Source organism: Pedobacter flavus (assembly GCF_036324285.1).
Lineage (GTDB): Bacteria > Bacteroidota > Bacteroidia > Sphingobacteriales > Sphingobacteriaceae > Pedobacter > Pedobacter flavus.
Genome location: NZ_JAZDQU010000001.1, coordinates 115,343 through 346,028, shown reverse-complemented (window position 1 = coordinate 346,028; position 230,686 = coordinate 115,343). Strand labels below are relative to the sequence as shown.

The 230,686-nt window shown below is 32.2% G+C and carries 215 protein-coding genes and 2 tRNA genes (2 of these 217 cut by a window edge); 100 read left to right on the top strand and 117 right to left on the bottom strand.

Annotated features, from left to right (window positions below; all coding sequences use genetic code 11):
• On the top strand, window positions 1–365 hold the 3' portion of the coding sequence (locus tag VRU49_RS01585) for a ferritin (protein ID WP_330145017.1). The gene continues 166 nt to the left of window position 1, outside the view; the window shows 365 of its 531 coding nt (coding positions 167–531); its start codon lies beyond the left edge, outside the window; the stop codon is at window positions 363–365.
• A 58-nt stretch (window positions 366–423) separates the two neighbouring features.
• Here VRU49_RS01585 and VRU49_RS01580 read toward each other — a convergent pair whose 3' ends face one another.
• The 7 genes from VRU49_RS01580 to VRU49_RS01550 all read right to left on the bottom strand — a co-directional run bounded on the left by VRU49_RS01580 (window position 424) and on the right by VRU49_RS01550 (window position 5,970).
• Window positions 424–1,305: a cupin-like domain-containing protein gene (locus VRU49_RS01580; RefSeq protein WP_330145016.1), complete on the bottom strand. Its 882-nt coding sequence runs from the start codon at window positions 1,303–1,305 to the stop codon at window positions 424–426.
• A gap of 135 nt (window positions 1,306–1,440) precedes the next feature.
• Entirely contained in the window at window positions 1,441–2,226 is a 786-nt protein-coding gene (locus tag VRU49_RS01575) for an SDR family NAD(P)-dependent oxidoreductase (protein WP_330145015.1), read from the bottom strand.
• Between the two features lie 24 nt (window positions 2,227–2,250).
• Window positions 2,251–3,393, bottom strand: a complete 1,143-nt coding sequence (gene hemW, locus VRU49_RS01570) for a radical SAM family heme chaperone HemW (protein WP_330145014.1) — start codon at window positions 3,391–3,393, stop codon at window positions 2,251–2,253.
• A 74-nt stretch (window positions 3,394–3,467) separates the two neighbouring features.
• Window positions 3,468–4,496: an ACR3 family arsenite efflux transporter gene (gene arsB, locus VRU49_RS01565; protein WP_330145013.1), complete on the bottom strand. Its 1,029-nt coding sequence runs from the start codon at window positions 4,494–4,496 to the stop codon at window positions 3,468–3,470.
• Window positions 4,496–5,113, bottom strand: coding sequence for a low molecular weight phosphatase family protein (locus VRU49_RS01560; protein WP_330145012.1), 618 nt, complete (start codon window positions 5,111–5,113; stop codon window positions 4,496–4,498). Before VRU49_RS01560 ends, arsB begins: the two co-directional genes overlap by 1 nt.
• A 17-nt stretch (window positions 5,114–5,130) precedes the next feature.
• The gene (locus VRU49_RS01555) at window positions 5,131–5,595 is read right to left on the bottom strand and encodes a DUF6428 family protein (RefSeq protein ID WP_330145011.1); all 465 of its coding nucleotides are present in this window, start codon (window positions 5,593–5,595) and stop codon (window positions 5,131–5,133) included.
• A 45-nt stretch (window positions 5,596–5,640) separates the two neighbouring features.
• Window positions 5,641–5,970 carry an ArsR/SmtB family transcription factor gene (locus VRU49_RS01550; RefSeq protein WP_330145010.1) on the bottom strand — a complete coding sequence of 110 codons (330 nt, stop codon included), beginning with the start codon at window positions 5,968–5,970 and terminating at the stop codon, window positions 5,641–5,643.
• Between the two features lie 233 nt (window positions 5,971–6,203).
• On the opposite strand from VRU49_RS01550, the gene VRU49_RS01545 reads away from it, so the two are divergent.
• Together VRU49_RS01545 and VRU49_RS01540 are read left to right on the top strand one after the other, a co-directional pair.
• Entirely contained in the window at window positions 6,204–7,766 is a 1,563-nt protein-coding gene (locus VRU49_RS01545) for a S10 family peptidase (protein ID WP_330145009.1), read from the top strand.
• Window positions 7,767–7,923: 157 nt separating this feature from the next.
• Entirely contained in the window at window positions 7,924–8,886 is a 963-nt protein-coding gene (locus VRU49_RS01540; protein ID WP_330145008.1) for an acetyl-CoA carboxylase carboxyltransferase subunit alpha, read from the top strand.
• Between the two features lie 70 nt (window positions 8,887–8,956).
• Here the strand turns inward: VRU49_RS01540 and VRU49_RS01535 are convergent, their stop codons facing one another.
• Window positions 8,957–11,995 (bottom strand): glycosyltransferase family 117 protein, encoded by a 3,039-nt coding sequence (locus VRU49_RS01535; protein ID WP_330145007.1) that lies wholly within the window; start codon window positions 11,993–11,995, stop codon window positions 8,957–8,959.
• 360 nt (window positions 11,996–12,355) lie between these two features.
• Here VRU49_RS01535 and VRU49_RS01530 point away from each other — a divergent pair, with 360 nt between their 5' ends.
• The 3 genes from VRU49_RS01530 (at window position 12,356) to pth (ending at window position 14,606) form a co-directional block, all read left to right on the top strand.
• A complete protein-coding gene (locus tag VRU49_RS01530) occupies window positions 12,356–13,300 on the top strand; it encodes a ribose-phosphate pyrophosphokinase (protein ID WP_330145006.1) in 945 nt (314 codons plus the stop codon).
• Window positions 13,301–13,369: 69 nt separating this feature from the next.
• Window positions 13,370–13,951, top strand: coding sequence for a 50S ribosomal protein L25/general stress protein Ctc (locus VRU49_RS01525; RefSeq protein WP_330145005.1), 582 nt, complete (start codon window positions 13,370–13,372; stop codon window positions 13,949–13,951).
• 94 nt (window positions 13,952–14,045) lie between these two features.
• Window positions 14,046–14,606, top strand: a complete 561-nt coding sequence (gene pth, locus VRU49_RS01520; protein ID WP_330145004.1) for an aminoacyl-tRNA hydrolase — start codon at window positions 14,046–14,048, stop codon at window positions 14,604–14,606.
• Between the two features lies 1 nt (window position 14,607).
• Here pth and VRU49_RS01515 read toward each other — a convergent pair whose 3' ends face one another.
• A complete protein-coding gene (locus VRU49_RS01515) occupies window positions 14,608–15,279 on the bottom strand; it encodes a LytR/AlgR family response regulator transcription factor (RefSeq protein WP_330145003.1) in 672 nt (223 codons plus the stop codon).
• A gap of 15 nt (window positions 15,280–15,294) precedes the next feature.
• Entirely contained in the window at window positions 15,295–16,827 is a 1,533-nt protein-coding gene (locus VRU49_RS01510; protein WP_330145002.1) for a sensor histidine kinase, read from the bottom strand.
• A gap of 122 nt (window positions 16,828–16,949) precedes the next feature.
• On the opposite strand from VRU49_RS01510, the gene VRU49_RS01505 reads away from it, so the two are divergent.
• Genes VRU49_RS01505 through VRU49_RS01495 form a run of 3 tightly spaced genes read left to right on the top strand, consistent with a single transcriptional unit; the run spans window position 16,950 to window position 20,435 of the window.
• Complete coding sequence (locus VRU49_RS01505; RefSeq protein WP_330145001.1) at window positions 16,950–17,309, top strand: Spx/MgsR family RNA polymerase-binding regulatory protein; 360 nt, start codon at window positions 16,950–16,952, stop codon at window positions 17,307–17,309.
• 58 nt (window positions 17,310–17,367) lie between these two features.
• Window positions 17,368–18,120, top strand: a complete 753-nt coding sequence (locus VRU49_RS01500; RefSeq protein WP_330145000.1) for a hypothetical protein — start codon at window positions 17,368–17,370, stop codon at window positions 18,118–18,120.
• Between the two features lie 59 nt (window positions 18,121–18,179).
• Entirely contained in the window at window positions 18,180–20,435 is a 2,256-nt protein-coding gene (locus tag VRU49_RS01495; protein WP_330144999.1) for a M1 family metallopeptidase, read from the top strand.
• Window positions 20,436–20,494: 59 nt separating this feature from the next.
• On the opposite strand, the gene VRU49_RS01490 is transcribed toward VRU49_RS01495, so the two are convergent.
• The 4 genes from VRU49_RS01490 to tilS all read right to left on the bottom strand — a co-directional run bounded on the left by VRU49_RS01490 (window position 20,495) and on the right by tilS (window position 24,228).
• Entirely contained in the window at window positions 20,495–21,121 is a 627-nt protein-coding gene (locus VRU49_RS01490) for an NAD(P)H-dependent oxidoreductase (RefSeq protein ID WP_330144998.1), read from the bottom strand.
• Between the two features lie 94 nt (window positions 21,122–21,215).
• A complete protein-coding gene (gene bshA, locus VRU49_RS01485; protein WP_330144997.1) occupies window positions 21,216–22,346 on the bottom strand; it encodes an N-acetyl-alpha-D-glucosaminyl L-malate synthase BshA in 1,131 nt (376 codons plus the stop codon).
• A gap of 63 nt (window positions 22,347–22,409) precedes the next feature.
• Window positions 22,410–22,901, bottom strand: a complete 492-nt coding sequence (locus VRU49_RS01480) for a hypothetical protein (protein ID WP_330144996.1) — start codon at window positions 22,899–22,901, stop codon at window positions 22,410–22,412.
• Window positions 22,876–24,228: a tRNA lysidine(34) synthetase TilS gene (gene tilS, locus VRU49_RS01475; protein WP_330144995.1), complete on the bottom strand. Its 1,353-nt coding sequence runs from the start codon at window positions 24,226–24,228 to the stop codon at window positions 22,876–22,878. The genes VRU49_RS01480 and tilS overlap by 26 nt, the downstream gene beginning before the upstream one ends.
• 98 nt (window positions 24,229–24,326) lie before the next feature.
• Between tilS and VRU49_RS01470 the strand changes: the two genes are divergently transcribed.
• On the top strand, window positions 24,327–26,075 hold the full coding sequence (locus VRU49_RS01470; protein WP_330144994.1) for an OstA-like protein: 1,749 nt from the start codon (window positions 24,327–24,329) through the stop codon (window positions 26,073–26,075).
• A 1-nt stretch (window position 26,076) separates the two neighbouring features.
• On the opposite strand, the gene VRU49_RS01465 is transcribed toward VRU49_RS01470, so the two are convergent.
• Together VRU49_RS01465 and VRU49_RS01460 are read right to left on the bottom strand one after the other, a co-directional pair.
• Window positions 26,077–26,667: a non-canonical purine NTP diphosphatase gene (locus VRU49_RS01465; protein WP_330144993.1), complete on the bottom strand. Its 591-nt coding sequence runs from the start codon at window positions 26,665–26,667 to the stop codon at window positions 26,077–26,079.
• Entirely contained in the window at window positions 26,664–27,218 is a 555-nt protein-coding gene (locus tag VRU49_RS01460) for a hypothetical protein (RefSeq protein WP_330144992.1), read from the bottom strand. Before VRU49_RS01460 ends, VRU49_RS01465 begins: the two co-directional genes overlap by 4 nt.
• Before the next feature lie 83 nt (window positions 27,219–27,301).
• On the opposite strand from VRU49_RS01460, the gene VRU49_RS01455 reads away from it, so the two are divergent.
• Together VRU49_RS01455 and VRU49_RS01450 are read left to right on the top strand one after the other, a co-directional pair.
• Entirely contained in the window at window positions 27,302–27,826 is a 525-nt protein-coding gene (locus tag VRU49_RS01455) for a hypothetical protein (RefSeq protein WP_330144991.1), read from the top strand.
• A 59-nt stretch (window positions 27,827–27,885) separates the two neighbouring features.
• Window positions 27,886–29,244 carry a peptidylprolyl isomerase gene (locus VRU49_RS01450; protein ID WP_330144990.1) on the top strand — a complete coding sequence of 453 codons (1,359 nt, stop codon included), beginning with the start codon at window positions 27,886–27,888 and terminating at the stop codon, window positions 29,242–29,244.
• A 399-nt stretch (window positions 29,245–29,643) separates the two neighbouring features.
• Here VRU49_RS01450 and VRU49_RS01445 read toward each other — a convergent pair whose 3' ends face one another.
• The 7 genes from VRU49_RS01445 to mutL form a co-directional block, all read right to left on the bottom strand.
• Window positions 29,644–30,522, bottom strand: coding sequence for a glycerophosphodiester phosphodiesterase family protein (locus tag VRU49_RS01445; RefSeq protein WP_330144989.1), 879 nt, complete (start codon window positions 30,520–30,522; stop codon window positions 29,644–29,646).
• A gap of 108 nt (window positions 30,523–30,630) precedes the next feature.
• Window positions 30,631–31,491, bottom strand: a complete 861-nt coding sequence (locus VRU49_RS01440) for a nuclear transport factor 2 family protein (protein ID WP_330144988.1) — start codon at window positions 31,489–31,491, stop codon at window positions 30,631–30,633.
• A 75-nt stretch (window positions 31,492–31,566) separates the two neighbouring features.
• Window positions 31,567–33,027 (bottom strand): cysteine--tRNA ligase, encoded by a 1,461-nt coding sequence (gene cysS / locus VRU49_RS01435; protein ID WP_330144987.1) that lies wholly within the window; start codon window positions 33,025–33,027, stop codon window positions 31,567–31,569.
• A 71-nt stretch (window positions 33,028–33,098) separates the two neighbouring features.
• Window positions 33,099–34,217 carry an endonuclease/exonuclease/phosphatase family protein gene (locus VRU49_RS01430; RefSeq protein WP_330144986.1) on the bottom strand — a complete coding sequence of 373 codons (1,119 nt, stop codon included), beginning with the start codon at window positions 34,215–34,217 and terminating at the stop codon, window positions 33,099–33,101.
• Complete coding sequence (locus VRU49_RS01425; RefSeq protein WP_330144985.1) at window positions 34,204–35,058, bottom strand: rhomboid family intramembrane serine protease; 855 nt, start codon at window positions 35,056–35,058, stop codon at window positions 34,204–34,206. Before VRU49_RS01425 ends, VRU49_RS01430 begins: the two co-directional genes overlap by 14 nt.
• Complete coding sequence (locus tag VRU49_RS01420; protein ID WP_330144984.1) at window positions 35,051–35,743, bottom strand: rhomboid family intramembrane serine protease; 693 nt, start codon at window positions 35,741–35,743, stop codon at window positions 35,051–35,053. Before VRU49_RS01420 ends, VRU49_RS01425 begins: the two co-directional genes overlap by 8 nt.
• Entirely contained in the window at window positions 35,743–37,581 is a 1,839-nt protein-coding gene (gene mutL / locus VRU49_RS01415) for a DNA mismatch repair endonuclease MutL (protein WP_330144983.1), read from the bottom strand. Before mutL ends, VRU49_RS01420 begins: the two co-directional genes overlap by 1 nt.
• A 156-nt stretch (window positions 37,582–37,737) precedes the next feature.
• On the opposite strand from mutL, the gene VRU49_RS01410 reads away from it, so the two are divergent.
• Complete coding sequence (locus VRU49_RS01410; protein WP_330144982.1) at window positions 37,738–39,381, top strand: amidohydrolase; 1,644 nt, start codon at window positions 37,738–37,740, stop codon at window positions 39,379–39,381.
• A complete protein-coding gene (locus VRU49_RS01405; protein ID WP_330144981.1) occupies window positions 39,353–41,179 on the top strand; it encodes a serine hydrolase domain-containing protein in 1,827 nt (608 codons plus the stop codon). Before VRU49_RS01410 ends, VRU49_RS01405 begins: the two co-directional genes overlap by 29 nt.
• 30 nt (window positions 41,180–41,209) lie before the next feature.
• On the opposite strand, the gene VRU49_RS01400 is transcribed toward VRU49_RS01405, so the two are convergent.
• Window positions 41,210–42,316, bottom strand: a complete 1,107-nt coding sequence (locus tag VRU49_RS01400; protein ID WP_330144980.1) for a lactonase family protein — start codon at window positions 42,314–42,316, stop codon at window positions 41,210–41,212.
• Between the two features lies 1 nt (window position 42,317).
• On the bottom strand, window positions 42,318–43,517 hold the full coding sequence (locus VRU49_RS01395; protein ID WP_330144979.1) for a pseudouridine synthase: 1,200 nt from the start codon (window positions 43,515–43,517) through the stop codon (window positions 42,318–42,320).
• 271 nt (window positions 43,518–43,788) lie between these two features.
• Here VRU49_RS01395 and VRU49_RS01390 point away from each other — a divergent pair, with 271 nt between their 5' ends.
• The 3 genes from VRU49_RS01390 (at window position 43,789) to VRU49_RS01380 (ending at window position 48,958) form a co-directional block, all read left to right on the top strand.
• The gene (locus VRU49_RS01390) at window positions 43,789–44,496 is read left to right on the top strand and encodes a lytic transglycosylase domain-containing protein (protein ID WP_330144978.1); all 708 of its coding nucleotides are present in this window, start codon (window positions 43,789–43,791) and stop codon (window positions 44,494–44,496) included.
• Between the two features lie 170 nt (window positions 44,497–44,666).
• Complete coding sequence (gene uvrA / locus VRU49_RS01385) at window positions 44,667–47,510, top strand: excinuclease ABC subunit UvrA (RefSeq protein WP_330144977.1); 2,844 nt, start codon at window positions 44,667–44,669, stop codon at window positions 47,508–47,510.
• A gap of 32 nt (window positions 47,511–47,542) precedes the next feature.
• On the top strand, window positions 47,543–48,958 hold the full coding sequence (locus VRU49_RS01380) for an NAD(P)H-hydrate dehydratase (protein ID WP_330144976.1): 1,416 nt from the start codon (window positions 47,543–47,545) through the stop codon (window positions 48,956–48,958).
• Here VRU49_RS01380 and lipA read toward each other — a convergent pair.
• Window positions 48,955–49,827: a lipoyl synthase gene (gene lipA / locus VRU49_RS01375; RefSeq protein ID WP_330144975.1), complete on the bottom strand. Its 873-nt coding sequence runs from the start codon at window positions 49,825–49,827 to the stop codon at window positions 48,955–48,957. The two genes, VRU49_RS01380 and lipA, sit on opposite strands and share 4 nt — an antisense overlap.
• A gap of 109 nt (window positions 49,828–49,936) precedes the next feature.
• On the opposite strand from lipA, the gene VRU49_RS01370 reads away from it, so the two are divergent.
• Entirely contained in the window at window positions 49,937–50,344 is a 408-nt protein-coding gene (locus VRU49_RS01370; RefSeq protein ID WP_330144974.1) for an OsmC family protein, read from the top strand.
• Here VRU49_RS01370 and ytxJ read toward each other — a convergent pair.
• The 3 genes from ytxJ to VRU49_RS01355 form a co-directional block, all read right to left on the bottom strand.
• Window positions 50,331–50,663 carry a bacillithiol system redox-active protein YtxJ gene (gene ytxJ, locus VRU49_RS01365; protein ID WP_330144973.1) on the bottom strand — a complete coding sequence of 111 codons (333 nt, stop codon included), beginning with the start codon at window positions 50,661–50,663 and terminating at the stop codon, window positions 50,331–50,333. The two genes, VRU49_RS01370 and ytxJ, sit on opposite strands and share 14 nt — an antisense overlap.
• Window positions 50,664–50,668: 5 nt before the next feature.
• Window positions 50,669–51,166: a 6,7-dimethyl-8-ribityllumazine synthase gene (ribH, locus tag VRU49_RS01360; protein ID WP_330144972.1), complete on the bottom strand. Its 498-nt coding sequence runs from the start codon at window positions 51,164–51,166 to the stop codon at window positions 50,669–50,671.
• Between the two features lie 85 nt (window positions 51,167–51,251).
• Window positions 51,252–51,920: a tetratricopeptide repeat protein gene (locus VRU49_RS01355; protein ID WP_330144971.1), complete on the bottom strand. Its 669-nt coding sequence runs from the start codon at window positions 51,918–51,920 to the stop codon at window positions 51,252–51,254.
• Between the two features lie 125 nt (window positions 51,921–52,045).
• Between VRU49_RS01355 and recF the strand changes: the two genes are divergently transcribed.
• Complete coding sequence (recF, locus tag VRU49_RS01350) at window positions 52,046–53,149, top strand: DNA replication/repair protein RecF (RefSeq protein WP_330144970.1); 1,104 nt, start codon at window positions 52,046–52,048, stop codon at window positions 53,147–53,149.
• On the top strand, window positions 53,142–53,435 hold the full coding sequence (locus VRU49_RS01345; protein ID WP_330144969.1) for a DciA family protein: 294 nt from the start codon (window positions 53,142–53,144) through the stop codon (window positions 53,433–53,435). The genes recF and VRU49_RS01345 overlap by 8 nt, the downstream gene beginning before the upstream one ends.
• A gap of 1 nt (window position 53,436) precedes the next feature.
• Here the strand turns inward: VRU49_RS01345 and VRU49_RS01340 are convergent, their stop codons facing one another.
• The 3 genes from VRU49_RS01340 to VRU49_RS01330 all read right to left on the bottom strand — a co-directional run bounded on the left by VRU49_RS01340 (window position 53,437) and on the right by VRU49_RS01330 (window position 54,941).
• Window positions 53,437–53,610: a hypothetical protein gene (locus VRU49_RS01340; protein ID WP_330144968.1), complete on the bottom strand. Its 174-nt coding sequence runs from the start codon at window positions 53,608–53,610 to the stop codon at window positions 53,437–53,439.
• Between the two features lie 44 nt (window positions 53,611–53,654).
• The gene (bamJ, locus tag VRU49_RS01335; RefSeq protein ID WP_330144967.1) at window positions 53,655–54,449 is read right to left on the bottom strand and encodes a BamJ family beta-barrel-assembly machinery protein; all 795 of its coding nucleotides are present in this window, start codon (window positions 54,447–54,449) and stop codon (window positions 53,655–53,657) included.
• Between the two features lie 72 nt (window positions 54,450–54,521).
• Window positions 54,522–54,941: a nucleoside-diphosphate kinase gene (locus tag VRU49_RS01330; protein WP_330144966.1), complete on the bottom strand. Its 420-nt coding sequence runs from the start codon at window positions 54,939–54,941 to the stop codon at window positions 54,522–54,524.
• Between the two features lie 112 nt (window positions 54,942–55,053).
• On the opposite strand from VRU49_RS01330, the gene VRU49_RS01325 reads away from it, so the two are divergent.
• The 5 genes from VRU49_RS01325 to VRU49_RS01305 all read left to right on the top strand — a co-directional run bounded on the left by VRU49_RS01325 (window position 55,054) and on the right by VRU49_RS01305 (window position 60,406).
• Window positions 55,054–56,064, top strand: coding sequence for a DHH family phosphoesterase (locus tag VRU49_RS01325; protein WP_330145869.1), 1,011 nt, complete (start codon window positions 55,054–55,056; stop codon window positions 56,062–56,064).
• Window positions 56,065–56,156: 92 nt separating this feature from the next.
• Window positions 56,157–57,101: an FKBP-type peptidyl-prolyl cis-trans isomerase gene (locus tag VRU49_RS01320; RefSeq protein ID WP_330144965.1), complete on the top strand. Its 945-nt coding sequence runs from the start codon at window positions 56,157–56,159 to the stop codon at window positions 57,099–57,101.
• A 69-nt stretch (window positions 57,102–57,170) separates the two neighbouring features.
• Entirely contained in the window at window positions 57,171–57,938 is a 768-nt protein-coding gene (locus VRU49_RS01315) for a TatD family hydrolase (protein ID WP_330144964.1), read from the top strand.
• Window positions 57,935–58,957, top strand: a complete 1,023-nt coding sequence (locus VRU49_RS01310) for an asparaginase (protein ID WP_330144963.1) — start codon at window positions 57,935–57,937, stop codon at window positions 58,955–58,957. The genes VRU49_RS01315 and VRU49_RS01310 overlap by 4 nt, the downstream gene beginning before the upstream one ends.
• A 75-nt stretch (window positions 58,958–59,032) precedes the next feature.
• The gene (locus VRU49_RS01305) at window positions 59,033–60,406 is read left to right on the top strand and encodes an MBL fold metallo-hydrolase (RefSeq protein ID WP_330144962.1); all 1,374 of its coding nucleotides are present in this window, start codon (window positions 59,033–59,035) and stop codon (window positions 60,404–60,406) included.
• Between the two features lie 41 nt (window positions 60,407–60,447).
• On the opposite strand, the gene VRU49_RS01300 is transcribed toward VRU49_RS01305, so the two are convergent.
• The 4 genes from VRU49_RS01300 to VRU49_RS01285 form a co-directional block, all read right to left on the bottom strand.
• Entirely contained in the window at window positions 60,448–61,650 is a 1,203-nt protein-coding gene (locus VRU49_RS01300) for a DUF1016 N-terminal domain-containing protein (protein WP_330144961.1), read from the bottom strand.
• Window positions 61,651–61,725: 75 nt separating this feature from the next.
• The gene (locus tag VRU49_RS01295; protein WP_330144960.1) at window positions 61,726–62,889 is read right to left on the bottom strand and encodes a hypothetical protein; all 1,164 of its coding nucleotides are present in this window, start codon (window positions 62,887–62,889) and stop codon (window positions 61,726–61,728) included.
• Between the two features lie 135 nt (window positions 62,890–63,024).
• Window positions 63,025–63,660, bottom strand: coding sequence for a peroxiredoxin (locus tag VRU49_RS01290; protein ID WP_330144959.1), 636 nt, complete (start codon window positions 63,658–63,660; stop codon window positions 63,025–63,027).
• Window positions 63,661–63,678: 18 nt separating this feature from the next.
• Window positions 63,679–64,662: an alpha/beta hydrolase gene (locus VRU49_RS01285; RefSeq protein WP_330144958.1), complete on the bottom strand. Its 984-nt coding sequence runs from the start codon at window positions 64,660–64,662 to the stop codon at window positions 63,679–63,681.
• Between the two features lie 123 nt (window positions 64,663–64,785).
• Between VRU49_RS01285 and VRU49_RS01280 the strand changes: the two genes are divergently transcribed.
• Window positions 64,786–65,844 carry a TerC family protein gene (locus VRU49_RS01280; RefSeq protein WP_330144957.1) on the top strand — a complete coding sequence of 353 codons (1,059 nt, stop codon included), beginning with the start codon at window positions 64,786–64,788 and terminating at the stop codon, window positions 65,842–65,844.
• 61 nt (window positions 65,845–65,905) lie between these two features.
• Complete coding sequence (locus VRU49_RS01275; protein ID WP_330144956.1) at window positions 65,906–67,351, top strand: M20/M25/M40 family metallo-hydrolase; 1,446 nt, start codon at window positions 65,906–65,908, stop codon at window positions 67,349–67,351.
• Window positions 67,352–67,382: 31 nt separating this feature from the next.
• On the opposite strand, the gene VRU49_RS01270 is transcribed toward VRU49_RS01275, so the two are convergent.
• Genes VRU49_RS01270 through recJ form a run of 3 tightly spaced genes read right to left on the bottom strand, consistent with a single transcriptional unit; the run spans window position 67,383 to window position 71,379 of the window.
• The gene (locus VRU49_RS01270; protein WP_330144955.1) at window positions 67,383–68,903 is read right to left on the bottom strand and encodes a GH3 auxin-responsive promoter family protein; all 1,521 of its coding nucleotides are present in this window, start codon (window positions 68,901–68,903) and stop codon (window positions 67,383–67,385) included.
• Window position 68,904: 1 nt separating this feature from the next.
• Window positions 68,905–69,639, bottom strand: a complete 735-nt coding sequence (lptB, locus tag VRU49_RS01265; protein WP_330144954.1) for an LPS export ABC transporter ATP-binding protein — start codon at window positions 69,637–69,639, stop codon at window positions 68,905–68,907.
• A gap of 27 nt (window positions 69,640–69,666) precedes the next feature.
• Window positions 69,667–71,379: a single-stranded-DNA-specific exonuclease RecJ gene (recJ, locus tag VRU49_RS01260; RefSeq protein WP_330144953.1), complete on the bottom strand. Its 1,713-nt coding sequence runs from the start codon at window positions 71,377–71,379 to the stop codon at window positions 69,667–69,669.
• Between the two features lie 39 nt (window positions 71,380–71,418).
• Here recJ and VRU49_RS01255 point away from each other — a divergent pair, with 39 nt between their 5' ends.
• Window positions 71,419–72,189: an MBL fold metallo-hydrolase gene (locus VRU49_RS01255; protein ID WP_330144952.1), complete on the top strand. Its 771-nt coding sequence runs from the start codon at window positions 71,419–71,421 to the stop codon at window positions 72,187–72,189.
• Here the strand turns inward: VRU49_RS01255 and VRU49_RS01250 are convergent.
• The 7 genes from VRU49_RS01250 to VRU49_RS01220 form a co-directional block, all read right to left on the bottom strand.
• Window positions 72,176–72,340 carry a hypothetical protein gene (locus VRU49_RS01250; protein WP_330144951.1) on the bottom strand — a complete coding sequence of 55 codons (165 nt, stop codon included), beginning with the start codon at window positions 72,338–72,340 and terminating at the stop codon, window positions 72,176–72,178. The genes VRU49_RS01255 and VRU49_RS01250 overlap by 14 nt on opposite strands.
• A gap of 66 nt (window positions 72,341–72,406) precedes the next feature.
• On the bottom strand, window positions 72,407–73,015 hold the full coding sequence (locus VRU49_RS01245; RefSeq protein WP_330144950.1) for a YceI family protein: 609 nt from the start codon (window positions 73,013–73,015) through the stop codon (window positions 72,407–72,409).
• A gap of 125 nt (window positions 73,016–73,140) precedes the next feature.
• Window positions 73,141–76,002, bottom strand: coding sequence for an aminomethyl-transferring glycine dehydrogenase (gene gcvP, locus VRU49_RS01240; protein WP_330144949.1), 2,862 nt, complete (start codon window positions 76,000–76,002; stop codon window positions 73,141–73,143).
• A gap of 114 nt (window positions 76,003–76,116) precedes the next feature.
• The gene (locus VRU49_RS01235) at window positions 76,117–76,674 is read right to left on the bottom strand and encodes a hypothetical protein (protein ID WP_330144948.1); all 558 of its coding nucleotides are present in this window, start codon (window positions 76,672–76,674) and stop codon (window positions 76,117–76,119) included.
• 15 nt (window positions 76,675–76,689) lie between these two features.
• Window positions 76,690–77,412, bottom strand: coding sequence for a pyridoxine 5'-phosphate synthase (locus VRU49_RS01230; RefSeq protein WP_330144947.1), 723 nt, complete (start codon window positions 77,410–77,412; stop codon window positions 76,690–76,692).
• 10 nt (window positions 77,413–77,422) lie between these two features.
• Window positions 77,423–77,809 (bottom strand): hypothetical protein, encoded by a 387-nt coding sequence (locus tag VRU49_RS01225; protein ID WP_330144946.1) that lies wholly within the window; start codon window positions 77,807–77,809, stop codon window positions 77,423–77,425.
• 4 nt (window positions 77,810–77,813) lie between these two features.
• Window positions 77,814–78,146 (bottom strand): DUF6370 family protein, encoded by a 333-nt coding sequence (locus VRU49_RS01220; RefSeq protein ID WP_330144945.1) that lies wholly within the window; start codon window positions 78,144–78,146, stop codon window positions 77,814–77,816.
• Between the two features lie 160 nt (window positions 78,147–78,306).
• Here VRU49_RS01220 and VRU49_RS01215 point away from each other — a divergent pair, with 160 nt between their 5' ends.
• Window positions 78,307–79,194: a hypothetical protein gene (locus tag VRU49_RS01215; protein ID WP_330144944.1), complete on the top strand. Its 888-nt coding sequence runs from the start codon at window positions 78,307–78,309 to the stop codon at window positions 79,192–79,194.
• 55 nt (window positions 79,195–79,249) lie between these two features.
• Here the strand turns inward: VRU49_RS01215 and ahcY are convergent, their stop codons facing one another.
• The 6 genes from ahcY to VRU49_RS01185 form a co-directional block, all read right to left on the bottom strand.
• Window positions 79,250–80,566: an adenosylhomocysteinase gene (ahcY, locus tag VRU49_RS01210; RefSeq protein WP_330144943.1), complete on the bottom strand. Its 1,317-nt coding sequence runs from the start codon at window positions 80,564–80,566 to the stop codon at window positions 79,250–79,252.
• 267 nt (window positions 80,567–80,833) lie between these two features.
• The gene (locus VRU49_RS01205; protein ID WP_330144942.1) at window positions 80,834–81,220 is read right to left on the bottom strand and encodes a helix-turn-helix domain-containing protein; all 387 of its coding nucleotides are present in this window, start codon (window positions 81,218–81,220) and stop codon (window positions 80,834–80,836) included.
• A 10-nt stretch (window positions 81,221–81,230) separates the two neighbouring features.
• Window positions 81,231–81,317, bottom strand: coding sequence for a type II toxin-antitoxin system HigB family toxin (locus VRU49_RS01200; protein WP_330145868.1), 87 nt, complete (start codon window positions 81,315–81,317; stop codon window positions 81,231–81,233).
• A 53-nt stretch (window positions 81,318–81,370) separates the two neighbouring features.
• Window positions 81,371–81,502, bottom strand: coding sequence for a type II toxin-antitoxin system HigB family toxin (locus VRU49_RS01195; RefSeq protein WP_330144941.1), 132 nt, complete (start codon window positions 81,500–81,502; stop codon window positions 81,371–81,373).
• Between the two features lie 229 nt (window positions 81,503–81,731).
• A complete protein-coding gene (locus VRU49_RS01190) occupies window positions 81,732–82,313 on the bottom strand; it encodes a hypothetical protein (protein ID WP_330144940.1) in 582 nt (193 codons plus the stop codon).
• A 16-nt stretch (window positions 82,314–82,329) separates the two neighbouring features.
• Entirely contained in the window at window positions 82,330–82,896 is a 567-nt protein-coding gene (locus VRU49_RS01185; protein ID WP_330144939.1) for a hypothetical protein, read from the bottom strand.
• 140 nt (window positions 82,897–83,036) lie between these two features.
• Between VRU49_RS01185 and VRU49_RS01180 the strand changes: the two genes are divergently transcribed.
• Window positions 83,037–83,447: a BrxA/BrxB family bacilliredoxin gene (locus tag VRU49_RS01180; RefSeq protein WP_330145867.1), complete on the top strand. Its 411-nt coding sequence runs from the start codon at window positions 83,037–83,039 to the stop codon at window positions 83,445–83,447.
• Window positions 83,448–83,479: 32 nt separating this feature from the next.
• On the opposite strand, the gene cdaA is transcribed toward VRU49_RS01180, so the two are convergent.
• The gene (gene cdaA, locus VRU49_RS01175; RefSeq protein ID WP_330144938.1) at window positions 83,480–84,271 is read right to left on the bottom strand and encodes a diadenylate cyclase CdaA; all 792 of its coding nucleotides are present in this window, start codon (window positions 84,269–84,271) and stop codon (window positions 83,480–83,482) included.
• Window positions 84,272–84,351: 80 nt separating this feature from the next.
• Window positions 84,352–85,176, bottom strand: coding sequence for a dihydropteroate synthase (gene folP / locus VRU49_RS01170; RefSeq protein WP_330144937.1), 825 nt, complete (start codon window positions 85,174–85,176; stop codon window positions 84,352–84,354).
• Between the two features lie 67 nt (window positions 85,177–85,243).
• Between folP and VRU49_RS01165 the strand changes: the two genes are divergently transcribed.
• The 3 genes from VRU49_RS01165 to VRU49_RS01155 are packed head-to-tail and all read left to right on the top strand — an operon-like array spanning window position 85,244 to window position 87,453.
• Window positions 85,244–85,786: a DUF1599 domain-containing protein gene (locus tag VRU49_RS01165; RefSeq protein ID WP_330144936.1), complete on the top strand. Its 543-nt coding sequence runs from the start codon at window positions 85,244–85,246 to the stop codon at window positions 85,784–85,786.
• Between the two features lie 2 nt (window positions 85,787–85,788).
• The gene (locus VRU49_RS01160; RefSeq protein ID WP_330144935.1) at window positions 85,789–86,934 is read left to right on the top strand and encodes a BT_3928 family protein; all 1,146 of its coding nucleotides are present in this window, start codon (window positions 85,789–85,791) and stop codon (window positions 86,932–86,934) included.
• A 21-nt stretch (window positions 86,935–86,955) separates the two neighbouring features.
• Window positions 86,956–87,453: a shikimate kinase gene (locus VRU49_RS01155; protein ID WP_330144934.1), complete on the top strand. Its 498-nt coding sequence runs from the start codon at window positions 86,956–86,958 to the stop codon at window positions 87,451–87,453.
• Here the strand turns inward: VRU49_RS01155 and VRU49_RS01150 are convergent, their stop codons facing one another.
• The 3 genes from VRU49_RS01150 to VRU49_RS01140 are packed head-to-tail and all read right to left on the bottom strand — an operon-like array spanning window position 87,454 to window position 91,882.
• The gene (locus VRU49_RS01150) at window positions 87,454–89,406 is read right to left on the bottom strand and encodes a beta-N-acetylhexosaminidase (RefSeq protein ID WP_330144933.1); all 1,953 of its coding nucleotides are present in this window, start codon (window positions 89,404–89,406) and stop codon (window positions 87,454–87,456) included.
• 49 nt (window positions 89,407–89,455) lie between these two features.
• Window positions 89,456–90,871 carry a D-alanyl-D-alanine carboxypeptidase/D-alanyl-D-alanine endopeptidase gene (dacB, locus tag VRU49_RS01145; protein ID WP_330144932.1) on the bottom strand — a complete coding sequence of 472 codons (1,416 nt, stop codon included), beginning with the start codon at window positions 90,869–90,871 and terminating at the stop codon, window positions 89,456–89,458.
• A gap of 18 nt (window positions 90,872–90,889) precedes the next feature.
• Window positions 90,890–91,882 carry an aspartate-semialdehyde dehydrogenase gene (locus tag VRU49_RS01140; RefSeq protein WP_330144931.1) on the bottom strand — a complete coding sequence of 331 codons (993 nt, stop codon included), beginning with the start codon at window positions 91,880–91,882 and terminating at the stop codon, window positions 90,890–90,892.
• 119 nt (window positions 91,883–92,001) lie between these two features.
• Here VRU49_RS01140 and VRU49_RS01135 point away from each other — a divergent pair, with 119 nt between their 5' ends.
• Window positions 92,002–94,533 (top strand): lamin tail domain-containing protein, encoded by a 2,532-nt coding sequence (locus VRU49_RS01135; protein ID WP_330144930.1) that lies wholly within the window; start codon window positions 92,002–92,004, stop codon window positions 94,531–94,533.
• A 55-nt stretch (window positions 94,534–94,588) separates the two neighbouring features.
• On the opposite strand, the gene VRU49_RS01130 is transcribed toward VRU49_RS01135, so the two are convergent.
• Both VRU49_RS01130 and VRU49_RS01125 read right to left on the bottom strand, forming a co-directional pair.
• Window positions 94,589–94,987 (bottom strand): cupin domain-containing protein, encoded by a 399-nt coding sequence (locus VRU49_RS01130; protein WP_330144929.1) that lies wholly within the window; start codon window positions 94,985–94,987, stop codon window positions 94,589–94,591.
• A 145-nt stretch (window positions 94,988–95,132) separates the two neighbouring features.
• On the bottom strand, window positions 95,133–95,597 hold the full coding sequence (locus tag VRU49_RS01125) for a DUF3427 domain-containing protein (protein WP_330144928.1): 465 nt from the start codon (window positions 95,595–95,597) through the stop codon (window positions 95,133–95,135).
• Here VRU49_RS01125 and VRU49_RS01120 point away from each other — a divergent pair.
• Together VRU49_RS01120 and VRU49_RS01115 are read left to right on the top strand one after the other, a co-directional pair.
• Window positions 95,498–95,848 carry a hypothetical protein gene (locus VRU49_RS01120; RefSeq protein WP_330145880.1) on the top strand — a complete coding sequence of 117 codons (351 nt, stop codon included), beginning with the start codon at window positions 95,498–95,500 and terminating at the stop codon, window positions 95,846–95,848. The genes VRU49_RS01125 and VRU49_RS01120 overlap by 100 nt on opposite strands.
• A gap of 189 nt (window positions 95,849–96,037) precedes the next feature.
• Window positions 96,038–96,115 (top strand) — tRNA-Val (locus tag VRU49_RS01115).
• A 77-nt stretch (window positions 96,116–96,192) separates the two neighbouring features.
• Here VRU49_RS01115 and recO read toward each other — a convergent pair.
• Window positions 96,193–96,918 (bottom strand): DNA repair protein RecO, encoded by a 726-nt coding sequence (recO, locus tag VRU49_RS01110; RefSeq protein ID WP_330144927.1) that lies wholly within the window; start codon window positions 96,916–96,918, stop codon window positions 96,193–96,195.
• A 136-nt stretch (window positions 96,919–97,054) separates the two neighbouring features.
• Here recO and VRU49_RS01105 point away from each other — a divergent pair, with 136 nt between their 5' ends.
• Window positions 97,055–99,358 carry an efflux RND transporter permease subunit gene (locus VRU49_RS01105; protein ID WP_330144926.1) on the top strand — a complete coding sequence of 768 codons (2,304 nt, stop codon included), beginning with the start codon at window positions 97,055–97,057 and terminating at the stop codon, window positions 99,356–99,358.
• Window positions 99,359–99,380: 22 nt separating this feature from the next.
• Here VRU49_RS01105 and VRU49_RS01100 read toward each other — a convergent pair whose 3' ends face one another.
• Window positions 99,381–99,623 carry an isoleucyl-tRNA synthetase gene (locus VRU49_RS01100; RefSeq protein ID WP_330144925.1) on the bottom strand — a complete coding sequence of 81 codons (243 nt, stop codon included), beginning with the start codon at window positions 99,621–99,623 and terminating at the stop codon, window positions 99,381–99,383.
• Window positions 99,624–99,784: 161 nt separating this feature from the next.
• On the opposite strand from VRU49_RS01100, the gene ileS reads away from it, so the two are divergent.
• Genes ileS through VRU49_RS01085 form a run of 3 tightly spaced genes read left to right on the top strand, consistent with a single transcriptional unit; the run spans window position 99,785 to window position 104,187 of the window.
• Entirely contained in the window at window positions 99,785–103,171 is a 3,387-nt protein-coding gene (gene ileS / locus VRU49_RS01095; protein ID WP_330144924.1) for an isoleucine--tRNA ligase, read from the top strand.
• 4 nt (window positions 103,172–103,175) lie between these two features.
• Window positions 103,176–103,559, top strand: coding sequence for a TraR/DksA family transcriptional regulator (locus VRU49_RS01090; RefSeq protein ID WP_330144923.1), 384 nt, complete (start codon window positions 103,176–103,178; stop codon window positions 103,557–103,559).
• Between the two features lie 25 nt (window positions 103,560–103,584).
• Window positions 103,585–104,187: a lipoprotein signal peptidase gene (locus VRU49_RS01085; RefSeq protein ID WP_330144922.1), complete on the top strand. Its 603-nt coding sequence runs from the start codon at window positions 103,585–103,587 to the stop codon at window positions 104,185–104,187.
• 36 nt (window positions 104,188–104,223) lie between these two features.
• Here the strand turns inward: VRU49_RS01085 and VRU49_RS01080 are convergent, their stop codons facing one another.
• The 3 genes from VRU49_RS01080 to htpG all read right to left on the bottom strand — a co-directional run bounded on the left by VRU49_RS01080 (window position 104,224) and on the right by htpG (window position 107,972).
• On the bottom strand, window positions 104,224–104,805 hold the full coding sequence (locus VRU49_RS01080) for an ORF6N domain-containing protein (RefSeq protein WP_330144921.1): 582 nt from the start codon (window positions 104,803–104,805) through the stop codon (window positions 104,224–104,226).
• A gap of 89 nt (window positions 104,806–104,894) precedes the next feature.
• Entirely contained in the window at window positions 104,895–105,881 is a 987-nt protein-coding gene (locus VRU49_RS01075) for a metallophosphoesterase (RefSeq protein ID WP_330144920.1), read from the bottom strand.
• Window positions 105,882–106,085: 204 nt separating this feature from the next.
• Entirely contained in the window at window positions 106,086–107,972 is a 1,887-nt protein-coding gene (htpG, locus tag VRU49_RS01070; RefSeq protein ID WP_348527728.1) for a molecular chaperone HtpG, read from the bottom strand.
• Between the two features lie 190 nt (window positions 107,973–108,162).
• Here htpG and VRU49_RS01065 point away from each other — a divergent pair, with 190 nt between their 5' ends.
• From VRU49_RS01065 to VRU49_RS01055, 3 genes are all read left to right on the top strand, one after another.
• Window positions 108,163–109,308, top strand: a complete 1,146-nt coding sequence (locus tag VRU49_RS01065) for a putative sensor domain DACNV-containing protein (RefSeq protein WP_330144919.1) — start codon at window positions 108,163–108,165, stop codon at window positions 109,306–109,308.
• Between the two features lie 383 nt (window positions 109,309–109,691).
• Entirely contained in the window at window positions 109,692–110,045 is a 354-nt protein-coding gene (locus tag VRU49_RS01060) for a PadR family transcriptional regulator (RefSeq protein WP_330144918.1), read from the top strand.
• Between the two features lie 3 nt (window positions 110,046–110,048).
• Entirely contained in the window at window positions 110,049–111,587 is a 1,539-nt protein-coding gene (locus VRU49_RS01055) for a PspC domain-containing protein (RefSeq protein ID WP_330144917.1), read from the top strand.
• 94 nt (window positions 111,588–111,681) lie between these two features.
• Here VRU49_RS01055 and VRU49_RS01050 read toward each other — a convergent pair whose 3' ends face one another.
• Both VRU49_RS01050 and msrA read right to left on the bottom strand, forming a co-directional pair.
• Entirely contained in the window at window positions 111,682–114,414 is a 2,733-nt protein-coding gene (locus tag VRU49_RS01050; protein ID WP_330144916.1) for a carboxypeptidase regulatory-like domain-containing protein, read from the bottom strand.
• Window positions 114,415–114,725: 311 nt separating this feature from the next.
• Entirely contained in the window at window positions 114,726–115,328 is a 603-nt protein-coding gene (gene msrA / locus VRU49_RS01045) for a peptide-methionine (S)-S-oxide reductase MsrA (protein ID WP_330144915.1), read from the bottom strand.
• Between the two features lie 140 nt (window positions 115,329–115,468).
• Here msrA and VRU49_RS01040 point away from each other — a divergent pair, with 140 nt between their 5' ends.
• The 9 genes from VRU49_RS01040 to VRU49_RS01000 all read left to right on the top strand — a co-directional run bounded on the left by VRU49_RS01040 (window position 115,469) and on the right by VRU49_RS01000 (window position 122,825).
• The gene (locus tag VRU49_RS01040) at window positions 115,469–116,431 is read left to right on the top strand and encodes an isopenicillin N synthase family dioxygenase (RefSeq protein WP_330144914.1); all 963 of its coding nucleotides are present in this window, start codon (window positions 115,469–115,471) and stop codon (window positions 116,429–116,431) included.
• Window positions 116,432–116,790: 359 nt separating this feature from the next.
• The gene (locus VRU49_RS01035; protein ID WP_330144913.1) at window positions 116,791–116,976 is read left to right on the top strand and encodes a hypothetical protein; all 186 of its coding nucleotides are present in this window, start codon (window positions 116,791–116,793) and stop codon (window positions 116,974–116,976) included.
• A 216-nt stretch (window positions 116,977–117,192) separates the two neighbouring features.
• The gene (gene rpsL, locus VRU49_RS01030; protein WP_330144912.1) at window positions 117,193–117,600 is read left to right on the top strand and encodes a 30S ribosomal protein S12; all 408 of its coding nucleotides are present in this window, start codon (window positions 117,193–117,195) and stop codon (window positions 117,598–117,600) included.
• A gap of 17 nt (window positions 117,601–117,617) precedes the next feature.
• On the top strand, window positions 117,618–118,085 hold the full coding sequence (gene rpsG / locus VRU49_RS01025; RefSeq protein WP_330144911.1) for a 30S ribosomal protein S7: 468 nt from the start codon (window positions 117,618–117,620) through the stop codon (window positions 118,083–118,085).
• Window positions 118,086–118,125: 40 nt separating this feature from the next.
• Window positions 118,126–120,240, top strand: a complete 2,115-nt coding sequence (gene fusA, locus VRU49_RS01020; RefSeq protein ID WP_330144910.1) for an elongation factor G — start codon at window positions 118,126–118,128, stop codon at window positions 120,238–120,240.
• Window positions 120,241–120,334: 94 nt separating this feature from the next.
• On the top strand, window positions 120,335–120,640 hold the full coding sequence (gene rpsJ, locus VRU49_RS01015; RefSeq protein WP_008244591.1) for a 30S ribosomal protein S10: 306 nt from the start codon (window positions 120,335–120,337) through the stop codon (window positions 120,638–120,640).
• A gap of 156 nt (window positions 120,641–120,796) precedes the next feature.
• Complete coding sequence (gene pheS, locus VRU49_RS01010) at window positions 120,797–121,840, top strand: phenylalanine--tRNA ligase subunit alpha (RefSeq protein ID WP_330144909.1); 1,044 nt, start codon at window positions 120,797–120,799, stop codon at window positions 121,838–121,840.
• Complete coding sequence (locus VRU49_RS01005; protein WP_330144908.1) at window positions 121,840–122,250, top strand: Rieske (2Fe-2S) protein; 411 nt, start codon at window positions 121,840–121,842, stop codon at window positions 122,248–122,250. The genes pheS and VRU49_RS01005 overlap by 1 nt, the downstream gene beginning before the upstream one ends.
• Entirely contained in the window at window positions 122,250–122,825 is a 576-nt protein-coding gene (locus VRU49_RS01000) for a TetR/AcrR family transcriptional regulator (protein WP_330144907.1), read from the top strand. Before VRU49_RS01005 ends, VRU49_RS01000 begins: the two co-directional genes overlap by 1 nt.
• Window position 122,826: 1 nt before the next feature.
• Here VRU49_RS01000 and VRU49_RS00995 read toward each other — a convergent pair whose 3' ends face one another.
• The gene (locus VRU49_RS00995) at window positions 122,827–123,051 is read right to left on the bottom strand and encodes a helix-turn-helix domain-containing protein (protein ID WP_330144906.1); all 225 of its coding nucleotides are present in this window, start codon (window positions 123,049–123,051) and stop codon (window positions 122,827–122,829) included.
• Between the two features lie 210 nt (window positions 123,052–123,261).
• Between VRU49_RS00995 and VRU49_RS00990 the strand changes: the two genes are divergently transcribed.
• On the top strand, window positions 123,262–123,372 hold the full coding sequence (locus VRU49_RS00990; protein ID WP_330144905.1) for a phenylalanyl-tRNA synthetase subunit alpha: 111 nt from the start codon (window positions 123,262–123,264) through the stop codon (window positions 123,370–123,372).
• 42 nt (window positions 123,373–123,414) lie between these two features.
• Here the strand turns inward: VRU49_RS00990 and VRU49_RS00985 are convergent, their stop codons facing one another.
• The gene (locus VRU49_RS00985; RefSeq protein ID WP_330144904.1) at window positions 123,415–124,275 is read right to left on the bottom strand and encodes a PorP/SprF family type IX secretion system membrane protein; all 861 of its coding nucleotides are present in this window, start codon (window positions 124,273–124,275) and stop codon (window positions 123,415–123,417) included.
• A 331-nt stretch (window positions 124,276–124,606) separates the two neighbouring features.
• Here VRU49_RS00985 and rlmD point away from each other — a divergent pair, with 331 nt between their 5' ends.
• Window positions 124,607–126,034, top strand: a complete 1,428-nt coding sequence (rlmD, locus tag VRU49_RS00980) for a 23S rRNA (uracil(1939)-C(5))-methyltransferase RlmD (protein WP_330144903.1) — start codon at window positions 124,607–124,609, stop codon at window positions 126,032–126,034.
• Window positions 126,035–126,047: 13 nt separating this feature from the next.
• Window positions 126,048–126,428 (top strand): hypothetical protein, encoded by a 381-nt coding sequence (locus tag VRU49_RS00975; RefSeq protein ID WP_330144902.1) that lies wholly within the window; start codon window positions 126,048–126,050, stop codon window positions 126,426–126,428.
• 15 nt (window positions 126,429–126,443) lie between these two features.
• Here VRU49_RS00975 and VRU49_RS00970 read toward each other — a convergent pair whose 3' ends face one another.
• Window positions 126,444–127,160, bottom strand: a complete 717-nt coding sequence (locus VRU49_RS00970; protein ID WP_330144901.1) for a head GIN domain-containing protein — start codon at window positions 127,158–127,160, stop codon at window positions 126,444–126,446.
• 104 nt (window positions 127,161–127,264) lie between these two features.
• Here VRU49_RS00970 and VRU49_RS00965 point away from each other — a divergent pair, with 104 nt between their 5' ends.
• From VRU49_RS00965 to hemH, 4 genes are read left to right on the top strand one after another with little or no spacing between them, the layout of a single operon-like run.
• Complete coding sequence (locus VRU49_RS00965; protein WP_330144900.1) at window positions 127,265–127,786, top strand: phosphoribosyltransferase family protein; 522 nt, start codon at window positions 127,265–127,267, stop codon at window positions 127,784–127,786.
• A gap of 20 nt (window positions 127,787–127,806) precedes the next feature.
• Window positions 127,807–128,436 (top strand): carotenoid biosynthesis protein, encoded by a 630-nt coding sequence (locus VRU49_RS00960; RefSeq protein WP_330144899.1) that lies wholly within the window; start codon window positions 127,807–127,809, stop codon window positions 128,434–128,436.
• A 41-nt stretch (window positions 128,437–128,477) separates the two neighbouring features.
• On the top strand, window positions 128,478–129,326 hold the full coding sequence (locus VRU49_RS00955) for a 4-hydroxy-3-methylbut-2-enyl diphosphate reductase (RefSeq protein ID WP_330144898.1): 849 nt from the start codon (window positions 128,478–128,480) through the stop codon (window positions 129,324–129,326).
• Window positions 129,327–129,374: 48 nt separating this feature from the next.
• Entirely contained in the window at window positions 129,375–130,388 is a 1,014-nt protein-coding gene (hemH, locus tag VRU49_RS00950) for a ferrochelatase (protein WP_330144897.1), read from the top strand.
• Here hemH and VRU49_RS00945 read toward each other — a convergent pair.
• The gene (locus VRU49_RS00945) at window positions 130,385–131,617 is read right to left on the bottom strand and encodes a 3-deoxy-D-manno-octulosonic acid transferase (RefSeq protein WP_330144896.1); all 1,233 of its coding nucleotides are present in this window, start codon (window positions 131,615–131,617) and stop codon (window positions 130,385–130,387) included. The two genes, hemH and VRU49_RS00945, sit on opposite strands and share 4 nt — an antisense overlap.
• A gap of 63 nt (window positions 131,618–131,680) precedes the next feature.
• On the opposite strand from VRU49_RS00945, the gene VRU49_RS00940 reads away from it, so the two are divergent.
• From VRU49_RS00940 to VRU49_RS00920, 5 genes are all read left to right on the top strand, one after another.
• Window positions 131,681–133,006, top strand: coding sequence for a UDP-glucose dehydrogenase family protein (locus VRU49_RS00940; protein WP_330144895.1), 1,326 nt, complete (start codon window positions 131,681–131,683; stop codon window positions 133,004–133,006).
• Window positions 132,996–133,985 carry a UDP-glucuronic acid decarboxylase family protein gene (locus VRU49_RS00935; protein ID WP_330144894.1) on the top strand — a complete coding sequence of 330 codons (990 nt, stop codon included), beginning with the start codon at window positions 132,996–132,998 and terminating at the stop codon, window positions 133,983–133,985. Before VRU49_RS00940 ends, VRU49_RS00935 begins: the two co-directional genes overlap by 11 nt.
• On the top strand, window positions 133,986–135,008 hold the full coding sequence (gene galE / locus VRU49_RS00930) for a UDP-glucose 4-epimerase GalE (protein WP_330145865.1): 1,023 nt from the start codon (window positions 133,986–133,988) through the stop codon (window positions 135,006–135,008).
• Window positions 135,009–135,011: 3 nt separating this feature from the next.
• Window positions 135,012–135,575, top strand: coding sequence for a hypothetical protein (locus VRU49_RS00925; protein ID WP_330144893.1), 564 nt, complete (start codon window positions 135,012–135,014; stop codon window positions 135,573–135,575).
• Window positions 135,576–135,676: 101 nt separating this feature from the next.
• Window positions 135,677–136,411, top strand: a complete 735-nt coding sequence (locus VRU49_RS00920; protein ID WP_330144892.1) for a tyrosine-protein phosphatase — start codon at window positions 135,677–135,679, stop codon at window positions 136,409–136,411.
• A gap of 2 nt (window positions 136,412–136,413) precedes the next feature.
• Here VRU49_RS00920 and VRU49_RS00915 read toward each other — a convergent pair whose 3' ends face one another.
• The gene (locus tag VRU49_RS00915; protein ID WP_330144891.1) at window positions 136,414–137,646 is read right to left on the bottom strand and encodes an ABC transporter permease; all 1,233 of its coding nucleotides are present in this window, start codon (window positions 137,644–137,646) and stop codon (window positions 136,414–136,416) included.
• A gap of 88 nt (window positions 137,647–137,734) precedes the next feature.
• Window positions 137,735–138,088, bottom strand: a complete 354-nt coding sequence (locus VRU49_RS00910; protein ID WP_330144890.1) for a HesB/IscA family protein — start codon at window positions 138,086–138,088, stop codon at window positions 137,735–137,737.
• A gap of 133 nt (window positions 138,089–138,221) precedes the next feature.
• On the opposite strand from VRU49_RS00910, the gene VRU49_RS00905 reads away from it, so the two are divergent.
• Window positions 138,222–139,769 (top strand): acyl-CoA mutase large subunit family protein, encoded by a 1,548-nt coding sequence (locus VRU49_RS00905; RefSeq protein WP_330144889.1) that lies wholly within the window; start codon window positions 138,222–138,224, stop codon window positions 139,767–139,769.
• A gap of 187 nt (window positions 139,770–139,956) precedes the next feature.
• Complete coding sequence (dnaA, locus tag VRU49_RS00900) at window positions 139,957–141,387, top strand: chromosomal replication initiator protein DnaA (protein WP_330144888.1); 1,431 nt, start codon at window positions 139,957–139,959, stop codon at window positions 141,385–141,387.
• Between the two features lie 54 nt (window positions 141,388–141,441).
• Here the strand turns inward: dnaA and VRU49_RS00895 are convergent, their stop codons facing one another.
• Genes VRU49_RS00895 through VRU49_RS00880 form a run of 4 tightly spaced genes read right to left on the bottom strand, consistent with a single transcriptional unit; the run spans window position 141,442 to window position 143,708 of the window.
• Window positions 141,442–141,819 (bottom strand): hypothetical protein, encoded by a 378-nt coding sequence (locus tag VRU49_RS00895; protein WP_330144887.1) that lies wholly within the window; start codon window positions 141,817–141,819, stop codon window positions 141,442–141,444.
• Window positions 141,820–141,840: 21 nt separating this feature from the next.
• Window positions 141,841–142,626 (bottom strand): TPM domain-containing protein, encoded by a 786-nt coding sequence (locus VRU49_RS00890; protein WP_330144886.1) that lies wholly within the window; start codon window positions 142,624–142,626, stop codon window positions 141,841–141,843.
• Window positions 142,627–142,632: 6 nt separating this feature from the next.
• A complete protein-coding gene (locus tag VRU49_RS00885) occupies window positions 142,633–143,067 on the bottom strand; it encodes a TPM domain-containing protein (RefSeq protein ID WP_330144885.1) in 435 nt (144 codons plus the stop codon).
• 56 nt (window positions 143,068–143,123) lie between these two features.
• Window positions 143,124–143,708 (bottom strand): LemA family protein, encoded by a 585-nt coding sequence (locus tag VRU49_RS00880; RefSeq protein WP_330144884.1) that lies wholly within the window; start codon window positions 143,706–143,708, stop codon window positions 143,124–143,126.
• Between the two features lie 90 nt (window positions 143,709–143,798).
• On the opposite strand from VRU49_RS00880, the gene VRU49_RS00875 reads away from it, so the two are divergent.
• Both VRU49_RS00875 and VRU49_RS00870 read left to right on the top strand, forming a co-directional pair.
• Complete coding sequence (locus VRU49_RS00875; RefSeq protein WP_330144883.1) at window positions 143,799–145,346, top strand: NAD(P)/FAD-dependent oxidoreductase; 1,548 nt, start codon at window positions 143,799–143,801, stop codon at window positions 145,344–145,346.
• Window positions 145,347–145,356: 10 nt separating this feature from the next.
• Complete coding sequence (locus VRU49_RS00870) at window positions 145,357–145,716, top strand: CoA-binding protein (RefSeq protein WP_330144882.1); 360 nt, start codon at window positions 145,357–145,359, stop codon at window positions 145,714–145,716.
• A gap of 62 nt (window positions 145,717–145,778) precedes the next feature.
• On the opposite strand, the gene VRU49_RS00865 is transcribed toward VRU49_RS00870, so the two are convergent.
• Window positions 145,779–146,114 carry a single-stranded DNA-binding protein gene (locus tag VRU49_RS00865; RefSeq protein ID WP_330144881.1) on the bottom strand — a complete coding sequence of 112 codons (336 nt, stop codon included), beginning with the start codon at window positions 146,112–146,114 and terminating at the stop codon, window positions 145,779–145,781.
• Window positions 146,115–146,282: 168 nt separating this feature from the next.
• Window positions 146,283–147,515 (bottom strand): NADP-dependent isocitrate dehydrogenase, encoded by a 1,233-nt coding sequence (locus tag VRU49_RS00860; protein WP_330144880.1) that lies wholly within the window; start codon window positions 147,513–147,515, stop codon window positions 146,283–146,285.
• A gap of 134 nt (window positions 147,516–147,649) precedes the next feature.
• Between VRU49_RS00860 and VRU49_RS00855 the strand changes: the two genes are divergently transcribed.
• A complete protein-coding gene (locus VRU49_RS00855) occupies window positions 147,650–148,072 on the top strand; it encodes a hypothetical protein (RefSeq protein ID WP_330144879.1) in 423 nt (140 codons plus the stop codon).
• Here VRU49_RS00855 and VRU49_RS00850 read toward each other — a convergent pair.
• A complete protein-coding gene (locus VRU49_RS00850; protein WP_330144878.1) occupies window positions 148,069–149,886 on the bottom strand; it encodes a DNA polymerase III subunit gamma/tau in 1,818 nt (605 codons plus the stop codon). The genes VRU49_RS00855 and VRU49_RS00850 overlap by 4 nt on opposite strands.
• Window positions 149,887–150,265: 379 nt before the next feature.
• On the opposite strand from VRU49_RS00850, the gene rpsF reads away from it, so the two are divergent.
• The 4 genes from rpsF to mtgA all read left to right on the top strand — a co-directional run bounded on the left by rpsF (window position 150,266) and on the right by mtgA (window position 152,134).
• A complete protein-coding gene (rpsF, locus tag VRU49_RS00845; protein WP_330144877.1) occupies window positions 150,266–150,625 on the top strand; it encodes a 30S ribosomal protein S6 in 360 nt (119 codons plus the stop codon).
• Complete coding sequence (gene rpsR, locus VRU49_RS00840) at window positions 150,625–150,888, top strand: 30S ribosomal protein S18 (RefSeq protein WP_330144876.1); 264 nt, start codon at window positions 150,625–150,627, stop codon at window positions 150,886–150,888. The genes rpsF and rpsR overlap by 1 nt, the downstream gene beginning before the upstream one ends.
• A gap of 9 nt (window positions 150,889–150,897) precedes the next feature.
• On the top strand, window positions 150,898–151,341 hold the full coding sequence (gene rplI, locus VRU49_RS00835) for a 50S ribosomal protein L9 (RefSeq protein ID WP_330144875.1): 444 nt from the start codon (window positions 150,898–150,900) through the stop codon (window positions 151,339–151,341).
• An 85-nt stretch (window positions 151,342–151,426) separates the two neighbouring features.
• A complete protein-coding gene (gene mtgA, locus VRU49_RS00830) occupies window positions 151,427–152,134 on the top strand; it encodes a monofunctional biosynthetic peptidoglycan transglycosylase (RefSeq protein ID WP_330144874.1) in 708 nt (235 codons plus the stop codon).
• Window positions 152,135–152,145: 11 nt separating this feature from the next.
• Here the strand turns inward: mtgA and VRU49_RS00825 are convergent, their stop codons facing one another.
• Window positions 152,146–152,718 (bottom strand): thymidine kinase, encoded by a 573-nt coding sequence (locus VRU49_RS00825; RefSeq protein WP_330144873.1) that lies wholly within the window; start codon window positions 152,716–152,718, stop codon window positions 152,146–152,148.
• Window positions 152,719–152,817: 99 nt separating this feature from the next.
• Here VRU49_RS00825 and VRU49_RS00820 point away from each other — a divergent pair, with 99 nt between their 5' ends.
• Window positions 152,818–153,834, top strand: a complete 1,017-nt coding sequence (locus VRU49_RS00820) for a DUF8457 domain-containing protein (RefSeq protein ID WP_330144872.1) — start codon at window positions 152,818–152,820, stop codon at window positions 153,832–153,834.
• Between the two features lie 51 nt (window positions 153,835–153,885).
• Here the strand turns inward: VRU49_RS00820 and atpC are convergent, their stop codons facing one another.
• Window positions 153,886–154,128, bottom strand: a complete 243-nt coding sequence (gene atpC, locus VRU49_RS00815; protein ID WP_330144871.1) for an ATP synthase F1 subunit epsilon — start codon at window positions 154,126–154,128, stop codon at window positions 153,886–153,888.
• A 68-nt stretch (window positions 154,129–154,196) separates the two neighbouring features.
• The gene (atpD, locus tag VRU49_RS00810) at window positions 154,197–155,699 is read right to left on the bottom strand and encodes a F0F1 ATP synthase subunit beta (RefSeq protein WP_330144870.1); all 1,503 of its coding nucleotides are present in this window, start codon (window positions 155,697–155,699) and stop codon (window positions 154,197–154,199) included.
• 468 nt (window positions 155,700–156,167) lie between these two features.
• Here atpD and VRU49_RS00805 point away from each other — a divergent pair.
• From VRU49_RS00805 to VRU49_RS00790, 4 genes are all read left to right on the top strand, one after another.
• Window positions 156,168–156,241, top strand: a tRNA-Arg gene (locus VRU49_RS00805).
• Between the two features lie 56 nt (window positions 156,242–156,297).
• Window positions 156,298–156,879, top strand: coding sequence for an adenylate kinase (locus VRU49_RS00800; protein ID WP_330144869.1), 582 nt, complete (start codon window positions 156,298–156,300; stop codon window positions 156,877–156,879).
• A gap of 45 nt (window positions 156,880–156,924) precedes the next feature.
• On the top strand, window positions 156,925–157,920 hold the full coding sequence (obgE, locus tag VRU49_RS00795) for a GTPase ObgE (protein ID WP_330144868.1): 996 nt from the start codon (window positions 156,925–156,927) through the stop codon (window positions 157,918–157,920).
• Window positions 157,921–157,983: 63 nt separating this feature from the next.
• Entirely contained in the window at window positions 157,984–160,809 is a 2,826-nt protein-coding gene (locus VRU49_RS00790) for a lantibiotic dehydratase (RefSeq protein WP_330144867.1), read from the top strand.
• On the opposite strand, the gene VRU49_RS00785 is transcribed toward VRU49_RS00790, so the two are convergent.
• Window positions 160,806–161,864, bottom strand: a complete 1,059-nt coding sequence (locus VRU49_RS00785; RefSeq protein ID WP_330144866.1) for a sensor histidine kinase — start codon at window positions 161,862–161,864, stop codon at window positions 160,806–160,808. The genes VRU49_RS00790 and VRU49_RS00785 overlap by 4 nt on opposite strands.
• Before the next feature lie 260 nt (window positions 161,865–162,124).
• A complete protein-coding gene (locus VRU49_RS00780; protein WP_330144865.1) occupies window positions 162,125–162,865 on the bottom strand; it encodes a LytR/AlgR family response regulator transcription factor in 741 nt (246 codons plus the stop codon).
• A 362-nt stretch (window positions 162,866–163,227) separates the two neighbouring features.
• Between VRU49_RS00780 and VRU49_RS00775 the strand changes: the two genes are divergently transcribed.
• On the top strand, window positions 163,228–163,662 hold the full coding sequence (locus tag VRU49_RS00775; RefSeq protein ID WP_330144864.1) for a hypothetical protein: 435 nt from the start codon (window positions 163,228–163,230) through the stop codon (window positions 163,660–163,662).
• Between the two features lie 105 nt (window positions 163,663–163,767).
• On the opposite strand, the gene porV is transcribed toward VRU49_RS00775, so the two are convergent.
• The gene (gene porV, locus VRU49_RS00770) at window positions 163,768–164,925 is read right to left on the bottom strand and encodes a type IX secretion system outer membrane channel protein PorV (RefSeq protein ID WP_330144863.1); all 1,158 of its coding nucleotides are present in this window, start codon (window positions 164,923–164,925) and stop codon (window positions 163,768–163,770) included.
• A gap of 316 nt (window positions 164,926–165,241) precedes the next feature.
• On the opposite strand from porV, the gene VRU49_RS00765 reads away from it, so the two are divergent.
• The 3 genes from VRU49_RS00765 to VRU49_RS00755 all read left to right on the top strand — a co-directional run bounded on the left by VRU49_RS00765 (window position 165,242) and on the right by VRU49_RS00755 (window position 178,698).
• Window positions 165,242–171,244, top strand: a complete 6,003-nt coding sequence (locus tag VRU49_RS00765) for a DUF8693 domain-containing protein (protein ID WP_330144862.1) — start codon at window positions 165,242–165,244, stop codon at window positions 171,242–171,244.
• Window positions 171,241–171,456 (top strand): hypothetical protein, encoded by a 216-nt coding sequence (locus tag VRU49_RS00760; RefSeq protein ID WP_330144861.1) that lies wholly within the window; start codon window positions 171,241–171,243, stop codon window positions 171,454–171,456. The genes VRU49_RS00765 and VRU49_RS00760 overlap by 4 nt, the downstream gene beginning before the upstream one ends.
• A gap of 123 nt (window positions 171,457–171,579) precedes the next feature.
• Window positions 171,580–178,698 (top strand): DUF2341 domain-containing protein, encoded by a 7,119-nt coding sequence (locus VRU49_RS00755; RefSeq protein WP_330144860.1) that lies wholly within the window; start codon window positions 171,580–171,582, stop codon window positions 178,696–178,698.
• Between the two features lie 35 nt (window positions 178,699–178,733).
• Here the strand turns inward: VRU49_RS00755 and VRU49_RS00750 are convergent, their stop codons facing one another.
• The 32 genes from VRU49_RS00750 to VRU49_RS00595 all read right to left on the bottom strand — a co-directional run bounded on the left by VRU49_RS00750 (window position 178,734) and on the right by VRU49_RS00595 (window position 211,010).
• The gene (locus tag VRU49_RS00750) at window positions 178,734–179,303 is read right to left on the bottom strand and encodes a WcaF family extracellular polysaccharide biosynthesis acetyltransferase (protein WP_330144859.1); all 570 of its coding nucleotides are present in this window, start codon (window positions 179,301–179,303) and stop codon (window positions 178,734–178,736) included.
• On the bottom strand, window positions 179,296–179,880 hold the full coding sequence (gene xrtY / locus VRU49_RS00745; RefSeq protein ID WP_330144858.1) for an exosortase Y: 585 nt from the start codon (window positions 179,878–179,880) through the stop codon (window positions 179,296–179,298). The genes VRU49_RS00750 and xrtY overlap by 8 nt, the downstream gene beginning before the upstream one ends.
• A 36-nt stretch (window positions 179,881–179,916) precedes the next feature.
• Window positions 179,917–180,777 (bottom strand): glycosyltransferase family 2 protein, encoded by an 861-nt coding sequence (locus tag VRU49_RS00740; RefSeq protein ID WP_330144857.1) that lies wholly within the window; start codon window positions 180,775–180,777, stop codon window positions 179,917–179,919.
• A 2-nt stretch (window positions 180,778–180,779) separates the two neighbouring features.
• Window positions 180,780–181,403: a class I SAM-dependent methyltransferase gene (locus tag VRU49_RS00735; protein WP_330144856.1), complete on the bottom strand. Its 624-nt coding sequence runs from the start codon at window positions 181,401–181,403 to the stop codon at window positions 180,780–180,782.
• Complete coding sequence (locus VRU49_RS00730; RefSeq protein ID WP_330144855.1) at window positions 181,390–182,559, bottom strand: XrtY-associated glycosyltransferase XYAG1; 1,170 nt, start codon at window positions 182,557–182,559, stop codon at window positions 181,390–181,392. Before VRU49_RS00730 ends, VRU49_RS00735 begins: the two co-directional genes overlap by 14 nt.
• Window positions 182,559–183,983 (bottom strand): exosortase Y-associated Wzy-like protein, encoded by a 1,425-nt coding sequence (locus tag VRU49_RS00725; protein ID WP_330144854.1) that lies wholly within the window; start codon window positions 183,981–183,983, stop codon window positions 182,559–182,561. The genes VRU49_RS00730 and VRU49_RS00725 overlap by 1 nt, the downstream gene beginning before the upstream one ends.
• On the bottom strand, window positions 183,980–185,131 hold the full coding sequence (locus tag VRU49_RS00720; RefSeq protein ID WP_330144853.1) for a glycosyltransferase family 4 protein: 1,152 nt from the start codon (window positions 185,129–185,131) through the stop codon (window positions 183,980–183,982). The genes VRU49_RS00725 and VRU49_RS00720 overlap by 4 nt, the downstream gene beginning before the upstream one ends.
• A 39-nt stretch (window positions 185,132–185,170) precedes the next feature.
• Window positions 185,171–186,463 (bottom strand): glycosyltransferase, encoded by a 1,293-nt coding sequence (locus VRU49_RS00715; protein WP_330144852.1) that lies wholly within the window; start codon window positions 186,461–186,463, stop codon window positions 185,171–185,173.
• Window positions 186,460–187,536: an acyltransferase family protein gene (locus VRU49_RS00710; protein WP_330144851.1), complete on the bottom strand. Its 1,077-nt coding sequence runs from the start codon at window positions 187,534–187,536 to the stop codon at window positions 186,460–186,462. Before VRU49_RS00710 ends, VRU49_RS00715 begins: the two co-directional genes overlap by 4 nt.
• On the bottom strand, window positions 187,533–188,771 hold the full coding sequence (locus VRU49_RS00705; protein WP_330144850.1) for a glycosyltransferase family protein: 1,239 nt from the start codon (window positions 188,769–188,771) through the stop codon (window positions 187,533–187,535). Before VRU49_RS00705 ends, VRU49_RS00710 begins: the two co-directional genes overlap by 4 nt.
• The gene (locus VRU49_RS00700) at window positions 188,762–189,481 is read right to left on the bottom strand and encodes an FkbM family methyltransferase (RefSeq protein ID WP_330144849.1); all 720 of its coding nucleotides are present in this window, start codon (window positions 189,479–189,481) and stop codon (window positions 188,762–188,764) included. The genes VRU49_RS00705 and VRU49_RS00700 overlap by 10 nt, the downstream gene beginning before the upstream one ends.
• Window position 189,482: 1 nt before the next feature.
• Entirely contained in the window at window positions 189,483–190,496 is a 1,014-nt protein-coding gene (locus VRU49_RS00695; protein WP_330144848.1) for a glycosyltransferase, read from the bottom strand.
• Entirely contained in the window at window positions 190,493–191,470 is a 978-nt protein-coding gene (locus VRU49_RS00690; RefSeq protein ID WP_330144847.1) for a glycosyltransferase family 1 protein, read from the bottom strand. The genes VRU49_RS00695 and VRU49_RS00690 overlap by 4 nt, the downstream gene beginning before the upstream one ends.
• Window positions 191,471–191,473: 3 nt before the next feature.
• Window positions 191,474–192,616, bottom strand: a complete 1,143-nt coding sequence (locus tag VRU49_RS00685) for a glycosyltransferase (RefSeq protein WP_330144846.1) — start codon at window positions 192,614–192,616, stop codon at window positions 191,474–191,476.
• Window positions 192,613–193,314: a hypothetical protein gene (locus VRU49_RS00680; protein WP_330144845.1), complete on the bottom strand. Its 702-nt coding sequence runs from the start codon at window positions 193,312–193,314 to the stop codon at window positions 192,613–192,615. The genes VRU49_RS00685 and VRU49_RS00680 overlap by 4 nt, the downstream gene beginning before the upstream one ends.
• Window positions 193,311–194,291 (bottom strand): glycosyltransferase family 2 protein, encoded by a 981-nt coding sequence (locus VRU49_RS00675; protein WP_330144844.1) that lies wholly within the window; start codon window positions 194,289–194,291, stop codon window positions 193,311–193,313. The genes VRU49_RS00680 and VRU49_RS00675 overlap by 4 nt, the downstream gene beginning before the upstream one ends.
• An 83-nt stretch (window positions 194,292–194,374) precedes the next feature.
• Entirely contained in the window at window positions 194,375–195,259 is an 885-nt protein-coding gene (locus VRU49_RS00670; RefSeq protein WP_330144843.1) for a glycosyltransferase, read from the bottom strand.
• Window positions 195,260–195,262: 3 nt separating this feature from the next.
• Window positions 195,263–196,420: a glycosyltransferase family protein gene (locus VRU49_RS00665; RefSeq protein ID WP_330144842.1), complete on the bottom strand. Its 1,158-nt coding sequence runs from the start codon at window positions 196,418–196,420 to the stop codon at window positions 195,263–195,265.
• Window positions 196,421–196,439: 19 nt separating this feature from the next.
• Complete coding sequence (locus VRU49_RS00660; protein WP_330144841.1) at window positions 196,440–197,564, bottom strand: DegT/DnrJ/EryC1/StrS family aminotransferase; 1,125 nt, start codon at window positions 197,562–197,564, stop codon at window positions 196,440–196,442.
• Between the two features lie 11 nt (window positions 197,565–197,575).
• Complete coding sequence (locus tag VRU49_RS00655) at window positions 197,576–198,328, bottom strand: class I SAM-dependent DNA methyltransferase (protein WP_330144840.1); 753 nt, start codon at window positions 198,326–198,328, stop codon at window positions 197,576–197,578.
• A 3-nt stretch (window positions 198,329–198,331) separates the two neighbouring features.
• A complete protein-coding gene (locus VRU49_RS00650; RefSeq protein WP_330144839.1) occupies window positions 198,332–198,757 on the bottom strand; it encodes a cupin domain-containing protein in 426 nt (141 codons plus the stop codon).
• Between the two features lie 6 nt (window positions 198,758–198,763).
• Window positions 198,764–199,432: a class I SAM-dependent methyltransferase gene (locus VRU49_RS00645; RefSeq protein WP_330144838.1), complete on the bottom strand. Its 669-nt coding sequence runs from the start codon at window positions 199,430–199,432 to the stop codon at window positions 198,764–198,766.
• A 14-nt stretch (window positions 199,433–199,446) separates the two neighbouring features.
• Complete coding sequence (locus VRU49_RS00640) at window positions 199,447–200,391, bottom strand: hypothetical protein (RefSeq protein ID WP_330144837.1); 945 nt, start codon at window positions 200,389–200,391, stop codon at window positions 199,447–199,449.
• Window positions 200,392–200,401: 10 nt separating this feature from the next.
• A complete protein-coding gene (locus tag VRU49_RS00635) occupies window positions 200,402–201,418 on the bottom strand; it encodes a glycosyltransferase family 2 protein (protein WP_330144836.1) in 1,017 nt (338 codons plus the stop codon).
• Window positions 201,415–202,161: a class I SAM-dependent methyltransferase gene (locus VRU49_RS00630; RefSeq protein WP_330144835.1), complete on the bottom strand. Its 747-nt coding sequence runs from the start codon at window positions 202,159–202,161 to the stop codon at window positions 201,415–201,417. The genes VRU49_RS00635 and VRU49_RS00630 overlap by 4 nt, the downstream gene beginning before the upstream one ends.
• A complete protein-coding gene (locus VRU49_RS00625) occupies window positions 202,155–203,375 on the bottom strand; it encodes an ABC transporter ATP-binding protein (protein ID WP_330144834.1) in 1,221 nt (406 codons plus the stop codon). Before VRU49_RS00625 ends, VRU49_RS00630 begins: the two co-directional genes overlap by 7 nt.
• A gap of 17 nt (window positions 203,376–203,392) precedes the next feature.
• The gene (locus VRU49_RS00620) at window positions 203,393–204,253 is read right to left on the bottom strand and encodes an ABC transporter permease (protein ID WP_330144833.1); all 861 of its coding nucleotides are present in this window, start codon (window positions 204,251–204,253) and stop codon (window positions 203,393–203,395) included.
• 4 nt (window positions 204,254–204,257) lie between these two features.
• Entirely contained in the window at window positions 204,258–205,364 is a 1,107-nt protein-coding gene (locus VRU49_RS00615; protein ID WP_330144832.1) for a glycosyltransferase family 4 protein, read from the bottom strand.
• A 6-nt stretch (window positions 205,365–205,370) separates the two neighbouring features.
• Window positions 205,371–207,167 carry an asparagine synthase (glutamine-hydrolyzing) gene (asnB, locus tag VRU49_RS00610; protein ID WP_330144831.1) on the bottom strand — a complete coding sequence of 599 codons (1,797 nt, stop codon included), beginning with the start codon at window positions 207,165–207,167 and terminating at the stop codon, window positions 205,371–205,373.
• A 90-nt stretch (window positions 207,168–207,257) separates the two neighbouring features.
• Entirely contained in the window at window positions 207,258–207,764 is a 507-nt protein-coding gene (locus VRU49_RS00605) for a UpxY family transcription antiterminator (RefSeq protein WP_330144830.1), read from the bottom strand.
• Between the two features lie 45 nt (window positions 207,765–207,809).
• Window positions 207,810–210,209 (bottom strand): GumC family protein, encoded by a 2,400-nt coding sequence (locus VRU49_RS00600; protein WP_330144829.1) that lies wholly within the window; start codon window positions 210,207–210,209, stop codon window positions 207,810–207,812.
• On the bottom strand, window positions 210,210–211,010 hold the full coding sequence (locus VRU49_RS00595; protein WP_330144828.1) for a polysaccharide biosynthesis/export family protein: 801 nt from the start codon (window positions 211,008–211,010) through the stop codon (window positions 210,210–210,212).
• Window positions 211,011–211,232: 222 nt separating this feature from the next.
• Here VRU49_RS00595 and VRU49_RS00590 point away from each other — a divergent pair, with 222 nt between their 5' ends.
• From VRU49_RS00590 to ftsZ, 18 genes are all read left to right on the top strand, one after another.
• Window positions 211,233–211,973, top strand: coding sequence for a glycosyltransferase family 2 protein (locus VRU49_RS00590; RefSeq protein ID WP_330144827.1), 741 nt, complete (start codon window positions 211,233–211,235; stop codon window positions 211,971–211,973).
• A gap of 34 nt (window positions 211,974–212,007) precedes the next feature.
• Window positions 212,008–213,132 carry an MraY family glycosyltransferase gene (locus VRU49_RS00585; RefSeq protein ID WP_330144826.1) on the top strand — a complete coding sequence of 375 codons (1,125 nt, stop codon included), beginning with the start codon at window positions 212,008–212,010 and terminating at the stop codon, window positions 213,130–213,132.
• 55 nt (window positions 213,133–213,187) lie between these two features.
• Window positions 213,188–214,177: a type I glyceraldehyde-3-phosphate dehydrogenase gene (gene gap / locus VRU49_RS00580; protein WP_330144825.1), complete on the top strand. Its 990-nt coding sequence runs from the start codon at window positions 213,188–213,190 to the stop codon at window positions 214,175–214,177.
• Entirely contained in the window at window positions 214,170–214,604 is a 435-nt protein-coding gene (locus VRU49_RS00575; protein ID WP_330144824.1) for a GNAT family N-acetyltransferase, read from the top strand. Before gap ends, VRU49_RS00575 begins: the two co-directional genes overlap by 8 nt.
• Window positions 214,605–214,612: 8 nt before the next feature.
• Window positions 214,613–215,803 carry a phosphoglycerate kinase gene (locus tag VRU49_RS00570; RefSeq protein WP_330144823.1) on the top strand — a complete coding sequence of 397 codons (1,191 nt, stop codon included), beginning with the start codon at window positions 214,613–214,615 and terminating at the stop codon, window positions 215,801–215,803.
• Window positions 215,804–216,161: 358 nt separating this feature from the next.
• Window positions 216,162–216,629: a division/cell wall cluster transcriptional repressor MraZ gene (mraZ, locus tag VRU49_RS00565; protein ID WP_330144822.1), complete on the top strand. Its 468-nt coding sequence runs from the start codon at window positions 216,162–216,164 to the stop codon at window positions 216,627–216,629.
• Window positions 216,619–217,524 (top strand): 16S rRNA (cytosine(1402)-N(4))-methyltransferase RsmH, encoded by a 906-nt coding sequence (rsmH, locus tag VRU49_RS00560; RefSeq protein WP_330144821.1) that lies wholly within the window; start codon window positions 216,619–216,621, stop codon window positions 217,522–217,524. The genes mraZ and rsmH overlap by 11 nt, the downstream gene beginning before the upstream one ends.
• Window positions 217,521–217,928, top strand: coding sequence for an FtsL-like putative cell division protein (locus VRU49_RS00555; RefSeq protein WP_330144820.1), 408 nt, complete (start codon window positions 217,521–217,523; stop codon window positions 217,926–217,928). Before rsmH ends, VRU49_RS00555 begins: the two co-directional genes overlap by 4 nt.
• The gene (locus VRU49_RS00550; protein ID WP_330144819.1) at window positions 217,918–220,020 is read left to right on the top strand and encodes a penicillin-binding protein; all 2,103 of its coding nucleotides are present in this window, start codon (window positions 217,918–217,920) and stop codon (window positions 220,018–220,020) included. The genes VRU49_RS00555 and VRU49_RS00550 overlap by 11 nt, the downstream gene beginning before the upstream one ends.
• Complete coding sequence (locus VRU49_RS00545; protein ID WP_330144818.1) at window positions 220,021–221,478, top strand: UDP-N-acetylmuramoyl-L-alanyl-D-glutamate--2,6-diaminopimelate ligase; 1,458 nt, start codon at window positions 220,021–220,023, stop codon at window positions 221,476–221,478.
• A complete protein-coding gene (mraY, locus tag VRU49_RS00540) occupies window positions 221,478–222,722 on the top strand; it encodes a phospho-N-acetylmuramoyl-pentapeptide-transferase (RefSeq protein WP_330144817.1) in 1,245 nt (414 codons plus the stop codon). The genes VRU49_RS00545 and mraY overlap by 1 nt, the downstream gene beginning before the upstream one ends.
• 19 nt (window positions 222,723–222,741) lie before the next feature.
• On the top strand, window positions 222,742–224,118 hold the full coding sequence (gene murD / locus VRU49_RS00535) for a UDP-N-acetylmuramoyl-L-alanine--D-glutamate ligase (protein ID WP_330144816.1): 1,377 nt from the start codon (window positions 222,742–222,744) through the stop codon (window positions 224,116–224,118).
• 1 nt (window position 224,119) lies between these two features.
• Window positions 224,120–225,286, top strand: a complete 1,167-nt coding sequence (locus tag VRU49_RS00530; protein WP_330144815.1) for an FtsW/RodA/SpoVE family cell cycle protein — start codon at window positions 224,120–224,122, stop codon at window positions 225,284–225,286.
• A gap of 22 nt (window positions 225,287–225,308) precedes the next feature.
• The gene (gene murG / locus VRU49_RS00525; protein WP_330144814.1) at window positions 225,309–226,409 is read left to right on the top strand and encodes an undecaprenyldiphospho-muramoylpentapeptide beta-N-acetylglucosaminyltransferase; all 1,101 of its coding nucleotides are present in this window, start codon (window positions 225,309–225,311) and stop codon (window positions 226,407–226,409) included.
• Between the two features lie 2 nt (window positions 226,410–226,411).
• Window positions 226,412–227,767, top strand: coding sequence for a UDP-N-acetylmuramate--L-alanine ligase (gene murC / locus VRU49_RS00520; protein WP_330144813.1), 1,356 nt, complete (start codon window positions 226,412–226,414; stop codon window positions 227,765–227,767).
• On the top strand, window positions 227,760–228,731 hold the full coding sequence (locus tag VRU49_RS00515; RefSeq protein WP_330144812.1) for a cell division protein FtsQ/DivIB: 972 nt from the start codon (window positions 227,760–227,762) through the stop codon (window positions 228,729–228,731). The genes murC and VRU49_RS00515 overlap by 8 nt, the downstream gene beginning before the upstream one ends.
• Before the next feature lie 12 nt (window positions 228,732–228,743).
• A complete protein-coding gene (ftsA, locus tag VRU49_RS00510) occupies window positions 228,744–230,099 on the top strand; it encodes a cell division protein FtsA (protein WP_330144811.1) in 1,356 nt (451 codons plus the stop codon).
• Between the two features lie 126 nt (window positions 230,100–230,225).
• On the top strand, window positions 230,226–230,686 hold the 5' end (the start) of the coding sequence (gene ftsZ, locus VRU49_RS00505; protein WP_330144810.1) for a cell division protein FtsZ. The gene runs 1,162 nt beyond the window's last position; only the first 461 of its 1,623 coding nucleotides appear in the window; the start codon lies at window positions 230,226–230,228; its stop codon lies beyond the right edge, outside the window.

Sequence of the window (230,686 nt, the reverse complement as noted above, 5' to 3'; positions counted from 1 at the left end):
CAGAAGAAGAACGTCAACATCAATTAAAAATATTTAAATATGTTTTGGATATGGGCGGAAATGCAATTTCTCCAGAAGTAACCAATATTCAAACAGATTTTCATTCTTTTAGAGAAGTATTCGAAGAAGCTTTGGAGCAAGAAATTGCTATTACACAATCATTTAAGAATATTGCGGCTAAATGTTTAAAGGAGCAAGATTTTGTTACTATGGAGTTCTTAAACTGGTTCTTAAAAGAACAAAGAGAAGAAGAGTATAAAGCAAGAAGAGCAGTAGAGTTATTTGATGTAATTGGTGAAGAAGGAATCGGAAGATGGGAAATAGATAAACATGTTACAGAAATCACTTACGATAGTGAAAACTAAAATAAGTAAAGCATAAAAAAAGCGATTGAAATTTCAATCGCTTTTTTTATGCCAATAATTATCGAGGTAAATTGGCTGCTAATGCTTTGTTTGCTTTTTTAATAGCCAAATTTTCCTTCCATTTCATATAACGTTCTCTGAAATTCGCTTTCATAAAATCATCATATTTTCTTTGAATGGTAAGGTTATAAAGGCTATTAGCTTTAACCGCCCAGCTCTTATCCCAAGCTCTTAAACTAATAGAGAATGAGCCATCTAAATATTTCATCCAATGCCAATAACCGGTTGGCATAAATAAAGTATCGCCATGCTCTAAATAGGCTTCAATACCTTTTACACCTTTTAAGGCAGGGAATTTATCGAAATCAGGATTTTCAACATCATAATCTTCTAATGCATAAGTTGCATTTGGAATTTTATAAAGTCTGTCTTTCCATTTATACTCAAATAATATCACATGTTTTCTGCCATTAAAATGTGTATGGAAAATATGTGCTAAATCTATATCATAATGAAGAAAAGTTACCGAGCCTTTGCCTCCAAAGAACATATTTGGAAAACTATCTAAAAATCCACCCATCAACTCCTTAGGAGCTATGTAATCATCTAATAATTTTGGAGCAAATTTTATTGGATCAAATAAAAATATCCTTAAATCAGTAGGTGTTTCTTTTATCAGATCAATATAATCAGTGAATTTCATCTCAGCGGCCGAAGCATTAATTGGTTTCGATGGGTCGGCTTTAGAACTATCGTAAAGAGGAACTATTTTCTCTCCTACAACTTCCTTCATATAATCCATAGTCCATTTTTTATAGGCTGGCCATTGGCGTGCCATATTTTTTATGACTAAAGGTTTTCTAGGTATTAAATAGTTCTTCTCGAAATCTTCTTTAGAGATGTCGTCTACAACATCAATCGGTGATAAATCGAATTTCATGTTAATTTTTTATTAATTAATTGCAAAATTAAATAAAATTGAAACCAAATAAGTTGATATTAATCAAGTTCTGGTCATTTATTGTTAAATATGCGCTTAAGTTGTTTATTTTTAGATTGTTAGGTGGTTTTTCTGTTAAACAACTTTTGCTTTTCTCATAAACTTGCTGAAAAATAAAGGAACCCATCGTTTTAAATAAACACCTAATACTTCCTTCCCCCCAATGTAAACTTCTTCTTTGTGTTTAGAAATAGCGCTGATGGCTTTTTTAGCAAAGACATCAGGAGGCATTCCATTATCTTGGGCATCGTCCATAGTCCCTTGTTTATTCCCAGATTCTGTTAAAGCATTAATGCTTACATCAGTTCTAATAAAACCCGGACAAATTATGGTAAATTTAATTCCACTTTCAAATAATTCTGCCCTTAAACTATCGAAATAACCATGTAGGGCATGTTTACTAGCTGAGTAAGTTGATCTAAATTTCGTCCCAAATTTCCCCACTAAACTACTAATACAAACAATTTGACCAGATTTTAAAGGGATCATTTTATTGATTAGTGCTTTACTCAAAACAACACTTCCCCAGAAATTAACATTCATTATTTCTAGTTCGGTTTTTAATGAGGTATTTAAGCCTAAACCACGCTGACTAACTCCTCCTGAGTTTATTAGTATATCTATTTTGCCAAAAAGATTCCACGCTTCATCAACTTTGTATGGAAACGACTCCGTGTTATTTAAGTCTAAATTTAAAATACGTACATTTTCAGGGTAGGCACATTTAGATTTAACTTCTTCTAACTTCTGTTGATTGCGGGCAGATAAAATTAATTTATCGCCTTTTTTAGAATAGTTAATTGCTAGCGCTTCACCAATACCTGATGAAGCTCCTGTTATCCAAATAATTTGTTGATCCATTTTGAAAGTTAGAAAATTATTTGATTAATTTTCAAAATCTTCCATTTCTAAAAATAAATCTGAAGCTACTCTATCGGCATATAATTTTCCATTCGCGGATAGATAAAAATTGTTGTTTTCTTGAACTAGATTTTCGTTTTTAAGATGTTTTTGGATGTTGTTGATAAAATGCTTTTTAGCGGAAAGTCCAAATTTCTGCTCAATATACAAAAGATCTAAGCCCCACATGGTCCTTAATTGCGTCATGATGTATTCGTTAAACTGGTCTGCTAAACTTAATATTTCAATAGTTTCTGCCAATTTATTTTGGAGTAAATTCTTAATATAAATGGGATTATTTGAAATATTATATTGCCTGCTTTTACCATCATAACCATGTGCAGATGGGCCAATTCCTAAAAATGGAATGCCTTTCCAATAGTTGGTGTTGTGTACAGCATATTTTCCTTCTTTAGCAAAATTGGAAATTTCATATTGCTCAAAATTAGCCTTTTGCAATGTGTTAACCATAAAGAGAAATTGTTGCGCACTTTGCTCATCATCAATATTGGGTTGTTTACCTAATTTAATGGCATGGGCCATAGCTGTTTTTGCTTCAACTGTCATGGCATAAGCAGATAAATGTGGGATATTTAACTCGATTGCTTTATTTAAATTTGAACGCCATTTCTTATCGCTCAGTAATGGGTATCCGTAAATTAGATCTATGGTTAGATTTTCAAAACCTTTATCCTGCGCTCTCTTAATGCTGGATTCTGCTTCCGAAGCATTGTGAGCTCTATTCATCCAAATTAAATCCTCTTCAAAAAATGATTGAACGCCAATACTAAACCTGTTGACAGGAAATTGCCTAAACATAGTAATTCGTTGGTTGTCTAAATCATCAGGGTTAGCTTCTATTGTAATTTCGCTATTTGAATTAACCGTATAATTTTTGAAAATGGTATTAAAAATTTTCCCGAATGCTGTTTCACTCAATAATGAAGGGGTACCTCCACCAAAATAAATAGAACCTATGGAGTCGTTAAATCTATTCTTTTTTAATATTAACTCATTACATATGGCTTGTACCATTTCGTCCATGTTGTTAAGCGTGGTAGAAAAATGAAAATCGCAATAATGACATGCTTTTTTACAAAATGGTATATGGATATAAATGCCAGCCATGTTTTTAGTTGTGGGAGGTGATTTGCGAACTTATAAAATGATAAATCAATTTAGGACAAAGATAAGCAAGTAGGTTAATAGTATTTTTTCTTTAACCACAAACTTGCTTTTACTAAGAGAATAAGTACCGGGACTTCAACAAGTGGACCAATTACCCCAACAAATGCTTGTGGTGAGTGAATGCCGAATACGGAAATTGCTATTGCAATGGCTAATTCGAAATTGTTTCCAGTAGCTGTGAAACTAATTGATGCATTTTTTTCATAAGCTATTCCTAAAGATTTATTCAGGAAAAAGCTAATAAAGAACATCAATATAAAGTAAATAACCAATGGAGTGGCTACTTTTAAAACATCCATAGGTAATTCTAATATTTTATCGCCTTTAAGGCTAAACATAAATACTATTGTAAAAAGTAAGGCGTATAATGTAATTGGTGAGATTTTTGGAATAAATTTATGATTATACCAATTTTCTCCTTTTGTTTTCATTAAAAAATAACGGCTTAGAAACCCTGCTGCAAATGGAATTCCTAAGTAAATACCTACACTTTTTAAAACTTCAACTACAGAAATGCTGATGTCGAAATCTGTTAAACCAAGTTTCCCAGGTAGTACATTAATAAAAAGCCATACAAGAAAACTATAACTTATAATTTGGAATATACTGTTTAAGGCCACTAATAGTGCGGCCAATTCTCTATCACCGCGCGCTAAATCATTCCATACTAAGACCATGGCAATGCAACGCGCTAAGCCAATTAAGATTAACCCTGTCATGTAATCAGGACTATTCCTTAAAAATAGAATGGCCAATCCGAACATTAAAATAGTGCCAACTACCCAATTTAATAGTAATGAAATAACAATAGTTTTTTTGTCTTTAAAGGCTATTGGTAGGAGAGAATAATTGACTTTGGCAAGGGGAGGAAACATCATTAAAATGAGTCCAATGGCCAATGGAATATTTGTTGCGCCCCAACTGAGTTTATTAGCAAATTTTGGAATTGATGGAAAAATATAGCCGATTAATATGCCACTAACCATGGCAATAAAAATCCACAACGTTAAATATTTGTCTAAAAATTTTAATTGTGGTTTCATTAACTAATTTTTATTCTTGAAAATATGTTCCACATTTCTATAGCAATTCCTAAACTTGTCTTTTTGTAAGTTTCTGCTTGAAATTGTGTATTATCGGAGATTTTTGGATCTTGATAGGGAATTGGAATTCTTTTTTCTGCTCCACCAATAAATGGGCAACCTGCGTCTGCTTCATTGCAATTTAGAACTGCTACAAAATTTGATGTAGGGTTAAATTTATTGTCAAATGTTTTGGAGAATCCAATTATCGGCAACGAATTCTCATTAAATTTTATCGCATAAACAGGGTTATTACCTTCAGCAATTTTAGATATTTCTAAACCTTGACTTTTCAGTGTTTCAATAATTGCGGGATAAATTGCGGTTACCTCAGTACCTCCAGAATAACAAATTACATTGGGGATTTTAAAGAATTCGGCAGCTATTTGGGCCCAAATTTGGGCTAAATGACTTCTTCTAGAATTATGAGTACAAATAAAATTGATATTTACATCCATTTTATTGTTTACTTTCTGCTGGACAAAATCTATTAATGGTTGTAAAATTTCAAGTCTTTCTAAAGAAATGTCATTTGATTTTTCAACCTTAGAAATTGTCTCATACAAGGAATTGTACATAATATTCTGATTTTAAGTTAACAACATCCTGAACCAGGCGTGCAACTATTTGTAGTTAAATTTTTCAATAGAATTTTAGGCTTTTGTGAAGGGATACCACAAGCATCTTCAGCCAAACATGCGGTTTTCTTGTTTTTTAATATGAAATGGCTTCCATTAAAGTCAAGATCATATTTACCAATGGTTGTAGATTGATATTCAACCTCAATTTCGGCATCTTCTATGTTTAATTTATCTTCAGAAAGCTTAATAATATTTAAAAGTTTTGCCGGTTTTAACCTATGTTCATAATCGTCTGCATCCCATAATTGGAAATTAACAGTTTTTTCTGTTCTAATAACGCCCCCACAATCAATGAAATTTTTAGTAACCTGACCTACTTCTGTAACGTGAAAATGCTCAGGAACAAAAGTGCCATCTTCTAATTTGAATTCTATATTTTTTAATGTGGGTAATAACGATTTAATGGTTGATAATTTCATGATATGTAATTTTTTAAATTTATAGTTTTAGGAATAAATCTGCATTTAGCAACATTCATTTAAGCTGAATTCTTGAGAGAAAAATTGGTTCATTTTTAATTGAATTTCACTCCAAACTGAACTATTAATACAATAACAAACCGATTTTCCTTCAATAGAACCTTTAATTAGTCCGATGTTTTTTAACTCTTTTAAGTGTTGTGAAATAGTAGCTTGTGCCAGACCCAATTCTTCCACTAAATCATTGCAAATGCATGCTTTTTGATTTAAGATATGTTGGAGAATAGCAATTCTTGCTGGATGGCCCAATACCTTGAAAATTGTTGCAAGGTTATTTTCATGTGCACTAAATATTTCTGTTTTAGTAATTCCCATTGATTATTGTTATATCGCAATATTACGATAATAAAAATTAATTTCAAAATTTTATTTAATCAATAGGCAGACTGGGTTCAAAAGAGTTGAGGGGGGGAATTTATTTAATACAACTAAAAACTAGGTTAATATAATCCATTAATAATAAGTTGTTTAGTTTAAGTAACATTTTTATAGTTATTTTTAATAATAATGATTTTAATAATCATATTTATATAACCAAAACAAAGAAAATGAAGAAAAAATTACTTGGACTAATGTTAATGAGCTCAGTTTATGCTTATGCACAAACACCTCAAAGAACTGCACAAACGTCTCCACAACCGCCATCTGGTACACAAGCAGCTCCTCAAAGAGAAGAAGCTAGATTAGTAACTGGAGGAAGAACAATAAATCCAGATCAAGTAGTTACTACAAATCATGAAGTAACTATTAGAGGTGCAAAAGTGCCATTTAAAGCTATGACCGGAACCATGCCAGTTTGGGATGAAGATGGAAAAGCGATTGCAGGATTATTCTACACTTATTATGAGCGTACCGATGTAAGTAATAGAGATGCTAGGCCGTTGGTAATTTCTTTTAATGGTGGACCAGGTTCTGCTTCTGTTTGGATGCATTTAGCCTATACTGGGCCATCTGTTTTAAAAATTGATGATGAAGGTTATCCAATTCAGCCATATGGTTATAAAGATAATCCATATTCTATTTTAGATGTTGCGGATATAGTTTTCATTGATCCTGTAAATACTGGATATTCTAGAACTACAGGTAAAGATGTTCAAACAAGTCGCTTTTTTGGTGTAAGACAAGATATAAAGTATTTAGCTGAATGGTTAAATACATTTGTAACCAGAAACAATAGATGGGCATCTCCAAAATATTTAATCGGAGAAAGTTATGGAACAACCAGAGTTGCGGGCTTAGCATTAGAACTACAATCTAATCAATGGATGTTCTTAAATGGTGTGATTTTAGTATCGCCTACCGACTTAGGTATTGAAAGAACTGGTCCGGTGGCACAAGCGTTAAAACTTCCATATTATGCAGCTACAGCGTGGTATCATAAAAAACTGCCTGCCGACTTACAGAAGAAAGATTTAACAGAGATGTTGCCTGAAGTGGAGAAATTTACTGTCGAAGAGCTTATTCCTGCAATAGCTTTAGGAAGTTCAATTGATCCACAGCGAAAAAAGAATATAATTTCGAAAATGGCAAGGTATTCTGGTGTGTCTGAAAAGGTAATTGCTCAAAGTAATTTAGATGTTAGTTTAAACTATTTCTGGAAAGAATTATTACGAGAAGAAGGATTTACAGTTGGTAGATTAGACTCTAGATATAAAGGTATTGATAGAGCTGATATAGGATCTGGCCCAGACTTTAACGCAGAACTTTTGAGTTGGGAACATTCGTTTACTCCAGCAATTAATATGTATTTAAGGAATAAATTAAACTATAAGACTGATTTAAAATATAACATGTTTGGTCCAGTTAATCCATGGGACAATACAGGAAATAGAACTGGAGACAATTTACGTCAAGCCATGGCGATGAATCCTTATTTACATGTTTTGGTTCAATCAGGTTATTATGATGGTGCATGTGATTATTTTAATGCGAAATATAATATGTGGCAAATGGATGCAAAAGGTGTATTTAAGGATAGAATTACTTGGGAAGGATATAGAAGTGGACACATGATGTATCTTAGAAAAGAAGATCTAAAATTAGGAAATGAACATATCCGTGATTTTATCATGAAATCTTTGCCTAAACCTGGAGTTCCTGCAAAATACTAGTAAAACACACAAATAACATGAGCCGCAATTTTTAAATAAATTGCGGTTTTTTTAAACAAAAAAATTAACTTTTAATTAGTTTTTAGATTCAGTTTGTAGTATCCTTAAGGTTTATTATAACTAATTGGAGATAATTATCTACTTTTACAGCCCGCTTATGGAAGAGATAAAAACAACATTTGATTTTGAAAAACCTGTTAGTGATCTTGTTCAACAGATTGAAAAAGTAAGACAGGTAGGAGAAAAGACAAAAGTAGACATGTCTGCAACGCTTGCTGAACTTAATGAGAAGTTGAAAGTAACCACAGAAAATTTATATAATAATCTTTCTGGATGGCAAAAAGTTCAGATGAGTAGACATCCGGATCGTCCACAAACTTTAGACTATATCAGTTTAATGTGTGATGATTTTATTGAGATGCATGGCGACAGGACAGTAAAGGACGACAAAGCAATTATTGGAGGATTTGCTACAATAAATGGCCAATCTGTAATGATTATCGGTCATCAAAAGGGTAAAAACACAAAGGAACGCCAATTTAGAAATTTTGGAATGGCGAATCCTGAGGGTTATAGAAAAGCATTAAGATTAATGCGATTAGCAGAAAAGTTTAATGTTCCTGTAGTTACCTTAATTGATACCATGGGTGCATATCCAGGGTTAGAAGCTGAAGAGCGTGGACAAGGGGAGGCAATTGCAAGAAATCTATTGGAGATGTCTGTTTTAAAAGTGCCAATACTTTGCTTCATTATTGGAGAAGGAGCTTCTGGTGGTGCTTTGGGTATCGGTATCGGCGATAAAGTTTATATGCTAGAACATACTTGGTATTCTGTTATTTCCCCAGAAAGTTGCTCATCTATTTTATGGAGAAGTTGGGATTATAAAGAAAAAGCAGCCGAAGTATTAAAACTTACCTCCGAGGATATGTTTAAGAACAAATTAATCGATGGTATTATAAAAGAACCATTGGGTGGTGCTCATCAAAACCCAGAATTAATGGCGGAAACTTTAAAAGAAGCTATTTCAAAGGATTTAAATGAATTAACTAAGGTTCCGACTGATAAATTAGTTTCTACACGTATAGATAAGTTCTGCGCAATGGGTGTAGTAGTAGAGTAATTAATATTTAAAACATATAAAAAATGCCCCAGAAAACTCTGGGGCATTTTTTATGGTCTATATTTTAAAACTACTCTGGAGCAAAGAAGGCAGAGAATCTATTTTCTAAACTATTGTAAGTTTTCTGAAGGTCGTCTGCCAATGCAGTTTCCCCATATTCGTTCGCTATTCTAGCCATATTTGCAAGGAAACTCATGCCAATTTGAATATTCTGAGAGCCTACCAAACGGTTTTTAGAATTAGAAACATCTGCTAAATAGGTTACTTCTTTAACTATAAAGTCTTTATTAAGCTTAATAAGTTGGTTTGCACGCTTATTATCTTTCAATTTATACAAGTTCTCAGCTAAGAAGTATTTGCCCATTGCAGACCTCATAGTATAATGTTTAAGGGGAAGTACCTCAAAATATTTATCAACTAGTTTTTTAGCTTTTTCGGTTTTTCCTTCAATAATTAATTCTTCAATTACAGCATTAAACATATTGCTAAGAATATTAATATCGTCGGTAGATTGATTGTCTAAATTTCTAGCATTCTTTAAATTTCCCCATTTAAACTTAGTCATGATATTAGTATAACTATCTTCAGTATTAACTAATTCACGCTGTATTAATTCTCCATTTTCGTCAGTTTGAATTTTAAATGGTAATAATCTTTTCGCTAACCCTTCTGTGTATAAGTAATTATCAAGTCCATTAAATTGTCTTGTTGGTACAGTGCTTGTAAAATAGATAGGTCTTTTCCAATTATTTTGAACAAGCATGTCGAACATTGCAAGATTTCCTTTTGTTAAATAATTACCTGGGAAAGTCCACTTCATTACAGAATCTATTCTACTAACTTGAGAAGCATCAACTTGACCGCTCTTAATTAAGTCTTCAGGGTTAATAGTTAATTTAAAATTCTTGGTAGGGAAAATGTTAGTTTTTTCGCCACCTTGTAATGTCATTTTATCAGCATCATTTTCAGATAACATAATATCAACAACTGTTTTAAGCTCAAGGTGTCCGGGAACTTTATAATCTTCAAAGTACAAAACGTCTCTAACGCCCTGAACAAATTGTTGTGGCTTCATAGATAATGGAATAGGATCAGATTCGTTCATAGGTTGTAAAGTGCCATTTATATACCAATCTGTGTCAAATAAGCTTAAATTAATTAACCTAATATCTGGTCTAATATTTTCAACTTCTTGGGCATACCACAGTGGGTAAGTATCATTATCTCCATAAGTGAACAAAATAGCATTAGGAGCGCATGATTCTAAATAATCTATAGCAATATCTAATGCAACTGTTCTATCAGATCTATCGTGGTCATCCCATCCTTCTGCAGCCATAATAATTGGAGCACCGAGCAAGCCAAATACTGTTGCACCAATAGCGGCTGTTTTAGCAGTTATCTTTTTCGATAACCATTCATAAATGGCCAAAACACCTAGCCCAATCCAGATAGCAAAAGCATAGAAAGAGCCAACATAAGCATAATCTCTTTCTCTAGGTTCTAAAGGCTTTTGATTTAAATAAAGCACAATTGCTAAACCTGTAAATAAAAACAATAGAGTTAATATTCCAGCGTCTTTTTGGTTACGTTTAAAATGCCAGAAGACTCCAATTAATCCAATAATTAATGGTAAGAAATAAAATCTATTGTAAGCATTACTTTCAGAAATAGTAGGAGGTAAATTAGTCTGATCACCCAAGAATAATGCGTCAATTGGCTTTATTCCACTCAGCCACATTCCTTCATAAATACTACCTTGTCCGTGAATATCGTTTTGCCTTCCTACGAAATTCCACATAAAATATCGCATGTACATTTGGCCAATTTGATATTTCGCCATAAAGCCGATATTATCAATTAAGCCTGGAAAATGAGTGTCACTGAATCCCATCATATCCTTATAATAAGCTATATGCTGGTCATTATCACTATACATCCTAGGTAAAATGGTTGTTTTCCCATAAACATATTCTGTTTTTTTACCTGCTATTTCGTATTTCACTTCACCTTTTCTATAAATATTTCCTTTTTCTTTAATATCTATCTTTTCAGAATTATAGTTTGGTCCATTTAATAATGGCCTATCTCCATATTGCTCTCTATTTAGATAGCTTAATAAAGCAAATGCATTATCAGGATCACTATTGTTAAGATTAGTATTGGCATGAGCACGAATAACTATCATCGCGAAAGCACTGTATCCAAAAAGGATTAAAACGGTAGATAGTAAAGCGAGATTTAATACTCTTTTTCTAGCTTTAATAGAATACCTTATACCTAAAAATAACCCTATTACAACCATCAATCCAAAAAATAGGGCGCCAGAACCAAACCCTAAGCCCAATGAGTTTACGAAGAAAAGGTCGAAATAAGCAGCAAAATAAACTACATATTGAACAATACCATATAAGATAAAAGCTAAAATTAGGACACCAATAAAAAATGTTTTAATAATGCCTTTATTGGTTACATTTTTTGTTTTTCTAAAATAATAGATATAAGCTAGAACAGGAATAGTTAATAAATTTAATAAATGGACTGCAATAGACATACCCATAAAGTAAGCTATAAACAACAGCCATCTATCTGCCCTTGGTTCATCGGCAACTGCCTCCCATTTAAGCATAGCCCAGAAAACAATTGCTGTAAATAATGATGAGAGGGCATAAACTTCGGCTTCTACTGCAGAAAACCAGAAACTATCAGAAAATGTATAAGCTAAAGCACCAACTACTCCGGCGCCCATTATTGCTATAATTTTAGTTTCATTTAAAGCTTCACCATTACGGGTAACCACTTTTTTAGCTAAAGCAGTAATCGTCCAAAATAAAAATAAGATAGTTCCTGCACTTGCAGCAGCAGAACCAAAATTCATCCAATAAGCAATTTTATCAGTTTGTCCGAATGCTAATAAAGAGAAAAATCTTTCAAACATTAAGAATAAAGGGGCTCCTGGTTGGTGTACCACTTGCATTTTAAATGCAGATGCGATGAATTCCCCGCAGTCCCAAAAACTAACACTTGGTTCTAAGGTAAGTGCGTAGGTAATCAATGCGATAGCAAAACAAACCCATCCAACTATATTATTAATTTTGTTGTATCTCATACTAATTTATGATCTGGTTATTCAAATAATTTCAGCCGAAAATAATTAATAAGATTCACAATTTTGCACAACTTACATTTTTTAACTTTTTGGTTGATGTTTTGGTAATGTTAAAAAAAGAATAAAAAAATTAAGATTTTTTCAATTTCAATTTGGAGATATGAAAAATCTGCTTACATTTGCACTTCCATTTCAAAGCAAGGATTTGCTAAGGAGATTGTCCGATAGTATAAGGGTAGTACAACGGTTTTTGGTACCGTTTGTCTTGGTTCGAATCCAGGTCGGACAACTGAATTGTTTCGGATTGTGTTTATACACAATCCGTTTTTTTTTATATAAGCATTTGATTAATCAAGTTTTATGCCTCTTCAGTTTAACCCTGTAAAAATTTTTCCAGGAACCGCTTCTAAATCTCTTGCGGCAGATATCGCAAAACATTATGGTAAACCTTTAGGCGAAGTTACCTTAAGTGTGTTCAGCGATGGTGAATTTCAACCTTCTTATGATGAAACCGTTAGAGGTTGCGATTTATTCATTATTCAAAGTACTTGTCAGCCGAACGATAATTTATTAGAGTTGCTAATGATGATTGATGCAGCGAAAAGAGCATCGGCGCATTATATAACTGCTGTAATTCCTTATTTTGGATATGCTAGACAAGACAGGAAAGATAAACCAAGGGTAGCAATTGGAGCGAAATTAGTCGCCAATTTATTGAAAGCTGCAGGTATTCATAGGATTATGACTATGGATTTACATGCTGCACAAATTCAAGCTTTTTTTGATATTCCGGTTGATCACTTAGATGCTTCTGTAATATTTGTACCGTATATTAAAAGTTTAGGATTAGAAAATTTAACCATTGCTTCACCAGATATGGGTGGTTCTTACAGAGCCAGAACATTTGCTAAATTTTTTAATGCCGAAGTTGTTATCTGCGATAAACGCAGAAAAAGAGCGAATGAAATTGAATCAATGTCAATTATCGGTGATGTAACAGGTCAGGATATCGTTTTAATTGATGACATCTGTGATACTGCAGGTACATTATCTAAAGCTGCGGCTTTAATTATGGAGAAGGGTGCTAAAAGTGTACGTGCAGTTTGTACACATCCAGTACTTTCTGGAAAGGCTTATGAAACCATTGAAAATTCTATGCTAACTGAACTTATTGTTACAGATACTATAGAATTAAAAAATTCTAGTCCGAAAATAAAAGTTTTAAGCACAGCAGAATTATTTGCTAAGGCAATTGTAAATGTAAACGAACACGGATCGATTAGTGATTTGTTTAAAGTAGTTTAAAATTGACAAATTAATTAGTAACTTTGCATTCCCAAAGCAAAAAGCTTTTGGATATAAAAAAATAATAATATGAAAACTATCGCTATTAGCGGTTCTCCAAGAGAGAACGTAGGGAAACGCGACGCTAAGGAATTACGTTACGAAGGTAAGGTTCCTGCAGTATTGTATGGTGGACCAGAACAACAACACTTAGCTATTGTAGCTACTGAATTTAAAGAAGCTATTTTTACTCCAGAAGTTAGTTTTATTGAATTAACAGTTGGTGGCAAAACTTGTAAAGCTATTATAAAAGATCTTCAATTTCACCCATTAACAGATCAGTTATTACATGTTGATTTACTTCAATTATTTGATGATAAAGAAATCACTATGGAAATTCCTGTAAGATTAGTAGGTGTTTCTCCAGGTGTTAAAATGGGGGGTAAATTAATTCAAAAATTACGTAAATTAAGAATTAAAGCTTTACCTAAAAATATGCCTCAAACTATTGATGTAAGTATTGAGAAATTAGAGGTAGGAAACTTATCTAGAGTACGTGATGTTAAAGCTGAAAATTTCATCATAACAAATACTCCAGAAGATACTATCGTTTCAGTTGCAATGTCTAGAGCTTTAAAACAAGCAGAGCAAGAAGCTGCTAAAGGAAAATAAGCTTATATATTTTATTAAAATAGCTCACAATTTATTGTGGGCTATTTTTTTGCCTTATTATTACAATTTATACAGTTTTTATTATCTTTCAACAATGAAATTTCTTGTAGTTGGTTTGGGAAATATTGGTCCCGATTATGTAGATACTCGTCACAATATCGGATTTATGATTGCTGATGGTCTTGCCAAAGATTTAGGCGGAGATTTTGATAATATTAAACTTGCCTATTATTCTGAACTTAGTTTTAAGGGTAAAAAAATCCATGTAATAAAACCTACTACTTTTATGAATCTAAGTGGAAAGGCTGTAAATTATTGGATGAAAGAGCTGAAAATTGCACCTGAGAATGTTTTAGTACTGGTAGATGATCTGGCACTTCCTTTTGGAAAGTTAAGATTAAAACTTCAAGGTGGTTCAGCTGGTCATAATGGGCTTAAAAGCATTGAGGAAGTATGTGGCGGACAAAACTATGCTCGATTAAGATTTGGTATTGGAAACAATTTTCCCAAAGGGCGTCAGGTTGATTATGTTTTAGGGAAATTCGACAAACAAGAAGTTAAAGATTTACCCATTCTTATAAATAGAAGTATCTCTTTAATAAAGAGCTTTGTTACAATAGGACCTGCGCTAACTATGACCGAGTTTAATAAGTAACTTAAATAGAAAAATTATAAGTTGTTCCAATCGGGATACATTTATTTTCTAGCCAAACATAGTTTTTGTCAAATTTTATTACCTGATCTTTAGCAACAATATAGGCTCGGTGTATTCTGCAAAATTTTTTCGGAGAAAGCATTTCGGCCATATCAGTTATCGTAACTCTTGTGCTTATAGTTTTGTTGTTTTTGAGGTGGATTAGTGTATAATTTCCTGAAGCTTCTAGATACAAAATATCAGTTAGTAATATCCTAATTTGCTCATAACCATCTTTTATAAAAATAGAATCACTAACAGAATCAGATTGATTTAATCGCAAATCATATATGTCTTTAGCTTTATTGCAAGCTTTTAAAAATCTAGGTAACGAAAATGGTTTTAATAAATAATCTAAAGCATCTAATTCAAAACTTTGAACAGCATGTTCAGAATAGGCTGTTGTGAAAATTACGATAGGCGGATTTTTAAGCGTTTTTAAAAAATCAATTCCATTTATATCAGGCATTTTAATGTCTAGAAACAATAAATCTACTTTGTTATTTTGCAAATGTATTATAGCATCAAATGCATTTGTGAAAGTGTTTTCTAATGTTATAAACGGGACTTTTGAAGCGTGCGATTTTATTACATCAAGCGCTATGGGTTCATCATCTATTGCTATAGCAATCATTATTGTTCTATTTTTTTAACTTAATTCTAAAGTTAAATGTATAAAGAATTCTTTTGCATTTTCTCGAATACTTAATTCATGTTTATTTGGGTACAAAAGAGCTAATCTTTGCTTTACATTTTGTAAACCAATTCCACTTTTATGTTGTTCTGGGTCATTTAATTTAATTTCGTGAACGCTATTTTGTACATCTAAAAATAAAGTAGAACCTTTTGTGTGTAATGAAATTTTAATATGAGAAGGTTGGTTTAATGAAATCCCGTGTTTAAATGAATTTTCAATAAATGGAATTAAAATCATTGGGGTAATCAATAAGTTGTTTAATTGAACGTCAATCACTGTATCAATAGTAATATTGGCTGTATTTGGTATTCTTAATTTTTGTAAGTCTATATAATTGTTTATATAATCTAAATCTCTAATTAAGGATATTTTATCTTGAACATTTTCTTGAAGCATAAACCGCATCATGTCTCCCAATTTTTGAATTCCTTCACCTGTTTTCTCTGCGTTTTCTTGTAAAGCTGAACCATATAATGTGTTTAGTGCGTTAAAAAGAAAATGAGGGTTTATTTGAGATTTTAGAAAACTTAGATGTGCGTCCGATTTGCCTAATGCCGTTTCTAATTCAAATTTTTCATTTGAATTATTATAAATATTCCACGCCCAAGGTGTTAAAATCAGTGTGGTCCATAATAACACTAAAATCAATATACTCATAAATTGAACTCCATTATAGCTTTTTATAGCAGCTATAAATGCAGTTGCCAGCATAGCAAGACACAGTACGACTACCCCAGTCCTTAAAAAATAAGTTGAATGAGTGAAAGATTTTACTTCGGCAGATGGAATTAACCAATGAATATTCAGCGCCATTATTATGGCGCTGTATGGAACGATGATGGCCCAAATTAAAGTTATAATTGCAGGGGTTCTTGAGCCTACAGCCAGAAAGAAAAATACCAATAACCAAACGAAAAAACCCGCAACATATTTAACACTGTTATTGTTGTTAATTAAGTTCTGGTTTTTATTTTTATTGAAATTGATTTCTATTAAATTTCCTATTAATATTTTTAGTAAAAAATACCCCAGATATATAGCTGAAAATACAAAAACCAGCACAAATGTGTCATAGAATATTTTGTTATAAGTGCTTTCTAAGTTTTCTATTCCTTCTTTTTCGCCAAAAATCCAGGCATCTGTGTATGTCGTGCAAATTGAAATCGAAAGAAAAGTAATTACGAAAACTAAAAGATAAAATATGGCCGTTTTGAAAATGGATTTTGTTCGATGATAATAAGGTTCAATTATGATAATAGATATCATTAATGCCGCGTATATTGTTGTTCCTATTACAATCGTTGGGACTAAAAAATTTTCTACAAAATCGTATTTAATATTGTATTTTTCAAATTTCCAAGAACCATAATTGTGATTTCCCCTCGTATTTACTAATAGGGTTATAATAAAAATGGCAAATCCAAAAGTTAATAGCCAAGCTTCTAACTTTTTAAAGTTTTCTTTTGTTAAAATTGTGTTCGACATATCAAAAAATTTGAGTACAAGTTTACACGCTATTGTGTCACATTTTGAAAAAATGTGATGAAGCTATTTAAAAATGTGACGGATTTTTGGTTACTTGTATAACTAATAAAAAATTAATTAATATGTCGACTACTTATACCCTTTACGGAATTCCAAATTGTAATACAGTTAAGAAGGCCATGGATTGGTTAAATGAAAACCAAATTACTTTTGAGTTTCATAACTTTAAAAAAAGCGGAGTAACAAATGAATTAATTAATCAGTGGTTTGATAAGTTTGGCGTAGAAAAGGTGATTAATAAGAGTGGGTTGACGTTTAAAAAATTAAGCTTAGAGGAACGAAATCAGCTAAATAGTCCAGCAGCTATTTCTGCGTACTTGATTGAAAACACCAGTGCCATTAAGCGTCCAGTTTTAATGAAGAAGAATGAAAGTTTATTAATAGGTTTTAATGAAGATGATTACCAAATATTATTAAAATAATGTTGTTAAAGTTTGTTAAACGACTGAAATTTGGATAATAAACATCTATTTTTATAAAATGAAAAAGTTGTTGTTTCTTGCTTTGATGATACTAATTTCAACTATTAGTATTGATGCTGTATTTGCCCAAGAGGTGGTAAATGGGAACGTTTATGATTATCAGAAGCGAACAACTCCACTTGAAAAGGTGTCCGTTAAAAATTTAACAAATAAATCCTCCACCTTTACCAATAACTTTGGCGCATTTCAAATTCCCGCTAAATTGGGCGATTTATTAGAGTTTTCTACCTTTGGGTATCATACAGACACAATCTATTTAATTGATTTAAAGCCCAAAAGGATTTACCTACCTACAAGAGAAAATCTTATTGAAACGGTAAATTTTGAGCAAACTAAACTTTCTCCTTATTTGCAACTAAAAGATCCAGATGCAAAGGAGTTTAAGCAGTTAATGACTGATGATGCTCGTGGAAAGAAAAATGACGATAGAGCTGGCGGTCTAATTTTTACTTTAGGTTATGGGAAATTTAGGAAGGAAAGATTAAAATTAGAAGCATTAGCAGAGAAGGAAAAGATTGAGGGTGAAATAGATGAGAAATTTAATGCAGAAAAAATAGGTAAGCTTTTAGAATTAAAAGGTCAAGAATTAACAGATTTTATGGAATTATATAGGCCAACTGTTGCTGAAGTGAAAGAACAACAGCCCTTTAATTACGATTATTATATCATTCAATCTTACCATAAATGGTTAAAAACGCCTCCTTCGCAAAGAAAGTTGCCAGCATTGCCAAAAATCCCTATTAAGCCTTAAATTAAATTCCAATAATTTATAAAATTGTGCTAATTTGGACAATTATATAAATTATTCCTATGAACCTAAAAAATTTAAAATTTTTAGCTTTGGCCTTGCTTTTTGTTGGCAATGTAGGTTACGCACAACAAACACAACAAAATACTGCGCCAGCAGCTAAAACTGGTTATAATCCAGGAAAGGCATTTTCGCCACTTTTTTATACTCAAAACGGTAACACTTATAGATCGGCTAGCGGTTATCCGGGTCCTAATTATTGGCAGAATAAAGCCGATTATGATATAAATGTTAGCTTGAATGAAGCTAATCATACTGTTTCTGGGTCTATAACTATTACTTATAAAAACAATAGTCCAGATAATTTACCATATATCTGGTTAAACTTAGAGCAAAACTCTTTTAAAGATGATTCTAGGGCAGAAAAAATTGCCGCTTTAAGAAGTAGGTATGGGAAACAAGGGGAGATTTTAGCAGGTGGATATACAATTAAAAATTTAGCTGTGTCTAAAAAAGGTGCTGCTGTAAAATTTGAATCTATTGTAGAAGATACCAGAATGCAGATTCGCCTTGACAAGCCTTTAGCTGCAAATGGTGATATTATTACTGTTAAAATGGATTATTCTTATATAATTCCAGCTATGGGTTCTGATAGAACTTCTCATTTAACAACCAAAAATGGGGAGATTTATGCGGTTGCTCAATGGTTTCCAAAATTGGCAGTTTATGATGATGTAATTGGATGGAACACCCTTCCTTATTGGGGTGCTGGCGAATTTTATAATGAATTTGGAGATGTTACTTTTTCGGTAACCGCACCGGCTTCACATATTGTAATGGGATCGGGCGAATTATTAAATCCTAAAGAAGTTTTTACAGCAACACAATTACAACGTTGGACTGCTGCTCATAATAGCGATAAAACTATTCAAATTCGTACTGAAGCAGAAGTTACTGATCCTAGTTCTCGTCCTGCCGGAAAGCAGAACTTAACTTGGAGATATAAAATGATTAATACAAGAGACGTTGCTTGGTCTTCTTCTAAAGCTTTTGTATTAGATGCAGCTAGAATTAATTTGCCTAGTGGTAAAAAATCGTTGGCAGTTTCAGCACATCCAGTAGAAAGTGCGGGTAAAGATGCTTATGGTAGAGCTGTTGAATATGTAAAAGCAAGTATTGAACATTATTCTAATAAATGGTTAGAATATCCATATCCAATGGCGGTTAATATTGCCACTAACATTGGAGGAATGGAATATCCTGGTATCGTATTCTGTAGTTGGAAAGATAAAAATGGGGCTGTTTGGGGTGTAATTGATCATGAATTTGGTCATACTTGGTACCCAATGATTGTTGGTTCTAATGAAAGAAAATATGGTTGGATGGATGAAGGTTTTAATACATTTATCAATGATCTTTCTTCAGCAGAATTTAATAATGGAGAGTATAAAAACCCGAAAACCAATATGCATAATATCGGTAAACGTGTAATTGGTGCTCCTGCTTATGAAAACATCATGTTAATTCCTGATGGTATGATGGAAAGAAATATTGGTGTAAACTTATATAGCAAACCAGGATGGGGTCTTCATATTCTAAGAGATCAAATATTAGGAAAAGATCGATTTGACTATGCATTTAAACAATATACTCATCAATGGGCATTTAAACACCCAACTCCATTCGACTTTTTCCGCTCAATGGAAAATGGTGCTGGAGAAGATTTAAGTTGGTTTTGGAGAAGTTGGTTCTTAGAGAGCTGGAAAATGGATCAAGGTATTAAAGATGTAAAAGCTGTAGTTACTCAAGGTAAGCAGACTAGAACAGATATTACTATTGATAATTTGGAGCCAATGCCGATGCCAATTATTTTAGAAATAACAAAAATTTCTGGCAAAAAGGATACAATTAAAATCCCAGTAGATGTTTGGATGCGTAATACTTCTTGGACAGTTCGTTATCCTGGATCTGAAGAAGTAGTTTCCGTAGTAATAGACCCTGAGAAAGTATTACCTGATTCTGATGATACGAATAATAAATGGACTTCAGCTAATGCTCCGAAAAAGGAAGCACCTAAAAATTTAGCATTATATCCTGGTACTTATTCAAATGCTCAATTAAATATTAAAATTACAATAGTTAACAAAAGCGGTACTTTATACGCGCAGTTAGTTGGACAGCCAGAACTTGAGCTTGAATATGAATCGGGCGACAAGTTTGTCTTTTCAGAAGCAAATATTAGTTTCACATTTGATGTAACTAAAAAGGAATTTACCCTAGTTCAACAAGGTTCACCTTTTGTCTTTAAAAAGGATTAAAATCTTAAATACTAAAAAAGGCGTCCATTTGGACGCCTTTTTTGTTAAAATTAACTCACTTATTTACGAATAATAAATTCTTCTTTTGGTGTTCTTACTTTAGGTAAGTTTACTAACCAATCATTTTCTTCATTTCTGTAACCTAAGGCTAAGATTGCAGTACTTTTTAAACCCATTGAAGGTAAATCTAATAATGCGTCTAATTGGTCGTTTACAAAACCTTCCATTGGTGTAGCATCAACACCTTCATTAGCTGCAGCGATTAATGCTGTACCTAATCCGATATAAGATTGTTTGCCAGTCCATGCAATTGTAGCTTCAGGAGATAGGTTCGAATTTGCACTAACCATGCTTTTCATTCCTTCTAAAGATTCTAAACTTACATTTCTTGTGTCAGCAATGTTCTGAATAAATGAGTCAATTCTTTCAGGCGTAACTTTATCCCAACCTGCAAAAATTAATAATTCTGAAGAATCAGTAATCTGACTTTGATCGTAAGCAATTTTTCTAATCTCATTTTTTAATTCAGGATCAGAAATAACAATTACTTTATATGGCTGAAGGCCAGCAGATGAAGCAGAAAGTCTAATAGCTTCTAAAATATTTTCTAATTTTTCTGAAGGAACTTTATTTCCATTCATACTTTTAGTGGCATAACGCCAATTCAATAATTCTATTAAGTTCATGGTATTTATTTTAATGCAAAAATACCATACCAAGAATTACCAAATCTTGATGTAAGTTAATTAAAGCTATTATGTTTGTTTTCTGACTTAATTATTACAATTTAGGTTTCAAAATATCTTCATAGTATTGAATATACATAGGTAATATTTTTTCTAAATTGAAATCAAATGCTCTTTGATAGGCGTTTTCCTTGAATTTCTTAAGTGTTTCGTCCTCCTTAAGAATATGAATAGAATTTTTTGCCATATCTTCAATATCACCAACATCACTCATAAATCCGCAAAATCCATCAACATTTAATTCAGGTAATCCTCCAGCATTTGATGTAATAATTGGGACTTTACAGGCCATGGCTTCTAATGCCGCTAAACCAAAACTTTCGGTTTCAGAAGGCATTAAAAATAAATCAGAAATAGAAAGAATTTCCTCAATTGCATCTTGTTTACCTAAAAATCTAACATGCTCTACAATTCCCATCTCTCTACAAAGTTGTTCATTAAAAGCACGTTCCGGACCATCGCCCACCATTAATAGTTTTGATGAAATTTCATTTACTATAATTTTGAAAGTTTTTATAACATCCTCTGTTCTTTTTACCTTTCTAAAATTAGAAGTATGAATTAAAATTCGTTCGCCATTTGGAGCAATTGCTTTTTTAAAGTGGTCTTTAGGCTGAGCATTAAATCTTGTGAAATCTATAAAATTTGGAATAACCCTTATTTCTCTATTTATATTAAAATGTCTGCAGGTTTCTTCTCTTAAATTGTCAGAAACTGTAGTTACACCGTCCGATTTATTGATAGAAAAGGTTACTACGGGTTTATATGTAGCATCTTTACCTACCAAAGTAATATCAGTACCGTGTAAAGTGGTTATAAAAGGTATATGAATATTAAAAGTTTCTAAAATTTGCTTTGCCATATAAGCTGCTGAGGCATGAGGAATTGCATAGTGAACATGCAATAAATCAAGCTTTTCGAATCGCACAACATCAACTAACTTACTGGCAAGTGCAGATTCGTATGGTGCATAATCAAAAAGAGGATAATCCCTTACTGAAACTTCATGGTAAAATAAATTTTCGGAAAAGAAGTCTAACCTAGCGGGCTGGCTGTACGTAATAAAATGTACTTGATGACCTTTATTAGCAAGCGCTTTTCCTAATTCGGTAGCAACTACGCCACTGCCTCCAAAGGTTGGGTAACAAACGATTCCGATTTTCATTTGAATTGATATTTGGTACAAATAACCAAACTAAACACTAATTAATTGTTATGTAATTGCAATTTATTTTTGTTTGTTTTTAATTTCCTCCATAATTACTAAATACATTTCATTTGGGCGTTGTGTACCGATATAATATTCGAGCCCATCTCTATCCGTTAAAACAATTGCATCTTTGCCAGAAGCATAAAAACGAATAGTTCCATTTTTGTGTAAATTATAAACTGGATTATTAAAAAAGAAATTGCTGTATTGGTCTTTTCTAACTTTAACAATGCTATTTAAATCGATTTTAACTTTTTTAGAAGTCCATAATCCGTCTAAAATAATACTGTTATTTTGGATAACTGTTTTATATTGAATTAAGAAGTTTAGGATAATGGATACACCAATAATACCAAAACCAGCGATTAAATATAAATCAATGGTATTATCCCTATCTCTTTCATAAACATATGCAGCAAAACAAAAAGCAGCCATTATTAGTCTAATGGCACTTCTCATATAGTCTCTACCTATATATTGCTTTTCAATAAAATAATTTTGTTGATTCATTTATTTTCCATTCGAAGATAGCAACTTTTTTTGTTGCCTTACTAACTTTATATCTATTATCTTGACGTAATCCCGCCACCCAAATTATATCGCCATTGCCATTTACTAAAATTGGAATTCGCTCTTTTTCTGGAACAGGCAATTTTTGATCTATAAAAAAGTCGCTTAGTTTTTTATAATTATTCATTCCAAATGGAATAAATTGATCACCATGTTCCCAGTTCCTAATAATTAAAGGAAATACAAGGGCATCTAAATCTATATAAGCTAATTCTGATTTAAATTCTAACAAAGGCAAAGAATCTGTAAGCCTAACTTGCATTCGCCCATTTAAAAAATCTATTTCTTCAATGCCTGAATGCCATATAATTAAAGGATTTAATTCGGGCATAATTTTAGAGATTAATAGATTGTCTCTGTCAAACGTTAGTCGATGCGATGGGCTATAAAATGAAGTGCCTGATGGTTTTTCCAAGTTTTGAATGATTAAATCAACCACCCCTTCAGAAAAATTAAAAGGAGCCAATAACTCTGTAACCAATAGTTTTTGAGGGTCAAGATCTTTAAAATGGACTTTATTTATATAATAGATACCATCTTTTAATTTAAATATTTTATTTCTAATTTCTGAAACTACTTTATTTAATATTTTCTCTGTCTCAGAAAATCTTTCAATATTATTTAAAAAGGTTTGTTCAAGATTTGGATTTATTTCCTTTAAAACTGGTATTACCAACGATCTTATTTTATTTCTTGCGTATTTAGTCGTTAAATTACTACTGTCTTCAACAAAACTTATATTTTCTTTCTCAATTTCGGCTTCAATTTCTTCGGAAGTAGCAAATAATAGTGGCCTTATTAATTTTCCTTTTTTAGGCAAAATTCCATGTAATCCAGCAATTCCCGTACCTCGAGTTAAATTTATTAAAACCGTTTCAATTGTGTCGTTAGAATGATGCGCGATTGCAATTTTCGTGAATCCATATTCCTCACATAACTCTTCGAACCAAGCATATCTAAGGTCTCGAGCAGCCATTTGAATTGAGATTTGATGTACTTTGGAATATGTTATTGTATCAAACACTTTAGTGTGTAAAGGCACATCAAATGTGGATGATAATAGATGAACAAATGAAGCATCTCTTTGCGACTCTTCTCCTCTTAAATTAAAATTACAATGAGCAATAGCGAAATTATAGCCTGCTTTTTTAAAAAGATGAGCCATAAGTACAGAATCTTTTCCCCCACTTACCGCCAACAATAATTTATCATCATTGTTGATTAACTGATGTTGATGAATAAAATCTTTGAATTGGGAAAGAATCATATTCCAAAATTATCTAATTAAACTGTTAAATCTGTAAACAGATTGTTTTGTTTTATGAAAATCAATGAAATTGCATTTTAATCCACTAACTTTGTAAGGTGTATAAATTAATTATATTCATTTCTTGCTTGTTTTTCCCTCTAATTGCAGCTTCTCAAAAGAAGACGGTAATTATTCTAGAAGGTGCTGAAAAGATAAATTATATTCAAAATAGCGAAGCTGCATTTTTGAGAAAACCTATTTTTAGGCACGATAATGCCATTTTAACCTGTGATAGTGCTGTGTTTTATGGTGGAGAAAAGAATTACTTTGAAGCATTTGGGAAAGTTCATATTAATCAGGCAGATAGTGTAAATATTTATTCCGAAAGATTAACTTATGATGGCAATAATAAAATTGCACATCTTTCTCAGAATGTAAGAATGTTACATCGAGATGCTGTTTTAACTACCCAGTTTTTTGATTATCGAATGGCCCCTAAAGTTGGTAATTATTGGGATAAAGGTAAAATTGTCGCAAAAGATGTAACTGTAAATTCTAAAACAGGTTATTATTTCGCAAACTCTAGAGATGCCTATTTTAGGTACAATGTTGTTGCTGTCACTAACCAAAGTACCATAAAATCAGATACATTAAGGTTTAATGTTTTAAAAAACTTAGCCTATTTCTATGGTCCAACCAATATTATTGGAAAGGATGATAATTTATATACCGAAAATGGTATTTACAATACACAAACCGGTGATGCTGTTTTCGGGAAAAATAATTTATATACCAATGGTAGCAAATCTTTAACAGGTGATAGTTTGTTTTATTATGGCGAAAAGGGATATGGGAGAGCTGTAAAAAATATTGTTTTTAGAGATACGAAAGATAAAATCCTATTTAAAGGCGACTTGGGAGAGTATTTTAAGTCGGATGAAAAAGTGTTGGTCACTAAAAATGCTTATTTCGGCATTAGTACCGAAGATTCTGTATTAGTTAATGATGTAAAAATACCAGATACATTATGGACCCGTGCTGATACATTGTCTTCATTAATGGTGTTAAAAAGTAGCATTAAATCTATCTATCCTAAAAATCCTGAAATAAAGAATTTGGAAAGTTATAACCTCCAGAAGATCGAGAATAAAACAAGTAATGAACTTCCATTAAATCAAACAACTAGTAAATCAAACAACGGAAAATTAGGGATAGTCGCTCCTTCGAATAAAGAAGACAGTTTAAAATTGGATACAGTTAAATCACGGATTATTGTGGCATATCCAAATGTTAAAGTGTATAAATCTAACTTGCAAGCTAAAGCAGATTCATTATTTTATTCTGATGCCGATTCTACTATTAGATGGTATAAAAATCCAATTATTTGGGCTGAAAATTCCCAGCAGACTGGTGATACAATTTATTTACTGATGCGGAACAAGAAGCTCCATAAAACGGAAACATTTGGTAATGGATTTATTGTAAATGTGGAAGGAGATTCCACTAATTTTAATCAAATAAAAGGGAGTAGAATTACAGGTAATTTTATTGAAGGCGAAATAAACAACATAAACGTTGTGGGCAATGCAGAAACTATTTATTTTAATCGTGAAAAGGGAAAAATAAAAGACATGCATCAAAGTTTTGCGGGTTCAATAAGATTTGAATTTAAAGACAAAGCGCTGAGTAGTATAGAATGGAGCGACCAGAGTGAAGGGAAATTAACCCCAGTAGAAAATATAAAGGGCGAGAATATCCTGACTGGATTTATTTGGAAACCTGAATTAAGGCCACAATCGAAACAGGATATTATAGGAAAGAAATTGGAACCGAAACTGGTAGTAAAAGAAAAACCTAAAAAATAATTTAATTTTTACTGTCTTCTTTTTGTTTTAAAAATTCTATCATTTTCTTAGTGGCAATTGCTCTATGACTGATCTTATTTTTTATTGAAGCATCCAATTCAGCAAAAGTTTCATTGAAGCCTTCAGGAATAAATATTGGGTCGTAACCAAAACCTCCTTCTCCACGTTTTTCAGGAATAATTTCCCCTTTAACAATACCTTCAAAAAAATAGTTTTTCCCATCAAGTAGAAGTGAAATTACCGTTCTAAATTGAGCTTTTCTATTGTTAATTCCGTTTAGTTTAGAGAGTAATAATTCAATATTTTTTTCATTATCTCTGGAACCACTAAAGCGGGCAGAATAAACACCTGGCTCTCCATTTAGAGCTTCTACCTCAAGACCACTATCGTCAGCAAAGCAATCAAGTTGATAGTTTTCTAAAACATAAGTGCTTTTTTGTAAAGCATTACCTTCAAAAGTATCTGCAGTTTCGGGAATTTCCTCTGTGCAACCAATGTCTAAAAGATTAACAACTTGGAATTCATTTTCTAAAAGGGATTTTATTTCTTTAGTTTTTCCTCCATTTGAAGAGGCAAACACAATTAATTTCATTTTTGGGTATAATTTTTTAAAGTTAATAGGAAGGCTTTTTTCAAATTAACATCGTTTGCCATAATATTCAATGATTCGCCCATAAAAACTTCCGTACCATCATTTTTAAAATAATTTGGAGCATCTATTGGGAAGATATTTTTTTCATGCTGAATGCCGAATGAAAAAATTATTGAAGGATTTAATTTTTCTTTTAGAACTGAAAAAGATAAAGAGGTGTATTTATGAACATTTAAAATTGCAAAATCTTTGCTTCCAATATTTAGGTGTTTGATGATATTTTTCAATAGGACCTTTCCATCTTCCGTACTTACCTCATTTGAAGCGTCACTTACTAAAATCAATATATTCTTTTCGTACTTCCCAATGTAATTAAGCACAATTTCTGTAGATTTATTAACGGTAGTTTCATCTTTTACAGGAGCAGTAAATTCTTGCTTTGGTGATTCAGTTTCTGTAGAAATTTCCTGCAAATCTTCAGCAATTACATAAATTGGTTCATTGAAAATTGCAGCTAAACTTAAAGGATCTTGAAGTATCAAATCTTTCATGTTCAAAAATAGCATTAATTTCTTTGTTAAATTAAGTTAAATTAGCTTTGTACAAGCTATAAATTATTAATTTTAGCTGATTAATGAACCCAATAAAAACCATTCAGAATATTTGTTTTGTTGTCTTATTCGTATTGCCTTTTGGTTTAAAAGCGCAAAATGTTGGATATATTAACGATTATTCTATTTCTTCGGAAGAATTTGTATGGTTGTTTAATAAGCACAATAAAGATAAAGGCGCAAATACTTACAATAATTTGTCGAAATATCTTGATTTGTACATAAACTATAAACTTAAAGTTCTGGAAGCAAAAAAGATGAAGATGGATTTAGATTCTTCATTTATAGTTGAAGTACAGAATTTTGAGAAAATCATAAAACCGAAATACAAATTTAGAAAGCGAGAAATGGAGTTCGTACTAAATGAGTATAAGGATGGTGTTTTGATGTTTAATGTTACAGAAAAGTTGATTTGGGAGCCATTGTATGCCTCGAATACAGCAGATGCTGAGTTAATAGAAAAGAAAGAAACAGAGTGGATTAAGGAATTAAGGAGTAAATATAAGATAGTAGTTGTAGAAGAGGAGTTGAAGAAGCTTTCAAGGTAAACTATCATGCTTTAATCGCTTAAATATTTAGTAAATTTGGAAATAATATAAATAAAAGGATGAAGAAGATTTTTTGGACAACGTGTGTATTACTTTGCATGTTTTTCAGTGTTCAAGCTCAAAAAAACACAGTAGATAAGATTGTTGCTGTAATAGGGGGAAACCCAATATTATTGTCTGATTTAAATCAACAATATACAATGTATTTAAATCAAGGGAATCCACCTAATCCCGATATTAAATGTTATATAATTCAGCAAATGCTAGCTCAAAAGTTGCTAAAACAACAAGCTGAAATAGATTCAGTTTTTGTTGAGGAGTCTGAAGTTGACATTGAGCTAGATAGACGAATGCGTGCGCAAGTTCAAAGAGCAGGTGGGCAAGAGAATTTGGAAAGATTTTTAGGTAAATCGTTGCTTCAGTATAAAGAAGAAATTAGAACAGATGTGAAAGAACAACTTGTTTCTAATAAAATGCAAGGAAAAATTACTGAAAATATTAATGTTACCCCACAAGAGGTTAAAAAGTATTTTGATTCTTATGCTTTAGACAGTTTGCCAGATATTGGTGCTGAAGTAGAAGTGGGGGAAGTGGTTTTTTATCCTCAATTAAATAAAGAAGAAAAACAAAAGTTTCATGATAAAATTGAGCTTTTAAGATTAAGGATAAAGAATGGTGAAGATTTTGCGTTTTTGGCAAGAACTTATTCTGAAGATTTAGCTTCTGCTGTAGAAGGTGGAGATTTAGGTTTTTTTGATAGAAGTCAGATGGTAAAAGAATTTACAGCTGTAGCTTTTAAATTAAAACCAGGTGAGGTTTCAAATGTTTTTGAGTCTGAGTTTGGGTTTCATATTCTCCAAGTTTTAGAAAGGAGAGGGGAGCAAGTCCATGCCCGTCATATTTTAATTAAACCTCAGTATGAACAACCAAGTTTAGAAAGAACTAGAATTAAAGCCGATAGTGTATATGTTAAATTAGTAAATAAAACTATTGGTTTTAACCATGCTGCGAGTACTTATTCTGATAATAAAGAAACTAAGTTTAATGGTGGTATGCTATTGTATGCAGATAATGTAACTGCAAGAACAACTTTTTATCCTGTGGAGCGATTAGATCCAAGTATTTTTGTTGTAATAGACTCAATGAAGGTAGGAGATGTTTCTAAACCTGTGTTTTTCACAGGTCAGGATGGGAAATCTGGATACAGGATTTTATATTTAAAGTCTAAAATTCCGCCACATAAGGCAAGCTTAGAACAAGATTATCCTAAGTTTAAAGAATATGCTCAACAAGAAAAAATTGATAAAGCATTAAGTTTATGGTTTGAGAAAAGAAGAGAAACGTCGACCATAAAAATTGATGATGAGTTTTTATCTTGTGAAGAACTTAAACTTTGGACCAAGAATAGTAAAAAATAGATAAGCATTAAGCTTATAATCATATATAGCTCTATTTAATTGTACGCTTAAAGCTAATTAAATAGAGCTTTTTTGTTTCTCCAATTTATAGGAAGTCGATTTAACATCGCAGAAAATAAGAAAGTTATTGTTGAATAATTTGTCTCTCAAATTGAGATTTAAGAACTTATGAAAAATCTAGCTTCTAATTTATGTCTATTAAAATTAAAATTAATTGAAAAAAGCTTTGTAAAACTTGATTTTTAGCTTAATTCTTGCTAAAATTGAGGATAATTTAAAATTATGGCAGACAATCATTCACAATCAAATCATTCTAGTAAACCAGGTAATTTTGTTTCTTGGGTTTTACCTTTAATCGTTATTCTTGTTTCGCTAGTTTTAATGATTAGCTTTACTTAATTAAGGGTCTATTAGTTTCATTAAGTTCGGATAATCTGTAATTATCCCATCTACTCCAAGATTTTTAAAATAAACAATCTCTTGGACAGAATTTACTGTCCAAGGTATAATTTTTATTCCTTGAGCGTGGCACTTATCCACTAAGTTTTTCCCAACTAAAATAGCGTACGGACTATATATTGTTGGTTTAAAGCCTAATGCTTTAATATTGTTTTCAAAATCTTCTTTTTCATCTATCAATAATGAACTTTTAATTTTTGGATATTTAATATGTAAATATTGTAAAGTCCGAATATCAAAAGACTGAATTATTACCCTATTTTCTATTTTTTTCCTTCTTACTACTTCCATTATTAGTTCAACAAATTCTGCAGGATCTGGGTGAAATACTGAGTCGCCATTTGGAATAATCTTAGTTTCTATATTGTAATATGGCTTTGATAATTTATTTTTTTTAACAAACCATTCTACAGAATCTATTAATTCTTCCAATAATGGTTTATATGCTGCAATTTTCTGTTGACCTAAGAACCTAGGGTGTGTTTTTAAACCTACATCATATTTTTTAATATCACTGTAGGTCATTTGATACATATTGTGGTTTTTCTCTTCTTTTAGCGTAATAGATTTGCCTTCTGGAGTGGTAGTTGTCTCATTATTGAAATATGGAACATGCGATAGTACCACTTTTTTATCCTTACTAATTACAGCGTTGAGGGATAAAGTATTTACGCCTAACTCTATGGCTTTAATGGCTGATGGGATGGTGTTTTCTGGTAGAATTCCTCTAGCGCCTCTTTGTCCATGTACATCGAATTTGGGTTGAGCATAAGAATTAAAACAGATAAAAATAAAGGATAGTATAAGTGATGGTTTCATAAGCTAAAATAGAAAGAGGGCAAAAAATGTGCCTTAACATGCGTTAGGCTTAGAAAATAAAAAAGCCATCCAAATTTTTGGATGGCTTCTAAAATATTTTGGTTTAAATTATCTTTCTGCTGGGGCATAAATTTGGAGAATGATATTCCAATTATGATCTGCTTGGCGTTCCCAAATGAATACATAATTGAAAGACTCTCTTAAATCTCCACCTTTATAATCGAAAGTAGCTACTCCATAAGTATAGGCTAATTCTCCACCATTTGCTTTACTTGCACCAACGTTTTTAAAATTGATGTTTTCCACCATATTAGCTGTAAAAGACATAATATTGGTTTTTCCAATAATTGGTTCGTTTCCTGTAAATAATAATCTTGCATCATTATTTAAAAAACCACCTAAAGCAGCAATACCAAAAGATTTAAGTGAAGTGTTTAAAGTTCTTTCTGTATCATAAATAATTTCCATACCAACTGCAGCATCTTTAGTGCTAAACAATTTAGGTGTGTATTTACCATTAGGCTCAATAAACTCTTCTTTAACTGGGATTAATGGTTTATTGTGTTCGATTCCAAGATCAAGTGCTAATTCCCATTTACCATTTCTAGCTTTCCAAATAGATAGATACTGGCCATATTCTTTTTTAGTGTCATTAATCTCATAAGCGCCAGAAGTAAATCCCCAATCTCCACTTTTACTTACTTTAGCGAACGATGGTTTCCAACTTAAGTTTTTTGTGTTAGGTTGAGCAGCATAATAAGTTTTCGCATTTACCGGATTAGGTCTAAAAACCAAGGTGTTTTCAATTGAAACATCTAAATAAGCAGTTTTGATTCCGCTTTTTATGGCTTTTTCTGCAAAAGCTTTATCTGCATTAACTAATGATTTTGTTGTTCCATCAGATTTTTGTGCAAAACAAAATACAGAAGCAAATAAATACGTACTGGTTATTAAGATCTTTTTTATCATGGTTTTAGTTTTATGTAAATTTAACAACTGCATTTGCAATTTTTTAAAAAAGTAATTAACAATTAAACATTAAGCTTAAATTTTATTCCAACTTGTTCCTTCTTTTCCATCGCTCAGCTGAATTCCAATTTCTTGAAGCCCAATTCTAATCTTATCGGTTGTTGCATAATCCTTATTGATCTTTGCATTTGTTCTCAAATCAATAATCATATTCATCACCTCATTTAGATCTTCATTTGAGTTTTCTTCATCTTTTAAACCAAAAATATCGAATACCAATTCATTAATAAATGTTGATAGTGATTCAATATCATTTGAAGTTAATTTAGCTTTACCATCGTAAACGCTATTAATTATTTTCACGCCTTCAAATAATTCTGCTACAGCAACAGGTGTGTTAAAGTCATCGTTCATAGCATTTAAACAGTTTTGTTTAAATAATGCCACATCAAAATCGCTTGAATCAGCAGGTTTAAGTTTTGGAAGCTTAGATATAGCATTCATCAACTTTTTATATCCCTTTTCTGAAGCCAATAAAGCCTCGTTACTGAAATCTAAAGTACTTCTGTAATGCGCTTGAAGCATGAAGAATTTCACTGTCATTGGGCTATACCCTTTATTTAGTAAAGGATGATTTCCTGTGAAAAGCTCGCCCGGTAAAAAACCATTTCCTGCAGATTTAGACATTCTAGTTCCGTTTACTGTAAGCATATTGGTATGCATCCAATACTTTGCAGGTTGGATATGATTACAAGCTTCAGATTGAGCTATTTCATTTGTATGATGTGTAGCGGCTAAATCCATGCCACCACCATGTATGTCGAATTGATTACCTAAATATTTAGAACTCATTGCAGAACACTCGATATGCCAACCAGGGAAACCTTCTCCCCATGGAGAAGTCCATTTCATTAAATGTTCTGGTTTTGCTTTAATCCATAACGCAAAGTCGAGCCTACCTCTTTTTTCATCTTGTCCGCCTAACTCTCTAGTATTTGCCAACATATCTTCCAAATTTCTATTGGTTAATAGCGTGTAATTATAGGCTTTACTATATTTTTCTACGTCAAAGTAAACAGTTCCATTAATTTCGTAGGCATAACCTTGTTTTAAAATTTCTTGAACCATATTAATTTGTTCAACAATATGGCCAGTAGCAGTTGGCTCAATACTTGGGGGAAGCGTATTAAAAAGACGCATAACATCTCTAAAACCTATGGTGTATTTTTGGACAATTTCCATAGGTTCCAATTGTTCTAGTTTAGCTCTTTTTGCGAATTTATCTTCTCCTTCATCTCTATCTCCTTCAAGGTGACCTGCGTCGGTTATATTTCTGACATACCTAACTTTATAGCCGCAGTATTGTAAATACCTAAAAATAACATCAAAAGAGATAAAAGTTCTACAATTGCCTAAATGTACATCACTATAAACAGTAGGACCACATACATACATACCAACAAGAGGGGCATGTAGAGGTTCGAAGATTTCTTTTTTACGAGAAATTGTGTTGTAAATTTTTAAGCTTTGATTCATAATAGCAAAGATAAAATTTGCCGATCATTAATAGATGAAATATCTTTTTATCGGCGTGTATTTATGTTTTATTAGGGTAAAATTTCAATATCAGATCTTACTGGGTAATGATCAGATAATTTAGCTTTTGTAACCTTGTAATTTACAATTTGTAAATCCTTGGTTGTAGCAATATAATCTATTTGAAAATTAGGAAACTTACCGTTATAGGTTACGCCCATTCCTATTCCTTTTTCGAAAAAGGCATTATTTAAATTATTTGTTAATTGTTTTACAGCAAAAGATGCTGGTGTATCGTTAAAGTCACCCGCTAAAATATAAGGGGTATTACATTTTGCAATTTCTTTTTTTAATAAATCAATATTTTCCGCTCTTTTCTTAAATGCAGACCTTAGAGCTCTATAAATTCTTTTAGATGATTGTTTGTCTGGGTTTATTTCTTTTACCTGATCTAGGTATTGATAATCTTCATTGCCAAAAGAAATTGATTTGAGGTGTAAATTAAAAATCCTGATTTTTTTATTATTTATGATAACATCAGCAAGCAAGCATCCATTTGCGCCGTAAGCATCAAAAGGAATAAAATCTTTGTTTTTTAAAGGATATTTAGAAAAAATAGCCAGTCCCATGGCTTCATAATCGTTTTCTTTTGAACTTTTAAAATAGGTATAAGGTGTTTTTAATTGAACTTTTATGCTGTCTACTAAATTATATTCACCCTTAAAACGAGTATAAAATTCTTGAAATAAAATAATATCTGGATTTTGTTCTTTTAGAACACTTAAAAAATTTCTTTTGGTTTCTAAATCATTCTTGTCGCCAAATTTTTTAAAATTATGCACATTGTAAGTCATAATTCTTAAGTGGTCGGTTGTCTTTAGATCAGCTCCTTCTTCACCCCAAAACTTAATGGTTGAAAATAAGGTAGGGTATCCAGAAAAAACAAAAGCAACGATTAGAAGTGATACTTTCCAATTTTTATTTAAAAGCCAAAACACTAGAACAATTACATTGGCAAATAAAATAAAAGGATAAGCTAGGCCAATAAAAGCAAATAAAACAAATTTCCTAGGATCAAACATACCAGCATAAGAGCTTAGGAATAATACTATACCTAAACATATCGTTACGATTAAAACCAAGGTTTTAAAGAACGATAATTTTGCCTTTTTATGTTTACTTTTTGCCACTCGCTTTAAATAATTTTTGTTTTTCTTCACTGGTTAATTTTTCATAACCTGATGCCGATATTTTTTCTAATATTCTGTCAATTTCTTCTTGTGAAACTTCGTTATAAGGTGAATTATATTTAGGTGCCGAGTTTTTAACTACTTTTAATTTAGGTTTTTTCTCTGTCCATTTACTTAAATCTTTGCCTTTTTGCAGTAATTTAATAAATATGAAACCAGCCAAGGCGCCACCTAAATGTGCTAAATTTCCACCAGCATTTCCATCATTTAATAATATGATATCGAAAATTAATAAAAACAGTACTAAATATTTTAATCTAACTGCTCCAAATAACAATAAGTGGAAAGTATAGTTTGGAACATAAGTAGCCGATGCAGCTGCGATAGCCATAACAGAAGCCGATGCGCCAATTAATAAACTATTTGTTGCAACACTTTCGAAAACTGGAAAAAGATTAAATGTAATTGCATAAAATAAGGCTCCAATAAAACCTCCAAATAGATATACAAAATGAAACTGTCGTGGTTTTAAAAAATCTATAAATACTCTACCAAACCAAAATATAGTAAGCATATTAACCAGTAAATGCCATAAATCGCGATGAAAAAACTGGTAAGTAATTAACGTATATATTTTATAAACTTGATTTTGAATAGAAGCTGGAAAGGCAGTGTATTCCCAAATCAATCCTTTTATATCAAACGGCAGTTTAAACAAAAAAGAAATAACGTCTAATACACCAACCGTTATAAAAATAGTTACATTTAATACAATGTATATTGATAATGGTTTATGTTGTGTTATTAAAAACCTAAGATTTGAAATAAAACTATTATTCATAATAATTATAAAATCTATCTTTTTTCTCCCATATTTTAACGATTATATACCCAATTAAAGCACCACCTAAATGTGCAAAATGGGCAACAGAATCACCTTCAATATTTGCCATGCCTAGGAATAGTGAAATTAAGACATAAACAGGCATTATATATTTTGCTTTTACGGGTACAGGAATAAACATGATGAAAAGCTCTTCATCAGGATATTTCATTCCAAACGCAATTAATAATCCAAATATTGCACCAGAAGCTCCTACCATTGGAACTGCATAAATATTTCTCAAGGCTTGATAATCGGCCATAGATGTTGTTGTAAATGAGTCCGGAACAGTAATTGAGCCTACAATTTGATAGACTTCAAATGCTTGAACACACCATTGTAAACCTAAAGCACCTAATCCGGTTATTAAATAGAAATTTATGAATCTTTTAGTACCCCATTGACTTTCTAAAATTGAACCAAAACTATATAGTGCAAACATATTGAAGAGAATATGCATAAAGTCGCCATGCATAAACATATAAGTAATGGGTTGCCAGAAATTAAAATTTGGCGAATCAAAATAGAATACAGCAAATAATGCATTCATTGGGATTTGATTGCCCAAAAAGTATTTTGCTGCGAAGAATAGCACATTTATGATCAGCAAATTTTTTACAACAGGTGGTATATAGTTATTCATTATTTTTCGAATCTTTTATCTATTTCTGGAATGGTTATAGTTTGTATAATGGCTTTTCCGTTTACACTGAAATTTGGCATTTTGCAAGTAAACAATTGCTCGATTAAAGTATGCATTTCTTCTAATGACAATTTACTGCCCGTTTTAATTGCACTATTTCGGGCCAACGATTTTGCAAGGGCTTCCCTTTTGTCAATTTTTAAATCCTGCTGAGAGTTTTTATAACCTTCAATTAATTTCTCAAATAATTCAATAGGTTGAATATGATTGTTTCCAATATCAACAGGAACGCCTTCAATAACTAATGTATTTTTTCCAAATTCTCTAATTTGAAACCCTAAGTTTAATATTTCGGGCAAAATAGACATCGTTAATTCATAATCTTGTGAACTAAGATGAATAGTTTGAGGGAATAGCAGTTGTTGAGAAGAGCCTTGTTGGTTTTCTAAGTGTTCAATGAATTTTTCGAACAATACACGCTCATGAGCACCTTGTTGATCAATAACCATTACGCCCGATTTTATTTGAGAAATAATGTATTTATTATGGATTTGCATGTACTGCTTAGCAGAATTATAAGTAATAGGTTGTTCTGGGATAGAAATACTTTGTTGATTAACAATTGTTTCTTCATTAATTTGGTACAATGACGACCAATTATCTTTACCGCTTAATCTAGTAGAAGTGAAACTATTGTTTCCACTTTTATAGTTTGGTTCTGAACTAGTTTGAAATGGATTAAAATTTGGATTAAAACTAATAGATGGGGGGATTATATCTTCGTGTTTTTTGGGCGATATCATGTTACTAAACCCAGTTTCTTGATTAAAATCTAGAGAAGGACTTATGTTAAATTTTCCGAGCGATCTTTTTATTGCAGCATGAACGATGGCATAAACCGAACGTTCATCTAAGTATTTTATTTCTGTTTTTGTGGGATGCACATTTACATCAATATTGGCAGGATCCATATCGATAAACAGCACATATAAAGGAAAATTATCATCAGGTAATAAATCCTGATAAGCCTTCATTACCGCATGATTGAGGTAAGCATCCTTAATAAATCTATTGTTTACAAAGAAAAATTGATCACCTCTGGTTTTTTTTGCAAATTCTGGTTTCCCTATAAATCCTTTTAGTTTTAAAATGGTAGTATCCTCTTCAACTGGAATTAGTCGCTCGTTATAATTATTTCCAAAAAGGTGTACAATTCGTTGTTTTAATGTTGCGGCAGGTAGTCTAAAGATCTCTAATCCATCTTGAACTAATGTGAATGCAATATGAGGATTAGGTAAAACCACTCTTTGAAATTCGTCCATAATATGGCGCATTTCAGCTGAATTACTTTTTAGGAAGTTTCTTCTGGCAGGGGTATTGAAAAATAAATTTTTCACTGAAATTGAAGTTCCTGCTGTGGTTGCTACTGGTTCTTGATCAATAAAATTTCCACCTTCAATTCTTATTAAAGTGCCTAACTCTTCGTCGTGCAATCTTGTTTTTAATTCTACTTGGGCGATAGCGGCAATTGAAGCCATTGCTTCTCCTCTAAAACCAAATGTTCTTATGGCGAATAAATCTTCAGCTTTGCGAACCTTTGATGTTGCATGTCTTTCGAAACACATTCTGGCATCTGTAAGGCTCATTCCGCTACCATTATCAATTACTTGAATTAGCGTCTTTCCTGCATCTTTTAGTATTAATTGGATTTTAGTAGCCCCAGAATCAATTGCATTCTCTAACATTTCTTTCACTGCAGATGCTGGGCGCTGAACTACTTCACCTGCAGCAATCTGATTGGCAACATTTTCTGGTAATAATTGAATTATATCTGGCATTAATTTTTATTGATCAAACAGCTAATTTACATAAATTATAGATGTTTTTTGACACATTGTGTAAGTATTTAATAACATGAATGTTTAAATAGAAATATAATAAATTCAATTTTATACCTTAGCAAATTCAATCCTATAACCACAAACTAAATTATTATGAATAAAAGCAATTTAAGGTCTGTTGTGTTTTTGATTTGCGCGCTATTTTTAATTTCATGCGGCAAGAAGAAAGCAGATTTTCTAGTGATTAATGGTTCAATTTATACAGTAAATGAAGGTTTTGATGTTGTTGAAGCCTTTGCTGTAAAGGACGGGAAAATTATTGCCGTTGGTACAACTGATGAAATTCAATCGAAATTTGAATCTGAAGAAATAATAAATGCCGAAGGAAATCCTGTTTATCCTGGATTTATTGATGGTCATGCACATTTTTTTGGATATGGAGAGAGCTTGCAGGTTGCAGATTTATTTGGAACTCAATCTTGGAATGAATTAATTGAGCGATTAAAAGATTTTGCGAAGACACATCCAGAAGGCTGGCTTCAAGGAAGAGGATGGGATCAAAATTTATGGAAAGGGAAACAGTTTCCTACGAATCAGTTGTTAAATGAGCTATTTCCAGATCGACCAGTTTTATTAACTAGGGTTGATGGACATGCTGCGATTGCTAATCAAAAAGCGCTCGAATTAGCAGGAATTACCGGATACAAGCAAATGGTAGGCGGTGAAATGATAACCCAAAATGGAAAATTAACAGGGGTTCTTATTGACAATGCAATTGGATTGGTTGCTTCAAAAATTCCAGCGGGTGATTTAGACTTTACTAAAAAAATTCTAATGGAAGCACAGGCAAACTGCTTCGCAGTTGGGTTAACAACAATTGTTGATTGTGGTATTGATCATGAACAAGTAGAGCTTCTAAAAAAATTGCATGAATCAAATGATCTGAAAATGCGTTTATATGCAATGCTATCAGATTCGCCAAAAAATTATGATTTTTTAATAAAAAATGGAGCAATTAAAACTGAAAGACTAAATGTTAGATCATTTAAAGTATATGCAGACGGCGCTTTAGGGTCAAGAGGAGCTTGCTTATTGCATCCTTATTCAGATAGTCCTAATCAATCAGGATTTTTATTGAGTGATTTAAAACACTTTGAAGAAGTAGCAGAATTAATTAATAAAAATAATTTTCAGATGAATACCCATGCAATTGGAGATTCTGCAAATCGTGCAATATTGAATATTTACAATAAAGTATTAAATGGTAAAAATGATAAGCGTTGGAGAATTGAGCATGCTCAAGTTGTAAATAAAGATGATTTTGACAAATTTGGAACGGCTTCGATTATTCCTTCAGTTCAGCCAACACATGCCACTTCAGATATGTACTGGGCAGAAGAAAGATTGGGTGCAGAAAGAATTGGTGGAGCGTATGCTTATAAAGATTTGTTAAAGCAAAACGGTTGGTTAACATTAGGAACTGATTTTCCAGTTGAACAAATTAATCCGATGTTAACTTTTTATGCGGCAACTATACGTAAAGATGCGAAAGGGTTTCCGGAGCAAGGATTTCAAATTAACAATGCTCTAACCCCTGAAGAAGCACTAAAAGGTATGACAATTTGGGCTGCAAAGGCAAATTTTGAAGAAAAAGAGAAGGGAAGTTTAGAAGTTGGTAAATTTGCTGACTTTGTTATAATGGATAAAGATTTCATGAAAGCAAAGGCTAATGAAATATTAAATGTAAAAGTATTAAAGACATATTTAAATGGTGAGAAGGTTTTTGAAAGAAAATAATTTCGTTTTATTATTAACTGCAATTCTATTTTGCAATGTTTTAACGGCATGTGCTCAAAATAAAGAGAACTTATTGAAGGTCGAAAAATATAAGGCCATTGAGAACGAGTTATTGTTGTTTAATAATGGTAGTCATGCATTGCCCATTAAAGAAATAACAGATGTTAAAATGGCTTCTGTAAACTTTAATTTTGAGTTTATAAAGACCTTCGATAGCTTGTTAAATAAATATTCTAAAGTTGATAAAATATCAACGTTAAAATATGCAGATTCTACTACTTATAATGATTTAGAGGACGATTTAAGATTTTATGATATTCTATTTGTGCCAGTAACGGAAAAGCAAATTAGTAATAAAAAAATCTTTGATTTTATTAGTTCTGTTTCGTCAAAAAAGACAGTTATTGTATCTTATTTTGGTACAGAAAACGGGTTATTGAAATTAGAAAATCTGAGAACCCCAATATTGTGGACGGGTTATATTACTGAAGAAGCAGCATTTATTTTGCCTCAAGCTATCTTTGGTGGAGTAGCTGTTCGCACAAATTTAGAATATAATATTGGAACTAAGTTTACTAAGGGCTCAGGATATACAACTTCTGTATCTCGCTTAAAATATACCCTTCCAGAAGATGTCCAAGTTAACTCTAATGAGTTGGCCCAAATAGATTCTATCGCCTTAGAAACGATTAGAGAAAAGGCAGCTCCTGGATTAGTTGTTTTAGTTGCAAAAGGTGGTAAGGTAATTTATAATAAGAGTTTTGGTTATCATACTTATGCTAATTTAAAACCTAATTCGCCATCAGATATATTTGATTTAGCTTCTGTAACAAAAATTACGGCAACTACACCTGCTATTATGCGTTTGGTAGAACAAGGAAAGTTAAATTTAGATTTAAATGTTGGACATTATATTCCAAAAGCTAGAAATACGCCTATGAATTCTACAGTCGTTAGGGACGTAATGATGCATCAGGCAGGATTTATACCTTTTATCCCATTTCATAATTTTGTTAAAGAAGACGACTATTCTAGAGATTCTACCCGTGTTTACAATGTTAAAGTGGCAGATAGTTTCTATGTAAAAAAGAAGTTTTATACAGATTTTATGTGGCCAAAAATGCTAAATTCTCCTATAGTTTCTAAAGGAAGATACGTTTACAGTGATATAAGTATGTATGTAATGAAAGATATTGCCGAACATATATCTAGGAAACCAATTACTGAATATTTAGATGAGAATTTTTATAAACCGCTTGGTATGCAGTTTACTGGATTTTTACCTAGAAAACGTTTTTCAATTGACCAAATTGTACCAACAGAAGAGGATGTAACTTTTAGAAAGACTTTATTAAATGGTTATGTACATGATCAAGGTGCTGCATTAGCAGGTGGAGTTGCTGGTCATGCTGGTTTATTTGGAAACGCAAACGATTTGGCTATTTTTTATCAAATGTTGCTAAATAAAGGGACCTACGGTGGGAAGAAATATTTTGATCATGAAACGGTAGAGCAATTTACAGCTAAACAAAGTGTTGTAAGTAGGAGAGGATTAGGTTTTGATAGGTGGGATCCAGATCCTAAAAATAAGTACCCATCTGAGTTAGCCTCTGACCAAACTTATGGTCATACCGGCTATACGGGAATTGGGGTATGGGTTGATCCTGCTCGAGATATGATTTATATATTCTTATCTAATAGAGTTCATCCAAAAGTCTCAGACAAACTAGGGAACCTTGCAATAAGAAGAAGAATTCAAGATGTAATTAATGTAGCCATAGACAATGGCAAGAAATAATAGAAAAAAGTCCGCAGTTGCGGACTTTTTTTATAGGATAAACTGCAAACTTACTGGAGCTGCAATTCTAAAATCGATTCCAACTTGGGTTAATTTACCAGATTCTGCATCTATGTTAAATACAATTATAGATTGAGAATTTTGATGTGCTACCAACAACCAAGCACCATCGGGTGAGATTGTAAAATTTCTTGGCCCCATTCCATTACTAGGTACCTGCTGAACAGGAATTAAAGTTCCATTTTCTTTAATTTCAAAAACAGAAATAATATTTTCTTTTCCGCGAACACTCGCATAAAGAAATTTTCCGTCTGCCGATAATTGGATATGCGCGGCATTAAATTCATTAATATCTCTGGCAGGAAAAATGGTTGAAATTGAGTTTTTCAATTTTAACTGATTATTCTCAAAATCGAAAATATGAATATTTCCATCTAATTCGCCCAATACAAATAACGTTTTACCATCATTAGAAAATGTCATATGTCTAGGTCCGGCACCTTGAGGCACATCGAAACTTTGTTTAAAAGTTAATGGCTCATCGCTATTTTCATCATAGGTATAAAGAATAACCTTATCTATCCCTAAATCAGACACTAAAATATGTTTTCTGTCGGGTGTAAACGCAATCATGTGCGCATGTGGCTTATTTTGTCTAATTGGGTTTAAACTTTTACCTGTATGTTTTACAGTTTGAATAGCGTCTTTTAAACCACCATTTTGGTCAATAGGAAAAACTGAAACATCGCCACTTGAATAATTTGCAGTAATCGCATGCTTTTTATTTACCACAATGTAACAAGGGTCCAAGCTCGACATAGCAATGCGGTTGATAAGCTTCAATTGGTTAAGGTCATGATCAAACTTAAAAGCAGACACTCCACTTTTTTCTCCACTTTCATTAACACTGTAAACGAAATTTCCATCTTCAGAAATACTGGTGAAGGAAGGATTGTCTGTTTGGACAAAATTGTTGGTAGCTATAATACTACCATCTTGGCTGTCAAAAATTAGAGCATGTACTCCTTTATTTTTACCTGGGCCAGTATATGTTCCAACAATTAAAGGATAAATTTGACCTACAACATTAAATGGTAAAACAAAAATGAGTAGCAATAGAAACCTAAAAGAACGCATTCTATTTTATTAAATGTTTTATCTGAATTAATTCGTGCTCATCTAAGTAACGCCATCTGCCTCTAGGTAAATCTTTTTTAGTAAGATTTCCGTAAACTACCCTATCTAATTTTACCACTTCGTAACCTAAATGTTCGAAAATACGACGTACGATACGATTTTTACCGCTATGAATTTGGATGCCAATTTCTTTTTTGCTGCCACCAGTAACATAGGAAACGCTATCTGGCTTAATTAAACCGTCTTCTAACTCTAATCCAAATTGAATTTTATTTAGATCACCTTGAGATAAATTTCTATTTAATTCAACTTGATAAATTTTGGTGATACCATTTTTTGGATGCGATAATTTATCTGCAAGGTCGCCATCATTGGTCATCAACAACAATCCTGTAGTATTTCTATCTAGCCTTCCTACTGGATAAATTCTTTCTCTGCTTGCTTTTTCAACTAAATGCATTACCGTTTTTCTCTCTTGAGGATCTTCGGTAGTTGTAATATAGTCTTTAGGTTTATTTAGCAAGACATAAACTTTTTTCTCTCTTTTTAATAAAGCACCATTATACTTTATGATATCTTTAGCAGGATCTACTTTTAATCCTAATTCAGAAACCACTTCATTATTTACAGAGATAACACCAGCTTCGATTAGTTCGTCGGCCTTTCTTCTTGAACAAATTCCAGAATTAGCTATGTATCTATTTAACCTTACTTTACCATCATTGTTACTTGGCAGAACAGGGTTTTGAGGTTTTGAAGATTTGTAGTTCGTCGATTTGGTTTTATAAGAAGCAGATTCGGTTCTTTTACGAAATGGTCTAACATCTTTGCTCGTTGACGAAGATTGATCAGATTTCTTTACAAAAGCATCTTTTTTAATATAGCTTCTGCCTTTTGATTCTTTAAAACTATTTTCTTTTTCATTTGAAAAAGATTTTGATTTAAATGGACGTTCTCCGCCATCTTTAGAAAAAGGTTTTCTATCGGAGTAATTGCCTGATCTTGAATTATCTTTATTGAAACTTGGTTTTCCGGTTTCTTTATTAAACTTACCCGTTGGGCGTGAAGAAGTTTTTCTTGTATTTGAAGATTCAGATCTTGGTGAAAATGTTGAATCTTTCTTTTTATATGATTCAGAAGATTTTTTTTGGTCTTCCTTGGTGGACTTGTCGTCGCGACTTTTCCTTTTAAATTCTCTCATGTATAATGGGATTTAAGAATGCTTATTATGACCTGCAAATTTAAGTAAAATAACGCGTTATATAATATAATTATTACTTTAATATTTGATTAAAAATAAGAGGCTTATCCCAATTGAAAACGTTGACATTTGTGTTCGTTTTTGTAACTATTTGATAATCTGATGAGTAATTTGTATCTTTGTCGCCGTTTTAAAATTGTTAACCAAAAAAAGGAGGAAGATGATCAAGAAACACATAATAACATGTACGGTAATTTTAGGATTACTAGTTATGGCAAAAGTGTTTGCTTACAACTTACCAAAAGCAGAAAAAGATAACGTTAATACCACCCCAATAACACTTAAAAAGCCTTTAGAGGTAGCTCCAAAATCATTAATGGAGCGATTAAATTTCGCCAATGTTTCACTCCCATTAGGAGACTTGAAAGTTGAGAAAAAAATGAAAAAAATATTAGCTGAGCATTCGCATAAGAAGATTCAGTCTGATAAACTTCATAAGTTAGCAGATAAATGGTTTCCTACTATTGAGCCAATTTTAGCTAAATATGGAATTCCTGATGATTTCAAATACGTTCCATTAGTAGAATCCGGAATAAAAGGAGGCGTTTCTCCTAAAGGAGCTGCTGGATTTTGGCAGTTTATGCCGGCTACAGCAAGAATGTATGGATTAAAGGTAAATGGTAAGGTAGACGAAAGATACGATCTACATAAATCAACAGTTGCAGCCAGTAAATATTTGCGCGATTTACATAACATATTTGGAAATTGGGCTTTGGCAGCAGCAGCATATAATTTAGGCGACGTAAAACTAAGACGTCAGATTTATGCTCAAAAAGAAGATAATTATTTCAAAATGAAATTGAATAAAGAAACAGGAGGATATGTTTATAAATTAATTTCAATGAAAGAAATAATTGATAGGCCTGCAAGTTATGGATATATTAATTCGTCTGTAGCTTCTAGCACGCATATTGAATAAAAACACACAAAAGGGAAACGTTATTTAGGAGCTCAAACTTGAGCTCCTTTTTTATTGTATTTTAAATCTAAAAATCAATCTATTATTGATAAAATGTCTTCTTTTTTTAGCAATTTTGTTTATTCAGCGTTTTCATAAACATTAAGTTGTAAATGCTGTAATTCTATACTATGAGCAATAAAACTATTGATCTTGGGGAACAAAAAGACGTAGAAGTTTATGGCGCCCGAGTACATAATCTAAAAAATATTGATGTTTCTTTTCCTAGAAATAAGCTGGTTGTTATAACGGGTTTAAGCGGGAGTGGTAAATCGTCGCTCGCATTTGATACCATTTATGCTGAAGGGCAAAGACGCTATATGGAAACCTTTAGTGCTTATAGCCGACAGTTTATGGGCGGTATGGAGCGCCCAGACGTGGATAAAGTTTCCGGGTTAAGTCCTGTTATTGCTATTGAACAAAAAACAACTAGTAAAAATCCAAGATCAACAGTTGGTACGATTACCGAAATTTATGACTTTCTGAGATTGCTTTATGCGCGTATAGGAGAAGCATTTTCCTACAATACGGGTGAGCGTATGGAGCGAATGAGTGAAGATCAAATTTTGAATAATATTTTTCAAAAATTTGATGGCAAAGCCATTAATATTTTGGCTCCAGTGGTTAAAGGAAGAAAAGGTCATTACAGAGAATTGTTTGAACAAATTAGGAAACAAGGCTATGTAAAGGTTCGTGTTGATGGCGAAATAAAAGATCTGACACCTAAAATGCAGGTAGATCGTTATAAGATTCATGATATCGAAATTGTAATTGATAGATTGTTGGTAGAAAAAACCGAACAAAAACGCTTAAGAAGTTCGGTAGAAACCGCAATGAAAGTAGGTAAGGGGGTGATTAAAATTACAGATAAGGAGAATATTGTAGCTCATTTCAGTAAATTTTTAATGTGTCCAACTACCGGAATTAGTTATGATGAGCCTCAACCTAATAGTTTTTCATTTAACTCACCATACGGGGCTTGTGAAGAATGCGATGGATTGGGATATATTTTCGTAGTCGATAAAGATTCTGTAATACCTAATCCAAAGCTGAGCATTTTAAATGGAGGTTTGGCTCCTTTGGGAGAGTATAGAGATACTTGGGTTTTTCAGGTATTAAGAGCTTTAGCTAAGAAGCATAATTTTTCTTTATCTACACCCATCGAAAAATTAGGAGATGAGATAGTTGATATGATACTTAATGGCTCTCCTGATTTGCTTTCTGTAGCGGTAGAGTATAATAAATGGAATGTTCAAAATTATTCCATAAATTTTGATGGTATCATTAAAATTATTGAAGAACAGCAGGAGCGCAGAAGTGGGCAAGGAGCCGAAGACTTAGAAGCATATAGAAGACTTAAAACTTGTCCAGCATGTAATGGCGCGCGATTAAAAAAGGAAAGTTTGCATTTTTATATAGATGGCAAAAACATTTTTGAATTGGTATCCTTAGATATTAATGAATTGTTAAAATGGTTTACCGATTTAGAAAGCCGACTTACTGACAAACAAAATGTTATTGCAAGGGAGGTTTTAAAGGAAATTCGTGCACGTTTAGGCTTTTTAGTGGATGTAGGACTTACTTATTTATCATTAGATAGAACCACCAGAACATTGTCGGGGGGAGAAGCCCAACGCATTAGACTAGCTACACAAATAGGTTCTCAATTAATGAACGTAATGTACATTTTAGATGAGCCTAGTATCGGTTTGCATCAACGAGATAATGATCGTTTAATACATGCATTAAAAAATTTAAGAGATTTAGGGAATACCGTTTTAGTTGTGGAACATGATAAAGACATGATTCTGGAGGCAGATCATGTGATAGATATGGGGCCAGCTGCGGGTGTTCATGGGGGAGAAATTGTAGCACAGGGTACACCTCAGCAAATTTTAAAAAGTAATTCTATTACTGCAAAATACTTAAATGGAAAATTGGAAATTGCAGTACCAAAAAAGAGAAGACCAGGAAATGGGCAAAAACTTTCTCTAATTAAGGCTACAGGTCATAATTTAAAGCAGGTTTCTGTAGATTTTCCTTTAGGAAAATTTATTGCAGTTACAGGAGTTTCTGGAAGTGGAAAGTCGAGTTTAATAACAGAAACTTTATACCCAATATTAAATCATCATTTCTTTAGGTCAAAGAAACAACCATTGCCTTATGAAAAGATTAGTGGATTAAAAGAAATAGATAAGGTAATAGAGATAGATCAGGCTCCAATTGGAAGAACGCCTAGATCAAATCCATCAACTTATACGGGAGTATTTTCTGATATAAGGAATTTATTTGTACAACTTCCCGAAGCAAAAATTAGAGGATATAAACCGGGAAGATTTTCATTTAATGTAAAAGGAGGGCGATGTGAAACTTGTCAGGGTGCAGGAATGAAATTAATTGAAATGAATTTTCTCCCTGATGTTCAAGTTCCATGTGAAGAATGTGGGGGAAGAAGATACAATAGAGAGACCTTGGAAGTTCGTTATAGAGGAAAGTCTATTAGCGATGTTTTAGATATGAGTATCGAAGAAGCTTGCTTATTTTTTGATCAAATACCTTCTATTCATCGAAAAATTAAAACCTTAAGTGATGTTGGGTTGGGTTATATTAGACTCGGACAATCGTCTGTAACTTTAAGTGGTGGAGAAGCCCAAAGAGTAAAATTGGCCACAGAATTGAGTAAAAAGGATACTGGTAAAACTTTTTATATATTAGATGAGCCAACTACTGGATTGCATTTCGAAGATATAAATGTTTTGCTTGGCGTTTTAAATGAACTGGTAGATAAAGGGAACACCGTATTAGTTATAGAGCATAATTTGGATGTAGTAAAAGTTGCCGACTGGGTTATAGATTTAGGGGAAGAAGGAGGCGCAGGAGGCGGAAGAATTTTATTTGAAGGAACGCCCGAAGGTTTAATTCAAAATCCAATTAGTTTGACCGGTAAATTTTTAAAAAAGGAAATGAATTCCTGAGAATAGCTCGTAAATTAATCAATAGGTAAAACATGCAAAATTTATCTGATTTAAACCAGGTTCAATATTTAGCAAAAGCCAAGGCTTCTAAGTATTTAGATGCATATATTGATGAATTTATAGAAGCATTTATTCCCTCGATCGATAAAGCTGAAATAGGAGTTTTAATTGGAAATAGTTTTAAAGGAACAGTTGGATTAAAAATAGCTAATAGACTTAAAAAATTAAGTTTTACTGTTAGTACTTATTATGTGTTTAATGAGGAAACTGACGATGCATCTTTTATAAAAGTTCCAAATTCTGCCTGGTTATCCATAGAAAATATAAAGGGAATTAAAGAAACTGTACTAATAGACGCCATTAATTTTTCAGATAACACGCTGAATAATGATTACGCAACAAATATTTATCGGGCTATAAACTCCTTAAATGCAAAAATTTACGCCATTGATTATCCATCAGGATTCCCCACAGAAGGTGCAATTAAATCTGAATTGGAAGCGATAAAATGTATAACCTCATTTACTTGTTTTGCTCCAAAAATTAATTTTTTCTTCCCAGAAAGTGCATTTTTTATAAATGACTTCCAAGTACTTTTACCCAATCATAAGCTTAGTTTACAGAACAATTGGCAACTTTCTTCAGAAAATTTAATCTCAAGAATATTAAAGCCAAGATCTAAATTTTCTCATAAAGGTAGCTACGGCCATACTTTAATTATTGGAGGCTCAACATATACCATGGGTGCTGCTTTACTTTCTTGTTCAGGAAGTTTGTATAGCGGAGCGGGTTTAACTACTGCATGCATTCCTGAATCGGGTTTAACGGCATTAAACACAGCTTTGCCAGAGGTGATGTATCTTTCGAGAAGTGATTTGGGAAAAGATTTAAGTAAATACTCAGCCATAGCATTTGGTTGCGGAATAGGGGTTTCAGATGAAGTGGTGTCTTGGTTAAATTTTGCAATCGAACAACCTTTAATTATAGATGCTGATGGTATAAATGTTTTATCGGCCCATAAAAGCTTTTTAAATAAACTAAAGCCAGGAAGTATCATAACGCCGCATATTAAAGAATTTGATAGATTATTTGGCGAACATAATAATTGGTGGGAAAGAATAGAAACCGCAACTAAAAAGGCCAAAGAACTTCAGGTATTTATAGTTTTAAAAAACCAATATTCATTTATTATTACACCATCTGATGTTGTTTATATAAATCAAAGTGGTAATCCTGCTATGTCTAGCGGTGGAATGGGAGATGTATTAACAGGAATAATTACAGGACTTTTGGCGCAAGGATATTCAGCAGAAGAAGCTTGTATAATAGGTTGTTTTATTCATGGTAAGGCTGCCGATGAATTATCTAAAACACAAAACAACGTTATTGCATCGGCTGTTGCCAAAGAAATTCCGAAAGTGATAAAAAACTTAATGAAGGGAAATTAAAACAAATGTTTTTCGGCATGGTAAGAAGATCTTACCAAGGGTCCACTTTCTACGTATTTAAGTCCTTTAGCTAAACCAAGTTCTTTATATTTTGCAAATTGATCTGGATGAATCCAGTCGACCACAGGGTGATGATTTTTAGTAGGTTGCAAATATTGGCCTAATGTAAGGATATGTACGCCATTTTCTACTAAATCGTCCATTGCTTCTAAAACATCAGCCTCAGTTTCTCCTAAGCCTAGCATGATTCCTGTTTTAGTGCGTAATCCTTCCTTACTAATTCTATTTAAGCATTCTAAACTTCTATCGTATTTAGCTTGGATTCTTACCTGACGAGTTAATCTTTTTACGGTCTCCATGTTATGACTTACTACCTCTGGTCGCTCTGCCAAAACGCGATATAAATTATCCCATTGACCTTTGAAGTCTGGAATTAATGTTTCTAAAGTAGTTGTAGGGCTTTCGCGACGAATGGCTTGTAAAGTTTCGGCCCAGATAATAGAACCGCCATCTTTTAAATCATCTCTATCAACAGAAGTTATAACACAGTGTTTTACTTGCATTAATTTTACTGAATTGGCAACTCGGTTGGGTTCATCAGTATCCACAGCAAGTGGTCGGCCTGTCGCAACTGCACAAAAAGAACAAGAACGCGTGCATATATTTCCCAGAATCATAAATGTTGCAGTTCCTGCACCCCAGCATTCGCCCATATTCGGACAATTCCCACTTTCACAAATGGTATGCAACTTATGAGTATCTACTAAATTTCTAACTTGCGCATACTCTTTACCTACTGGTAATTTTACGCGTAGCCAATCTGGTTTTCTTTTTACTTCTTGTTCTGTTACAACAGGCAGTGATATCATAATACAAAGGTAAGTAAAGTCAATTAAGTTTGGGACTACTTCAATAAGTTTTACAAAATTTGGGCATATTATGATAAATCAAGTACCTTTAAACTTTAAAAATACATTAATGGCTACTTCAATTATAACCTATAACGGTGGTTTAAGAACTACCTCAGAACATTTATCATCAGGCACAAAAATTATTACCGATGCACCAGTAGATAACAAAGGTCAGGGCGCATCTTTTTCGCCTACTGATTTATTGGCTACAAGTTTAGGGAATTGCATGCTTACCATTGCAGGGATTGCAGCAAACGAGCATGGTTTTAATATTGATGGAGCAACTTGTGAAATTACAAAAGTCATGGGAACAGATCCTAGGAGAGTAACGGCGATAAAAGTTGCTTTAACTTTTCCGTCAGAAAACTATACTGAAAAGCAAAAATTGATTATTGAAAGATCAATAAAAACTTGTCCGGTTATGTATAGCATACATCCAGACATAGATGTTCAGGATACCATTAAATTTTTATAGAATCTGCAATTTCTTCAGCTGAAATATCACTATGTGATAAATCTAGTATACATTCTCCATTATAGATTAATAAAGCTTGAGGAGATTCATGATAAACATTGAAATCTTCTGCGATTGAATTAGATATTTCTCTATAATTTAAAAGATCTAAGAAATACAGAGGCGTAGTAGGAGGTATTACTTCCCAATTGCTTTCGAAACCTCTTTTAGCCATTAAGCTAATAGAGCATCTTGTGCTATGTTTAAAAATAACTGAATAACCAGTAGAATTTTTTATGCTATCTACTTGTTCTTGTGAAGTTAAATTAATCCAATTCATTTTAATTATTTGGGAAGATTTGCCGATAAATGAGCCATTTTTAATGCTGTAATAGCAGCTTCATCACCTTTATTACCGTGTTTTCCACCTGCTCTTGCCAGCGCTTGTTCTTGGTTGTCTGTAGTTAAAACACCAAAAACAATAGTTTTGTTATGTTTTAAACCAACATTAGCTAATCCGTTTGCTACGGCATTACAAATAAAATCAAAATGTCTAGTTTCTCCTTGGATTACACAGCCTAAGCAAATAACTGCATCAATTGTAGCATTATTCGATAAAACTATATCTGCTGCTGCAGTTAATTCATAACTGCCTGGAACCGGATAGCTTAATATATTTTGTTCCTTAACACCATGTTTTATAAGTGTATCAAATGCACCTTTATAGAGTTTTCCAGTAATTTCAGCATTCCATTCTGCAACAACAATTGCGAATTTAAAATCGCCACCATTAGGGATAGTTGTATGAGAAAAATCGGATAAATTTTTTAATGAGCTAGACATGTGGGCAAATATAAGTATGTGAATTAAGAATGAAGGTCATAATAGATTAAAAAAAAAAGGTGTCTAAAACTTAGACACCTTTTTTTTAGTTCTTTTTAGCTTGAACCCTTCCTATATAAGAGTCAATTAAACTCCCTTCTTGACTGTCAGGGAATTCATTTTTAATTTTAAGATAAGCATCTTCAGCAGATTTAAAATCTTCTGAAGCTTCGTAAACTAAACCTAATTTTTTAAGGAACATAGGTGTAGTAAACTTATTAGTTGATTTCTCAGCAGCTTTTTTGTAATAAGTAGCAGCTTGTTTATAATCTTTTAATTCAGAATAAGCATCACCTAACATACCTAAAGCAAGTGGATCTGCAACTGGACTTCCAGTAGCAGTGTATTTACCTAACGCTTCGGTTGCTTTTTTATACTCGCCTTTACGTAAATAAATACCACCTAAATATAAGTTAGCTAAGTTTGCTGATTTAGTATTGTCATATTCTTCAGCAATTTGCTCTAACCCAGCATAACCACCTTCGCCTTTTATAGCTTTGTTGGCTAATGAATCAATACCAATATATTGCTCAGATCTAAACATTAAAGATGCGGCTTCATCGGCACGATTTTTAAGATATACATTCTGATACCATAAATAAATGGCAATTAGAACAATAACAGCACCTGCAATAAATAACAGGCTCTTTGTGTTTTCTACTAAAAAAGATCCTTTTTTAATAGGCTGATTAACTTCGTTTTCTTTTACAGACATTTTTAATTCAGGAATTAAGAGGTGCAAAAATACAATTTTCAAGTTAAGTATCAACTCTCTACAAGGTATTTAATTAAAATTAAACCTTTTAGCCTTATAAAAACTTAACTTTGGATTTGAAAATTATGTGGTTAAAGCAATTATCCCTTTTAAATTTTAAGAATTATTCAGATGCAGAAATTAGCTTTTCTGACACTGTAAATGCGTTTGTTGGGCTAAATGGGTCTGGGAAAACCAATTTATTAGATGCCATCCATTACCTATGCTTGTGCAAAAGTTATTTTAATCCGATAGATATTCAACAAATAAAAATTGGTGAAGATATTTTTTTAATTCAAGGAAATTTTGAAAAAAATAACCAGTTAGAACAGATTTCGTGTGGACTAAAACGAAATCAGAAAAAACAATTCAAAAGAAATAAAAAAGAATACGAAAAATTAGCTGATCATATCGGACAGTTTCCTTTAGTGATGATTTCGCCTTATGATATAAATTTAGTGATGGACGGAAGTGAAGATAGGCGGAAATTTATGGATAGCGTTATTTCTCAAACCAACCCTAATTATTTGGATACGTTAATTACTTATAATAAACATTTAAGTAATAGGAATGCTTTTTTAAAAAAAATTAGCGAATCACGCCATTTAGACTTGGATTTGTTGGAGATTTATAATGATCAGTTGGTTGAATCTGGCTTAAAGATATTTGAAGTTAGAAAAGCTTTTATGCTCGAATTTATTCCATTATTTAATCAGTATTATACTTATTTAAGTGGTGAGCAGGAATTGGTCGACTTAAAATTTCAATCTCAGCTATTTGAAGCAGATTTTAGTAGTCAGTTGGTTCAGTCGTTAAGTAAGGATAGAGCGTTAGAACGCACCACAGTAGGGATTCATAAGGATGAATTAAACTTTACAATACATGGTATGTCTTTAAAAAAATTTGGATCTCAGGGGCAACAAAAATCTTTTTTAATAGCATTGAAATTAGCTCAGTATAAATATTTTGTTGAAAAGAAAGGATTTAAACCATTATTGTTATTAGACGATATATTTGATAAGTTAGATGATTTAAGAATCGAAAAACTTATGTCGATGGTTTCGCATCATGACTTTGGCCAAATATTTATTACGGATACGTCCATGGATAGGATAAAAGCAATTTTTGATAAGATAAAAGTGGATATTAAAATATTTGTTGTAGAGAAGGGGGAAGTAAGTTATGCGTAAACCCAATGATACAACATTGAAGGAAGCTATTCAAAAAATGTTAAAAACATATAAGCTAACTTCTAAACTAGAAGAAACAACGATATTAAATGCGTGGCCAGAATTAATGGGAACAGCAGTAGCTAATAGAACCACACAAATTTATATTCACCAAAAGAAATTATTCATTAGAATTGAATCTTCGGTAATTAAAAATGAGTTGATGTTAGTAAAAACTGGAATATTGGAAAAATTAAATGAGCGAGCTGGTGGTGGCGAAGTAATTAAAGAAATAGTATTTCTTTAGGTTAACCCCTTCCTCCAAATAACTTACCTATAATCCAAATAATCACTGCCAGAACAATTACTACTATAATAATTCCTGACCAAACGCCTGCTTTAAAAATGCCTTCTACAACTGAGCAACTCGAAAGAGTTGTAATAAAAAGCAATAAAGTTGCTAAAGAATAATATTTTTTCATGGTTCAATATTTTATTCTTTAACAACTTTAAGTCGTAGATGGTTTTAATTTTGTGGTTTCGAAACCTTTATTAATTCTATTTCGAAAATTAAAGTACTATAAGGAGGGATATCTTCTCCAGCACCTCTTTCACCATACCCTAAATCGGCAGGGATCCAAACTCTATAAATTGCACCTTCATTCATCAACATTACAGACTCGCTCCATCCTGGTATAACCTTGTTTAATGGGAAAGTTGCAGGTTGTTGTCTTTCGTAAGAACTATCAAACTCTCTTCCATCAAGTAAAGAGCCTTTATAATGTACTGTAACAGTATCAATAAGCGTAGGTTTTGATCCATTTCCTTCCTTAATAATTTGATATTGGATGCCACTTTCTGTTGATTTTACTCCTTCTTGCGTTTTATTTTGTTCAAAAAACTTTTGGTTTTCAGCAATAATTGAAGCAAATTTTTCTTTTGATAAGGCTTCAAAAACGGTTTTAATTGCAGATTGGATTTGTTCAGAAGTGAATTTTAATTCAGAATCCTTAAATGAATCAATAATCCCTTGATTTACAAGTTCAAAATTCAGTGTTTTTACGCCCGACATCTTTAGATTTCCCCCTAAAGAAACACCAAAACCATAACTTGCTGTATCTACAACGGTGAGCGGTTGTTTCACAATTGGGGCAGGGGTAGTTTTTACAGCAGTTTTTGGGGCTGTTGTAGTGGTTTTAGTTGGAGTAGATTTAATTGGCGAAGCTTTGGTAGGTGTAGTTTTCGCTGGTGTAGTTTTATTTTGAGCTATGGCGATAAAACTTAAGCCAGATAAAATAATAACAGAAAATATTTTTTTCATAATAGGTTTAGGTAAAAAAAATGAGCACTAATATACAGTGCTCATTTTATATATTTTAATGGTAAGAATCAATTAGAAACGCTCATCAGCAGAAAAGAAGAAGTTTCCTTCAATTTCAGCATTTTCATCTGAGTCAGATCCGTGAATAGCATTAGCATCAATAGATTTTGCATATTTATTACGGATAGTTCCTTCTGCAGCTTCTGCAGGATTAGTAGAACCGATTAATTTTCTGAATTCTTCAATTGCATTATCTTTTTCTAAAATAGCAGCTACAATTGGACCTGAAGACATGAAAGAAACTAAATCTTTGTAAAAAGGACGCTCTTTATGAACTTCATAGAATTTTCCAGCTGATTCTTCAGAAAGCTTAGTGTATTTAAGTGCAATTACTTTAAATCCAGCTGAGATAATATCATTTAAGATCGCACCCATATGACCATTCGCAACTGCATCAGGTTTGATCATGGTAAATGTTCTGTTTGTTGTCATTGTATTTTTATTTTAAATTTTTTGCAAAATTACGGTAATTCCTTGTAATTAGGAAGTAAGCTTATTAAAAAGCTTAATAATTATGCAAAATTATGTAGCTTTACCAACTTATATGTTAACAATTACCGAATTAAAACAACTATTATCAGCACCAAAAAAGATAGTCATTACAACCCATCATAAACCAGATGGCGATGCAATGGGATCTTCGTTAGGGCTGTACGCTTACCTAATTCAATTAGGTCACCATGTAAAAGTTATAACGCCAACAGATTACCCTGAGTTTTTACATTGGATGCCTTATAATTCTGAGGTATTGGTATTTACTGAACATTTACAAGAATCGGCTAAATTAGTAGAAGAAGCGGATTTAATATTTTGCTTAGATTTTAATTCTTTGAGCAGAATTAATGAATTGGGTGAATTAGTTGGAAAATCATCTGGTTATAAAATAATGATTGATCATCATTTAGATCCACAGGATTTTGATGATTTCAGGCATTGGAGTATAAATGCCTGTGCGGCAGCACAATTGGTTTATGATTTTATAGTAAACGAATTGAATGGAGCTGAGTATATAGATAAATACGTGGCAACTTGTTTATATACTGGGATAATGACAGATTCGGGATCTTTTAGATTTCCAAGTGCAACATCGGAAGTTTATAGAATTGCTGCTGATTTAATTGATTTAGGAGCAGAGCATTGGCGAATTCATCAATTGGTTTATGATAATGCATCTGAAAACCGATTGAGATTTTTGGGACACTGTTTATCGAATAAATTAACTGTAATCAGAGCTTATAATACGGCAATTATAACAGTTACTAAGGAGGAGTTAAATCAATTTCAAATTGTTACCGGAGAAACAGAAGGCATAGTAAATTATGCTTTGTCTATAAATGGTATTAAGCTAGCAGCTTTTATTGTAGAGCGACCAGATCGTGTTAAATTATCTTTGAGATCGATGGGTGATTTTCCTGCCAACGAAATTTGTTCAAAGTATTTTAATGGTGGAGGTCATCGTAATGCTGCGGGAGGTTCATCGGATGGTACATTATTAGAAGTAGTAGAAAAATTCAAACAAATATTACCTGAATATAAATCTCAATTATTAATGTAATTTTATACCTTAGTTGGCTAAAAAAATTGTATTACAATTGTATTTTAAGAAAAGTAAATTCAACTTAACAAATTAATAAAACTAAATAAAAAATGAAAAAAGGCTTATTGCTAATTCTTGTAGCGTCTTTAGGGCTAGCTGCATGTAATAATTTTGAAAAAGCGCCCGCTGGAACTTTGTACAAAATCCACAAAAGTGGTGGAAAAGAAAAAATTAAAGTAGGAGATTTTGTGAAGTTTTCAATGGTGCAAACTACTGATTACGATTCATTAATGTATAGTTCTTACGATTCGGAACAGCCAATTGTTTTCCAAACTCAAGAGAAACTTTATGCAGGAGATATGTACGATATTTTAACCTATTTTGGAGAAGGAGATAGTGTTACTTTTAAAGTTGATTTAGACTCAATGGCTAAATACACCAAACAACCTCGTCAACCAGAAATTAAAGGAAAATATTTCATTTTTAACGTTAAAGTAGAAAAAGTACTTTCAAAACAAGCAAATGAGGCAGATTCTACTTTTGCACAAAGAGCAAGCGAATTCTTCCAAAAAGATTATATGGCTGCAATGGAAGCTAAAAAGAATCAAGAAGGCGCAAAAATTAAATCTTTTGTTGAAGAGAATAAATTAAAAACAACTACTAGCGCATCAGGATTACAATATGTAATTGAAAATGCAGGTGCAGCAGAAAAACCAGCAATGGGCGATACAGTTTATGTGAACTATACTGGTAGAGTAACGAAGAAAGTTAAAATGGACATATTTGATACTACAGATATTAAATTAGCTAATTCAGGTAGAAATATGCAACCATTCCAACCGGCAGCACCTTATGGACCTCGTCCATTAGTAATTGGAGAAATAATAGAAGGATTAAATGAAGGTTTAATGTTATTAGGTAAAGGAGCTAAGGCTAAATTTATCATTCCTTCATCTTTAGCTTACGGTGATCAAGGAGCAAGACCATATATTGCTCCATATACTCCATTGGTATTTGAAATTGAAGTAACAGATATCAAAAAGAAAGTAAATTAAAAAAATATAAAATATAAGTAAAAAAACCCTGCTGTATTATTCAGCAGGGTTTTTTTGTTAACTTTGATTATGGTTCTAACAGATACCCACACACATATTTATTACGAAGAAAACGCGGTTGAATTGGAAAATAAAATGAATCGATGTTTTGCGGAAAAAGTTGATCGGTTATTTCTTCCTAATGTGGATCTTTCATCTTTAACAAAAATTAAGCAATTAGTTCAAAATTATCCGTCAAACTGCTTTGCGATGAATGGGTTACATCCTTGTGATGTTAAAGAAGATTATTTGGAAGTGCTTAATCAACTTAAGTCTATTGAATTAGGAGTGCCAATTTATGCCATTGGTGAAATTGGGATTGATTTATACTGGGATAAATCAACTTTAGCATTCCAAAAACATGCTTTTAAGCTTCAGATAGATTGGGCTATTGAACTAGATTTGCCGATTGTAATTCATTGTAGAGAGGCATTTGATGAAGTTTTTGATGTGTTAGAAGAAAAAAAACAACCTAAATTGCGTGGTATTTTTCATTGCTTTACTGGCACAATAGAACAAGCTCAAAAGGCTATAGATTTGGGGTTTTATTTAGGAATAGGAGGGGTAGTTACCTATAAAAAAGCCAATTTAGATTTAGTATTGGAAGCGGTAGATTTGAAACATATTGTATTGGAAACCGATTCACCATATCTTGCACCTGTACCTCGTAGAGGAAAGCCTAATGAAAGTAGTTATTTAATTCATATTGCGAATAAAGTAGCAGAAATTTATAACTTGCCTGTAGAAGAGATTGCAAAAATTACAACCGAAAATTCGATAAAAATATTTAAGATATGACCCGCATCCTCATAATTTATACGGGCGGAACTATAGGTATGGTACACGACCAAAAAACGGGTGTATTGGTGCCTTTTGATTTCACTCAAATCAGTCAAAATGTGCCTGAGCTGAAAAGATTGAATTATCTAATAGATGTTCATTCTTTCAGTCCGGTAATAGATTCATCTGATATGAGTCCTGAAATTTGGATTGAGCTAGCAAAAATCATTGAAAAAAATTATGGGGAATATGATGGGTTTGTGATTTTGCATGGTTCAGACACTATGGCGTTTACGGCCTCTGCATTGAGCTTTATGTTGCAAGGCTTAGCTAAACCAGTTATATTAACAGGTTCTCAATTACCTATCGGAGAAATTAGAACAGATGCCAAAGAAAATTTAATTACGGCATTAGAAATTGCAGCCTCTAAAAAAGAAAATGGGCATGCACGTGTTCCTGAAGTGGCTATTTATTTCGACTATCAGTTGTTTAGAGGTAATAGAGCTATCAAATATGATTCTGAAAAATTTGAAGCATTTCAATCGCCCAATTATCCTATGCTAGCCGAAGCGGGTGTAAATTTAGAATTTTATGAAAATTATATCTTACCCATAAAAGAAGAACCATTTTCTATTAGAACTTCTTTTAATTCTAACATCGGTGTATTGAAGATGTATCCTGGGATTTCTAAATCGGCTGTAGAAGCCTTAACACTTTCGAATGTTGATGCGCTTATAATTGAAACCTTTGGCGCAGGAAATACACCAACAGCACCTTGGTTTTTAGCTTGTTTAAAGGAAGCCGTTGATTCTGGAAAAATTGTAATTGATATATCGCAATGTAATAGTGGGACAGTTGCATTAGGGAAGTATGAAACAAGCAAGGGGTTGAAGGATTTAGGTATTTTGAGCGGTTTTGACATGACATTTGAAGCTACAGTTACCAAATTGATGTTTTTATTGGGTAATGGGTATTCGAAACAAGAAGTGGCAAAACTAATGGAGACCAATATAAAAGGCGAACTAAGCAAAACGTAATACGTTTGTAAATTAAGCTTGGGGACTTAAGATAATAAGCGGATATTCCTTATTTTAGAAAGTTAAGAATACATTATGAAGATAGAACAAATATATACAGGTTGCTTAGCTGAAGCAGCTTATTACATTGAAAGTGATGGAGAAGCAGCGGTAATTGATCCTTTAAGAGAATCGGAACCTTACCTTTCGAGAGCTGAAAAGAATGGTGCTAGAATTAAGTATATTTTTGAAACGCATTTTCACGCTGATTTTGTTTCTGGTCATGTAGAATTGGCCCAAAAATCTGGCGGACAAATTGTATATGGTCCAACTGCAGTGACCAATTTCCCTGCTCATATTGCAACTGATGGAGAACAATTTAAAGTCGGTAAATTAACAATTACTGTTTTACATACACCTGGGCATACGCCTGAGTCGAGTTGTTATTTGCTTACCAATGAAGATGGTAAACAATATTGTGTTTTTACTGGTGATACTTTATTTATTGGTGATGTAGGAAGACCAGATCTTGCCCAAAAGGGCGATCAGACCATGGAAGACATGGCAGCTACCTTATATGACTCTCTTCATTCCAAAATCATGAATTTGCCAGATGACATTATCATTTATCCTGCACATGGAGCTGGTTCTGCATGTGGTAAAAACATGAGTAAGGAAACTTTTGATACGTTGGGGCATCAAAAACAAACCAATTATGCATTATTAGCTACTTCAAAAGAACAATTTGTACGTGAGGTTACAGATGGAATTATGCCTCCTCCGGCTTATTTTGCAAAAAATGCAGCTATGAATAAAGCTGGTGGTGCAATCTTGGAAGAAGTTTTTAAATCGGGTTTGGTGGGCTTAAACCCCTCTGAGTTTGTGGCTATGGCCGAAGCTACAGATGCTTTAATTTTAGACGTTAGAGATCCACAAATTTTTGCTGCAGGATTTGTTCCTGGATCTATTAATATTGGCTTAAACGGACAATTTGCACCTTGGGTGGGAGCCTTGATTCCTGATATAAAACAAAACATTTTATTAGTTACAGAAGAAGGTAAAGCTGAAGAGGTAATTACCAGATTAGCTAGAGTGGGATATGATAATACAGTTGGTTACTTAGAAGGAGGAATAGAAGCTTGGAGAAATGCAGGTAAACCGGTAGATCAAATTCAATCATTAAAGCCTTCAGACTTTGTAGGAATGGGTAATCATTCTGAGTTGAACGTTCTAGATGTTAGAAAGCCGGGCGAGTATGCTAATGGGCATTTTGATTTTACAGAAAGTCTGCCATTAGATACTATTAACGATTGGACTCAAGATTTAAATCCCGATAAAACCTATTACATTCATTGTGCAGGAGGCTACAGGTCTATGATTGCCGCTTCTATACTAAAATCTAGAGGTATAGACCAAGTAATTGATGTGTCGGGCGGGTATGCGGCTATTAAGGATTTAATTCCGCAATAATATTTTTTGAATTTCATCCGACTTCAAAGTCGGATGAAATTTTAATTAATTGCCTCAAGTTTAATACCGAGATGTTTTAAAATATCTGCGTCATTAAAAATATTGCAGTTTAAATGGTTTTGTAAATCAATTTTTGGTTCAATCTCTGTTGTTTCAATATTTATCTCGACATTCTTTTTCGTGCTTGAGGCACGCTTATTTTTAGTTACCGGCTTTTCGAAAGTTGCCAGACCGCTGTAGACTGTCCCATTCTCATTTTTCTCTATTAAATCTAATAGTTGTTGAGGGTTTAATCCGAGTTCAAATGCATGCTGCGCATAATATGATCTAGATTGCTTGCTTGGGATGTTTAGGAGAATTTTAATATGTTCAAATCTTATGAGTTGGGTAAAAGGTACAAATTCATCTTTGTACTCCTGAGCGAACTTTAAACAAGCTAAAAGCGTCCTTTCATCTAAAGAATCTTTTACTCCATTTGCTATTTCTTTAATAAAATCTTCAATACTTGTATTTTGTTCTAGATTGTTAATTCTATTTTTTAGCTGCAAACCTATATATTGAAACGAATTGTTTGCCATCGTATGTATAAGGTGATTGTATTCAATTTGAAAATTAAAAATCATCGATTCAATTTCGTCAATCATTTCCTTTAAAAGAACATTATTCAGTTCAATGGATGGTACTCTTTTGGGTTCCAGTAAACGGCGAATTTGTTGCGCGCGCATCGGGTTATAGAAAGCTTCATAATCCATTATTTCTTCATAATGGATATTAGAAAATTTATCGTCAGGGTTTAAGACAATTCTGTCGACTTCCTCTTTAAACACCAAGTTTTCCCCAATTAAATTACTCAATTGTTGGGGATTCAAAGATTGGAGATGTATTATTTGGCTATAATATAACCATGAATATTCCGAGCTAACATCTTTTAAAACGGGTATGTACTTCCAGCTAATTCCATAAGAAACATCTTTTAAAATACTGGAAGGACAACGCTTAGCAAAATTTTGCATAAGTAAGACGTTTTCTTTACTTAGGTATAAACCGAACGTCTTTTCAAGATGTAGAGATAATTTTTCAAAAATGCTAATATGCGTATTGAGGTCGAGATTGAAATTCAAATAATCTCCAATTTGCCAGAATAATTGAAGCATACCACTATTAATGCTTTCAAGAGCAGAAAATTTCCTAAATTTTATCGCTGATTCAATTTGGTATACATTAGTGCTAATATAATTTTTCAATTTTTTATGATTTAATTATTAAACTTGTCGGGATCTACAATAAAATTATGTACTCAATAAGCTTTCAAAAATAATTTATGGCACAAGGACCGTTGTGGAATAAAACCATGGGTTTTGCCTAGTTTTGGCGGGTCCTCCTGCTGTAATGTAGGACCATCTATAGTTTAATGCACAACTCCAAGATGCGCTAACTGTTCGCCCAGTAAAACTGGCATGTTGTGTGGCTCCAATTACTGTTATATTTCGAGTAATTATTCCCCAAGTTGGATGAGGGTAAGTTTCATTTGCTGGGTAAACAGTTACCGGAGAAGCAGTAGCACTTATTATACTCCTAGTTACAGACATTAGAGTGACACTAATAAAACATTTAAACTGTACGGGTGTTGGAGCTGTGGTAATTACACGATTAGGATTTTCTACAGTAGATCTGCTTAATAATAATGTCTGAATATCTTCATCTTCAAATTCCGTTTGATTAATGTCATATTCGTAATTTAAAGTAATCTCTGTGTCTATTGGATTATTTCCGCCGCCAGGGTTACTTCCTTCGTCACAAGTTGTATATAAATATTCCCAAGTTTCTAAATATACAGTTCCATCGTCGTTAAAATATGTTGTAACTAAATACCAATCAATACAAATAGGTTCGGGAGCTACACTTCTTGCGAAATTATGTTCATTCTTTGTCGTGGGATATGCGTATGAAAATAATTTATTGTTTTTAAATTCTAATTGATATAATAAATTTCCACTTAGATCTAAAAATTTGAATAATCCATTATCTATAATGGGTTTGTTATTTATTATGTTATAGAGTGTCTCATCTCTAAGTTTATTATTGGCTTTTTGATTTTTTGTCGTAAAACTAACGATCATTGACCATTTAAAACCTCCTTCATTATTTTGAACTATCACTAAATTTAATAAATTTTCAGAATTTAGATTGAGTTTTTTGTTTATGCTATTACTTATAGGTATGATAAGTATATTTTCTCCATTATTTCTTTTGCCCGTAGACATTTGGTCATAAATGAGATTCTGTTTTAAAGAATCAACTATTTTTCCATAATGATTTTTTACCTGAGAATTTACCCAATTTGTTATTACGCTTCTCTCGCTGTAATTGTTTAATTCTTTATTAAGAACTAATTTTTTTGAAAAATCTGAGGTTAAAGGATCTTTTTCACAAGAAATTAATAAAATAGATAAGCAAAAAAATATTAATAGAAATTTTTTCATACACATTTTTAAGTAGAGTGATTTCTTATTTAAACAAATGTGTTTATTTATTTCTTATGAATAAAATATTTTATTCATAAGAAATAAATTGTGTTTCTAACAGGCCGATGGACTGTTTATCTTTATAAGCCCATGCTATTTATTTGGCTGAGGAGTTGTTCTTAAATAAGGTTTAATTTCTGTGTGTCCTTTAGGGAACTTAGCGGGAATATCCTCATTTTTAACTGCTGGAACAATAATTACATCTTCGCCATCTTTCCAATCTGCAGGAGTAGCCACACTATAATTTGCTGTTAATTGCAATGAATCAATAACCCTTAAAACTTCATTAAAATTTCTTCCTGTACTAGCAGGATAAGTAATCATTAACTTAATAGTTTTATCAGGAGCAATAATAAACAACGATCTCACAGTAAATGTAGCAGATGCTTTTGGGTGAATCATGTCATACATTTCTGCGATTTTTCTATCTTCATCAGCAATAATCGGGAAATCAACATTTACATTTTGCGTTTCATTAATATCATTAATCCAAGATTTATGAGAATCAACATCATCAACACTTAAAGCTAAAGCTTTTACATTACGTTTTTCGAATTCTCCTTTAAGCGCTGCGGTTCTTCCTAATTCTGTAGTACAAACTGGTGTAAAATCTGCAGGATGCGAAAAAAGAACTCCCCAGCTATCGCCTAAATAATCGTAAAAATTAATCTCGCCTTGAGAAGTTTTTGCAGTAAAATTTGGAGCTGCATCTCCTAATTGTAATCCCATATTATTCTAATTTTATTCTTATTTCTTTATAAACTCTACAAACTTATTAATATAAACCTGAGGTGTATTAATATCACCTGATGTAATTTTTGAGCCAATTACATGATTTCCTGAATTAGGTATAGCAAATTTAAACTTAAAATTTGCGGGGGTTCCTAGACTATTAAACATATCTAACATCGGTTTTACCCTTACAACAGGATCTTGTTCTTGCTCATTTTTATAATAATATAACAATAATACGGGTTGCTTTACAGAATTAAAAGTTTTACTGTGCATAGTTGTTTCAACATATTCTTCTAAAGCAACAACCGACTCTAAACGATAATTGGTATACCAGTATTTTTTATATTCATCAGATTTGTCGGCAATTTTCCGTTCCTTACCTCCAATAACCCACCTTGCCATCTCCAAGCCCCATGGGTCGTTTAACAAAAATGCAAATTTGTCGTTTATTTCAATATTGGGCGAAATTAAAATTATGGAGTGCACATCATTTGGGAATTTCGCGGCTAATTGTAGTGCTAATGAACCACCAGTAGAAGTACCCATTAAAATTACTTTTTTACCTAAATTTTTGCCTACTGCTAATGCCAATTTTGCACTTTCCCATAACCTTTCTGGAGTAAAATTAAGCATGGTTTCGACTGTGTCTAATCCATGATCAGCTAATCTGGGTAAGAATAAATTTGCATTAAGTTGTTTTGCGGTTTGCAAATGAAGTGGATTACCCTCTTCATGCGATGCAGAAAACCCATGTAGATAAACAATTGCAAAATCTGAAATTTTACCGACCTCATTATTCCATATAATTTTTGCTTCATTTCCTGGTTTTATTTTATGATTAGCTTCATTAATTGAAACAAAATCATCTAATTCTGAAGTAGGAGGTACTTGCGGAAGATCAACATTATAAATCGGTCTGTTTATACGTGGACCAGAAAAATACAGAATACCGAAGATTGGAAATATTATTAAAAGTATGATTACTGTTTTTTTCATGTCAAATATTTCCTAAAAATAGCGATTTGCATTAAATTATATAAATTTGTGAAAGAACTACTTTGTAGATAAATTGTTAATCCAATTATCCAAACTCTAATTAGACAATAAACCATATTTTATATGACCAACGAACTGATTTTTATAACCGGATTCTTAATATTTATTGTCATAATTTTAGCCCTCGATTTGGGTATTTTCTCTAAAAAAGATCATATAATCACTTTAAAACAAGCCACAATTATGAGTTTGTTTATGGTGACTATTGCATTGGGTTTTTATGGAGTTTTATTATTCGAAGGTCATCAACTCCATGGAATAACTAGTTTGGAACGACTACAGGAGATCGTTAAGCTGCACCATCACAACATTAAGATAGATCCTAATAATTTTGAAGCGAGCTTAGAATTGTATAGACAAAATCTAGGGATTGAATTTTTAACAGGATATGTAATAGAATATGCTTTATCAATTGATAATATATTTGTTATAGTATTGGTATTTACTGCATTTGGAGTGCCTGAAAAATTTTATCACAGGGTATTATTTTGGGGGATATTGGGCGCCATTGTAATGCGTTTTATATTTATTTTTGTTGGCGCAGCACTTATTACTCACTTTAGTTGGATTTTATATGTCTTTGGAGCCTTCCTAGTCATCACTGGAGTAAGGATGTTCTTATCAAGGAACGAAGAAGAGAAAATTGATCCAAACAACCACGCGGTAGTAAAAATTGCCAGTAAATTTTTCTCTATTCACCCGCATTACGAGGGTAATAAATTTTTCCATAGAATTGATGGTAAAAAATTTATAACTCCTTTATTTTTAGTGCTTTTAATTGTAGAGTTTACCGATTTAATTTTTGCAGTTGATTCTATCCCTGCTATATTTGCTGTAACTCAAGACCCTTATATTGTGTTTTTCTCAAATATTTTTGCGATTATGGGGTTAAGATCAATGTTCTTCTTATTGGTTCATATAATCGATAAATTTCATTTCCTTAAATTGGGATTGGCCTTCCTTTTATTCTTTATTGGAATGAAAATGTTACTACATTCTTATTTAGATAGTTGGGGATTTGAGACTGTCCATTCATTAATCATCATATTGGCCATATTAGCTACGAGTATAATAGCTTCATTAATTTTTCCTAAAGAAAAGACTACTTCAGAAGATTTGTAGTAATTCTGTTAAGAATTTCTTAAGTAGTTAAAAATGATTAATTTTCATCAAATTATTTTTGATGAAAGCGTTATTTACTACCTTTTTAATTGCACTTGGGACTGCTACAATGGCTCAAGACGATTTTACGAAAGATTTTAAAAGAATAAACGATAATGTTCTTGAGAAATCTGCTGCTTATAAAAATCTTAAACATGCTTCAGAAACCATCGGCCATAGGTTAACCGGTTCTGAAAATGGGGCTAAGGCGGAGCAGTACACGTATGATTTAATGAAATCCTATGGATTGAAAGTTGAATTCCAGCCCTTCCAAGTTGAGAGTTGGAGTAGAAAAACTATCGATGTAAAAATCGGATCAGATTTGAACAGTTTAGCTTCAATGAAAGCCGTTACACTTGCACATTCTCCAGTTGAGTCGAATATAAATGGAGAAATAGTGGATATGGGAAATGGTTTAGAATCTGATTATATGAATAAACCAAATGCTGTTAAAGGTAAAATTGCTTTAATTTATTTGGGCGTTTTACCAGGATCGCCACAAGGAACGGGTTCATTGCATAGATCAGAGAAAACAGAAATTGCTATAAAAAATGGTGCAATTGGAGTTATCATCATCAACACAGTTAAAGATGGCGTCTTGTTAACAGGAACAGCTTCTGTAACAGGTAAAGTGATTTCTATTCCTGCTGTATGTATTGGCTTAGAAGATGGAATGAGCTTAAAGGAAAAATTAAAAAGTTCTGCTCAATACGCTTCAATTCAAATGACTAATTTTTCAGGTGAGATTAAAGCTAGAAACGTAATTGCAACCATTAAAGGAACGAAATATCCAAACGAAAAGATTGTGATAGGCGGACATTTGGATAGTTGGGATTTAGCTACAGGTGCAATAGATAATGGTATTGGTTCATTTGCTATTGTAGATATGGCTAGAGCATTTAAGGAATTAGGCATAAAACCTCTTAGAACAATAGAATTTGTTATGTTTATGGGAGAGGAGCAAGGATTATTAGGGTCTAAAGCATATGTTGCTGAAGCCACTAAAAAGAATAAATTAGATCAAATAAAATTCATGTTAAATTTCGACATGACAAATGATCCGAAAGGGTTTTCTACTACCCGTAAAGAAATGGAGTCTTCGTTTAAATCTTGGGGTAGTCAAGTTCAATCATTTGAACCAACTTTCCCTAATCAGTTTAATTCTGGAGCTGGATTGCATAGCGATCACCAACCATTTATGTTATTAGGTATTCCAACTGGTGGAGGTGCTGGCGGATCATTACCAAACAATGCAAGATTATATTATCACTCTGATGGCGATGCTTTTAACTTAGTTGATGAAAAAGGGTTGAAAAATACGGTGCGTTATGGAGCAATTTTAGCGTATGGCTTATCAAACATTGATAAAATTCCAGTATCTAGGATGGAAGATGCACAATTAAAACAGTTTTTAATTGACAATAAACTTGAGGTACCATTAACCATTTCGGGTGATTGGAGATGGTAATACATTTTCTTATTTAAACAATAAAAGAGCATTAATCATGCTCTTTTATTGTTTTAAGGATATCTTCTACATAAGCTCTATTATTAGCTAGGCGAGGAACTTTATGTTGTCCGCCTAATTTACCCTTCAATTTAAGCCATTTAAAGAAAGTATCTTTTGGAGCTACGTGCATAATTAATTTACGCATCGCCATATCTTTAAAACGCTTTGCATCATAATCTGAGTTAACTTCTCTTAATGCATTATCAAGAACATCAATAAAAAGTTCTTTAGAAGTGGGTTGATTATCAAATTCAATAATCCATTCGTGGCCTCCAGGTTCATTTTCTGAAAAGTATATCGGGCAAGCGGTATAATCTATAATACTTGCTCCTGTTTCCTTGCATGCCTTTAAAAGTGCTTGTTCGGCATTATCAATAATTAATTCCTCTCCAAAAGCATTAATGAAATGTTTGGTTCTACCCGTTATTTTTATTCTAAATGGAGATAAAGAAGTGAATTGAATCGTGTCGCCTATCATATATCGCCATAATCCACCATTAGTAGATATTATAAGCGCATAATTTTTATTTAAAACCACTTCATCTAAACCTAAAGTTTTAGGATTTTCATCATCAATGTTCTCCATTGGCAAGAATTCATAAAAAATTCCATAATCCAACATTAATAACATTTCCTGAGAATTTCTTTGGTCTTGAATAGCAAAAAAGCCTTCCGAAGCATTATAAGTTTCCAAATAATACATGTCGTTTGATGGAATTAAGGCTTTAAATTGTTCTCTATATGGCGAGAAATTAACTGCACCATGAATGTAAAGTTCTAAGTTTGGCCATACTTCTAGCAAATTACTTTTGCCTGTTATTTCTAGAACTTTTTTAGCTAAAACAATCGTCCAAGTTGGAACTCCGGAAATATTGGTCACATTATCGGAGATCGTTGTATGCGCCATTTTATCTATCTTCTCCTCATAATTGTCCATTAAAGCAATAGACATATCTGGGGTTCTATAAAATTCGGCCCATAAAGGAAGATTTTTAATTAAAACTGCCGAAAGATCACCATAAAAAGAATCGTTGTTAAGCTGATTAATTTGGTGACTACCTCCTAGAACCAAACCTTTACCTGTAAACATTTTGGTCTCTGGATTATTATTGCAGTAAATACTTAACATATCTTTACCGCATCTATAATGACATTCTTGAAGGGATTCTTCTGAAACTGGAATAAATTTACTTCTGTCGCTCGTTGTGCCCGACGATTTGGCGAACCATTTTATTTCTGATGGCCACAATACATTTTGCTCGCCATTTAGCATTCTATTGATGTATGGCTTTAATGTATCATAATTTTGAATGGGAACTCTTTCTTTAAATTGTTCGACGGTGAAAATACTTTTATAATCATATTTACGACCCCATTCTGTTTGACTGGCACTTGCAATTAAATTATGAATCCATTCTTCTTGAACATCAATTGGATATTTAATAAATAATTCGATCTGATGAATACGCTTTTTTATGTACCAAGTAAATATTGAGTTTACAATAGCCATATTAAAAGGTTTTTTTTCTTAATTCGAAATTACTTCCTAGATAAACCCTTCTTACCATTTCGTTGGCTGCAAGAACTTCGGGCGTTCCAGATTCTAATATTTTTCCTTCGAAAAGTAAATAAGCTCTATCTGTAATAGAAAGGGTTTCTTGAACATTATGATCGGTAATAAGAATACCAATATCTCTTGATTTAAGCTTGTGAACTATACTCTGAATTTCTTCAACCGCAATTGGATCTACTCCAGCGAAAGGTTCATCTAGCAATATAAATTTTGGATCGGCAGCTAATGCGCGTGCTATTTCTGTCCTTCTTCGCTCTCCACCCGACAGTAAATCACCTCTGTTTTTTCTTACCTTATGTAAACTAAATTCTGAAATAAGCTCTTCTAATTTATGGCGTTGTTCTTCCTTGCTTAGATTTCGCATTTCCAAAATAGCCAAAATATTATCTTCGACGCTTAATTTTCTAAAAACCGATGCTTCTTGAGCTAAGTAACCAATTCCTTTTTGTGCTCTTCTATACATAGGGTCTGAAGTTATATCTTCTTGTTCTAGAAAAATCTTTCCTTCATTAGGTTTAATTAAACCTACAATCATATAAAAAGAAGTGGTTTTTCCAGCGCCATTTGGGCCTAAAAGACCAACAATTTCTCCCTGACTAACGTTAAAAGATACATCGTTTACAACTGTACGTTGCTTATATTTTTTTATTAAGTTCTCCGCTCTTAGGATCATAGGTCTAATTTACTTTTTTTATTTTTCTTATGAAGGAAAATCTTCATTGCTTTTTATAGCTTTTATATTGAGCTGTAGGGATTTTTTTTCTTTCCAGACCTTTTCTTCAATTGAAAATGCAATTGAAAAATTATTACTTTCCAATATTTTTGCATCATCGTATTGACCAAAAGCAATGCATTCGAATAGTGGTGATCCGTTTTCTGAGATCCAGAATTTCAGATGTTTATCTCCCAATAATTGTGGTTTTCCAATAATTTGTGCTGATGAATTAGAAAAAATTGGAGCCATATTATCAGGGCCAAATGGTGCCATTCTCGATAAAATTTTCCAAAATTTTAGGTTGATTTGATTTAAGCTTAATTGATCATCAATTTTTATTTCTGGTATTAATTGTTCAGCCTTAATTCGTGAAGCAACAATTTCTTCGAATTTATTTTTAAATAATTCTAAATTTTCTTTTTCTAAGGTTAGTCCGGCAGCAAATTTATGGCCACCAAACTGGATTAAGGTATCTTGACAACTAATTAATGCCTCATATAAATCAAATTCAGGAACCGATCTGGCAGAACCAGTTAAAACACCATTTGATTCAGTAAATACAATTGTGGGTCTAAAATAAGTTTCTGTTAGTCTTGAAGCTACAATTCCGATTACCCCTTTGTGCCATGTGCTTTTAAAAACAACTGAAGTTTTTTTGAAATCGTTTTGATGATCGAGTTTTAATTGAGCTAAAGCTTCCAATGTTATTTCCTGATCGGATGCTTTTCTTTCTTGATTACTAGAATTTATCGATTCGCTATGATTTAAACCTTCTACATCGCATTCACATAAGAGCATTTTGACAGCCATTTTTGCATGTCCCATTCTACCTGCTGCATTAATTCTTGGGGCTAATTGAAATACAACATCTGAAATGGAATAGGGTAGTGGTCTGCCAGATACCTTAATTAATGACAATAAACCTGAACTAGGTGAATCATTTAATTTATGTAAACCATGCCAAGCTAAAATTCTATTTTCATCAGTAATAGAAACCATATCGGCTGCTATACTAACCATCGCTAAATCTAAAAATTTCAGGTAACTGGTTTCTGGCAGATTTAATTTTATTGATAATGCTTGAGCTAATTTAAATCCTATTCCACAACCTGATAATTCCTTAAATGGATAAGAGCAATCTATGCGTTTGGGATCTAAAACAGCAATGGCATTTGGAATTGAATCGCCTGGATTATGGTGATCACAAATTATAAAATCTATATTAAAACTGGTTGCGTAATCAACCTTATCTATTGATTTTATGCCACAATCTAAAGCAATAATTAACGAAAAATTGTTGGTAGCAGCATATCCTACACCCTTGTTAGAAATGCCATAACCTTCGGAATGGCGGTCTGGTATATAATATTCAATTTCGTTGGTAAGCTCTTTTAAGAAGCTAAATACTAATGTAACTGCAGTAGTACCATCAACATCATAATCTCCATAAATAAGAATTTTTTCATTAGAACGGATGGCGTTAATAATCCTATCAACTGCTTTATCCATATCCATCATTAAGAAAGGGTCGTGTAAACTGCCTAAACTTGGCGTAAAAAAAGCACTTGCTTTTTCTGGGTTGTCTATGCCTCTATTAATTAAAACTTTACTTAGGGAAGGATCTATTTTAAGATTTGCAGATAATAAATCTACCTTTTCATGATGATCATTCTGAATTTGTACCCACCTTTTTTCCATATCTTTGCAATTGTAAATATAATTAAAATATCTTTTCTATTGGAAGTACATACATTATACGAAGGCACATATTCTGTGGATATTACCAAGAAATTCATTCCGTTTGATCCACAAAAACATAGTTTTAAAGAAAGGCCAGGTTCACTTTTTATAAATGTGCAGCCATTTTTAATTCAATTAAATAATCAACTTGTATTAGTAGATACTGGGTTAGGATTTAATAATGAACAAGGTGAAATGGTATTGCATCAGAATATTAGAAATGCAGGTTATGTGCCAGAAGATGTTTCGTTAGTATTATTATCACATTTACATTATGACCATTCTGGCGGTACTGTAAAAATTGATCAAGGCGATTTATCGTTGAGTTTTCCAGAAGCAACTTATGTAATTCAACGTGGCGAATGGGAACAAGCTTATATAAAACCAGGAAGTTCTTATCGGACAGAAATCTTTGATTATTTGCAACGAAATGCACATATAGATTTTATTGAAGGATCAGGAAATTATAGTAGAGGGATAGATGTAGAACTTACGGGAGCACATACGCTTTACCATCAAGTTTTCTTATTCAGTGAAGATAGTGAAAAAGTGTTTTTTGGGGGGGATGTTTTGCCTGAGCCAGAAGAACTGGTGAAGAATTTTGTTGCTAAATATGATTTGGATGGCAGATTAGCTATGGAGCAACGAAAAGTATTTGGGGCAAGAGCAATTGCGGAAAATTGGAATTGCTTGTTTTATCATGGTAAAACTGCCGCTACTGGTAGGGTAATTGAAGAAGCAGGTGGAATAAAAGTTATTTCTTCCTAACTGTACTCCTTAGAATAATTAATATAACCATGGCAAAACCTGCCATAGAGCAAACTAGCGCATATTTATTTTCTGGTTGGTAATATCTAACCACCGTTCCACCAATAATAAGTATGGCGCCAATAATATTTAAAATGAGTCTGTTTTTCATTTTTAATCAATAAAAAAACCCGTCTTATTAATTAAAAAAGACGGGTTTTTATTCTTTTATAAATGCTTATTTTGCAGTACCTGCTGATTTTACAACTACTAAATTAACTCCGAATTCAAATTCATCGTAAATGAAATTATCACCTAAATCTCCAAATAAAGATTTTGATTTATATTTTATATCATATTTAGTTCTATCAATTACAATTTTTTCAACTTTTGCAGTTGCACTACCATCACTGTTCCAAGAAATTTTAGCTGGGAAAGTTATAGATTGAGTAATACCTTTAATAGTTAAATCGCCAGTTATATTCAAATTCGCACCAGAACCTGCTACTTTTTTCACAGTAAATGAAGCATTAGGGAATTTTTGAGCACCAAAAAAGTCATCACTTTTTAAGTGGTTTTCTAAATTTTTACTTCCGTCGTCGTCTTTAATAGAATTCATGTCGGCAACAAAAGTTCCATTAATTAATTTCTTATTGTCAAATGTTAAAGAACCTGATTTAATGGCTACAGTTCCTTTGTGAGATCCACTAAATTTTTTTCCAAACCAAGTAATATTTGATTTTTTAGTATCTACTGAATACGATTCAGGTTTTACTTTAGGGGTATTAAATGCTGTTAATGCAATAAATGCAATAGATAGAGCAGAAGTTAATAATGTTGATTTCATCTTTTTAGATTAATTATAATTTAGTTCAAAGTTATTCAAAAAAAATGCCTTATCGTATTAACATAGGTTAAGAAAATAAGGCATTAGTTTATTAGACTAGAATTATTCTAAATAGTTTAATGTGGCTACATATAACTTTCAATTGGTGGGCAAGCACATACCAATGATCTATCGCCAAAACTATCATTTACTCTTCCAACTGATGGCCAGAATTTTCTTTCTGACACATATGGTAGTGGGAAAGCTGCTTCTTGTCTCGAATATTTATGATCCCATTCATTAGAAGTAATTACTGCAACTGTATGAGGTGCATTTTTTAATGGGTTGTCAATTTTATCTAGAGATCCATTTTCTACTTTATCTATTTCAGATTTAATTGAAATAAGTGCGTCGCAGAATCTATCTAATTCGTGTTTTGGTTCACTTTCTGTTGGTTCAACCATTAAAGTTCCAGCAACAGGGAAGGAAACTGTAGGGGCATGGAATCCATAATCCATTAAGCGTTTTGCGATATCGGTAACTTCGATACCAAAATTCTTAAATCCTCTACAATCTAAAATCATTTCATGAGCACATCTTCCTTTACTTCCAGAATAAAGAACTGGATAATGATTTTCTAGACGTGATTTCATATAATTGGCATTAAGAATAGCAAACTTAGTTGCATTCGTTAATCCTTCGCCTCCCATCATTGCGATATAAGCGTGCGAGATAATTAAAATTGAAGAAGAACCCCAAGGAGCTGCAGAAACTGCAGAAATAGATTTTCCTTTATCAATGTCAACCACTGAGTGTCCAGGTAAATAAGGCACTAAATGAGCTGCAACACCAATTGGGCCCATACCAGGACCACCACCGCCGTGAGGTATACAGAAAGTTTTGTGTAAGTTTAAGTGGCAAACATCTGCGCCAATGTTTCCTGGGCTAGTAAGACCAACTTGAGCATTCATATTGGCGCCATCCATATAAACTTGACCGCCATGTTGGTGAATAATTTCACAAATTTCAACGATACTTTCTTCGAATACACCGTGTGTAGATGGATAAGTAACCATTAAGCACGATAATTCGTTGCTATATTGTTCTGCTTTAGCTTTTAAATCATCAACGTCGATATTTCCGTTTTCTAAAGATTTTACCACTACGATTTTCATTCCAGCCATTGCTGCAGAAGCAGGGTTAGTACCATGAGCAGATGCAGGAATTAATGCAATATTTCTATGGTGATCACCTCTATCTTGATGATAAGCGCGAATAACCATTAAGCCTGCATATTCTCCTTGAGCACCAGCATTAGGCTGAAGACTCATTGCAGCGAAACCAGTAATTTCACTTAACCATTTATCTAAATCATTAAAAATATGGTAATAACCCATAACTTGATCAGCAGGAGCAAATGGATGGATTTTGCCAAAGTGCGACCAGGTAACAGGAATCATCTCTGTTGTAGCATTAAGCTTCATCGTACAGCTTCCCAATGCGATCATTGAGTGGCATAATGATAAATCTTTAGCTTCTAGCGATTTAATATATCTTAACATCTCATGCTCACTGTGATGAGCATTAAAGATTGGATGTGTTAAATAAGTTGATGTACGTTGTAAGTCATTAGAAATAGATGTATTTACCTCTTCAACAACTACCACTTCATCTTTTGCAATACCTTTTGCTTTTCCAAAAATTTGGGCTAAAACTTTAATATCTTCAAAAGTTGTAGTTTCATCTAAGGAAATAGATACTTGATTGTTTGAATAGTTAAGATTAATTTCTTGATCTAAACAATCTTTGTGAATAGCATCTTTTAAATCGCCTGCTTTAATAGAAATAGTATCAAAAAAAGCTTTATTAACTACATCGTAACCCATATTACTTAATGTATTTGCTAAAGCTACAGTAAGTCCGTGGGTTCTATCTGCAATTGCTTTTAATCCTTTAGGGCCATGATAAGCGCCATAAAATCCGGCCATAATAGCTAATAAAGCCTGAGCCGTACAAATATTTGAAGTTGCTTTATCTCTACGAATATGTTGTTCGCGAGTTTGTAACGCCATTCTTAGGGCATAATTTTCATTACTATCGATAGTAACTCCAATAATTCTTCCTGGAATAGAGCGTTTATATTCCTCTTTAGTTGCAAAATAAGCAGCATGTGGACCTCCAAATCCCATTGGGATACCAAATCTTTGTGTAGTTCCTACCACCACATCTGCACCCCATTCTCCTGGAGGAGTTAATAACACTAAACTTAATAAATCTGCAATAACAGTTAACTTAATATTTTGGTTGTGCAGAGAAGATGCAAATTCGTTATAGTTATAAACTTCACCATTTCCTGCAGGATATTGAACGATAGCACCAAAAAATCCTTCGCCGATTGCAGTGGTTTCGTGGTTGCCAATTACTAATTCAATTCCGTAAGGATTTGCTCTAGTTTTTAAAATATCAATAGTTTGAGGGAAAATTAATTCAGAAACAAAGTATTTATTGGCTGTTTGATTTTTACGTAAACTATATTGCATAAACATTGCTTCTGCAGCAGCAGTACCTTCGTCTAATAATGAGGCATTTGCAATTTCCATTCCGGTTAAATCAATAACCATGGTTTGGAAATTTAATAAAGCTTGTAATCTACCTTGCGCAATTTCTGCTTGATAAGGTGTGTATTGTGTGTACCATCCTGGGTTTTCAAAAACATTTCTTAGAATAACACCAGGGGTAATTGTATCATAATAACCCTGTCCGATATAACTTTTAAAAACTTTGTTCAGCATCGAAGTTTGCTTCAAATCGCTCAAATATTGAGTTTCTGATTTTGCAGCAGGTAAATTTAATTTGTTTTTTAATCGGATGCTTTCCGGGACAGTTTGATCAATTAATTCATCAATAGAATTTACACCAACAGCTTGTAGCATGGCTGAAGTCTCTTCAGAATTTGGTGCAATATGGCGATTTTGAAAATCTTCTTTGTAGTGAATATTTAAGCTCATGTAGAGGGGTTATTTAGATTCTACAAAGTTAATCAATCACCAAAGGATATCAAACTATTTTATTGCCGATTATATTGATATTTAGTAAAAAAATCGATTGAAAAACACTGAAATTTAATTATCTACCTTCCAGCCTTCTTCCTTATCTAATTTAAGTTTGTACGTTTTAGTAATATAATCGCTAAACTCATTTTTATCTTTTTGAAAAGGGCCAAAAGGCGTATTCTCTTTTTTTAATGTTACCGTAACTTTAGACGTTTTAGAATTTACCTGCTCAAAATTTACGGGTTTATCTGAAAGCACATAATTTACAGCTTTAACATTGGCTTTGTCATTTTCAATTTTTAGCACAAATTCTTGGGCTTTATCCGTTAATTTTACTTGATAAACATAACTACTATCGCTAGATAGAAACTGCTTTTTTTGACTTACCAAAATCATATCTACATAGCCTTCTTGTGCTAAATTTTTGTATGAATTTAATTCTTCCCTTTCTTTATTACTGTTGAATTTTAACTCTCCAAATTTGAATGAAGTAGTTTTGTATTCAGGATTACGTTCTAAATAATTAGTAATTACTTTTCCGGCCTCATTTTGATTGATGGTGGTATTATCACTACAAGAGCTTAAAACCGTAACGATAGCTAAGCAGATAAAAATTAGTTTTTTCATAGTAGAGTTGAACTTTTAAGGGGTTAGTTTCGATCTATATTGTTTTATCGTGTTTTCTAGTCCTAAATATAATGAATCGCAAACAAGAGCATGACCAATTGATACTTCCAATAAATTTGGGATATTTTTTGCAAAATATGCTAAATTATTAAGGTCTAAATCGTGACCTGCATTAATACCTATACCTAATTTGTTGGCTTCTTGGGCAGCAAGAACATAAGGCTCTATTGCTTTTTCTGGGTCGTTCAAAAAGTCTTTTGCATAAGCCTCGGTGTACAATTCTATTCGGTCTGTTCCTGTATCTTTCGCAGCTTTCACCATATCAACAACCGGATCTACAAAAATTGAAACACGGATGCCGGCTGATTTAAATAATGCAACCATTTTTTGTAAATAGGCTTGATTTTTTATAGTGTCCCAACCATGATTAGAAGTAAGCTGACCTTCGGTATCAGGTACCAGGGTAACTTGAGCAGGAAGATTATCTAAAACCAACTTTACAAATTTATCTTCCGTACAATTTCCTTCAATATTTAATTCAGTTGAAATTACTGCCTTTAAATTAAAAACATCTTCATACCTAATATGGCGTTCATCTGGTCGCGGGTGTACAGTTATACCTTGAGCGCCAAATTTTTCACAATCTAATGCTACCTTAATTAAATCCGGATTATTTCCTCCTCTAGAATTTCTTAAAGTAGCTATTTTATTGATGTTTACAGATAGTGAAGTTGCCATTAATATATGATTATTTCTTTGGTAAAGGGTGTTTAAAATTGATTAATCCAAAGATAATAGCAAAAGCGATATAAAAAATTGCAATTATTAATAAGATTGGAAACTCCATAAAACTTTTAAAAGGAATTTTTATTAACGTTAAAGCTCCAATAGTGAAGTGTGCAAAATTACCAAGAGCAATTGGTTTGTTGTAAATTCCTCCAATAATTGCGCCTTTTGCTGTCCAATTTAAAATTGCAAAGCCAACATACATAGCACCTAAAAGTTGTAAGAATAATGGAGGGTAATTAGTTTCAGGCAGAATAAATCTAGCAAACTCTGCAGGTGCAAAAGTAAAACTTAGACCTAAAAGCCCTAAGAAAATAGCTGAAGTAAATAAAATTAGTTTTGTATTCAATTAATTACTTTTTTGTAGACTTAAGTACAAAACTAGTGGATTTAAACCTGCCATTTTCTATGGTTCCAGAAACTACAGCCTTTCTAACCGCATTGCAAAAGCCATTTTTACCATGAGCATCACCGTGGTCATCAATTCCAGTTCCATCAACAAAATAAGCCTTCCCTTTGTATTTAATTGCAAGTAAACAAGTATTTCCTTCTAGTTTAAATTGACAAGTTCCGCAAGAAGCATCAACTTTTGTCTGCTTTAAAGTTAAGGTGTTTTGAGAAGAATTTTGAGCATAGAGATGGAAACTAAGGAAACTCAAAATGAGTAAAAAAGCGCCTTTTTTCATGTGTATTGTCGATTTTTGATTTTAAGGTACGGTAAATTTTAACACTAAATTACGAAAATCTTTTAGCCTAGAATAAACATTTAAAATATGAAAGTCATATTTCTTGAAATGACAGATTTTTAATCTGAAATTGAGTTAAGTATATCATTTTTGCGCGCAAATGAAATACGTACTAACAATTTTGACCATGTTATTTATTGGTCGAGCACACGCACAAGAAACCCAAAATACAATAATTTCTCAACAACAATCAGGAACAAGTATTTTCAACCCAAAATTAAAACCCTTAGAATCCAGGAAAGGAAAATGGTATGTTTTTTATGGGTACAACTTCTCATGGTATGCACCGAGTGATATTAGATTTAAGGGAAAAGGATATGATTTTACCTTGATGGATGTAAAAGCAAAAGACAGACCATCTAAATTGTCATTAGACTACGTAAATCCGATGCAAATAACCACTCCACAGGTAAACATTAGATTTGGATATTTTTTAAATGACACTTATAGTATATCATTTGGGTGGGACCATATGAAATATGTGATGGTTATCCCTCAAAATGTCGCCATTAAAGGATATATAGATCCTGTTGTTTCGGAGCCTGGTATACCTACAGGTAAGTATGCTGGAAATTATAATGGAGAACGCATTGATGTAGATGCAACCATGTTAACCTTTGAGCATACAGACGGATATAACTATGTAAGTGTAGAAGTAGAACGCCAGGATGATATTTGGATCGCTAAAAACCAAAAAAACCGATTAACCATGGAAACTGGGGTTGGGGTAGGAACAATAATTCCACGTACTGATGCCAAATTTTTTGGGGTTGGAGAAAACCATTTTTGGAATTTTGCAGGATATGGCGCTTCGATACAAGGCGGTTTAAAGTTTCATATCACTAAAGGATTGTATTTGCAAAATACCTTAAAGGCTGGATGGAGTAGATTAAATAATATTCGTACTACGGGTAGGAATGATTTTGATAAGGCAAGTCAGAATATTAGCTACCTTCAAAATTATACTGTTATAGGTTATCAGTTTTAAAAAGCATTAAAAAAAAATGCCCCAATTTAATTGGGGCATTTTTTTTTGAATAGATTTAGTATCTATATGTATCAGGTTTAAATGGACCTTCAACTTTAACACCAATATAATCTGCTTGGTGTTGATCTAAAACTTCAAGTTCTACACCAATTTTTTCTAAATGCAGACGTGCAACTTTTTCATCCAAATGTTTTGGAAGCGTGTACACTTTATTTTCGTATTGATCTGTATTTGTCCAAAGCTCTAATTGCGCTAATGTTTGGTTAGTGAATGAATTACTCATTACAAAACTTGGGTGACCAGTTGCACAACCTAAATTAACTAATCTACCTTCAGCAAGCACAATAACGTCTTTACCATTGATGGTATATTTATCAACCTGAGGTTTAATTTCAACTTTAGTATTTCCGTAAGTTTTATTTAACCACGCCATATCAATTTCATTATCGAAGTGACCGATATTACAAACAATAGTTTTATCTTTCATTGCTTCGAAGTGTTCAGCGCGTACGATATCACAGTTACCTGTAGTAGTAACAACAATATCAGCTTCTTTAATAGCGGTGCTTAATTTTTTCACTTCGTAACCTTCCATTGCTGCTTGAAGCGCGCAAATTGGATCGATTTCGGTAACGATAACGCGAACGCCTTGAGAGCTTAAAGATTCTGCTGAACCTTTACCCACATCACCATAACCACAAACTACAGCTACTTTACCTGCCATCATCACATCAGTTGCGCGACGAATAGCATCAACTAATGATTCACGGCAACCGTATTTGTTGTCGAATTTAGATTTAGTAACTGAATCGTTTACGTTAATTGCTGGTAAATGTAAAGTTCCGTTTTTCATACGCTCGTATAAGCGGTGAACACCGGTTGTTGTTTCTTCAGATAAACCTTTAATACCTTTTATTAATTCAGGGAAACGATCGAAAACCATATTGGTTAAATCGCCACCATCATCTAAAATCATATTTAAAGGCTTTTGTTCAGGTCCGAAATGTAAAGTTTGCTCGATACACCAATCAAACTCTTCTTCATTTAAACCTTTCCAAGCATAAACTTGGATTCCTGCTGCGGCAATTGCTGCTGCGGCATGATCTTGAGTTGAAAAAATGTTGCAAGATGACCAGGTAACCTCTGCACCTAATGCAACTAAAGTTTCAATTAATACAGCAGTTTGGATGGTCATGTGTAAACATCCAGCGATGCGTGCGCCTTTTAAAGGTTGTGAAGGGCCAAATTCTTTTCGCAATGACATTAAGCCGGGCATTTCTGCCTCTGCTAATTCGATTTCTTTGCGGCCCCATTCTGCCAGTGAAATATCCTTAACTTTGTAAGGAATGTACTTTGTCTCTACTGATGACATAAAATTTTTGTTTAAAATTTAAATTATTGTACTATAATGGAATAAACGATAAAGATATCTTTTTAGTTTTTCTATTATGGTCATAAATATTTAACAAAAATACGCATAAGAAAAACCAAATTCAAACATTGTTTTAGCAATTCAAGGTCTATTGAGTGTAAAGTTATAAAGGACGTTGTGGAAGTCGAATGCGAGTTGATATTTTTTACGAGAGGAGAGGGTCTATAAGTAAATAAGTGTAATCTGAGAACGTTAAATTGAGGTTTACTAAGCCTTCTCGATTAAAAAATCACCGCTTATCCCTAATTTACTGTGTAAAGCTTTTAAAAATGCAACGTCTGGTTCTCTTTTGCCGTTTAAAATTTGAGAAAGTTTGGATGTGCCTAAACCTAACATTTCTGCCAATGCTGCTTGCGTTATGCCCATTTCCTTAATTTTATTTTCAACGACGGCACTTATGTTAACCGGTAGTGGCATAATTTTTAAATTATTATCTTCATAAGCTTCGGCTAGACGTGTAAGCCTTTGAAGTTCATTGGCTTCAGTTTCTGAAAGTGTAGAGAAACCACCGCCATCTGTTGCTTTTTGAATAAAGTTTTCAATTAAAACCATTACCTGAGCGTACTGCTTTTCATTTCTGATTTTGTCTAGCATAATTTTACCTTTAAATAGTTGAACAATTAATTTTATCGTAATCACTATGTGTGCCTAAATAGCGGATATAAACCGTTCGCTTATCAAAAAATATCATGGCAACTAGCCGAAATGAATTTCCTTTGATATTAAAAACATACCGGTCATTACCTACATATAGTCTACATCGCTAAATGTTGCTTTTACATCTGCATGTGTACTCCAGGTTGAAGTACGAACAGTTTTAAACCATTTGTTTAATGCATAACTCGCAGCGTTATGCTTTTTAGAAAATAATTGCATTGTTTTTTAAATATGATTACCATACAAAATTATATAAAATTTCATAGAACGAAATTTATTTCATAAAACGAAATTTATTTCAAAAAATGAAATATATAAATTTGGATGATTGAATCACATAAAACAAAGATTTATGTCGATTTTTTAAAGGTAATGAAGGTTTAGATTTACAAAGGACTAATAGTAGTTGATAAAATATCAATATGAAGTTGGTGATTTAACAACCTAACTACCATTTATCATAATTCCATTGCTCTTCAATAGATCTAAAAATAATCCAATTGAAATTAGGATCGGTAAAAATTAAAGTGGTAATTCCTCCATCGTTAAATAATGAATCGGCATTTTTTAATAACTCTTCCCATTTTAATTTAACAACGGGTGAAAAATCATTAGACAAGAAGATAATATCTGTAGGGTTAATTTGTAGTGCTTGAGTACTTAATTGTAGCATTTCGGAAACCGAACCTGTATTTTCGAGCATGGGAGCCTCAATTTCGTATTTGAAATCACTGATACTGGGAAAGCGATTAAAAATGCGGGATATCCAAGGGTTATCTTTTTCAATTACTTTATCGGGGTCTAATAGATCATTATTTAAGGCAGCTATTCTAGACCTATAAAGCCCTAATAACTCTTTTGAACATTGTTGCAGGTAAATTATTTCTACCTGCATTCCAAAGTCCAACATTTCTTTGTAATAATCTAACCAATGATAAACAATATCGCTTTTTATTTCATTGTCAATTTTAAGCTTAAGTTGAAGTGCTTTTCTCTTTTCTTCTAAACTTGTCCTTCCGTTATTATCCATATTTGAGAAGATTTAATTAATCCTTCCATCCCCAAGGAGCACCTGGTGATTCTACTGTTTTGGTAAGGTCAAAAATCACATTGATATCTCTGCCAGAACCAATTCTTCTTAAATTATAACTAAACTTTTCCTTGTTTAAAGTTACCCACCATAAATTGGTTGCGGCACTTGGTATAACCGATGCGGTTTGTGCATCTGCTGGGAACATTTGTAAATTGGCAAAACCCGCATTAGGAGCGGTTCCTCCGTATTGAGTTTGTTTTTCTTCGCTTCCATCCTCATGACGGTGATCATGTTTTAGGGTAATTCTATCGTTCTTAAGTGTAAAAACCCAAGTGCGTGATTTATTATCGCCCACAAAAAAGGGAACGCGGATGGTGCCATCATCACAGGCTCTAACATGCATAACTAGTCGTTTTCCTGCAAAATCTCTAACCATGGTACTATCTAACATTTTACCTTCAAAAGATTTTCCGCAAAGTGCTTTTAGATTATCCCAAAATAGCTGAGCTTGACTTTTAGTTTGGGCATTCGCCAACAAGGAAATGATGCTTAAAAAGCAAATTAATGATAATTTCTTCATCCTTAAAAGTAGTAAAATATGTCGACAATTTACGCTTGTAGCACGCAACTTAAAACTTAGAATTTTACTTTGGGCCTATAATAGCTTGTATAAACTTCTATTTTCTTTTGTTAATTTTGTATGATAAAATTAGAAATACCATGTATCCAGAATATTTAGTAGAACCTATGCGTAAGGAACTAACCAATGTTGGCTTCCAAGAATTATTAAACGCTGAAGATGTAGATAATGCGATAAAAGCAGAAGGAACAACTTTTGTAGTTGTTAACTCAGTTTGTGGTTGTGCAGCAGCTAATGCAAGACCCGCAGCAAAATTAGCAGCTCAGAATGAAAAGCATCCAGATAGATTGGTAACCGTTTTTGCTGGTATGGAGCGCGATGCGGTTGACCGTGCAAGAAGTTATATGATGCCTTTTCCACCATCGTCTCCTGCAATGGCATTATTTAAAGATGGTAAATTGGTTCATATGATAGAGCGTCATCAAATTGAAGGAAGGCCAGCTCAAATGATAGCGGATAGCCTGATTGATGCATTTAATCAACATTGTTAAATATTAAAAGCCTCGAAAATTTCGGGGCTTTTTTAATAGTCTTTATTTAATAATTTTTCTAACTGTTCTAAAGTTAGATTACTTCTCACTTGTCCTTGCTTAGCATAAGCAATTTCGCCAGTTTCTTCAGAAATAATAATCGCCACTGCATCCGTATTTTCTGAAATTCCAATTCCTGCTCTATGCCTTAATCCGAAATGAGGGGGTAATTTATCGTTATCTGTTAAAGGTAGAATACAACTTGCGCTTTTAATTTTATTTTCCGAAATCACCACCGCTCCATCGTGAAGCGGACTATTTTTCTGAAAAATACTTTCCAATAAACGTTTAGAAATTTTCGCATCGAGCACCTCACAGCTATTGGCAAATAATTGGTCGTCATAAAACTTCAGAAAAACCAATAAAGCACCAGTTTTGGTCTTCTTCATACTCTTACATGCGTCCATAATCGGCTTTATTCGCAAATAATTATCTTGGATAGCTGTATTTCTGCCAAACAGGCGATTATACCAGGCCCTGTTTTTTTGAATGTATGTGCTTTTCCCGATATGGAGTAAAAAACGCCGTATTTCTGGTTGAAAAATAACCACCAGAGAAATAATCCCAACACTAATAAATTTATTAATGATGGCCTCCATCAACCTCATATTTAAAGTGCTGACCACAAAATAACAAAGGATGATGATAAACATCCCTAAAATTAAGTTTACAGCCAATGTATTTCTTATGAGACTGTAGACATAATAAATTAATAATGCGACAAGAAGAATATCAATTACATCGATAAATGTAATTTTCAAAAAATCAAAATCTAATCCTTTCATGTAGCTACAAGGTAAGTTATTCTGGTAATTTTATCAATATTTAATAAAAACATATTTCTATTCAGTGTTTTATAAACACATTAGATTAATTTCTTGTAAAGATCTATACATTGTTTTGCTTCTAACACATCGTGAACTCTTAGAATTTTGGCATTCTTTTGAAGCGCAACCATATTGAGTGCAGTAGTGCCATTTAATGCTTCATGGGCAGAAATATTTAAAGTTTTTGTAATCATAGACTTTCTACTAAAACCTACCAAAACTGGAAGATTTAGGCAATTAAACGCTTCGAGAGAACGGAGTACTTCAAAATTTTGATCCGTTGTTTTTGCGAATCCAAACCCTGGGTCTAACATGATATCATATACACCAAGACTATTCAAATAATCAATCTTTTCATTGAAATATTGCAACATATCGGAAATAATATCTTCATAATTGGTTAATGAAGCCATGTTTTGAGGTGTTCCTCTCATATGCATCAATACGTATGGCACTTTTAATTTTGCTACTGTTTTGAGTAAATTATCATCGAGATTGCCTCCAGAAACATCATTAATAATAGAAGCGCCTTCATTAACAGTAATATTAGCCACTTCGGCTCTAAAGGTATCTACCGAAATAATAGCCTTTGGGAAAGCCGAAATTATGGCCTTTACAGCGGGAACAATGCGTTCAATTTCTTCCTTTTCTGATACTTCTAATGCCCCTGGTCGAGTAGAATATGCCCCTAAATCTATGATAGTTGCCCCTTCTTCTAACATTAAACCAGCTTGTTCTACTAACTGATTTACGTTGTTTATTCTACTGTTGCTATAAAATGAATCTGGAGTTAAATTTAAAATACCCATTACAATTGGGCTTTCAAGATTTAAGAGATTTCCTTTAATATTTATTGTATTCATAGGTGGATTTATTTATCGCTTCAAAACAAAAAATGTATCTTAGCTTGTAAATTTAATATTATTTGTTTTGGCAGTAAATACTTCAGAAGATTACGATAAAGTTATTAAAGTTTGTAAAGACCTTTTTATAAAAAAGACAAAAGATTATGGAACGGCATGGAGAATCTTAAGATCTTCGTCGATAACCGATCAAATTTTTATCAAGGCTCAGCGCATCAGAACTTTAGAAGAAAAAAAGGTAGCGAAAGTTGATGAGGGAATTGCTTCTGAATATATTGGTATAATTAATTATTGTGTTATTGCCGTCCTTCAACTTAAGCTTTCGAATGACGAAAGAACAGAATTGCCTGCAGAAGAGGTTGAATTGTTGTTTGATCAAGAGACATTAGCTACAAAAAATTTGATGTTCGCAAAGAACCACGATTATGGTGAGGCTTGGCGCGATATGAGAATTAGTTCTTTAACCGATTTAATTTTGATGAAAATATTGAGGGTAAAGCAAATTGAAGATAACGACGGTCAGACTTTAGCGAGTGAAGGAGTTATTTCTAATTACCAAGACATGTTAAATTATGCTGTATTTGCGTTAATAAAATTAGGGGTGGAATAATTATGCTTAAAGTAAGAAAACCTATTTTAACCACAATTGTGGTGATTGTTGGTTTACTTTATTTTATCTCTGGCATAATAAAACTTAATGATCCACTTGGTTTTTCGTATAAACTTCAAGAATATTTTTCTGTTTTTGGGCTATCATTTTTATCGAATATTGCCACTACATTTTCTATAATTATAGGTGTTTTAGAAGTTTCATTGGCTTTATTTTTATTATTAGGTATTTATAGGATCATCACCCTAAAAGGCTTATTGTTTAGCATATTATTTTTCACATTATTAACCTTTATCTCTGCCGCTTTTAAGTTAGTTACGGATTGCGGATGTTTTGGTGAAGTTTTAATAATTAGTCCGTGGCTCTCATTTTTTAAAGATGTAATTATCTTCATTTTAATTTGGCTGATTTATAAAAATCAAAATGAGTTGCCAAATAGCTTAATTAAAGAAAAATCGACTAAGATTGCCGCCTTTATCATTGTAAATGTGGGTTTAATATTGGGCATATTTACTTTTAATTTTTTGCCCTTTATAGATTTTTCGGCATTTAAAAAGGGAGTTAATTTAATGGAAATTGGCGGTAGCCGTGATGAATATGAAATTATTTATTTATTAAAAAACATTAAATCGGGCGAAGAAAAACAACTAAATCAAGATGACTATAATTCATCAGGAATTTGGAAAGATAAAGATTGGGAGATTTTTGGGGAACCCACTAGGAATCTTACTAAGAAAGGTAAAAAGAATTCAGTTCAGCATCTTATTATAAGAGATGAGTTTTCTACGGATTATACCCAAGAGCTGTTAGGAAATCCATATTATAATTTAATAATTGTTGCCCCAGATTTGGGGGATGTAAATATAAATGCATTAGGAAACATGAATGCTTTAACCATAAATGTTGCAGAACAATTTAATATACGTTCGATTTTATTAACGTCTAGTTTGCCTAAAGAGGCTAATGATACAGCTAAAAATTTAAAACTATTTCCGCTTATATTTTATGCTGACGGAAGTATTGTTAAGTCGATAGTGAGATCTAAACCCGGACTTGTTTTATTAAAAGACGGAATAATAATTGACAAATGGCATTTTAATAATATGCCGAAATTGGAAGAATTAACTCAAAAATATTTCAACCAATAACTTTTAATAAATGGGGCTAATATGAAAGTTTTTTTAATAGGCTTTATGGGATGTGGGAAGAGTAGAAAGGGAAAGGAATTGGCAAAAAAATTAGATTGGTTGTTTGTTGATATTGATAAGGAGATAGAAAAAAAGACTGGAATTAGTATTAATGAATATTTTGCGAAATATGGAGAGGATAAATTCAGGGAATTAGAAAGTAATATACTTAAGCATTACCCTTATCCGCCAAATGCGGTAATAGCAGTAGGCGGTGGATTGCCCTGTTTTTATGATCATATAGATTGGATGAATAGTCAAGGAATAACTATTTATCTTGAAATGGATCCTGCAGCTTTAGTTTCGCGCTTAAAGAACCGAGAAAAGCGTCCATTAATTAAAGACATGGACGATGAAACCTTGTTGAACTTTATAAAGGAGAAGCTCAAAGAGCGTTCTCCTTATTATAATAAAGCTAAAATTAGAGTAAGTGGATTAAATTTAGATATTGCCAATTTAATTAAAACCATTTACGCTTAATTATCTATTTGGTGCCCTTTTTTGTAGTTCTGAAATGGGCATATTTAACATTCTACCGATAGGATCTTTTCCTCTATAAGTAATAACTTTTAAAACGGTTGCATCAACCGGAGGAACCAATGGTTCTGTATATTTAGGGTAAAACCTATCAGGGAAAGAATTGTCGAAGCTATAATAAATATCTAGCCCTTCAATTTCTGTAGATAACTTTACTGATAATTGTTTGTCTGCTGTTCTTTTTACTTCAAATATTGGATCATAAACACTAGGTGCATACTTAGTTTCATTTAAGTCTAGTCGTTTAAAATGTTCTTCGGTTTTTGCAAAGAAGTGTTTCCAGTCTTTATTTTCTTTAGGTGTCCATAACGATTCGGAGATAGCGAATGCTCTTGGCCAAAGCATATATTGAACCTGACGCATATTATAAACTTGTTCCGTCCATAAATTTCCTTGACCACCTTTAATATACTTTGGATCTACACCTGGAGGAATTGGGTCGAACTCATAACTTTTGCTGAGACGTAAAGAAGCATAAACCCTAGGTTCTGTAATTGGATCTGCTTGCATATAATCTAAATAAGCATAAGCGGTGGGCGACAGAACCACTTCATGTTTGTTTTTTGTTGCTTCAATTGCAAAATTTAAAGTTCTCCAATTCATAATAGCAGTACTTGATGAAATATTTCCTTCTAAAATTTCATCCCAGCCCATATATTTTTTTCCTTTAGACTCTACAATTTTTTCAACTCTTCTAGTAAAATAACCTTGAACATCGGGCATAGTTTTTAAGCCTTCTTTTGCCATCAGGGCTTTTATTTGAGGGTTGTTTTGCCAGAAATTATGAGGAGCTTCATCACCACCCATGTGAATATATTCGAATGGGAATAAAGCTGCAATTTGAGTAATTACCGTATCTAGAAATTCATAAACCTTTTCGTTGGCCGGACAAAGCGTATTATCTACCAAAGCAGTAGGAGGGGCACCTCTACTCCAATCCATAATTCTTTCTCCACTTCTCACCTTATAATTTACCGCTTCTGGTGTACAAGATAATTCTGGATAAGCAGCAATTGCGGCTAGACTATGGCCTGGAACATCTACCTCTGGCATTACATTTACGAAACGATCTGCTGCGTATTTTACAATTTCTTTGATGTCTTCCTGGGTATAAAATCCGCCATAATTACGAGGCTCATTTGGTCCAGGGGGAATCATCGCTCCAAATTCTCCTTCTTTTTTAACGCGCCAAGCACCTACTTCCGTTAAACGCGGCAATCCTTTTATTTCAACTCTCCAACCTTCGTCGTCCGTTAAATGAAAATGCAGAATATTATATTTATAGCGAACCATATCGTCTATAAACCTCATCACCTCTTCTTTAGTAAACCAATGACGTGCTACATCGAACATCAAACCTCTCCATTCAACTTTCGGATAATCTGTAATCTCGACCGCTGGAATACTCCAATTTTTTAAATTACTCAATGATTTACTTTCAATTTCTTTTGGAAAAAGTTGAATTAGCGTTTGGATACCGTAAAACAGACCAGCTGGCACATTGGCTTTAATTATAATTTGATTTTTATGAACCGACAGCTGGTATCCTTCCTTCCCTATTTCTGGGTTATATTGAGTGTTTAACAACAACCTAATATCGGCATGAGTAGCTGTTTTTCTTTCTATATGAGCATAATAACCTGTTGGAATAGTTAATCGTTCCTTCAAGAAAACAATTGCGGTGTTTAACTCTGGATTAGCTGGAACTTCAATGGTGAAATTATTGGTTAATGTGAACTTTCCTTCTAATCTTTTTAAAAGAACAGGCTCAGGAATAATTGCAATTTCTGATGTTGGGTAAAAAGAATTGGTTTCTGTATCTTGTTGCGCATTTGGTTGTGCAAATCCACTAAAACCGATTAAACTTAAAATTAGTATTGAAAATATTTTCTTCATGTATTGTGTAATCTTCTAAAAAAACTTGTTAAGTATTTTTGGTGTTATTTTATTTTAAGGCATTTAATGCTTGGAAAATTTTTCTCGAAATACCACTTCCATTATAATTATTAACGTTAATGACTACAACAAATTTTTTGCCTTGAGCATCTGTATGGTAACCTGCATAACCTTGAACATCACTAATATTTCCGCTTTTTAATTTCATCCCGTTGTTGGTAGGAAAACCTTTAATAAAATCTGAATACCAACTTTCTTTTTGTACTTCGAATAAAATTTTGGCCATCGCTAATGTTGTAACGCGATTTGCTGGTGCGAGTCCGCTTCCATCAATAATATTCAAAGCATTTTCATCATAACCTTTATTCTTCCAAAATTTTATGAGCTCAGTTGCCCCATTTTTGGTGTTCGCAACTTTTCCTTTTTCAGCAGCAATAGTTTTAATAAATGCTTCACCATAGAGGTTGATGCTTTTATTTAAATACCAATACGCCAAATCTGAAAGCTTTGGTGACGAATGCGTGGTGATGAGATTTAAAGTTGATGGTAATTTTTTTCCTTCTTGCATTAATAGGCGGGTAGTAGTTGGCGCCTCGCTAACTGTAATATTTAATTTAGAAAGCGTATCTTGAAGTCTAAATGCCGCTTCAAATGCAGGGTCTGGAATACTTGCTGAAATAGCTGATTTAGTTATCCCAATTCCCCAAGTTCCTCTCATATATCCTTCGTTAGTATAAGGTGCTAAATAAACATAAGCATTATCGCCAGTTCCAGCAGCGCCAGTTGTTAATTCATTGTGAATTTTTAAATATGAATTTTCGGGAACTGTTTTTAAAACCTTTACAGGATCTCCAGATTTACTTCCAGGTAACAACTTAATGTCGAATTGATTTTCTCTCCAATTTAATCCAGTTGCAGATGCGCCATAGTAATTTCCAATATCCGACCATATCCATCCTTCGGGTGTTGATTGAGTGGGCCATTTGCTGGCATCTCCAATAATTCTTCCTTTAATAGATTTAATTCCTGCAGCGTTAATTGCACTTATAAAATTTTTAAGTACGACAGACTCCTTAGTTTGTTCGTATCTCCATGAACCTAAACTCGGATCGCCGCTTCCTTGGATATAAATATCGCCATTAAGCGTACCATCTGCTGAAATACTACCTGAATAACTTAAAGTTGTTTTATAAGTATAATCTTTTCCTAAAATGTGATAAGCAGTTGCGGCTACAATAGTCTTTAAAGTTGAAGCAGTTGCTAGGCCAATATTTTCGTTTTTGGCATAAACAATTTCGCCTGTTTCTGCATTTAAAACACAAAACGAAGCGAGGGCATATTTTACTTGCGGGTCGTTTAATAATTGATTAAACGAACTTTCCAACTTTTCTTTTTTCGTTTGTGCGAATATAGAAACGGTTGAACAGAAAAAAATGACCAAGAAAGCTGCAATATTTAATCTCATATTTAATAGTTTTTAAAACTAGACTATATTATTTTTTAATAAATATTCTGCAATTTGAACAGCATTGGTAGCTGCGCCTTTGCGTAAATTATCGGCTACGATCCACATATTTAAAGTATTGGGTTGCGATTCATCCCTACGTAATCTACCTACAAACACTTCATCTTTTCCATGCGCATCTTTTGGCATTGGATATTTTAAGTTTTCAATATCATCTACAACCTCCACGCCTGGCATTTCCTCCAGTAAACGTTTAACTTCATTTAGGTCAAAATCATTCTCAAATTCTACGTTTACGGATTCTGAGTGACCGCCAATAACCGGAATTCTTACTGTAGTTGCTGTAACCTTAACATTAGAATCACCCAAGATTTTTACCGTCTCATTCACCATCTTCATTTCTTCCTTCGTATAGCCATTATCAGTAAAAACATCAATTTGTGGAATCACATTTAAATCGATTGGATATGCATAAGCCATTGGACCATCTACAATACCTTTACGTTCGTTCATCATTTGATCTACTGCTTTTACGCCAGTACCTGTTACCGATTGATAAGTTGAAACTACCACTCGTTTGATTTTATATTTATCGTGAAGTGGTTTTAAAGCCAATACCATTTGAATGGTAGAGCAATTAGGGTTGGCAATAATTTTATCATCCCTTGTTATAGAGCTTCCATTAACCTCGGGAACCACTAATTTTTTTGTTGGGTCCATTCTCCAAGCAGAAGAATTATCGATAACAATAGTTCCGTTTTCAGCAAAACGAGGCGCATTAATTAAAGAAGTACTTCCTCCGGCAGAAAATAATGCAATTTCAGGGCGCATTGCGATAGCTTGATCCATGCTCACCACCTTGTACTTTTTCCCCTTATACATTATCTCCTTACCAATACTCTTTTCAGAAGCAACTGGAATAAGTTCTGTGAATGGGAAATTTCTAGCTTCAAGCACTTTCAACATCTCTGAGCCAACTAAACCAGTGGCTCCTACTAACGCAATTTTCATTTATTATTTTCTTTTTAGTTAAATTTATTTCTTATATTTGTTGTGTAATTTTTTCAAGCATCCCTGATTGTCTGCCTAATACATCAAATATGCGAATAATTACGTGTTTTTTAATCTTAATGCTATGTAAAATTACATCAGCGCAAATAGTAGAGGACTTTACCTTTGATATAAAGGAGAATTGGAATGGAAGTAATGGAGGCTTAGATTTTAAAATCGAAAACGGGAAATTACAATCCAACTCTACACTTCCAAACAGTAATTTTTATATATCCAGACCTAATAAAATAGCAACCCATGCGGTGTGGGAATTTTGGGTAAACTTAAAATTTAACACTTCCAATTCTAATTACGTAGATGTTTATTTGATTTCTAATCGGGAGGATTTAAAAAGCTCGAATATTCAGGGATATTTTGTGAGAATTGGGGGTACCGACGATGAAGTTTCATTATATAAACGAAACACCACATTGAGTACATCCATTAAAATTATCGATGGACAAAACGGATTAACCAATAGCACCAATTCTACCTTAAAAATACAGGTAATTAGAAATGAAGAAGGGGATTTTGAATTGTTTGTAGATAAAACAGGAACGGGCAAAAACTATGTACTCCAGGGCATAGCGAGTGATAAAACCTATATCCAAACTGCCTTTTTTGGGATTTACATTCAGCAATCTACAGCCAGCTTCCACCTCAAGCATTTTTTTGATGACATTTCTATAAAGGAAATAGAAATTGATAAAGAAGCGCCTAATATTTTGGAATTTAAATCAATAGATAGCCTAACATTAGAAGTAGTCTTTACGGAACCTATAAATTTTAAATCATCTACCACAATAGAAATTATAAACCTGCTCCAAACTTTTACTGTAGTTCAAAAAAATCCAACAACCTATCAATTAAAATTTCTAATTCCGCCCGCCACAGGAAATTATCGTTTAAAAATTAAAAACCTTGATGACATGGCGGGCAATACTTCTGAAGAACTAACATCTTTATCTGTATTTCATATTAGGCCCTATGTTCCAAAATCAAATGAACTATCCTTAAATGAAGTGATGGTAGATCCAACACCCGTATTAAATCAGCCTAACGCTGAATATATTGAGATATGGAATAGATCTAATCATTATTTAATCATGGATCAGTTAAAAATTATACTACCCAACGGTACCTTAACTTTTAAAAACGACACCATTCCTCCAAAAAATTATATAGTAATTATCTCATTAAACACCAAAAACCTATTTAATTCTTATGCAAGCATAGTAATTAGTCCGAATACTTGGTTGGCCCTTCGTAATGAATCTGGTTTCGTAAAACTCATAGACACAGGGGGCAGAATTTTAGACGAAATGGAATATGATTTAAATACCTATAAAGATTCGAAAATGAAGGATGGAGGCTATTCCTTGGAATTATTGGATCCAGATAATATATGCCGTGGTAATTTAAATTGGGCAGGAAGTAAGGGCAGTCCGGGAAAAGAGAATATAATTTACCAGCAGCAATTGAGAGAAGAGAGGCCCAACATAATAGAAGTTAATTTACAAACATCTTCTACCATTCAGCTTAAATTTTCAATTCCATTAGATACTATTATGTTGAAAAACCCATCACATTACCAGATAAATAATGGCGCTAAAGTACGTTCTGTATCGGTGAAAGCCGATTTAAAAACGGTAGAATTAACGCTTACAGAGCCATTAAGGGCAGGAATTGTTCATCAATTAAAAGTTGAGCACATAAAAAACTGCGGTGGATCAATTATTTTGGAAAACAGTTTTGATGTATTGCATACAAAAAAAATTGAAGCCAATGATTTATTAATCAATGAAATATTGTTTAATCCTAAGCCTGGAGGTGTAGATTATCTTGAAATTTATAATGCAAGTGGAACCCTATTAAACCTCTCCGGATTAATAATCGCAAATGGAGATAAAAATGGTCATCCTATGGTGAAAAGAGTAATTGATAAAAATCCATTTTATTTAGAGCCTGAAGCTTACTTGTTGCTAACCTCTGAAAAAGATAAAGTGAGCAATTATTTCAAGGTTAAAACCTTCATAAATTTTTATGAATTTAATCTGCCCGCTTTTGCCTTAGAACAGGGGAGAGTATTTATCATGAATAATGATGAAATAATTGATCAATTACAATACCATCAAGATATGCATTTTGGATTAATGGCAGACCCGAAAGGGGTAGCTTTAGAGCGCGTATCATTTTTAAGAAGCACAAACGAACCTTCAAATTTTTTATCGGCCAGTTCTGACGCAGGCTATGGAACACCGGGTTATATAAATTCTGTTTCGAAAGATGTTGAAAAAGACATTATGCAGTTAAAAAAGGAGGTTTACAACATCAAAACACTTGAAAGCGTTCCTGTAAGAATAGGATATCAATTAAAAGAGAATGGTTGGTTAGCCACATTAAGTATTTTAAATACGAACGGACTAGTAATTTATAAACCTATAAACAATCAGCTTTTAGGAAAAGAGGGAGAAATATTTTGGCATGGCGAAAGCTTTAATAATTTTAAATTGCGACAAGGTATTTACCTATTGCAAATGGATTTATTTAATTTGAAAGGTCAAAAAATGAAAATCAAAAAAACCTTTGTCCTTTATGGAGGGGATAAATAATTAGGTGAAATTGCCAAAATATCCTTGATATAAAGAAAATTAGTTTTATTAAACTTTACTTATTTGACATGGCTAGGGTAAGCAAGAAGAAACTTTCCTTTACAGCCTTTACACTATGAAAAATATTTTCGTGAAGCGCTACCATCTGACCTTTTTTTAAAAAAGAAGCATGCTCATCCACCGTAAAAACCACCTCTCCCTCTATTACCTGGACACTAATTACACCATTAGCCTTATGCGATTTAAGTTCAGCATTTTCATGCAAACCAAGCAAGACAATTCTCATGGTGTCTGACTTAAAAATAGTAACCGAATTTCTGTCGCCCTCCTTCCAAGTAGGTTCATTTTTTAACTGATTAATAAAAGCGTTTAAATCCATTTCCACAAGTGGGGCATTTAAAATTCTTTCGCCTTCTGGTCGCTGCGGTGTAGCGTCATTTGATTTATTTTCCATGATATTATCTTTAGTTTATTAAGTTAACTTAAATATCCTAAAAATAGTTTTTGAAATAGGATAATTGAATAGAAAATTAAACATGAAGGAAGGCACGGTTTTGTTTTTTAATAGGAGAGGATAGAAAATAAAAAAAATCAGATAATTAGCCAACCCTTAATTTTGCCGCATCTTTCCATAAATAATGTGGCAGAGGCTCATTTAATTCCCATTCAATACTCATAGGTTTTGTTCCATAATGATTTTTTAATAAACCTTCACCAACAAATACATAACCCATGGTATTTTCAAATTCATCTTTATTCTTCTCACGAATAAACAATAGAATTTTCTTTTCATCCCTATTATGTTTAATGTAAGAAAGACCTTTAGGAGTTTCAGGTCCTGCGGAATTTTGACTTTGCCAATGGAATAAAGTTTCATTTATCGCATAGTCGTCATACATTGTGGTAGGTGAAAAATTTTCTTCTGACTTTATTAGATTAATAAAAAGAAGCTCGGTTTTTAATTTTGGTATTTCTGCTACGCCTTCGCGACTTGGAGATTTTCGTTCGAAAGTACTTAATTGAATCCATAGCTTGGTTAGGTAAAGGATTAAGTGAGGGTGCATCTAAATCGTCGAATGGAATTCCAATTATGCAGAGCAAATATCAATTTGAAGATTATATTTTGGCTGATTACCATTTAACTAAGAATGGCTTATTTAAATTAGATAAGAATTTTAATGAAGAAATAATTCAAAATTCTGAAATAGAAAAAGAGATGAAAAAGCGATTTGAGTTTTTTGATAAAAAGAATAAGAAATTTGCAGTTCAACATAAATTGTTTCCTGATTCTATTTACAATCAATTTTTTAAATAAGGGAAAATGATAGAATATTATATTAAGGCGGCTTATAAGCTGTAGTTTTAAAGCTAGTTGAAATATAAAATTTAAAGTATTTGAATTTTTTTGTGTTGTTAATCAGACTAGTTAAGGTTTTTTTGAAAAAAAACTTTTGAATTAAATAATATCGAACTATATTTGCATTCCCAAACGGGAAGAACAAGAGGGAGATTAGCTCAGCTGGTTCAGAGCACCTGCCTTACAAGCAGGGGGTCACTGGTTCGAACCCAGTATCTCCCACCATTTAAAAGCCTTCAGATTTTATCTGAAGGCTTTTTTATTTTAATTAAATTTTTGATTTACCAAAGAGGTGGGGCATCCTAAATCAATATCTCTTCTAAAATGGAATGGGATTGAATATCGCCAAATGATGCAGTGTGTAGCTTATAATAAATCAAAATCTTTTCCAAAAGTGCTCGCCTTTGTAAGTTCGTAATTTTAATTTTTGTCAAATTTTCGAAACCTGTTTCATAGAGTGCCGAAAACATATCTGCCTCATCTCTTTTTAAGAAATACTGATGTCCAGGATTAAGGGTTTTAAATTCGCCTTCTTGTAAATCAAAAAATGCTTGATCTGGACGGCAATTGGTATTGGGTGCAAAGCCCAAATATCGCGTTAACTTTAAAAGTAATGCTAAATGGAAGTTGTTATTTATCTTTTCATCTTCATCCAACCATAAAATTGCATTTTGTAGAAATTCAAAGAGTTGTTCTTCAGAAGTTTGTTGTCTAATGCTTTTATACAAAACTTCATTTATAAATATCGCCATAGTACTTTTTATAATATCGTATGGGATTGAAGAAAATGCAGGCCCTGGACGGGCTTCAGTAAGTTTTTGAAGTGCTGAATTGGGTTTGAACGGCGCAACCATCTCTAAAAGATGCAAGGGTTGCAGCATATTCATTTTAATTTTTGATTTTGGTTTTTTTACACCCTGTATTAAGTAGGATTGTAATCCAAATTTATCGGTAAATATTTGAGCCACTACACTGCTTTCGCTATATGCGGTGGTTTTTAAAACAATACCTCTAATTTTGTGTAACACTAGTTTAAACGTAATTTTTAGGAACGTAAAAATAAGGTTTATAAAGTTATGACAATTTAAAAACCTTTTAATTCGATTAAAATTAAGTCAAAAAGGTCAAAATTCTGTTAATTTGCCAAAAATTTGAAATTCTGATATGTGGGAACGCTTTGCTAAGTTAATTCTAAAGAACCGGGTAGTAATCTTATTGATGTTTTTAATGATCACTCTTTTCATGGGATGGAAGAGTACAGGTTTAAAATTATCATATGCAGGAAGTAAGATTCTTCCGGTAACGGATTCAGCTTTTAAAGCGTATAACGCGTTTAAAGAGAAGTTTGGTGAAGACGGTAGTATTATGGTGCTGGGAGTGGAGTCGCCAGACATTTTTAAGAAAGATTTGTATAATCAATGGTCCACTTTGACCAACGCTATTAAAAAAGTAGATGGCGTTACCAATGTTTTATCTACTGGTAATTTAATTTCTCTAACAAAAGACACGGTTAATCAAAAATTTGGTGTTAAGTTTTTGCCAACTAAGCGGATAAATACGGCCACAGAAATGGATTCTTTGTCGAGTGAAATTCGCGGATTAACTTTTTATAATGGCTTATTGTTTAATGAACGTACCCATGCCACTTTAATGGCAATCTCATTTGATAAAAAACTTTTAAATACGGTACATAGAAACAAAATTATAGAGGATATTCAGGCACAGTCCGATTTATTTACACAAAAAACAGGTTTAGAAGTTCATGTTTCTGGGCTGCCCTATATTAGAACGGCTACAAGTAAATTGGTTTCTAATGAATTTGTGTTGTTTTTAGGTCTATCTATTTTAGTTTCGGCAATTATTCTGTTGGTTTTCTTTAGAAATATTTTTGCAGTTCTTTTTCCAGTATTGGTGGTGGTTATGGGCGTTGTGTGGAGCTTGGGTTGCTTGGTGTTGTTTGGATATGAAATCACCACTTTAACGGGTTTAATACCGCCACTAATTGTGATTATAGGAATCCCAAATAGCATTTTAATTTTAAATAAATATAAGGCCGAATTATTAAAGGGAAAAGCTAAAATTGAAGCGATTGAAATGGCTACAGCTCGGGTTTCTATAACTACATTAATAGCAAATGTTACTGCTGCAATTGGATTTGGTGTTTTATGTTTTACCGGTAGTAATTTATTAGTCGAATTTGGTGCGGTTGCTGCATTAAATGTGATGTTTACTTGGATAATTTGTCTGTGTTTAATTCCAATTATCTTCAGCTGGTTGCCAAAATTAAAAGTTAAAAAAGAAGTGCATAAGGCATCTGCGTTAGATAAAATTCTTTATAAAGTTGATTATTTAGTAGCAAATAATAGAAAGCTTATTTATGCCACTACAATAGTTTTAGTTTTGATTTCTATTGTCGGGGTTATGAAAATTAGGGTGAATGGTTATGTGGTTGACGATTTGCCAAGTGAAAGTTCTATTCAAAGAGATATTAAGTTTTTTGAAAAGAATTTTGAAGGAATTTTACCTTTAGAGATTAGTGTAGATACTAGGAAGAACAATGGGGTGTTAAACTTGTCTACACTTAAGCGAATTGAGAAGGTGGAAGATATGATTGCAGCTTATCCTGAATTCTCAAAATCGATTTCTATAAATTCTGGGGTTAAATATGCAACACAAACCTTTTTTAATGGGGATCCAGAGTTTTATAGGTTGCCGTCAGAATTTGAGAAGAATTTTATTTTGCAATATGTGTCCAATAGCGGTAAAGGAGATGGGAATATGCTTAATAATTTTGTTTCTTCTGATAAAAGAATTGCTAGAATTAGTTTTCAAATGGCGGATGTAGGATCGGAGCGTTTGGGGCCATTATTGGATGAAATTAAGTTAAGAACAGATTCTATTTTAAATCCAAAAAGGTACGATGTAAGTTTTACTGGGTCAAGTATAATTTTTTCGAGAGGAACGGATTATATGTTGGAGCATTTAATAGAAAGCATCTGCTTGGCAATTGTGCTGATTTCGATTATCAGGTTTTTCCAATTTAAAAGTATTGGAATTATGCTAATTTCATTGTTGCCTAATGTTGTTCCACTTATAATTACAGCTGGAATAATGGGGTATTTTGGTGTCGATTTAAAGCCATCTACCATATTGATCTTCACCATTGCTTTTGGCTTGGCATCTGATCAGACTATTTATTTTTTAACCCATTATCAACAGGAATTAAAATATGGTAAGCACGATTTCAAGGTAGCTTTATCTAATACAATTAAAGAATCGGGTGTTAGTATGACGCATATAGCTTTTATATTGTTCTTCGGTTTTGGAATATTTACCGCTTCAACATTTGGTGGTACGGTTGTTTTAGGAATGTTATTATCTATTACGCTGTTAGTAGCGTTAGTGTTTAATCTAACCTTATTACCAGCCTTGGTAAGATGGTTAGCTATGAGAAAAGTAAAATCGTAAGCTAGAGCAATGGGAGGGTGATTTATAAATCCTCCTTTTTTATTTTCTCTTGGTCGAGTTGTACGATGCCATCCTTGTCTTTTTTAGCAATTATAATTGGGTAAAGCAGCATAATGCTTCCGGCAATAAAAAGTACACCTGCTGTTCCTAATGCAAATTGTGTGTTATTTGTATCGTTTAAGGTTATTAAATAGTGAATTATAAGTGAAATTAAACCTAAAACGATAACCCAAATTCCGCGTTGTATTTTCAGTTTTTTGATCATAAAGCTGTTGTATTTATGTATTTACAACATTTTTAAGCATTAAAAGTTTTATTTACTAGATTTCAAATTTTCGGATTAACTATTAAGAAGTTAGTATTTAACTGTTTTTATCATTCCAAAATTGTAACTTTGCAACCTTAATTTTCGAAGTTACTACCTTGATGTATAGGGAATTTAAACAATTAGAATTAGCCAAGATTGGCGAAGAGATATTAGAGTTCTGGAAAAAAGAATCTGTTTTTGATAAAAGCATTTCAAGTAGGCCAGAGAATAATCCATTCACATTTTATGAAGGGCCACCTTCTGCAAATGGTATGCCTGGTATTCACCATGTTATGGCTCGTGCTATAAAAGATATTTTTTGTAGATATAAAACTCTAAAAGGTTATAGAGTAGAGCGAAAAGGTGGTTGGGATACGCATGGATTGCCTATTGAGTTGGCAGTTGAAAAAAAATTAGGGATTACCAAGGAAGATATAGGGGTTAAGATTTCTGTGGATGAGTACAACGCTGCTTGTAAAAAAGAAGTTATGCGTTATACCGATGTTTGGAACGACTTAACCGAAAAGATGGGGTATTGGGTGGATTTAGAAAACCCATACATCACTTATGAAAACGAGTATATTGAAACTTTATGGTGGATTCTAAAAGAACTTTATAAGAAAGACTTTTTATATAAAGGATATACAGTTCAACCCTATTCTCCTGCTGCTGGAACAGGTTTAAGTTCGCATGAGCTTAATCAGCCTGGTACGTATAAAATGTTAAAGGATACTTCTATTACAGCAATTTTTAAGATTAAAAGAGATCAAGATCATGCTGTAATTGGTAGATTATTCGATTCAGAAGCGGAAGATACTGGGTTTATAGCGTGGACAACCACACCTTGGACTTTGCCATCAAACGGGGCATTAGCTGTTGGTGCGAAGATTGAATATGTTAAGGTTAAAACGTATAATCCATATACATTTTTACCTGTAAGCGTAATATTGGCTAAAGATTTAGTATCTAAGTTTTTTAAATCTGAAGCAGAAAATTTAACGGATTATAAGGCTGGTGATAAATTAATTCCTTGGCAAATTGTTGATTCTTTTAAAGGGGCCGATTTGGTTGATGTAAAATATCACCAGTTAATGCCTTACGTTAACAATGAGCAATTAGATCAATTGGCTTTCAGAGTAATTCCGGCTGATTATGTTACTACCGAAGATGGTACCGGTATCGTTCATATTGCATCGGTATTTGGTGCAGACGATTTTAGGGTTGCTAAAGAAAACGGTGTTCCTGCGGTTATGATAACTGACGAATTGGGGAATGAATTGCCGTTGGTAGATAAGCAAGGTAAATTTGTGAAAGAGGTGGTAGATTTTGCAGGAAAGTTTGTAAAAGAGGAATATTATTCTGAAGAAGAACGAGCAAAGCCAGATTTTAAGCCTACAGATGTATTAATTGCGATAAAATTAAAAGAGGAAAATAAGGCTTTTGATGTAAAAAAATACGAACACAGTTATCCGCATTGTTGGAGAACAGATAAGCCAATTTTATATTATCCTTTGGATAGTTGGTTTATTAAAACAACTGCAGTGAAGGATAAAATGGTTGAATTAAATAAAACCATTAACTGGAAACCTGAAGCTACAGGAACGGGTAGATTTGGAAACTGGCTTGAGAATTTGGTAGATTGGAATTTATCTAGATCAAGATATTGGGGAACACCATTGCCAATTTGGAGAACTCAAGATGGTACTGAAGAAAAATGTATTGGTTCTGTTGAAGAATTAAACAAAGAAATAGCAAAATCAATTGAAGCTGGTTTTATGCAGACTGGATTTGAATTAAAAGATATGCACCGCCCTTATGTGGATGACGTGATTTTAGTTTCGGATTCAGGACAAAAGATGGTTCGTGAAACAGATTTAATAGATGTTTGGTTCGATAGTGGGGCCATGCCATACGCACAATGGCATTTTCCATTTGAAAATAAGGAGAAATTTGAAAATGCTTATCCTGCTGATTTTATCGCAGAAGGGGTAGATCAAACTAGAGGGTGGTTTTTTACATTACATGCCATTGCAGTAATGTTAAGCGAAACTTCTGATGATATTAAAGCCGTTAATGCTTTAGTGAAAAATGAAGGGGTAGCTTATAGAAATGTGGTTTCTAATGGATTAGTTTTAGATAAGCATGGCAATAAGATGTCTAAACGCTTAGGAAATGCAGTTGATCCATTTGAAACAATTGATAAATATAGTGCAGATGCCACCAGATGGTATTTAATAAGTAATGCTTCACCGTGGGATAATTTAAAATTCAACGTAGAAGGTTTGGATGAAGTTCGTAGAAAGTTTTTTGGAACTTTATTTAATACTTATTCATTTTTTGCATTATATGCTAATATCGACAAGTTTGAGTTCAATAAGGATTCTATTACGCCATATGCTGAACGTAGTGAATTGGATAGATGGATACTTTCATTATTGCAGAAATTAAAAGCTGAAGTTGATGAAAATTATAATACTTATGAGCCAACTAAAGCAGCGCGTGCAATCCAAACATTTGTAGATGAGCATTTGAGTAATTGGTATATTAGATTAAGTAGACGTCGTTTCTGGAAAGGAGAGATGACAGATGATAAACAAGCCGCTTATGAAACATTATATACTTGTTTGTTATCAATAGCACAGATGATGTCGCCAATTGCACCTTTCTTCTCAGATTGGTTATATAAGAATTTAAGTGTTAACGATAAAGACCGTGCGGTATCTATTCATTTAACTCATTGGGAAAATGCAGATTTAAGTGTTTTAGATGCAGATTTAATTTCAAGAATGAAATTGGCTCAAGATATATCGAGCTTAGTACTATCATTAAGAAAGAAAAAAGGAATAAATGTTCGTCAGCCTTTGGCTAAAATACTTATTCCTGTTTTAGATTCTGAATTTCAAAGTCAAGTTGAGTTAGTTAAAGAATTAATCCTTTCAGAAACAAATGTTAAGGAAATTGAATTTATAACTGATACTACTGGCTTGATAAAGAAAAAAATTAAACCTAATTTTAAAGCTTTAGGTGCAAAGGTTGGAAAGGATATGAAATTAGTAGCTGCTGCAATTCAGGAAATGAATCAGGATGAGCTATCTAATTTTGAGAAAAATGGAACTTGTCAATTGAATAATTTGCCATATATAATTTCATTAGAAGATGTTGAAATTATAGCAGAAGATATACCTGGATGGCAAGTTACTAATTCGGGTAGATTAACTGTAGCTTTAGATATTACCATAACCAACGAATTAAAGGAGGAAGGTATTTCAAGAGAATTAGTTAATAGAATTCAGAATTTACGTAAGGAGTTAAATTTTGAAGTAACCGATAGGATTAAAGTTGTACTAGAAGATCATGAATATATTAGATCTGCGGTAAATAATAATAGCGCATATATTTGCAATGAAACACTTGCAGATGCCTTTGATTTACAATCAGATACAGAAAATATAAACAAAATCAATATTGATGATGTTGAGTTAAACATTTCGATAAATAAAATTTAAGAATATGGAAAGCACCAACAAGACAAGGTATTCAGATGCAGAATTGCAGGAATTTAAAGAATTAATACAAGAAAAATTACGTATTGCTCGTGAGGAGTTTAATTTATTAACCTCTTCTTTGAGTAATCCTAATGCTAACGGAACAGAGGATACTTCAGGTACTTATAAAACATTGGAAGACGGTTCTGCAACTTTAGAAAAAGAACAAATTAATCAATTAGCAGCTAGACAAAAGAAATTTATCGAAAATCTTGAAAATGCTTTAGTCAGAATTGAGAATAAAACGTACGGTATTTGTAGAGAGACAGGAAAATTAATCCAAAAGGAGAGATTAAGAGCTGTTCCTCATGCTACCTTAAGTATGGAAGCAAAATTGAAGCAAAATTAAGATCATATTGAAGTAAGCGTTTAAGATGAAGGGGTATACTAAACCAGTATTATTAATCATTTTTGTTCTATTAGCCGACCAAATTTTAAAAACTTGGATTAAGGGTAATATGTATTTAGGTCAAGAATTTAAAATTCTTGGCAATTGGTTTATCATTCATTTTACTGAAAATAATGGTATGGCCTTTGGAATGGAGTTTGGAGGTGAATTCGGTAAATTATTTCTTACTTTGTTTAGATTAGTTGCCGTTGCAGGAATTGGGTATGCGATACATTATTTAGTAAAGCATAAATACCATAGAGGCCTTATTCTTAACGTTGCCTTAATTTTTGCTGGAGCGATGGGCAATATAATTGATTCTGTATTTTATGGCGTAATTTATGGCTACGAAACCTTGTTTCATGGTCGTGTTGTAGATATGTTTTATATGCCAATAATACAAGGCACTTATCCAAGCTGGTTCCCATTTTGGTCTGGCGAGCCTTTCATATTTTTTAGACCTGTATTTAATTTAGCGGATGCGGCAATTTCTATTGGTGTAGTCTCTATTTTGCTGTTTCAAAAAACTTACTTTAAGGAAGAAATTATAGACGAAGTGCCAATAAATAATGAAATAGTAGAAGAATAATATCAATATGAATTAACAACAAATTCTGGATTTTATTTAATCCAGCGTTTGTTTTTCTTCTCCTATTTTAAATCCAATAAGCACTTTGTCATTGGATTTTAGAAGTGCATTTTGGTCCTGAACATTGTCTATGAATTGAAAAAGTAAATCAATGTTTCTACTTTGTCCATCTTGCCTTTCAACAATTGAATTCATGATTTGCTTTAAGTCAAGTAATTCAATTTTCAATTCCGAATAATCGGTTAACATCTGCCTTACTTGGGTAAATATTCGCATAATTCGGATATTCATCTCTATGGCAGATTTACTATTAATAACACTTGATAGCATAGCTACACCTAATTCTGTAAAAACATAAGGAAGGTATTTGCTATGTTTTCCTTGAGCATTTAAGGTCACAAATTGTGACCTTAAATGCTTATACTCTTGAGCTGTTAATCTGAACATAAAGTCTGCAGGAAATCTTTCTATATTCCTTTTCACTGCCTGATTTAGAACTTTTGTGCTTATTCCATATAACATAGCAAGATCCTTATCTAACATTACTTTTAATTGACGAATTATATAAATCTTAGAAAGTAGCGTGTGGTCTGTAGTGTTATTGTTTTCAATTTCCATCTTAGTCGTTTTAATTACTAAGTACGTTAATATATTTAAGAGAGGAATGAAACGTGTTTTTTTGTAAATTTTTTAGAGTAATAGATTGATTATGTGTTTACACATTTTACAAGGTCTGCTTCTTCGAGTATAACTTTCTCTGATTTATCAAGACCAACATTAAACCTCCATTTAACCAGATTAATTTTGCCGTCTACGAGTTCTAATCCTGTAATATCTCCATCACTATAGCAGCAGCAACCTGTGTTAAAATAGGATTGTTTAAAAGCTTTATAAGTTGGTATAGTTTCTCCATTTTTTAGTTGTTCAGCTAGTTTTTCTTCAAGTTCATTTTGAAGAGATTTGTTTTGGGACTCCCTAGCAAGTTCGAGTTGAAGATAAAGGCGTTCTATATAAGTTAGCGATTGAAAAATAGGTTGATGGGTATGCCCGGTTATCAGTATTAAATTGTCTTGTTCTGCAACCCATTCGTACATGATTTGGTTATGGTGAGATTTATGTTCTGTATTGTAAGCTGGGGTATTTGGATTTATTTCCAAATATATTTGTAGTGGAGCCCAAATAATTGATATAAACCATTTACTAAACCAATTGCCATCACTACTTTTATCGCCTTGATGGCCATGGGTTAAAAGAATTTCTAGATTCTTCTGCTGTTGAGTATAATTGAGCAGGATACCTTCATAAATTTTTACTGGAGATCCATATATATCGTTTAGGTGAAAAGAAGCTAAGGGGTCATTGTCCCAAAATAGATCGTGGTTGCCAAATACCTTATAAAATTTATTTTGTTCATGAAATTCTTTTTCTATTTTGAAAGTAGCTTGATTATGTTTTTTAACTTGTTGTACTGTATTTTCCCAAAATTCTTCGCTATCACCTAAGCTAATAAATGTATAGCCTTCAGCTAAATACCATTGCAATGCTGCGGTGTAATTGGGTTCGGCCAGTCTGAAATCGTCTGCTAAATCTTTGGCTCCTCTGTGCTGATCGGAGAAGATAATTATTTTGGAGGTGTTAACTATATTTAGTTTATAGCCTCTTTTTCCGGGTTCATTCTTTATTTTTTGCCTCAATACAGATAAAGCATCAAACACCCTTAAACGATTAGGGTTACTTGAAAATTTTTTAGATAATCTAAGTATTAACGGGGAAAGAGTTTTTTGTAGGTATCTTTTAATCAATGGAGTAAAATATTTATCAATATATTATAAAAGCATTAAAATAAAAAATCCCGATGATTATAACCATCGGGATTTTAACTAAAACTTAATAATAAATTAAATTAACTCTACACTTCTACTTACAAAAGCAGTAAGTTCTGGACCTTTTAGCATTCCTTGTGCAAGTAATGCTAAATCAACAGCTTGTTGAGCTAATTTTTCTTGATCTTGCTCTTTTGCTGAAAGAATTTTTGATATTAATTTATGATTACCATTTATACTTACTTTATAGCTATCTGGCATTTGGCCATAAAAGCTCATTCCGCCACCCATTTTAGCCATATCTTTCATTCTACGCATAAATTCATCCATAGAAACGGTTACAGGAAGTTCTTCAGGGTGGTAACCTTCAACCTCAACCGTATAACCAGGTTTGGTAATAACTTTTTCAAAAAGTGCTTTAATTTTTCCTGATTCTTCTTCAGATAAAACACTTTCAGTTTTTTCGTCTTTTTCGATAAGTTTATCCGCCAAGCCACTATCAACTCGTTTTAGCAAAGTTTTCTCTAATTTTTGCTCCATTTGATTAACAAAATGTGTATCAATTGGCGTATTTAAAAGGAGAACATCATAATCCTTTTTCTTTGCAGATTGAATAAAAGTGTCTTGAGTGGTTGGATCTGTAGCATATAAATAAACCACATTACCATTTTTGTCTGTTTGAAGCGGACTTACTTTATCTTTATATTCGTTTAAAGTGAAAAATACGTTTTCTGTGTTTTCTACTAATGCAAAATCTTTCGCTTTTTCATAAAACTTCTCTTCGCTCACCATACCATATTTTACAAACAGACCTATGTCGTTCCATTTATCTTCGTAAGCTTTTCTATCTTTTTTGAAAAGCTCATCAAGTTTATCTGCAACTTTTTTGGTGATGTAATTGTTAATCTTTTTTACATTACTATCAGCTTGCAAGAAACTTCTTGAAACGTTCAATGGAATATCAGGCGAGTCGATTACCCCATGTAATAACATTAAAAATTCGGGTACAATATCTTTTACTTCATCAGTAATAAATACTTGTCTGCTAAATAATTTGATTTTATTTCTTTGGAAATCAAAATCGTCTTTCAATTTAGGGAAATATAAAACTCCAGTTAAGTTAAATGGATAATCTACATTTAAATGAATCCAGAAAAGTGGATCTTCTGCAAATGGATAAAGTTGTTTGTAGAAATCTAAATAATCATTATCTGTTAAATCGGTAGGCGATTTAGTCCATATTGGAGAAGTTGTATTGATGATGTTTGGAACTTCAACAGATTTATATTGAGTTTTTCCATCAGCATCTTTTCCGTCTTCTTCTTGGATAGATTTTGTGCCAAATTGAATAGGAATTGGCAGAAATTTGCCATACTTATCTAAAATTTCTTGAAGTTTAAATGATTCAAGGAATTCTTCGCTATCTGCATTTATATGAAGGGTAATGGTTGTACCTCTAGTAGATCTAGAACCTTCCGAAATTTCAAATTCTGTACTACCATCGCATACCCATTTTGCAGGTTCTGCATTTTCTTGGTAAGAAAGTGTATCGATTTCCACTAAATCTGCTACCATAAATGCAGAGTAAAAACCTAAGCCAAATTTTCCAATAATTTCATTGGCATCTTTTGCGTCTTTAAATTTCTCTACAAACTCACTTGCGCCTGAAAATGCTACTTGGTTAATATACTTCTTAATTTCATCGGCTGTCATACCAAGTCCATTGTCGCTAATGGTTATTGTTTTAGCCTCTTTATTAACTGCAACTTCTACCAATGGCTCACCAATTTCACCATTAAATTGGCCTAATGCGGCTAATCTTTTAATTTTCTGAACAGCATCTACCGCATTACTTACAAGTTCTCTTAAGAAGATTTCGTTATCAGAATATAAAAACTTCTTAATAATGGGGAATATGTTTTCGGTGTGAATGGATATACTTCCTTTTTCCTTTATGCTCATATATTAAAATTATAAATTGTTTATTTTCCTTTTATCAAGCTATGTTCCAATTTATATTAATTGTCAGAATGGCAGAAATACCTAATTTTTAATGGATAGATGAAATAATAAAATATTAATTATCAGAAATTCTGACGTTAAATATATCAAACTAAAAAATGTTAAATTTATATTTGATTTTTAGATCAATATGCCTAACAACTCCTCGTACATAGTAGCTCAACAGATTTCTTCAAAAATTGAAAGTATTTTTGCTTTACATATAAACGAAGCTTTGCTGCAAGGCGAATCAAATTTGGCAATAAAACCTTCTAAATTTGTTGTAGAAACGATAATTGATGTGGCGTTTTGGACAAGTTTAAGGAAGGAAGAAGGTCATTCTCCAAAGATTTCATTGGCCTACGTTTATCCTAATCAACTTTCCAATACATTATATTTTAAAAAACCTTTACCATTAACATCAGATGCCTTAACCAAATTGGCTTCTGGAGTAGAACGAAGTGGTGTACACATTGGTATTTGTGAAAATGACAATGGTGAATTATGTGCTTGGGGTACTACAATGAGTTTACCTAACTACTGTTTGGTGGTTGATGTACCTGAACCTGGATTATTAGTTGTTAAACATCGAAGGATATCTGGATTGGGAAAATTTACCAATGTGGCTATTTTGAAAGGAGATCAGGTAAAAATTATTAATAATGATTATTCTACAAATCCAGATAATCCAGATGTAATTCTTGCCTTATTAGATAAACTACCAGAGGCTAAGTGGAGTGATGAAGCTAATATTATGATTCAACTTGCTATATCAATGCGCCGACATAATAGAGGAGGAGCATTACTAATTGTAGATCATGAAATTGATAATTGGAGAGACTCTGTAGTAAATCCAATTAATTATGAAATAGACCCACCTTATGGGCGCTTGGCAAATCTTATTTTTCAAGATAAAAAGAATGCAAGTGAAATATTTTGGCAAACCGCATTAAAAAGGGAAGTGGATTATATTGCAGGACTAACAGCTGTTGACGGAGCCACTATTATTTCCAAACAATTTGATTTATTAGCATTTGGAGCCAAACTTACAAGGGCAAAAAATAAATCCCATGTTGGGAAAATTTATTTTTCGGAACCTGTTGAACATAACGAATTGAGAGAAGTTTATTCGGGTGTGGTAGGTGGTACCAGACATCTTTCGGCGGCGCAATTTATACACGATAATATTGATGCTATTGCATTAGTGGCTTCCCAAGATGGACATTTTACGATTTACAGTTGGTCGGAAAAATTAAACAGAGTTCACGCGCACCGTATAGATACATTATTGGTTTAATAAATAATGGCTATTAAAACCGCCAAAATAAATAAGAAACACAAAAAATATCTGTCTGCACTTATCCATTGTTGTCTTCCAATGGTTTTATAATTAAATCTATCTATACTAGAGGTTGGGGAGAATAAATTAATCAACTTTAAAATTGTACTCATAATTAATGCAGTTATTAGGTTCTAAAAAATTGATTCTTATTAATTAGAACATCCTTAATTATTTTAAGTTTTAGCAAGCTTATTAAATCGTATTCCTGAGACGATTAATTAAAATTTGCCTGATTTTATTCTATTAATATAAAATTATTAACTTGATTATCAGTATTTTATAAATTATTATAGTACTATGTATTGCATAGTACATTATAAAACATATATCTTTGTTATATGATAGCTGAAAATACACAAACCCAAATGCGTAAAGGTATATTGGAATATTGCGTGCTTCTAATTATATCTAAATCTGAGATTTACGCTTCAGATATAATTGTAGAATTAAGGGAGGCCAAATTATTGGTAGTAGAGGGAACCTTATATCCTTTATTAACTCGATTAAAGAATAATGGGTTATTAAGTTATAACTGGGTAGAATCTACAACTGGTCCGCCGCGTAAATACTATATGCTTACAGAAAAGGGAAAAGAAATATTGGAGCAGTTAGACACCACTTGGAGCGAATTGGTATATGCCATAAACTGCTCAAAACAGAGAAAGAACACATCGGAAACCATAAATAAATAGGAGATGAAAAAGACATTAGCAATTAACATAGGAAATTCAATAATTTATTTAGAAGAAGACGCATTTGAGTCTTTAACAACCTATTTAACGGGTATAAAGAAACATTTTTATAAATCTACAGACGATTTAGAAATAGTAACTGATATTGAAAATAGGATAGCAGAACTATTATTGGAGAAATTGAAAACTCATCAAAAACAAGTAATCAATTATCATGATGTACAAGAGGTAATAGCGGTGATGGGTAATCCAGCTGACTTTGAAGAGAGCGAAGAAGATCAGAACATGACTTTTCAATCGGCAAGAAAACAATTGTACAGAGACGTTGATAAGAAAATAATTGGCGGGGTTTGTGCGGGTTTATCGCCTTACTTAAATGTCAGTGTTAACATAATAAGATTGCTGTTTTTAGTTTTTATTTTTTTGTGGGGATTTGGGATTATCTTTTATCTAGCCCTTTGGTTAATTGTTCCGCCTGCAAAAAGACGATTAGATAAAATGGCTATGCATGGAGAAGTACCGGACCTTCAAGGATTTAAAAAGAGATTTGAAGAAGAAATGCTATTTGCCAAGAGTTTCGACAAGTCGTTTCCAGCGCAATTGGTAAGTGTTATAAGTGATATATTTAAGTTTATTGGAAAGATATTCTCAACATTAGCCCAGTTTTTTATAAAATCTATTGCGTTTTTTGTGATACTGTTCGGTATTGGTTTTATGTTGATTTTAATCATCACAACTGCAAGTTTTGTAGGGTTTTTAGATGAAAATACCATGTTGTATTTTCCTTTGAATATAGTTAATCCGGAATTTCATGATGGAATATTATTAGCCTCATTTATTACATTATTCATTCCGATTTTAATTTTAGTTTTATTATCAATTCGTTATTTGTTTAATAAGCAAGTAATAAATAGAACCTTATCTTATTCATTGTTGGTGATATGGATAGCTGGAGTTTGTTCATCAGCTTATTACATAGCTAGAATATCTAGTGAGTTTAAAGAAACAGCAGAAATAACAGAAAAAGTAAATCTTCCAGTTCTTAAAACTTACGTCTTAGAATTAGATAAGTCTAAAAATTTAAACAGACTTGATAGTTTAAACTATGGCCTATTAAATATGCCTTCGAAATTTATAATTATTGATGACTATGATAACAATCCATATAATTACCCTAGAAATGTGAAATTGGATTTTGTAGCCAGTGCCAATAATAATGCATATCTATCAAAGAATTTTCAATCACAAGGATCTAACTTTAAAGAGGCGTTAGATAATGCTAGAGCAATAGATTATAAATTTCATATAAGTAAGGATACCATCTACCTATCTCCAAGATTGGCATTACAATCAAAAAACTGGAGAAATCAGGAAGTTGATTTAACATTGGGCTTACCCATTGGCACAAAAATTAAATTTGATAGGGAATTGGCTGAATATTTAGGCTTTAGCTATTTAATATGCTTAGAAGATCAAAGTACATACGAAATTACTGAAGAAGGATTAGTTTGTACAAAAACACATACAGATAGAAAAGATTAGTTTGTAAAAAAGCCGGAAATCATTGATTCCGGCTTTTATTTTTTTTTAAAATCGTAAAATTTTCAGATGTAATTCTGTCTAAAAATATTTCAATCTATTTTACGATATACTTGAACACAGTTTTTATTACATTACCAGATTCATCAATCCCTTCTAAAGTAGCTTTATAATTTCCTCGTCCATCTGCATTAAAAAACTCAACATTCGATTGCCCTTTTTCATTAAAAGTTAATCTTGGGTTCCAATAAACTGTAGATCTAAGATCTGTAAAATTTAATTCGGCTGGATTTACACTGTACTTAGGTACATAAAATTTTCGCTCTAAACTATATCCTTTTGGCTTATATTTTACAGTATGTCCTTCTGGGATTAGGCTTTTTAAATCGTTCAATGAAATTTTTTCGCCCTGATTGTTTTTAATATCTTTTGTGTTTATAACAAGAACCCCACTGGTGTTATTGGCTTTACTAATTTGACCAATTGGATCTCTTAAAAACACTTGGATGTTCACCACTTCGCTTGGTAGTATTGTAGTTAGTGAATTAAAGTCTATTAGGAAGTTATTTAAATAAATAGACATTGGAATTCTACTTCCTGCATTAAACTCTCTTGTTATGTAAAAATTGTTTTCGAAATAAGTAACCCCAACAATTTTAGTTCTTAAACATTGAGTTAGCACATTACAAGGCATAATATATGAGGCATCTATTTCATCGTCTGCCATCATAGGTAATGTACTCAATGCAGGGTGGTCTCTGTGCGATGGTTTTTTTACTGCTGTTGATTTAAACTCCACCTCTTCAATGAATTGAAGATTACGATATTGCTTTGAATTGTTTTCTAAATATTTTGCAATAGCTACATCAATATTTTCAATTTTATCAGCAGAATTTTTATTTGAGCTATAAGCTGGTTCAGGGAATCCATCTACTATTAGCATTAAATCAGATGGATTTGGATTATACCTTCCAGTAATTACAACCTCTAAAGAATCTGTAAAAACCAAATCAGGGAATGAGAACTTCCCAACTGTAGAGGTAGTTATCTGTTTATTAAATCTAATATCAGGTATGGTTAACAATAAAGTTCCTTTATTTACAGGAAGTCCAGTTTTTCTTCTTAAAGTTCCGGTAATATTTATACCCTGTTCTGGCAAAACCTTAATATCTGGATATAATCCATTCAATAGATTTTTATATTCAAATCTAGTATATCCTTGAGTCAACATCAGAATATCTAGTTTTAGCAATTTATCATCATTGATATTATTGAAATAGAAATTAGGTTTTTCCACATAACCTTTTAGATCTGAAGTTAAGAGCAATGTACTTAGTATAGATTGATCAGCATCTTCATCAAAAGGGACCTTGCTTTCATCTATTACAGAGAGTGAAAAATTCTTTAAAGTTTTATAACTGGCTGTATCAATTGAGCCTATATTAAGTTTCACTAATTGCTTAATACCGTAACTAGGTTTATCTGATTTAATTGTATAGTTAAATTCTGCTGGTTTATGCACAAAAACTAATCGCTCACTTACAGGAGAACCAGTATGACTAAAAAGTGTAATTTGAAGTAATCCTGAAGGTAAATCTGTTTTCGGGATTTTAAAAGCTGTTAACTGTTTTTGAATATTTAGCGTAGCAGAAAAGTAAACAATGCCATTCATTTGGCCAATAACATAAAATGATTTATTGCCTTCTTCATCAATTAAATTTTGTGTGGCAATTAACTTTACATTTATTTCTTCTTTAGATAATGAGGATGTTTGAATGGTAATTCCTTTAGTTTTCGGTTCTGGTAATTTAAATGAAGCTGATGTGCCATCTGGGAAGCTTACTTCAGCAGAATAGGAATTATTAATTTCAGAATTTAGATAAAAACTACCCATTCCTAGGTGAGATGTATTGAATTCTGTAATTTTTTGTTTGTTTTTATCAAAAATAACCCCTTTAATAGCTACTCCTAATCCATTTGCCCCAATTGCTTTAAATCCTATTTGCTGCGGTATACCTAATAATAAATCTCCTCCTTCTGGAAAAAATTGAACATCGTAATCGCCTACAATTTTGGGTAATGTAATTGTAGTATTTATGGGTTTGGAACCATCACCTAAGTCTACAGTTACACCAATTTGAGCGGTTTTGCCTAGAACGTCCTTTTTAGGATCATTAATTATTGGGACAATAATTGCGCCTGTAGCATCTGTATTTACTTTTCCTTTATTTATTACATCGAAATTGGAAAGGAGTTGCCAATTTATAGATTTAGCACTTAGAATCTTTTGATTAGGATCTTTAAAAATAATCTTTGCAGATAATTTCCCATCTGCATTTTTAATATATTGAATATTGGTATTTACCTTTTTATTTACTCCCTGTCCAATTGGAATATTTTTATAGAAGAAGTAATCAGACCCAAAATTTAACATCCATTGAGTGTAAGCTCTTATATAGTAATTTCCTTGTTTATACTTGTCAACTATAAGTGGGATGTTACCTGCAGCACCTCCATCCGTAACAGGTAATTTAAGTTGAGTCATTAAGGAATCGAACTCATTGTAAAACTCGACGTACACAATTTTACTTAAATCAGTAGGTTGGTTTTGTCCACGTGTAACATAAGTTTTTAACCAAATTGTATCTGCTGATGCGTAGTAAGGTTTATCGAAATGGATATAAATTTTCTCAACCGGACTAGATCTATCAAATTCCTGAACTTTAGTAACAATTGAGTTTACCGTAGAAGCGTCTTGTTGAGCATTAACATTTTGGTAAAACGTTAAAAATACGAGTATAAATAAGAAAGATTTTAAAGGCTGTAACATCCCGCTAATATATTGATTAAAATTTTTGAAAGGACTTAAATCGGTGATTTTAACATAATTTAAGATAGATATTTTTAATTTTTAAACAAAAAGGCGGGCGGAGTTTGATAAAACAATATCAATCATATTATTCACAAGACAAAAAAAAGCCCCTAAAATTTTATGAAAATTAGGGGCTATTAATTCTTGATTTAAAGGTTATGGGTTACATTCGAGGGTAATATTTCTTCCTTTGTAAAATAGGTAAAATTCAGATCTTCTATTTAGTTGGTGAAAATCTATCATTTTAACATCTTAATTCATGATTTTTGTTATCTATTTTTTAATTTACTCTTAAATAGCGCTTCTAATTTATTGAGTTTAGGTAATATAACTTGTTTGCAATAAGGGTTCTCTTTGTTTAGGTTATAATAATCCTGGTGGTAATTTTCTGCAACGTAAAAAGTTTTAGTTGGCGTAATTTCGGTTACAATTTTATTCTTAAATATTTTAGCCTTATCAATTGCATCTTTATATTCTTGAGCCAAAACTTTTTGTTCCTTATTATGGTAGAAAATTACAGATCGATATTGCGTGCCTACATCAGCTCCTTGTCTATTTAGGGTTGTTGGATCATGAATTTTCCAGAAAATCTCTAATAATTCTTTATAGGAAATAATGTTTGGGTCGAATTGAAGCGTTACTACCTCTGCATGGCCAGTTTCGCCAGTTGTTACTTCTTGATAGCTTGGGTTGGGGACATGGCCACCCTCATATCCTGATTTTACATTATATACGCCTTTTAAACTTTTAAAAACTGCCTCAGTACACCAAAAACATCCCATTCCAAACGTTGCTCTTTGCAGATTTTTATTTTGTGCTATGCTAACACTTGAATAGAGTGAAATTAAAGCAAGAAAAATTAATCGTCTCATAAAGTAAAGATTTAAATATCAAAGATAAACTTATATAAAACTTAGTTGTTCTTGACTTTTGTCATTTTTTTAATGCTTAGATTTGAAAAATAATTTAATCGTTTAATAAATTCTTAAATTAGATAAAAATTAGAATTCATATGTCTTCACCTTATATTCCATGTCTCGATTTAGGTTCTTATATAAATGGGACTGAAGAGCAAAAATTAAAATTTAGCAACGACCTAGGATTAGCGTTTACCAATTCGGGTTTTGTAACCATAACTAATCATGGTATTAGTCAGGATTTAATAGACAAACTTTATGAAAACATTAAAGGTGTTTTTAGTTTGCCTACAGCTGTAAAGCAGCACTATGAAAAGCCGGAATTGGCGGGTCAGCGAGGTTATACCAGTGCGGGAAAAGAAACAGCTAAAGGAGCAAAAACTGCTGATTTAAAAGAATTTTGGCAAATTGGGCAAGTTGTTAGTGATGGAGATGTTATTAAATCAGAATATCCAGAAAATGAATTTTTAAAAGAGATTCCTGATTTTAATACAGTTACTAGAGAAATTTATGTGCAATTAGAACGTAATGGGAAATATTTATTAAGAGCAATTGCTACTTATTTAAATCTGCCTGTTGACTATTTTGATAAACATGTTCATAATGGAAATTCTATTTTAAGAGGAATTCACTATTTTCCAATAGAAAATCCAGATGCTTTGCCAGCAGATGCTGTAAGAGCTGGTGCTCATGAGGACATAAATTTAATAACCTTATTAATAGGTGCTAGTGCAGATGGATTAGAAGTTTTAACTGCTCAAGGAGAATGGCTACCAATTAAAGCGCACCATTCTGATTTAGTAGTAAATGTAGGCGATATGCTTCAGCGTTTAACCAATAATAAACTTAAATCTACAACGCATAGGGTTGTAAATCCGCCTAGAGAATTAATGAAAACCTCTAGATATTCTGTTCCTTTCTTTTTACATCCAAGAAGTGATATGGATTTAACAAGTTTGCCATCTTGTATAGATGAAAATCATCCGAAATTATTTAGTGATATGACTGCAGGCGAATATTTGGATGAAAGATTAAGAGAAATTGGACTAAAGAAATAATTCTCATAACTTTTAAAATACTGTTATTGTAGAAGCTCAACCTTTAGGTTAACGAAATGTAGCTAAAGATCCTTCAAATTATGAAATTCCTTTTCATGATATTAATTGAATAGATCCTTTGCTGCATTTCGATTCATAATGATGCGTTGGGTGGAATCTGCTTAAGAGGAACAAATTGGCGGTAATTAGGATGTAGAACATCATTTATTCTAAATAAAGCTATTAAAAATCATTTCGTATATACCACTGGGTTGTTTTTAAAATTTGAGCATTGTTAATATTAGATCTCAAAATCGAAACGTTTAAGTTCACTGTTTTTATTCTCAGCGAAAATGTACATTTGATTAATATTAAGAAAAATGATTAGAATAACAGCAGAAACACCCTTGGAAATCTTAAGAGAAGTTAAAATTGGGAATTTAGTAACTGATACCTTTAGTAAGACCGGATTGGTAGAAGCCATTGAGGTAAAAGACGACGGATTGTTTCTGTGTTTTTCATTTCAACTTGTAACTGGTAGAACTATCGTTATAAAGAAGCGTTAAAAAATATAATCATCTGTGGCATCACTCTTAGGTAGCTAGATTTAATAGGTTAACTGAATCTAGTCTTAATCAAATAATTGAGTGCGTAAAACCTTATAAATATTTGTAAATCAATTCTTGATTCTGTCGAATTAAATTTCTACCTTTGCAAACCCGAATTGAGATTTGTTCTCAATGGGATAAAAATTTATAACAAAAAAACGAAAAAAAAGCAAAATGCCAACCATTCAACAATTAGTTAGGAAAGGTAGAGTAGCACTGGAGTTTAAGAGTAAATCTCCAGCGTTGGACAGTTGTCCACAGCGAAGAGGCGTATGTACAAGAGTATATACAACTACCCCTAAGAAGCCAAACTCAGCAATGCGTAAAGTAGCGCGTGTACGTTTAACTAACGGGAAAGAAGTGAATGCTTATATTCCTGGAGAAGGTCACAACTTACAAGAGCACTCAATCGTATTGATTCGTGGTGGTCGTGTTAAAGATTTACCAGGAGTACGTTACCACATTATTCGTGGTGCATTAGATACATCTGGAGTAGCTGGAAGAAATCAGCGTCGTAGTAAATATGGTACAAAACGTCCTAAACCGGGTCAGGCAGCTGCACCGACAAAAGGAAAAAAATAATCAGGAGGTAAATAGAAATGAGAAAATCAAAACCAAAAAAGAGAATCATTCTTCCTGATCCAAAGTTTAACGATGTTCAGGTTACAAGATTTGTAAATAACATGATGTATGATGGAAAAAAATCCATTGCATACAGTATTTTTTATGATGCGGTTGATTTAGCTGAGCAAAAAGCTGGAGAAAGCGGATTAGAAATATTTAAAAAAGCATTAACTAACATTATGCCAGCGGTAGAAGTTAAGAGTCGCCGTGTAGGTGGAGCTAACTTCCAGGTACCAACTGAGGTTCGTCCTGATCGTAAAATTGCCTTGGGTATGAAATGGTTAATTTTATACGCTCGTAAACGTGGTGAAAAAACCATGAAAGAGAAATTAGCAGGTGAGATGGTTGCTGCTGCAAAAGGAGAGGGTGCTGCTGTTAAGAAAAAAGAGGATACACATAAAATGGCAGAAGCTAATAAAGCATTCTCTCACTTTAGATTCTAGTCTTTTAATTTTACAATAATACTCGTTTAATACATAAAAAATGTCAAGAGATTTAAAATATACTAGAAACATAGGTATCGCAGCTCACATTGATGCAGGTAAAACTACAACTACAGAGCGTATATTATATTATTCAGGTGTTAACCATAAGTTAGGAGAAACTCACGAAGGTTCTGCTACTACAGACTGGATGGCACAAGAGCAAGAGCGTGGTATTACAATTACTTCAGCAGCAGTTACAGTTAACTGGGCATATAGAGGTAATAAATATCATATGAACATTATTGATACACCCGGACACGTGGATTTTACCGTAGAGGTAAACCGTTCGTTACGTGTATTAGATGGTTTAGTGTTCTTGTTTTCAGCGGTTGATGGTGTTGAGCCTCAATCTGAAACTAACTGGCGTTTAGCAAACAACTATTCAGTTCCTAGAATTGGATTCGTTAACAAGATGGACCGTTCAGGTGCAGACTTTTTAAAAGTTGTTAAGCAAGTTAGAGACATGTTGGGTAGCCACGCTGTGCCACTTCAAATTCCAATTGGTTCTGAAGATGCTTTCAAAGGAGTTGTTGATTTAATTAACAACAGAGGTATTGTTTGGAATGAGCATGATAAAGGAATGACTTTTACTGAAGTTCCAATTCCTGAAGAAATGTTGGATGAAGTTGCTGAATGGAGAGAGAAATTATTAGAGGCAGTTGCTGAATACGACGAGTCTTTAATGGAGAAATTTTTCGATAATCCAGATTCAATTACAGAGCGTGAAGTATTAGATGCATTACGTAAAGCTACTTTAGATGCTAAAATTGTTCCTATGGTTTGTGGATCATCTTTCAAAAATAAAGGTGTTCAAACTATGTTGGATTATGTAATGGAATTATTGCCTTCTCCAATGGATGTTGAAGGTATTAAAGGTACAAATCCTGAAACTGGTGAAGAAGTAGTTCGTCAACCAGATGTTAAAGAGCCATTTGCTGCATTAGCATTTAAAATTGCAACAGATCCATTCGTAGGTCGTTTATGTTTTATCCGTGTTTATTCGGGTAATTTAGAGGCGGGTTCATATATTTATAACACTCGTTCAGAAAATAAAGAGCGTATTTCACGTATCTTCCAAATGCACGCTAACAAGCAAAACCCTATTCCTAATGTTGGAGCTGGTGATATTGCTGCTGTAGTTGGATTTAAAGATATCAAAACAGGAGATACACTTTGTGATGAGAAACATCCTATTATCCTTGAATCTATGAATTTCCCTGATCCAGTTATTGGATTAGCAATTGAGCCAAAAACTCAAGCGGACGTAGATAAATTAGGTATGGCTTTATCTAAATTAGCTGAAGAGGATCCTACTTTTAAAGTTCAAACTGATGAAGAAACTGGTCAAACAGTTATTTCAGGTATGGGTGAGCTTCACTTAGATATTTTAATTGATCGTTTAAAACGTGAATTTAAAGTTGAAGTAAATCAAGGTGCTCCACAAGTAGCTTATAAAGAAGCTATTACTGGAACAACTCAACACCGTGAGACTTATAAAAAACAAACTGGTGGTCGTGGTAAATTCGCGGATATCCAAGTTATTATATCTCCAATTGATCCTGATTACGAAAAAGGTGGTTTACAATTTGTAAATGAAATTGTAGGGGGTGCTATTCCTCGTGAATATATTCCTTCAGTTGAAAAAGGTTTTGCTTCGGCAATGTCTAACGGTGTAATCGCTGGATTCCCGTTACCGGATATGAAAGTTAGATTAATTGATGGTTCATTCCACGCAGTCGATTCAGATGCATTATCATTCGAGATTGCAGCTCGTCAGGCTTTCCGTGAAGCATTACCAAAATGTAAACCAGTTTTAATGGAGCCAATCATGAAGATTGAAGTATTAACTCCAGAAGAAAACATGGGTGATGTTATGGGTGACTTAAACCGTCGTCGTGGTCAACTTCAAGGTATGGACACTCGTGCAGGATCGCAAGTTATTAAAGCGATGGTTCCACTTTCTGAAATGTTTGGTTATGTAACTCAATTACGTACCATTACTTCAGGTCGTGCTACTTCAACTATGGAATTTGATCATTATGAACAAGCTCCTAAGAATGTTCAAGACGAAGTAATTGCTAAGTCTAAAGGAAAAGTAAAAATTTCTGAATAATTAAAACAACCGATGTTAGCAATAACATCGGTTTATTATAATAAACCCGATTATTGTTACTAATAGCTCTAACAATAATCTTAATTAAATTAAAATGAGCCAAAGAATTAGAATTAAATTAAAATCTTACGATTATAATTTAGTAGATAAATCTGCTGAGAAAATCGTAAAAACAGTTAAGCCTACAGGTGCAGTTGTTAGTGGTCCAATTCCATTGCCTACTGAAAAGAAAATCTTTACAGTTTTACGTTCACCACACGTGAACAAAAAAGCTAGAGAGCAGTTTCAATTATGTGCTTATAAACGTTTATTAGACATTTATAGCTCAAACTCTAAAACTGTAGATGCTTTAATGAAATTAGAACTTCCTAGTGGAGTAGAAGTAGAAATTAAAGTTTAACTATAATAATACTTTTTATAGAAAGGGTTTATCGTTTTACGCGATAGACCCTTTTTAGTTTTTATAGATCATTAAGATTTTAAAATTCACAATATTGGCTGTAAAAATATAAATGTTAACTTCTAAGCTTTAATTTTTTGCCGTATCTTTACCATTATGTTGCAAAATAGTATAAATCAATATAGTTCGGAGATTGAAAGTTTTTCTTCAACAAACCCTGCGGAAATAGAACAATTTAGAATCCGTTTCCTTGGTTCAAAAGGAATTGTTAAGGAATTGTTCGATGCATTTCGTGAAGTAAGTAACGAGGAGAAAAAAACACTTGGGAAAGTTCTTAATGAATTTAAGCAATTAGCTGAAGCTAAATATAAAGCTGTATTTGAGCATAGCAACAGTTTAAATACGAATTCAAAGCCAGTTAATAAATTGGATTTATCCCTACCTGGTACCGGAATCGATATCGGTAGCAGGCATCCATTGGCTTTAGTGAGGAGGGAAATTGTAGAGATATTTAGTAAACTTGGTTTTACAGTTTCTGAAGGACCTGAAATTGAAGACGATTGGCATATATTTTCTGCATTAAATTTTCCTGAAGAACACCCTGCTCGAGATATGCAGGATACATTTTTCATTAAGAAAGATGCAGAAAATGGAGACATTGCTTTGCGTACTCATACATCCTCAGTTCAAGTAAGGTTAATGGAACAAGGAAAACCGCCATTTAGAGCTATAATGCCTGGCAGGGTTTATAGGAATGAAGCCATATCTGCTAGAGCTCATTGCTTTTTTCATCAGATAGAAGGGCTATATGTAGACGAAAAGGTGTCATTTGCTGATCTTAAACAAACCCTTTTCTATTTTGTACAAGAGTTATACGGAACAGGAACAAAAGTAAGATTCCGCCCTTCTTATTTTCCGTTTACAGAGCCATCAGCAGAAATGGATATTGAATGTAGTATCTGTAAAGGAGATGGTTGCCAAATGTGTAAAGGGAGTGGATGGGTAGAAATATTAGGTTGCGGAATGGTAGATCCTAATGTTTTAGAAAATTGTGGTATTGATAGTAAAAAGTATAGTGGTTTTGCATTTGGTATGGGAATTGAAAGAATTGCCAATTTAAAATATGAAATTAAAGACTTGCGTTTGTTTTCTGAAAACGATGTTCGTTTTCTAAAACAATATACCTCAAACCTTATTTAATGAAGTTATTTAATCTTTTAATCGGTTTTGTACTTATAAGTACTGGTTGTGCGAAAATGGAGGAAAACTTAATTGATGTTCCTGTAAACTTTTCTGCGCCTTTAACTGACCCTAGATTAAATAGATTAAATAGTATTGGGGGTGCCGTAACGATAGATGGATATGGTTTAGCAGGTTTAATTATTTATAGAGGAACAAATGGATACGTAGCTTTCGATCGTTGTAGTACCGTAAATCCTAACCAGCGTTGTGCTATAGAACTCGATTCGCCAACTATAACGGCCACAGATCCATGTTCCGGCGCTAAATTTTTATTAAGTGATGGAAGTCCAGTTAAAGCGCCTGCTGTTATTGGATTAAAAAGATATTCTGTAACCATTGCCGGGAATAATTTAATAGTAACGAATTAATGGAAGCAGCTAAAATAAAAGAAAGTGTATTTATCGCTTCGAGAGACCTTTTTAAAAAATACGGTTATCATAAAACAAGTGTAAATGAAATTGCAAAAAAGGCTAGAATAGCAAAAGCAACGATTTACAAATATTTTGAAAGTAAGGAACAAATTCTAGATACCATTTTAATGGATTATTTAGATGTTAATTTAAATGAGATTCTAAATAATAAAGCCAAATTTGCGAATGAAGAAGAGCATTTAAAGGCTTTAGTAATGCGTACTTGCAGGTTGTCTTATACCGTTTGTAATGAATTTATAGGTTGGGATTTTGTAAAACAAAACACCAATTCTCAGGAATTTTTAAAAAATTTATCTGATCAGTTAGAAACCTTATTATTGCATGCATACCTTAAATTAGATCATTTTAAAAATAATCCATCGCGAAGAAATGGTTTAGCATTTCTTTTAAAGGCTAGTAAAAGTATAGTTTTTTCTTTTGCCTTCACCTCAGTTAGTGAAGCAGATGTAAGAAAAAACTTTGTAAGTTTCCAGAAAGATATGCTTCCTTTTCTAGTTAAAGCGGCACTATAGATTATCTTTTTTTGAAGTAATCATTTTCTTCAAAAGTTAAAATGTGCTCTACTGTTGTTTTTAAAACAAGCGCAATTTCTTCTAATCGACTTATTTTTAGGTTGACTTCATTTCGTTCAATTTTTCCATAACTGTTAATGGAAATCTTTAATGCATGTGCCATATAGGCTTGTTTAAATCCTCTTAAACCTCTAATTCTTCTAATGTTAAATCCAATGTTATTCATGTTATTGAGTTATTAATTAATTGTGATTAATAATTAGCTCAATTTTAGGATGAGTGAATTTATTCTCTTGATTTCAAAAATCAGAATTATGAATGTATAAAGAAAGTGTTAAAGTATCAACTTTAAGTTAACAAAATAACAACAATTTTTTAATATACCAATTTGGTTTTGGGTATAAAAGTTGTTATATTTACAGAAAAGGAGGTGTATATGAGTAATGAAGTCTTAGAAATGTCTGTACAGTTAGATCAAGAATTTGATGTTACTTTTAATTTATTTGAAGGTATTTTGGGGTATATAATTCGCGTGATTGGTAAATAATCATAATTTAAGAATATTATTATATTCCCCAAATCTTCATTTTTAAAATAAGTGATATTTAAGATTTAATTCAAAATTCCCATTTGAATTGGTTTTAATTTGTCCTGTTTCTGTAGTATATATTGCCTGGATTGCAAGTTTATTATTAAATGTAAGTGTTCCTAATCCGAAACTAGCGGCGTTAGAGCTATGATACATTCCCATAAAATTGAGTTTGTTTTCTAAGAAGCCAAATCTAGCACCAAAGTCATAAAAATTATCAACTTTTCTAAATGTCCTAACTCCTACTCTAGGTTCAATCTGAACATCATTGGTGTTTAATTTATAAGCTATTGCTCCCATAAATTGTTCTGTAAAGGCAAATTGGTTCTGATTATTGTTAAACAATGAATTTAAATTTGGTAGTGAAACTTGTACAGTTAATTCGTTATTTGTAAAAGCCATGCCAAAATCTCCATTTAATTTTGTTCTATCAATATCATTTTGGTTTAATGTAGGATCATTGGGATTGCCTATTAAATCTTGTTTAAGAATTTTATCGTAGTTAACACCAGCTGAAACACCAAAATGTAATTGATTGTATCCGTTTAAATTTAAATGGTATGCATAGGTTAATAATGCTTTCGATTGTCTAAGTATCCCTGTTTTTTCAGAGTAATAATTAAAGCCTAAACCAACTTTCCCTGTTCTATATTGACCATTAATAGAATAATCTTGGGGTGACCCAGGTATGCCTGCCATTTGCTTTCTTATACCTAAAAAAATACTCATACCGTCATCTTCACCTGCAAAGGCTGGATTTGCAATATATTTATTGAAATAGTATTGTCCGCCTGTTGTATTTGATTGAGCAAATGATACAAATGAAGTCAAGGATAAAAATATTGAAAAAAATAACTTCATAATTAATTTATTAACATTCATGTGTATTTTTTGTTTCTATAGTTTAATTTTTCTGTTTCTTATATTTTAAACCATAGTTTATTGGTTTAATTGTGGCGAATCTAAATAAAAATATTTCTTTAAGGCAATAAGTACTGTGTATTTTACATAATTTTAGATGCGAAGTGAATGTTTTCTAAAATATAGTAACAATAGCAAACTGATAGTGTTAATATTTAATTTTATTGAAATTTATTATTGTTTGGATTTTTAATTTAAGTATCCACGATTCTGGATATTCATTCGCTTAAATTTTTATATTCTCTTACTCATTCTCCGTATATTTGCATTAATGGGTAGGAAAACGAAAAAATTTGAAGTTCAGATTATTGAGGATGTTCAAATTATTGATATTGCAGAAGAGGGAAAGGGAGTTGGAAAACATGAGGATTTAGTAATTTTTGTTGAAAAGGCTATTCCTGGAGATGTTGTGGATGCAAGAATTTATAAAAAGAAGAAAAATTTTGCTGAAGCATCAATTCATGCAATTAAATCACCTTCTAAGTATAGAGTAGAGCCATTTTGTACGCATTTTGGTGTGTGTGGTGGTTGTAAATGGCAGAATATGTCGTATGAAGGCCAATTAATTTATAAACAAAAAACGGTATCATCCGCATTAGAGCGTTTATCGAAAACTGATACTAGTGAAATGCTCCCAATTCTTGGTTCAGCTAAGACTACTTATTACAGAAATAAATTAGAATATACTTTCTCTAACAAAAGATGGCTTGAAAACCAAGATGTTGAAATCTCTGAGTTAGAATACAATGCGCTAGGTTTTCATATCCCGGGTAGATTTGATAAAATTTTAAATATTGATCATTGTTATTTACAAGAAGAGCCTAGTAATAAAATCAGAAATGAGATACGCAATTTTTGCTTAGAAAATGGAATAAGCTTTTATGATTTGCGTAATCATGAAGGGGCGTTAAGGAATTTAATCATTAGAAAAACCAGTTCTGGAGAATTAATGGTTTGTGTGGTTTTTGCTTATCCATTGGAAAATGAGATTAATAATCTGATGGAGTTTGTTAAAATTCAATTTCCAGAAATCACATCATTATTATACATAGTAAATCAGAAAAAGAACGATACTATTTTTGACCAAGAGATAAATGTTTATTCTGGAAGAGATCATATTTTCGAAGAGATGCCTTCAGATGAGGCACATCCAGCTTTGAAATTTAAAATTGGGGTTAAATCATTTTATCAAACAAACTCTGATCAGGCATACGAATTATATAAGATTACACGTGATTTTGCCGAATTGGAGCCACATTATTTAGTTTACGATTTATATACAGGAGCTGGGACTATTGCTAATTTCATTGCTAAAGAGGTTAAAGAGGTTGTTGGAATAGAATATGTGCCAGATGCAATTGAAGATGCAAAATTCAACTCTAAAATAAATGATATTCATAATACCAAATTTTATGCGGGTGATATGAAGGACTTGTTGACAGGTGATTTTATTAAAGCTCATGGTATTCCTGATGTTGTAATTACTGATCCCCCAAGAGCAGGGATGCATGTTGATGTAGTAAATAGGTTATTGGAGATGGAGTGTAAGCGTATTGTTTATGTGAGTTGTAATGCAGCTACCCAAGCCAGAGATTTAATTTTGTTAAAGGAAAAGTATAAAGTCACCAAAATAATGCCTGTAGATATGTTTCCACATACGCAACATGTTGAGAATGTAATACAGTTAGAGTTAATTTAATTTGGAAGAAGTGATGAATGAAGAAAATATAAATGCTAACGAAGCACCAAAGAAAGTTAGTCCATTAGTGAGTTTAGAAGAGGATTTGAAGTTTTATTCTGATTCTATAAAGGAAGTATCTGTAGAGATTATGGTGGAAGGAATATCATTATATCCTATTTTTATAGCGCACCAACATGAAGTGAAAATTGGGGAATTGATTTTAAACAGGGAAGAGTTAAATACTAAGTGGACTATACAAGCATCAACTTTAGAAGAGTTTGTTGAGAAAGGGATAATTCATCCAGATAAAAAAGAGTCTTTTATAAAAAATTATAAAAGACCCGAGGATTATATGTGTGTGTTTGTAATTGTTCCTGATGGGGCAAATTTTATTTTTTACCCATTTAAGTAAGGATAAGAGTAAAATTTAATCTCTTATTCTAGTTACGTCGCCACTTCTACTATTGTTTTTGGTTACTTGTGGGTCGCCAATATAAGCTATGTCGCCTCCACCTGAAGCACTAGCGTTTAACGCTTTAACCACATTTAAAGTGATATCTGCGCCACCACTTGCTGAGGCTTTGGCGAATTGAGCAATTAGATGTTTAGCGTCTATATCGCTGCCGCCAGATGCATTAGCTTCCATATTACGTGTAACACCTTTTAGTTTAATATCTGCACCGCCACTTGCATTTAATAATAAATTATTAGCGCGAACATTTAATTCTACATCAGCACCACCTGAGGCAGCTACTTTTAATGATGGAAAGTTTAAAATACCGTATGAAATTACATCGCTACCACCACTAGCTTTTATAGAATTTAAATTTTTAATATTTAAATAGGCATTAAGTCCTTTGTCATTAAAATTCCAATTCCAGGAAGTATTCTGCTTAAATCTTATGGTTAGGTGTCCACCTTCATTAATTACTTCCAATCGTGAAAGTAAATTTCTAGGGCCTTCTACCTTTAAATTTTCATTGCCTTGTTGTCTGATAATTAGATTAATTCCGCTTGAAACAGATACACTTTTAACATTATTTACTGAAAAATTCTTGAAATTCTCCTGTGCAAAGGAATGAATAGAAATTAGGGTAAATAAAAAAGAAACAACGGCGAATAATTTAAAATTACTGTTTTTCATAACGTTCAATTTTAAGATAAGACGTAAATGCTTGATAAAAGTTGCAAATTGGATGAAATTTAATCGCAATATTTGTAATTTACAAAATCGTTTTAAAAATAACAATGGCAAATAAAGAACTTGCAGCTAAGGTTTTGATTTTAAACAAAGATCAAATCGCACAAAAAATAAATAGAATAGCATACCAAATTTTAGAGGATAATTTAGACGAGAAGGAAGTTGTTATTGCGGGAATGGGTGAGAGGGGATTTATTTTGGCTAAAAGAATAGAGTTTGTTTTAAGTAAAATAGCATCATTTTCTATTCAATCAGTTCAGTTAAATGTTGAAACCAAGAAAAATTCTGTTCAAGTAAATTTAAATGCGGAAGGCGAAAAATTTAAAAACAGTATTATTATTTTAGTAGATGATGTTTTAAATAGTGGAAGAACACTTGCCTACGGATTTAGTGCATTTTTAAATGAACCACATAAAAAAATTAGAACGGTGGTTTTGGTCGACAGAAGTCATAAGGTTTTTCCAATTGCAACAGATTTTGTTGGGTTAAACTTAGCTACCGTATTAAAGGAACATGTAGAAGTGGTTTTGGATATTGAGGGTGAAGATGATGGTGTTTATTTAAGTTAGATATCTTGAAAATTAGCCTTTTGAATAGAGACAATAGATTTTATTTATTACTTATATTATACCATTTAATTGGCTTTTTAGGCATCATGTATGAGCCTACTCAAACCTTTTTTATAAAGGCGATACCATTATCAATTGTTGCTTTATTATTATTTGTTTTATATTTAAACAAGGAAGCATTAAAGAGTTTTTCGATATTTTCTTTTGGTGTTTTTTCTTGCGTGATGTTGGTAGAAATATTAGGATTAAATGTTGGTGAATTTTTTGGCAAGTATAAATTTGGAGAAACTTTAGGCGTTAAAATTGCAACCGTGCCAGTATTTTTGGGCGTATTATTTATAAATTGGATATATGCAGTTGGACAAACTACTTATTTAATAAAGCGTTTGAATCCTATGATTCGCGCATTAATAGGAAGCGTGTTCATCGTGATATTTGATTTGTTTTTAGAGCCTGTAGCGGTTAAGCTGAATTATTGGACTTGGGAGAATGGTTTAATACCTTTTAAAAATTACCTTTTATGGTTTGTATTATCTTATGTTTTGCTTAACTTTTTTTACGCCTTACATCTGCCTTTAAAACCAAAAATGGGGGCTATAATTTTTATTGCGCAATTATTGCTTTTCACTTCATTATATTTATTCCTTTAACCATTGTAAATACCTATTTTTGTATTATAATCATATATTAAATGAGCTTAAATTTAAACGTTACAATAGATAATGCTTCAGGATTTTGTTTTGGAGTGGTTTATGCTATTGAGATGGCGGAAGATATTTTATTGAATGATGAATATCTTTATTGTTTAGGTGATATTGTTCATAATGATGAAGAAGTACATAGGTTAAAGGCAAAAGGGTTGAGAATTATTGATCATGATGCTTTAATGGAACTTAAAGATGAAAAAGTGCTAATACGGGCACATGGTGAAGCTCCATCTACTTATGAATTGGCATTAAAGAATAATCTAACATTAATTGATGCTTCTTGTCCAGTGGTTTTGAAACTTCAAAATCGAATAAAAAATTCTTATGATTCAGATGAACAAATATTAATTTTTGGTAAACACGGACATGCTGAGGTAATTGGTTTGCAGGGACAAACAGATGGCAAGGCGATAGTTTTTCAGGATATAACTGAATTAGATACTGTAGAATTGCCGAATAAATTCACATTGTATAGTCAAACGACAAAAAGTACAGATAAATTTTATCAGATAAAAGATCAGCTTATTGCCAGAGGATATGATGTAAAAGCAAACGATACAATTTGTAGGCAAGTTAGTAACCGATATGAGGAATTGGAGCGATTTGTTCAGGGTTTTGATAAAATCGTTTTTGTATCTGGTAAAAAATCTTCAAATGGTAAGGTTTTATATGATGTTTGTAAGAAATATAATCAAAATTCATATTTCGTTTCCAATAAAGATGAGATAGATTCGAGTTGGTTTTCTACAAATGAAAAAGTGGGAATTTGCGGTGCTACATCAACCCCTATGTGGTTAATGGAAGAGGTAAAATCCCAGCTTGAAAGTCTATAGATTTTTCAAGTATTTAAACTAAAATAATCAAAAAATAATTCTTAGAAAGTGCAGAAAATAGGTATTTTATTAGTCAATTTAGGAACTCCAGATAGTCCATCTGTTCCAGATGTTAAAAAATATTTGAAACAATTTTTATTAGATAAGCGAGTAATTGATATTCCGGCTTTCAATAGAAATTTATTGGTTAGAGGAATTATAGTGCCTTTCAGAAGTCCAAAAACTGCAGCACTTTACAGTAAAATTTGGGATGAGAATGGCTCACCTTTATTGTATTACAGTAAAATACAGCAAGAAAATCTTCAGAAAAGATTAGGTGAAAATTACATAGTTGAATTGGCTATGCGCTATCAAAATCCTTCTATTGAATCTGCACTTGAGAATTTAAAAAAGGCATTGGTAGATAAAATTGTGGTGATTCCATTGTTCCCACAATATGCTTCTGCATCTACTGGTTCTGTAATTGAGGAAGTGATGAGCATTGTTGGGAAATGGTTTACAATTCCGCCAATTAAGTTTATAAATTCATTCCACGATCATCCATCGATGATTAGCATTTTTGCAGATAATGCAAGGAAATATAAAATTGAAAACTTTGATCATTTTTTATTCAGTTTCCATGGGTTGCCAGAGCGCCAATTGCTTAAGTGTGATCATACAGGGAATTATTGTTTGAAAAAGGATAATTGTTGTGAAAATTTAAATGAAAATAATAAGTTCTGCTATAGCGCTCAATCGCATTCAACTGCAAAATTAATTGCTTCTGAATTGGGAATTAAGCGTGAAGATTATACTGTTTGCTTTCAATCTAGGTTAGGTAAGGAGCCTTGGGTACAACCCTATACCAGTGATATTCTGAAAAAAATGGCTGCAGAGGGGAAGAAAAAATTGCTTGTGTTTAGTCCAGCTTTTGTTGCCGATTGTTTAGAAACTGTATATGAAATTACGGTTGAATACAATGACGAATTCAAGGAAATGGGTGGAGAGCATGTTCAGTTAGTAGAGAGCTTAAACGAAGATCCTCGATTTATTGATTTATTAGAAGATCTATCCAAAAATTAAATTAAGGGGTGCTTTTCTTTTAAGTAATTCATAATTATTTTTGTGGCACCTCCATTTTGATGGATATACTCGCCTGCAATTTTGCCAGTATCTTCATTAAGTAGATTTAATTCCAAAATTTCTTTTAATTCTTTGGCGCTATTTATGCTTTTACAAGCCCCTAATGCTATCATTTCGCCTACTTCAGGGAATTTTGCATGATGTGGGCCAACGATTACTGATTTTGAAAAAGCAGCAGGTTCCTGCGTATTGTGCAAGCCTGTTTCAAATCCTCCTCCTACATACGCTAAATAGGCGTACTGATAAAGTTGGGATAGTATACCAATATTGTCTATAATTAAAACTTGTTGGTTGTTTATGTCTTCTTTTTTATTAATAATGCTACTGTATCTTACCGTGCTTTTAAATTTAGCTTCAATATTTTTGATGTTATTTTCATGAACCTCGTGAGGGGCAATTATAAATTTTAATTGAGGGAAATCCATTGCAATTTCTGCGAGGATATTTTCATCTGGGGGCCATGTACTTCCACAGACAATAACCTTATGATGGTTGCTAAATTTTTCCGCAATCTCGTTTTTACTTGCATTTTTTGTGTTTTCAATTACCCTATCAAACCTAGAATCTCCAGTTGTTATGGTGTTTACTATGCCAATAGAATTTAAAAGACTTTCGCTAGTCTTGTTTTGTAAGAAGAAGAAATTAATGTTTTTTAAAATATTCCTATAAAAATTACCGTATCGTTTAAAAAATAATTGATCGTTTCTAAAAGATCCTGCAATTAGGTAAAGCGGTATTTTTTTGTGGTTTAAGACATTAAAATAGTGATACCAGAAATCGTATTTCGTGAAAACTACAAAATCTGGTTTTATAAGATTTATAAATTTGTTTGCATTATGCGAAGTGTCTAATGGTAAATACCAAATATAATCGGCATGATTATAATTTTTTCGCACTTCATAACCAGAAGGCGAAAAAAAGGTTAAGATTATTTTATGGTTGGTGAAGTGTTGTTTGCAAGCTTCAAGAACTGTTCTGCCTTGCTCAAATTCGCCTAAGGATGCAAAATGGAACCAAATGGTCTTCTGGTTTGTATTTAAAGCAGTTTCGATATTTTTAAATAAGTTTTTTCTACCTTGTACAAAAAGTTTTGCTTTCGGGACAAACAAAGAAAATAGCTTTAAAAGTTGGCTATAAATAAATATTGCAATATTGTATATGAACAGCATGTTGCGTGTAAATTCTTATCTTCGTTGCAAGTTAAATTTTTAAAATCAATTAGCGCTTAATTAATGAAAATTGCAGTAATAGGAACAGGATATGTTGGCTTAGTAACGGGCACTTGTTTGTCTGAAACAGGGAACTCGGTTATTTGTGTTGATATAGATCCTGATAAGGTTCAAAAAATGAAGTCGGGAATTATCCCTATATATGAGCCAGGATTGGATGTTCTTTTTCACAGAAATATAAAGCAAGACAGGTTACATTTTACTACAGATTTAGCAGAAGCAGTTAAACATGCTGAAATTATATTTTTAGCATTGCCTACTCCTCCGGGAGGGGATGGTGCTGCTGATTTATCTTATATATTATCTGCATCATTAGAGATTGCAAAATTGGTAAAGGAGTACAAAGTAATTGTAAATAAATCTACCGTTCCTGTAGGGACAGCTGATAAAGTTTCGGCTGTTTTTAAAGAGAATTTAGCGCCAGGTATTACGGTTGATGTTGTTTCTAATCCTGAATTTTTACGCGAAGGCGTGGCGGTTGAGGATTTTATGAAACCAGACAGAGTGGTAATTGGTACAAGAAGTGAAACTGCAAAAAGATTGATGACAGAATTGTATGCGCCATATGTACGTCAAGGGAATCCTATAATTTATATGGACGAAAGATCTTCGGAGCTTACAAAATATGCCGCTAATTCCTTTTTAGCAACAAAAATCACATTTATGAACGAAATCGCGAATTTATGTGAGTTGGTTGGAGCTGATGTAGATGCAGTTAGGAGGGGGATAGGTTCTGATGATAGGATTGGGCGTCGATTTTTATTTCCAGGCGTTGGATATGGTGGAAGTTGTTTCCCGAAAGATGTTCAAGCTTTAGTTAAATCTGCTTCCGATGCAGCGTATGATTTTAAAATTTTAAAATCAGTTATTTCCGTAAATGAAAAGCAAAAGGTTGTATTGGTTAATAAAGTGAAAAAATATTTCAATGGAAATATAAAAGATAAAAGTTTTGCAATCTGGGGATTAGCTTTTAAACCAGAAACGGATGATATAAGAGAGGCTCCATCATTATATATAATTAATGAATTATTAGAATTGGGAGCGAAAGTGAGTGTATATGATCCTGAAGCAATGGGTAATGTAAAAGCATTATTAGGCGATAGAATTGATTATTCTATTGATCCTTATGAAGCTTTAAATGGTGCAGATGCCTTGTTAATTGTTACAGAATGGTCGGCTTTTAGGAATCCAGATTTTGAAAAAATGAAAGCATTATTGAAAGCCAATGTCATTTTCGATGGTAGAAACTTGTTTGATATTGAAAAGATGACCGATTTGGGATTTTATTATAATAGTATAGGACGTAAATTGGTAAATAATGAGTCGTAAACGTATATTAATCACCGGAGGGGCAGGGTTTTTAGGGTCTCATTTATGTGATAGATTTATAAAAGAAGGCTTTCATGTAATAGCGATGGATAACCTGATTACTGGTAGTCTTCAAAATATTGAACATTTATTTAAGCTTGAACAATTTGAATTTTACAATCACGATGTTTCAAAATTTGTTCATATACCTGGTGAATTGCATTATATTCTGCATTTCGCTTCGCCCGCTAGCCCTATAGATTATTTAAAAATTCCAATTCAAACCTTAAAGGTTGGATCGTTGGGTACGCATAATTTATTGGGTTTAGCAAGAGCAAAAGGTTCTAGGATGTTAATTGCATCTACTTCAGAAATTTATGGTGATCCGGCTGTAAACCCTCAGCCTGAGTCTTATTGGGGTAATGTTAATCCAGTTGGACCAAGAGGAGTTTATGACGAAGCTAAAAGATTTCAGGAGGCTATAACTATGGCTTATCATACTTTTCATAAACTTGAAACTAGGATTGTAAGAATTTTTAATACATACGGACCTAGAATGCGACTAAATGATGGTAGAGCATTACCAGCTTTTATTGGTCAGGCTTTAAGAGGAGAAGATATTACTGTATTTGGTGATGGCAGTCAGACACGATCTTTTTGTTATGTTGACGATTTAGTAGAAGGAATTTACAGACTTTTGTTTAGCGATTATGCTTATCCGGTTAATATTGGGAATCCAGATGAGATAACCATCTTAGATTTTGCAAAAGAAATAATCAAGTTAACAGGAACACAACAAAAAATAGTATTTAAAGATTTGCCAATTGATGATCCAAAACAGCGAAGACCAGATATAACATTGGCTAAGCAGATATTAAACTGGGCTCCAACAGTGGATCGTAAAACAGGTTTAGAAATAACCTATGATTATTTTAAGCGTTTACCAGAAGAGACACTTTATAATAGAGAGCATAAAGACTTTTCATTTTTTCAAAAATAAATTATGAAAATACTAGTTACTGGAGGAATGGGCTATATTGGTTCACACACAGTTGTAGAATTAATAGAAGAAGGTTATGAAGTAATTATTATTGATGATTTATCTAATTCTAATATTAAAATTTTAAGTCAGATAGAAAAAATAACTGGCGTTTGTCCTACTTATTTTAATTTTGATTTATGCGATATTAATAAAGTACGAGATTTTGCGTCCTTTCATCAAGACATAGATGGTATTATACATTTTGCGGCTTTTAAAGCCGTAGGTGAGTCTGTATTAGATCCTTTAAAATATTATAAGAATAATTTTTATAGCTTAATTAATATACTGGAGGTATTTCCAAAGACCAATTTTGTGTTTTCTTCTTCGTGTACGGTTTATGGAGAGCCTGATAGTTTACCGGTAAACGAGTTCGCTCCTATTAAAAAGGCTGAATCGCCTTATGGCAATACCAAGCAAATTGCAGAAGAAATTTTAAGTGATTTTGCAAAAGTAAATCCAGCATTTAGAGTAGTTTCTTTAAGGTATTTTAATCCGGTTGGTGCTCATCCATCAGCCTTAATAGGAGAGTTGCCAATTGGCGTTCCCCATAACTTAGTTCCATTTATTACGCAATCTGCTATAGGTAAAAGGGGGGCAATAGTAGTTCATGGAAACGATTATCCTACACCAGATGGAACCGCAATTAGAGATTATATTCATGTTTGCGATTTAGCAAAAGCGCATGTTTTATCTATAAAATATCTCTTAAAGGAAACTGAAACCAACTATTCAGTGTTTAATATTGGAACAGGAAGAGGTAATTCTGTATTAGAAGTTATTAATTCATTTGAAGAAGCGAGTGGGGTTAAATTAAACTATACAATGGGGCCAAGGCGAAATGGCGATGTAATACAGGTTTATGGCGATGTAAGTTTGGCAGAACAAAAATTAAATTGGACAGCCAAAAATTCACTTTCTGATATGATGTTGTCAGCTTGGAAATGGGAACAATATTTAAATGAAAACTCATTTGAAAATTAATGAATGAAATTAAGCGAAAATCAAGAGCTTAAGAAGGAAATTTTAAAACTTCCACAAAAGGAGAAAGATAAATTACTTTTAAGGTTAATTGCTAAGGACAAAATACTTACGGAACATCTTCATTTTGTTTTATTTGAGGATGAAACTGGACTCATTGAACGTACAAATGCAATTGAGGAAGTATTTAAGTTAGGCATAGTTGAACTTAAAAAAAATAGATATAAAAAAGCTAGAGAAATACTGAATTTTTACAGAAAATCTATTAAATTAGTTAATCATCATTTTAAGGTTACAAAAGCTAAATATGAGGAAGTTCAATTAAGGTTAGTGTTATTAAACAACATAGTTGACTTACTGTATTTTCTTGAAAACAGAGAAATTAATGATGATGAAAGGGTACTTTTTAAGATAGTTTATAATGGTATACGGTTAACCGTAAATAAATATTATAAATTACATGAAGATTTGCAGTATGATTTATCTACACAATTACAAGAGCTGTTAGGTAAAATAGACAAGCATTCAGTAAAAGAATGGGTGTTTCAATTTGGTTTAACCAAAATTTAATTGAATAAAGGTTTATGAAGTTTAAAGCTCATGGATTTGGCTCGTGTTTTGTTGCAATGTATTTAAAAGCGGTTTATTTCATAAAATATAAAATTCGTTAATTGTTCGGGCTATTTAAAAAATATAAAAAATCAACCGCATCTTTTGGTAGTCTGATTACAGATGTGCATTCACATATTCTTCCGGGGATAGATGATGGTGCACAGGATATAGATGACTCAATCAACCTAGCTAAAAGATATGTGAGCTTAGGATTTAAAAAGGTAATTGCTACACCGCATGTGATGGCAGATTACTTTAAAAACACGCCCGAGAAAATCCTTAAGAGTTTAGATGTGTTAAGAAATGCTTTGCTTAAAGAAAATATCACTTTAGAAGTAGAAGCGGCGGCAGAATATTATTTAGACGAAACGTTCACCAAATTAATAGAAAACAAGCAGATTTTAACTTTTGGGGATAATTATGTTTTGTTTGAGTTGTCGTATATAAATATGCCTAAAAACTTAGATGAAACCATAAATTCTCTGCTAGATGCAGGCTATAAACCTGTGTTGGCTCATCCCGAAAGGTATAATTATTTCCATGCGGGTATAGAAAATTATCAAAGAATTAAAGAGATGGGATGTGAATTACAGCTCAATACAATTTCATTAACTGGCTATTATGGTAAGCACGTAAGAAAAGCTGCTGAAGAATTGGTTGAAGAACGATTAATCTCGTTTTTAGGAAGTGATATGCATCATTTAAAACATGCTGATGCTTTAAATGATGCTGTTAGTCTACCTATTATGTTGAATTTGGTAAATAGTACTTTTATAAAAAACCAGTTTATTTAGGCTTATTCGTATCTTAAAGCCTCTACAGGATCTAGTTTCGCTGCTTTTTTAGCAGGGTAGTATCCAGAAATAATTCCTACAAGAATACATAATACAAATCCTCCGATAATAAACGACCATGGAATAATAAATGGTCCTTTCATAAGAGCAGAGATTAAGTTTCCTATCCCAATTCCGAAGGTTATACCAAAAATGCCCCCTATTAAGCAAATAACCACTGCTTCTATTAAGAATTGTCTTCTAATGATTTGTGGAGTAGCACCAAGAGATTTTCTGAGGCCAATTTCTCGAGTTCTTTCTGTAACCGAAACCAACATAATATTCATTAATCCAATAGAAGCACCAAATAGAGTAATGGCTCCAATAGCAATACCGCCAACTAAAACAAAGTTTAAATTCTCGAACAATGTTTGAGCAATGGCATCACTCTTTGTAATTTCGAAATTATTGGGTTCAGAAACTTTTACTTTTCTAATATTTCTCATTAGAGCAGTAGCTTCACCTATTGTATAATCAATCTTGCTATTATCATCTACTATAACTGTTATGGTATAAGATGGATTAGTAGAAGGATTTATAATTTTAGCTTTTTGTAATGGGATGTAAACCATTCTGTCTACACTTGGACCGAATCCAGACCCTTTAGATTCTAATACTCCAATTACTTTATACTTGTTGTTACCAACTCTTATGATTTTATCTAAGGGCGATTCATCTTTAAAAAGCGTTTTATAAATTTCATCACCAATTATACATAGATTATTTCCGGAGTAAACTTCATCTGGACTAAAATTCCTTCCCATAGCGATGGTTAGTCCTTGCGATAAGATACCATTTTCGTCAACACCTAGAACATTTACATTTGGGTTGGTTTTTTCTGAAGCATATTTAGCTGTGGCGCCACCAGACGCATTAATACTCACAGCAACCTTTGCATCAGCATTTAATCTTTCTTTAAACAATTTTGCGTCTTCATATCTAATAGACTTAAATGGTTTAGGTCTTTGACCAGAATTATTCACTCTTATACCTGAAGCACGATTTCGGATATTAAATGAATTGGCCCCCATACTAGAAAAAGCATCAGTCATACTTTTTTTAACCGCATCTAGCGTTGTTAAAATACCAACCAATGCCATTAGGCCAATTGAAATAATTAACGCGGTAAGCAATGTTCTTAAGCGATTGCTGTTAATAGATTGCATCGCTAATTTTATATTTTCAGTATAATTCATTGTGCTTCTAAAAAAGGTACAGGATAAAAATAAAAAATCCCATCGTTTAGACGATAGGATTTAGCTGTTTGTTACACAATAATAATATTTATACTGAAAAACTTGTTCCACAACCACAAGTGCTTTGAGCATTTGGGTTAGAAAAAGTAAATCCGCGACTATTTAAACCATCTTGCCAGTCAACCTGCATACCTAATAAATACATTTGATGAGCTTTATGCATAAATACTTTTAAGCCATTTATTAGGAATTCTTGATCGCCTTCTTTTTTCTGGTCAAATCCTAAAACATAATTCATTCCAGCACACCCGCCACCTTCTACACCTACTCTTAATCCGAATTCATCAGAAAATTCCTGCTGATCTCTTAATTTGAAGAGTTCTTTAACTGCTCCTTCGGTAAAAGTTACGGGAGCGAATGCTGTATCTGTTGAAGTTTGCATATCTTATAATTTAATATAACAAATATACGTATAAATGCCATTAATAGAATAATAGACATTAAATTTACATCACCGTTACGAAAACACTGAAATTAAATTTCAATATGTTTTTGTCTTATTTATATAGCATATTATGAGTGAAAATAAGTTTAAAACTACTTCTGGAATAGAAATAAAAGAAACCTATTCTTATAAATCTGATCGCGAAGAAAAACCTGGAGAATTTCCGTTTACCCGAGGCATTCAAAAAGATATGTATAGGGGAAGATTATGGACAATGCGCCAGTATGCTGGTTTTTCTACAGCGGAAGAGTCGAATAAAAGATATCATTATTTGTTGAGTCAAGGTACAATGGGCTTATCTGTTGCGTTTGATTTGCCAACTCAAATTGGGTACGACTCGGATCATGAAATGGCAGAGGGAGAAGTGGGTAAAGTTGGTGTTGCAATTGATTCTCTTGCTGATATGGAAATTTTATTTGAAGGAATAAAATTGGAAGAAATTACCACCTCTATGACAATAAATGCATCTGCTAGTGTTTTATTGGCTATGTATATTGCTTTGGCAAAGAGACAAGGTGCTGATTTAAAAAAGATATCTGGAACTATACAAAATGATATTTTAAAAGAATATGCAGCTAGAGGAACTTATATTTTTCCTCCTCGACCGTCTATGCGATTAATTACGGATGTTTTTGAATATTGTAGTAAGGAAGTTCCGAAATGGAATACTATTTCTATTTCTGGATATCATATAAGAGAAGCTGGATCTAATGCTGTTCAAGAATTAGCTTTTACCTTATCTAATGGGAAGGCTTACTTAAAGGCTGCCCTTGAAAAGGGATTAGATATTAATGTTTTTGCAAAGCGATTGTCGTTTTTCTTTAATTGTCATAACAACTTTTTTGAGGAAATTGCAAAATTTAGAGCAGCAAGGAGAATGTGGGCAAAAATAACATTGGAATTAGGTGCAACTGACCCTAAGGCTCAAATGTTACGTTTTCATACACAAACAGGAGGTTCAACTTTAACTGCACAACAGCCATTAAATAATATAGTACGTGTAACTAATCAAGCAATGGCTGCGGTATTAGGTGGAACTCAATCATTGCATACGAATGGATTCGACGAAGCTTTATCGTTACCGACAGAAGCGGCAGCTAAAATTGCACTGAGAACACAGCAAGTAATAGCTTTTGAAAGTGGAATAACAGATACAGTAGATCCATTGGCGGGCTCTTATTTTGTGGAAAGCTTAACTGATGAAATTGAGAAAGCTGCTTGGGATTATATTGAGAAAATAGATGATATGGGCGGTTCTGTTGTTGCAATAGAGCAAGGCTATATTCAGCAAGAGATTGCTGAGGCTTCTTATAGATATCAAATTGAAATTGAAGAAGGATCTAGGGTAATAGTGGGTGTAAATAAATTTGCTCAATCTGTAGAAGGTATTACAGAGACAATGGAGATTGATGACGCAGTAGGTAAGATGCAAACTGCGAAATTGAACAAACTTCGTTCAGAAAGAAATAATGAAGCTGTAATGCGCGCGCTTGAGGATTTGAGGGTGGCTGCACAATCTGACAAGAACTTAATGCCATATATTTTGACAGCTGTAGAATGTTATGCTACACTGGGAGAAATTTGTAATACATTGAGGGAAATTTTTGGGGAATATTAAGGTGTGAATTAAGTTATCCACATAAAAAATTTAGGTCAAGCAACATATTCGGCTGGTGAATAATGAGTTACAAATTATTCGAAAATTTTCCTTGAAATGTTGATAATTTTTTGAATATTCGAAGAATGGAAAGTGATCATTCTAGATGCTTCCACCTTAACTGAAAACCAACAAATTAAACTAAAAAATGGAAAAAACTTGTACTGAAGTATGGAATAGCTGCCTCCAAATCATTAAGGATAACATCCCGAATCAAAGTTTTAAAACTTGGTTCGAGCCGATATCTGCTTTGAAGTTAGAAGGGAAGGTATTAACCATACAGGTCCCAAGTCTTTTCTTTTATGAATGGTTGGAAGAACACTATGTTGGGTTACTAAGAAAAACGGTGAAAAAGTTTTTAGGTGAAGAGGGTAGATTAGAATATAATATAGTTGTAGACACATCGTCTAAAACAGGATCTCCTTATACAACTAATATGCCGTCTAATGGAAATGGCGCAGAAGGTAAAGTTCAATCTATGCCTGTTCCAGTTGCTATAAATAAGGACATTAAAAATCCATTTGTAATACCAGGATTAAAAAAATTAAATGTTGATCCTCAATTAAACGCAAATTATACTTTCGAAAATTACATTGAGGGAGATTGTAATAGGTTAGCAAGGTCTGCAGGCTATGCTGTTGCTGCTAAACCTGGAGGTACATCATTTAATCCATTAATGATTTATGGTGGTGTAGGATTGGGTAAAACTCATCTTGCGCAGGCAATAGGAAATGAGATAAAGCGTAATATGCCAGATAAGTTGGTTATTTACGTAAGTTGTGAGAAATTCTGTCAGCAATTTGTAGACTCATTAAAGAATAATACAATTAATGACTTTGTGAATTTCTACCAAGCAATGGATGTAATTATTATGGACGATGTTCATAATTTTGCTGGAAAGGAAAAAACACAAGATATTTTCTTCCATATTTTCAATCATTTACATCAAAGTGGAAAACAAGTTATTTTAACTTCAGATAAAGCACCTAAAGATTTATCAGGTTTAGAAGAACGTTTGTTGAGTAGATTTAAATGGGGCTTATCTGCTGATTTACAAGTTCCTGATTTAGAGACTAGAATCGCTATTTTAAAGAAAAAGATGTATGCTGACGGCATAGATTTACCAGGAGAAGTGGTAGAGTATGTTGCGCATAATATTGATAATAATGTAAGAGAGCTAGAAGGAGCTATGGTTTCTTTATTAGCACAATCTACTTTAAACAAAAAGGATATTGATTTGTCTTTAGCAAAGCAAATGCTTAAGAATTTCATTAAGAACACTTCAAAAGAAATTTCGATGGAGTATATTCAGAAATTAGTTTGTGAATATTTTGAAGTTCCTGTTGAGATGGTTAAGTCGCAAACGAGAAAAAGAGAAATTGTACAAGCCAGACAAATTTCAATGTACTTATCAAAAAGTCATACAAAATCTTCTCTAAAAACTATCGGTGCATTTTTTGGTGGTAGAGATCATAGTACAGTAATTTACGCTTGTCAGACTGTAGAAGATTTAATAGATACAGATAAGAAATTTAAGGCGTATGTACACGATATACAAAAGAAATTAAAAATGAGTTAGTAGGCTTTATTTTTAAATACTTAAAATGCTTTCGAAATTTCGGAAGCATTTTTTTTATGTATTTAATTCTTTTGCATGATTAAAGTTTTCTAAACTAAGAAACTTGTAATTTACCTCTAAAATTGTATAAATATTTAATAGAAGGTGCTTTAATGAATCTTTATTTTCGGTATTATTATGCAACAATGGGATGATAAACTTTATTAGCATATCTAATTGTTGCGCATTTAAATTCGAAGATTTAAATTTTTCTAATAATTGATCTCTGTTTAAAACTTGTAACTCATGTAGATTCAAATTAAAATTTTCTGCAATTGCATCTGTAATTTTATTAGCAAAAAATAATGGGTCTTCTATTTTAAGACCCATTATTTTTGCTAGAATTAGAGATAATTTCTGAATTTCTGCTGTTATTAAATCTCTTTTATACATAGTTGAACGTAGGAAAAAGGTTTACCAAGATCCACTACTTCCACCTCCACCAAAGCTACCTCCACCGAAGCCTCCAAAGCCGCCTCCACCACCGCCAAAACCACCACTTCCGCCGCCGAAACCTCCGCCACCTCTTCCGCTATTACCTAATAGTAGTCCCCAGAATAACGCATCTGAAACACCTCTGCTTCCAATAACTTGTCCGCCGCCACCTTTTCCACCGCCACCTTTCTTTGCTATAATAATTATAGCCGCAATAATTAAGAAAATTATAAAAGCGGATGCTCCCTTATGTTCGTTACGCTTAACAGATTTTGGTTGAGTGTTTTTATATTCGCCCTTTGAGATAGCAATAATACTATTGGTGCCTGCTTCTAGTCCACCGTAATAATCTTGATTTTTAAAATAGGGTTTAATATCATTTTCAATTATTCTTTTGGTGTAAATATCAGGAAGTACACCTTCCATACCATAACCAGTTTGAATAGATATTTTTCTATCGCCAATGGCAACAACTATAATAACCCCAGAATTATTATCTTTTCCTCCTACGCCCCACTTTCTGCCTAATTGTAAAGCATAATCGTTAATATCATAGTCGCCAACCGATTTTAGAATGGCAATGGCAACTTGGATAGAAGTAGAATCATCAAAAGCAACAAGTTTTTGTTCTAAACTTGCAATTTGATCTGGCGATAAAGTATTGCTATAATCGTTAACGAGCTTAGAAGGCTTTGCCGGAAAATCTTGAGCAAATGAGAATTTTGCTAAAAAGATGAATATTATGATTAATATTTTTTTGCTCATTTTTAATTAGGGTTTATTTAGGTAAACGATTTCATTAGATAACTCATTGATATCGTCACCTTGATATGGGAAAAATTTAGCCAATTCTTCGCCAGCTAATAATACACCTGCAATAATTCCGTCTGCTAAATTTCCTGCAGAAAAATGTGCTTTCATTGCAACTTTAGTTGTTTCCCAAAAATTTGGCGGTACAACTTTGTTAATACCTTTATCGCCTACAATAGCAAATTTATGGTCTTCATAAGCCATATAAATCAACACGCCATTGTGTAGTCTGGTTTTATCCATGTCCATTTCTGAAAAATATTGAATTGCTTTTTCATAGGCGTCGCCTTCACAATATTTATCTAGGGCAATTCTAATTTCTCCAGAAGTAGCTTTTTCTGCTTCTGCAATTGCATTAGCAATACGTTCTTCTTCAATTTCTGTGAATATTGACATGTTATAAATGGAATAATACTCCCACAAAAAATGTGGGAGCTATATAGAAAAGACGATTAAAACTCTACTTTAGGAGCATTTTGTGCAGCAGCATCTGCTTCGAAAGTTCCTTTTATAGCAAAACCAAATATGCCTGCGGTAATGTTATTAGGGAATGATCTTACAGTAGAATTAAAAGTTTGAACAGATTCTGAGTAATCTCTTCTTGCCGTAGAAATTCTGTTTTCTGTACCTTCTAATTGAGCAGATAAATCGCTAAATTGTTGAGTAGCTCTTAATTGAGGATAATTTTCTGTAATTACCATTAAACGTCCTAAAGCCTGACTTAACTGACCTTGAGCTGCTTGATATTTTTGTATGTTTTCTGGTGTTAATTTATCAGGATCGATAGTTACTTGAGTTGCTTTTGCTCTAGCTTCTATAACATCTGTTAAAGTACCTTGTTCGAAATTAGCAGCACCTTTAACCGTACTTACCAAGTTCGGAATTAAATCTGCACGGCGTTGATATTGTTGTTGAACAACACTCCATTTACCTTTTACGTTTTCGTCTAATTTTACTAGATTATTATAACCATTACATCCGGAAAATAATAAGATTGCTACTAAGATGGCAACAACGGCCCAAATAATTTTATTCATTTTTAAGTTTTTTTTAGGTTTTTATATTAAAAATTAGTTATCAATAAATGTACCTTTGTTCTTTTTAGGCTAAATACCTGACAAAATGTTATGAAATACGAAATAGAAATTGCCCTTTTGCCTTCACAATTATACGATGAAGATGTTATTTTATCAAAAATAGGGCAACAAATTAAATTTAAATTTTCTGAATATAAGGGCTATAAGCTCTTAAAGCGATCAATAGATGCGCGGTCTAAGTCTACAGTTTATAGATTAAAATTGGCAGTTTTTATAAATGAGCCTGTTTGTCAGGATGTATTACCTACAGTTTATGGGGATGTCAGAAATAAAAGTTCTATAATAATAGTTGGGGCTGGACCGGCAGGTTTGTTTGCAGCTTTGGAATGTATTGAACTTGGTATAAGACCTATAATCTTAGAGCGTGGAAAGGATGTAAAGCAAAGAAGAAGAGATTTGGCTCGTATAAATAGGGAAGGTGTTGTGAACATTGAATCTAATTATTGCTTTGGTGAAGGTGGAGCTGGAACTTATTCGGATGGAAAGCTTTATACAAGGAGCAATAAGCGAGGTGATATTCAAAAAGTTTTACAAATTTTTGTAGACCATGGTGCTGATGAAGATATATTAATAGATGCTAGACCTCATATTGGTACTAATAAACTTCCTGGAATTATTACATCTATACGAGAGACCATTTTAAAATCGGGAGGGGAAGTTAGGTTTGATAGTTTAGTTACAGATATATTAATTAAAGACAATAAAGTACAGGGGGTTGTTGTTAATAATTCGGAGACCTTAAAAGCGGATGCTGTAATTTTAGCTACAGGACATTCTGCAAGGGATATTTATGAATTACTACATTCAAAAAAGATTTTATTAGAAGCCAAACCATTTGCTATGGGCGTGAGGGTAGAACACCCTCAACAAATAATAGACAGGGCACAATATCATACCGAGACACGGAGTGAATACCTTCCTCCGGCTTATTATAGTTTAGTTGAACAAGTTAATGGGCGTGGAGTTTTTTCTTTTTGTATGTGTCCTGGAGGAATTATTGCCCCATGTGCCACAGGTAAGGAAGAAATAGTTGTGAATGGTTGGTCGCCATCTAAACGTAATAATCCGTTTGCAAATTCTGGAATGGTTGTTCAAGTTAATTTAGAAGATGTACCTGGCGATGATCCTTTGAAAATGTTGAATTTTCAATCTAAAATAGAAAAATTAGCATTTGAATATGGTGGTGGTAATTTGGTTGCACCAGCACAAAGAATGCAAGACTTTGTAGAAAAGCGATTATCTAAGGATATTCCGGCCAATTCTTATTTACCTGGCACAAAAAGCGTTGAATTGGATAAAATTTTACCAAGTTTTATAGTGGAGAGTTTAAGAGGAGCACTACCTACATTTGGGAAAAAAATTAAAGGATATTATTCGAATGATGCTGTTTTAGTGGGTGTTGAATCGCGTTCTTCTTCGCCAGTAAGGATTCCGCGAGACAGAGAAACCTTACAGCATCCTGAAATAATTGGACTTTATCCATGCGCTGAAGGAGCAGGATATGCAGGTGGCATAGTTTCTGCGGCAATTGATGGTATTAATTGTGCAGTAGCAATTAGTAAGAATAATAAAAGTTAAAAATTTGGTTATGAAAAAAACGTTGATAATTGGGGCAAGCACAGATCCTTCTAGATATTCTTATAAAGCTGCGCACATGTTAACAGCTAAAGGGCACCCTATAGTTAATATTGGAATAAAAAAGGGAGAAGTTGCAGGCGTACCTATACAAAAACCTGATGAAATAATTCAAGATATTCATACCATTACCTTATACGTTGGGCCAGCATTACAGCCAGGCTATTATGATTATATTATAAAAACTAATCCAAAGAGAGTAATTTTTAATCCAGGTACGGAAAACGAAGCGCTTGAGGAATTATTAAAAGAAAATGGTATTGAACCAGTAATTGCTTGCACATTAGTCTTATTATCTACAGGACAATATTAAAAATATAGTGGCGTTGCTAAAAACCTATAGCAACGCCTGCTATATTCATCATCCCAACCCTATCATCCCTCTTTTGTTGTTGTTTGAAATTCGCTTACTACAATTTCAAATGAATATTTTTTAATTCCATCTTTTTCATATTGTTGAGAAACTAAACGCCCTGTGATGGATAATTTACTGCCTTTCTTAATTTTCTCTGCGGCTTCATCTGCCAAATTATTCCAAAAAATTAAATTAAACCATTGCGTGTTTTTTACTTCTGCCCCTACTGTAGAGATATAGCTTTCATTTACTGCAATATTTACTTTAGACAACCTTTTATCATTTGCAAGTACTTTTAATTCTACATCATTTCCTGCGAATCCAGTAAGCTCTACTTTGTTTTCTGAATATTTCATACATTTTTAAATTAGTTGTTGCAATTAGTTTTGCATTTCTATAAAGTAAAGATGCACTTAGGTAATAGAGTTATTCGGAAATTAAACAGATATAAACGGATATAAATGGTAAATTTTGGGCATAAAAAACCTCGAATTTTTTCGAGGTTTTTAAATATTGGTTTAAACTTAAGCTAAGCGTTTTTTTAGATTTTCATCAATAGCAGCTAAGAATTCTTCAGTATAAAGATAATCTACACCATGTTCTACTTTTGGTTTAATCGTAATGGCTAAGTCTTTAGTCATTTTTCCGCTTTCTACAGTTTCGATACAAACTTTTTCTAGAGTTTGGCAGAAATTAATCAACTCTTGATTGTTGTCTAATTTTCCTCTGAACTCTAAACCTCTTGTCCAAGCAAAAATTGAAGCAATTGGGTTTGTTGAAGTTGGATTTCCTTTTTGGTGCTCTCTATAATGGCGAGTAACTGTACCGTGAGCAGCTTCGGCTTCCATAACTTTACCATCAGGTGTAATTAAAGTTGAAGTCATAAGACCTAATGATCCAAAACCTTGAGCTACCGTATCTGATTGAACATCACCATCATAATTTTTACAAGCCCAAACAAAATTACCATTCCATTTTAATGCAGAAGCAACCATGTCATCAATTAATCTATGCTCATAAATAATACCAGCAGCATCAAATTGAGCTTTAAATTCATTTTTGTAAACTTCTTCGAAAATATCTTTAAAACGACCATCGTATTTTTTTAAGATCGTGTTTTTAGTAGATAAATATAAAGGCCATTTCTTAGTTAATGCTTGATTAAAGCAAGCGCGAGCAAAACCATAAATACTTTCATCAGTATTATACATCGCCATTGCAACGCCATCACCTTTAAAATTATAAACTTCGAATGATTGTGCTTCGCCACCTTCTTCTGGTGTAAAAGTGATAGTTAATTTTCCTTTTCCTTTGGTTACGAAATCAGTAGCTCTGTATTGATCACCAAATGCGTGTCTTCCAACACAAATAGGAGCTGTCCAGTTTGGAACTAAACGAGGAACATTTTGCATAACAATTGGTTCTCTAAATACAGTACCATCTAAAATATTTCTGATAGTTCCGTTTGGAGACTTCCACATTTGTTTTAAGCTAAATTCTTTTACACGTTCTTCGTCTGGTGTAATAGTAGCACATTTAATACCAACACCATATTTTTTTATAGCTTCAGCTGCATCAATAGTAACCTGATCATTGGTTTGATCTCTGTATTCTATACCAAGATCAAAATATTTAATATCTAAATCTAAGTATGGAAGAATTAATTTGTCTTTAATGAATTTCCAGATAATTCTAGTCATTTCATCACCATCCATTTCTACAACTGGATTTGCTACTTTAATTTTTTGTGTTGACATATTTCGTATATTGAGATTCCTTATTTAATAAAGTTAGGCAAAGATAAAAAAAATGCTTAAATAAGGGGTTTACTTTAATGTTAAGATTAAAACATTTGAAGTAACCTAAGTGTTCATTTACTAAAACTATGTTTATGGAAAAGAATGAATATACGCCAGGTAAACCTTCGGGCGACAAATTGCATCCCATGTTTAATATTGAATCTGATGATTCTATGGATCTATCTTATAATTCTGAAAAAAACTCATATGAGTTAGATATGAAAGATAAAGATGAAGACTACGATCATCCCTTACCTTACGATACAACTGCAGAAAATGGGGGAGATGATCAATCTACCTATGATGAGGCTAATCCGTATATAGGTGATGAGTATGCTGATAAACAGAATGAAATAGACCCTGAGTTATTAGATGTTGGAATGCGAGTTGAAAAGAGTGAAAATATTGTTAAGGTTAGTAAGAAAGACGAACTTTTATCTAGGACTCCTGAAGATGAAAGAAACGATTTAGACGAGGAAGGATATCCAATTAACAATCGTCCTAAAAAATTTTAAGGAAGCAGGTCTAAATTGAATTTTACCCTCATCTCTTCTAATTTAGGGTTCTTTTCTACCATGTACTGGTATTTTTCGATACTGGTATAGTATTTTTTTGTTTGTTTTTTTGGTGAAATATTAGATTTTAGAATAATATTAAAATTCTTTAGTTCGGTCCTTAAATAATTCAATAAATCTATAGTTTCCTCTTTTAAAATATCGTCTTGGTATTTGCTATCTAAAGAAATGTGAATTTCAATTTCATTTTTAATTTCTGGCGGTTGCGATGTAAGTAAAGTATAAATATTTATTCTGCCATTTTCTTTAGCCTTTTCTGCATAAGAATTCCAGTGAATTAAGAAACTTTCGAATGAAAAGGACTCTACATCAGAACCTTCTAAAAAAGTGGGTTCTTTTTCGGAATTAGACTCACTTAAGGCCTCTAAATCTTTTAATGACGGTATAAGTTTAGAAGTTTTTTTTTGTATTGGTTTAAGTGGAATAGAGTCTTTAAGTTGATGAATTGTAGGTTTTTCTACAATTTCTTTTAAAGGTTCAGTTGGAGTTACCTCTTTTACTGGAGAAATTACCTCTTTAATGGGTGCTTTGTTTTCGTTGGGTGCGGGAACTTCAATAGAGGCTGTATTCTCTATTTTAGTTAATTCAGGTGTTTTTTTTTTATCTGCTTCAGCGTTTGAGCTTGAAACATTGTTAAATCCACCTTGTGCTAAATGAACCGCGTTTTGAATATGGGCCATTTTAATTAAGGCCATTTCTACTTGCAATCGTTGATTTTTGCTGTTTTTATATACTAAATCGCATTGGTTAGCAAGATTAAGTGCGGTTAAAATAAAACTTAAATTGGTTGATTTGCTTTGTTCAATGTATCGTGACTTAATATTGTCGCTAACTTCTAATAGTTGAAGTGTTTGAGGATCTTTTCCAACCAAAAGATTTCGTAAATGCGAGGCTAATCCATTAATAAAATGATTTCCATCGAATCCATTATTTAAAATTTCATCAAAAAGAATTAAAGCATTACTTATATCTTGAGCAGTTAAGAAATCTACAAGTTTAAAATAATAATCGTAATCTAAAATGTTTAGGTTGGCAATTACAGATTTATAAGTTACTTCTTTATTTGTAAAACTTACAATTTGGTCGAACATAGAAAGGGCATCCCTTAATCCGCCATCTGCTTTTTGTGCAATTATATGAAGACCATCTTTTTCGAAAGAAATACCTTCTCTTGTTGCAATTTTTTCTAGGTGCAATGCAATATCATCAACCTTAATTCTATTAAAGTCGAATATTTGGCAACGAGACAAGATAGTAGGTAAAATCTTATGTTTCTCGGTAGTAGCTAATATGAAAATTGCATATGGAGGAGGTTCTTCTAATGTTTTTAGGAAAGCATTAAATGCACTAGCCGAAAGCATATGCACCTCATCTATAATATAGACTTTGTATTTACCAGCTTGTGGTGGAATTCTAACTTGGTCTATTAAGTTTCTAATATCATCAACTGAATTATTTGAAGCCGCATCTAACTCATGAAAATTAAATGAATTTCCAGCTTGGAACGACTTACAACTATCGCATGTGCCACAAGCTTCAATTTCTGGAGTTAGATTTTGACAATTAATTGTTTTGGCTAAAATTCGTGCACAGGTGGTTTTTCCTACACCTCTTGGTCCGCAGAATAGAAATGCTTGGGCCAGTTGATTGTTTTTAATGGCGTTTTTTAAAGTGCCTGTAATATGCATTTGGCCTACTACAGTTTCGAATGTAGAAGGTCTATACTTACGAGCAGACACAATAAAATTATCCATGCACGAAAATAGAAAAAAAGCGATGGACAGCCTAATATTTTACATACTTTTTAAGAATTAAAATTGCGAATGTGTTTGTATTAAATTAATAATGAATTTGATAAAGCCATTGAAAAATTAATAAGAAATTTTTCAATAAATAAATTTTAATCTTTTCAAGGATTAAACTGTGATTTCTTGCTTTTCAGGTAATTAATAGGTCATAGTAAGTAGAAGTAAAGCGTGTTGGGTTAGATGAAATTAAAGATAGGGCGTAATTTGGACTAACTGTTCATTATTCAATATTTTAGCTTTAAAATGTTTGTTTATTGTTGATATTATTATTACTTTTGCGTCCCGCTTTGTGAGTGGGAATTAAATCATTAACAATTAAATAAAAATGAATCAGTACGAAACTGTCATCGTTCTTACCCCGTTGTTATCAGATGAGGTTGCGAAAGAGGTGTTAGCCAAATTCAAAAAAATCATTATTGATAACGGAGCCGAAATTATCCATGAAGATAATTGGGGTTTGAGAAAATTAGCGTATCCGATTGCAAAAAAAGCAAACGGTATTTTTCACTTAACTGAATACAAAAGCAGTGGTGAATTGGTTAGCAAATTAGAATTAGAATTGAAACGTGATGAGCGTGTAATGCGTTTCTTAACTGTAAGATTAGATCGTCATGCGGTTGCTTACAATGAGAAAAAACGTAGCGGTGCTTTCAACAAAAAAACTAAGGAGGAGGTTTCAGCATAATGGCTAGAGAACAAATACAATATGTTACCGCTCCAAAAGTGGACGATAACCGTAAAAAATATTGCCGTTTTAGAAAAAATGGTATTAAATATATCGATTATAAAGACGCTAACTTTTTATTAAAGTTCATCAATGATCAAGGTAAAATTTTACCTCGTAGATTAACTGGAACTTCTTTAAAATTCCAAAGAAAAGTTGCTCAAGCTGTTAAACGTGCACGCCACATTGGTTTATTACCATTTGTTGCTGATCAATTAAAATAAGATACAGAGATGGAAATTATATTAAAACAAGACATCAAAGCGCTAGGCGAAAAAGATGATATTGTAACGGTAAAGCCAGGCTTTGGTCGTAATTATTTAATTCCTCAAGGATTTGCTGAACTGGCTACGCCATCTGCAAAAAAAGTTCTTGCTGAGAATTTAAAACAAGCTGCTTTTAAACAAGATAAAATTAAAAAAGATGCTGAAGCTTTAGCTGGAAGTTTAGCTGATGTTAAGTTAACTATCGGTGCAAAAGCTGGTGAATCAGGAAAAATATTTGGTGCTGTAAACACTATTATGATTGCTGATGCATTAAAATCAAAAGGGTTTGAAGTAGATCGTCGTAGAATTACTTTCGAAACTGAACCTAAAATGATTGGCGAGTATATTGCTAATTTAAACTTACACAAAGAAGTGAAAGTGAAAGTTGCTTTTGAAGTTGTAGCTGAATAAGCTAATTAATTCATATAAAATGCCCTCGAAAATTTCGAGGGCATTTTTTTTGGCTTAAATTTTTAAAAACAGCATATTTGAAGGAATGACTGCTAAAAGAAAATCAACGAGTAAGTTTAATAAAAAGAGAGTTTTTAAAATTATTGGTAAAATATGCCTTTGGTTTTTTGGAATATCAATAGTTTGGGTATTGGCTTTTCGTTTTATAAATCCGCCAATTACATTATTAATGGTACTTAGGAAATTTGATGCTGATACAAAAAGCAAATCTATTTCTAAAGAATGGATTAGTTATGAAGATATGGCTAAATCTATAAAAATTGCAGCAGTTGCCGGTGAAGATGAGAAATTTTTCAATCATTTTGGTTTCGATATAGATGCTATTGAACAGGCATCTAAAGATAATGCACAAGGAAAAAGGATAAAGGGGGCTAGTACAATAACTCAGCAAACTGCTAAAAATGTATTTTTATGGCCAGGAAGGAGTTGGGTAAGAAAGGGGTTTGAAGCCTATTTTACACTCTTAATAGAGCTTTTATGGAGTAAAGAACGAATTTTAGAGGTTTATTTAAACGTAATAGAAATGGGTGATGGGATTTATGGAGCTGAAGCCGCATCCCAAAAGTACTTTAAAAAATCTGCCTCAAAAATTACAAGATCTGAGGCTGCATTATTAGTAGCTTGCTTTCCAAATCCAATTAGGTGGACTCCAAAGAAGCCAACATCTTATATTTATAGAAAACAATCTATTATTTTAAGGAAAATGAGGACGGTAAAATTACCTAAACAATAATTTTAAATCCATTAATCTGCATGAAAACAAAGTCTGCAGCGAGGTTCGTAGATGTCTTTTTCTCCTAATAACACTTTGGCTTCATTTGCTACTTTTCTAAAGCTATACACGGCCGGATTACCACATTGAACACATACAGCATTCACTTTTGTGACATGTTCTGCAATAGCCATTAGATTGGGCATTGGACCAAATGGTTTTCCACTGAAATCCATATCTAAGCCAGCTACAATTACTCGAATGCCTTGTTGAGCTAGTTGATTGCATACATCAGGAAGATTGTCGTCAAAAAATTGAGCTTCATCAATACCTACTACTTGCGTGTTGGCACCCAACAATAGCACAGCCGATGAATGATCAACTGGGGTAGACTGGATAGAATTTAAATCGTGCGAAACAACAGCAGATTCATCGTACCTTGTATCTGTTCGAGGTTTAAAAATTTCTATTGATAATTTTGCGATTTGAGCTCTTTTTAAACGTCTAATTAATTCTTCCGTTTTTCCCGAGAACATTGATCCACAGATTACCTCTATGCTACCTCGGTTTTCCCCTTTTCTTGATTTATGCTCGCTAAATAACATTTATACTCTTCTCTTTCTAAAACTCGAATATCCGAAAATTATACTATTTTTGAATGGTAAGTTACCAACATAAACTTACAATAATAGCGTTATATTACTATGATTCAACCTGACGATATTTTCAAAAAAATTGGCTTTATACTTAATGACTTACAAGATCAGCATGATTATTTGACTCATCATCCTGAGAAATTAAATTTGCCAGAATTACAATTGTTTAAAGCCAATGCCGATTTTTTAGCTGACCATATAAAAATATATATCGGTTTATACGAAAAATTAAAGGCCGAAGTAGTGGATGATTCTAAATTCAATATGGCTCAAACTCCAGTATTGAATTCTCAAGAAGAGGAACAACAGTCCTTAGAAGAAGCAGATGTAAATTCAATTTTGGATGCTAAGGTGAATATTGAAACTGATGATAGTTTATTGAATGTTGATAAACCTACATTCGAATTTTTGTTAAACTCAGAAACTAATGATGAAGATGTTTTTGAGTTTGAGCAATCGGCAGTAGGGGAGATTTTTGATAGGACATTAAGTGAAGAAGAAAATGAGATATTGAATAAGGCCAAGGAGAAAATCGGATTAATAAATGATCCTATTGAAATGGAAGAAGATCTATTTCTGGGTGATAATGAAGAGGTAGGACCGGAGCCATTTTTAATTAATGAGCAGGAAATAATAGAAGGTGAGTTAGATAAAACGGATGCTTTTGAAGAAAGTAGAGAATTATTGAACGAAGATTTTAATTTTGGTAAAGAAGAAATTCTGCCAATTGTTAATACTATATTACCCCAGCAAGAAGAAAAGAAGCAAAGTATTAATGAGTTATTAGCGTCTGCATCAGGTGCTAGAGCAAGCAATTTAGTGCCAATTAAAGATTTAAAACAAGCAATAAATTTAAATGATAAACTTTTGTTTATTAGAGATTTATTTAATGGTTATAATTTGGCTTATTCTGAAGCAGTGGATATTTTAAATAAAATGTCTGATTTTAAGAGTGCGCAAACATTTTTGGAAAATACTTATTCTGAGAAAAATGGTTGGAAAGATAAGCAGGGTACTGTAGATAGATTTTACGAATTATTGGCGAGGAAATTTCCAGAAGGATAGGCATAAAAAAAACCCGCAAATAGCGGGTTTTTTTTATGGGGGTATATTTTTTTAGATTACGCCTTCTGCAAGGACAATAATTTTATTGTTTAAAACTTCAACAACACCACCTTTAATATTGAAAGTGGTGTCATTTCCTGAGCCTTTAATTACTACTGCGCCATCTTCTAAAGTAGAGATAATGGGCGCATGATCTTTTAGGATTTGAAAAGACCCCATTGTTCCAGGAACTGTAACAGAACTTACTTCGCCTTCAAATATTTTTTTGTCGGGAGTTAAAATTTCTAAGTTCATATATTATGATAAGTGTTTTGCTTAATAAGATGAGTTAAAGCGCAGGATAAACCTGCGCTTAAAATATATTAATTAGCTTCTGCTAATAGTTTTTTACCTTTTTCGATAGCATCTTCGATACTACCAACTAAGTTGAATGCTGCTTCAGGATACTCATCCACTTCACCATCCATAATCATATTAAAACCTTTGATAGTTTCTTTAATATCAACTAATACACCTTTTAAGCCTGTAAACTGCTCTGCAACGTGGAAAGGTTGAGATAAGAAACGTTGAACACGACGAGCGCGGTGAACGGTTAATTTATCTTCTTCAGATAACTCGTCCATACCAAGGATGGCGATAATATCTTGAAGCTCTTTATAACGTTGAAGAATTTCTTTAACGCGTTGAGCTGTGTTATAGTGTTCGTCACCTAAAACTGTTGGAGATAAAATTCTAGAAGTAGAATCTAATGGATCTACCGCTGGATAAATACCTAATTCAGAGATTTTTCTTGAAAGTACTGTAGTAGCATCTAAGTGGGCGAAAGTTGTAGCCGGAGCCGGGTCAGTTAAATCGTCGGCAGGTACATAAACCGCTTGAACTGAAGTAATTGATCCTCTCTTAGTTGAAGTAATACGCTCTTGCATTAGACCCATTTCTGTTGCTAAAGTAGGTTGGTAACCAACCGCAGAAGGCATACGACCTAATAAAGCTGATACTTCAGATCCAGCTTGAGTAAATCTAAAGATATTGTCTACGAAGAAAAGGATATCTTTTCCTGCGCCTTCGCCATCACCATCTCTAAAATATTCTGCAACTGTTAAACCAGATAATGCAACTCTAGCACGTGCACCTGGAGGCTCGTTCATTTGACCGAAAACCAATGTTGCTTTACTTTCTTTTAATTTTTCTGTGTCTACTTTAGATAAATCCCATCCACCTTTTTCCATTGAATGAAGGAAATCATCACCATAGTTAATTACACCTGATTCAATAAACTCACGTAATAAATCGTTACCCTCTCTAGTACGTTCTCCAACACCTGCGAACACTGATAAACCAGCATAAGCTTTAGCGATGTTGTTTACTAACTCCATAATTAAAACCGTTTTACCTACTCCGGCACCGCCGAATAAACCGATTTTACCACCTTTTGCATAAGGCTCTAATAAATCGATAACTTTAATCCCTGTAAATAGAACTTCAGTTTCAGTAGATAATTCATCGAATTTTGGAGGGGCACTGTGAATAGGGCGACCATTAGCTTTATCGATTGTATTGATACCATCAATAGCTTCACCTACAACGTTAAATAAACGACCTTTAATTTTGTCGCCGATAGGCATTGTAATAGGAGCACCAGTATCTAATGCTTTCATTCCTCTAACCAATCCGTCTGTAGAATCCATTGAAATTGCTCTAACAGCATCCTCTCCTAAGTGTTGCTGTACTTCAAGAACAACTTTTTGTCCATTTTCTTTTTCAACCTCAAGTGCTGAGAAGATTTTAGGAAGATGTGCGTCATCAGCAAAGCTAACATCGACAATAGGACCTATAATTTGCGCAATTTTTCCAATGTTTGGCATAAAATATTATAAGATAAAAGTATAAATTTCAAATTATTAGAGCTATTTTAAGTGCTCTATTTTAGTCTGCAAAGGTAAGTATTTTACCACAATATTTTAACAATCATTAAAATAAATATTCAAATAATTGTAAAGACTTTTCAGTTATTGGGAAATTTGGGGAATAATTGCTGTGAAAGGTTTGGTTTATATTATGAAATTTTAAATAATGGAGGTTAATATTAAACTTCAATATTAAGATAGTGTTGTTCTAATGTTTAAAATAAAGTCTTAAATAAAGGTAGAATTGAATTTGTAAAATGTTGATTAAAAACACTATTACGGTGTGTTTTGCATTTTTTTTAAAATAAATTGTAAAAAATCGGTTTTTAGACTTATTTTTGCATTCCGTAAGACGAAAGAATTAAGGTTTAAAGTTTACAGTTATATAATACGTAGAATTTAACCTTTGAATGTTTTTACAAAATTGCATTCGTAGCTTAATTGGATAGAGCACCTGACTACGGATCAGGAGGTTAGGGGTTCGACTCCCTTCGAGTGCACAGTTTAGAGCCTTATCACCTAATGTGAGAAGGCTTTTAATTTTTAAAAAAGATCAATGCTGAATTTAGTTCTCTTTGGGCCTCCGGGTGCAGGTAAAGGCACTCAATCTTCTCGGCTAATAGAAAAGTATGGATTGGTTCACATTTCAACAGGTGATCTGTTCCGTGCGCACATCGCCAATCAAACAAGTCTAGGTAAAAAGGTAAGTTCTTTAATAGCTGAAGGCGAATTAGTGCCTGATTCTATTACTATTTCTATGTTAGAAGAAGAAATAGAGAAAAACCCAAGCGCTAAAGGTTTTGTTTTTGATGGGTTTCCTAGAACAGTTCCTCAGGCTGAAGAATTAGATCGTTTTCTTGAAAGTAAAAAAACTTCTATAAAAGGAGTTGTTGCTTTAGATGTTGATCAAGAAGAATTGTCTAAAAGAATTGCTGAACGACAAAAAATAAGTGGTAGAGTAGACGATGGTGCTGATAAATTAAAAAAGCGCATCGAAGAATATTTTAATAAAACTATTCATGTTCTTCCATATTATGAAGCACAAAATAAATTATCTAAAGTTAATGGAATTGGAGAAATTGATTCTGTTACTAAGGATTTATGTGCTGTAATTGACGGATTTGCTTTAATTGATTAATCGCAACATAATGCTTTTGTAGTTTGTTAATTTCCCAAAATAATTATGTCTCAAGGTTCTAATTTTGTTGATTATGTAAAAATTTGCTGCAGGTCAGGTAAAGGAGGAGCGGGTTCGGCACATTTACATAGGGATAAAAGAACTGCAATGGGTGGCCCAGATGGGGGTGATGGCGGCAGAGGCGGTCATATTATCCTTAGAGGAAATGCTCAATTCTGGACATTATTACATCTTAAATACAGGAAACATATAATTGCTGGCGACGGAATGCCCGGTGGTAGCGGTCAGAAATCAGGTAAAACTGGTAAAGATGAAATTCTTGACGTTCCATTAGGGACAATTGCTAAAGATGCTGAAACGGGAGAGATTTTATTTGAAATTACACAAGATGGTGAAACTCAAATTTTAACTCCTGGCGGTAGAGGTGGACTAGGAAATTGGCATTTTAGAACCCCAACATTACAAACCCCTCGATTTGCACAACCTGGAGAACCTGGTGTTGAGCAATGGATGATTTTGGAGTTAAAGGTTTTAGCTGATGTAGGTTTAGTTGGATTTCCTAATGCAGGAAAATCTACCTTGCTATCAGTTGTTTCGGCTGCTAAACCAGAAATTGCAGATTATCCTTTTACAACCATTGTTCCTAATTTAGGAATAGTAAGCTATAGAGATAATCGCTCTTTTATAATGGCTGATATTCCTGGTATCATTGAAGGCGCTTCGGAAGGGAAAGGATTAGGGTTTAGATTTCTTAGGCATATTGAAAGAAATTCTGTTCTATTATTTATGGTGCCTGCAGATACAAATAGAACCATTAAAGAAGAATACGAAATATTAAAAAAAGAATTAAATAATTATAATCCTGAATTAATGCAAAAACCTCATGTTTTAGCAGTTACTAAATGTGATATGCTAGATGAGGAATTAACTTTAGAATTAAAAAAGGAATTACCTAATATTCCTTCCGTATTTATTTCCTCTGTAGCTCAAAAGGGTATATCTGAATTGAAAGATATACTATGGAAAGCAATCCATTCTTAAAATTATTCCTATATATTTATAGCGATAAACAGAACCGACATACCCCTATGTCATAGCTATAATATGAAGCCCAATTTATTGCCTAATCTAGTATTTAGAGCGCCTAAATTTTCTTGGAAATATTCTTTAAAGGAATGTTGGAGCGCATTAAAATCTGATATTTCTATTTCTTCTCCAAGTTTTTACAATTTAATAAAAGATATTAGTGAAGATGAAATAGATGGTTTAAGTCCGAAGATTAAATTCACCTTATGGAAATATTTTAATAGGTCAAGATTTAGAGCAACGCCTTTTGGAACATTTAGCGGGTTTGGTTTGTTGAACAATAATCAGAATTCTACAAATGAGTTTGTAAAAGTGAAACTCCCATTTAAGACGCACTCATTTGTGAATTGGCCTTGTAAAAATGAAGTTGAAATTAATTTTCATGAAGTACTAGGAAGTGATCCATTATTGTTTTGTAATTCTACTTATTATACTACACAGCATTCAATAAGATTTATTTACACAAACGAAAAAGTATTTGAAATAGCCGAAGTAGGTATTAATCAACGTGCTTTAAATATTTTAAATGCTACAAATAAGCCAATTCTAAAATCGGAACTGTATAATCGACTAAATGTTGATTCTGGATCTCTTGCTGAAATGGATTCTCTTTTAGTGGATATGATGGAGTTGCAGTTGATTTTTACGGAAAATACACCCAATATTATTGGAGAGGATTATTTTCATAGAATGGCTCTAACACATTTGGGTGATGATACTCCTTATGTTATTTCTGAAATCGAAGTAGAAAATAATGAAGTAAATTATCCATTATTTAAGAGCATTCCACAATTAATTGATGTTTTGCAGCGAAATGTACCTATGCAAAATATGCCTGCATTGGATGCTTTTAAATCAAAATTTTTAGAAAAATTTGATCAGAATGAAGTTCCATTGATGATGGCGTTGGACCCAGAAATGGGGGTAGGTTATGATGAATTAGAACAATCGAATCTTAATTCTGATTTTGCTAATAAGCTGGTTGCAAAAAAGAATTCAAATGTATCTCAAAGAAAGGACAATATTAAGCAAAAGTTAGCTGCTTATACACAATTTAATAAATGCTCCAATGAGGTGATTTTATTAGATGATTTAATAGATTATGATGCCAAAGAATTTGCGCCAATTCCGAATAGTTTAAGTATTGTAGTTCAGCAATATGGAGATAAATTATTGATTGAGAATTTGGGAGGATCAACTGCAAATACTTTATATGGAAGGTTTACATTGGCAAGTAATGAACTCCTGAATTTGAGTAAAGAGATAGCTGCAGCTGAAGAATTAGCGAATCCTGGCATTTTATTTTTCGATGTAGCTTATATGGGAGAAGCAAATGTTGATAATATAAATAGAAGAGCTTCGATCTATAATCATCAACTTTCTATATTAAATTATGACCTTTCAGAAAGCCCCTTGTCTTTAAATGATATTTTGATTTCTATAAAGGATAATGAAGTTGTATTGAAATCTATTTCATTGAATAAACGATTAATACCAAGACTTGCTAGTGCATATAATTATAGTAGATCAGATTTATCTGTTTTTAGGCTGTTATGCGATTTACAATATCAGGGAATTCATGCTTCATTATTGCCCGATCCTGAAAAGCTATTTCCAGATAAAAATTATTATCCTAGATTGGAATACAAAAACTTAATAATTTCTTTAGCTAAGTGGAGGATTAAAAAAGTTGATCTTACTCATATAAAAGAAGATGTAATTAAATTTTTTAAGGATAATGGAATCCCTTATCAATTTAGATGTGGTTTAGGTGATCAATTGCTTTGTTTTAATATCGAAAATGTTGCGGATAGGGAAGCTTTTATAAATTACATATCCAAACAAGAAGAATTATTATTAGAAGAGTTTTTACTGCCTAATAAACCATTATTGATTGATTATAAAAATAATCCTTTAATCGGACAATATGTATTAACAGCGTACCATAATCAACCGATATATAATGACTTTAAGAATAGGTACTCCGTAATTTTTAGTCAAGATAAGGTGGTAGAGCAATTTATTCCTGGAAGTGAGTGGGTGTATTTCGAAATTTTTTGTCACCATCAAAGAGCAAATTCTATTTTGCTAGATCCAATTAATGAGCTTTTAAACTCAAAAAGAAAATTAATTGAAAGTTGGTTTTTTATAAGGTATAGTTTAAATGGAAATCATTTACGATTTAGAGTAAAATTGAAGTCAATATCGTTTTATAATCAAATCATTAGCTCCATGTATTCTTTGATTAATCCGTATGTTGAAAATGGATTAGTATCTGATTTACAGATTAAAACTTATAAAAGGGAATTATCAAGATATGGAGCGGATTTAATTGAGGAAGTTGAAAAACATTTCGAAATAGATAGTGATTTTGTATTGAATCAAGTAATTCAACTTGATGATGATTTTCTTAAATATAAACTTATAATTAATAGTGCAAAGGAGATAATAAAACTTGCGTTATTTAATCGGACTTCTGAAACTGAATCGAAATCATTTAAAAATTTTAACGACAAGAGTATTCAGTATATAAAGCAATATTCTGATGCTTTTATAGAGGAGCATCATTTAGATTCATTAGACTTTAAGCAATTAAATATAGCTTATCAAAAATATATAAATTATAATGATGAGGCAATAAATTATTCAAAATCAGAGGATTTTGTAAATTCTTTCGTTGATGTTTTAAATAAATCTTTGAGCAGCGGTAGAAATATATTTGGTGATTTATTTCATATGCACGTTAACAGATCATTTTCTGATCTGCAACGTACACATGAATTAATTATTTACTATTTTCTATATAAAGATTTGCAAAAAGAGAAAGCAACTTCGAAAAATTAAACGGCTTTAACTTTAATTTCTGTAATGTAAGTATTGCTTGGGCCTTCTTTAAAGATGAACGTTAACCTGTCGTTGTAAAAGGTTTCTAATCTTCTTTTAATATTCCCCATTCCTACGCCATTACTGGATTTGCTTGGAGTGTCTGCTTTTAAATTAAATGTAGAAATAGACAATCCATTCTCATCATTAATTATTGAAATTTTTGCTGGATAATTTTCATTTGAAATATTACCATGTTTGTAAATGTTTTCTACTAAGGTTAAAAGAACCAGCGGTAAGAATTTAACATCATTTATGTCATTAGGGATAATTAATTCTACATATACCTTGTTTTTGGTTCTAAGTCTATGTAGATTCATTAAGTTTTCTACTTGTTCAACTTCATCTCTAAGATTAACTAATTCAGACGAGCCTGGCTGTTTTAAGGCGTATCTCATCATTTCCGATAAAGATAATATTGCTGAAGCTGCATCGGGGGCTAATTTTCTAGTGCCGTTGTAAATAAAGCTTAAAGTATTGAACAAGAAGTGTGGATTGATTTGACTTCTCAAATAATTATTTTCTAGTTTAACCAATTCATTTTCAAGTCTATGGTTATCAAGAATATTTGTAAGATTCTCTGTTTTTAATCTTTCTGATTGTTTGCTTTCTTCTAAGGCTTTGACGATATAAACAAAACCCACACTAAAACCGATAAAGTATATTCCGCGCCACAATGATCTTATAATAGATTGCCATGAAAAACCTCGACTAACATTCAATATCTCAAGTTTAGTTAATAGTACTTCTAGAATATAGATTAGGCCACAATAACCAACTATTTCGACTGCAATTATTACTGGAAGAAGAAAGTATCTTTTTGAAAATTTATAAATGAGCTCTGCATTAACATAGAATAACAGAATATTCATTGAGTAATAGAATATAATTACAGCAATAGGAATGCTTACTGTAAATGATAATGTAGTTATGAATAATTCATAAAAAATGAAAATTATCCAAACTATAAGATGGGTTTTATATGACTTTTTAACTGCTGAGTAGATACTTTGCATTTTGCTTATGTAAATTTATATAGGAATTGATGTAATAATTTTATAGGTTCGTGTAATAAACTTTTATTAAATTTTTAAACACATGATTTTTGAAGAAAAAAAATCATGAAAAATCAAAACACAACAAACAGCAAATTGACAAAAAACACTATTTTCGTTTTCAAAAATGTAAAGAACTCAAATGGTTTCAGTACTGATCCAACGACTTCTACTATGAAAACTATTTTTACTTCAATTGATCCAACTGTTTTTAAATAGGTTTATTGACCTCTGCTAGATTTTAGTAGAATACCTTGGATGTACTCAAGGAAAGCATCTTTGTATCCTTCTCCTAATTGTATATTCTCATCGTTTATAAGTTTAATAATATTACCGTCTACTCTTTTAATAGAGCTCTTAGATATAATGTAAGATTTATTAACTCGAATAAAAGGGTGTTTTTCTAAGGCTTTTTCAACTTCTTTAAGTGTTAAATAAGTAATTATTTCATCATTAGAAGTTACGATCTTTACGTAGTTCTGTAGAGATTTAATATATAATATTTCGTTGATCGAGATATTTGCAAAGGCATGTTTATGATCGCCTTTTACAAAAAGAGTATTTGAGTCGTCTACTGTAGCTATGGTAGAAACTTTCTCAGATTCCTTTTTAATAATACGATCTATACCCAGTGCAAATTTTGCGAACGAAATTGGTTTTAATAAATATTGATCACTTTGTACATCGAAAGCTTGTAAAGCATAATCAGGATGTGCAGTTGTGAACACTAAATATTTTGTTTTATCACGTAGACTCTTTGCGAGTTCTATACCATTTAAGCTGGGCATATCAATATCCATAAATATTATGTCTATTTGATCTGCTACATTTATTTCTGTAAGGGCCGTTATAGGATTTGTAAATGTTTTATAAACATATAATCCGGGCATCTCTGATATGTGGTCAGTAATTACTTCTATTGCATGATCTTCATCATCTATAGCAACGCATTTTAATTTCATGTGTGTAGAATTTTTACGCAAGATAATTAAAATTCACATCCACAATAGTTTTGTGTAAAAAACTGGGTTTTAAATTTTACACAAATAGCCTGTTAACCAGTAATTTTAAAGATTTTTATTTTTGATGATTTTTTAAATCTTTAAGGTTCGTGTAATTCAATACAGGTTTCGTGTAAAATATATTAGACTTCGTGTAATAAATTAAATTCTATCAAAAATATGTCCAATATTTATACTGTGTTAGCCTAGAGCATATAAGTTGTTATCATTAACTTATGAAAACAGTCTTCATAAAACTGTTACATTTTATAGTCGAGTTTGAGTATGAAATGTAACAGTTTGAAGAGTAAAATTTAAGAATTATGGAAGCTAAAAATTATGAATATTTGTTGAATAGCGTTTTTACAAATGTGCAAACATCAAATGGAGTAGATGCTGAAATGTATCTAGTTATGATTGAGGAGCATAATAATATTTTATTGAAAAATTTCTATGACTCACATCAAGAAAGAGTATTAGAGTTTAAAAAGGCCTTTTCAATAGTAAGAGAACAAGTTTTGTTTGCTCTTGTTGAGGGGGGTAAAAAAATAATAATGAATGCTTCTGAAGACGAAATGAATCAACTTCAAACTATGATAAATGTTTTAAATCCTAGCTTCTACGATATAGCTGAGTTAAATAATATTATCAATACTTCTATAAGAATTTTTGCTAGATATGGAATTTGTAACCAGATTCAAAGAACTTCAATGTTTAAAACGAATAATTCATTCCAAAAAAGAGCTTTCAGAGATTAGGTTTAAATTTGAAATATAAAATAAGAAGGTCATTTATTAATTTAGATGGCCTTTTTTGTATAATATTAATCAGTTTAGCTAAATAGGAGAGATAGAAGAAATAATTTAATAATTGTAAATTAGTCCAAATCTCATCGTTTTTGCTAGAGGACTTTTCTTTACATCGGCAATTAAATAACCAAAATCGAAATTAAATTTATTGTATCTAGCTCCTGCTCCAACGGTTAAATAGCTACTGTTTCCTTTTTTAGGGTTTTCGTAATTGTATCCTGCTCTTAAAGCAAATGTATTATTATACCAATATTCTACACCAGTAGAAATGCCTATTTCTTTCAATTCTTCGCTAAACCCACCTGGTGCATCTCCAAATGAACTAAATAAAGCTGATGTTACAGATCTATTTGGGTCTTTTCCTGCAATTATATTGCCATTAGAATCATAGCTTGGTTGTGTTGGAACTAATAATTTATTAAAATCTAAGCCAATTGTAATATCGTTTAAATCATCTAATAAAAACTTAGCAGAGCCTCCAACTTTTAAATTACTAGGTAAGAAGAATTTTGTGCCCGCTTGGGTATAACTCATTTTTGTTCCAATATTAGAAAAGTTTATACCTGCAGCTAAAATAGTATTCGTGTTAAATAAGATGGTTTTTTTTGTATACAAAGCAGCTATGTCAATTGCCACTGCATTTCCAGCTTTGCTATTTGCAGATGAAGAAGTTAAATTGCTTTGCAAATTCGAATTTATATATCTTACGGATCCACCGAGTGCAAAATCCTCGCCAAATGATCTAGAATAACTAATGTCGAATGCTAATTCATTTGGATTAGAAACCCCTATTAATTGTTGATTTGCATCGGTTAATTGAACATTTCCTAAGGAAAAATACCTTAAAGAAGCTCCAATTGTATTTCTATCATCAATTTTATAATATCCACTCAAATAACTAAGGCTAACATCAGTTGCGATATTTCTTAGCCAAGGCGAATAAGATAGTCCAATAGAATAATCATTTTCTAAAAATGCCATCTTTGCTGGATTCATGCTGGTTGAATTTGCGTCTCCAGGAGTTGCTACTCCAACATTACCTATTGCGCCAGACCTGGCATCTGGTACAATTAATAAAAATGGAACTGCCGTAACTACATTATTAGATTCGCTTCCATTTGTTTGTGAACCACCTATTGTTTGCGAAAATAAATTGCTAGAAGCTATAAAAAGCCCACATATAGTTAGTAGTAAAGACTTAAATTTTATCATGAGTTATTATTGATAAATTGTTTTTAAAACAATTATTAAATTATAAATAATAATAATAATTATTTGCAAAGGTAAGATCAATTATGTTTTTTAATAATTTATAATTGATGATTTAAAGTAATCTTTTTAAATTATAACTATTTTAAATAGTAAAATAAGCGGGTAATTTTACTTTTAAATTTAAATTCTAACTATTGAAAAGCGTATATTTGTTTTTGGATAAGTGTACTATTTAATAGGTCCTTGTCTTATGTTTTATGATGATTACATCGTATCTAGGCAATACGTTGTAATTCATGTGTAAATGTGAATTACTATGAATTCTTTAAGTACTTTTATTTCTAAGATTGGGGTTTTAATAAGTTTATTTTTATTTGGCTCTTATTCTTATGCTCAGGAAATTAAATCCTCAAGTAGTAAATATTATTATAATAATTTTGATAACGGTCAACTAGGGACTGCATTTACACATATAGGTGTTAATCAAGCTTTAGCTGTTTCAGCAACTTCCGCCCTTAATAACCTAACTCCAGAGAATGGTTATTCTTTGTCTTCTACAGGAAATGGTATTGCTGGTGGTATGAAATTATCTTTTTTACCGGAAGGTACCGACTTAAATTCAGAAACATATGGTTATGAATGGAATTTTTTGTATAAAAACTCTGGGAGTAATCCTAACAATTCAAACACTATTGATAATGGGGAGAATGCTTGGAAATTGTGGCTTTTTGCTGAGAATTCTGATATAAATAATTCAAGAGGCTATTATTTAACCCATGTTAATAATCAACTTCAGTTAAGACATAAATACAGTAATTCTGCAGACGTATCTCAGTACAATAATTTAATCTCTGTAAACTTAAATTCTATAGGTACAAATAATTCTACCTATACGATTAGAATTCAACGTTTAAAAAGATCAGGTCAATATGTTTGGCATTTATTTGTTGATGAATATACACCTTCAACAAGAGAAGCAATCACAGAAAGGGGTGGAACCGGAGCTTATGAAGGAAGTTTAAATTTATTTGCAAATTCTACATTATTGGTGTCTTCTACAACGGAGGGAAGGTTTAAGTTTGATGAATTTAAGTTTTATTCGATGAAGCTTGAAATTACTGGTGCCAATAATACCTCTAACGGTATTTCAAATCCATTATATGCAGGTCAAACTCAAGCGAATTTATATGGGTTAGAAGTTAAAACACGTGGATTGTTTGATATCTACCAAATGGTATTCAATCTTTCAGGTTCTATTACCAGCATTATTGAACCAAATACGATGAAGTTACTTCGTTCGAACGATAATTTCTTTGGAAATAATGATGATTATTTAATAGCAAGTCTGTTTTTTTATGATGCTGCGGCCCAAAATTATAATATGTCTGACAGGTTTTGGAGTATTGGAAATTCGGATGGATCTAATAAAACCGTAGGGTATTATTATATTCAAGCAAATGTTAAAGCAAATCCTTCCACTACAAGTAGTTATACTTTTGTGGGAGCTCCAGTTTTAATGAGTGAAAGCGCACAAATTAATTATGTAGCCAATGGGGATGTTACGAATACAGTGGCACCACCTGTTTCTTCTGGTGTAGTTTACGATTGGCAGGGTACAACCAGTGTAGACTGGAATACGGCTTCTAACTGGTCGCCTTCTGGTGTTCCTGGAGCTAGTGATGTGGCAAGAATTGGTGTTGTAAGTTTTGGTAATAATAATCCACTTATTAGTTCTGGGACATCAGAAGTAGGAAATGTTATTTTCGGTACTACTAAAGAAAGTATTTTAACCATTAATGGGATTTTAAATGTAGTTTCTGCAGTAAGTGTTTATAATAGGCCAAATAACGATTTTAATGTAAATATTAACGGTTCGGGGAAATTGAAAGCTCAAAACATAATCGTAGGAAATAATATTGAAGGTAATACAGCATCTTCAGTTCCTAGTTTAACTGTTTTAAATCAAAATCTTCAAGATGTTGAAATTTCAGGGGCTTTAATTTTAAATGGAAGTTATATTGCGATTTCGTCTTCATCTAGAATTAACAACCCAAATTATATTGTAAAATCAGGGAAAAATTTAATTCTAAATGAATTGCGTTCATTTCATACGAATTCAAATAATATTTCGAAGCTTACTTTAGAAGGTGGGAATTTAAAAATAACTGGTTCAGAAGCCTTAAAATCAATTTCAACAATTGGTAAAACATTTATTGTTACGCCTCAAAATGTAAATTCTAATATCGAATATTCAAGTTCTTCTCCACAAACAATTTATACCAATAACGTTGCAATAGGGGAAGTTTTGGTAAGTTCTAACCCTACAGTGGGCTATTCGTCTATTAAATTTACAGGTAATGGTCAGAAAAATGTTAATTCAGGAATATTATTTGTAAAAGGTAACTGGACTTCAGAACAAGGAAAAGTAAATTTATCATCCAATAATGTTACAGTTCATTTCAACGGATTAGCTCAAACAATTACCGATTCTAATTCAGATACTGGAATAGGAGTTGTTTTTAAAGATGTAATATTAAGTAGTGGCACCAAAAATTTAGATGGATTAGGTAAGTTTTCAATATCTCCAAATTCAAGACTAAATTTGGAATCTGGTTCAATTCTTAATTTAAATGGGAAACTAACTTTAAAATCAGATGAATCAGGCTTTGCTAGTATAGCAACTTTAAATAATGCAACAATTAATGGTAATGCCAATGTAGAAGTATTTTTTAAAGGTGGGATGGGTAAAAGAGGAACGCGTATGTTCGCTCCGCCAATAAATGAGGCTGGTTTAAGATCTGCAGGAAGAAGTTTTTATCAGCAAATGAAAGAGCATATGGTAATTACTGGATCAGGTGGGGTAACAAATGGTTTCGATGCAGGAAGTGCTTTAAATCCATATAGTGCTACTATTTATAAATATAAAGAAGATGCAACCGCTTCGCAATCTCAATTTACACCAGTAACTTCATTAATTACTGGGGTAGTGCCAAATGCGTTACCAGGTGAAGGATTTTATTTTGCATATAGAGGTAATAGGGATAATTATTATCCTCAAAATTCTACAGAATCACCTAAATTATTTCCAGATTATGTGCCCGAAAGTTTCAGTCCAGCTTTTACAGGAACTATAAACCAAGGGAATGTTTCAGTTACAATTAACAATTCTAACCATGCCGGTGATCCAAATAATGGTTATAATTTAGTAGGAAATCCTTATGTTTCGTCAATAGATTGGGAGCAAGTATATGCTTCTAATTCTAATGGCTTAGATAATGAAATAAAAATTATTACTCCAGGAGGTGCTATTATGACCCGTAAAAAAGTAAACGGTGTTGTTACAGTAGTTAATGGTAATGTAGAAAACTCAAATATTATTCAACCTGGACAAGGATTTTTTATTAGAAAAAATACTCCGGGCACTAGCACTTTTACTTTTTCTGAAAGTCATAAAAATAGCTTGTCAAATGTAAATAGGTATTTAACTTTGCCTACTCAAAGGCTTTTGAGAGATCAACTTTCTATGCAAACTGGTCCTGGATCCAGTATAAGTTCTGAACTAAGTAGCGCTATTGATTTTAGGATTAAGATAAGTGATGTAGAAAATTCAGAAGAAACTGCGATTGTATTTAATGAAGGTTTTTCTGAAAATTATGATGAAATCGATGCTTCATATTTAGGTGGAAGTACGGTTAATTTAGCTTCAATGACTTCTGATGGTAAATTAACAGCTATAAATTATATGCCTAAACTGGGCGATATTAATACTATTAAGTTAAGAACAACGGCTACATTTCCTGCCGATACTGTAAATGAGGTGTCCTTAACTTTAAATTTCCCAAATACTTATGTTTTAAATAATTATAAAGCAGTTTTAAAAGACAATTATTTAGGAAAAGAGATCAATATTAGAGAAACACCTAGTTATAAATTTTCAGTAATTCGTGGAGTAACCAATAGTTCTGGTAATAATAGATTTGAATTGAGTTTTGTTGCCGATGCTAACCCAGCTGTAAAATTGGCTGGATTTGAAGGGAAACAAATCGAAGAATATTTAAAATTAGATTGGAAAACTACCTCCGAATTAAGTAGTAAATCTTTTATTATTGAACATTCCTTAGATGGAGTAAATTTCTCTAAAGTAGGGGAGTTAAATGCTACTGGCGATTCTTTTAAAGAGGTGAGTTATAATTTTAATTATTTATCTCCAACGGAAGGCAAAAATCATTTTAGATTACAACAAGTATTTTATAATAATACGAACACGTATTCAGATGTTATATTGGTTAATTATGTTAAGTCATCTAATGCTAATATTCAAAATTTTGAGGTAAGCAACCTAAATAACGACATTAAATTATTATGGTCTCTTGAGGATCAAAGTAATATTGTGAAATACGAAATTGAGAAATCATTTAATGAAATTTTATTTAATAAAATTGGAGAAATTAATCTTCAAACAGGCTTAAGTTATACTTATACTGATACAAACCCGATTATTGGAATTAATTCGTACAGATTAAAAATAATTTATTCTGATCAATCATTTAAGTATTCTGAAATTCGAACTTTAGATTTTAAGGCAGTTCTTGCAATTGAAGGTTTATCTTATAAAATTGAAAATAATGAAGTGCAATTCTCATGGAAGAGTTTATCAGATAAATTTACAGATAAGTACATTTTAGAAAAAATGTCTGAAGCTGGAGCTTATAATGTAATTTCAGAAATAGGTGTAAAGGCTGGAGCAACAGATGCTTATGTTTATACAATTTCAGATTTAAAACCTACTCAAGGAAAATCTAATTATAGATTACGAGTTTCAAATATTGATAAATCATCTTCTTATTCATCAGTAGTGGAAGTGGTATTTTACTTAAATTCTAATATTATTAATTTGTCTGCAACTCAATTAGAAAATGAAGTAAAACTTGGTTGGTCATTAATAAACTCAGCAAAGAGTAAGCTTTTTAATGTAGAGCGTTCAATTAATGGAGGAGAATTTTTATCAATTGGAGTTATAAATTTTGATAATAACACTAACCAGAATTTCACTTTTGCAGACAAAACACCAGTTGATGGATTTTTAAATTATAGAATCAAACATGAGTTTACAGATAATACGTTCACTTATTCAGATAATTTTGGTTTAAACTTTAAAAAGCCTTTCGAATCTAAAATTAATATGTTTAATGTAGTTCAAGCAGATAAAATTGTGAAAATTAATTGGAGTACATTATCAGAATTAGGTACCTTAAAATTTGGAATCGAAAAATCAACAGATGGTGTAAATTTTACAGAGCTTAGTCAAAAAGCTGGATCTGGAAACCCTAACCTTTCTTCGAGTTATATTTTCGAAGATTTAAATCCTGGATTTGGACTGGTTTATTATAGAATAAAGCATTATTTTACAGATAATAAGTTTGTTTATACTGAAACAAAATCTATCGTAGTTAAGAAGATTTATGAATTTTATTTAAGTTCTTTCTCTGTTTTACAGGATAAATTTAATGTGGTTGTGCTTTGGGAAACTCAGAAAGAGAATGGTAATTCTAAAATTGAAATTGAAAGATCGACTAATGGTGTGAACTTTGTGAAAATAGATGAACTTGACGTTTTAAGTAGAAGTGAGATGGTAAACAGCTATTTAAGAAAGGATTTAAATCCTTTTGAAGGCAATAACTATTACCGATTAAAGCAATTAAATGAGGATGGTACATCTAACTATTCTGAAGTAAAACGAATAAATTTTGTGACTCCTTTTGTTTTTAATTTAACCTCATTTACAATTGTAAAACCAACTAGTACTACGGCACAATTAAATTTTGAAATTGCTTCAGAAAGAAATGGTTTGAAATATGAAATTGAACGCTCAATTGATGGTGTAAATTATCAAACAATTGGACAATTATTGTCCCAAGGGAATGCTAATAATTCAAGAATTTATTCTTATATTGATAGTGATCCATTAAAGGATGTAGCTTTTTATAGAATTAAATATTTTAACAAAGCAGGAGATTTTCTTTTGTCTTATCCACAAATAATAGATTTTGGAAATTTAGTTACATACGGTAAATTAAACTTAACTGTATTCCCAAATCCTGCTACAGATTATATAGAAATCAATAAATCAGCTATTTCTGTTAAGGTAATTATTTATAATATGTCAGGTCAAGTTATGAAGAGTTCAAGATTTGAATCTGGTGAGAATATAAAAATGAATATTAGTGATCTAAATAATGGAATCTATATTATTGAACTTGTCAATGAGAAGGATAACGTTGTATTAGGTTCTTCAAAATTTTACAAGAATTTACTATGATACTAAATAAGATTAACAAATTTTTATTTACTACGTCTATTTTACTTTTTGTAGCCTTACATTCAAACGCACAGTGCGACCCTATGTTTGATCCATTTTGTGAAGACGTTGACGTTCCAATTGATGATTGGATTCCTTATATTGTTTTAGGAATTGCAGTTATAAGTTATTTTTTCTTTAAGAATAAAAAGATCATCCAAACTGCTAGTTAATGTCTTGTGTAGCATATTAGGGATTAAGATTTTATTCATAAATTAAATAATTGAAAATGAATATTTTCTGCTAACATTTAATTTCTTTTTACATATTTTTGTAATATTATTGCTACATGATACATGATAAAAATTTTATCTAACCTCTTAAAATCCAAATTTTCATATTTGGGATTTTTAATATTTTTTAATCAGTTATTATTTGCTCAGAGTTTAACTAATTATTCATTTTCCACTTCTACATCCACCACATTTACCTTATTATCTAGTGCAACAACACCTACGCTGTCTGCTGGTACAGTGGATAATGGAGCATATAATAATATTCCAATTGGATTTGATTTTTGGTATTTAGGGGAAAAATACACCACCATCTCAGCTGCTACAAACGGATATTTAATGCTAGGCACAACCATTCCTTCTGGAAGTAGTTATGGTAGTACAAATAATTTAAAGACGGGTTCAGTAAGGCCTGTTATAGCGCCATTATGGGACGATTTAGCTTTAACTGCAAATAAAGTTACTTATAAAACTAGTGGAACTATAGGTAACAGAATTTTCCAAATTCAATATTTAAATGTTAAATGGAGTAGATCTGTTGGTAGTAACAATGGTTCAATTTCATTTCAAGTAACACTAGATGAAGCTTCAGGAGCTATTACTTTTCACTATAGACCAGAAAGTGCCAATGTTAGCTCTGGATCAGCATCAATTGGTTTATCAGCAACTGCAACCGGTAACAATAATTTTATTTCTGTTAGTAATAACGTTTCAAGCCCATCTATTAGTTATTCAACGGAGTCAAGTCATACCGCTAGACCTACTACAAATAGGAGGTTCATATTTACCCCTTCAAAACCTGTAACTCCAAGTAATTTAACCTTTTCCGCAATTGATACCGATAGAATTACAATTAATTGGCAAGATAATGAAGTAGACGAATTAGGGTATTCTATATATTATTCAACAGATGGAAATACATATTCACTTTACAACACAACTGGGCCAAACATTAATACAATAACGGCAACAGGATTAGTAAGTGGTCAGAATTATTTTTGGAAAGTGTATGCTTTTAGAGAAATATTAAGTGATGCATTGGAAGGGGAACAAGGCACATTAGGTCCAGTTCCAACAGATTTTAGTTTGTCATATCCATTTTCAGGAAATGCTAATGATGCATCAGGAAACTCTAATAATGGTACATTACAAAATGGGCCTACTCTCGTAGAAGATAGATTTGGAATTCCAAACAGCGCCTACAGCTTTAATGGTGTAAATCAATATATATCTACATCAACCTTAATTGCATCGCCAGGTCCACAAACTTTTACCTATAGTGTATGGATAAAAACTACAACCACTAATGGTGGGAGAATTTTTGGGTTTGGTTCATCTCAAATAGGTTTAAGTTCTTCTTATGACCGACATTTATACATGACCAATACTGGAAAGTTAGCATTTGGAGTTTATGTTTCCTCTACTCGTCAACTTATAACCACAACTAATTCTTATAATGATGGAAATTGGCATAATGTAATTTGTAGTGTTGGTCCTGCAGGAATTAGATTATATGTTGATGGAGTACTTCAAGGTGTAAATGCTGCAATCACAACAGCCGAAGTTTTTGGAGGTTATTGGAAGGTTGGATATGATGCTTTAACATCTTGGGAAAATGCACCAACAAGTAATTATTTTAATGGAATAATTGATGACATAAGCGTTTATAATAGGCAGCTAAATTCTGCTGAAATTATGAATGTTAATTATGTTAAAACAGAAGAATATGCTTATTGGAAAAATATAACCCTAAATACTTCTAATATTATTTCAGGAACTCAAACAAATTTTCCTTATTTAATTAAAATTATTGATCCAGATCTAAAATTAAATACAAATAGTTGTGATATTACCGCTGGTAGTTTAGATATTGGTAAAGTATTATCTCCAACCGGACAAGACATATCATTTAAGTTATTTACTGGTGAAAAATTAAAATATGAAATAGCAAAATATGATCCTGCAACTGGAGAGCTATGGGCATGGCTAAATCTACCTTCTGTTTCTTCTAGTTCTAATTTAGTTGTTAAAATGTTGTTTGGTAATCCAAATCCTCCTGTTAACAACAGTTCTGATACGTGGTCTGATTTTAGATCGGTGTTTCATTTTGATGAAAATTCTTATAGTGGAACTACAACAGATGCAACTACATTAGCACTTATTGGTACTGCAAATAGTATGTCGGCATCCAATTTGGTTTCAGGGAAAATTTTGAATGCATATAATTTTAACGGAGCTCAGAAAATTGCAGTTGCTCCAAACTCAGCAACTAATATTACAGGGGATTATACTTTATCGGCATGGATTAACTCTAGTTCACCACTCGTTGATCAAAAAATAATAACTAATCAAAATTCTTCAAATGCTGGTTATAAAATGGGTTTGTATAATGGAAGGCCAGAAAATGAAAATAATGGAAATGCAAATAGACCGGGTTCTTCAGGCGTAACTGGAACAGCAATAACCGTAAGTGCCAATACCTGGTATCATGTTATGGGGGTTTATTCTGGCACAACTTTAAGTATGTATGTAAATGGTGTACCAGCGCAAGTTAGAACAGCAGTTTCTGCACCAAATATTGGTATAAATCTAAATATAGGGGTTGGTGAAGGTGGGAATATGCATTATTTTAATGGAATAATAGACGAACCTAGGCTTTCTGCAACTGCTAGAAGTGCTTCGTGGGCATTATCTGAATATCAAAATCAAAACAACCCAACCAATTCAGGAGTTTTACCTTCAATACTTTCGATTGGAAATTTACAAGCTGAAGTTTCATTAGCAACTGCTTATTCTGGTTTGTATTTTACTTTTGAAGGCAATGTAAATAACAATTTTAATGGTGTTGGGAATTTTTCTTCTAATGCAACCAACTTAACCACATTGCCCGCCACTTCTGGTTTAGTTTCAGTGATAATTCCTTCAGGTAAAGCACCAGTTTTGTCTGCCGATGTTACTTTAAATGCTATAAATATTCAAAGCGGAGGGCAAATAAATTTAAATGGATTTGCTTTAAATATTGCTTGTAATGTTTACGACAATGGGGTAATTAATGGCTCTAGTGGTAAAATTAATTTTAATGGAAGTACTGCAAATCAATATTATTATGGGAATGCAACTACAAGCTCAGTTGGAAATTTGGAAGTAAATAATAGTGCTGCAGGTACATTAACAATAAGCGGTGCTAACTTAAATATTCATACAGGATTAAAATTATTATCAGGAGCAAAATTAAATGTTCAAAATAATTCGGTAGTAACCTTAAAATCTAATTCTATTAGTTTTGCCAATGTAGCTCCTTTAACTGGTGCCTCTACAATTACTGGTAATTTGACTGTAGAAAATTATTTCACAGGAGGCGTTGGAAAAAGAGGTACAAGAATGGTTTCTTCGGCTATCAATGAGTCTACAATGCGCGCAGCTGGACGAAGTATTTTTCAGCAAGTAAAGGAACATATGGTGGTTACTGGAAAGGAGAATGGAGGTTTTGATCCAGGAAATAGTGTTAGTCCATTTGCAATTACATTAACAAAATATAATGAGCCTGCTGCATTAAATGTAGGTCAATTTTCCGAAATAACTAATATAATTACTGGTACGGTGCCAGTAGAATTGCCAGGGTCTGCATTTTTCCTTTTTTATAGAGGAAATAGAGATAATTATACACCAGCAACTGCATTAACATCAACAAAGTTGTTAAGTGATTATGTGCCAGAAAGTTTTGCAGCTTCTTTTACTGGTCCTTTAAATCAAGGCGAAATAAGTATCCCTATAACGCACTCAAATAATGCAGGAGATACAAATAATGGATTTAATGTGGTTGGTAATCCATATGCGGCTACAATAGATTGGGATTTAGTTTATGCAACTAATTCTTCTATAATAGAAAACCAGATCAGAATAATACAACCGGGAGGAGCAATTATGACCCGAACTAAATCAGGTTCAGATCCAGCGGTTGTTGTAAATGCAATTGGAAGTCCAGAAAGTGCGCAATATATTCAACCTGGTCAAGGGTTTTATATTAAAAAATTAGCCGCTGGAACTTCAAATTTAATATTCAGAGAAAGTCATAAATCTATTAACTCTGCACCGCTTAGATTGTTAACTACTCCAAATAATAAGCCGAGTTTAATGTCTAATTTAAGTATGAGTACTGATCCTGTGGTTACCGAAAAGCAAGCAGTAATCATGTACTTTAATATAAAAAATAGTCAAAATGCTTCAGACGAAACTGCGGTGGTTTTCAAGAATGCTTATTCGGAGAATTTAGATAATAACGATATTCCATATTTAACTAATAACTCGGTAATTTTAGGAACTAGAAGTGGAGATGGGGTTAATTTAGCAATTAATTATCTACCCGAATTAAGTGGTCAAACCAAATTTAAACTTCTTGTAAATGCTTCTGTAAGCGGAGATCATACTTTAAATTTCACGAATCTTCTAGCATTGGGTAGATATAAAGCTATGTTAAAAGATTATTATCTAAACACTACAATAGACTTATCTACAAACCCTAATTATTCATTTAATATTGATAAAACTATTGCTTCAACATTTGGAACCAATAGATTCGAAATTTCATTCGTAGAAGGTCCAGCTTTAAAATTAAATTTAAGTGAATTTTCTGGTCAACAGAACGTAAAAAATATAGAATTAAACTTCACTACTGCTACAGAAACCACTACAACAAAAACTGAAATTGAAGCCAGTGTCGATGGGACAAACTTCTCAAAAATTGGTGAAGTAAAAGGGGCAGGAATTTCTACCAGCCCAATAGAATACACTTATTTACACAAAACACCTGCTCAAGGTCAAAACGTATATCGACTTAAACAAATTTATGCAGATGGAACTTTTGCCTATTCAGATCCAATAACTATCGTTTTTAGAACAGTAGAGTTTAATAATTTGAAAGTTAGTAGAAGTAATCAATTATTAAATGTTTCTTGGTCAACCGTATCAGAAGTTAATACGGTTAATTTTTCTGTTGAACGCTCTTTAGATGGGGTTAACTTTATTAATGTAGGTCAAGTTCTAGGAAAGGGAACATCATCAGATCCATCACAATATGCATTTCAAGATGCTAATCCACCAATAGGAAAGGTTCATTACCGTATTAAAGTTAATTTTTCTGATGCCTTACCTAGTTATTCGGAAGTTATTAGCTACAATTATAGAGATTCATATATTAAAGAGTTTATTGTAGATAAATCTGCGACTGATGTTTTATTAACATGGAGTATAGAAAAAAATGCTTCTTTAAAACAATTTACTTTAGAACGTTCATCTGATGGACTTAATTTCACTGCAATTTCAAATATTTTAATTGGTGCTATAAATGAATTAGGTAAATACACTTATTTTGATGATGAACCATTTGATGGAACTAATTATTACAGAATTAAGCAAATATTAAGTGATACAGATCCACTATATTCTGTTATAAAACAAATAAATTTTAAAAAGATACAACTTCAAAGTTTTTCTGTAATTCAGGAAAATAACGATGTAAAGATTAATTGGAAAACAACAACAGAAACCAATACATCCTATTTTGAGGTTCAAAGGTCTACTGATGGTATTAATTTTGCAGGAATTAAAACTATATCAGCAGCTAATAATTCTAGTACTTTAAAAGATTATTTAGTAATTGATAATAGCCCAATTCAAGGAAAAAGTTATTATAGATTAAAATTAGTATATGTTGATGCTGATTCTAGTTTAAATAATGCCATTGAAATTTTCACCAAAGGTTCTAGGTTTATAAAATTAGATTTAGCAAAAAGAGAAAATGGGGTTAATGTTGCTTGGACAGCGTTTAACGATGAAGAAACTACTACTTTCGAAATAGAAAGATCTATAGATGGTATAAACTTTATAAAAGTAGGTTCTATTCCTTCGCAAATTGAGAATGGGAATTTGAATTATAATTTTACAGATGTAAATCCTGGATATACTAAATTAAATTATAGACTTAAGGAAGTCTTTGAAGATAAATCAACAAAAACTTCCAATATTGTTAGTATAGATCATATTTTAACTAATGTAAGTTTAAAGGATTTTATAATTTCAAATTCACCATTAGGTGTTCAAATAAATTGGGCTACATCTATAGAAAATGGAACATCAAGGATTTTAATAGAAAAATCTAATGATGGTACGTCATTTAGTCCATTAACAAGTTTCGCTGCTTATAATACTTCAACAGAATTAAGGAGTTATAAGTATTTAGATATTACTCAATTAGCAGGACTATATCATTATAGGTTAAAATTTGAATACTTGGATGGTGGTTCTGAATATTCTGCAATTAAATCATTCCAATTTTATCCATTTAAACTTATTTCATTTAATGCTCAAAAGAGCAATGGGAAGGCTACTTTAAAGTGGAGCGCATCTCATGAACAAAATGCGGTAAGCTATTCTTTAGAGCGTTCTAATAATGGGCAAACATTTACGGAAGTTACTTCTATAAAAACTCAAGGTGGTTTATTGGAGAATGCCTATTCTTTTATAGACGAATCTGCTCCAAAAGGAATTAATTATTATAGATTGAATCTAAAATATGAAGACAATAATTTGTTGTTGCCAATTTTTGTTTTCGATTATTTAAAATTTGTAGGTTATTTAAATAGTTTTAATGTCGTAAAACAAGGATTTAAGACAGTCTTAGATTGGAAAACGAATAATGATATTTATATAAAGAATTTCGAATTAGAAACATCCTTAGATGGAGTTAATTTTACACCATTAGCAAACATTCCAACTAAAAGCAGTTCTGTTATTGGTAATTCTTATAATTTCGAATATCCAATAAACTCTCCAGTTAATGCTACTGTTTATTTCAGAATAAAAATGGTTTCATTTGAAAATGAAATTGATTATTCTCCTATTAAGTCGGTTTATAATAAGCAAACAGAAGAGGTTATTGATGGCTCAATGTTGGTTTACCCTAATCCAGCCAAAGACTATATAGAATTAGCTACACAAGAGGAAAATGTGGTGGTTAGCTTATTTAATTTGTCTGGTAAATTAATGAAATCTAATAACTTCAATAAGAATACTGCGATTAAAATAGATATTTCAGAATTTTCAGAAGGTTTCTATTATATGGAATTAAGAAAGAATGATAGTTCTAAAAAATTAATCGGGAAGGGTAAATTTTTCAAACAATAAAATATTAAGCGCAATAGAATTTAAGAAGCTTTTACTTATATTCTATTGCGTATTTTTTTTGCCGGATTACCTTGATAAATGCTAAATGCTTCTAAATTTTCAGTTGCTACACTTCCAGATGTTAATACGGCATGTGATTCTAAAGTTACCCCTGGACAAACAATAGATCCGGCACCCACCCAAGAACCTTCTTTTAAAATAATGGGTTTTACAATTAAATCAAACCGTTCTGATTTATAATTATGGTTTCCTGTAATTAGCAAAGCTTGTTGCGAAATACAACAATTTGCACCAATAGTAACATTGTCTAAGTTTTCTATCAAACATTCAGCAATCCACGCATTATCTTCAATAACTAATCGCCATGGAAATTTAACCTGAAAGCCAGGCTTTATTCTAACTTCTTTCCCAATTTTAGCACCATATATTTTTAATATACATACTAAAATGCTACTAAAGGGTATTAGTTTAGATTTAAAGAAAATACTATTTGTAAGGTGCCATAAAGCTTGTTTTAATTTAGAAGCGCCTGGTGTATAGCTTCCTGTATCAAAATTCTTTTTAAGATTAACTTTAAAATTAAAATTTGAATTCTGATTATCCATTATTCGACTTGTTTGAAGAAATTAAATATTTTTTCACCCACTTATAAAGAATATAAATTATTACAAGATAAATGATAATATTAAATATTTCGTGGTGGTATTTTAAATTTAGTTTCTGATTAGGGAATGAAGTAAATATTGCGCCTAACAGCGTTATTCTTACAATGTTTAATAAATAAACAAGGAAACATAGTTTTAATGCTACTCTCCACTTGTTTTTTACATGAACGGGAAATGCAATTATAAATGCAATTATAAAACTCATTACACCTAAACCAAGACAGGAATAATTGATATTCAATTTTATTCCTCCAATTATAAGAATTTCATGATTAGATGTTATGGTTTCATAACCAAATAAATGTAATATATAATCTGAAGGTGCAATTAGTAAATTTCTTAACCATTGTATGTAATTTAAATTATCATACATAAAAGCGTTAAAGTATTTCCCGTCTGGAGATAATACGCTATTCATGAATAAATTGCCTTGACTTAAAATAATATAAATCGAAAGAAATAAAATAATAAATTTTACTTGGTTAATTTCTTTATTTTTAGGAAGCTGCGTATTCATAAATTTTATCAGTTTAGGTAAAAAATTTAGAAACTTTTATGGATTTACAATTTTACGCTTTATTTCATCAATTTTTATATCAACAATTGTTCTAAACCAAAATCCTTGCAGAAAATGAAACATAATACCAGTTTTACCATCTAAAATCCCAAGTTGTAGAATCATTCTGTAGAAAAAATAAAAAAATGGTCTCCATCCAAGTGGTAGTTTCCACCAAATAGACTTTAAGAAAGCCATACGTTCATCCGGAGAGCCAAATAGGTTTCTATTATTAGTTTGTGACCTAATGTTTTGTAATCTTTCAACTTCTTCTATGGCTACTAAATCACTATACTTATTGTGTTTATCTATCCAAAATCGGATTTCATTTTCTTTTAGATTTTCTTCTAGGATATGACCTTTCTTCCAAATTATTTTTTTTCCTGGAGTAATAAATCTATGATCCATATTTTCGTTTATATCCGAGTATCCAACACCCGTTTTAAACATCTTTAATAAGTATTTTGGATACATACCTCCAAATCTTATCCATTTCCCTCTAAAGAAATTTTTTCTATTAAAATAAATACCATCAACATCTTGATACAACAAAGGGTCAAAATTTTTGAGTAATTCAAATAATTCTGGGGAAATGATTTGATCCGCATCTAATCCAATAGTCCAAGGCGTATTAATTTTAAAATTATTTAAAGCAAACTCCCATTGTTTCGGGTGATTTATAAATGGATTTATTTTAACTTCTGCATCAAATTTTTGAGCAATTTCTACAGTTTTATCAGTACTACCAGAGTCTAAAACATAAATAGGAGCATTTAACCCATTTATTGAGTTTAATAATCTAGGAAGATGAATTTCTTCATTATAAGTAAGTATTATAAAACTGAAATATTGCTCCACTATTATATTTTTGCTTTAATGATCATTGATTTCCAAAAAAAGGGTAGTCTGCCACAGCCAACAAAATTAATCACTTCAAATCCTTCACTTTCTAATAGTTTATAAATCGATCTTTTTGACCAAAACTTTATATGTCCGCCGTCCCATAAGGGATTGGCATGGGTATCCCATTTCCCTAATATACCAATAACTAAATTTTTAAGGTAACCATGGTAAGGGGTACTAATTATAAGTTCGCCACCTCCATTATCTTTAAGATGCTTCTTGCAAAATTTTATAAATGATTTAGGATCATAAAGATGTTCAATTACTTCTGTAGATATAATTGTATCGAATTTTAAATTTTTAAACTTCTCAGGAAGTTCATCTGCCGATAAATCTTGAAGGGCAAATCTTTCATTAGAGAACTCAGAAGCTTTTTCAATTCCAGTGGTAGAAGCATCTGTTCCGAAAGCATTAAAATCTAAATTAACTAACCTCTTTACCAAAGCACCATTGCCACAACCTAAATCTAATATGTTTTTATTTTTGGTATGATCTAACAGTTTTATAATGGGCTCAGCTATGTAGCTATGCACATATGTAGGCATTGAATGATTAAAAATGTAATCCTTATATACGGTCATTTATGATTGTATTGTACATTGCAAGATAGTAATTAGTTAATCTACTAGAATTATAGTCATTTGAAATAATTTCTGGAGCAGTATTTTTAATTCTTTGCCTTTTTTCAAAATCATTAAAAGAATTTTGTAATTGGCTAAGAATATGGTTGCTATTTAATTCACAAACCCAACCTAAGTTTTTATCGCGCACATAACTATAAAGTCCTGTTTTATTTGAGATTAAAACTGGAGTGCCAACGCTTAAACTTTCTATAACAACATTTGCAAAGTTTTCATTATAAGATGTTAATGCTAATAAATTATGATTGGCTAATACCTTAAATTTTTGGTCGTTACTAATTTGCCCAATCCAATTTATTTTAGAGTCTATATTCAAATTAATTGATAATTGTACTAGAGAATCAATATAAATATTGGTGCCACTACCAGCTATAGAAAGGCTCCAATTTTCCTTAAATTTAGCTAATGCTTCAAATAATAATTCTAATCCCTTTTTTTCTTCAATCCTTGATAAAAAGAGAATTTTATAGGGGTTCTTTACATTTAATTTAGAATTATTAGTAATTTTTTCTAAATCCTTAGTTAAAGGAAGTTCAACAATGTTACTTATTATATGAATACTTTTAGGAACAACAATTTCTAAAATATCTTGCTTTTCTAATTCGCTGGTTACATGAACATAGCATCTTTGCAAAAGAAACTTGCCAAGTAGGTTATGAAATAATGATTTTATAAATTTATGCCGGTTGTTTTGTGAATATTTGGTAATCATCCCCCGAGGTGAGACTATCACAGATGCTTTCATCATTAATGCAATTAAGCAACTAAAAATTGAAATTAAATTCCACCAGGCATGAATATGTACAATGGTTTTTTTTTCTTTTTTTATTTTTTGGTAAAGCGATAAATATAATGACGGGGAGAAATGTGAATGATCTTTTGTTAATCTTTTAAAATAGGTTACTCTCACACCATCTATTTCTTGTGACTTTTTTGGCGTAAAGTATAATTCATTTTCTCCGTTTGCAAGGGTAGTTAAAACTTCAATTTCAATGTTTTTTAAGGCTAATGATTCACATAATTTTGCAACCGACATAGTTGGGCCACCATATACCCATGCAGGTTTGTAAGAAGCATTTATATGAATTATCTTCACTATCTATAATTTGGATTGGGTACTAAAATCAATAATATTTTGAAAATCCACCATAAAAACCACATGATTAAATAGGCATAAAAAATATTATTAAACATAAATTCAAAATTATTACCTCTCCATAAATTCTGGAATAAACTATTAAAAATAATTATACAGCCCAATTCGTAACCACCAAACATTTTTTCAGCTCTATTACATACGGCTTGTACTAAAATTCCATAAGCTAATAAGAAGAAAAATACGCCAAATGTTCCCCAACTTAAATAAGCATCAACAACAGGTCTAGTTTTAGCAGATACACTCGATAGTCTGTTTGCAACACCTGCCTCATAAACACGCTCCATTGATATTTCTTCAATATTTGGTTTTTCAGGCCAAAAAACCCTTGGAACTAAAACTAAAACAGATTGGTTAAAAATTTCCCATCCATAGAAGTCTCTTTTTTCTGGTACATACTGAACAAATTCGGTAAACATACTCATTTCACTAAATCTGTTTGTTAAAAAGCTCCAGTTGGTTTCCGCTATCTCCTCTTCGTTTTCATTTCCAATTAAGGTTTCAAATGCCTGTGCTTGTGCAGTTTCTGCTGATATTTCGCCTGACCACGATGTCCTTACAATGGCATTGTAGGAAGGTAAAAAGTAAAAAATAATATACATTACCGGAACAGAGAGAAATAAAATTATCCTTTTATAATAAGGATAAAATATAATCGCCAATATAATTATATTCACGATAATTGGCTCTTTGTAGCCTGATAAAGAGGCGCTAATAAAATTACTAAAGAAAATACTCGCACCTATAGAAATATGCACAATGTTTTTGTTTAAAATTCCTCTCAAAAACAATACGGCAGCACAACTAATACCTATGTTGGTTAAAGGAAGGGCTACTTGACTAAGCCCAGATATTTGTTGAGCTATTAATCCAAGTATATATATGATTAGTGCTATTTTAATCAATTGATTTTTACTTTCAATAAAGATATATTTTGGAGGTTTTATTTCTTTATTTATAAACATAACAATACCAGTTACTAAGGCAGCATGTGCTAATAATGATAGTCGTTGGCATTCAGCAATAAAAAAGGTTTTTTCTTTTTGGAGAAATGAGTCGCCCAAGTTTAATTTCGATAAGTATCTGTAGCCTAAATGATCCAAGAAAAAAAATATTGATGTGCAGGCCATAAATCCAGCAAAAATTAACTGAATTAAAAATAATGGACGCATAAGTTGCTTACTAAACGGCAAATCTTGTTTGAAATAAGCAGAAGGGGAGTACCAAGTATGATAAAAAATATAAAATGACCCGGCCCAGGCAATAAAATAGGATAAGATTGGGGTATAAATAAGTAGATAGGAAAGTATTACCGGGATATATAACGGTAAAATCGCACTTTTTTTAGATCCAAACTGACTCATATCTTATTTATTTCCTGGAGGAGGCATTTTGCTTGTATATCAAAACTATAATTTTGAATAATCTCGAAAGATTTTTTACCCATTTCCCTTAACTCGTTTTTATTAGATGATAAATCTAATAATTTATTAGTCAAATCTTTTAAATTGTTAGACTCGAATATATATCCATTTTCTCCATTTTTAATTAAATCTGCACTACAACCTACCTTATTTGATGCTAATATTGGTTTGCTTGCGGCCATAGCCTCATTTATAGCAAGCCCCCATGTTTCGCTTATTGATGGTAAACAATAAATATCTGCTATTTGATAAATTGAAGGCATTTTTGTCTGGTTCTGAAAAGGCAAAAATATTATGCTTGCATAGTTTTTTGCGCTATTTTTCATTTGTTTTTCTAAAGGACCATTACCAACAAAAATTAATTTTTGATCCGGAATATTTAGTTTTTTAAATGCTTCTAATAATAATAATGGATTTTTTTGATTTTCAAATTTACCCGCAAAGAGAATTACCGTATCGGTTGATTTTACTCCAAGTTGTTCTTTTAAATCACTTATTTTTAATTCGTCTTTGGTAGAAAATCTTTTATTATCTATAGCATGAGGCATCCAAACTAAATTTTTATCCTTTATTCCGTATTCCTTAAAGTAGTTCCAATTGTTAAGCCCCACATAAAATGCTTTATTTATTTTTTTATAAATACGCTTAAGGAAAATATTTTTGATAAAACTTTTTATAAAATTGGTTTCGTTAAGTAACGTACTATCACCTCTAAACCACACCTCTTTTTTTCTATGAAAATAATTTATCACTTTAAGGTGACTCTTCCATGCCCAACCATAAACTAAGATAACATCTGGGTTAAATTCTTCAATTTTATTTATTAAATCGTTATTTATAATTCCATTAAAATGGTGGGTTCCTGGTTGTTTGGCAATGTTTTCTAAAAACAAATAATTATAACCTTCCAGTAAAGGAATATCCCAGGCAATGGTTGTGTTAAATCCTTTATCATGTAGGTTAAAATTATTATTTCCTCCCGTATAAAAAACTTTTAAATCTATTTCATCTAACTCGTTTATTAGCTTAAATAAAGGTGCATAGTACTGTATGGGATGCGTATTTATTATAGCTAGTTTTTTCTTCATAAAGTGAGTTTGATTTTTAGGCAGATCTTTAAGTTAAACTTAAATTTCGGAATATTTAATTACTTCATTAAATAAATTTGTTTGCAATTTGGTCATATAGTCTGCAGTATAGGGCTCAAATTTTTCAAAATTTATTTCTACTGGTTGTTGTTCATTAATTTTTAATAAGTAGTTTAAAAGCTGATTGTATATTGCTTTTTTGTCCAAATTAAAGGTTATTAAATTGCCTGCATCACAATCTTTCATAATATGCGCTGCGCTGCTTTGGTTATTAAATATGCCTAAGAGATGTTTTTTAGCCATAATATAGGGATATAGTTTAGACGCGGTATAGCCTATGTCATTAGAGCCCAAAATTATAAGTCCGTCAGCATTTTTTAGTTGATGAAGGCTTTCATAAAAACCAATTCTATCAGTGCTTTCTGATACGTATTTTTCTACATTTAGCTCCTTTGCAATCGGACTTATGGTAGGTATGCCTTGATTTTTAGGAGCATAACTTGTGCCAATAAAGTAGAACCTAATTTTATTAAATAGTTCAAAATTTAATGTTAATCCAGTTTTAAATGCTTTAAATAATATTTTCAAGGCATATTGCATGTCAAAACCACCTCTTCCAACGTAAACCAGATTTATGAAATTTTCAGCTTTCTTATATTTCAATTGAAATTCTTCTGCTCTCTTTTCTGCAATTTTAAAATCTAAATCATTTGCTCCAAAAGTAATTACACCTTTTGGAATCTCATTAATGTGTGGGTACCTCAGTTGCAATACATCAATATATTTTTTAGATACACTAATTATTCCATCCACTTTTTTCATGGCAATAGGTTCTAAAAATTTATGTAGTCGGTATGAGAACCAATGTTTTTTAGGTCGCTGCGATCGTGGTTTATTATTGTAGTATTCATTGTGCCAAGGGTCTTGCATATCAATTACGTATGGAATATTGAACTTTTTTTTCCAATAAGCACCTAAAATACATAATGGGAATTCTGTTGTAGAAAAGTAGATTAAATCAAAATTTTCTGTCGATAGTATTTGGTTTACCTTATTCTTATAAAACCACATAGAGCGTAAAGCTAAACTGCCAAGTCCAATTTTACGGGTCCATTTTTTAGAAAATGCTGGTACTTTATGTATCTTAATATAGTTTGGGACTGAATCTAATAATAGTTCATCTTTTACCATATCCACATAAATTTCTTCAACAGTAACCACTTGGGCTTCCCAATTATAATCTTTGAAATATGGAAGGCTCATTCTAATTCGCTGCATGTCAGCGCTATTGGTAGGAGGGAAATGCGGCGAAATGATCAGTACTTTTTTCAACTCAGCGTTTTTTTATAATTAATAGCAAACCTTTCGGTGAAGTAATAAATAAAATAAATAAGTGGTAAACTAATTAATGTAAATATAACTACATGCCATAAATGATACGGCAATTTATTGGTGTGATTAATATAATAAAATAAAGATTGGTATAAATTTAATAAAGGATAATGTAAAATGTAAATGGAGTAGGAGAATGCACCTAACCAGGTTAATTTGTTTAAAGAATTAAGAATAAGCTTGTTTTTAGTAACGAGAATAAAGCTAAAAATGCCTGCTATTACTAACCCAAATAGGACATCTTTTATAGCATATTCATCAACTCGCGAATAAATAGGAATATATATAACTGATGTAATTATTAACAATGGGAAATATTTAAAATATTTTTTATTGTAAAATATGGCGATTAAAACGCCAATGTTCCAAACAACAAAAGTATAGGCTACTTCTCCAAAAAATGGAATAGAATAGCCAAGTAAGTAGCTAATGTACAGACCTAAAATTATTAAAATTGTTATTTTAAAATTGTTATGGTTTAAATAAAGCACAAATGGATAAAGAATATAGAACACCCATTCATGTTTTAAACTCCAAGAAGGGTAGTTATAGCCCCATGGTTCTGTTCCAGGTATCAGTAAAAGGTTATTTATTAATGAATTAATGGTGTATTTGTCGAAAATTCCAGCAAATTCTACTGAATCAATCAAGGTAAGTACATAATCGCACAAAACACATAATATCATTGATACCAGAAATGGAGGATAAATTCTTATTAATCTTTTTTTGAAGTAATTTTTCCAATTAAAATTTGGATAGTAATAGCTTGGTTTAGTTTGCTTTAAATGAATTACAAAACCACTTAAAACAAAAAATACGATTACGGCTTCATGCCCAAATTTAAATAGACTAAAGAAATAAACCATTAATTTATCATACCATTCATATTGTTCAGGATATAATTTTAAACCTAAATTATAAGATTGAGTTAAAGCTGTCCTACTATGATGTATTAAAACATATAATGCAGCTAAACCTCTAATTCCTTCTAAAGCTTTTAAATTAATGTTCAACTTATGGCTACTTTAATAATGTTTAAAAATTTCTCCTTTTCAATTTCCCAATTTAAATGGTTATTGCAATATGATAGGGCTTGTTTTTTTTGGTTTTTTAAAACTTCTGGTTGATTTATATAGGTGTTTAAACAATTTATTAAGGTCGATATTTCATTTTTATTGTAAATAAAGCCCATCCCAGGATAATCTTCTAATAGTTTTTTCTGTGCCAGGGTATCAGATGCTAATACACCTAATCCAGCATTTATATAGGTAAATATTTTATTGGTTAAACATATATTCCTATTCCATGGTGTTGAGATTTCCGACGCAATGCCAATATCAAATTGTGAAGCAAATGGAATTAGCTGATCGGAGGAAATAGGGCTATGAAAAAATAATTGGGTAAAATCCAGATTATTTTTCAGAGCTATTTCTTCAAATTTACTTTTTATTTCTAAACTATGACTGCCAAGTAAATGTAGTTCAATTGTTTGATGATTTAATTGGCCAATTGCAAGAATGATTTGCTCTATCCCTCTGCCTTCTCCTATAGTTTGTGAAAACCAAAATAATTTTAATCTATTCGAGCTTTCTTTTATTAATTGAAGATTTGTTTTTGGAAATACATTTAAAATAGTAACCGGGTTTATTTTGGAATAAAGTTGTTGGTAAGCTTCACTAATTAACGGACTTGCGGTGGTTAAATAGTCTAATTTATCTATAAAGTGGTCTTCAATAAATTTTTTAAGTTTAAAATCTATATGATTACTATCATTAGTTACTTCATTTCTATGAAAATCTTCTGCATCGAATCCACATTTACAATTATTTTTTTTAGCCGCAATTACTGCTGCGGGCAAGGCCGATAGATTATGAGCAATGTATATTTCTGCTGGCGTTTTTAGAGCTTCTTTTATCAATAATTTAGTACAACGACCAATGGCACCAATTGAAGTTTTATAGTTTAGACCAATTAATCCCAATAGTTTTTGATATATTTTATATTGAACTCTGGTCTTCCAATAAATAAATTTTTCAGTAACAGGGTCACCACCAACTCTTATTGCTTTCCATTTCTTTTTAGCTAATAATTGTTGGTCTAGTTGGGTTGCCCAATTATTCCAAAACTGATAAATAACGGTAACATCATAGCCTACTTCTGCTAATGCATCAGCCTCTTTTACAATTCTCGGGTTAAGTGAAGGTTGCCCTGAGGTTATTAATACTATCTTTTTAAACTCTATTGCCATCTGGTGGAGTTCCTTAAAAAATGATTTTCCTTAACAAAAAGAAAGTCTGATTGGAATAATGCATCATCATATGGTCGCCTCATAATAGAGCAAATATCATATAAGACAAAGTTTTTGGATTTCATAAATTGTATTACTTCATCAACTAATGGGGCATTTTTATAGATACCCAGCATAGAAACTTCCATTAATACAACTTCTGCATGGCTTAAGGCTAATGATCCGCCCTTTAATATCTCTAATTCCGCTCCTTGTGTATCTAGTTTTATAAAGTCACATTTTTCGAAGGTAGAGTTTGTGATTATATCGTCTAATAGCTGAAGTTCAATAGTTTCTGTAATGGTAGTTGGATTATTGTCTTCTTTAAATATGGAGCTTGCAGTTTCGTAGATGTTAAATTCAACAGCTTTCTTTTCCGAACCTAGTAGCGCAATTTTAACCGAAGAGTTTTTAATTTTTTTTGATATTTCAAGAAGCTGATTACTTTTTTGTTCTTGGCCTTCAATCATGAGTATATTGGCTTCTGGAAAAAGTTTAGAAAATTCTAATGCCCATTTGCCTTCATACGCACCAATGTCTAAAACAGTGGTTGGTGAGAAGCCCAGTTTCTTTAATCTTAAAAACGAAGAGGTTTGATCAGGAACCCCCATTTTTCTCTTCATCTTATAAATAAATTCATTTGGGATAAACTTTCTAAGCAATTTATACATTTTATAATTTTAAATAGTTTTTCGCAATAACGTCTACGTCAAATCTTTCAAATGCCCTTTCTCTACATTTTTCTCTGTCAATTTTATTTATTTCAGCTAATTTTTTAATCATTTCAGCTTTATTATTTACAATATAGCCCGTAATTCCATTTTCTACAACTTCTGGTACCGATCCACGTTTAAATCCTATAACTGGTGTTCCACAGGCCATAGCTTCTACCATTACCATCCCAAACGGTTCGTCCCATTCTATGGGGAATAAAAATGCTTGCGATTTTCCTAAGTAATGATTTTTTTGTTCGTCGTTTAAAGCGCCAAGATATATGATTTGATGATCATTAAATTTTGGTTCTAAATTTTTTTTAAAGTACTCCAGATTGTCTTTAGTGTCTGGTATATTTCCACCAATCCATAAAGTTCTTCCTGTTTCTAATGCCACTTCAATTGCAGTTTGCAACCCTTTTATCCTATCCAATCTGCCTAAAAACATTAATGGAGCATGGTTGTCAACTTCTTTGTTAAGGGTATATTTTCTAAAATCTATGGCATTGTAAACTGTTTCCCAATGTCCAGCAATATTGCCAGTAGATACACAATAATCACTACATGCTGTAAATACCATGTTTTTATTTGGAAAGGAATTGATGATTTTTATTCCTTTTTGAGAAACAGGCCTACCATAGGTCATTATCTTTTTTGGATTTTTATTTATTATGGGAAATAAATAAGCCAAACGACCAAAATTATGAATGATGTCAAATTTACTATAGTTCGCTAATAAGTATTTCCAAACAAATAAAAGTTCTTTTGTTTTCTGCCATTTAGATCTATTTAATTGGTTTTTACCAAAAGTTAGTACTTCCCCAGATATTTTAGATTCCGGTCCAGCCAATAAGCTTACCTCATGTCCTAATTCTTTATATTTTTCTGCAAACATATATACCAGTCGCTCATGCCCCCCATAATGAGGAGGAGGTACCGGTATACCTGGATCCATGATTAATAGGATTTTCATTTATAAACTGTTTTTAAAATTTCTAACATCCTTTGACCACTTTTTTCTAGTGTTAGGTTTTCTAGAATGTAATTTCTAGGGCGATATTTATTTAATTGTACATTTTTGAAAAATTGATCAAATTTTAATTGAAATTCTTTTACATCTTTAAATTTATCGCCACATTGTTCATTAAAGAAAGGAACAGATGTGGCTGGCATTATGGGGTCGTTCCATTTAAATCTATTTGGGTCTAAACAAAAGCCCTGATCCCAAGCAAATACGGGTACATCCATGGCAAGGGCTTCACAACAGGCAAAACCCTGACTTTCATGCGAACTAAGAAAAATCATAGATTTAGAATTCTCTAGTAATTTTTTATAGTCTTGCTCATTATATGAACCATATTTTATGATGCTAAAATTTAAGTTCTTTTCGCTTAAATTTTGACAAATCTTCTCTAATAGGTTGTGAGAGTCTTGCCACCTAATTTTATCATAAATAAGGACGTCAATTTCTTTTTGTTGTTGTTTGGGTTTCCATTCATCGGTATCTATTCCCGAAAACCATGTGTCACAGATTTGATCTCCATAATAGGGTACGTATACGTTTTTCGCCCATTCAGAATGTTGAAGATATTTAGAAATAGGATAGTTTTTTGTTAAATCTGGCCATTCAGATGGATGGGTCATCAAAGCAATTCCTGCAACTATTTTATTTTCCTTATTATATCCTTCTAAGCAAGTCCTTCCAAGTCCTAAAATTATTAATTGGTCGGATGGTTCAATTTTATCAAATGGTAAATTAATCCAGTATTTTACCTTCAATTTATCAAATGATTTACAGAGGTTATGGAATACTTTTTCTACTCCTCCAATTTTTGTTGGCTTAAATAATTTTCTTAAAAAAGGGATAATATATCTATCTCCATAAAAAAATCTATTCTTTTCTTTTGGCTTTATAAAGTAGATTAATATCCTTGGCTGGTCTTGCATAATTTATTTTAAATAATCTACTATTTTTTTTAAACTACTCATAATACTATGATCAGATAATGCTCTTTTTTGACCATTTAACCTCAATTTCTTTCTTAATAATGCATCTTTCTCTAACATTTCTACCTTTTCAAGAAACTCTTCTTGTGAGTTAAAGGTTTCAATTTCGTTCCCAACTTCATATAGGTTGTTCATTCCTTCAACCCATTCAGTTAAATAACAAGCACCCAACATTGGCGCTTCAATATCTCTTAGTCTAGAGTATTTATTAGGCGCATATAATGGGAATTTAAAGCTGGGATATCTATTTATTCCAATCGTTATTTTACTATTCCTTGTAAGATCAATGTATTCAGAGAATAGCGGTTTTCCCTTTAAATATTTTAAAATTTCATCGCTCAGCTGAGGGTTAAATGAGCCAAACTTAAGTTTATTTATAAATGCATTTAAGCCCTGATTTTTTAAAAATAGAAGTTGATTGGAATATTTTTTTAATAATGATGTTGGCAGTGCTGATTTAGTAGGTTCAATATTATCCCAACTAGCACCATAAATATCTAATGGTAAGTTAGGGTTTAATTTTATTAGCTTTTCAAAAAACAGTTGTCTTTGTATGTCTTTAGATCCAATAAATGTTATTCTATCGGTTTCTATAGTAGAGGGCATCCTAAATACTGGATTCACCCACATGGGCATGGGCAAATTTATAGCTTTAAAATTTGCTTGTTTATATAAGTTCATGGCACCATATTCTGGTACCCAGTTTAAATCAAATTCACTAAATTCTTCAGGCGCTTTATCAAAGAGTCTTATGTTATCACAGAAAAAGTTAACACAATAAATACCTAATTTTTTTATTTCTTTAAGGGCTGTTTTATCAATTTGTTGTGGGTATAAATAGCTTAAGAAAATAGATGGTTTCTCTTTTTTAATAGATTCTAAAGTTTTTTCCCAAGTTTTTTCTTTCCAAGCGTTTAATTCTGATTTATTTTGAGGAACTAATCCTTGTGCCCAATCTATTTCTTTTTCCTCTACCCAGTTTATGCCCGCTTCTTCGAGACCATTTTTAATGTAAAATTCCCAAAAACTGTAAGCAGGAATGGGATGGTTAATTGTAGATTGAAGAAAGGAAAGGAAAATTTTCATTCTTTAATTTTTGACAGTTCTTTAAATCCTGCTATTTGTCCTTCTACACCAATTTTGTTTACAAATTCAACTTTATAGTTTTCATTTTTTAATACTCTGGCAGCAGCAAATTCTATTGAGGTAGAAATAGATGTTGGAAGGTTTTTAATAAATATTCTTTTTAGTTGATAGATAAAACTACGGATGCCCACAATTTTATGGGAATAAGTAAAGGTTTCTATGAAGGTTTTTAATAGAAAGTTCTTGTAAATCTGTTTGTTTTTTACAAAATAAGCCCTAGTTGAAATGGAACCTCTTTTAGTATCAAAATTATAAGCTTTAACCTTGAAGTCATATGCCTCATTAAAGTTAATGTTAAAGTCTTCGTTGGGATAGTACCTTCCGCTTATTTTAAATATCGGGGTGTTTTCAGGTAATTCATCAACTTCAGCCAAAAGCATTAAGAGTTCATTTATCCCTTTATTCTCAAATTGAAATTGTTTGATGCTTATAAATTTTATATGTTTAAACCTAAGCTCCAATTCGTTGAAATCGTAGGATACCGAATTGTCTACTACAATAATTTTTTTGAAGTTTAAGGCCGATAATTTTTCTAAGGTAAATATGGTTTGATTTTCACGTTCTTTAACAGAAAAATGGCTTTTCGGGTCATTTGTATTCTCTATAGGGCGAATACATGATGTAATTATCGCTATCATTTTTTGTTAATTTTGTATTGAATTTTTCTAGCCAATCTCCAACCTATAAATTTAGATAATTTTTGAATCATTGGCCCTCCACTTATCGGTAGAAAACTATAAGTGCCTATTTTATTTATTTCTTCAATTATATTTTCACTTAATGATGTATATTTTGGATAAGTTTCCACTGCAAGTGAAATTAGTTGTTGTGCAATGGCATATTTGGCCTGTTCGGTTTGTTTATGTTTAAATAGATGTTCTTTTTTTAAGAGTATTGATTTAAATAATCTTTCTGTCGCAGGTCTATCTTTTAAAGCACTTAAACTATTTTTTTTCAAAAATTTCCTGTAATAATTATAAGTATTAGAGGTGTATACTATTCCTTCACTGGCTAATATTGCCCTGCAGAAATATTCACCGTCTTCATCTGGACAAGGAGATATAGAGATGTCCCAACCTCCCATTTTATTAATGATGGAAATTGGTGTTAAAAATGCGTTAGGTTGAATCATTGAGCCCCCATTCCTATTTCCACCATAAAGGTTAATCAAAAAATCAACAGGCGAATCGGTTGAGTATAAGAATTTATCCTCATATTCAGATGGAACGTTATTTAAGTGGTTTTCGTGATCAAAGAAATGAATGGTACTGCAAACAGCAATGCTATTCGGATGTTGTTTTAACGCATTAACCTGAACTTCAATTTTGTCTAAACTTAACAAATCATCAGCATCTAAATACTGAATAAAATGGCCTTTAGCATTGTTTAAACCAACTTGCTTAGCATGGCTAACCCCTTTATTTTCTTGATTTATAATGGTTATTATTTCACTTTTAACAGTTTCTAATAATTTTAAAGTATTATCTGTTGAACCATCATTTATAATTATAATTTCAAGATTATGATAAGTTTGGTTTAATACAGATTCTAAAGTTTGAATAATGTATTTTTCTCCATTATAAACCGGAATTATTACTGAAACAAGCTCGTGCATGTTGGTTTTTTGTGTGTTGTATTAGATGTTTAATTTATCAATTTTAAATTAAACTGCCGAAATATTTGAAGCTTTTGATTAAATTAATAAGAATCTCTACTTATAAATTTATAGTTACCAGACCTGTTTATTTCTTCTATTTCTAATTGAAGTGTATTATAAATTGAATTTATATCAATGAGCTGATTAGGTTCGGTATTTAATTTAGACTTGGCAAAAATCATTTTACCTATGGCAATTTTTACTTTAGACCACAATGAAACGGGATGTTGATAGTCGTAAAAATCAATTGCTTTCTTTGTCTGCTGAGCGATTAACTTGTCGTTTTTTTGACCAGATACACTGTTTTCGTGATAAACTGAAAGCGCATTATACCCAGTATAATAAACTATGTTCGATTGTAAATAGCTAATTCTAAGACTATATTCCCAATCCATCATTACATATTCTAGATTGTATAATCCAAATATAGCTAGAGATTTTTTCCTGATTAAGGTATGTATATCTCCAAACCAAAATGACTTAATCTGTTTTTTTGCCCATTTCTCAAATTCAGACACATGCGAATTTCTATAGATTGTTTTATAATCTGTTAGTCTAGAAGTTAGATCATTTGAGATTACGATATCCACCTTAGGATTTGCTATCATATATTCGGCACATTTTCTAATTGAAGTATAATCAAATATATCGTCGTCAATTATTTTTTTAATAATTAACCCATTTGCCATTAATAAAGCCTTGTTCCAACCATGAGCTTGAGCTCTATCAGGCTCCGATATATATTGATGTATTTTGCCAGCTTCAAATAAATTGGATAAGTATGCTTGGGTACCGTCGGTACTTTCTCCATCAACAACTACTATTTCTTCTTCGGGACGAAGAATTTGGATTAGTTTTTCTAAGTTATATTTTAAAAAATTTAACCTGTTTTTGGTACAAAATATATAGGATATCGTGTATTGCATTCCTTAATTTTTTAAAAAATCAATATAGTCATTTATTGACTTCTGTGGGTCTAATACCTCAAAATAACACGTTTTACAGGTCTCGCTATTCATATTTAATAAAGATTTATTTTTGATATGAAATTCTAAATCCTCATTCTCAGTTGCAATTACTCCGATTTTGTATTTTTCTACGAGTTCTTTATAAATGGAAGAGTTAGAGAGTATAGTTGGCAGACCTACTAACATTAAAGTAGAAAATTTACCTGAAGAAAGGCCTATTTCTTGGATGTTTTTCCCTGTATAGACTTCATTGTCGGGTTTGTAAATAGCTATTCCAAAATCAAAGCATTTTAAAAACGCACAGTATTCTTCATAGCTGTTAAAGTGCTTATCGTGTAATTTAAGTTGATTATTTTGAGCAGCTAAGTCTAAGAGCTGTTTATGAATGGGGTTGGTTTCTGAAAACTTACTTCTATTATGAACCAAAATGTATGTGTTCTCTGGTAACTTACTTTTAGCAGCTTTTATGATTGATTCAGCGCCCGACCACTTATCAACACTTCCAGCATGAATATAAATGGTATCGCTTGCTTTAAATCCAAATTCTTCTTTTGTATACTTTTTTACTATTGTTAATTTATTAGATATAGGCGATACAGGGATTAAAAACCAATTTTTAAAAAAATTGGAAATGCTGTTTTCGCCCGAAAGCATGGATTGCCTTTTTTTATCTTGAATTACAATAGAATCTACATTTCTCGAATATTCGCTTTCTTCATTTTTTAATCTGATTAAATTTTTATCCTTAATTTCTTCTTTAAAAAAGATCTCGAATGAGAAATAATGCGTTTTAAATGAGCTAAATTTTGAAATTCTTCCAGTTAATACCAAGCCTAGGGGGTCTACGGCAATAATATGTTTAATTCTATTTTTTCTAATAACCCTAATAACATTTAAAAACTTTTTGAAATATTGAAAGATGTTAATTGGATTTCTGGGTAGTTTCAATCCATTTGGGGCATCAGAATAAGTAGTTAAATTTAACTCGGATGGAATAGGGGTAGTATTATTTCCACTAAAAATTATAACCTCAATATTATTCGAATTTAATTCTTTAATTATCGAATATATGGTGGGATTGGTAAAGGTGTCATGATTTAATGTGATAATTCCTATCATTTACTTGTAGTGGCTATAATCAATAATGATTTTTTAAAATTTCTACAACTAGTTCTCTGTCTTCCATTGATAGTCCTAAACCACTTGGCAAATAGAATCCATTTCTTGCTAAATTTTCTGCAATGGGATATTTTTCATTCTTAAATAGTCCCATTTTTTGAAATACAGGTTGTTCGTGCATACACCAAAAAAATGGTCTGGTACCAACTTTCTGATCTGATAAATATTTAATTATTTCTTCCTTGGCTTCAATATTGGGTGCTACTAAACCAAAAACCCAATAAATATTATCCGAGTAATCTGTGGAGCTTAATGGAAGTGAATAGCCTTTTTCTGCTAAAAACGAAAGTTTTTGTTGGTAAAATGCCCCTAATTCTCTTTTTTTATCAATAAACTCGTTTATTCTTTCTAATTGTGCTAAACCCAATGCTGCTTGAAGGTTGGTCATTCTGTAATTCCAACCTAATTCATGATGTATAAATCGAGGACCGTTGGGCTCAAAACATAAATTTCTAAGCTTTTTGCATCTTTCGACTAAATGAGCATCATCGGTTAATATCATGCCACCCTCTCCAGTTGTTATATGTTTGTTTGGGTAAAAGCTAAAAATACTGATGTCGCCAAAACTACCGCATTTTTTCCCATTATAAGTCTGACCATGCATTTCTGCTGCATCTTCAATTACTTTTAAATTATACCTTTTAGCCAGTTCAAGAATAGGATCTAAGTCGGCCGGTAAGCCATAGATATGCACAACTAAAATTGCCTTTGTTTTGGAGGTTATTTTAGATTCTATTTGAGAAACATCCATATTCCAAGTATTGGGGTCGCTATCTACTAATACAGGAATAGCCCCATTAGTAATAACAGATTGTGCTGGAGATATAATGGTAAATGTGGGCATTATAATTTCATCATCTTCACCAATTTCAAGTGCTTTTACTGCAATATCTAATGCTGCGGATCCATTGCTTACAGCAACCCCAAAATTGCGACCTATATATTTGCTGAAATTCTCTTCAAATTTAGTTATAAATGGACCTTCACTCGAGATCCATCCAGTTTCGATACATTCTGAAAGATATTTAAGCTCATTTCCACTTAATAAAGGTGTGTTTACAGGAATAGGTTTAGTGTTCATCATATTTTTAATGATTAAATTTTTTCCAAAACATAACAAACACCCCAGGTATGTATGCTAGGTTTTTCTTTTGTTAAAAATGCTTCGCTATGCAATAGTTTAAATCCTGTAGAAATGGCTAAAAGTTCAATTTCTGGTGTGCTAAAATGGCGCATAGGATGCTTTTCTTCAAATTCTGTAATTTTATGCGTGCTTAATTCTTCAATTTCAATTTTATAATTAACATCTACTAAGTTTTTATTCGTATGTATTTCTGGCGTGGCGTATCGAGTTATTTCCAAAGAATCGCTTTTTAATTTTTTAGTTCTTTTTTCAGGTGTTTGATGATATACCGCCGGACTATACCATACATCGAATATAAATAATCCTTTTTCATTTAAATGATTATGTACGTTTTTAAATGTATTTATTAAGGCTGTATTTTCTGTTAAATAACTGATAACATGGAATAGGGAAGTAGCTACATCAAATTTATTTTCTAATTTAAAATGGGTTATATCGGCAACATGAAATTCTAAATTTTCATTATTTATTTTTTTTGCAATAGAAACCATATCTGCACTTCTTTCAATACCAGTTACAGAAAACCCAAATTCAGTTAATATTTCGGCATGTTTGCCCGTTCCGGCACCTAATTCTAATAGGGTTTTTGCTTGGGCTTTGTATTGCCTAATTGTGTTTTTAATATATTCACTTTCAGCGTTATAGTCTTTGTCTTTATACAACAAATCGTAATACTGACTATATGCATTAAAGTTTTGATTCATGGTTTATTTTGGTTGTATGTTTTCAGGATTATGTTCAAATCTAACTTTATCTTCATCTCCAACGTATGGACCTTGCTTAATTTCTATTAATTCAGAATCTTCGAGCATTTCAAATCCATGTCCACCAGCAGCTAATAAAATTACATCTCCAGTTTCTATAACAGTACTTTCCAAATAATTTCTGTTATCATCGTAAAAATCAACTCTTACCTTGCCATGTTTTACATATAATACTTCTTGTGTTAAAGTAACTTTTCTTTCAACTAAATTATGAACATGAGGCTCTATTATGTGACCTTTTGGTCTATTCATATAGCCTAATTGTTGCGAAAAATCATTAGGCGTGAAAAATGAAATACCAGGCTTATTATAATTAGATTTTATAATTATTGCTTGTAATTGTGTTTTGTTAAATATTTGTTCTATCATTTCTGCCTATTTTAAAGTAACAATAAATTGATTGTTATTAAGACGATTAATTAGGTAAAAGCCTGTCTCTAATATTTTATCATGAGTGTTTTTTACGCCTTCGTATGTAAAGTCATCAAATACTACTGTTAGTTTCGGATTTATTTTGAATAAATTGGATATGTTTTCCCAATCAGATTTTACTACTTCATATTCATGACATCCATCAATAAATACAAGATCAATTGTTTCTTTAAGTTCCTGCTCAATATTTTTTAAAGTTTCTGTAGTGTCGCCCTTTATAAGTTTGAAATTTTCAGGTGCTATGGTTGATGCTAATTTTTTATGAACCATATTAAAGGTGTGTTGACCAGAATTAAATTCCCAATATGGATAATCAGCCAAGTTATATTGGTCTAAATCTTTCGGATATTTTTCTTTTAGAAGGTGTATATCATCAAATATATCAAAACCAAAATATTTAAGGCGTATATTAAATAGCTGATGTATATTTTCATAAATATAAACGGCATTATCACCCTTGAATACGCCAATTTCTAAAAAATTAAGACCATTTAGCTTTTCATTTTTTATTTTAAAAATCGCCACATCAAGTAACGTGCTGCAATTTTCAATAGATCTTATTCGGTTTTTAATTCTTTTAGTATTTAAAAAATGTTTGAGCTGACTTAACATATTTTATAGCTTTTTTAATGGTGATAAGATCTTCTTTCTTTCTCAATGCTATGGAAGAATTTTTTAAAAAATTTTCTGGCTGATTTTTTAGCAATTCTATCTATATTCTTCATCAATTTATTAGGCTCAACTACATGAAAAATACCAGCTGTTTTGATAATAAATAATGCACGATAAAACCAAACATTATTTTTAGTAATGGATTTGTTTTTAGATCCAGCGCCATAATGGATAAAGGTATTATGATATTTTTTTGGAAGATGAACAAATTTCCCTCCAGTTTTATTTTTAACATCGTTCTGAAAATAAGCCGCTGAATCGAAAGCGTGAACCATATTATGTTCTTCAGAATATTTCTCAAAATAAAAATGTGAAACTTTGCTTATTTCAAATGTTTCTTTTTTGTAAATACAAAACCAAGTATGATTTCTTTCATGTAAATATAAATTTCTGTTAGAATAGGAATCATAATGAAAAGAAGACGGATTATATGAGGTACTGGCGATTAAACAATTTGGATCTTCTAATTTGCCTAATAAGTAGAAATAAAAATCGGCATTAAGTATTTCAAAATCAGCATCAACGGTTGCAATATAATCTGTATTAAATTTAATTAATTCTGTAGACCATAATTCGTCATAATTTTCATTTAAACCATCTCTTTTTCTTTCTATACCTTCTGGCGAAGTAATTATTTCTCCAGCCTTAAGGTTTAGGGTTTTTAATTTTTCGGAATTATCGAAAATCTTAGAGAATGGTAAATTATTCCATTTCTTGATGTACTTTGACTTGTTTTCTTGGCTTAAGTTATTTAGATAAATAAATAGAGTAAATTGTTTTTTCTGAATATCATTTAATCTGATAAAAATTTTTTTAAAACTGTTTATTGCATAATTAGCAAATAAACAATCATTATTGGTTACCAACATGAAAAATGTAATGGTTTTCGAATTACTCATCAGAAATAAATTAAGGTAGTTTATAATCCCAATAATTATCTCTTAGAACCCAGTTCCTAACCTTTTCGTTGGCATTGAATTGTTGTTGATGAAATTCAAATCCTCTTAATTCTTCTTTTCTAAGTGTTTCAAAGAAAAGTTTGATTTCGTTAGGTATTTTTTCTTCTTTAGATTGTATAAATAGGGGCTTAATCCATCTATATAGCGGATGAATATAGTTTCTTATTTTCTTAAATATACTTTCAGTTGGTTTCATTGATGTTTTTGCATTCGTTCTTAAAGCGGTAAAGGAATTGCAAACACCTTGGTAATAAGCCCTTTTTTGAAAGTAAGGTTTTGTTAATCGACCACCCGAAACATAATGTTTTAGTTTTAATGATGGTATATAAACGGCTTTAAATCCTTTTTCCCTTGCTTTTATGGTTAAACCAGTTTCTCCATCGCCCTGAAATTGCTGCAAATGATCGGGAATACAATCAGGATGAAATCCACCTAAATCTACTAAAGCCTGTTTTCTTATGCAGAAATTTAATCCCCAAACAAAATTTGGATCTATCTCAATAATTTTATCTCCAAAATCTAAAAGACTTAGCCAACTGCAATATTTTCCATTTTTATCTTGGGTCCAAAAGTAGGGTAGCCATTCGGGCGGATTGGTTTCATATTCAGGTAAACACGGGCCTGTTGCCAATTGTATACTGGGGTCGTTTTCGAAATTTAAATACACACAATTGATGTAATTGGAATCTAATGAAACGTCATCATCTAAAAAGCATAATATGTTGGCTTTTGCATGTTGAGCGCCTAAATGCCGGCCCGTTAATAATCCCGGAGTATCATCAAACAGGTAATGAAAATCCGTAATAAATTTTGCGTATTTATCACAAATTTGTTTAGTATGATCATTTGATCCATTATCTACCACTATTACTTCAAATTTCACATCAGTATTTTGATCTTTAATGCTAATTAAAGTCCTTTCTAAAATATTTGCTCTATTAAAAGTGGGTATGATTACAGATATCATTTCTTAAAATTGAATAATGATTGATATACCTTTTTTAATGCCGAAAGTAATCTTGGATTATAAACCTGATCTTGAAGAATATTATCCTGATAAATTATTACTTGATTTTTTAATTTTAATAGCTCAGGATGCACCAATGGAAGTACAGTTTCTGGGCTTGAAAATTTGTTGATTAAGTCTTCATCATTAGTATAGAGCAGTACATTTTGTCTATACCACCAATCTACTTGCTCATTGTTCCAAAACTTTGATCTTAGTATGTCTAGAGGAAAATAACCTCTACTTTTAAATTTTTCTTGCCAATAACTTGGCCATTGCTCATTAATATGATGATCGCCAGTTTGAGTAGGAATTGCAGCAGAAAATAGAATAAAATCACTATGGTTGGTAATGGTTTCAATTATTGTATCTGCACAATCAATGGGTAAGTGCTCAACAACTTCTAAACAGATGCAAAGGTCAAATTTTTTATTAAGGTTAAGCGGTATTCTTAAATCATGTTTTAAAAATTCATTGGATTCTAGTTTCATTAAAGGTTGCTTTAACTCAATACCATCTACGCCCTTAACCTCATTAATATTTAATTTTTTTGCTGCAGAAAGCCATGAACCCGTTCCACATCCAATATCTATTATTGAATTTATTGGAAATAAATTAAAAACATAAGGTAGTATTTCCAAAGCCGCTTTTTCATTGTGAAACGACTCATCATGCCAATAATTTATGGGAGAATTTTTTAACATATTTCTTGTATCCAGTCTATAGTAGGTGAAATTGAGCCAAGAATATCTGAAGAAACAGATGTTTCATATTGGGCCATTTCTGTGATTTTTATGGTTAAGAGATTTTCTTGAACAAAAAAGTCCTCATGTCCGTCTCCTAGCCAAATTGAAATTAAATACTCTCCATCTAATAATTTGGGCTGCTTAACAATAGCTCGAATAATACCTCTTTCAGATTTAATAAATGAAATATTTGGTTCTTGAATAATATTATTACTGCCAAATAACTTATTTCCTTGAATATCACTAAAAACGAAACCAAATACGGGAATATCTAAATTTATCCAATTTTGGTATTGACAAACCAGCTCAATTCTGTCTTCAACTTGCTGAACTTTTAAATACTTAACAAAGCCATAATCAAAAGTTACTTCGTCTTTAGCCTCGTCAATTTTATTATAAACTTCTAAAATTTTTCTTGTATTGTCGAAACTATTAACCATCCCATTTTGTAATAAAAGAGATTTTGTGCAAAGTCTACTGATAGATTGCATATTATGACTTACAAATAAAACGGTTCTTCCTTCACCCTTACTTATATCGCCCATTTTACCCAAACATTTTTTTTGAAATTCTGCATCTCCAACCGCCAAAACCTCATCAACAATTAGAATTTCAGATTCCAAGTGTGCAGCTACCGCAAATGCTAAACGAACATACATTCCACTACTATATCTTTTAACAGGGGTTTCTATATATCGACTAACACCAGCAAATTCTACAATTTCATCAAATTTTCTGGTGATTTCATGCTTTCGCATACCTAAAATGGCCCCATTTAAGAAAATATTTTCTCTTCCTGTTAATTCTGGGTGAAAACCAGTTCCAATTTCTAATAAACTGGCAATTCTACCTGTTCCAGTAATTTTACCGGTAGTTGGAGCAGTAATTTTACTTAATATTTTAAGTAATGTACTTTTCCCCGCGCCATTCTTACCAATTATTCCAATGGCTTCCCCTTGTTCAACTTCAAAATTTATATCTTTTAAACTCCAAACAATATCTGAACCGCCAACTATTTCTCTGTTGTTGGTTTCACCAATTTTTAAGAATGGATCTTCTTTACCGGTAATCTTTGCAAACCACCTTTCAATATCTCTACTAATAGTACCTGTCCCTATAGATCCTATTTGGTAGGCTTTGCTTAAATTTTCTACTTTTAATGCGATTGACATACAGTTACTTAGGTGATTTAAATGGTGTCTACAAAATCTTTTTCAACCTTGTTGAAAATAACAATTCCAAAAATTAAGATTATAAAAGTAACTACACTAGAATATAATAAACTTAACCAAGAAAAGCTACCAGAGCCTAAAAAGCCATATCTAAAACTTTCTATCATTGCACTCATAGGATTTAATTCTATAATCCAGCTATATTCTGGATACTTTGCAATGGTTTCTGATAAAGGAAAAATTACAGGAGTTGCATACATTAATAATTGAACACCAAAACTTACTAAAAAGGCCAAATCTCTATATTTAGTGGTCATCGCAGAAATAATCATTCCGCTTCCTAAACCTAAAGCGGCCATTAAGATAACGATGTAAGGAAATAAGAATATTGCCCAGGTGAAACTAAAATCAGTTTCAATAATTGTGTAAATACTGATGGTTATTATGAACAAAAGCATTTGAACACCAAACCTTACCAAATTACTTATCACAATACTTAAAGGCATTATTAATCTTGGAAAATATACTTTTCCAAAAAGCCCTGCATTATCTCTAAAAACAGTCGAAGTTTTTAGTAAACAATCTGAGAAATAATTCCAAGCTGTTATCCCTGCCATATAAAATAAAGGAGCGGGTAAACCATCGGTACTTATTTTTGCAATTTTGCCAAAGATTACAGTAAAAATAATGGTGGTTAGAAGGGGTTGGATAAAAAACCACATTGGCCCCAAAACAGTTTGTTTATAAAAGGATATAAAATCTCTATTTACCAATAAAAATAATAGATCTCTATATGCCCAAACATCCTTTAACTTAATATCTAAAAGCGAACTTTTAGATTCAATTACCCATTTTTGATTTTTATAATCCTTAATCATTACTTTAGCTTAATAAAGCACTTACATTTGCTTTATAGGTTTCAAAACTAAAATGTTCCAAACAAATTTTTTGGATAAACTCGGCTTCATTTTTTGTTTGGTTATTTTCTAAAATAGTTTTTATTCCTTTAAAAATTTCATTTTTATTGTCGGGATCTACTAACAATCCTAATTTACCATTTAAAATAGCATCTTTTGAGCCATCTTTATTTCCTGCAATTATTTTACATCCACAGGCAGCAGATTCAATAAATACAATTCCGAATCCTTCTTTTTTGCTCGGAAGAACGAAACAATTAGCCAATAAAAAATGATCTGAAAGTTCTGCGTTTTCAATAAAGCCGGTTAAAAATACATGGTCTTCTAATTTTAATTTTTTAATTAGTTTAACCAATCTATCCCGTTCGTCCGAATCTGCCTTTCCGCTTATAATATACAATAAATTGGGGAAATTTTTAATTAATTCAGGCAAAATATTAATTACAATATCGTAGCCTTTGTATTTTTCAAAACTGGAAATTCTAGTTAAAGTATATAAAATTGGTTGATTGTTCTCTATCTTATATCTTCTTAATAAATATTCTGGTTTTTCGAAATTTAAAGGGGGTACAAAAAATGGATTTAAGCAGTTGTTTAAGATTTTGAAATTTTGTGAAGGAATTTTATGCTCATTTTGCATGAAATTTGAAGTATAGGAGCTTACTGCCCATATTTCTACTTTCTTTTTTAAGAAATTTATTTTCCATTTAGGTAGCTCTCTCCAAACTTCTATGCCATGTGCATATACGATGATTTTTAGACTAGGCTTAAAAAATTTTAAGATTCGTGCAAATAATAATAAATTAATATGACTTAAAATGATGGTATCATATTTTAAACCAATTTTTATAGCATTTATCCCGAAATTTAATTTTTTTTGACCGAATCCAATAAAATTTGATGGATTTAAATACTTTTCATCAACCTCATAATCGTTCATAGAAAGCACTTTAAAATTAAACTTTAAATCTTCCAGCACTTTACATAAAGTTTTACATACATCCTCAATACCACCAAAACTACTAAAGGTGTTTAAGGTTAAAAAAAGTATTTTACGATTATTGTGGTCCAATATTTTTTATTTCGAATGTGTAAATGTTTTAATTTGGTAAAGCACCAAAACTTTAGCCCATGGTAACCTGTTTCGCTTAAAAGCTGATAATAATTTTAATGCTTGAGTATTTGATTTGTAAATTGATTCTGTATTTATTAATTTATTGTTTTTCAGCCATTTAGTAAAAGGAAATGAAAAACCCATTTTTTTTCGGTTATAAATTTTCTCAGGTAAAATATCTGCAAAGGTATCAACTAATAATTGTTTGTTCAATTTTAGATCGAATCTAATTTTATTATCAATGCTTAAACAGGTTTGTACAAAATCTTCATCCAAATAGGGGGTTCTAATTTCTATGCCATGATACATACTCATGTAGTCAATATCCTTCAATAACTGATTTTGTAGGTATAAATTAAATTCTAAATAAGAGATTCTTTCTTTTTTATTGGTTATTGAAGACGGAATTTTTAATTCTATGGATTGAAGGTATTTATTTACTTCTTCAATGTCGATTTTTAAAATCCTAGCAATAGTTTTTGGATCATATATTCCTCGTAAAAATAAATAATCACCTATGGTAGAATTATAAGTTAAAAAGTAGGTCCTATTTATTCCTTCTATAGGAATTTTTGAGATGATTTTTTTGATGAAATTGGGTGTTGAATTTAAAATTTTTAAAATTCCCGATCTTCTAAAAGAAACATATCCTCCTAACAATTCATCTGGCCCAATTCCAGATAATACGGCTTTAAGGCCATTTTCTTTGGCAATTTTGCATATGTACCAAGTGTTTAAGCCATCATTACTGGGCTGATCCATTGAGTTTAAAGCCTCTTTAAGATGCTCGTTAAAATCGGATTGAGTTAAAGAATAACTTATATGTTCCGATAAAATTTTATTCTTTACTATATTTTGAAACTTTTCTTCAGAGAAATTTGATTCTTTAAAATTTAAAGATATTGTTTTTAGTTTCCTCGTGCATTCGTCGGCAATTAAGGTTAAAATACTACTATCTATCCCTCCGCTTAAAAATATTCCAATGGGAGCATCAGATAATAAATGTTTTTTTACAGAATTTCTTAGACTTTTACTTAATTGTTTTTTTGCTTCGACAAGTGTATTTATTTTCTTTTCATGAGTGAATTCAAAAAATGTAGTAATAGTATGGTCTCCAGTTTTTAAATCCCAACTTAAATATGTTCCTTTTGGTAAACTCAGTACATTTTCTAAAGTAGAATGGGGTTCAGGGATATGACCAAATGCCAATAGGTATATTTTCCAATCATCAGAAGTTTTAAAATTTTCACTACTTTTTATAAACGCTTTTACTTCCGATGCAAAAATAAGTTTACTATGCTGGGTGCTGTAGTATAATGGTTTAATGCCTAGCGGACTTCTAACTAAAATTACTTTCTGCAGTAAGGGGTCATATATGCAAAAAGAATACATGCCTCTAAGTTTGGCAAATGATTTTATCCCCCAATGTTTATAAGCTATTAAAATAACCTCGGTGTCTGTAGTTGATTTAAATTTATAGTTTAAATTTTCTAGTTCTTTTTTTATTTCTAAGTGATTATAAATCTCACCGTTATAGGTTATAGTTATTCCGTTTTCTAAAGTCATCGGTTGTGCGCCATTTTCAGATAAATCTAAAAGCGCTAGTCTTCTATTGCCTAATGTTACTTTTTTGTGCTCAGATTGATAAATTTTATGTCCGTCAGGGCCTCCATTTGCCATTGCAAGGCACATGGAATTAACATGATCATAATGATCATGTTTTGTGCTTTCTAATGTGATGATTCCTGCGATTCTGCACATAAAATTCTGATAATTTATAATTTAACTTTTAAACAACTAAATATATTAGCGTTGGTTGAAATAGAAATAAAGCGAATTGTATTTTTGATTTTAATTTATAGGTTCAATGTACGCAATAGAAGTTTTAATTTGTACTGAATAACCTAAATTCTTGAGTTGAAGTACTAAATTTTTAGTTTTGTTTATAGTTACTACTTCTGCAAATATATCTTTGAAAGGACCTGCTATTATTTTTACAGGTGTCCCTTCTGTAAGATCGTAATTAAAGATTTCTAAATTAGAATCAATGGCGAGTAAAAGTTGCAAATCATTCATTTGTTTTAATGGCATGGTAGCAATCTTGCCAGAAAAATAAATAAATCTAACCACACCATTAGTGTTTAAAACATTAGGTATCTCTTGTGGTGTTATAAAAACAAAAATATAATAAGGAAATAATGCAACATCAATAATTTTTTTTCTGTCACTCCAAATTCGTTCCGTTTTTTTTAAAGGCAAAAAGGTTTTTATTCCTTTTTTTCGTAATTCTAAATCAACTTTTTTTTCCGATCTTGATTTTGTATAAACTGGGTACCAATTATATTTGTTGTTTTCCATTAAAAAGCTAGATAATAAAATTTATTCCGAAAAATTGGATACTAATTATTTTTTCTTCCAGAATTGCCACCATTTTTTATCATCATGGTTGCTGTAGTATCCAGAGCCATATCCTGTATAATCAGAGTAATAGTAATTACCTACAGAACTGTTAGCATAATTGGTCGTATAAATATTGGCATGTAATTTTTCGTTACCAAATGAATTTAATATAATCGCAAAATTATTTAATTCGTACTCCCTTACTAATCTATCAGGTATAGTTGCTGCTCTTCTGTTAGAAACACCAGATCGTAAAATAAATAAATTAATATCAGACATTCTTATTAGTGGAATAGCATCCGAAACTAATCCAACTGGAGCTGTATCTATTAATATGTATTCATATTTTTTATTTAATGCTTCAATTAATCCCTTCATTTTAGGGCTATGTAATAGTTCGGACGGATTTGGTGGTACTGGTCCAGAAGTTATAAAGTCAAAGTCATAATCATTATCTTTTAAAATAATGTCGTCCATAGTATGCATACCCGATAAATAGGTGCTTAATCCTACTCTGTTTTCGACGTTAAAAATCTTATGCATTTTAGATCTTCTCAAATCCGCTGCAATTACAATTACTTTTTTATCAATAATAGATAATGTACCCGCTAAGTTTACAATAACAAAAGACTTTCCTTCACCAGAAACTTCCGAAGTTACACATACAGTTTTAGAAGGTTTATTACCCCCCATAAAACTTAAATTTGTTCTAACCGAACGAACAGATTCAGCAAAAATGGATTTTGGACGAGATAATGATAATATTTTTTTAACATTATCTTCTACTTTCTTAGGATATTTTAAAATAACCCCAATAATTGGGGTAGTGGTTAGCCCTTCTATGGTTTCTACATCATATATATATGGGTTAAAAATTCTAGTCGCAAAAATTAAACCTATAGAAATAAACAAACCTAAAAATAAATAAGAACTATAAATTTTTCTCGGTATAGGATCAATAGGTGTCATTGAAGCTTCTGCAAGATGAATAATTTTTGCACTAGAGACTATAGAAGCTTCAGATATTTGAGCCTGTAATCTTCTTTCGAACAACATAGCCAACATTTTTTGATCAATTTCAGATTTGTTTGAAAGTTTGGTAAAGTCGTTCTGAATAGGCGGAATAGCACTTAAGGTATTTTGGATAGAAACTAATTCTGAACGTAAATATTTTAAAGCCTGGTCGTTACTGTTTTTTAATGTCTGCGTAACGCTATTCATCCCATTTTTTAGTTGAATCAATTTTCTTTCTATATCTAAAACTCTACTCGAATTGGGCTTAAAATCTTTTAGTAATTCTTGTCGTGTTTGTATGGCATTATTATATTGAGTCAATATTTCTTGGATAGAAGTATTTATAGAAGCATCAATGAATAAAGAAATTGGCGCATATAAAGGGGTGTTCTTGATTTGTGCAGCTATCTGATTAATTATGCTGCCTTTTAATTCTAAATTGTTTATTTCTTCTTTTAATTGAGGTATTTTATTAATGTTTATAGATTTTTCTGCTTCCGGATCTATAAAATTATTTTCTGTTTGAAAATTAGATAAGATATCACCAGATTTATTTACGGTTGAATCTATAAATCTTAAGCGATCCTCTAAAAAATTAATGGTTTGTTTTGCTGATCTTCTTTTTTCTACCTCATCATTAATAATATACTGTTTAATAATTGAGTTTAATATGTCTGCGGAAAATCTTGGATTTCTATCGGTATGATAGATATTCATAACATTAGAATTTTTATCTCCTTCTTCAATAGATAATCCATTTAATGCACGACCCATAAAGTCTTTAGCCGAATTAAAATGAAAACTATATTTTCCTGTTGAAGGTATAGGAGATATTACTTTAAAAATAACATCCCCTTTATTTATAATTTGTCCGTAATTATACCTCTCCCAGCCATCTTTTGAATTCTCTGTTAGTTCAAAAGTGGATGAACTTACCGGCCTAACCTCATATTCTGCTCTTGAAAAATTTTCTGCATCTTGATGAAGTATTTGAATTTCGAATGGTTTATTGGGGTAAACTTCAGATTTTTTTATTTTTCCTTCTAAATAGTAAGTTATTTTATAATCAATTTTTTCAATCGCATTTAAAATAACATCCGGTGAACGCATTATTTGCGCTTCGGTCTCTATTAAGTTTGTTCTTAAATACCTAAAAGCATTAGGTGCAGTAACTGAGGCAGCGTTCTGATCGTCTAGGTTTAATTTTAAACTGGCCTCTGATCTAAAGGTTTGAGGGGTATAAGCAATATATACTTTGGCAGCAATATAGGATAAAACTAACATCCCAACTATCCAATACCATCTACTTAATACGATATTGAAAATTTTCCAATATGAAAGTTCTTGTTTGGCTAAACTATTTCTTTCAGTGTATTCGTTATGTATCATTTATTTGGTGATGGTTAAAATTAATAAACCTAAATTTAATAAGACTAATACCGGTTGGATGTAATTGTTGAAATTTTGAATTTTTTTCGATGCCACAACTGATTTTAATGGTTGTATTACTATTATATCACTGTTTTGTAATACTAATTTTTTGCTCGCTAAACTTTTTATGTCCTGCAAATTCACATAAATTATTTCAGGATTAAATTTATCTCCTCTAATAATTTTGCAAGTCTTTGGATCTGCATTTTCAGTTAACCCGCCAGCTTGAGCAATTAAATCTATTAAAGTTAGGTTGTCTTGTTCTAAAATATAATTTCCTTGTGCCCTAAATTCACCTAATAAAGTTACCTTTAAGTTTACTATGGTAATTTCAATAATTGGAGCAATTTGTTCCTTTTCAAATAGTTGCTGTATTTTGTTGGTCGCTTCTTTTCTTGTTAATCCTTTAACGCTAACTTTGCCAAATTCAGGTATAGTTATGTTTCCCATTGAATCTACTTCGAAAGTTTGATTTTTTTCTGAAAGTATATTGTTTGGAGCACTATTTGAATTCGCACCTATTGGAGAAAGGAAATCCTTATTTTGTAGGTTTCTGATTAATAATCTGTCTTGAGTTTTAATGGTGTAGATGTTTTGATTTCCCATATCATTTACTACATAAACTTGAGTAATGGTATCTGTAACTACGTCGTTAGGTGAAGTAAATAAAGAAGTCTCTCTTCTAACATTACAAGAACTAATTATAGCTACAAGAAGTAATGAAAATAGTATTTTTTGTATAGATTTTAATCCACTCATAAATTAGTTGTGTTTGCTAAACCAAGTTATTGTTCATTTATTAACTTTTCTCTGTTTAAACTACAATTTTTATTTAAATAATATACAAAGTATAGACAATGATTTTAGATTCTCACTAAAAAAACAGCACTTTTTTAACTTTAAACGGCATTGTGTTTAAAATATAACATTTGTTAAAATTAATAAATCATAAACGATATTTTTGTAATTAGAAGTTTATTTATGAAGATTTCCATTATCACAGTTGTATTCAATGCCGAACGCTACATTAAAAGCTGTATGCAATCTGTTGTTAATCAGACTTATAATGATGTGGAATACATAATTATTGACGGTGGATCTACAGATAAAACTTTAGAAATTATAAATTCTTTTAACGGAGCTAAATTCAAATTAATCTCCGGTAAGGATAATGGGATGTACGATGCCTTAAATAAAGGTATAAAATATGCAACAGGGGAGGTGGTAGGTTTTTTACATGCCGACGATTTTTATGCGTCAAATACAATTATTGAAGAGATTGCTCAATTTTTTTTAAAAAACAGCTCAAACGCCATTTATGGTGATTTAAATTATGTACACCCAGATTCTTTTAAAGTGATCAGAAAATGGGTTTCAAATACTTATTCTCTAAAGAATATTGAACAAGGTTGGATGCCCCCTCACCCAACTCTATTTTTAAAAAAACAAATCTATATAGAAATTGGAGGTTATTCTTTGGCGTATGGATCAGCAGCAGATTACGAGTTTATTTTGCGGCTGCTCTATACCTATAAGGTTAAGGCCGATTATTTTCCTCAATTAATTGTTAATATGCGAACAGGAGGAATGAGTAATGCAAATATTGTAAGTAGGATTAAAGCTTTTTATAATGATTATAAAGCTTTAAGGACACACCAAGTTCCTTTTTCATTTTTAGTCGTGTTTTTAAAGAAATTCAAAAAAATTGTCCAATATTTTTAGATATTAGTCTAATATTACTGGTCAAGGTTAGGTTATGTTAGAAAGTTTACGCGATTTTATCAAGTTAGAGTTCGTTTATTATTTTGCGATTATAGCTATGTCGTCTATAATTGTGTATGTTTCTATGCCTACAATTATATGGACTTCCATAAAACATCAACTGTTCGATGAAGCAGAGATGTATAGAAAAGTTCATAAAAGAAATATTTCAAATCTAGGTGGGATTTCCATTTTTTGCAGCTTCACAATCACTGTTTTGTTGTTTTCTGCAATGTTTAATTACCAACAACCAATTATTGTTATTGTAAGTAGTATAATTTTATTTGCAGCGGGTTTAAAGGACGATATTTATGGTATTGGCTCTTCAACAAAGTTGATGTTGAGTTTGCTAGTCGCATTTATTTTAGTATATATTGGCGATTTTAGGTTGACGAGTTTATACGGGGTTTTTAATATAGGGGAGATTGATATGATAAGTGGAGGTATTTTCTCCACTATGCTGATTATCTTTATTAATAATGCCTTTAATTTAATTGATGGTATAGACGGATTAGCAGGGGTAATAGGCGTAATTATTAATTTGGTTTTTGGAGTTTTATTCGCCTATTCAAATCAACCCGCTTCTGCATTAGTTGCATTTTCTATGTTAGGTGCACTTTTAGGCTTTTTATATTATAATTTCCCCCCAGCTAAAGTTTTCATGGGCGATACGGGTTCCTTGGTGGTGGGAATGGTCTCTGTTTTAATGGCTATACAATTTATCGAATTAAATAAATTAGATGGAATAAATAAACCCTATTTTTATTCGGCTCCCGCTATTGCTGTTGCTGTTTTAATTATCCCTATTTTCGATTCTCTACTCATATTTTTTCTACGAATTATTAATAAAAAATCGCCATTTAGAGGCGATAGGAATCATATTCACCATAGATTGCAACGGTTAGGTTTTTCCGATGTTACCGTGATTTTAATCCTCGCTTTGGTTAACCTTCTAACTATTTTCGCAACTTTTATGTTGCAAAATTTAGGGAACTTTATTTTAATAATTCTTCAATTGAGTTTTATTTTCTTCCTACACTGTTGTTTGGTGTTTTTCGACAATAAAAAATTTAATAAGAAGTTTCAAATTGGCGATTTATTGCTTTTAGGTAGATTCTAAAATATTAAATTTTAATTACCTAATTGTTTGTAGATTTAAGGTAATTTTGCGATACATGTTTAGAATATCAATAAATGGATTCGGAAGAATTGGGCGTACTTTTTTAAGAAATGCGCTCTCAGAAAATTTAAATGTTGTTGCTATAAATGATTTAGCACCTCCCTCAACTTTAGCGCATTTATTTAGGTACGATAGTGTTCATGGTTTATTTAATGGCGAAGTTTCTTCGGATGAACAGGCTATATATATAAATGGTAATAGAATTGAGGTTTTTAACCAGCCTAATACAGAATTGATTCCCTGGGATAATATTCATCTAGTAATAGAAAGTACAGGTAAGAATTTAGATTATGATCGTGCCAGTAAACATTTACAAGCCGGTGCTAAACAAGTATTAATTTCTGCACCCGCTGCAGATAATATTCCTATGGTGGTTTTAGGGGTAAATGATGCCACTCAGATTATTCAAGAGCCAATTTTCTCTGCTGCTTCCTGCACCACCAATAATATTGCTCCAATTATAAAGGTGTTACACGAAAAATGGGGAGTAAAAGAAGGTTATATTACAACGGTTCATTCTATGACTGGCGATCAAAATTTACACGATGCTCCTCATCATGATTTACGTAGAGCCCGTGCAGCTGGATCGTCAATTATCCCAACTACAACAGGTGCCGCAAAAGCAATCACGAAAATATTCCCTGACCTCGAAAAAAAATTAGGCGGTGCAGGAATTCGCGTTCCGGTTCTAAATGGTTCACTTACCGATTTAACTTGTATCCTAAACAAAAAGGCTACTGTTCAAGAAATAAACGAAGAAATAAAATTCGAATCTGAAACTAATTTAAAAGGTATTGTGGAATATATAAATGAGCCTATTGTTTCAGTAGATATTTTAAATAACCGACATTCTTGTATTTTCGACGCTATGTTAACTTCTGTTGTTGGCGATTTAGTGAAAGTGGTAGGTTGGTATGATAATGAATCAGGTTATAGTTCTAGATTAGTTGATCTCGCTAAAATGGTGCAGAAAAAGTATGATTAAGCAGGTTAATGTTGAGACTATATTGCCACTCCGTAGTTTAGTGTTACGCGAAAATAAAGGTGTAGAGTTTGCTAAGTTCGAAGGAGATAATGATGAGCATACCATTCATTTAGCTATTATTGAGGACAATCAGGTACTGAGTATCGCTTCTTTTATGAAATGCAATTATTCTAATTATGAAGGTCTTGGTTTTCAGTTAAGAGGAATGGCAACTCATCCAGATTATGTAGGTAAAGGTTATGCTTCAGCATTAATTAACTATGCACTAAGTTCTACTGTAATCGCTAATGCTAATTATATATGGTTTAATGCAAGGAAATCTGCAGTTCCGTTTTATGAAAAACTAAATTTTAAAATAATTTCTAAAGAGTTCGAAATAGATAATATTGGTCCTCATTTTGTAATGTACAATGTAATTAATAATTAAAAACACTAATGAAAACAATTGATCAGCTAAATTTTAATGGAAAGAAAGCACTTATACGTGTAGATTTTAATGTGCCATTAAATGAAAGTTTTGAAATAACAGACGATAAAAGAATTTCTGCAGCTATTCCAACTATAAAAAAGATCCTTAGTGATGGGGGAGCGGTTATTTTAATGTCGCATTTAGGTCGACCAAAAAATGGCCCTGAAAATAAGTTTTCTTTAAAACATATTATTCCCTGTTTAAGTTCAAAACTTGGATTAGAGGTGCAGTTTGCTGACGATTGTATAGGAGATTCTGCAATAAATAAAGCCAAAGATTTAAAGTCAGGGGAGGTGTTGTTATTAGAAAATCTTCGCTTTTATAAAGAAGAAGAAAAAGGGGATGAAGGCTTTGCTCAAAAATTAGCAACATTAGGAGATGTGTATGTGAATGATGCTTTTGGAACAGCTCATCGTGCCCATGCTTCTACAGCAGTTATTGCAAAATTTTTTGGTAGTAATAAATACTTTGGCTATTTAATGGCTTCTGAAATTGAAAATGCAGAACGTGTACTTACACATGCAAAACGCCCATTTACTGCAATTATGGGTGGAGCAAAAGTTTCCGATAAAATTGAATTAATAGATCAATTATTAACTAAGGTAGATCATTTAATTATTGGCGGAGGTATGGCTTATACTTTTGTTAAAGCATTGGGTGGAAGTATCGGCAATTCTCTTCTTGAAGCAGATAAGCTAGATTTAGCTTTGTCTATCTTAGAAAAAGCAAAAAGCTTAAATGTTAAGATTCACTTGCCAGTTGATGCTATTATAGCTGATAAATTTTCAAATGATGCAGATTCTAGAGTAGAAGATGTGAACGAAATTCCAAACGGTTGGATGGGATTAGATATTGGCCCAGCTTCGGTGTTGGCGTTTTCTGAGGTAATTAAAAAGTCAAAAACCCTATTATGGAATGGTCCAATGGGCGTATTTGAAATGGAGAAGTTTAAGCAAGGTACTTATGCTATTAGTAATGCGTTGGTAGATGCTACCGAATTAGGTGCTTTTTCTTTAGTTGGTGGTGGCGATTCTGCTGCGGCTATTGCTCTTTTCAAATTAGAAGATCAGGTGAGTTATGTCTCAACTGGTGGCGGTGCCCTTTTAGAATACATGGAAGGAAAAGAGCTGCCTGGTGTAACCGCAATTAATTCTTAATATAGTTTTTGTATACCTATTATCTAGGTATGCTGTTTAGTCTATAAATTTTTTTTTAATAGGTCGACTTTTTAAGTCGACCTATTTTTTTTCCCACCCATTCCCACTCTTCTGATTTTTGACTATTTAATCCCTAAAAATCAGCCCATTTTATTCTTTTTTTAGTTCAAATATTTAATAATCTCTATTGTCTACAAGTTACTTTAATCGTTTGAACTTCAATTTATTGCTTTTAAAGGATGCGCTGAGGGCAATTTTTAAAGAAAATGAAATATGTTGAAAACTTTTTGTGGTAAAAAGTGGTAAAAAGTGGAAGAAGTATTTATTTTTACACTACATAAAAAGTGTATATACCCAAATGGTTCAATTATTAGGAGAGTTTGATTGTAAGTTAGATGCGAAGGGCCGCATGATGGTGCCTTCTAATCTAAAGAAGCAATTGCCTGGTGCAGAGCAAGATGGGTTAGTTGTGAACAGGGGTTTTGAGAAACATTTGGTGATTTATCCTCGCAAAGTTTGGGAAGAAATTGTGGCTGAATTGAGTAAGCTAAATCAGTACGAAAAGAAAACCAGGGAGTTTATACGCTTTTTTACTAGAGGAGCAACCGAGTTAACGTTAGATGCTTCGGGTCGTGTGTTATTGCCAAAATCACTTTTAGAGTTTGCAGGTATAAAATCAGATGTGGTTTTGGCTTGTCAGTTCGATAAAATTGAAGTTTGGGCAAGAGAAGCTTACGAAGATTTATTAGATAATGAGCCAGAGAACTTCGCAAATCTTGCGGAAGAGGTTATGGGTAATAGTAATAGGAGGAAGGATGGAGAATAATTACCATGTGCCGGTTATGTTGCAGGAATGCCTTGATGGGTTAAATATTAATCCAGATGGAATTTATGTTGATGTTACTTTTGGTGGAGGCGGTCATTCAAGGGAGATTTTAAAGAGGCTAAGCGATAAGGGTATTTTGGTAGCTTTTGATCAAGATCCAGATGCTCAAAGAAATATAATTAATGATCCAAGGTTCAAGTTTGTAGATCAAAATTTCGCCTTTCTAAAAAATAATCTTCGCCTATTGGGAATTAAGGAAGTAGATGGTATTTTGGCTGATTTGGGGGTTTCTTCGCATCAGTTTAATGAGGCTGATAGAGGTTTTTCAACGCGATTCGATTCTAATTTAGATATGAGGATGGATCAGCAAAGAGAGGTTACTGCTGCAACCATTATAAATACGTATTCAGAAGAGGATTTACATAAAATCTTTGGGCTTTACGGTGAAGTGAAAAATGCAAAATCTTTAGCGAAATCTATTGTTACTGCTCGCTTAAAAGGAAATATAAATACGCTCGAAGATTTTAAAGCGGCTATTCAGCAGCATATCCCTAAGGGTAAGGAAAATAAATATATGGCACAGGTTTTTCAAGCACTTAGAATTGAGGTGAATGAGGAGTTGTCTGTGTTAACTTCTTTTTTGCAACAAGCCGCAGATGTTTTAAAGCCAAAAGGCCGATTGGTAGTTATGTCGTATCATTCCTTAGAAGATAGGCCGGTTAAAAATTTCATGATTAAAGGAAAGTTTACTGGTGAGGTGGAGAAAGATTTTTTTGGAAATCAATTAAAGCCTTTAAGCATGTTAACCAGAAAGGCTGTTGTGGCTACAGAGCAAGAAATCCAAAATAATAATAGAGCAAGAAGTGCAAAATTAAGAATAGCGGAGAAGGTATGAATAAGTTCAGGGAGAAATTAGAAGAGACGAATGAGGAGCCTGAATTAATTGAAGAGATTCAATTGAAAAAACCGGTTGAGCAGTCGCCAAGTGCTGCTAAAAAGTTTTTAACCGATGGGGTGGTGTCTAAGGAAGAAGCGACCAGAATGCTCCCGTTTATACTTTTTATGGCGTTTTTGGGTATGGTTTATATAGCAAATAGTCACTTTGCCGTAAACAATATTAGGGCTATAGATAAATTAAGTAAAGAAGTTAAGGAGCAAAGCTGGGAATATAAATCGCTCAAAGCCGAATTAATGTTTAAAAGTAAGCTTACAGAAGTTAAAAATATTGTAGATACACTAGGAATAAAAGAATTAATAGAGCCTCCAAAGAAAATTGTCGTTAGCGAAAATGAATATTAGAAATAACATATTACTTCGTGTTTACATCGCATTTGGATTCATTGTGATTTTTTCAATGCTGGTGGTTGGGCAGTTGATAAGGGTTCAGTTTGTAGAAGGGAAAAAGTGGCAAGCGATGGCCGATAGTCTAAGTACTAGATATATTAAGATAGAAGCTGCTCGTGGTAATATTTACTCTTCTGATGGAAGTTTATTGGCAACTTCTGTACCCGAGTACGAATTGAGAATGGATATGTTGGCGGGAGGAATTAAAGACGACGATTTTTTTTATGAGAAAGTAGATTCATTGGCCATAAAATTATCAGAATTTTTTAAAGATAAGTCGGCAAAAGAATATTCTAGATTTCTAAGAAATGCAAGAGCAGAAAAAATGCGCTATGTATTAATAAAGCGTAAAGTAAACTATCAGGAATTAAAAGAAATTAGAAAGTTTCCTATATATAATGTTGGGAAATATACAGGTGGATTAATCGCAGTACAACAAAACAAACGTATTCTGCCTTTTAAAGATTTAGCAGCAAGAACTATAGGTTATAGCAACGAGAATGTTAAGAATCCGGTTGGACTAGAAGGTGCTTACAGCGAATATATTAAGGGAGTAAGTGGACAACGTTTAATGCAAAGAATTTCTGGTGGAGTTTGGAAGCCAGTAAACGATGAGGCAGAAATTGCACCTAAAGACGGATCAGATATTATATCTACAATTGATATTAATATTCAAGATTTAGCTCAAAACGCGCTTAAAAAGCAATTGATTAAAAGTAATGCGCACCATGGTACGGTTATCGTAATGGAGGTGCAAACTGGAGAAGTAAAAGCGGTTGCCAATTATACCAAGGTGGCAGAGGGAGAATATAAGGAGTTGTTTAATTACGCTATTGCAGGAAATCAAGACCCTGGATCAACTTTCAAATTAGCATCATTTATGGCTTTGTTGGAGGACAGATTGATAGATACAAATACAATGGTTAATACAGGTACTTTACAGGTTCCTGGTAAGTTAATTACAGATTCGCATGGAAGTATAGGTAGGGTTACAGTGAAAAGAGCTTTCGAAGAGTCTTCTAACGCAGCCATTGCTTATTTGGTAAATGAAGGCTATAGAGATAATCAAGCAGCATTTACTGAGCATTTATACAGATGGAAGTTGAATCAGAAAATGAATCTTCAAATTCCTGGTGAAGCACAGCCTGTAATTAAAAACCCAAGTAATAAAAGCTGGCATAAAGGATTAACATTACCTCAAATGGCTTATGGCTATGAAATGCAAATTACTCCTTTAAAGATGCTTTCTTTTTATAATGCAGTAGCAAATAACGGAAAATATATAGCTCCAATTTTTGTAAAAGAAATTAGGTGGTTGGGCAATCCCATCCAACAGTTTAAAGCGCCGGTGCTCAACGAAAAGATTTGTTCAGATGAAACACTAAATAAAGTAAAGGCAATGTTAGAGGGCGTAGTGGTTAATGGTTCTGGTAAACGAGTGGTTTATAATCCACTGTATAAAATTGCTGGTAAAACTGGAACTGCTCAAGTGGCTGATGATAATAAAGGTTATGTAGCTAATAGAAAGTACCAAGCATCTTTTGTGGGGTATTTTCCGGCTGATAAGCCAAAATATTCAATGATCGTGGTAATTAACGAGCCAAAAGCAGGTGGATATTATGGGGCATTGGTTTCAGGTCCGGTATTTAGAGAGGTGGCCGATAGAATTTATGCAAGCGATATGAGTATGTATAATTCTATTTCAGAAAATTTAATCGGAAATACTAAAATACCAGAAGCTAAAGCGGGTTCTACAAAATCTACAAAACAAGTTTATACTGCTTTGGGTATAAAATCTCTTTATGCTTCTAATGCAGAATATTATAGTGCTGTAAATACTGATAACGGTATTGTGGTTACAGATAATAAAATAATTAAAGGTGTTATGCCAAATGTGAAGGGGATGGGCTTAAAAGATGCACTTTTTCTAATTGGAAATGCAGGATTAAAAGCCAGAGTAGTTGGAAAAGGAAAGGTAATTTCTCAATCAATTGAGGAAGGAACAAAAATAGGTAAAGGATTAGCAGTGTCAATAGAATTACAATAGATGTTTTTAATAGATATATTAAATAGGGTAAAGGTTTTAAATGATGTTGAGACGAACAACATCGAGGTGGTTTCTATTGTTTTCGATTCAAGGGAAGTAATTAAGGGAGGTCTATTCGTTGCCATAAAAGGAACAATTACGGACGGACATACGCATATTGATAAAGCTATTGCAAATGGCGCTCAAGTGGTGGTTTGTGAAGTTCTTCCAGTATCAATGGTTGATGGTGTTACTTATGTTCAAGTAAAAAATAGTGCTGATGCGCTAGGCCTGATGGCTTCAAATTTTTATCATCACCCTTCAAATCAATTGAGGTTGGTTGGAGTTACAGGAACAAATGGAAAAACTACTATCGCTACTTTATTATATCAGTTGTTTAAGTCGCTGGGTTATAGTGTGGGATTAATTTCAACTGTAGAAAATAAAATCAATGACGAGATTATTCCTTCAACCCATACTACGCCAGATCCAATTGCGCTAAATAAGTTATTAACCAAAATGGTTGATGCAGGCTGTGAGTTTTGTTTTATGGAAGTTAGCTCGCATGCGGTGGTTCAAGGTAGAATAGCTGGTCTTAATTTCGAAGGCGGAATTTTTACAAATATTACGCATGATCATTTAGATTTTCATGAAACTTTCGATAATTATATCGCTGCAAAACAATCATTTTTCACAAGCTTAAAAGCAAATGCGTTTGCACTTACCAATGCCGACGAGAAGCATGGTATGGTAATGGTGCAAAATTCTTTGGCAAATAGAAAGACTTATAGTCTTCAAAAATTGGCTGATTTTAAAGGAAGCATTATCGAGAATAAATTCAGTGGACTACATATGGATGTAGATGGTGCTGAGGTATATTTTAAATTAATAGGTTCTTTTAATGCATATAATATTATGGCGGTTTATGGTGCCGCAATTTTATTAGGTCAAGAGAAAATAGAAGTATTGGCAACTTTAAGTTCGCTTACTGGTGCAGAGGGGCGTTTCGATTTTATTACTGCCGAAAATGGCATGATTGGAATTGTAGATTATGCACATACTCCAGATGCAGTTCAAAATGTACTATCAACAATAAATGATATAAGAAACGATAATAGTAAGATAATTACAGTTATTGGCTGTGGTGGCGATAGAGATAAATCTAAAAGACCAGTAATGGCAAAAGTGGCTTGCGATTGGAGTGATAAGGTAATCCTTACTTCAGATAATCCAAGAACAGAAGATCCAGAACAAATTTTAAGAGATATGGAAGTTGGAGTTTCTCCATCAAACCAACGAAAAACAATAACAATTACGGATAGAAAATCGGCCATTCAAACGGCTTGCCATTTGGCTAATGCTGGCGATGTAATTCTAATTGCTGGAAAAGGTCACGAAAAATACCAAGAGATAAATAAAGTGCGTCATCATTTTGATGATAAAGAAGTTTTGTTGGAACAATTTAAAGATTTACGCTAATGCTGTTTTTACTCTTCGAATATTTGCATAAAAATTACGACATCCCAGGTCTAAGGTTGTTTCAATATATAACTTTTAGAACATCTTTGGCTGTTGTTTTATCTCTAATTATCACTACCGTGTACGGAAGAAGATTAATCAATTATCTTCATAAAAAGCAGGTAGGCGAAACGGTTAGAAATTTAGGGCTGGAAGGTCAAATGCAAAAGCAAGGGACGCCAACTATGGGTGGTATCATTATTTTGTTAGGTATTTTAATACCATCCTTATTGTTCGCTAATATCACTAATATTTATGTGATTTTAATGATTGTAACCACTATTTGGATGGGTACAGTTGGTTTTATCGACGATTATATTAAAGTTTTCAAAAAAAATAAGGAGGGTCTTGCTGGCCGATTTAAAATTGTTGGTCAGGTGGGATTAGCCATTATAATTGGTTGTACAATGTACTTTCATCCAAGTATTATGGTTCGCCAAACAGTTAATGAAGCCGAAATAGATTCATCGGCACCCATGGTATTGCGCCAAAAAAACCAAAATTATTATTACACACAAGATGTAAAATCAACTAAAACAAATGTACCTTTTTATAAAGACAATGAATTCGACTATGCTAAAGTGTTGAAGTTTTTAGGGGATGGCTATGAAAAATATGCGTTTTATGTGTTTCTATTAGCTGTAATTATCATTATCACAGGGGTTTCTAATGCTGCGAATATAACCGATGGAATAGATGGCTTGGCCACAGGTACCTCGGCAATTATTGGTATTACACTCGGTTTATTGGCCTATGTTTCTGGTAATATAATTATGGCCGATTATCTGAATATCATGTATATACCTAATTCAGGTGAATTGGTGGTGTTTGCTGGAGCATTTGTAGGTGCTTGCGTCGGATTTTTATGGTATAATTCTTATCCTGCTCAAGTTTTTATGGGCGATACGGGTAGTTTGGCCATCGGTGGAATTATTGCCGCTTTTGCTTTCATGATCCGTAAGGAATTACTAATACCTGTTTTATGCGGCGTTTTCCTAGTCGAGATTTTATCGGTGATGATTCAGGTAACTTATTTTAAATATACGAAGCGACGATACGGAGAAGGACGACGTGTTTTTCTGATGTCGCCTTTACACCATCATTATCAGAAAAAGGGATACCACGAAGCTAAAATTGTAACAAGATTTTGGATTATCGGAATTTTCCTCGCTATAGCTGCCATCATTACTTTAAAAGTTAGATAAAAATTACTAAACCAACTAAATGAACCACTCACAAACATATCAAACTACTTCAAACCACAACCAATCTCCATATTTGGTGATTTTGGGTGGGGGCGAAAGTGGCGTGGGTGCAGCAAAGTTGGGCCTAAAACAAGGTTTTAAAGTATTTTTATCGGATGCTGGTAATATCTCTAAAAAGTACAGTGAAGAACTTAATGATTTAAATGTTCCATTCGAGTCTAATAAGCATTCTCTCGAAGAAATTTTAAAGGCCGATTTAATTATTAAAAGTCCAGGTATTCCTGCAACTGCAGCAGTAGTTTTAAAAGCTGTTGAAGCTAAAATCCCAGTCATTTCAGAAATTGAGTTTGCTGGACGATATACCTCAGCCAAAAAAATATGTATTACAGGTTCTAATGGTAAAACCACAACAACTTTATTAACCTACCATTTACTAAAAAAGGCTGGTTTAAATGTTGGATTGGCAGGAAATATTGGAAATAGTTTTGCCGCTCAAGTAGCAACAGCAAATTTCGATTTCTACGTTTTAGAGATTTCTAGTTTTATGCTAGATGATATGTACGATTTTAAAGCAGATATAGCTGTTTTACTAAATATTACACCAGATCATTTAGATAGATATGCATATAGTTTAGACTTATATGCCGATTCTAAAATGAGAATTACTCAAAATCAAACTCAAGCCGATTCATTTATTTATTGTGCAGACGATCCCGAAACATTGAAATGTTTAGAAAGACACATTATAAATGCTAAAAAATATCCTTTTTCAATACAAAAAACCACAGGAGTAACTGCCTTTTTGCAAAATAACAACATACAAATAAACCTTCATAATCCATTTACTATGTCTATCACAGATTTAGCCTTACAAGGCAAACACAATCTTTATAATTCTATGGCTTCGGGTATAGTAGCAAAGGTGCTTGAACTAAGAAATGAGACTATACGTGAAAGTATGGGAGATTTTAAAAATCTTGCACATAGATTAGAGCATGTTGCCAAAATATCAGGTATAGATTATATAAATGATAGTAAAGCAACCAATGTAAATGCCACTTGGTATGCTATAGAAAGTATTCCAACTGATATTGTGTTAATTATGGGTGGGGTTGATAAAGGTAATGATTACAACATGATGAAGGATGTTGTTAAGCAAAAGGTTAAAGCCATTGTATGTCTAGGAAAGGATAATAAACGTATTCACGAAGCTTTTGAAGATGATGTAGATATTATTGTTAATACATTTTCTGCCACAGAAGCTGTTCAAGTAGCTTATCATTTAGCAAAGAAAGGCGATACTGTTTTATTGTCGCCAGCTTGCGCAAGTTTCGATTTGTTTAAAAATTACGAAGATAGAGGAGATCAATTTAAATCTGCAGTAAGAGAGTTGTAAAATGAATTTTTTCAATCAAATATTTCAAAAGGCCAAAGGCGATAGATATATATGGATAGTAATTATTTTATTATCTCTAATTTCTATTCTTACGGTTTATAGTTCTACCGCTACAATCGCCTTAAATAAGGGTCAAAGCGTAGAGGTGTATTTATTGTTTAAACACGTTATTTTTATTATCGCAGGTATTGCAATGATTTACTTTGCGCATTTATTAGATTATAAATATTATGCAGGTATTTCAAAGGTTTTAATGATTATTACCGTACCGCTGTTGGTTTATACTTTATTGTTTGGTAAAAATTTAAACGATGCCTCTCGTTGGGTGGCAATTCCCGGGACTAGTTTAACTTTCCAAACATCAGATTTAGCCAAATTAGCATTAATTACGTTTTTAGCTAGGATGTTAACCCGTAAGCAAGAAAACATTAAGGATGTAAAAACTGCATTTATTCCTATTATATCGTCTGTTTGTGTGGTAATTGTATTAATTGCAATCGCAAATTTAAGTACAGCATTAATGTTATTTGGGGTAAGTATTTTACTGTTAATTATAGGTAGGATAAGTATTAAACAAATAGCTATAGTGTCGGTAGCAGGTGTTGTTTTGCTTGCAGGGGTTATGCTTTTAGGTCCAAGGGGTGAAACTTATAAGTCTAGGATCAGATCGTTCGCAAATCCAGAATCACAACATAGTGATAAAACTTTTCAAGCAGACCAAAGTAAAATAGCATTGGCCACTGGTGGTTTAATAGGGAAAGGTCCAGGTGGAAGTACACAAAGAAACTTTTTACCACACCCATATTCAGATTTTATTTTCGCAATTATTGTGGAGGAGTACGGTACGGTTGGAGCCATTGTGGTGGTAATGCTCTATTTATTTTTATTATATAGGTGTGTTAAAATAGTAACAAAGGCACCTAAGGCTTTCGGTGCATTACTGGCGGCCGGATTGAGTTTTAGTTTAACCATTCAGGCTTTTGCAAATATGGCCGTAGCTGTGGGCTTAGGTCCGGTTACGGGGGTACCTTTGCCGTTAATAAGTATGGGAGGTACCTCAATTTTGTTCACAAGTATAGCTTTCGGTATAATATTAAGCGTAAGTAGAGATGTTGAACAGCACGAAAAGAAAAAAGTAATTGTAGGCGAAATACCAGCAATGGCTTAATTAAAAATATTAGTATAAAATTATGCAAGCAACTAGAATAATGATAACAGGAGGCGGAACAGGAGGACATATCTTCCCGGCAGTTTCTATAGCCAATGCGCTTAGAGAAATTGAACCTCAATGTGAAATTTTATTTGTTGGCGCATTAGGTAGAATGGAAATGGAAAAAGTTCCAGCTGCAGGTTATAAAATAGTCGGACTAAACATCAGTGGTTTCCAAAGAGGAAGTATATTAAAAAATTTAAATCTTCCTTTTAAAGTGATTGAAAGTGTTAGTAAGGCCAAAGATTTAATTAACGAATTTAAGCCAGATGTAATTGTTGGTGTGGGTGGTTATGCATCCGGTCCACTATTATATGCTGCTTCAAGAAAAAAAATCCCATATCTTATTCAAGAACAAAATTCATTTGCTGGTATAACCAATAAATGGTTATCTAAAAATGCAGCGAAGATTTGTGTCGCTTTCGATGGAATGGAAAGGTTTTTTCCGGCAGAGAAGATATTAAAAACTGGAAATCCTGTAAGATCTTCAGTTATAGATGTAAAAGATAAAAGATTTGCAGGTGCAACCTTGTTAAAGTTAGATCCTTTAAAGAAAACAATTTTGGTAACTGGTGGATCTTTAGGTTCGGCTATGCTTAATAAGAGTGTTGAACGCTTTATTGATGAATTAGTTGCGAATGATATTCAATTAATCTGGCAAACTGGTAAATATTATTTCGAAGGAATAATGGAGCGTGTTGGTCCATCAAAACCAGGAATAATCATATTAGAATTTTTATATAAAATGGATTTAGCTTATGCCGCAGCAGATGTAATTATTAGTCGAGCTGGTGCAGGTACAATTGCCGAATTATGTTTTATTAAAAAGCCAGTTATCTTGGTGCCTTCCCCAAATGTGGCAGAAGATCATCAAACACAAAATGCAATGGCATTGGTGAAAAATGGCGCTGCAATTTTAATTAAAGATGATGAAGCGGAAGTGAATTTAATACCTGAAGCTATTAATCTAATTAATGACGAGGCAAAATGCGAAACGTTAAGCGTAAATATTGGTAAGATGGCAATGCCAGATGCCGATTTAATTATAGCAAAAGAGGTGTTAAAATTAGCGGGAAAATAGATATGATTAATTTAAATGTAAATAGGGTGTTTTTGGTAGGTATCGGTGGAATCGGTATGAGTGCCCTTGCCCGTTATTTTGCATTTAAAGGATGTATTGTTTGTGGTTACGATAAAACCAGAACAGCTTTGTGTGAGCAATTAGAAAGAGAAGGAATTATTATTACTTATTTGGATGATGAATCTTCTATTCCTCTAAGTTTTCATACTACCGCTGAGGATACATTAATAATTTATACACCAGCAATTCCTTCTAATTCAGTTCTTCTAAATTATTTTAAGAATGGTGGCTTTCAACTTAAAAAGAGAGCGCAAGTTTTAGGCGAAATAAGTAATAACAGCTATTGTATTGCAGTTGCAGGTACACATGGAAAAACAACCACGTCTTCTTTAATTGCGCATATATTAACGCATACTAAATTTGGGTGTAATGCTTTCTTGGGAGGTATTTTAAGTAATTACAAAACTAATTTTTTATTCAGTACCAATAATGTAATGGTGGTGGAGGCCGATGAATATGATAGATCGTTCCTTACCTTGAACCCAGATATCGCAGTAATTACTTCAATGGATGCAGATCATTTGGATATTTATAATGATGCAAATGATCTTAAAGCAACCTTTAGAGAATTTAGTCAAAAGGTTAAACAAGACGGGTTTTTGTTTAAGCAAGCTAATTTACCATTAGAAAACGGACAATCTTATGCGGCATTAATTGAGGCAGATTATTATGCAGATAATATTAGAGTTATAGATGGTGCCTTTATTTTTAACTATATCGGTAAACTTGGAAATATTAAGGATGTTAAATTAAGGCTTCCAGGAAATCATAACGTAGAAAATGCTGTTGCTGCAATTACTGTTGCGCTTCAATTAGGTATAGATTCTGAGAAAATTAAACTTGCTGTAGATGAATTTCTAGGTGTTAAAAGACGTTTCGAGGTTGTGTTAAATACACCTGATGTAAAAATTATAGACGATTATGCGCATCATCCCGATGAGTTGAAAGCGTGTTTTGAAGCAGTAAGAATGTTGTTCCCAAAGAAAAAGATGACGGTAATTTTTCAACCGCATTTATTTTCAAGAACTAGAGATTTTGTGAATGAGTTTGCTGAGGTATTAAGTAAACCAGATCAATTATTGTTGTTGGATATTTATCCAGCAAGAGAATTGCCTATCGAAGGGGTAACCTCTTCATGGTTGTTAGATAAAGTTTCATTAAACCAAAAGGAGCTTTGTAAAAAGGAAGATGTTAAAAAAAGGATTAAAGAATTAAAGCCGGAGCTAATTGTAATTGTAGGTGCTGGAGATATAGATACATTGGTAGAACCACTAAAAAATTTAATGCAAAATGCTTAAAAATGTAAATTGGAAAGGCGTATTTAAATTATTTTGTTGGGTAGTTTGCCTTACTGGTCTCGTTTTTTTAATGGGTTTTGTTGAAAAAAAGAAACAAAGTGTTGTATGTAAAGATGTTAGAATTATTATTCCGGGATCGGATAATTTTATTGAAAGTGATGAGATAAATGCAATTTTAAGTGATAATTTTGGGGAACTTCGTGGACTAGATTTTCATGATATCAACATCCATAAAATTGAGCAAAAAATTGCCGAAAATCCTTATATAGATTTTGTAAAAGTTTACGCTGAAATGGATGGCGTTATTAATATAAAAGTAACGCAAAGAGAACCAGTTTTACGTGTTTTAAATGTAAATGGCCAGGATTATTACGTAGATAGTAAAGGTTTAAAAATGCCTATGTCTTCTAATTTTACGGCTCATGTGTTGGTTGCTAATGGTTTTATAAAAGAAAATTTTAGTGGGAAATTAGAACCTATAGAAAGTAAGCAGTTAAATGATTTATACAAAACAGCTGTTTTTATTAAAAACGACTCTTTGTGGAATGCTCAAATAGAACAGTTATATGTAAATGATAATTACGATATGGAGTTTATTCCAAGAGTAGGCATTCAAAAAATATTATTAGGGGATGCAGATGATTTGGAAATTAAAATGAAAAATCTGCTAATTTTTTATAAAAAGGCAATGCCAAAAGTTGGATGGGATACTTATAAAACAATTAATATTAAGTACACCAACCAAATTATAGCTGAAAAAAATAAAATAGATTCTACCAAAAGTAATCAGATTATTGTTTTACCTCAGGTAAATCAAGATACTACTCAAAATGTAACGGTAGATTCTGAAAATACTGCATCGTTAAAAAACAATGCAGAGGGTGTTAAAAGCCCGGTTATTAAAAAAGAAAATAACGCGACTGGCAAAAAGCAAGTAGCAGAAAAAAATAAAACGCAACAATAAAAATTAATCGTTATGGGCAAAGAGAAATTTACGGAACATTCACCAATTGTAGTTGGTTTAGACATCGGTACTACTAAAATTTGTGTAATTGTAGGAAGGCGTACCAATCATGATAAAATTGAAGTATTGGGTATTGGAAAAGCCGAATCTTCTGGTGTAACTCGTGGTGTAGTATCTAATATTCAAAAAACGGTTCAAGGAATTTCTGAGGCTGTAGAAATTGCAAGTGGCCAATCAAATGTTGAGATCCAAGTGGTTAATGTTGGTATTGCAGGTCAACACATCAAAAGTTTACAGCATAGAGGAATTTTAACGCGTCGTGAATTGAATACTGAAATCAGTAAAAAGGATATCGATAAGTTAATTGAAGATATGTTTAAGCTGGTTATGCCTCCAGGAGAAGAGATTATTCATGTGTTGCCACAAGAATTTACCATAGATAATGAGCCAGGAATTAAAGACCCAATAGGAATGGCTGGAGTTAGATTAGAAGCTAACTTCCACATTATTTCTGGTCAAGTTACTGCGGTTAAAAATATTTTAAAATGCGTAGGTAATGCCGGATTAAAAGCCCAAGATTTAATTTTAGAGCCATTGGCTTCTTCAGAATCAGTGCTTAGTGAGGAAGAAAAAGAAGCAGGTGTTGCGCTTGTTGATATCGGTGGTGGTACTACTGATATTGCTATTTTCCACGAAGGCATTATTAGACATACAGCTGTTATTCCATTTGGTGGAAATAGTGTAACTGAAGATATTCGTGAAGGTTGCTCAGTAATGAGAAATCAAGCTGAACTTTTAAAGACGCGTTTTGGTTCAGCGCTTGCCGAAGAAAATAAGGAAAATGAGATTATCTGTGTGCCAGGATTAAGAGGTAGAGAGCCTAAAGAAATTTCAGTTAAGAATCTTGCTTATGTAATTCAAGCAAGAATGGAAGAAATAATTGAGCATGTTTATTATGAAATAAAATCATCTGGTTATGAGAAAAAGCTAATAGGGGGAGTGGTAATTACAGGTGGTGGTGCTCTTTTAAAACACTTAACTCAATTGGTAGAGTTTGTTACTGGTTTAGAGTGTAGAGTGGGCTATCCAAATGAGCACCTTTCTAGAAGTGAAACAATGCAAAAAACCACGTACGAGGAATTAATTAGCCCGATGTATGCTACTAGTATTGGTTTATTAATTAAAGGTATTGTAAAAGCAGAGGAGTTGCAAAGAGAGATGGAAGGTGGGGAAGTAGTGGTTGAAAAAGAAAAAAGCAGACCTGCAAAAAAAGTAAATGAAGGTCTTTTTGGAAGGCTGTTGAAAAAGACAACAGAGTTTATAAAAGACGATATGGATGTGAGCGATGAGGAATATTTAAAGAGATAATTTTCCACATTTAATTAATTTTCCACATTCTTAACAAATGTGGAAAACCTGTGTTGAAAAAGTGTTAATATTACATTTGGAGTAGAACAGTAACCGAATAGAAATAAAAGACTGATTCATAAGATTATGCAATTCGAAATGTTAAAAGATAAATCCTCCATCATCAAAGTAATTGGTGTTGGTGGTGGTGGTGGTAATGCTGTAAATCACATGTACCGCCAAGGAATTACGGGTGTCGACTTCATTATCTGTAATACGGATGCACAAGCCTTAGAGTTTAGCCCCATCCCTAATAAAGTTCAATTAGGAGCAAGTTTAACAGAAGGAATGGGTGCCGGATCAATCCCGGAAGTTGGGAAAAACTCGGCGATTGAAAATATTGATGATATAAAAAACATGTTAGGTAGTACTACCAAAATGCTTTTTATAACTGCCGGAATGGGTGGAGGTACAGGTACTGGAGCAAGTCCAATTATCGCGAAAGCGGCAAAGGAACTCGATATTCTTACCGTAGCAATTATTACAACGCCTTTTTCTTTTGAAGGAAAACGTCGTAAAATGCAAGCCGAAGATGGTTTAGAAGAATT

Bases quoted from the DNA above. Each gene is read 5' to 3' on its own strand.
- VRU49_RS01090 (WP_330144923.1), top strand. From the start codon at position 103,176: ATGGAAAGCACCAACAAGACAAGGTATTCAGATGCAGAATTGCAGGAA.
- VRU49_RS01330 (WP_330144966.1), bottom strand. From the start codon at position 54,941: ATGACAACAAACAGAACATTTACCATGATCAAACCTGATGCAGTTGCG.
- VRU49_RS00895 (WP_330144887.1), bottom strand. From the start codon at position 141,819: ATGTATAAAAGAGATTTAATAACAGCAGAAATTCAGAAATTATCTCTA.
- VRU49_RS01295 (WP_330144960.1), bottom strand. From the start codon at position 62,889: ATGAAAAAATTTCTATTAATATTTTTTTGCTTATCTATTTTATTAATT.
- lipA (WP_330144975.1), bottom strand. From the start codon at position 49,827: ATGATATCACTGCCTGTTGTAACAGAACAAGAAGTAAAAAGAAAACCA.
- tilS (WP_330144995.1), bottom strand. From the start codon at position 24,228: ATGATTCTTTCCCAATTCAAAGATTTTATTCATCAACATCAGTTAATC.
- fusA (WP_330144910.1), top strand. From the start codon at position 118,126: ATGTCAAGAGATTTAAAATATACTAGAAACATAGGTATCGCAGCTCAC.
- VRU49_RS00870 (WP_330144882.1), top strand. From the start codon at position 145,357: ATGAAAAAAACGTTGATAATTGGGGCAAGCACAGATCCTTCTAGATAT.
- VRU49_RS01560 (WP_330145012.1), bottom strand. From the start codon at position 5,113: ATGTACAATTCCTTGTATGAGACAATTTCTAAGGTTGAAAAATCAAAT.
- VRU49_RS01310 (WP_330144963.1), top strand. From the start codon at position 57,935: ATGACCCGCATCCTCATAATTTATACGGGCGGAACTATAGGTATGGTA.
- VRU49_RS01005 (WP_330144908.1), top strand. From the start codon at position 121,840: ATGAAGTTATTTAATCTTTTAATCGGTTTTGTACTTATAAGTACTGGT.
- rpsL (WP_330144912.1), top strand. From the start codon at position 117,193: ATGCCAACCATTCAACAATTAGTTAGGAAAGGTAGAGTAGCACTGGAG.
- VRU49_RS00755 (WP_330144860.1), top strand. From the start codon at position 171,580: ATGATAAAAATTTTATCTAACCTCTTAAAATCCAAATTTTCATATTTG.
- VRU49_RS00750 (WP_330144859.1), bottom strand. From the start codon at position 179,303: ATGGATAATCAGAATTCAAATTTTAATTTTAAAGTTAATCTTAAAAAG.
- bshA (WP_330144997.1), bottom strand. From the start codon at position 22,346: ATGAAAATCGGAATCGTTTGTTACCCAACCTTTGGAGGCAGTGGCGTA.
- VRU49_RS01215 (WP_330144944.1), top strand. From the start codon at position 78,307: ATGAAATACGTACTAACAATTTTGACCATGTTATTTATTGGTCGAGCA.
- VRU49_RS00860 (WP_330144880.1), bottom strand. From the start codon at position 147,515: ATGTCAACACAAAAAATTAAAGTAGCAAATCCAGTTGTAGAAATGGAT.
- VRU49_RS00625 (WP_330144834.1), bottom strand. From the start codon at position 203,375: ATGTCAATCGCATTAAAAGTAGAAAATTTAAGCAAAGCCTACCAAATA.
- VRU49_RS01355 (WP_330144971.1), bottom strand. From the start codon at position 51,920: ATGTCTGTAAAAGAAAACGAAGTTAATCAGCCTATTAAAAAAGGATCT.
- dacB (WP_330144932.1), bottom strand. From the start codon at position 90,871: ATGAGATTAAATATTGCAGCTTTCTTGGTCATTTTTTTCTGTTCAACC.
- VRU49_RS00675 (WP_330144844.1), bottom strand. From the start codon at position 194,291: ATGCACGAGCTTGTTTCAGTAATAATTCCGGTTTATAATGGAGAAAAA.
- rplI (WP_330144875.1), top strand. From the start codon at position 150,898: ATGGAAATTATATTAAAACAAGACATCAAAGCGCTAGGCGAAAAAGAT.
- VRU49_RS00570 (WP_330144823.1), top strand. From the start codon at position 214,613: ATGAAAACAATTGATCAGCTAAATTTTAATGGAAAGAAAGCACTTATA.
- VRU49_RS00685 (WP_330144846.1), bottom strand. From the start codon at position 192,616: ATGAAAATTTTCCTTTCCTTTCTTCAATCTACAATTAACCATCCCATT.
- VRU49_RS01060 (WP_330144918.1), top strand. From the start codon at position 109,692: ATGATAGCTGAAAATACACAAACCCAAATGCGTAAAGGTATATTGGAA.
- VRU49_RS00640 (WP_330144837.1), bottom strand. From the start codon at position 200,391: ATGAGTAATTCGAAAACCATTACATTTTTCATGTTGGTAACCAATAAT.
- htpG (WP_348527728.1), bottom strand. From the start codon at position 107,972: ATGAGCATAAAGGAAAAAGGAAGTATATCCATTCACACCGAAAACATA.
- atpC (WP_330144871.1), bottom strand. From the start codon at position 154,128: ATGAACTTAGAAATTTTAACTCCCGACAAAAAAATATTTGAAGGCGAA.
- VRU49_RS01535 (WP_330145007.1), bottom strand. From the start codon at position 11,995: ATGAGATACAACAAAATTAATAATATAGTTGGATGGGTTTGTTTTGCT.
- VRU49_RS01370 (WP_330144974.1), top strand. From the start codon at position 49,937: ATGGCTACTTCAATTATAACCTATAACGGTGGTTTAAGAACTACCTCA.
- murG (WP_330144814.1), top strand. From the start codon at position 225,309: ATGCAAGCAACTAGAATAATGATAACAGGAGGCGGAACAGGAGGACAT.
- VRU49_RS01455 (WP_330144991.1), top strand. From the start codon at position 27,302: ATGAACCCAATAAAAACCATTCAGAATATTTGTTTTGTTGTCTTATTC.
- recF (WP_330144970.1), top strand. From the start codon at position 52,046: ATGTGGTTAAAGCAATTATCCCTTTTAAATTTTAAGAATTATTCAGAT.
- VRU49_RS00650 (WP_330144839.1), bottom strand. From the start codon at position 198,757: ATGATAGAACAAATATTTAACAAAACACAATTACAAGCAATAATTATA.
- VRU49_RS01395 (WP_330144979.1), bottom strand. From the start codon at position 43,517: ATGAGAGAATTTAAAAGGAAAAGTCGCGACGACAAGTCCACCAAGGAA.
- VRU49_RS00705 (WP_330144850.1), bottom strand. From the start codon at position 188,771: ATGGCAATAGAGTTTAAAAAGATAGTATTAATAACCTCAGGGCAACCT.
- VRU49_RS01525 (WP_330145005.1), top strand. From the start codon at position 13,370: ATGAAAACTATCGCTATTAGCGGTTCTCCAAGAGAGAACGTAGGGAAA.
- arsB (WP_330145013.1), bottom strand. From the start codon at position 4,496: ATGAAACCACAATTAAAATTTTTAGACAAATATTTAACGTTGTGGATT.
- VRU49_RS00695 (WP_330144848.1), bottom strand. From the start codon at position 190,496: ATGAAAATCCTATTAATCATGGATCCAGGTATACCGGTACCTCCTCCT.
- VRU49_RS01055 (WP_330144917.1), top strand. From the start codon at position 110,049: ATGAAAAAGACATTAGCAATTAACATAGGAAATTCAATAATTTATTTA.
- VRU49_RS00885 (WP_330144885.1), bottom strand. From the start codon at position 143,067: ATGTCAATATTCACAGAAATTGAAGAAGAACGTATTGCTAATGCAATT.
- VRU49_RS00605 (WP_330144830.1), bottom strand. From the start codon at position 207,764: ATGGAAAACAACAAATATAATTGGTACCCAGTTTATACAAAATCAAGA.
- dnaA (WP_330144888.1), top strand. From the start codon at position 139,957: ATGGAAAAAACTTGTACTGAAGTATGGAATAGCTGCCTCCAAATCATT.
- VRU49_RS01050 (WP_330144916.1), bottom strand. From the start codon at position 114,414: ATGTTACAGCCTTTAAAATCTTTCTTATTTATACTCGTATTTTTAACG.
- rpsG (WP_330144911.1), top strand. From the start codon at position 117,618: ATGAGAAAATCAAAACCAAAAAAGAGAATCATTCTTCCTGATCCAAAG.
- VRU49_RS01185 (WP_330144939.1), bottom strand. From the start codon at position 82,896: ATGAAGAAATTATCATTAATTTGCTTTTTAAGCATCATTTCCTTGTTG.
- ftsA (WP_330144811.1), top strand. From the start codon at position 228,744: ATGGGCAAAGAGAAATTTACGGAACATTCACCAATTGTAGTTGGTTTA.
- VRU49_RS01405 (WP_330144981.1), top strand. From the start codon at position 39,353: ATGGTGAGAAGGTTTTTGAAAGAAAATAATTTCGTTTTATTATTAACT.
- VRU49_RS00515 (WP_330144812.1), top strand. From the start codon at position 227,760: ATGCTTAAAAATGTAAATTGGAAAGGCGTATTTAAATTATTTTGTTGG.
- VRU49_RS01270 (WP_330144955.1), bottom strand. From the start codon at position 68,903: ATGGCTATTGTAAACTCAATATTTACTTGGTACATAAAAAAGCGTATT.
- VRU49_RS00785 (WP_330144866.1), bottom strand. From the start codon at position 161,864: ATGCAAAGTATCTACTCAGCAGTTAAAAAGTCATATAAAACCCATCTT.
- cysS (WP_330144987.1), bottom strand. From the start codon at position 33,027: ATGAATCAAAGCTTAAAAATTTACAACACAATTTCTCGTAAAAAAGAA.
- uvrA (WP_330144977.1), top strand. From the start codon at position 44,667: ATGAGCAATAAAACTATTGATCTTGGGGAACAAAAAGACGTAGAAGTT.
- VRU49_RS01230 (WP_330144947.1), bottom strand. From the start codon at position 77,412: ATGGCAACTTCACTATCTGTAAACATCAATAAAATAGCTACTTTAAGA.
- VRU49_RS00585 (WP_330144826.1), top strand. From the start codon at position 212,008: ATGTTAGAAAGTTTACGCGATTTTATCAAGTTAGAGTTCGTTTATTAT.
- VRU49_RS00630 (WP_330144835.1), bottom strand. From the start codon at position 202,161: ATGTTAAAAAATTCTCCCATAAATTATTGGCATGATGAGTCGTTTCAC.
- VRU49_RS00760 (WP_330144861.1), top strand. From the start codon at position 171,241: ATGATACTAAATAAGATTAACAAATTTTTATTTACTACGTCTATTTTA.
- VRU49_RS00575 (WP_330144824.1), top strand. From the start codon at position 214,170: ATGATTAAGCAGGTTAATGTTGAGACTATATTGCCACTCCGTAGTTTA.
- rpsJ (WP_008244591.1), top strand. From the start codon at position 120,335: ATGAGCCAAAGAATTAGAATTAAATTAAAATCTTACGATTATAATTTA.
- VRU49_RS00965 (WP_330144900.1), top strand. From the start codon at position 127,265: ATGGCAAATAAAGAACTTGCAGCTAAGGTTTTGATTTTAAACAAAGAT.
- VRU49_RS01150 (WP_330144933.1), bottom strand. From the start codon at position 89,406: ATGAAGAAAATATTTTCAATACTAATTTTAAGTTTAATCGGTTTTAGT.
- VRU49_RS01000 (WP_330144907.1), top strand. From the start codon at position 122,250: ATGGAAGCAGCTAAAATAAAAGAAAGTGTATTTATCGCTTCGAGAGAC.
- VRU49_RS00635 (WP_330144836.1), bottom strand. From the start codon at position 201,418: ATGATATCTGTAATCATACCCACTTTTAATAGAGCAAATATTTTAGAA.
- VRU49_RS01220 (WP_330144945.1), bottom strand. From the start codon at position 78,146: ATGAAAAAAGGCGCTTTTTTACTCATTTTGAGTTTCCTTAGTTTCCAT.
- VRU49_RS01575 (WP_330145015.1), bottom strand. From the start codon at position 2,226: ATGGATCAACAAATTATTTGGATAACAGGAGCTTCATCAGGTATTGGT.
- mtgA (WP_330144874.1), top strand. From the start codon at position 151,427: ATGACTGCTAAAAGAAAATCAACGAGTAAGTTTAATAAAAAGAGAGTT.
- VRU49_RS01205 (WP_330144942.1), bottom strand. From the start codon at position 81,220: ATGCTAGACAAAATCAGAAATGAAAAGCAGTACGCTCAGGTAATGGTT.
- VRU49_RS01155 (WP_330144934.1), top strand. From the start codon at position 86,956: ATGAAAGTTTTTTTAATAGGCTTTATGGGATGTGGGAAGAGTAGAAAG.
- VRU49_RS00975 (WP_330144902.1), top strand. From the start codon at position 126,048: ATGAATGAAGAAAATATAAATGCTAACGAAGCACCAAAGAAAGTTAGT.
- VRU49_RS00660 (WP_330144841.1), bottom strand. From the start codon at position 197,564: ATGATGAACACTAAACCTATTCCTGTAAACACACCTTTATTAAGTGGA.
- VRU49_RS01190 (WP_330144940.1), bottom strand. From the start codon at position 82,313: ATGGATAATAACGGAAGGACAAGTTTAGAAGAAAAGAGAAAAGCACTT.
- VRU49_RS01445 (WP_330144989.1), bottom strand. From the start codon at position 30,522: ATGAAACCATCACTTATACTATCCTTTATTTTTATCTGTTTTAATTCT.
- ahcY (WP_330144943.1), bottom strand. From the start codon at position 80,566: ATGTCATCAGTAGAGACAAAGTACATTCCTTACAAAGTTAAGGATATT.
- VRU49_RS00765 (WP_330144862.1), top strand. From the start codon at position 165,242: ATGAATTCTTTAAGTACTTTTATTTCTAAGATTGGGGTTTTAATAAGT.
- VRU49_RS00970 (WP_330144901.1), bottom strand. From the start codon at position 127,160: ATGAAAAACAGTAATTTTAAATTATTCGCCGTTGTTTCTTTTTTATTT.
- mraZ (WP_330144822.1), top strand. From the start codon at position 216,162: ATGGTTCAATTATTAGGAGAGTTTGATTGTAAGTTAGATGCGAAGGGC.
- VRU49_RS00995 (WP_330144906.1), bottom strand. From the start codon at position 123,051: ATGAATAACATTGGATTTAACATTAGAAGAATTAGAGGTTTAAGAGGA.
- VRU49_RS00670 (WP_330144843.1), bottom strand. From the start codon at position 195,259: ATGCAATACACGATATCCTATATATTTTGTACCAAAAACAGGTTAAAT.
- VRU49_RS01105 (WP_330144926.1), top strand. From the start codon at position 97,055: ATGTGGGAACGCTTTGCTAAGTTAATTCTAAAGAACCGGGTAGTAATC.
- VRU49_RS01380 (WP_330144976.1), top strand. From the start codon at position 47,543: ATGCAAAATTTATCTGATTTAAACCAGGTTCAATATTTAGCAAAAGCC.
- VRU49_RS01540 (WP_330145008.1), top strand. From the start codon at position 7,924: ATGGAAGAGATAAAAACAACATTTGATTTTGAAAAACCTGTTAGTGAT.
- VRU49_RS00645 (WP_330144838.1), bottom strand. From the start codon at position 199,432: ATGTTAAGTCAGCTCAAACATTTTTTAAATACTAAAAGAATTAAAAAC.
- gap (WP_330144825.1), top strand. From the start codon at position 213,188: ATGTTTAGAATATCAATAAATGGATTCGGAAGAATTGGGCGTACTTTT.
- VRU49_RS00850 (WP_330144878.1), bottom strand. From the start codon at position 149,886: ATGGATAATTTTATTGTGTCTGCTCGTAAGTATAGACCTTCTACATTC.
- VRU49_RS01315 (WP_330144964.1), top strand. From the start codon at position 57,171: ATGGTTCTAACAGATACCCACACACATATTTATTACGAAGAAAACGCG.
- VRU49_RS01490 (WP_330144998.1), bottom strand. From the start codon at position 21,121: ATGAACTTAATAGAATTATTGAATTGGCGTTATGCCACTAAAAGTATG.
- recJ (WP_330144953.1), bottom strand. From the start codon at position 71,379: ATGGAAAAAAGGTGGGTACAAATTCAGAATGATCATCATGAAAAGGTA.
- VRU49_RS01465 (WP_330144993.1), bottom strand. From the start codon at position 26,667: ATGAAATTAATTGTGTTTGCCTCTTCAAATGGAGGAAAAACTAAAGAA.
- VRU49_RS00775 (WP_330144864.1), top strand. From the start codon at position 163,228: ATGGAAGCTAAAAATTATGAATATTTGTTGAATAGCGTTTTTACAAAT.
- VRU49_RS01035 (WP_330144913.1), top strand. From the start codon at position 116,791: ATGATTAGAATAACAGCAGAAACACCCTTGGAAATCTTAAGAGAAGTT.
- VRU49_RS00865 (WP_330144881.1), bottom strand. From the start codon at position 146,114: ATGAAATATTCAGAAAACAAAGTAGAGCTTACTGGATTCGCAGGAAAT.
- VRU49_RS01135 (WP_330144930.1), top strand. From the start codon at position 92,002: ATGCTATGTAAAATTACATCAGCGCAAATAGTAGAGGACTTTACCTTT.
- VRU49_RS01325 (WP_330145869.1), top strand. From the start codon at position 55,054: ATGTTAACAATTACCGAATTAAAACAACTATTATCAGCACCAAAAAAG.
- murD (WP_330144816.1), top strand. From the start codon at position 222,742: ATGAACCACTCACAAACATATCAAACTACTTCAAACCACAACCAATCT.
- VRU49_RS00735 (WP_330144856.1), bottom strand. From the start codon at position 181,403: ATGACCGTATATAAGGATTACATTTTTAATCATTCAATGCCTACATAT.
- VRU49_RS00890 (WP_330144886.1), bottom strand. From the start codon at position 142,626: ATGAGCAAAAAAATATTAATCATAATATTCATCTTTTTAGCAAAATTC.
- VRU49_RS01345 (WP_330144969.1), top strand. From the start codon at position 53,142: ATGCGTAAACCCAATGATACAACATTGAAGGAAGCTATTCAAAAAATG.
- VRU49_RS01195 (WP_330144941.1), bottom strand. From the start codon at position 81,502: ATGCAATTATTTTCTAAAAAGCATAACGCTGCGAGTTATGCATTAAAC.
- VRU49_RS01545 (WP_330145009.1), top strand. From the start codon at position 6,204: ATGAAGAAAAAATTACTTGGACTAATGTTAATGAGCTCAGTTTATGCT.
- VRU49_RS00680 (WP_330144845.1), bottom strand. From the start codon at position 193,314: ATGATAGCGATAATTACATCATGTATTCGCCCTATAGAGAATACAAAT.
- VRU49_RS00545 (WP_330144818.1), top strand. From the start codon at position 220,021: ATGTTTTTAATAGATATATTAAATAGGGTAAAGGTTTTAAATGATGTT.
- VRU49_RS01085 (WP_330144922.1), top strand. From the start codon at position 103,585: ATGAAGGGGTATACTAAACCAGTATTATTAATCATTTTTGTTCTATTA.
- VRU49_RS00590 (WP_330144827.1), top strand. From the start codon at position 211,233: ATGAAGATTTCCATTATCACAGTTGTATTCAATGCCGAACGCTACATT.
- VRU49_RS01285 (WP_330144958.1), bottom strand. From the start codon at position 64,662: ATGAAAAAAACAGTAATCATACTTTTAATAATATTTCCAATCTTCGGT.
- cdaA (WP_330144938.1), bottom strand. From the start codon at position 84,271: ATGAAAGGATTAGATTTTGATTTTTTGAAAATTACATTTATCGATGTA.
- VRU49_RS01340 (WP_330144968.1), bottom strand. From the start codon at position 53,610: ATGAAAAAATATTATTCTTTAGCAACTTTATTGCTTTTTATTACAACT.
- VRU49_RS00820 (WP_330144872.1), top strand. From the start codon at position 152,818: ATGATTCAACCTGACGATATTTTCAAAAAAATTGGCTTTATACTTAAT.
- VRU49_RS01080 (WP_330144921.1), bottom strand. From the start codon at position 104,805: ATGGAAATTGAAAACAATAACACTACAGACCACACGCTACTTTCTAAG.
- VRU49_RS01160 (WP_330144935.1), top strand. From the start codon at position 85,789: ATGCTTAAAGTAAGAAAACCTATTTTAACCACAATTGTGGTGATTGTT.
- porV (WP_330144863.1), bottom strand. From the start codon at position 164,925: ATGATAAAATTTAAGTCTTTACTACTAACTATATGTGGGCTTTTTATA.
- VRU49_RS00940 (WP_330144895.1), top strand. From the start codon at position 131,681: ATGAAAATTGCAGTAATAGGAACAGGATATGTTGGCTTAGTAACGGGC.
- VRU49_RS00550 (WP_330144819.1), top strand. From the start codon at position 217,918: ATGAATATTAGAAATAACATATTACTTCGTGTTTACATCGCATTTGGA.
- VRU49_RS01290 (WP_330144959.1), bottom strand. From the start codon at position 63,660: ATGGGATTACAATTAGGAGATGCAGCTCCAAATTTTACTGCAAAAACT.
- VRU49_RS00910 (WP_330144890.1), bottom strand. From the start codon at position 138,088: ATGCAAACTTCAACAGATACAGCATTCGCTCCCGTAACTTTTACCGAA.
- VRU49_RS00800 (WP_330144869.1), top strand. From the start codon at position 156,298: ATGCTGAATTTAGTTCTCTTTGGGCCTCCGGGTGCAGGTAAAGGCACT.
- VRU49_RS00700 (WP_330144849.1), bottom strand. From the start codon at position 189,481: ATGTATAAATTGCTTAGAAAGTTTATCCCAAATGAATTTATTTATAAG.
- VRU49_RS01200 (WP_330145868.1), bottom strand. From the start codon at position 81,317: ATGATATTTTTTGATAAGCGAACGGTTTATATCCGCTATTTAGGCACA.
- VRU49_RS01440 (WP_330144988.1), bottom strand. From the start codon at position 31,491: ATGATAAAAAAGATCTTAATAACCAGTACGTATTTATTTGCTTCTGTA.
- VRU49_RS00780 (WP_330144865.1), bottom strand. From the start codon at position 162,865: ATGAAATTAAAATGCGTTGCTATAGATGATGAAGATCATGCAATAGAA.
- obgE (WP_330144868.1), top strand. From the start codon at position 156,925: ATGTCTCAAGGTTCTAATTTTGTTGATTATGTAAAAATTTGCTGCAGG.
- pth (WP_330145004.1), top strand. From the start codon at position 14,046: ATGAAATTTCTTGTAGTTGGTTTGGGAAATATTGGTCCCGATTATGTA.
- VRU49_RS01275 (WP_330144956.1), top strand. From the start codon at position 65,906: ATGAAAGCGTTATTTACTACCTTTTTAATTGCACTTGGGACTGCTACA.
- VRU49_RS01495 (WP_330144999.1), top strand. From the start codon at position 18,180: ATGAACCTAAAAAATTTAAAATTTTTAGCTTTGGCCTTGCTTTTTGTT.
- VRU49_RS00595 (WP_330144828.1), bottom strand. From the start codon at position 211,010: ATGAGTGGATTAAAATCTATACAAAAAATACTATTTTCATTACTTCTT.
- VRU49_RS00555 (WP_330144820.1), top strand. From the start codon at position 217,521: ATGAATAAGTTCAGGGAGAAATTAGAAGAGACGAATGAGGAGCCTGAA.
- VRU49_RS01410 (WP_330144982.1), top strand. From the start codon at position 37,738: ATGAATAAAAGCAATTTAAGGTCTGTTGTGTTTTTGATTTGCGCGCTA.
- VRU49_RS01245 (WP_330144950.1), bottom strand. From the start codon at position 73,015: ATGAAATCAACATTATTAACTTCTGCTCTATCTATTGCATTTATTGCA.
- VRU49_RS01400 (WP_330144980.1), bottom strand. From the start codon at position 42,316: ATGCGTTCTTTTAGGTTTCTATTGCTACTCATTTTTGTTTTACCATTT.
- VRU49_RS01425 (WP_330144985.1), bottom strand. From the start codon at position 35,058: ATGAATAATAGTTTTATTTCAAATCTTAGGTTTTTAATAACACAACAT.
- VRU49_RS00825 (WP_330144873.1), bottom strand. From the start codon at position 152,718: ATGTTATTTAGCGAGCATAAATCAAGAAAAGGGGAAAACCGAGGTAGC.
- VRU49_RS01530 (WP_330145006.1), top strand. From the start codon at position 12,356: ATGCCTCTTCAGTTTAACCCTGTAAAAATTTTTCCAGGAACCGCTTCT.
- VRU49_RS00855 (WP_330144879.1), top strand. From the start codon at position 147,650: ATGGAAAAGAATGAATATACGCCAGGTAAACCTTCGGGCGACAAATTG.
- VRU49_RS00955 (WP_330144898.1), top strand. From the start codon at position 128,478: ATGAGCTTAAATTTAAACGTTACAATAGATAATGCTTCAGGATTTTGT.
- VRU49_RS01180 (WP_330145867.1), top strand. From the start codon at position 83,037: ATGTATCCAGAATATTTAGTAGAACCTATGCGTAAGGAACTAACCAAT.
- murC (WP_330144813.1), top strand. From the start codon at position 226,412: ATGATTAATTTAAATGTAAATAGGGTGTTTTTGGTAGGTATCGGTGGA.
- ytxJ (WP_330144973.1), bottom strand. From the start codon at position 50,663: ATGAATTGGATTAATTTAACTTCACAAGAACAAGTAGATAGCATAAAA.
- VRU49_RS01280 (WP_330144957.1), top strand. From the start codon at position 64,786: ATGACCAACGAACTGATTTTTATAACCGGATTCTTAATATTTATTGTC.
- VRU49_RS00875 (WP_330144883.1), top strand. From the start codon at position 143,799: ATGAAATACGAAATAGAAATTGCCCTTTTGCCTTCACAATTATACGAT.
- rpsR (WP_330144876.1), top strand. From the start codon at position 150,625: ATGGCTAGAGAACAAATACAATATGTTACCGCTCCAAAAGTGGACGAT.
- lptB (WP_330144954.1), bottom strand. From the start codon at position 69,639: ATGATCCTAAGAGCGGAGAACTTAATAAAAAAATATAAGCAACGTACA.
- VRU49_RS01250 (WP_330144951.1), bottom strand. From the start codon at position 72,340: ATGAAAAACAGACTCATTTTAAATATTATTGGCGCCATACTTATTATT.
- rpsF (WP_330144877.1), top strand. From the start codon at position 150,266: ATGAATCAGTACGAAACTGTCATCGTTCTTACCCCGTTGTTATCAGAT.
- atpD (WP_330144870.1), bottom strand. From the start codon at position 155,699: ATGCCAAACATTGGAAAAATTGCGCAAATTATAGGTCCTATTGTCGAT.
- VRU49_RS00945 (WP_330144896.1), bottom strand. From the start codon at position 131,617: ATGCTGTTCATATACAATATTGCAATATTTATTTATAGCCAACTTTTA.
- VRU49_RS01065 (WP_330144919.1), top strand. From the start codon at position 108,163: ATGCCTAACAACTCCTCGTACATAGTAGCTCAACAGATTTCTTCAAAA.
- VRU49_RS01505 (WP_330145001.1), top strand. From the start codon at position 16,950: ATGTCGACTACTTATACCCTTTACGGAATTCCAAATTGTAATACAGTT.
- rlmD (WP_330144903.1), top strand. From the start codon at position 124,607: ATGGGTAGGAAAACGAAAAAATTTGAAGTTCAGATTATTGAGGATGTT.
- rsmH (WP_330144821.1), top strand. From the start codon at position 216,619: ATGGAGAATAATTACCATGTGCCGGTTATGTTGCAGGAATGCCTTGAT.
- VRU49_RS00530 (WP_330144815.1), top strand. From the start codon at position 224,120: ATGAATTTTTTCAATCAAATATTTCAAAAGGCCAAAGGCGATAGATAT.
- VRU49_RS00790 (WP_330144867.1), top strand. From the start codon at position 157,984: ATGAAGCCCAATTTATTGCCTAATCTAGTATTTAGAGCGCCTAAATTT.
- bamJ (WP_330144967.1), bottom strand. From the start codon at position 54,449: ATGAAAAAAATATTTTCTGTTATTATTTTATCTGGCTTAAGTTTTATC.
- mraY (WP_330144817.1), top strand. From the start codon at position 221,478: ATGCTGTTTTTACTCTTCGAATATTTGCATAAAAATTACGACATCCCA.
- VRU49_RS00665 (WP_330144842.1), bottom strand. From the start codon at position 196,420: ATGATAGGAATTATCACATTAAATCATGACACCTTTACCAATCCCACC.
- VRU49_RS00925 (WP_330144893.1), top strand. From the start codon at position 135,012: ATGAAATTAAGCGAAAATCAAGAGCTTAAGAAGGAAATTTTAAAACTT.
- VRU49_RS00880 (WP_330144884.1), bottom strand. From the start codon at position 143,708: ATGAATAAAATTATTTGGGCCGTTGTTGCCATCTTAGTAGCAATCTTA.
- VRU49_RS01305 (WP_330144962.1), top strand. From the start codon at position 59,033: ATGAAGATAGAACAAATATATACAGGTTGCTTAGCTGAAGCAGCTTAT.
- VRU49_RS01580 (WP_330145016.1), bottom strand. From the start codon at position 1,305: ATGAAATTCGATTTATCACCGATTGATGTTGTAGACGACATCTCTAAA.
- VRU49_RS01100 (WP_330144925.1), bottom strand. From the start codon at position 99,623: ATGATCAAAAAACTGAAAATACAACGCGGAATTTGGGTTATCGTTTTA.
- VRU49_RS00620 (WP_330144833.1), bottom strand. From the start codon at position 204,253: ATGATTAAGGATTATAAAAATCAAAAATGGGTAATTGAATCTAAAAGT.
- VRU49_RS01130 (WP_330144929.1), bottom strand. From the start codon at position 94,987: ATGGAAAATAAATCAAATGACGCTACACCGCAGCGACCAGAAGGCGAA.
- VRU49_RS00990 (WP_330144905.1), top strand. From the start codon at position 123,262: ATGAGTAATGAAGTCTTAGAAATGTCTGTACAGTTAGATCAAGAATTT.
- VRU49_RS00985 (WP_330144904.1), bottom strand. From the start codon at position 124,275: ATGAAGTTATTTTTTTCAATATTTTTATCCTTGACTTCATTTGTATCA.
- VRU49_RS00655 (WP_330144840.1), bottom strand. From the start codon at position 198,328: ATGAATCAAAACTTTAATGCATATAGTCAGTATTACGATTTGTTGTAT.
- VRU49_RS01550 (WP_330145010.1), bottom strand. From the start codon at position 5,970: ATGGGAATTACTAAAACAGAAATATTTAGTGCACATGAAAATAACCTT.
- VRU49_RS01515 (WP_330145003.1), bottom strand. From the start codon at position 15,279: ATGATTGCTATAGCAATAGATGATGAACCCATAGCGCTTGATGTAATA.
- folP (WP_330144937.1), bottom strand. From the start codon at position 85,176: ATGAATACAATAAATATTAAAGGAAATCTCTTAAATCTTGAAAGCCCA.
- VRU49_RS00690 (WP_330144847.1), bottom strand. From the start codon at position 191,470: ATGCAAGACCAGCCAAGGATATTAATCTACTTTATAAAGCCAAAAGAA.
- VRU49_RS01555 (WP_330145011.1), bottom strand. From the start codon at position 5,595: ATGAAATTATCAACCATTAAATCGTTATTACCCACATTAAAAAATATA.
- gcvP (WP_330144949.1), bottom strand. From the start codon at position 76,002: ATGAGCTTAAATATTCACTACAAAGAAGATTTTCAAAATCGCCATATT.
- ileS (WP_330144924.1), top strand. From the start codon at position 99,785: ATGTATAGGGAATTTAAACAATTAGAATTAGCCAAGATTGGCGAAGAG.
- VRU49_RS01140 (WP_330144931.1), bottom strand. From the start codon at position 91,882: ATGAAAATTGCGTTAGTAGGAGCCACTGGTTTAGTTGGCTCAGAGATG.
- VRU49_RS01320 (WP_330144965.1), top strand. From the start codon at position 56,157: ATGAAAAAAGGCTTATTGCTAATTCTTGTAGCGTCTTTAGGGCTAGCT.
- mutL (WP_330144983.1), bottom strand. From the start codon at position 37,581: ATGCCAGATATAATTCAATTATTACCAGAAAATGTTGCCAATCAGATT.
- ribH (WP_330144972.1), bottom strand. From the start codon at position 51,166: ATGTCTAGCTCATTAAAAAATTTATCCGATTTTTCTCATACAACTATC.
- VRU49_RS00935 (WP_330144894.1), top strand. From the start codon at position 132,996: ATGAGTCGTAAACGTATATTAATCACCGGAGGGGCAGGGTTTTTAGGG.
- VRU49_RS01040 (WP_330144914.1), top strand. From the start codon at position 115,469: ATGTCTTCACCTTATATTCCATGTCTCGATTTAGGTTCTTATATAAAT.
- hemW (WP_330145014.1), bottom strand. From the start codon at position 3,393: ATGGCTGGCATTTATATCCATATACCATTTTGTAAAAAAGCATGTCAT.
- VRU49_RS01420 (WP_330144984.1), bottom strand. From the start codon at position 35,743: ATGAATAACTATATACCACCTGTTGTAAAAAATTTGCTGATCATAAAT.
- VRU49_RS00915 (WP_330144891.1), bottom strand. From the start codon at position 137,646: ATGAATTATACTGAAAATATAAAATTAGCGATGCAATCTATTAACAGC.
- xrtY (WP_330144858.1), bottom strand. From the start codon at position 179,880: ATGAATACGCAGCTTCCTAAAAATAAAGAAATTAACCAAGTAAAATTT.
- msrA (WP_330144915.1), bottom strand. From the start codon at position 115,328: ATGAGACGATTAATTTTTCTTGCTTTAATTTCACTCTATTCAAGTGTT.
- VRU49_RS01510 (WP_330145002.1), bottom strand. From the start codon at position 16,827: ATGTCGAACACAATTTTAACAAAAGAAAACTTTAAAAAGTTAGAAGCT.
- VRU49_RS00905 (WP_330144889.1), top strand. From the start codon at position 138,222: ATGAGTGAAAATAAGTTTAAAACTACTTCTGGAATAGAAATAAAAGAA.
- asnB (WP_330144831.1), bottom strand. From the start codon at position 207,167: ATGTGCAGAATCGCAGGAATCATCACATTAGAAAGCACAAAACATGAT.
- VRU49_RS01235 (WP_330144948.1), bottom strand. From the start codon at position 76,674: ATGAAAAAACTAATTTTTATCTGCTTAGCTATCGTTACGGTTTTAAGC.
- VRU49_RS01460 (WP_330144992.1), bottom strand. From the start codon at position 27,218: ATGAAAGATTTGATACTTCAAGATCCTTTAAGTTTAGCTGCAATTTTC.
- VRU49_RS00720 (WP_330144853.1), bottom strand. From the start codon at position 185,131: ATGAAGAAAAAACTAGCTATAATAAATACGCATCCCATACAGTACTAT.
- VRU49_RS01500 (WP_330145000.1), top strand. From the start codon at position 17,368: ATGAAAAAGTTGTTGTTTCTTGCTTTGATGATACTAATTTCAACTATT.
- VRU49_RS00725 (WP_330144854.1), bottom strand. From the start codon at position 183,983: ATGAGTCAGTTTGGATCTAAAAAAAGTGCGATTTTACCGTTATATATC.
- VRU49_RS01450 (WP_330144990.1), top strand. From the start codon at position 27,886: ATGAAGAAGATTTTTTGGACAACGTGTGTATTACTTTGCATGTTTTTC.
- VRU49_RS01125 (WP_330144928.1), bottom strand. From the start codon at position 95,597: ATGCACCCTCACTTAATCCTTTACCTAACCAAGCTATGGATTCAATTA.
- VRU49_RS01390 (WP_330144978.1), top strand. From the start codon at position 43,789: ATGGCAAAAGTGTTTGCTTACAACTTACCAAAAGCAGAAAAAGATAAC.
- VRU49_RS01480 (WP_330144996.1), bottom strand. From the start codon at position 22,901: ATGAATCAACAAAATTATTTTATTGAAAAGCAATATATAGGTAGAGAC.
- pheS (WP_330144909.1), top strand. From the start codon at position 120,797: ATGTTGCAAAATAGTATAAATCAATATAGTTCGGAGATTGAAAGTTTT.
- VRU49_RS00600 (WP_330144829.1), bottom strand. From the start codon at position 210,209: ATGATACATAACGAATACACTGAAAGAAATAGTTTAGCCAAACAAGAA.